Source organism: Priestia sp. SIMBA_032 (genome assembly GCF_046535215.1).
Taxonomy (GTDB): domain Bacteria; phylum Bacillota; class Bacilli; order Bacillales; family Bacillaceae_H; genus Priestia; species Priestia aryabhattai.
In genome coordinates, this window is the sequence record NZ_JAWRXD010000002.1 from 173015 (window position 1) to 403700 (window position 230686).

Sequence of the window (230686 nt, forward strand, 5' to 3'; positions counted from 1 at the left end):
TTAAGTGAAGAGCTTATTGCGTACGGAGCGAATAAAGTTGTTGTGACGGAGCATGAAGATTTAGCTGCTTACACATCGGATGGTTACGCTCAGGCGTTATTAGCTATCATTGAAAGTGAACAGCCTGAAGCTATCGTATTTGGCCATACGGCTCTTGGCAAAGATCTAGCGCCAAAACTGGCAGCCCGCTTAGACAAAGGACTTATCTCCGATGTGACGGATGTAGAAGTAGGAGGGGATCAAGTAGTCTTCACTCGCCCAATTTATTCTGGTAAAGCATTTGAAAAGAAAATCATGACTGATGCTTTTACGTTTGTCACGATTCGTCCAAATAATATTTCACCGCTTGCAAAAGATGAGGGACGTACAGGCGATGTAGAGGATTTAAATGTTGAAATCAAAAACCTGCGTACCGTGGTAAAAGAAGTTGTACGCAAAGCAACGCAAGGGGTTGATTTATCCGAAGCAAAAGTTGTGATTGCAGGTGGTCGAGGTGTAAAAAGCACGGAAGGTTTTGGGCCTCTCCAAGAACTAGCGAACGTGTTAAATGGAGCTGTTGGAGCGTCTCGCGGAGCGTGCGATGCAGATTACTGCGACTATTCTCTTCAAATCGGCCAGACGGGCAAAGTAGTCACACCAGATTTATACATTGCCTGTGGAATTTCAGGTGCTATTCAGCATTTGGCTGGCATGTCAAATTCAAAAATTATTGTTGCAATCAATAAAGATCCTGAAGCGAACATTTTTAAAGTAGCTGACTACGGAATCGTTGGAGATTTATTTGAAGTAGTGCCTCTGCTAACGGAAGAATTTAAAAAGCTGAAAGTACAGTCTGCGTAAATAGTAAAAGAGGCTAGGACAAACGTATTTTTGTTGAAGGAAGATCCGAACGATTAATCGTTCGGATTTTTTCATGGACGTAGTTGCTTTTAGCTGGGATTGGAGGGTAAGGCGAAGACTCCCGCGGAAAGCGAAGTCTTACACGGAAATCAACAGCGTTGGAACAAGTGATTTGTACGAGCTTATTTATCCAATCTGTTCGCTTTTAGATTCGGTTGATTTAGTTAGGGCTCAATCTCTTTTATTACGTGGAAAACGAGATTTTCTACGCATATTTTTAGGCAAATTGTACAAACTAGAGCGGAGAATAAACAGTATAAATGTAAGCAAAAAGTTAGCAAACCTTATTTGAAGGTGATATACTGTGAGTAGAATTTGGATATTGCATATATTTAGGAGGAATTAAAATGGCTATTGCACATGCTACAGATAAAAACTTTACAGATGAAATTAAATCAGGCCTAGTGCTTGTTGACTTTTGGGCACCATGGTGCGGACCTTGTAAAATGATTGCTCCAGTTCTTGAAGAAATTGATGGCGAACTTAACGATAAAGTTAAAATCGTAAAAGTAGACGTTGATGAAAACCAAGAAACAGCTGGAAAATTTGGTGTTATGAGTATCCCAACTTTAGTATTATTCAAAGATGGAGAGAAAGTTGACCAAGTAGTTGGCTTCCAACCAAAAGAAGCATTAACAGAATTAATTAATAAACACGCGTAAGTCAAAACCTAGCTCAGGCTAGGTTTTTTCTTTTTCTCCATTTTTTCTCTGTTGGGAATACTTTTATTTAGCGAATACGCGTTCGTTTGTTTTATACTAGATGTAAGGAACACCGTCATAAATCCGGCTTATGCACATGTATTAAGACAGGAAAGAATGTAGATTACGCTTCATAAGCGATTGTATAGATGGACAGAGTAAGAGAAGAGGAAGGAGAAAAGTATGAACGATTATTTAAAAGAAAAGCTGGCTATTTTACCGGATCAGCCTGGCTGTTACTTGATGAAAGATAAATATGGAACGGTCATTTACGTAGGAAAAGCAAAAGTATTAAAAAATCGAGTACGCTCCTACTTTACCGGATCTCATGACGGAAAGACGCTTCGACTTGTAAATGACATTGTCGATTTTGAATATATCGTCACATCTTCTAATTTAGAAGCGCTTATTTTAGAAATGAATTTAATTAAAAAGCATGACCCAAAATACAATATCATGCTTAAAGATGATAAGGGCTATCCCTTTATTAAGATTACAGCTGAAAAACAGCCCCGACTTGTTATTACAAGAAAAATAAAAAAAGATAAAGGAAAATACTTCGGTCCTTATCCTAACGTTCAAGCTGCAAATGAAACGAAGCGGCTTCTTGATCGCATTTATCCGTTAAGAAAGTGCTCCACCATGCCAGACAGGCCTTGTTTGTATTACCATATCGGGCAATGTCTAGCTCCTTGCGTAAAAGAAGTAAAAGAAGAGCAAAACAAACAAATTATTGAAAATATTACGCGGTTTTTAAATGGTGGATATGAGCATGTCAAAACAGAGTTAACTGAAAAAATGTTAAAAGCTTCAGAAGAACTTGACTTTGAACGGGCTAAAGAATACCGAGATCAAATTGCTCATATCGAAGCGACAATGGAAAAGCAAAAAGTAACGTTTAATGATTTTGTTAATCGGGATGTGTTTGGCTATTCTTATGATAAAGGCTGGATGTGTGTTCAAGTTTTCTTTATTCGCCAAGGGAAATTAATTGAGCGAGAAGTTTCTATGTTTCCTTTTTATAAAGAGCCAGAAGAAGATTTCTTAACTTTTATCGGTCAGTTTTATGCCAAAAATATTAAGCCAAAAGAAGTGATGGTTCCAGCAACGATTGATGCAGAGTTAGCTGAGAAATTAGTAGAAGTAGAGGTTCAGCATCCAAAGCGAGGCAAAAAGAAAGAATTAGTAGAACTTGCGTGTAAAAATGCAAAAATTGCGCTCAGTGAAAAATTCTATTTAATTGAACGAGATGAAGAGCGCACAGTTGGCGCAGTTGAACGGTTAGGAGAAGAGCTTGGAATTGCTGCTCCTTATCGGATTGAAGCATTTGATAACTCAAATATTCAAGGAACAGACCCAGTTTCTGCGATGATTGTTTTTGTTGATGGGAAACCAGAAAAGAAAGAATATCGAAAATATAAAATTAAGACCGTAAAGGGACCAGATGATTACAGTTCCATGAGGGAAGTCGTTCGCAGACGGTATTCCAGAGCGTTAAAAGAAGGTCTTCCGCTTCCGGATTTAATTGTTGTTGATGGAGGCAAAGGGCATTTAGCTGCAGTACAGGACGTTCTCGAAAATGAATTGGGACTTTTAGTGCCTACAGCAGGTCTTGTTAAAGATGATAAGCACAGAACCTCCAATCTGATGATTGGTGAGCCTCCTCAAATCATACCGCTTGAACGCAATAGTCAAGAATTTTATTTGCTTCAGCGAATTCAAGATGAAGTTCACCGCTTTGCGATTACCTTCCACCGTCAAGTGCGCTCTAAGTCCGCTTTTCAGTCAGTTCTGGACGACATTCCGGGAGTGGGAGAAAAGCGTAAAAAAGCTTTGTTAAAGCATTTTGGTTCGGTGAAAAAATTGAAAGAAGCAACGGTTGAAGATATTCGAAATTCAGGTGTTCCTCAAAACATTGCTGAAAAAATTTATGAAACATTGCAAAAATAGTCTTGAAATAATAGAAAATATTTGATAAGCTATTAACTAATTTCATACGACACTTCATCAAATGAAGTGAAGATAGAGGTGCAAATTTAATCAGTACGTGTCAGGAAGGGTATGAGCCCTTATGAATGATGCGGAAAGGGAAATTTGCCGAAGTGAACATTACCTCATAGTAATGATTGCTGGTTCTGCGTTGAATAAGCGTAGGATTGTCAAGATGTAGATTCTTGGAGAGCTATCTCACGGCAGTGGACGGTTATGTTTTATAATTTTCGTTCGTTAAGCAATGAGAGCTCATCTCATTGCTTTTTTTATTGTCTGAGTAAAAAAATTTAGCTTCTCATCATCCTGCATATGCAAATTTATTGAAAAGGAATGAACAAAATAATGGCATTAATCGTTCAAAAATTTGGTGGAACATCTGTTGGTTCTGTTGAACGTATTCAACATGTAGCAAACCGTGTTATTCAAGAAGCAGAGCGCGGTAATCAAGTAGTTGTTGTTGTATCGGCAATGGGCAAGACCACAGATGCACTGGTGAAATTAGCAAGTGATATTACGGACAGTCCAAGTAAACGCGAAATGGATATGCTTCTTACAACTGGAGAACAAGTAACGATTTCCCTGTTAACAATGGCTCTTCAATGCAAAGGTCATGAAGCAACTTCGCTAACAGGTTGGCAAGCTGGTATCCAGACGGAAGCAGTTCACAGCAATGCACGAATCCAGCACATTGACACGACTCGTATTCAAAGCCAATTAGATAGAGGTCGAATCGTAGTAGTAGCTGGATTCCAAGGCTGTTCAGAAGATGGAAGCATTACAACACTAGGTCGAGGCGGCTCTGACACGACGGCAGTAGCTCTTGCTGCGGCACTAAAAGCTGCAAAATGTGATATTTATACAGACGTAACAGGAGTGTTTACGACGGATCCGCGCTACGTAGAAGATGCTCGTAAACTTCACTCTATTTCATATGACGAAATGTTAGAATTAGCCAATTTGGGAGCAGGGGTGCTACATCCGCGTGCTGTTGAGTTTGCAAAAAATTATCAGGTACCGCTAGAAGTGCGTTCAAGCTTAGAAAACGAGAATGGAACGATTGTTGAGGAGGAAGTTTCAATGGAACAAAACTTAGTCGTAAGAGGAATTGCGTTTGAAGATAATATTTCACGGGTGACAATTGAAGGGTTAAACAACGAGTTACAAACTCTTTCTACTATTTTTACAGCATTAGCAAAAGAACAGTTAAATGTGGATATTATTATTCAAAACGTAACGGCTAATAATCGCCTCTCTATTTCATTTTCTATTAAAACCGTAGACGTAGAATCTGCTCTTGCCGTCTTAAAAGAGTATAAATCTACTTTGGGATATACGCGTATTGAACATGAAAGCGGTCTGGCTAAAGTATCGATTGTTGGATCTGGCATGATTTCTAACCCAGGTGTTGCAGCCGAAATGTTTGAAGTGCTGGCAGGAGAGAAAATTGAAGTGAAGATGGTCAGCACGTCTGAAATTAAAGTATCTACAGTTGTACCGCATGCTGATATGGTAAAAGCTGTTGAGACGCTTCACGTAGCATTTGAATTAGAAGAGCAGCAAGCAGTGCAAGTATAAAGAAGAGAAAAAGACGTGGTATTTCCACGTCTTTTATATATATTTCCTATTTTTTATAACGCTCCGCACGCGTTTCGGTAGGTAAGATATCTTTTCGGTCCCACTGCACGGAAATCAGCACTTTTCCGTTCTTTTCTTTATGTGTTAAGTAGGCTTCTGTTAGGCAGTTGTTTTGACGCTGAATCTGTTCAGCCACAAACCCTGACTCAAGATGAAATGAACAAGTTTCCTGCTGAAATCTTTTGCTAACCACGTCACCTGATAATTCAAGCTCTAGTGAATATTTATCTTTTTTTGCAAGCGTCAGTGTTCCCCAGGAAGCTGCTTTAAAAAATGCGACGATTTCATCCATTGTACTTAATGGATATTTACGTGCAAGGTGTTTTCCTGCCCAGTATGAGATGGTATTCGTTTCGTCTCCAAGAAGCTCTGGAATTAACACGTCACGCAAAAGGCTGTATCCGAAATATGAAACGTGATCAAGAGCTCTCTCTGTTTCAGCTGTGACATTAGGTTCTGATGTTTCCATCGTCTCTTCAAGTTCTTGCTGTGATTCTGTTTGTAAATTGCTCATGCTTTCCCCTCTTTCTTTACTACTATTATATACAAATCTAAAAAACCTCTCACGCCTTTTTTTAATAAAATGTAAGAGGATCTTTATTATGGTAAAAAGAGTTAGATGTAAAGATGGAAAATCCATAAAATTACTTTTAAAAGGGTACTTTTACCTGTGTAAATGTTTTGTGAACTTGTTTACAATAAAAGTATAAAGTAAACGCTTACTTAATTGTGGCAAGTGATATTATAATAGAAAGAAAAAATCTTTAACATCAATGCAGTAAGCGTTAACAAATATAAGATTTTATAAATTTATATTTTATAGAAGATTTAAACATCTTGCCTTGACGCTCTTAATCGATGGGAGTAAAATTAACCTGTCACATACTTTATTAGGAAATGCAAAGGTTTTCATTTCCTGTATTCACGATTAATCTATTTGTCTAGTGGGAGTAAGAAAGTTCTTCACAAACTATGTTCATTTAACTAAGGGGGGTCTACGCAGATGGCGGCAAACAGAGAGTTTCAATATCGGAGAATCCATTCACTACTTGGAGTAATACCAATCGGGATTTTCTTAACACAGCATTTAGTTGTGAATCATTTCGCGACAAAGGGAGAAGAATCATTTAATCAAGCAGCTCACTTCATGGAGAGCTTACCTTTCCGCTATGCTCTAGAAATTTTCATTATTTTCTTACCAATCGTTTTTCACGCAATATACGGTCTTTACATCGCATTCACTGCTAAAACAAACGTTAACAACTATGGATTTTTCCGTAACTGGATGTTTATCCTTCAGCGTGTTTCAGGTGTAATCACACTTATCTTCATCACATGGCACGTATGGGAAACCAGAATACAAGCTGCGCTTGGAAAAGAAGTAGATTTTCAAATGATGGAACGAATTTTAAGCAACCCAGCAATGTTTGCATTCTACATAGTTGGTGTTGTATCTACGATCTTCCACTTTGCAAACGGTCTATGGTCATTTGGAGTTAGCTGGGGGTTAACTGTAACACCACGTTCTCAAAGAATTTCAACTTATGTGACATTAGCAATTTTCTTAGCACTTACATTCGTAGGTGTTCGTACATTATTCGCATTTGCATAAAATTAAGGTTTTGAAGGAGTGGGGTTCCGATGAGTAACGGAAAAATCATCGTAGTCGGTGGCGGTTTAGCTGGCTTGATGGCAACAATAAAAATTGCTGAGTCTGGCAAGCAAGTAGATTTATTTTCACTAGTTCCAGTAAAAAGATCTCACTCAGTTTGCGCGCAAGGTGGAATCAACGGAGCCGTAAATACGAAAGGTGAAGGAGATTCACCATGGGAACACTTTGATGACACAGTGTATGGCGGAGACTTTTTAGCCAACCAGCCACCTGTAAAAGCAATGTGTGAAGCAGCTCCTGGTATTATTCACTTACTTGACCGTATGGGTGTTATGTTTAACCGTACTCCTGAGGGTTTGTTAGACTTCAGACGATTTGGCGGTACCCAGCATCACCGTACGGCTTTTGCTGGAGCAACAACGGGTCAACAGTTATTGTACGCATTAGATGAGCAGGTTCGTCGCTATGAAGTTGCCGGACTTGTGACAAAGTACGAAGGATGGGAATTCTTAGGTGCTGTTCTTGATGATGAGCGCAGCTGTCGCGGAATTTCTGCACAGAATTTAAAATCAATGAAAATTAAAACGTTCCCAGCCGATGCGGTTATTATGGCTACAGGTGGACCTGGGATTGTCTTTGGAAAATCGACGAACTCTGTCATTAATACAGGTTCAGCGGCATCTATCGTGTATCAGCAAGGTGCATACTATTCAAACGGAGAGTTTATTCAAATTCATCCAACTGCTATCCCGGGAGATGACAAGCTTCGTCTTATGAGTGAATCTGCTCGTGGAGAAGGCGGACGCGTTTGGACATATAAAGACGGTAAACCTTGGTATTTCTTAGAGGAAAAATATCCGGCATACGGTAACTTAGTACCTCGTGATATTGCTACTCGTGAAATTTTCGACGTCTGCGTAGCGCAGAAGTTAGGAATTAACGGAGAGAACATGGTTTATCTGGACCTTTCACATAAAGATCCAAAAGAGTTAGACATCAAACTTGGAGGTATCATTGAAATCTATGAAAAATTCATGGGCGATGATCCGCGCAAGGTGCCAATGAAAATTTTCCCAGCCGTACACTATTCAATGGGCGGTTTATGGGTGGATTACGATCAAATGACAAATATTCCTGGCTTATTCGCAGCTGGTGAGTGTGATTATTCACAGCACGGAGCGAACCGTTTAGGAGCAAACTCCTTATTATCAGCTATTTATGGTGGTATGGTTGCCGGTCCTAAAGCCGTTGAATACATCAATGGTTTAGAAAAGAGCGCAGATGCTATTTCTTCAAGCGTATATGATCGTCATGTGAAAGAAGAAGAAGAGAAATGGAACAATATCATGAATCTTCAAGGTACAGAAAACGCATACGTTCTTCATAAAGAGCTAGGGGAATGGATGACTGACAACGTGACAGTCGTACGATACAATGACAAACTGTTAAAAACAGATGAAAAGATTCAAGAATTAATTGAACGCTATGATCGTATTAACATTAATGACACGGCTAAATGGAGTAATCAAGCGGCAACATTTACTCGTCAGCTGCAAAACATGCTTCAGCTTTCACGTGTTGTAACGCTAGGAGCTTACAACCGTAACGAAAGTCGCGGTGCTCATTATAAGCCGGATTTCCCAGATCGTAACGATGAAGAATTCTTAAAAACAACAATGGCATCTTTCGTTGATAAGAAAACGGCTCCTTCTTTCCATTATGAAGAGGTAGACGTATCGTTAATCAAACCGCGTAAGCGCGACTACACAAAGAAAAAAGATGAAAAACAAAAAAAACAACAAGAGGGGGTTCGTTAATCAATGAGTGAACAACAAACAGTCCAAAAGACAGTGCGCTTCATTATTACACGTCAAGATTCAGCTGAATCTGCTCCTTACAATCAGGAGTTTGAAATTCCGTATCGTCCGAATATGAACGTTATTTCAGCACTGATGGAAATCAGACGTAACCCTGTAGATGCTTCAGGTAAAGAGGTTGCTCCGATAAACTGGGAAATGAACTGTTTAGAGGAAGTATGCGGAGCCTGTTCAATGGTTATCAACGGTAAACCTCGTCAGTCATGTACAGCTCTTGTTGATAAACTAGAACAGCCAATTCGCTTACAGCCAATGAAAACATTCCCTGTTGTTCGTGACTTGCAGGTAGACCGCAGCCGTATGTTTGATTCACTAAAAAAAGTAAAAGCTTGGGTTCCAATCGATGGCACATACGACTTAGGACCAGGACCGCGTATGCCAGAAAAGAAACGTCAGTGGGCGTATGAGTTATCCAAGTGTATGACATGCGGCGTTTGCTTAGAAGCTTGTCCAAACGTAAACGACAAGTCAAACTTCATCGGTCCAGCACCGCTTTCTCAAGTTCGCTTGTTTAATGCCCATCCAACCGGTGCGTTAAATAAAGGAGAACGTTTAGAGACGATTATGGGTGATGGAGGACTAGCGAACTGCGGAAACTCTCAAAACTGCGTGCAATCATGTCCAAAAGGAATTCCGTTGACTACTTCAATTGCAGCTTTGAACCGCGACACAACGATTCAAGCATTCAGAAGTTTCTTTGGTAGCGATCAAGTATAATCACTCAAAACCTCTCCACGCGGAGAGGTTTTATTTTGTCTAGGAAGAATGGAGGAATTACAGGTGAATAATATTTCGTATATTGAAGACATGAATCACTGGAAAGAGTCATTTTCGTTTAATCAGAAAATCAAGGTAAGATTTTCGGAAACAGATATGTTTGGGCATTTAAATAATACGGTTCCTTTTGTTTATTTTGAACAAGTACGTACGGAATTCTTTCACCATATTGGCTTTATGCAAAAATGGACGAGTGAGCATGAAGGAACAATACCGGTGGTGGCTGATTTGCAGTGCGACTATGTCAAACAAGTGTATTTTGGCGATATTCTAGCTGTTTTTGTAAAGGCCCATAAAATCGGACGTTCGTCGGTTGATTTACACTATATGATTCAAAATGAGCAAAGAGAGGTTGTACTCACGGGGAGAGGAACAATGGTGCAAATTTCTAAAGAAACAGGAAAAAGCGTGCCTTGGAATGAAGAGATGAAAAGGTGTTTATCAAATATATGAAAATGGCTTGAAGACTCTTTCTTCAGGCTTTTTTTCTTTTTCAAAGGTAAAAAAGAGTTTTTTGCATATTTTTTCTAAAACTAGTAACCGCGTAGGTATACCGCACATAAGATATGTTGACTAAATTTACACCCATCCGATAGTTCAACTCAGGATCAGGCAAGGAGGGTTACATTGAAAGAAAAAGAGTTTCAACCTAAACCGCTACTTACAAAGCGTGAACGAGAAGTATTCGAGCTTTTAGTACAGGACAAAACAACAAAAGAAATCGCGAGTGAACTATTCATTAGCGAAAAAACAGTTCGAAATCATATTTCTAATGCGATGCAAAAGCTTGGAGTCAAGGGGCGTTCTCAAGCAGTCGTAGAACTCCTTCGAATGGGAGAACTTGAACTATAACATGAGCTGGCTTTCTTCTTAGAAAGCCAGCTTTTTGTATATTTCTTTAAGTGGTGCATATGTATCTAGAAAGAATGACATTAAGAAAATGTTATAAAAAAGATAAATCTTTATAAAAAAAACTTATTGCTTGAAATTGAATTTCAGAGTACGTATACTTTTAAGTAAGGAGATACTAGTTCAAAAGAAAGAGAGGTGAGATGATGAAAAATGTATGGTTAGGCGTATTATTGTGTATGATATTCTGTTTGCCTTTTGCGAGTTTGCCAGATAAATTTATTGATAACGACTTTGAAAAAGTAAAGGTCACAAAAAGTTCGGTTCAGCATTACACGGATATCGTGCACATGTCTCCAGGAGCTAAGCACAGCGTCAAACAAATAGGATCTCTCATACAAAGTGTGATAGTAACTTTTGCTTTAGTATGGGTGAGTGCCAAACTCATCATTCCGACGCATCAAATTGCGTATTTTATCCTCAAGAAAACACTTTTTTATCCAAAAATTTTTCAATCAAGTTACCTCAATTAAATAAAAAAGGTTGAAATTTTCACAGCCTTTTCTTCAAACCTAAAATTACCAACTATTCTTAGGCTTATTTGCTATGCGGATTTTCTATGTGAATAACGCGAAAAAAATAAAAAATTCTTCTTAAAAACTTTATAGGAGTGATCATTCAATGATGATTAAAGAAACGGAATTGCCAGGAATCGGCCGTAAATTTGAAATTGAGACAAGCGGAGGAAACCGCGTAGTCGTTATTATTCATGATGATGGACGACGTGAAATCTACCACTTCAATCACAAAAATTTAGAAGAAAGCATTTTTGACATTACGTTAACAGATACGGAATCAAGACAGCTAGCTGCAATTTTAGGCGGTATGATTTACAAGCCAAAAGCAATGGAAACCATTGAAGTGGCATTCAATGACTTAGTTATTGAATGGTACAAAGTTGAAAAACAGGCGAAAGCTCACAGTAAAACAATTGGTGAAATTGACGTTCGCAGCAACTATGATGTCACTATTATCGCCGTCATTAAAAACACACAAAAAAAATTATCAACTCCAGGACCAGATACGTTGATTGAAGAAGGAGATACGCTTGTTATCTCTGGAGAACGAGGGAATTTAAAAACGCTCATTAAAGAATTGCTTTCACAAGGAGGTAGTTCATAATTGGATCATTTAGTATTTGAAGTTGGGACAGCTTTGTTACTAGTCGCTTTAGCGGCTATACTAGCACATAAATTTAAATTTACGATTATTCCATTCCTCATTCTGCTGGGCATGGCGGTTGGTCCCCATGCTCCTGAGTTTGGCTCATTCAGTTTAAAGTTTATTGAAAGCCAAGAGATTATTGAATTTATGGGGAGAATTGGAGTTCTCTTTTTACTATTTTATTTAGGATTAGAATTTTCAGTTGGAAAGTTAATTAAATCAGGCAGGTCCATCGCGGTGGGAGGATCTATTTATATTTTAATTAACTTCACTTTAGGATTATTGTATGGATACCTGACAGGAAATCCTCTTCTTGAAGTACTGATTATCGCAGGAATTATTACGATTTCGTCCAGTGCAATTGTCGCAAAAGTATTGGTTGATTTAAAACGAACAGCGAATCCAGAAACGGAACTGATATTAGGGATCATTATGTTTGAAGATATTTTCTTAGCCGTTTATCTTTCTGTTGTTTCAGGATTGGTGCTTGGAGACCACGGATCGCTCGCTGGGTCTTTAACGTCTATTTTAATTGCATTTGGCTATATGATGCTGTTCTTTATCATTGCTCGAAAAGCCACGCCGCTATTAAATAAACTTTTAAATATTTCATCAAATGAAATATTTATAATCGTCGTTTTTGCGGTATTGTTTTTTGTAGCAGGCTTCTCAGAAACGATCCATGTGGCAGAAGCAATTGGTGCATTATTGCTTGGGCTTGTATTTTCTGAAACAGAACATCGCGATCGGATTGAACATCTTGTCGTACCGTTTCGTGATTTCTTTGGAGCCATCTTTTTCTTCAGCTTCGGGTTAAGTATTGATCCTCTTACCCTATGGGATGCAGGCTGGCTTGCACTTGGAGCAGTTGCGCTTACGATTATTGGTAACTTTACAGCCGGTATGATCTCAGGAAGAAAAAGCGGGCTGTCACACAAGGCTTCTACCAACATTGGATTAACAATCATGTCACGAGGCGAGTTTTCAATCATTATGGCTAACATCGGAATTGAAGGAGGATTATCGGCCATCCTTCAGCCGTTCGCTGCGCTTTATGTATTGATTTTAGCTATTATTGGTCCTTTGTTAACGAAGGAATCTAAGCATATATACGGATTTTTAAACTCAATATTTAAATGGAAAAAAGCAAATCCTCAAGAATCTAATTGATAAAATATATAAAACATAGTTGACAAATCGGATTAATATGATAAAATTCAAAATAATCCAATAACAAACCAGTTAAATATAGCAACGGGCTGATCGGTCAACCGAAAGCTCCTACCTTTTTTAGGTAGGAGCTTTTATGTTTTTAGGTGAAATAGCTTTTGATTTAAAAATTCAAGGAGGAGGAATTGCTGTGAGTGTCATGATTCAATCGGTTAACCGCTCATTTCAAAAAGGAGAACAAGTAACTCAAGCATTGCGAAATGTAAATCTTACGATTAATAAAGGTGAATTTATTACCATCATTGGTCCGAGCGGATGCGGAAAAAGTACGCTGCTTAAAATGATTGCTGGACTTGATATAGATTATGAAGGGCGCATTGAAATCAACGGGAAGCACATAGCCGGACCTAGCATTAAACAAGGAATGATCTTTCAAGAACACCGCTTGTTCCCATGGCTTAATGTGGAGCAAAATATAGCGGCTGACTTATCTTTGAAAGATTCGAATGTTCGGCGCCGCGTAGATGAGCTAATTGATGTTGTCAGGCTGAAAGGATTTGAAAAAGCTTATCCTCGAGAACTATCTGGGGGGATGTCTCAACGAGTTGCTATTGCGCGTGCTCTTTTAAGAAATCCAGAGGTTTTATTGTTAGATGAACCGTTTGGCGCGTTAGATGCTTTCACTCGCACTCATTTGCAAGATGTGCTGCTAGACATATGGAAAAAAGAAAAAACAACCATGATTTTTGTTACCCACGATTTAGATGAATCCATTTACTTGGGTACTAAAATTGTGATTATGAGTGCAAGACCAGGAGAAATTAGCCGGGTTGTTCCGGTAGAAATTAGTCATCCACGAAAAAAGACAGAACTACCTTTTCAGCAGCTAAGGCAGCAAGTGCTGAAAGAATTTGAAGAAGCAGGAGAACATTAAAGATTCAATAAGACAGAGAAGGAGACAGAACAGATGAAAAAGCTACTTTTAACTGCAGCTATTGTACTTGTTCTTGCATTGGCTGGGTGCGGGACGAAAGAAAAAGCGAGCGGAGAAGATTCAAAAAACGTTACAGTCAACATTGGTATCCAACAAAGCTTAGGCCCTTTAATGCTGGCACAAAACCAAAAATGGTTTGAAAAAGAATTTAAAAAAATAGGTGTAAATGTCAAATGGACAGAGTTTCAAAGCGGCCCTCCGCAATTTGAAGGTATAGCATCTGGACACTTGGATTTCGGCCAAGTAGGAAATTCACCTGTTATTTCCGGCCAAGGGGCAGACATTCCGTTTTTAGAAATTGCTAATTCGAGCGACGGGTTGAAAGGAAATGCTATTTTAGTAGGGAAAAACAGCAAGATTAAAAGCATAAAAGATTTAAAAGGTAAAAAGATTGCGGTCGCGAAAGGAAGCAGCGGTTTTAATTTATTGTACAGAGCTCTTGACCAAAATGGGTTGAAGCCAAGTGATGTAAAGATCATTCAGCTTCAGCCAGACGAAGCTCAGCCAGCATTTGAAAATGGGTCAGTTGATGCATGGTCAATTTGGGAACCGTTTATCTCACTGCAAAACTTAAAAAATGAAGCTCGTATTTTAGCAGACGGAGATTCGTTAAAGGTTGCTTCACCAGGTTTTACTATTGTAAGAGAAGGCTTTGCAAAAGATCATCCGGAGTTAGTCGTTAAGTTTTTACAAGTTTATCAAAAAGCTCTTGAATGGCAAAATGAACATTTTGAAGAATCTGTGGATATTTTAGCAAAGCAAAAAAATCTAGATAAAGAGGTAGTAAGACAAGTGTTAAAAAATAATCCTGCTTATAATCGCCCAACCTCTAAAGAAATTATTGCAGAACAACAGCGAACAGCTGATTTCCAACAATCTTTAGGTGTTATTAAAAAGAAAATTGAGGCGGGAGATGTTGTTGATAATTCATTTATTAAAAAAGCATTAAAAGAAAAATGAGGTGATGAAAATGAGTAAAATATCTGTGGTTTCAGGACATGTCCAGTCTTCAGCAGCTCACTTGCAAAAAGTGAAAAAAAGAAAGGAAGAAGCGAAAAATAAGCAGGGAATTTTCCTTCGTTCTCTTGTCGTGCCACTTCTCCTTATTGTCGTGTGGCAAATCATTGGTTCTGCGGGCTATGTATCCAAAACTGTTCTTCCTACACCTGTTGATATTGTACTTTCTTTTAAACAGCTCATCGTATCTGGTGAACTTGGAGCTAATCTTCAAATCAGTATTTTGCGTGCTGCCATAGGTTTTGCCGTTGGAGCTGGACTAGGGTTACTATTTGGTGTAATTGTCGGTTTTTCAAAGAAAACGGAGCACTATATGGATCCATCTATTCAAATGCTTAGAACTGTTCCTCACCTTGCCTTGGCGCCTTTATTTATCTTATGGTTTGGCTTTGGGGAAATTTCAAAGATATTGCTAATTGCAAACGGTGCATTTTTTCCAATCTATGTTAATACGTATCTAGGCATTCGCGGCGTTGATTCGAAATTATTTGATGTTGCGCGTGTTCTTCAATTTAGTAAATGGAAACAAATAACAAAACTTATTTTACCAGCTGCTCTTCCTAATATTTTACTTGGTGTCCGATTGTCTTTAGGTATTGCATGGCTCGGACTGGTAGTTGCCGAATTAATGGGAGCAAGTGAAGGTGTAGGATATATGATTATGGATGCTAGGCAGTTTTCTCAAACGGACGTAGTTTTTGTCGGAATTATCATCTTTGCTGTTGTAGGCAAATTAACCGATTCATTTGTCCGAGTATTAGAAAAGCGTCTTCTTAAATGGAGAGACAGCTACGCAGGTGAAAAATAAAATAAAGATTTATATAGATATTAATCCTTGTAAATCTATCATTTTTATAAGTGAAAAGGAGAGATGATAATGAGCCAGTTTACAATTATTACAGGAAGCCCTTCAAAACAATCAAGGTCAGCTGCTTTAAGTGAGTATATTGCAGCATATCTACAAAATGAAAAATATGAAGTGAAAACCGTCCATGTCCGCGATCTACCGGCTGAAGACCTACTGTATGCTAACTTTTCTAGCCCTGCGATTCAAGAAGCTCAAAAGAAAGTGGCAGATGCTGATGCCGTTATTATTGTCAGCCCAATCTATAAAGCCAGCTACACAGGAATTTTAAAAACATTTTTAGATTTAATACCTGAAAAAGGTTTGCACAATAAAACTGTGCTGCCGATAGCTACAGGGGGAACCATTGCTCATCTACTAGCTCTTGATTATGTATTTAAGCCGACATTATCCGTTTTAGGAGCTACTGCTCTTATTCACGGAGTTTATATTGTTGATTCTGAGGTGGCCTATACGAAAGAAAATGAAATTGAGTTTATTGCGGAAGAAGCAGAAGCGAGAATTAACCGCTCATTAAAAGAGCTGGAATATCATTTAGAACAAACGAAAAGGAGTGTTGAATCATGAAAATGTTATGGTTTATTCCTTCCCATGGAGATGGAAGATATCTAGGGACAAATCGAGGAGGTCGTTCAGCAGACTATTCATATTTTCGGCAAGTTGCTCAAGCAGCTGACCGGTTAGGATTTGAAGGAGTTCTGATTCCAACGGGGAAATCATGCGAAGACCCGTGGCTATTGGCTGCTTCACTTATACCTGAAACAGAGCGTTTAAAATTTTTAGTAGCTGTACGTCCGGGCATTATGGCTCCTTCCGTGGCAGCGCGCATGACTTCGACTCTTGATCGAATTTCAAACGGTCGTTTACTAGTTAACGTAGTAGCAGGAGGAGATCCAGCAGAATTAGCCGGAGACGGCCTTTTCTTATCACATGATGAACGTTATGAAGCTGCGGATGAATTTTTAGATGTGTGGAAAGGGTTATTGGCTGGAGATACGGTTAATTATGAAGGAAAACATATTCATGTAGAGAACAGTGAGCTGTTATATCCACCTGTTCAAAAACCTTCTCCGCCTATTTATTTTGGCGGATCTTCACCCGCAGGACAAAAAGTGGCAGCAAAACATTCTGACGTGTATTTAACATGGGGGGAGCCTCCTGAACAAGTAAGAGAAAAAATAACGGCTGTGAGAAAGCAATCAGAAGCAGAAGGCAGAACCGTTAAGTTTGGGATTCGTTTGCATATTATTGTACGGGAAACCGAAGAAGAAGCTTGGGAAGCAGCCGATCGATTAATTCAGCATTTGGACGACGACACGATTCAAGCTGCACAGCGTACTTTTGCAAGGTACGACTCAGTTGGGCAGCAGCGAATGGCGAGCCTTCATAGAGGAACCCGAGAGGAACTTACGATTAGCCCTAACTTATGGGCAGGTGTAGGGCTCGTCCGGGGAGGTGCAGGAACTGCACTAGTAGGCAGTGCTGAAAATATAGCGAAACGAATAAAAGAATATGAAGATTTAGGAATTGAATCTGTTATTTTATCAGGCTATCCGCATTTAGAAGAAGCTTATCACGTAGGGGAGTTATTGTTCCCGCTTTTAAATATTGATGAGGGTGAAGGAAAGAGTGAAAGCATCGGAGAGATTATTGCAAATGATAGGTTTCCAAAAGCTTCAACCTCGTAAAAGAAGAACCGGTGAATTTTTCACCGGTTCTTCTTTTACATTCATCTCAGCCGAGAGACGAGTCTGTTAAATTGTTGGTTTTGGTTTTTCAGGTGCAGCTTGTTTATCTTTTCGACTTTCTTGAATATATACTTTAAAGAGAAAAATATTTAAACAGCCCAGTGTGAGGAATAACGGTGCAAAGTAATATTCTTGAGACATAAGTAGGACGAAAACGCTTCCAAAACAGAACAGAGAACTAAACATAAAGTAAAACTGTAAGAATCTTCTCATTTTAGTCGCCTCCTATTCTTTTTCTTCTTACAATTATTATATCAAATACTTTCCAAAAAAGACACAAAATATTCACAAAATGTTCAATTTTTTTCTTATTTACCTATTGATTTTTTGTAGATATGTAAATTTAGTGGGTTGTAATACCAATTAATTCCTGGTTATAACTTTCTGATGGAAAGTTTATGTAAAATTTTATATGATAGAAATGGTATTGAAAAAAGGGGGAAAATCATCATGAGACGAATTGGGTGGCTATTTTTTACTATGGCAATTCTCTTACTAATAACTGCCGGTTGCTCAAATGATCAACAGAAAGCACAGGATCGATTTGATAAATATGTAGCCATGTGGAATAAAGAAGATTTTGAAGGCATGTATGGATACTTGTCTAAGGATGCTAAAAAGACGATTTCAGAAAAAGACTTTGTAAATCGATATAAAAATATCTATGATGCAATTGAAGCGGACAAGCTGAAAGTGAAGGCAAGTGAAATAGAAGACTTAGAAATAAAAGACCATAAAGCTGTTTTACCTTTTGAAGTAAACATGAACTCTGTAGCCGGTGAAATCTCATTTAAAGAAAATGCTGCTGTGGTTCAAGAAAAACAAGGGGATACAGAGAATTGGTATATTAATTGGAAGCCTAATATGATTTTTAAAGGACTTAAGCAAGGAGAGCAAGTAAGAGTAGCTACTCAGTCAGCTGTACGTGGAGAAATTATGGATCGTTCAGGGAAATATTTAGCTCAAAACGGAGAAGCGATTCAAGTTGGAGTTGTTCCCCAGCAGTTTTCTAAAGGGGGCCAGCAAGCGATACAACAATTAAGCAAGACTCTTGCTCTTTCAGAAAAAAGTATTAATCAAGCACTAAGCGCTTCTTGGGTGAAAGAGAATCAATTTGTTCCTATTAAAACAGTTAGTCAAAAAGATGCCTCTAATTTAGAGAATTCTTTGAAAAAAGTAGAAGGCATTCAACAAAAAAAGGTAAATGCACGCGTATATCCTTGTGAAGAAGCGTGTGCTCATTTAGTTGGATACGTTGCGCCTGTCACAGCGGAATATTTAAAAGAGCATAAAGATGAAGGCTATAATGCTCAGTCTAAAGCTGGAATGATCGGCTTAGAGTCTTTATATGAAGATAAGCTTCGTGCTCGAGACGGCGTCACGATTTATACTGTAGATAAAGACGGTAATAAAAAGAATGAAATTGCAAAAGTGAATCCAAAGGACGGGGAAAGCATTCAAGTTACGGTAGACACGAATGTTCAAAAATCCCTTTATGAACAGTTAAAAGATGAAAAAGGAGTAGCTACTGCTCTTCAACCTAAAACGGGAGAAATATTAGGTCTTGTAAGCACGCCAGCTTTTGATCCGAATTCTTTTTCTTTTGGAATCGATGCTAATACGTATCAATCCCTTTCAACGAATCCGGATAAGCCGTTAATGAATCGCTTTACCAAAACGTATTCTCCGGGATCTACATTTAAGTTAGTCACGGGAGCTTTAGCAGTTGATGAAGGTGTAGTAAATCCGAACGAAAGTATATCAATCAGCGGGAAGAAATGGCAGAAAGATAAAAGCTGGGGAAATTTCTACGTAACACGAGTGGGCAGCAAACCGAATGTTAATTTACGTGATGCTTATGTTACATCTGATAATATTTATTTTGCGCAGACTGCTTTGAAGCTAGGTTTAGACAAATTTAACAGTGGTTTAAAACAGTTTGGGTTCAATCAAAAAATGCCTGTTAATTATCCTTTTGAAACGTCTAAAATTGCAGGTGATCAAGATATTAAAGATGAGGGAGTATTAGCAAACTCTGGCTATGGCCAGGGGAAACTGCAAGTGAATCCTCTCCACTTGGCATTGATGTATACATCGATTGTAAACGATGGAAACATAGTAAAGCCTATTCTTATGAACGGTGATGAGAGTGGGATATGGAAAAAACAAGTAATATCTAAAGAAACGGCGCAATTAATTCAAAATGATTTAGTTGATGTCATTGAAGATAAAAACGGTACGGGGCATGCTGCGAAGATAGATGGGTTAACCCTGGCTGGAAAAACTGGAACGGCAGAGCTAAAGAAAACTCAAGGTGAAAAAGGTCAGGAAAATGGATGGTTTGTAGCTGTGGACACAAAACAGAAAAACTTACTCGTTTCAATGATGGTTGAAGGGGTAGAAGATAAAGGCGGAAGTCATTACGTCGTGCCGAAAGTAAAAAATGTATTTCAGCAATATAATAAGTAAATAATAAAAGCCAGTTCTAAAAGAGCTGGCTTTTATTATTTACACAAGGGCACTAATGTTAAGTTTTTGTAAATCCCAGTTTTATACAAGCTCTGAAAACCCTTATTTTAAAAGGAATCAACGTATTATTGTTAATGTATTGTAAAGAAGCCTAAAAAAATGTGTTTGAAAAGTTATTGACAATTAACAATAATAGGAGTAATTTTTGACTTGGCGTAAAAAAATGAATCGCATAACCTATAGGTGAAAGAACCATCTTTTGGGACTTTTGCTCTGGTAAACGTTTGTTTTTTTAGAATTTTTTGATACACAAGAGAGGTGGTTTCTCTCGTTATAGTAATGAACAGCTAAGTTTTATCCATTACTTTAAATGAAAAAAGAAACTAGAACACATATAAAAAGATAGAGAGAAAAAACGAGTGGTAAAGTTTCGATAAATTGGATGGAGGATTGCAACGTGATCAAAAGAAAAAAAGACAAGTTTTCTGAAATGTTAATGGACATTGCCCAAAATATTAAGGACTCAGCGGAGTTTTTAGGCAGCTTTGAACTTCAAAATGTATCTGACCTAAAGGAATTTGCCAACGTTTTAAAAGCGTATGAATCAAAAGGTGATAAATACGTGCATACAGTGATTACTGAGTTGAACAAAGCATTTATTACTCCAATTGAGCGTGAAGATATTTTACAGCTAGCGATGAGTATGGATGATGTACTTGATGGCATCGACAGCTTTGCTGCTTTAATGGAAATTCATTCAATTACGACATTTGATGAATATGTAGCTGAATTTGTTAAAAATATTCAAGGCTGTGCTGAAGAAATTTTAATTACGATTAATTTGTTGTCTGAGAAAAAGCTTCTTCAAATTAGCGAGCATGCAATTAAAATTAAAGAGTATGAGTCACATTGTGATACATTATATCGTCGTGCACTAAAACAATTATTTGCAACATGTAAAGATCCAATTAAAGTTATTCAATATAAAGAAATTTATGAAACGCTAGAAGAAATCGCGGATTATTGTCAAACGGTTGCGAACAACTTAGAATCAGTTATTATGAAGAATGCGTAACGGGGCTATATTATAATGGATTCGATGCTAATATTAACCATTCTAATTGTAGTTGGTGCACTTGGTTTTGACTTTATCAACGGATTTCACGATACAGCTAATGCCATTGCGACTTCTGTTTCAACCAAAGCTTTAAAACCGCGACATGCAATTCTTTTAGCTGCAACCATGAACTTTGTCGGTGCTATGACGTTCACGGGCGTAGCCAAAACGATTACAAAGGATATCGTTGATCCTTATACGCTTCAAAACGGTTCTGTCGTTATTTTAGCAGCATTAATTTCTGCTATCGCGTGGAACTTAATCACATGGTATTTTGGTATCCCGAGTAGTTCTTCTCATGCAATTATTGGATCGATTGCAGGAGCAGCTATTGCAGCTGCTGGATTTGGTGCTTTAAATTACAAAGGTTTCATCAAAATCATTGAAGCCCTTCTAATTTCACCAGTTCTAGCCTTTGTAGTAGGTTATATTGTCTATACGATTATCAAACTAACGTTTAAAAACCATAACTTGACGAAAACGAATAAGCGTTTTCGACGCGTTCAAATCCTGACTGCAGCCCTACAGTCTTACACACACGGTACGAATGATGCGCAAAAAGCAATGGGTATCATTACGCTAGCGCTTATTGCTAATAATATGCAAAGCGGTACTGATATTCAGTGGTGGGTACAGCTGGCTTGTGCGGTCGCAATGGGGCTTGGAACGTCAATTGGCGGATGGAAAATCATTAAAACCGTCGGCGGTAAAATTATGAAAATTCGTCCTGTTAATGGAGTAGCTGCGGACTTAACAGGTGCTGCCATTATCTTTGGAGCAACGTTTATTCATTTACCTGTCAGTACTACTCATGTTATTTCATCTTCTATCTTAGGTGTAGGTTCTGCTCACCGAGTGAAAGGTGTAAAATGGGGAACTGCACAGCGCATGGTGATTACATGGGTTATCACATTGCCAATTTCAGCTTCATTAGCTGCACTTATCTATATGATTTTAAATTTGTTGTTTTAATAAATGTGGAGCTTCTTGTAAAGAAGCTCCTTTTTTTATTTACATCCCCTCATTTGCACAGTACACTTAAAGCATGAAAATAACACAATCGTTTTTAAAAGGGAGATGGGGAAATGTTTGGAAAAGTAGCTGCTGATGTATTGGGGCTAAGTGATATTGGTTCTGTTATTAAGCCAGTTGATTATGACAAGGTAGATGCAGACGATTACGTTATGCATGAAGAACAAGAAAAAATTTATTTTCTAATCAAATCAAAGTCAGATGAATATTGCTTTACCAATAAAGCGCTCATTCACCTTGATGGAACAAGTGCTACAAGTAAAAAGCGAATGCTTCGCCGCTATAACTACAGCACAAATCACATTTCAAACGTGATGCTAGAAACGGCTGGAACTGTCGATTTAGATGTGGAAATTAAATTTAAAATTGGCTCGGAAACTTTTTCTATCGATGTACACAAAAAGCATATAGAAGAGGTAAAAGATTTATATAAAGCGCTGTTTAAAATGTCTGAAATAACGCGTGAAAATGAAATTGCGCTCGATTTTGCTAAACAAAGCATTCAGCTAGCTTCTTCTACACTAAGCAGTACAAGAAATACAAGTGGAAGTGTTGCTAGTGAATTTAAAGAAATTAACGAAGCTGCGTTTTCTTGGTTATTAGATAAAAAAACAGCCTACACAACAAAAGATTTCAGCTCAGTTTTCGAGCTGTATATCAATAATTAATAGAAACAGCTGCTCCTTTTATAGAGCAGCTGTTTTTTGATGCTGAATGAGAGTATGTAGACTTATGATGAACGTCGTAGAATCCTCATGTTAACCTTGAAAAATCACCGAAAAAAGAGCACAATATAAAATAGAAAAGAGAAACAGTAGAGACGGGTTTAACTGAAAGAAATAATAGAAAATAAGACTTATAGGTGGAAAGGATTACGGTATGACAGCAAAAAATAATGAGGATACAGTGGCAGAATTAGAAAAGTCACTTCGACATATTGCAGCGATTGTGAAGCAAAAAGGAAGAGAAATTTTAGAAGATTATACGATTACGCCACCTCAGTTTATTGCTTTGCAGTGGCTGTTTGAACGTGGAGATATGACGATTGGCGATTTATCAAATCGTATTTTTCTCGCTTGTAGTACAACGACAGATTTAGTAGATCGTATGGAAAAAAATAAGTTGGTGGTTCGGGTGAAAGATCCAAAAGACCGCCGCGTAGTGCGTATTCATTTGCTTCCTGAAGGAGCACGTGTTATCGAAGAAGTAATTGAAAAGCGACAAACGTATTTAAATGGCGTACTGGCAAACTTCTCTCCTAGTGAAACGGAAGTTTTACGATTAACGTTACGAAAATTGCATGATGAAATGAAAGAAAAATGAGGCGATTGTTTTGAGTAGACCAATTGGTGTTATAGATTCAGGTGTGGGCGGATTAACGGTAGCAAAGGAAATTATGAGACAGCTTCCGAAAGAACAAATTATGTACATTGGAGATACAGCCCGCTGCCCATACGGTCCCCGTCCTAGTGAAGAAGTACGAGCTTTCACATGGGAGATGACTAATTATTTACTAGCTAAAGATATTAAAATGCTTGTCATTGCGTGCAATACAGCTACGGCAGTTGTACTCGATGAAATTCAACAACAGCTTGATATTCCGGTTATAGGCGTTATTGAACCAGGATCACGCGCTGCGCTTAAAGTAACTAAAAATCATAAAATAGGCGTAATCGGCACAAACGGAACCGTGAAAAGTCAAGCCTATACACATGCACTCCGCGCTCTTCATACGAGAGTAGAAGTGGAAAATTTAGCATGCCCTTTGTTTGTACCTCTTGTAGAGAGCGGTAATTATGAAGGACCGGAAGCGCAGCGAATTGTAAAAGAAACATTAAAACCTTTTTATCATACAGATATGGATACCCTTATTTTAGGTTGTACGCATTATCCGTTATTAAAGCCAGTTATTCAAGAAGCAATTGGGCCTCGAGTTCAGTTAATCAGTTCTGGTGAAGAAACGGCAATAGAGGTAAGTGCTATTCTTTCTTATAGCAATTTACTAGCTCCTAGAAACATGGAGCCTGAACACTACTTCTATACAACAGGATCAACAGAACTGTTTCAATCCATTGCATCTAAATGGTTTGAGCACCCTGTATATAATGTTGAACATATCAAGCTTTAAAACCGAGCATATCATGCTCGGTTTTTTTGTGATCAAAAACTTTTTTGAGCTGGTCTAAAATGCAAATAAGCTCGTATACATAGTAGTACAAACAGTCTGAGGAGGGAAAGGAATGTCCAAAAAGACCAAATTTGTTCTCATATCCGCCGTGGTGACCACATCTGTGTTGTTATCCGGCTGTGGACTTTTCGGAGGGGATAACGCAGCAAAGGAAATTGATCCGCCCAAGGATGTCACCTATGTGAAAGATGAAAAATCATTAGCGACTGAAGCGAAAGTAACGGAAGCTAATAAAAAACAAAGTAAAGCGGCAGAAACATCTGCGCCTACCAAAAGAGAACTCTACTTAATTGATAAAAACGGGTACGTTGTTCCCCAGACGCTTGAAATTCCTAAATCAAAAGGTGTCGCTAAACAGTCTCTTGAATATTTAGTAGAAGGTGGACCCGTCACAAACTTATTGCCAAATAATTTCCGAGCGGTTCTTCCTGCTGATACAAGAGTTTTAGGGACAAAGCTGGAAAGTGACGGCACGATGGTAGCAGATTTTTCACCTGAATTTGCTGAGTATAAAAAAGAAGATGAACTCCGTATCCTGCAGGCCGTCACTTGGACGCTGACGCAGTTTGAAGGCGTAAATAAAGTTAAAATTCGCATTAACGGCTATGATAAAGACGAGATGCCTGTAAATCATACGCCAATCAGTAAAGGGTTAAGCAGAGCAGATGGTATTAACTTTGATAATACTGGAGTAGTTGACGTAACCCAAACGAAGCCAGTTACGATTTATTACTTAGCTCAAGAGGGCAAACAAACTTACTATGTTCCTGTCACAAAAAGAATTGCTTCTGATGACAAAGATATGTACACGGCAATTGTGAACGAACTTGTAGAAGGACCTGCGCCTGCATCAGGTTTAGTGACAGACTTTAATCCTGATGCAAAGCTCGTAGCAGCTCCAAAGTATGCGGACGGCGAGTTAACGCTGAACTTTAATAAAAACATCTTTGGAAATTTAAAAGGAACGGAAATTTCTCAGCGTGTTCTCGACTCCTTGGTGTTATCCCTGACGGAACAAAAAGCCGTAGACAGCGTTGCCATTAAGGTGAATGGCAAAAAAACGCTAAAAGATGAAAAAGGGAAAAAGTTAACGGAGCCGGTTTCAAGACCTAAAAATGTGAACACAGGTAGTTTTTAAAAACAAATTTTTGTTATACTAGTAAAGGACTAAGTAGAAAGAGGTCTGCTGAAATAGCGACCTCTTTCCGCTGTTTTATAGTTAAAATGGAAGAAGCTATTACATATAAATGAATTAATAGGAGGACATGCTTAATGCGTTTGGACGGTAGGGAACTTAATGAATTGAGATCTGTATCTCTTCATACTTCATACTTAAAGCACCCAGAAGGATCTGTATTAATCTCGGTGGGAGACACAAAGGTTATTTGTACAGCAAGCATAGACGACAGAGTGCCTCCTTTTATGCGTGGACAAGGAAAAGGATGGATTACAGCTGAGTATTCTATGCTGCCTCGAGCTACGGCACAAAGAAATATACGTGAATCATCAAAAGGTAAAGTCACAGGACGAACAATGGAAATTCAGCGTCTAATCGGACGAGCTCTGCGTTCTGTAGTCGACCTGGAAAAGGTCGGAGAAAAGACAATTTGGATTGATTGTGATGTTATTCAAGCAGATGGCGGAACAAGAACAGCATCGATTACAGGTGCTTTTGTGGCTATGGTTTTAGCGTTTGGAAAGCTGGTTAAAGAGAACAAGCTAACAGAAATTCCTATTCGTGACTACTTAGCTGCGACTTCAGTAGGTATTCATGGAGAAAATCCGATTTTAGATTTAAATTATGAAGAAGATTCGACAGCGGAAGTTGACATGAATATTGTGATGACAGGAAGCGGACAGTTTGTAGAATTACAGGGAACGGGAGAGGAATCGACGTTTTCGAGAGAACAGTTAAACCATCTTCTGGATTTAGGGGAAAAGGGTGTTTATCAATTGATTGAACAGCAAAAGGAAGTTCTTGATCACCTGACTGCTTACATTCCGGTTAAAGAAAGGTAAGGGATTAACGTGCGTGAAATCATTATTGCAACTAAAAATGCAGGCAAAGTAAAAGATTTTGAAACACTTTTCTCACCAAAGGGATTTCAAGTGAAATCGCTTCTTGATTTTCCTGAGATGGAAGACGTGGAAGAAACGGGCGTTACATTTGCAGAGAATGCGACGCTAAAAGCAGAGGCCATTTCATTCGCATTAAATAAGCCGGTCATTGCCGATGACTCGGGGCTTGCTATAGATGCCTTAAACGGGGAGCCAGGCGTTTATTCCGCGCGTTATGCTGGTGAAAATAAAGATGATAATGCTAATATAGAGAAGGTACTTCAAAAATTAAATGACGTGCCGTTTGAAAAGCGCACGGCACGCTTTCATTGTGCTCTTGCTATTGCAGTGCCCGGAAAAAGAACAGAAATTGTAGAAGGCACATGTGAAGGGCACATCTTGGAGGAAAAAAGAGGGGAAAACGGTTTTGGGTACGATCCTATTTTCTTTGTAGAAAAATGGAGATGCTCCATGGCAGAATTGTCTAAAGAACAAAAAAATCAGATTAGTCACCGAGCAAATGCGTTAAAAAAACTAGCACCGCTAATTGATGCGCAATTTTAGAAGGAGTGATGACGTGTGAAACTATTAATTGTAAGCGATAGCCACGGGTTACAAGAAGAACTGCTCACTATCAGAGAGAGACATGCTGATGTAGATAAGATGATCCATTGTGGGGACTCTGAGTTGCCGCAAGACAGCAAAGAAATGTCTGCGTTTTTAGGCGTTCGAGGAAATTGTGACTACGATGCATCTTACGTTAATGATCGAGTAGAGTCGCTTGGAGAAGCTACGTGTCTGGTTACACACGGTCACTTATATAATGTTAAAATGTCTATGATGAATCTGCATTACAAAGCGAGAGAAGTCGGGGCGAATGTTGTTTGCTTTGGGCATTCTCACATAGCGGGAGCTGAGCTCATGGACGGAGTTTTATTTATCAATCCAGGAAGTATGTTACTTCCTCGTATGAGAAAAGAGTGTACGTATGCTATACTAGTAATGGATGGTACAGAAGCTACCGTGCAGTTTTACGATATAAGCGGTAAACATATTCCTAGCATGCAGTTAACCTGTACACTTTCAGCATAATATAGCCAAATATAGGGAGAAGAGAAGGTTTTTTACCTCTCTTCTCATAAAATTTCAAAAAAACGTTGACTTTTAAATTATATTTGAATATAATAGGTATTGTCTTTGATACACTTTAACATTATGTCCCAGTAGCTCAGCAGGATAGAGCAACGGCCTTCTAAGCCGTCGGTCGGGAGTTCGAATCTCTCCTGGGACGTCGAGAAAAAAATCCCGGCTTTTACTTTTTAGTAAAAGCCGGGATTTTTTTATTTATTTTAAAAGTGAATGTTTGTTCATTCAGTGTGTACAAATGCGCGTTTCAGAAAAACTTTTTGAACTGCTGTAAACCCTTATTACATCAATAATGAAAACGCATTCAAATATTCTGTTTAGTCTAAATTGTCTAAAAAAAACTTGAAAAGTGGTTGACTATGCATAGAAATGGGCGTAAGATAGTCCTCAAATATAAGTTTTCTAAAAATTTTAATTAATTTAAAATATGATGTGTAAAGCATTGTTCAAAAAGCATATAGCGTTTTAAAACGTTGAAGAGGATAAGTAGTTTTGATGTTTAGGTATCAACAGAGAGTCGGGTTGCTGGAAGCCGGCGTTACCAACTCAAAATGAACTCACCTCAGAGTGTCACCCTGAAATTCAGTAAGGGCGACCGAGTGTACTTCCAAAGCACTCGTTATCAAAAAGAATGTACAGTATACATTCATAAGGTAATCATTACGATTACAAACGAGGGTGGTACCGCGTAAAGTACAAAAGACTTTTCGCCCCTTGACCTATATCATTTGATAGGGTCTATTTAGGGGTGAGAAGTCTTTTTTCTTTTATCTAGAAAACGAAAGGATGAGAAAAGTGGGAGCCAATATGCAAACGAAAGAACCTGTAAGCACTGGGGCACAAATGAATGGAGCTGACATGTTGATTGAATCTCTAAGAAGAGAAAATGTTGACGTCATCTTCGGTTACCCAGGGGGAGCCGTTTTACCGATTTACGATAAGCTATACGGTTCAGGAATGTTCCACGTACTTGCTCGTCACGAACAAGGTGGAATTCACGCAGCAGAAGGGTACGCAAGAATTTCAGGTAAACCCGGTGTAGTTATCGCAACAAGTGGTCCTGGTGCAACAAATATCGTAACAGGTTTGGCAGATGCGATGATTGACTCACTTCCTTTAGTTGTTTTTACTGGTCAAGTAGCTTCAAGTGTAATTGGTTCTGACGCGTTCCAAGAAGCAGATGTATTAGGAATCACAATGCCAATTACGAAACATAGCTATCAAGTACGCAATATCAGCGACATGCCGAGAATCATCAAAGAGGCATTTCATATTGCGACAACAGGAAGACCTGGTCCAGTCTTAATCGATATTCCAAAAGATATGGCACAGGGTGATGGAACATTTAATTACGAAGGAGAAATTGATTTACCTGGCTATCAGCCAACTTATTTTCCAAATCAGCTGCAGGTCAAAAAGTTAACAGACGCAGTAGCAGCTGCAAAGAAACCTGTTATCCTAGCAGGTGCGGGAGTGTTATTGAGTAAAGGTTCAGAAGAATTAAAAAATTATGCTGAGCGTCAAAATATTCCGGTTATCAATACGCTTTTAGGATTAGGCTGTTTCCCTGCAGATCATTCGCTTCATTTAGGAATGGCTGGCATGCACGGAACGTACACAGCAAACATGGCAATTTATGAGAGTGATCTTCTCATTAGTATCGGTGCACGCTTTGATGACCGAGTAACAGGTAACTTAAAGCATTTTGCACCAAATGCAAAAATTGCTCACATTGACATCGACCCAGCGGAAATTGGAAAGAATGTTCCAACCAAGATTCCAATTGTTGGAGATGCAAAAGAAGTATTAAAGCAATTGCTTCTGCAAGAAGGAGAAGTTGGAGATTATACGAAATGGCATGAGAAATTAGCAGCGTGGAAACAAGAATATCCATTGTGGTATCAGAACTCAGCAGACGTGTTAAAACCACAAAAAGTAGTTGAGTTGCTTCACAAGTATACAAATGGAGATGCCGTTGTTACAACGGACGTTGGGCAACATCAAATGTGGGTAGCTCAATACTACACATTTAATAATCCAGATCGATGGGTAACTTCAGGTGGTCTTGGCACCATGGGCTTTGGATTACCTTCTGCAATCGGCGCTCAGCTGGCAAATAAAGATAAAACAGTTGTAGCAGTCGTTGGTGACGGTGGATTTCAAATGACGCTTCAGGAATTAGGGGTTATTAGAGAATTAAATTTACCTGTAAAAGTGGTTGTACTCAACAATCAATCGCTTGGTATGGTTCGTCAGTGGCAGGAAATCTTCTATGAAGAACGCTACTCGCACTCTTTAATTCCGAATCAGCCTAACTTAATGAAGCTTGCAGAAGCTTATGATATCAAAGGTTTACAAGCTTCTACTGAAGAAGAAGCGCATGCGGCTCTGAAAGAAGCAATGGAAACAGATGGACCTGTTTTACTAAACTTCTTTGTCGCACCTAAAGAAAACGTATATCCAATGGTTGCACCTGGAAAAGGATTACATGAAATGGTAGGGGTGAAACCATGAAGCGAATTATTACAGCAACTGTATTAAACCGTGCGGGCGTATTAAATCGCGTGACGGGGTTATTTACAAAAAGAAATTTCAATATTGAGAGTATTTCGGTAGGTCACACTGAATCTGAAGATGTATCACGCATGACGTTTGTTGTGAACGTAGAGCATGATAACGCTGCTGAACAAGTGATTAAGCAGTTAAATAAGCAGATTGACGTTTTGAAGGTTCAAGATATTACGGATCAAGCGGTGGTATCAAGAGAGCTTGCTTTAATGAAAGTAGCCTCTACCCCAGCGAGCCGTAACGAACTTTATGCAGTAATTGAACCTTTCCGTGCAACCATCATTGATGTAAGCCGCGACAGCTTAATTATTCAAGTAACAGGTGAATCCAGCAAGATTGAAGCGATGATTGATCTGCTTCAGCCTTATGGATTAAAAGAAGTAACGCGCACGGGAACAGTAGCTGTTCCACGCGGCACGCAAAAAGCAGCAGCCAAACTTTCATCAATCATTTAATTCTAGCTAGTTACTAACCAAGTAAACTATATAAAACTATATAAACTAAGAGGAGAGATTTATTATGACAAAGGTATATTATAACGGAGATGCAAAGGATCAATTATTACAAGGTAAAACAGTAGCAATCGTAGGTTATGGTTCACAAGGTCACGCTCATGCACAAAACTTACGCGACAGCGGAGTAAACGTGGTAGTAGGATTACGTAAAGGTAAATCATGGGACCAAGCAGAGCAAGACGGTTTCACTGTATTATCTGTAAAAGATGCAGTTCAACAAGCAGAAGTAGTAATGGTATTACTTCCAGATGAGTATCAGCCAAAAGTTTATAACGAAGAAATTCTTCCAGGACTAAAACCAGGAAAATCTTTAGTATTTGCTCACGGTTTCAACATTCACTTTAACCAAATCGTAGCACCTGAATTTGTTGACGTATTCTTAGTAGCTCCAAAAGGCCCTGGTCACCTTGTAAGAAGAACGTATGAAGAAGGAGCTGGTGTACCGGCGTTATTCGCAGTATTCCAAGATGTAACTGGAGAAGCAAAAGACGTAGCGTTAGCTTATGCTAAAGCAATCGGTTCAGCTCGTGCGGGTGTATTAGAAACAACATTTAAAGAAGAAACAGAAACAGATCTTTTCGGTGAGCAAGCAGTACTTTGCGGTGGTTTAACTTCATTAGTTAAAGCTGGTTTTGAAACGCTTGTAGAAGCTGGCTACCAACCGGAAGTTGCATATTTTGAGTGTTTACACGAATTAAAATTAATTGTTGACCTTATGTATGAAGGCGGAATGGAAGGCATGCGTTATTCAATCTCTGATACAGCTCAATGGGGTGACTTCGTTTCAGGACCACGCGTTGTAGATGAGCGTTCAAAAGAACAAATGAAAAAAGTGCTTGAAGATATCCAAACAGGTAAATTTGCAAAAGGCTGGATCCTAGAAAACCAAGCAAATCGTCCGGAATTTACAGCTATCAATAACCGTGAAAACGAACATTTAATTGAAAAAGTTGGCGCTCAATTACGTGAAATGATGCCATTTGTTAAAAAACAAAAGAAAGAAGCGGTGATCGCTAGTGCAAAAAATTAAACTATTTGACACGACGCTACGCGATGGTGAACAGTCACCTGGAGTCAATTTAAACCTACAAGAAAAGCTTGAAATTGCTAAGCAGTTAGAGCGATTAGGTATCGACATCATTGAAGCTGGATTTCCCGCTTCTTCAAAAGGTGATTTTCAATCCGTAAAAGAAATTGCGTCTATTGTCAAAAACTCTTCTGTAACAGGCCTTGCAAGGTCTGTTACAAAAGATATTGACATTGCATGGGAGGCGTTAAAAGAAAGTGCAGAACCAAGACTGCATGTCTTTATCGCTACTTCCGAAATTCATATGCAGCATAAATTGAAAAAAACACCTGATGAAGTACTTGAAACAGCAGTGGAAATGGTGAAGTACGCAAGTAAAAAATTCCCGGTTGTTCAATGGTCTGCTGAAGATGCATGTCGAACAGATTTACCGTTTTTAGCTAGAATTGTAGAAGCAGTTATTGATGCTGGTGCAAAAGTCGTTAATATTCCAGATACAGTAGGATTTATCACTCCTGGTGACTATCAATCAGTATTTAATTACTTAAAAGAACATGTGTCAAATATTCATAAAGTTGATTTGTCAGCTCACTGCCACGATGACTTAGGGCTAGCTGTGGCCAATTCAATGGCTGCTATTGAAGCAGGAGCTACTCAAATTGAAGGAACGATTAACGGAATCGGAGAGCGTGCGGGTAACGCAGCTCTTGAAGAAGTAGCACTTGCGCTTCATGTCCGTCAAGATTTCTATCAAGCGAGCACAGGTCTTATCTTACCTGAAATCAAGCGTACGAGTGACATTATCAGTAAGCTTACAGGGATGAATATTGCACCAAATAAAGCAATTGTCGGAAAAAATGCTTTTGCTCATGAATCAGGTATTCACCAAGATGGCGTCTTAAAAAATCCGTTAACATATGAGATTATTTCCCCAGAACTTGTGGGTGTTAAACAAAATCCAATTGTGCTTGGTAAACATTCAGGCCGTCATGCGTTCCGTACACGCTTAGTAGAGCTTGGATTCACGTTGGAAGATACAGAAGCAAACGTGCTTTTTGAGAAGTTTAAAGACTTAGCAGATAAGAAAAAAGACATTACCGACGATGATTTATTGGCATTAGTCATTCAAAAGCAAGTTAGCAAAGACAGTGAATATAAGCTTGAAAGTCTGCAAGTTCAGTATGGTACGAACAATATTCCTACGGCTACGATTACGCTTCGCAAAGAAAACGGCGAAGAGATTCAAGAAGCAGCTACGGGATCTGGAAGCGTGGAAGCTATCTATAATACGCTGCAGCGCTGTGTTGAACAAGATGTAAAACTATTAGACTATCGTATTCAGTCTATTAACGGTGGACCGGATGCACTGGCTGAAGTATTTGTGAAGGTTGAAAGCGAAGGAACTGAAGCAAGCGGACGCGGAGTAGCATTTGATGTATTAGAATCGTCAGCGAAAGCATATCTGAACGCTATTAATCGTTTAATCGCTATTCAGCAGCATCGTACAAAGCAAGAAGTAATGTGAACTGAAGGGAGAGACTACCATGACAAAAAAAGTCGCTGTATTACCGGGTGACGGCGTAGGAACAGAAGTAACCAAAGGCGCTGTTGCCGTTTTAAAAGCAATTGGAGAGCGCTTTGATCATCAATTTGAGTTTACGTATGGACTAATTGGCGGAGCTGCAATTGATGAGGCGGGCACACCTCTTCCAGAAAGTACAATTGAGACTTGTAAGCAGGCGGATGCTGTATTACTTGGATCAGTTGGAGGGCCAAAATGGGATCGTAACCCTTCACATTTGCGACCGGAAAAAGGTTTGCTAGCTATTCGAAAAGAACTGGATTTATATGCTAATCTTCGTCCGGTGACGTTTTATGATAGCTTAGCGGATGCCTCTCCTCTGAAAAAAGAATACATTGAAGGTGTTGACTTCATTATCGTCCGCGAGCTAACAGGAGGTTTATATTTTGGTAAGCCTAGCGAGCGCCGAACAGAAGGAAATGAAGAAACAGTTGTCGACACATTATTTTATAAGCGTACAGAAATAGAAAGAATTATTCGCCAAGCATTTGACACGGCTGTAAATCGACGTAAAAAAGTAACGTCTGTTGATAAAGCGAATGTGCTTGAGTCTAGTAGAGTGTGGCGTGAAGTAGCTGAAGAAGTAGCAAAAGACTACCCGGATGTAGAGCTTGAGCATATGCTTGTAGATTCAGCTGCTATGCAGTTAATTCGTAATCCGAAGTATTTTGATGTAGTGGTAACTGAAAATATGTTTGGTGATATTTTGAGTGATGAGGCTTCTATGCTGACAGGATCGTTAGGAATGTTGCCATCTGCCAGCTTAACGGCTGATGGTCCGTCTCTATACGAACCGGTTCACGGTTCTGCACCAGATATTGCTGGTCAAAACAAAGCTAATCCGATTGCTGCTATTTTATCTGCAGCAATGTTGCTTAGACATTCATTTGGATTAGAAAAAGAAGCAGCAGTGATTGAACAAGCGGTTGAAAGTGTATTACATGCAGGTCATCGAACAGCTGACTTAGCAGACGGTAATCATTATTTAGGTACCGATAAAATGGTGGAGGCGATAACTGCGGTAATTGCCAATGATTCTGCCATTTCAAGCATTATGACAGCTTACAGTTAATCATGCGTTTCTCACGTTTTGTGAGAAACGTTTTTCATAATCAGAAAGGAGGAGCAGTATGAAACCAAAAACAATTATTGATAAGCTTTGGGAACAACATGTTGTACGTCGAGAAGAGGGGAAGCCGGACTTATTATATATCGATCTTCATCTTATTCATGAAGTAACGTCTCCTCAAGCATTTGAAGGTCTTCGCGTGGCAAATCGCCAAGTAAAGCGTCCAGACTTAACGTTTGCTACAATGGATCACAACATTCCAACGGTTGACCGTTTTAATATTAAAGATCCGATTGCAAAGAAACAAGTAGACAAACTATCTGAAAACTGTCATGAGTTTGGTGTGAAGCTTTTAGATTTAACAAGTGAAGAGCAAGGAATTGTGCATATCATTGGACCGGAATTAGGATTAACTCAGCCTGGAAAAACCATTGTGTGCGGAGATAGTCATACATCTACTCACGGTGCATTTGGAGCGCTTGCTTTTGGGATAGGAACTAGTGAGGTAGAGCATGTTTTAGCAACACAAACGCTATGGCAAGCGAAACCAAAAACGCTACAAGTGAAAGTAAATGGCAAAAAGCAGCCTGGCGTTTATGCTAAGGACATTGTGTTAGCAATAATTCAAAAATTCGGCGTGAATTTTGGAACGGGTTCAATCGTGGAATTTACGGGCGAATGTATTCGCGATCTTTCAATGGAAGAGCGCATGACCATTTGTAATATGTCTATTGAAGCCGGTGCAAAAGCTGGTCTAATCAGTCCAGACGATGTCACGTTCTCTTATATTAAAGGACGTCAGTATGCTCCTAAAGGAGAACAGTTTGAAAAAGCAGTGGAAGCATGGGCGGCTTTAGCAACAGATGAAGGTGCAACGTACGATGAAACGCTGGAAATTGATGCAGATATAATTGAACCTGTTGTAACATGGGGAACAAACCCGGCGATGAGTTCTTATGTTAGCAAGCAAGTTCCTACATTAGAAGAGTGTAAAACAGAAGCTGAGAGAAAGTCTTTGTCACGAGCACTTGAGTATATGGGCTTACAGCCTGGCATGGCAATAGAAGAGATTCCAGTTCAGCATGTGTTTATCGGTTCATGTACGAATGCTCGTTTGTCTGATCTTCGTGACGTGGCAGCCTTTATTAAAGGAAAGAAAGTGTCACCAGATGTGCGAGCGATCATTGTACCAGGTTCTCAAAAAGTAAAGCGAGTGGCTGAAGAAGAAGGGTTATCTGCTATTTTTATTGAAGCAGGTTTTGATTGGAGAGACTCAGGCTGCAGCATGTGTCTAGGCATGAACTCTGACTTAGTTCCACAAGGCGAACACTGTGCGTCCACTTCTAACCGCAATTTTGAAGGACGCCAAGGAAAAGGCGCCAGAACGCATTTAGTAAGCCCGGTAATGGCAGCAGCGGCAGCGGTATATGGACATTTTGTTGATGTGCGCAAACTACAAGAACAAGCGGTGCGATGAGGAGGAGAACACAGATGAATGCTTTTACAATCCACACAGGGAAAGTAGCAGGTCTCGACCGAGCAAACGTAGATACTGATCAAATTATCCCAAAGCAATTTTTGAAAAGAATTGAGCGTACTGGGTTTGGCCAATTTCTATTTTTTGATTGGCGATATAATGAAGATGAAACGTTAAATGAAACGTTTGAATTAAATCAGCCTCAAAATCAAGGAGCAACAATTCTTGTAGCTGACGAGAACTTCGGATGTGGTTCGTCACGTGAACACGCTCCGTGGGCCCTTTTAGACTACGGGTTTCGTGCTATTATCGCACCTTCATTTGCAGATATTTTTAAACAAAACTGTCTAAAAAATGGTATTTTACCTATTGTTTTACCAAAAGAAGATGTTTCCTATTTAATGAAAGAGTCTCAAAGTGCTTCTTACGCCTGTACAATCGATCTTCATCAGCAAAAAATTACCGATGAAGCAGGCTTTGAACGTACGTTTGATATCAATAGACATTGGAAATATATGCTTGTTAACGGATATGATGAAATTGGCTATACGCTTTCTTTTGAAGACGACATTTCTGCTTATGAAGCAAAAACGGTAAGATATTAACCAAAAATCGAGCAAAATGATGATTTTGCTCGATTTTTTTGCGTTCCGTTAATTCAATTGCTAAACTGTAAAGCAAATGGACCGCGAAGTGGGGAGAAAACATGTCGAATGAACAACAAAACAAAATTGTAGCTTTTCCTCTATTAAAAGAACGGTTGGTTGAAAAAGCTACAGATCATATGCAGCACAAGCAGTTTCAAGAAGCACTACCTTTATTTGAGCAGGCCTATGAACTTGATAATAAGCATCATGAAATTTTACTTGGTCTTGTTATTTGTCACGTAGAGCTCGGTGATGCAGGCATAGCTAAGGAATTATGTGAGCAAATGCTGAAAGAAGATATTGGCGATTATTATCATAATTTGCAAATGTACCTCATGGTGTTAATTCAGCTTGGTCACTATCATGAAGGATACGTCACTCTACAAGCAGTTATTCAAGAACACAAACTCCCTTCTGAACATGCTGAACAGCTTTATCAGCTATTGGAGTTCTGCAAGAATAGAATGAATCAAGAACAAGTCATAGAAGAACAAACAGAAGAAGAACAGCTAGAGCAGTTTAAATCATTCACAGCTCTAGACAATATTCAAGATCAGCTTGAATGGGTTCATTCATTAAAAACAAAGAGAATTGAAAAGCAGCGCTTCTTTCTGGAACAGCTATTTTCATCTGAAGCTGTTCACCCTATAGTAAAAACAGTCGCTTTAAAAACAGTCATGGAAGAAGAAGTAGACATTGATTTTATGATTAGTAAGTTTGGAGAGACGAAAAAAGTAAATGCGCTTCAGCTTCAACGAACAACACCGTATTTGTTTGCCGAGCAAGTAGAAGCGCAGCTGACGGAAAAGCTGGAGCATGAAAATCCTACATTGCTGCAGGTTGCCGTTGAAATATGGCAGCGTCATTTATTTATTACATTTCCGTTTTTACCGGGTGATAATGTAAAACTTTGGACAGAAGCGGTGTATGCTGTTAGTCTGATGATGCAAGGAGAAGAGTCAGATGCAGCTGTAGCAGAGGAAGACGGAAGTTTCTCCGCAGCTGAATTAAGAAAGGCAATTAAAGAGCTAAAAGAAATTGAAGAAATTTCTTTTATATAAAATGTGGTGTTTAGTTGAAACGTCATTGTTGTATGTTATAATATAATGGTTGTAAAATGCACTTAAATACGTATAGTAGAATTTCATCTTTACATTACATTCCTACTTACTTTAAAGTAATAGGGAGTTAAATAGATAATGATTGAGGTTGAACTGATAGGCTATCTGCATTATCTAGTTTAGAAATCACTACTTAAAATGATTTTGGAGGGAAACATTCATGTCTGCAAAATGGGAAAAACAAGAAGGAAATCAAGGCGTTTTAACAGTAGAAGTTGAAGCTGCTGAGTTTGATAAAGCCTTAGATAAAGCATTCACAAAAGTTGTAAAACAAGTAAACGTACCAGGGTTCCGTAAAGGTAAAATGCCTCGTCCACTTTTCGAAAAACGTTTTGGCGTAGAATCTTTATACCAAGATGCACTAGACATCTTATTACCTGAAGCTTACAGCAATGCAATTGTTGAAGTTGGTATCGAGCCGGTTGATCGTCCAGAAATCGATGTTGAAACAATCGAAAAAGGACAACCTCTAGTTTTCACTGCTAAAGTAACTGTTAAGCCTGAAGTTAAATTAGGCGAATACAAAAACTTAGAAGTAGAAAAAGTTGATACAACTGTAACAGACGAAGACGTTGAAGCTGAATTAAAAACACTTCAAGAGCGTCACGCTGAACTAGTTGTTAAAGAAGAAGGAACAGTAGCTGAAGGCGATACAGCTGTAATCGACTTTGAAGGTTTCGTTGATGGCGAAGCATTTGAAGGCGGAAAAGGCGAAAACTATTCTTTAGAAATCGGTTCTAACACATTCATCCCTGGCTTTGAAGAGCAACTAGTTGGTCTTGAAGTAGGCGCTGAAAAAGAAGTGGAAGTAACATTCCCTGAAGAGTATCACGCTGAAGAGCTAGCTGGTAAAGCTGCTAAATTCAAAGTGAAATTACACGAAATCAAATCTAAAGAGCTTCCAGCTTTAGATGATGAGTTTGCAAAAGACGTAGATGAAGAAGTAGAAACTTTAGAAGCGTTAAAAGCAAAAACAAAAGAAAAATTACAAAGCGATAAAGAGAATCAAGCGGAATCAGCTCTTCGCGACACTTTAGTAGAAAAAGCTGCTGAAAATGCTGAAGTAGAAATTCCAGAAGCAATGTTCAATACTGAAATGGATCGTATGATGCAAGAGTTTGAACAACGTTTACAAATGCAAGGTCTTAACCTTGAACTTTACTTCCAATTCTCAGGTCAAGATGACAAAGCTCTTCGCGACCAAATGCGTCCGGATGCTGAAAAGCGTGTGAAAATCAACTTAACGCTAGAAGCTATTTCAAAAGCTGAAAATCTTGAAGTAAGCGAAGAAGAAGTAGAAAAAGAATTAGAAAACATGGCAGGAATGTACAACATGCCTGTCGAAGAAATTAAGAAAGTGCTTGGCAGTCTTGATAGCATTAAAGAAGATATGAAAGTACGTAAAGCAGTTGAATTTCTTGTAGAAAACAGCAAAGCTGTTGCATAATAGTAAGTAAGAAACAAGGCGCGACTTGATCGTGCCTTGTTTTATAAACTTCAATAGTTTTTTTATATCATAACCAACACCGTAGAAGCAGCTTTAACCCATTGTTTGAAATCCGTGGTTATGAAATAGGCCCAATAAGAGGACACTATATAATAGCAGATCTCCATTCTGTTATGCTCATCAACAACATATACATAAAACGTTTTAGTATCTATTCAAGAAAATGTATGGTAAAATGCAATACAAATCTTTTCATAGCGCTTTTACTATGTAATAAAGAGGGGCATTTACCTACAAATAGATGAGTTGTTCATGTTGTTGGGCTATAGCGCGGATAGAAATCAGCTTCGAGCACTTTAGTAAATACTACAAGGGGTGAAAATTATGTTTAAATTTAACGATGAAAAAGGGCAGTTAAAATGCTCATTTTGTGGTAAAACACAAGAACAAGTACGCAAGTTAGTTGCGGGTCCAGGTGTTTACATATGCGATGAATGTATTGAACTTTGCACGGAAATCGTAGAAGAAGAGTTAGGTACAGAAGAAGAAGTAGAATTTAAAGATGTACCAAAACCAAAAGAAATTCGTGACATTTTAGATGAGTATGTAATTGGTCAAGAGGATGCGAAAAAATCGTTATCCGTTGCGGTATACAACCATTACAAACGAATCAATTCAAACAGCAAAATTGATGACGTTGAGTTATCAAAAAGTAATATTGCATTAATTGGACCTACAGGAAGCGGTAAAACTTTACTAGCTCAAACATTGGCTCGTATTTTAAACGTACCGTTTGCGATTGCAGATGCAACATCTCTAACAGAAGCGGGTTATGTAGGAGAAGATGTTGAAAACATCTTATTAAAATTAATTCAATCAGCTGATTACGATGTGGAGAAAGCTGAAAAAGGCATCATCTACATCGATGAAATTGATAAAGTAGCGCGTAAGTCTGAAAACCCATCTATTACACGTGATGTATCAGGTGAAGGTGTGCAGCAGGCTCTTCTTAAAATCTTAGAAGGTACTGTAGCAAGCGTTCCTCCTCAAGGTGGACGTAAACACCCTCATCAAGAATTTATTCAAATTGATACAACAAATATCTTATTTATTTGCGGTGGTGCATTTGACGGAATCGAACCTATTATTAAGCGTCGTCTAGGTAAAAAAGTAATTGGTTTCGGTTCAGAAACAAAACAACAAGACTTTACAGAAAAAGAGTTACTAGCAAAAGTATTACCGGAAGATTTATTAAAATTCGGTTTAATTCCAGAGTTTATTGGTCGTTTACCGGTTACTGCTAGCTTAGTGCCTCTTGATGAAGAAGCGCTAGTTGAGATTTTAACAAAACCGAAAAATGCACTAGTGAAACAATATCAAAAAATGCTTGAACTTGATGACGTTGAACTTGAGTTCGAAGACGAGGCTTTAGTAGAAATTTCTAAAAAAGCAATCGAGCGTAAAACAGGTGCTCGTGGTCTACGTTCAATCATTGAAGGTATTATGTTAGATGTAATGTTTGATCTTCCTTCACGTGATGATATTACAAAATGTATTATCACAGGTGAAACTGTTCGTGATCAAGCGGCTCCTAAGTTCGTATTAGAAGACGGATCTACTATTCAAGAAGGCAGCAAAACATCAGCATAAAAAAAGCCGGGTACTCAATTTGAGTACCCGGCTTTTTTCTGGTGATGAAGCACAACTAAATTTTACTTTTTACTAGAATCTTGTTTATTCCTACTGTTGCAGGGAGATAATAACTGATAATTATCTTACTAAACTGCGCAGGAGGTTTATCTATGAACTGGACGAATATTGCCTTAATGGTCCAACTCTTTTTTGGTATCATCATTGGCTTATATTTTTGGAATTTATTACGCAATCAGCGTACGCAAAAAGTCTCAATTGACCGGGATTCAAAGAAAGAAATGGAGCAATTGCAGAAAATGAGAGCCATCTCTTTAACTGAGCCGCTTGCCGAACGTGTGAGGCCGTCTAGCTTCTCCGATATTGTCGGACAAGAGGATGGAATTCGGTCACTAAAGGCTGCCCTTTGCGGTCCTAATCCACAGCACGTGATTGTATACGGGCCGCCTGGAGTAGGAAAAACTGCAGCAGCACGTTTAGTGTTAGAAGAAGCAAAAAAAAATAAAAAATCACCTTTCAAACAATCGGCTGTATTTGTAGAATTAGATGCAACTACGGCGCGTTTTGATGAGCGAGGCATTGCTGATCCTTTGATTGGGTCTGTTCATGATCCTATTTACCAAGGAGCGGGTGCCATGGGCCAAGCTGGAATTCCGCAGCCAAAACAAGGAGCGGTTACAGATGCACACGGGGGAATTTTATTTATTGATGAAATTGGAGAGCTCCATCCTATTCAGATGAATAAGCTGTTAAAGGTTCTAGAAGATCGAAAAGTGTTTATGGAAAGCGCCTATTACAGCGAAGAAAACACACAAATCCCAACACATATTCACGATATTTTTCAAAATGGGTTGCCAGCAGACTTTCGTTTGATTGGTGCGACGACTAGAACGCCTAATGAAATTCCGCCTGCCATTCGTTCCAGATGCGTAGAGGTATTTTTCCGTGAGCTTGATCGCGACGAAATTATTACAGTTGCAAAAAAAGCAGCAAATAAAGTAAGAATGGATATATCAGAAGAAGGTTTATCTCTGTTTTCTACATATGCACGCAATGGACGTGAAACGGTTAATATGATGCAAATTGCGGCTGGATTAGCGATATCAGAGGAACGAACGGACATTAAAAATGAAGATATTGAATGGATTGTTCATTCTAGTCAACTATCTCCAAGACACGATCCGAAAATTGCAGATGAGGAAAAAGTGGGGCTTATTAATGGATTAGCGGTGTACGGGCCCAACTCTGGAGCACTTTTAGAAATTGAAGTCAAAGCGATTCCTGCAAAAGAGAAAGGGAACATTATTATTACGGGTATCGTTGAAGAGGAAAGTATAGGGACTCAAGGGAAGTCTATTCGCCGTAAAAGTATGGCTAAAAGCTCAATTGAAAATGTCATAACTGTTCTTCGCTCAATGGATGTTCCGGCCGATGAGTATGATATTCATGTGAACTTTCCGGGAGGCGTGCCAATTGATGGACCTTCTGCCGGTATTGCGATGGCAACAGGTATCTACTCAGCGATTTATGAAGTGCCAATCAAACATACGGTAGCAATGACAGGAGAAATTGGTCTGCACGGCAACGTAAAGCCAATTGGCGGCGTGATTCCAAAAATCAAAGCAGCAAAACAAGCAGGCGTTCAGACGGTGATTGTGCCAAAAGAAAATATGAATGCAATGGTAGAAAAGGTAAAAGGTATCGATATTATTCCTGTCCATCATTTAACAGAGGTGTTCGAACAAGCACTATTGTCTGTACATGAGCATGTTGCACATTTGTCGGTAGATCCAGCTATTTCAACTAGAGAATCTAGCTAATTCTATCATGATAATTAAAAATTAATGGTCAGATGAATATTCATCGCCTTTTTCGCGTATAAAACCTTTATACACAGCCAACGAAAAAGGCGTTTTTTTATGAAAAGAGCTTAAAAAGATATATTTTGCCTTTTAATTCTTTCTCATGGTACAATTAGTAATTACTATTGTTAGACATGTGTATACAAATGAGATAAAATTGTTAAAAGAATTCACACTTTACATACTTTAATTGACGAGCATTGGAGGTGTTCATTGCATGGCAGAAAAAGAAAAATTGACAATGCCGCTATTGCCTTTACGAGGTTTGATCGTCTATCCGACAATGGTGCTTCATTTAGATGTTGGGCGAGATAAATCTGTGCAAGCATTAGAAAAAGCAATGATGGATGATCACTTAGTTTGTTTAGTATCACAAAAAGATATGGGTATCGATGAACCAACAAAAGAGGATTTATATAGAACCGGTACGTTAGCAAAAATTAAACAAATGCTAAAGTTGCCGAATGGAACGATGCGTGTCTTAGTAGAAGGACTAAATCGCGTAAACGTTACAGAATTTGAAGACAGCGAAGAATATTTTGTTGTGCACGTGGAAAAGCAAAACGAAGAACATCAGGTTGATGTAGAAGATAAAGCGCTGATGCGCACGCTTTTAGACTATTTCGAACAATACATAAAGCTTTCCAAAAAGGTGTCCGTTGAAACTCTTTCAACCGTAAGCGACATTGAAGAACCAGGAAGATTAGCGGATATTGTAGCCTCTCATTTACCAATAAAAATTCAGCTTAAACAAGAAATTTTAGAAATAACTGATGTGAAAGAAAGATTAAATACGATCATTTCTCATATTCAAGACGAGCAAGAAGTTTTGCAGCTGGAGAAAAAAATTGGACAGCGTGTAAAGAAATCAATGGAACGCACTCAGAAAGAGTATTATCTTCGTGAGCAAATGAAGGCGATTCAAAAAGAGCTTGGAGACAAAGAAGGAAAGACGGGAGAAGTAGCAACACTTCGCGAAAAAATTGAAGCAAGTGGGATGACGGACCACGTCAAACAAGTAGCGTTTAAAGAATTGGATCGCTATGAAAAAATTCCTGCTACCTCCGCTGAAAGCTCAGTTATTCGAAATTATATCGAGTGGTTGATTGCGCTACCTTGGACAAATGAAACGGAAGATACGCTCAATATTCATAATGCTGAACAAGTGCTGAACGATGAGCACTATGGCCTTGAAAAAGTGAAGGAACGCGTATTAGAATATCTAGCTGTGCAGCAGTTGACAAAATCTCTTAAAGGTCCTATTTTATGTTTAGCAGGACCTCCTGGCGTAGGGAAAACATCCCTAGCCCGTTCAATTGCTACGTCTCTAGATCGTCATTTTGTACGAGTGTCTCTAGGCGGCGTGAGAGATGAGTCGGAAATCCGCGGTCATCGTCGCACGTACGTGGGAGCTATGCCTGGACGCATTATTCAAGGAATGAAAAAAGCGGGAACGATTAATCCGGTATTTCTGCTTGATGAAATCGATAAAATGTCAAATGATTTCCGTGGAGACCCGTCTTCTGCTTTGTTAGAAGTATTGGATCCTGAACAAAACCATAATTTCAGCGATCACTATATAGAAGAAACGTATGATTTATCAAAAGTGATGTTCGTGGCTACAGCTAATAACTTAGCTACGATTCCAGGGCCGCTGCGCGATCGAATGGAAATTATTCAAATTGCTGGTTACACGGAGCTGGAAAAGCTTGAAATCGCGAAGCGTCACCTATTGCTGCGCCAGCTAGAAAATCATGGACTGCAAAAGGGCAATTTGCAGATTCGCGATGACGCGTTAACAGCAATCATCCGTTTATATACGAGAGAAGCTGGTGTTCGTAACCTTGAACGCGAAATTGCTTCCATTTGTCGAAAAGCAGCTCGTATCGTAGTCTCTGGCGAGAAAAAACGCGTGGTGGTGACGGCTAAAACGCTTGAAGAATTCCTTGGTAAGCCTAGGTTCCGTTACGGACAGGCTGAGACGGAAGATCAAGTCGGCGTTGCTACAGGTCTTGCTTACACAACTGTAGGAGGAGACACGCTAGCCATTGAAGTAAGCTTGTCCCCTGGTAAAGGAAGACTAGTGCTAACCGGAAAGCTTGGAGACGTGATGAAAGAATCAGCTCAGGCAGCATTTAGCTACGTGCGTTCAAATGCAGAGAAACTAGGAATTGATGAAAAGTTTTATGAAAAACATGATATTCATATCCATGTTCCAGAAGGAGCTGTACCAAAGGATGGACCTTCTGCAGGAATTACCATTGCCACTGCTCTAGTATCAGCACTAACGGGTAAACCAGTGCGTAGAGAAGTAGGAATGACAGGAGAAATTACACTAAGAGGTCGCGTATTACCAATCGGTGGTTTAAAAGAAAAGTCACTTAGTGCACATCGTGCCGGATTAACTAAAATATTAATCCCTCATGATAATGAACGTGATATTGAAGATATCCCTGACAGTGTACAAGAGGAATTAGACATCGTTCTTGTGTCACATGTGGACCAAGTATTGGAACATGCGCTAGTAGGAGAGGTAAAATGAAAGTAACTCAAGCCGATATTGTCATCAGTGCCGTACGCCCTGAACAATATCCTAAAGAAAACCTGCCAGAGTTTGCGTTAGCAGGCCGTTCAAATGTAGGAAAATCATCTTTTATTAATAAGATGCTCAATCGCAAAAGCTTAGCGCGTACGTCGTCTAAGCCTGGAAAAACTCAAACGCTTAACTTCTTTTTAATTAATGAAATCCTTCACTTTGTAGACGTACCTGGCTACGGATTTGCAAAAGTGTCTAAAAAAGAGCGTGAAGCATGGGGGAAAATGATTGAAACGTATTTAACAAATCGTGAGCAGCTTAAAGCTGTGTTAATGATTGTTGATCTACGCCATGCTCCTTCAAAGGATGACGTTATGATGTATGAGTTTTTGAAGCACCATGACCTTCCCGTTATGGTTATTGCAACGAAAGCTGATAAAATTCCTAAAGGAAAATGGCAAAAGCATTTAAAAGTAGTGAGAGAAACGCTGGACTTAGATCCAAATGATGAATTAATTCATTTCTCATCTGAAACAGGTGAAGGAAAAGATAAAGCGTGGAAATCTTTGCAGTATCGCATGACTCACTAAACAAAGGAATAGAAGCTAAAAAAATGGAACGTTTATCATCACTCTAACAGGAAGTGAGTCAAACGTTCCATTTTTTTAACTTGTTTACATAGATTACTTTCGTTTGAAAAATAATAAATATAGCCCAACTAGTAACAATAAAATAGGCCAGAAGGTTGTTAAATAATTTACGCCGTCTTCAACTTTTGGCAAAAATAGTTTAAGACGGTCTGAAAACATCATTAAAATGGCAATAATTAAAAGGGTGCCGCCTTGGAAAAAGCCTGATTTGGCTTTTCTAGCACTAAGTAAAAAGCTAATGGCCACCATAAAAACGACCATGCTAATATTCGTAGGCCAAAAGGGAATTTGTTCACTTACATAGAAATGAATACCTAAAGTGATTAATATGTAGCTTGCAAGCAAGTTTGAATGATCTTGAGATAAAGCAGACTCAGTTAACAGGGCTGCTCCTATTAAAATTAACAGTACAGGCCACGTGTATACCTTTGCTGCAATGCTCATATGTAGTTCATTCAGTAAGAAAAAGATTCCAAATCCAACTAGTAAGACACCAAAAAACATTGATTGCTTTTTCATAGTAACCTCCAGGTGTTTCAAAACAGAAAACGTGATAAAACGCTGCTTTTTTGATACAATTTATTACGGAATAACAGTTAATATCTTAACACATGTTTTCAAAGACTGTTCACATTTTTTTTTCGAATGACTTATAGAACATGTTATAATAGTTAGAGATAAGGCGAAGCTTACATCTGTGTAATGTCCGCCGCTTTTTACGAATAGTAGAATGAAGAACGCCGGATTTTACGGGCAGTTATCTCACTGTAGCTCTTTGGGAATTTAGGGGTTACTGCCCGTCAAATTCGGATAAATAAGCACATTTCAATTATAGGGGGTATGTACAAATGCATATTATAGCAGTCGGCTTAAACTTTCGAACAGCCCCTGTTGAAATAAGAGAAAAGCTTAGTTTTAATGAGCAAGAACTAGCATCTGCCATGAAAACGTTAAGCGGCCAAAAAAGTATTTTGGAAAACATCATTGTTTCAACATGCAATCGTACGGAAATTTATGCTGTTGTTGATCAATTGCACACGGGCCGTTATTATGTAAAAGCATTTTTAGCTGAATGGTTCGGAATAGATAAAGAAGAGTTTTCGCCTTATTTAACCATCTATGAAAATGATGGAGCCATCGAACATTTATACCGAGTAGCATGTGGATTAGATTCAATGGTGATTGGTGAAACACAAATTCTTGGACAAGTGCGTTCAAGCTTTTTGCTTGCTCAAGAAGAAGAAACAATTGGAACGGTTTTTAATCAGCTGTTTAAACAAGCTGTGACATTAGCCAAAAAAGCTCATCATGAAACAGAAATTGGTGCGAATGCAGTTTCTGTCAGCTATGCAGCCGTAGAGCTTGCTAAAAAGATTTTTGGAGACTTATCGTCCAAACATGTGTTGATTCTTGGTGCGGGAAAAATGGGTCAGCTTGCCGTACAGAATTTATATGGCAGCGGAGCTAAAAAAGTAACGGTAGTGAATCGAACATTTGAAAAGGCACAAGAGCTAGCAAACCGTTTTTCTGGAGAAGCGAAACCATTTGCTGATCTTCAACATGCTTTAAGCGAAGCAGATATCTTAATTAGTTCAACAGGAGCTAATGACTATGTAGTAACGAAACAAATGATGAGTGAAGCCGAGCGTACGCGTAAAGGCCGCCCATTGTTTATGGTAGACATCGCCGTTCCGCGTGACTTAGATCCAGAACTAGATGAGCTAGAGACGGTCTTTTTATACGATATCGACGATTTAAACGGGATTGTAGAATCCAATTTGCAAGAGCGTCAAAAAGCTGCGGATGAAATTGAAATTATGCTTGAAGCTGAAATTGTTGCTTTCAAGTCTTGGCTTGGTACATTAGGCGTTGTGCCTGTTATTTCTGCACTTCGTCAAAAAGCACTTACCATTCAAGCTGAAACGATGAAAAGCATTGATCGTAAGCTCCCAGATTTATCTGAGCGTGAGCGCAAAGTTTTAAATAAACATACAAAAAGTATAATTAATCAACTTCTTCGCGATCCAATTTTACACGCGAAAGAATTGGCTGGAGAGAAACATGCTGAAGAGTCTTTAGAGCTGTTCATGAAGATTTTTAATATTGAACAGGAAGTTGCTTTGCAAAAAGAAAAAGAAGAGCAGCTTCATACATCGATTACGTCTCATTCAGTAGCTTATCAGTCTTAAGTGAGGATTGAATAATGGTTGATATGGAATTAACCAGAATCTATGAATTGATTGTGATTTTATACGCGGTGAGCGTTTTATTATATTTTATTGATTTTGTACAAAATAACCGGAAGGCAAACTCGATAGCCTTCTGGTTACTTTCTATTGTGTGGGTTTTGCAAACGGCCTTTTTAATTTTACGAATGTTTGAGACGGGAAGGTTTCCTATTCTTACCGTTTCTGAAGGGCTGTATTTTTACGCGTGGGTATTAATTACTCTTTCACTTGTGATTAATCGCCTGTTTCGCGTTGATTTTATGGTGTTTTTTACAAATGTGATTGGTTTCTTAATTATGGCTATTCATACGTTTGCTCCACTTGAAACATACACTGCTGTCCAGTCGGAGCGCCTTGTGTCAGAATTATTAATCATTCATATTACCATGGCTATTTTATCTTACGGCGCTTTTTCAGTCTCTTTTGTTTTTTCCGCTCTGTATCTTGTTCAGTATAATTTATTGAAAAAGAAGAAGTGGGGCAAGCGCTTGCTAAGAATTGAAGATTTAACAAAGCTAGATTACATGTCCTATGTATTAATTTTAATTGGTGTACCGCTGTTATTGCTTTCGTTAATCTTAGGAATCATATGGGCTTATATTAAATACGTAGATTTTCATTGGTACGATACAAAAGTGTTAGGTTCATTTTTAATGTTTGTTGCATACAGTGCTTACTTGTATGCTAGACTGCGCAGAGGTATTCAAGGAAAGGCAATCGCAATGTGGAATATTGGATTGTTCTTAGTCTTACTTATTAATTTCTTTTTATTTGGCAGTTTATCGAATTTTCACTTTTGGGGTTCGTAATTAGGAGGACAACATGCGAAAAATTATTGTCGGCTCTCGTCGAAGCAAACTTGCGTTAACACAGACCAAGTGGGTCATTGAACAGTTAAAAAAACAAGGTCTTCCTTTTGAGTTTGAAATTAAAGAAATGGTTACAAAAGGGGACCAAATTTTAAATGTAACGCTGTCCAAAGTAGGCGGTAAAGGCCTTTTTGTAAAAGAAATTGAACAAGCCATGTTAGATAAAGAAATTGATATGGCCGTTCATAGTATGAAAGATATGCCGGCTGTTTTGCCAGAAGGATTAACGATTGGATGTATTCCTTTACGAGAAGATCATCGTGATGCGCTTATTTCAAAAAATGGTGAACGATTTGAGGAGCTGCCAAGCGGTGCTGTGATTGGGACAAGCAGCTTGCGTCGAGGAGCACAGCTTCTATCTATGCGTTCAGATATCGAAATTAAATGGATTCGAGGAAATATCGACACACGCCTAGAGAAATTAAAAAATGAAGATTACGATGCGATTATCTTGGCAGCTGCAGGGTTATCTCGTATGGGCTGGTCAAAAGATACGGTCACTCAGTACCTAGAGCCGGAAATAAGCGTTCCCGCTGTAGGACAAGGAGCTTTAGCTATTGAATGCCGAGAAAATGACGATGAATTATTATCGCTTCTTCAAGCTCTAAATCATGATGAAACGGCTCGTGCTGTTAGCGCTGAACGCGTATTTTTAAAAGAGATGGAAGGCGGATGCCAAGTGCCGATTGCGGGTTATGGGCGTATATTGGACGGCGGAAACATTGAGCTAACGTCGCTAGTTGCGTCTCCTGATGGCAAAACAATTTATAAAGAGCACATTACGGGAAAAGACCCCGTTGCTATCGGTTCAGAGGCTGCTGAGCGCTTAACATCTCAAGGAGCTAAGCTTTTAATTGATCGTGTAAAAGAGGAGCTGGACAAGTAATGAGTCATGAGGCTCCTCTTTTTTTGAAAAAAGTTTTGATTACAAGAGAAGCGAAGCAGGCTCTTTCATTTGCAGCACAGATTAAAAAGCTTGGAGGCATACCTTTAAGCCTACCAGTCCTCACGTTCGCACGTTCTAACAACGAAAAAGAAGTGGAAGATGTCCTGCTGTCGATTGACTGTTTTGATTGGATTGTTTTTACAAGTCAAAACGGCATTTCTTTTTTCTTTGAATGGCTAAAAGAGTTAAATGTCAGTCGCAGTGCTTTAAAAAGATTAAAAGTGGCTGCGGTTGGAGAAAAAACCGCAAAATTGCTAGAAAAACACGATGTTAACGTGCAACTTGTTCCAAAAGAATACGTTGCGGAGTCACTTCTTGAGTCGTTAAAAGAAAATGTGTCACATCACGAGCGAGTTCTCCTTGTACGAGGACAATTAGCCCGCTCTGTTTTAAAAGATGGGTTAAAAGAGTGTGAGGTAACGGATTTAGTTGTATATCAGACCATTCGAAATCGAGACTCTGAACGCTTGGTTAAGCAACATGTAAAAACAGGAATTGATGCCATTACTTTTACAAGTTCTTCTACAGTGAGATTTTTTGTCGAGTCAGTTAAAGATATCCCGAATTGGCTTGAGCTTATAAACAGAACCAAAGTTGTTTGCATCGGTCCTATTACGAGTCAGACAGCGAGCGAATATGGAATTAAGCATCTTGTTCCTAACACATACACAATAAATGGTATGATAGATATGTTGGTTAGTTGTTTTGAATAATAAAGGAGGATTTTAACATGAAAGATTTACAATTTACACGTCATCGTCGTCTTCGTAATTCTGTAAATATGCGTGCGCTTGTACGTGAAACACATTTACATCCTGAAGACTTTATATATCCTATTTTTATTGTAGAAGGTGAACAAAAAAGAAATGCTGTAAAATCAATGCCAGGTGTCGATCAAATTTCTTTAGACTACTTGAATGATGAAATCCAAGAGCTAGTCGATTTAGGAATTAAGTCAGCTATGGTATTTGGGGTTCCCGCCGAAAAAGATGCCGTCGGCTCACAGGCATACCATGACCACGGAATTGTCCAAAAAGGTATTCGTCAAATTAAAGAAAATTTTCCAGACTTTGTTGTTATCGCAGATACATGCTTGTGTCAATACACAGATCATGGACACTGTGGTGTAATTGAAGACGGAAAAATCTTAAACGATCCTAGCCTTGACTTATTAGCGCGTACAGCGGTTAGTCAAGCTAAAGCAGGAGCGGATATTATTGCGCCTTCAAACATGATGGACGGTTTCGTGGCAGCTATTCGCCACGGTCTAGACGAAGCTGGATTTGAAGATGTACCGGTGATGTCTTATGCTGTTAAATATGCATCTGCTTTTTACGGACCATTCCGTGATGCAGCGCATTCTTCTCCTCAATTTGGAGACCGTAAAACATATCAAATGGACCCAGCCAATCGCTTAGAAGCACTTCGGGAAGCGGAATCTGATGTTGAAGAAGGAGCAGATTTCTTAATTGTAAAACCAGCTCTATCATATTTAGATATTATGCGCGATGTAAAAAATACGTTTAATTTACCCGTAGTGGCTTATAATGTGAGCGGTGAATATTCAATGATTAAAGCGGCAGCTCAAAACGGCTGGGTAAATGAAAAAGAGATTGTTCTTGAAAAATTAATTAGCATGAAGCGTGCAGGAGCGGATTTAATTGTAACGTATCATGCTAAAGACGCAGCACGCTGGTTATCTGACAAGTAATTAAGGAGGCTTACACATGAGAAGTTATGAAAAGTCAAAAGCAGCTTTTTTAGAAGCGCAGCAATTAATGCCGGGTGGAGTAAACAGTCCTGTTCGTGCATTTAAATCAGTAGATATGGATCCTATTTTTATGGAACGAGGAAAAGGCGCTACGATTTACGATATTGACGGCAACAAATATATTGACTACGTCTTATCATGGGGACCTTTAATTCACGGACATTCCAACGATCAAGTAGTTGAAGCAGTAAAAAAAGTAACGGAATCTGGCACAAGCTTTGGTGCACCAACATTAATTGAAAATGAGCTTGCTAAGGTTGTGATTGAGCGCGTTCCTTCAATCGAAATCGTCCGTATGGTAAGTTCAGGTACGGAAGCAACGATGAGCGCACTGCGTTTAGCACGTGGCTATACGGGCCGCAACAAAATTTTAAAATTTGAAGGCTGTTACCATGGACACGGTGACTCTCTTCTCATTAAAGCAGGCTCAGGCGTTGCAACGTTAGGCCTACCAGATAGTCCGGGAGTGCCTGAAGGAATCGCTAAAAATACGATTACAGTGCCGTACAATGATTTAGAAAGCGTACAATATGCTTTTAAAGAATTCGGAGATGACATTGCCGGAGTAATCGTTGAACCGGTAGCAGGAAATATGGGTGTGGTACCACCTCAACCAGGTTTCTTACAAGGGCTTCGTGATATCACATCAGATTATGGCTCACTGCTCATTTTTGATGAAGTAATGACAGGGTTCCGAGTAGCGTACAACTGTGCACAGGGCTACTACAACATTACGCCTGACTTAACTTGCCTAGGGAAAGTAATCGGTGGTGGTTTACCAGTAGGTGCTTACGGTGGTAAAGCTGAAATTATGGAGCGAGTTGCACCAAGCGGCCCTATTTATCAAGCAGGTACATTATCAGGTAATCCGCTTGCGATGACCGCTGGATACGAGACATTAACACAGCTGACACCTCAATCCTACGATGAGTTCATTCGTAAAGCAGATCGATTAGAAGAAGGATTGATGGCAGCAGCTGAAAAATATGATGTACCGTTTACCGTAAACCGAGCTGGTTCAATGATCGGTTTCTTCTTTACAAACGAACAGGTAATAAATTACGAAACAGCAAAAACATCGAATTTAGATTATTTTGCAGCTTACTATCGTGAAATGGCTAATGAAGGCGTGTTTTTACCTCCTTCTCAGTTCGAAGGAATGTTTTTATCAACTTCTCATACGGATGCAGACATTGAACATACAATTGCAGCAGCTGAAAAAGCTTTTTCAAAGTTGCGTGGATAAACAGCCAAATAAGAATAACTTTTATATCAAAGCTTACGGAGGATTCCGTAAGCTTTTTTAGTTTTCAAGACATATTTTAATTTATTTGTTCATACATCTTTAATGACCGCGCTATTACCTGGCGGGTGTTGGAAGGGGGAGAACAATTTGTCGCAGGATAATTTATCATGTCTGCGTTTTTCCGTAGAAGAATCAGTATGGTTTCAAAAAGGACAGGAAGTCTCACAACTTTTGTCTATCTCCTTAGAGCCTCAAGTATCTATTCAAGAATATGACCAATATGTGTCTATTCGAGGAGCATTACAATTAACAGGTGAATACGAAACGTACGAGGGAGAGCACTCGTTACGCGAATATACAAATGAGAATCAAGTGCAATCTATCTCTGTCCGTGAAGACGGAACGGCTGAATTATCACATCAATTTCCTGTTGATATTACCATTCCTAAAAATCGTATTCAAAGTATTGAAGATGTATATGTATCTATTGATTTATTTGATTATGAATTGCCAGGCACAAATCAGCTGCAGCTAATGGCTGACTTGTCCATCACAGGATTGTATGGAGAACAGCATGAAGAACGAGAAGAAGAGGAAGAGTTTGCGGAAGAACATCACATCGTCTCCTATGAAGAAGCAGACGATGCTGAAGAGGTATATACTGAAAACTTTGCTCAAGAAGAAGAGGAGCAAGAGGAACAAGAGGAACAAGAGGAGCAAGAGTTTGACGTAAGCTATCGTGAAGCTCCTGCACTTTTAGAGGCAGAGGCTATTGAAGAAGATCATTCAGAAGAGCCTCCTAGTTATTTTTCATCTGTATTTAAAAAAGAATCTCGTGCTGAGCAGGTCGTGGAATATGAAGAGGAAGCATATGAACCATTTGAAGTCGAAGTGAAAAAAGAGGCACAAATCGAGGAAGAAAGAGAGGACAATGTGATTGAGCTGTTTCAGCTTCGTCAAGAGCAAGAAAGTTTAGAAGAATCGCAAGCTAGTGAATTGACGTATGCTGGCGTTCAACAAGAGGCTGAGCAAGAAGAAGCTGAGCAAGAAGAGGAAAAGATTATTGTTGAATTTCGTAAAGAAGAAAATGAAAGCGGACGAAATGAAAACGCCCTTTATTTAACAAAGCTCTTTTCGCGGGAAGAAGAAGCTTTTTCAACGTGGAAGCTTTGTATTGTTCAAGACGGAGATTCGCTTGATACGATAGCAAACCGCTATAATACGAATGTACAAAACATTTTACGAGTAAATAATTTAGAAGATGAATATGAGCTGGAAGAAGGAAGCATCTTAAATATTCCTGTTCGTTAAAGTCGGAAAGAAAACAGTTGTGACGCATATAATGTCTTAACTGTTTTCTTTATTTTTTACGAGGAAGGAGAATATAGATGCAGCGGACAGTAGCAGACTACAAAGTATTGTTAAAAGAATATGACTTAGATGTTGACTTTATCGAAGACTACGGAAAAGTAAAAAAAGTCTATACGAAAACCGGCGTATTTGCGCTGAAAGAAATGACGAATCATCAAGAACGAAATCAGAGCTTCATTCAAAAGCTGCAGAACGTGTATCAAAAAGGATGGATGGGCTTTGTCCCTATTTATCAAACGAAACGTTCTCAGCCCATTGTTTCAGATGAAAGCGGCTCATATTACTTAATGCCGTGGCTCCCAAATAACCCAACCGAAGAGCGTGATATTCGATATCATAAATTATTTCAAGAGCTTGCTAAGCTTCACGGCGCTTCGGCGCAGGAAGTAGAAGTAAAAAAAGAAGATATAGAAAATCATTATACATCGATGAAAGAAACGTGGGAAAAACGTCAGGAAGAGCTGAAGCAATACGTAGTAGAATGCGAGAAGAAAGTTTATATGTCACCGTTTGAATTGCATTACTGTACATTTTATTACGAAATGACGAGAGCACTTGAATTTGGTTTTGGAAAGCTCGATCAGTGGAACGATGAAATGGAAGAAAAAGAAAAGATCCGGCTGGTTACTTCTCATGGAAAGCTATCGGCTAAACATTTTATCTATGACGAACGGGGAAATGGTTTTTTTATTAATTTTGAACATGCAAAAGATGCTTCACCGATTTATGATCTGGTCTCATTTTATTTCCGTACTCTTCGCACGTACCCAGTAACTACCTATGACAGCTATGAGTGGTTTAGCACTTATGAAAAACATTTTGCTCTCAGAGAAGAGGAAAGACTGCTTTTGCACAGTTATTTAGCGTTTCCAGAACCCCTGTATCAGTGTATCGTTCAATATAGGCATCATAAAGAAAGTAAAACGGAGCTTGAACATATGCAGTCATTTATTCGAGCATACTGGCTGACGAAAAATATTGAACAGCTGAATATTAAAATATTTGAAGTAGATCAGCAAAAAAAAATGGCAGCGGAAGCAGCTGCACAAGCCCAAGCGAACGAATAGCGCTTGGGCTTTTAAATCCAGTCCGAATATAAAGCAACCGCTAGTATGGCAAGCAGTGCCAACAACAGTACATCAAAGGTTGTAGGAAAAAATAGTGTACGTATACCTTGAAAAATTGTTAAAGGAACAATAAACTGTCCACAAGCCGCTCCTGCTGTTTTGAGCCACCGCTGCAGCTGATACGAATTTACATTTATTCGTTTCTTCATTTGTACATGCCCCTTTCAATCCACGTGCCCAGGTTAAAGTCAGTATATGAAAAAAGTAAGAAATGGTGACATTTTTTTGAGTGGACTCTTCATTTTATTTCCAAATTTAGCGAGTGAATGAAAAAATAAAGAGCAGAACAAAAAAATTATGAATATTATCGTAAAAAAGTGGAGAAGATTATTGACGATTCAACATTTTTTCATATAGTATAATTAAGAGAAATTCATACATAAATACAGTGAATAGGAAGAGTACGGGATGTTCGTCTTTCAGAGAGAGGAATCAGCTGCTGTGAGATTTCTTAAGAATGTGCACTCGGAATGTCGCCTATGAGTAGCTTTTTTGAACAGCTGCATAGCTCAGTAGAAAAAGCCGGTTAATCAACCGTTATGAAATGAAGTGTATAGGCTTATCAAACGGGATACGTCTATAAAAAAAGGTGGTACCGCGAAATCAACTCCTTTCGTCCTTTTATTAGGAAAGGAGTTTTTTTATGTTTATAAAAGGTTTACACAGTTTCTAAAGACTGAAACTTTATATTATGGAGGTATACATTATGTCTGAAAAAGAAGTGACTCTTCCAACGAAGTATGATCCAAAAACCGTTGAAGAAAATCGTTATCAGTATTGGTTAGACGGGAAGTTTTTTGAAGCAACAAATGATCCTGAAAAAGAGCCGTATACAATTGTAATTCCACCCCCAAACGTAACGGGCAAGCTGCATTTAGGCCACGCTTGGGATACAACGTTACAAGATATTTTAACGCGTATGAAGCGCATGCAAGGCTATGACGTTCTATGGCTTCCAGGCATGGACCATGCAGGGATTGCAACGCAGGCAAAAGTAGAAGAAAAGCTTCGCAGCGAAGGGAAAAGCCGCTACGATTTAGGCCGCGAAAACTTTGTAGCTGAAACGTGGAAATGGAAAGAAGAATATGCAAGCTTTATTCGCCAGCAGTGGTCGAAGCTAGGACTGGGCTTGGACTATTCACGCGAGCGCTTTACACTTGATGAAGGTCTTTCTAAAGCAGTGCGTGAAGTATTCGTAACGCTTTACAAAAAAGGGTTAATCTATCGCGGAGAATATATTATTAACTGGGATCCAGCTACAAAAACAGCTCTTTCAGACATCGAGGTTATTTACAAAGATGTACAAGGTGCGTTTTATCATATGCGCTATCCGTTAGCAGACGGTTCTGGACATATTGAAATCGCAACAACTCGTCCTGAAACGATGCTAGGAGATACGGCTGTAGCTGTTCACCCTGAAGACGATCGCTATAAGCACTTAATCGGCAAAAAGGTGATCCTTCCGATTGTAGGGCGTGAAATTCCTATCGTAGGCGATGATTATGTTGATATGGAATTCGGTTCTGGTGCGGTAAAAATTACGCCTGCTCATGACCCGAACGATTTTGAAATTGGAAACCGTCATAATTTAGAGCGTATTTTAGTGATGAATCAAGACGGTACGATGAATGACAAAGCAGGTAAATATGAAGGAATGGATCGTTTTGCTTGTCGTAAGCAAATTGTTAAAGACCTTCAAGAAGACGGCGTATTGTTCAACATTGAAGACCACATGCATTCAGTAGGTCACAGTGAACGAAGCGGTGCCGTTGTTGAACCTTATTTATCAACTCAATGGTTTGTAAAAATGCAGCCGTTAGCAGATAAAGCAGTAGATCTTCAAAAACAAGAAGAAAAAGTAAACTTTGTACCTGACCGTTTTGAAAAGACGTACTTACACTGGATGGAAAATATTCGCGACTGGTGTATTTCGCGTCAGCTTTGGTGGGGACACCGCATTCCAGCTTGGTATCACAAAGAAACTGGAGAAGTATACGTAGATCATGAGGCTCCAGCAGATATCGAAAACTGGGAACAGGATTCAGATGTATTAGACACATGGTTCAGTTCAGCGCTATGGCCGTTCTCAACAATGGGCTGGCCGGATGTGGATGCAGCTGATTTCAAACGCTACTACCCAACAAATGTGCTTGTAACAGGCTACGACATTATCTTCTTCTGGGTATCTCGTATGATTTTCCAAGGTCTTGAATTTACGGGTAAACGTCCGTTTGACGATGTACTCATTCACGGTCTTGTACGAGATGCTGAAGGTCGTAAAATGAGTAAATCACTTGGTAACGGCGTAGATCCAATGGAAGTAATCGAGAAATACGGTGCGGACTCTCTTCGCTACTTCTTATCTACAGGAAGCTCACCAGGACAAGATTTACGCTTCAGCTTTGAAAAAGTCGAAGCGACGTGGAACTTTGCAAATAAAATTTGGAATGCTTCTCGTTTTGCATTAATGAACATGGACGGCATCACATTTGAAGAGCTTGATTTATCAGGTGAAAAATCCGTTGCTGATAAATGGATTTTAACGCGCTTAAATGAGACGATTGAGCACGTAACAAAATTAGCTGACAAATATGAATTCGGTGAAGTTGGACGCATTCTCTATAACTTTATTTGGGATGATTTCTGCGATTGGTACATTGAAATGGCTAAACTTCCTCTTTACGGAGAAGACGAAGCAGCTAAAAAGACAACTCGCTCAATTTTAGCTTATGTACTTGATAACACAATGCGACTTTTACATCCATTCATGCCGTTTATTACTGAGGAAATTTGGCAAAGCTTGCCGCATGAAGGCGAATCAATTACAGTAGCTAAATGGCCGGAAGTACGCGCTGAGCTTTCGGATAAAGAAGCTGCTAACGATATGCGTTTACTTGTAGATATTATCCGTGCTGTTCGTAATATTCGTGCTGAAGTGAACACGCCGATGAGCAAACAAGTAAAATTATTTATTAAAGCTAAAGATGAAAATATTCAAAGCCAGCTTGAAAAGAACCGTGCGTATGTAGAACGTTTCTGTAATCCAAGTGAGCTTGTGATTTCAACTGAGGTTTCATTAGATGAAAAAGCGATGAGTGCTGTTGTAACAGGAGCAGAATTAATTTTACCTCTGGAAGGTTTAATTAATATCGAAGAAGAAATCGCACGTTTAGAAAAAGAATACGACAAGTTAAACAAAGAAGTAGAACGTGTACAAAAGAAATTAAACAACCAAGGCTTTATTGCAAAAGCGCCTGCTAAAGTAGTAGAAGAAGAGCGTGCAAAAGAGCAAGATTACGTTGAAAAACGCGAAGCTGTTCAGTCTCGTATTGCTGAATTACGCGGATAATCAATGGGTTAATGAATGAACAGAAAAAGCGTGGCTTGTATAGCGACGTTTTTTCTTTACATAATAATAGCGATGGAAAAGAAAGGTGAATAAAAGATGATAACGACATATGAAGAAGCGCTTGATTGGATTCATAACAGACTTCGCTTTGGAATCAAGCCGGGGTTAGAACGAATGGAATGGATGCTAGAGCAGCTTGATTTCCCACAGCAAAATATAAATGCTATTCATGTTGCTGGGACGAATGGTAAAGGTTCTACAGTTTCTTATTTGCGAAACATGTTAGAAGAAGCAGGGTATAAAGTTGGAACGTTTACTTCTCCTTATATCGAAACATTTAATGAGCGGATTAGCGTGAATGGACAGCCTATTTCAGATCAAGCAATGACCGCTCTTGTTCAGGAAGTAAAGCCTGTAGTGGAGCGACTAGAACATACGGACTTAGGGTCAGCAACGGAATTTGAAGTGATTACAATCATGGCTTTTCTTTATTTCGGCTATCATGATTCAGTTGACTATGCTGTGTTTGAAACAGGTCTTGGGGGACGATATGATTCAACAAACGTTGTGAATCCTATGGTGAGTGTTATTACAAACATTGGATTTGATCACATGGCGATACTAGGTGATACGGTAGAAGAAATTGCAGCAGAAAAAGCGGGGATTATTAAAAAAGAAGTCCCTATTATTACGGGTGCCGAGCAGGTAAAGGCGCTTGACGTCATTACAGAAGAGGCAAATTCGAAGCAGGCTCCGTTATTTGTGTTAGGAAAAGAATTTAAAATTGAAAACTATGAGCCCTTAGCAAATGGAGAAGGCTTTACGTTAAAAACACCGTATGGCACATTTGAACACTTGCAATTAAATATGCTTGGCTATCATCAAGTTAAAAATGCAGCTTTGGCTGTGATGGCCGTGTGTTATTTAAAAGAAAAGAAAAAGCTTTCTATCTCCAATGAGCAAATGATAAAAGGGATTCAGCATACAAAGTGGAACGGCCGCTTTGAGATAGTAAATGAGCATCCTTTAACGATTATTGATGGGGCTCATAATGCAGAAGGCATTGATAGCCTGTTATCTACTTTACGCCTTCATTATGAAGGTCGAAACATTCATTTAGTTTTCAGCTGCTTAAATGATAAAAGCGCTGATCGAATGGTCCAAGAACTTGAAACAATCGCTGCAAGTATTACATTTACGTCGTTTGACTTTCCTCGTGCTCGCACAGCCGCGGAGCTTTATGAGATGAGTACTCATCATAATAAGCATATGGACGAGGATTGGAAAAAAGCAATTGCTTACGTAAAGAAAAAGGCGACAGGTGAACAAGACATGGTCGTGATTACAGGGTCTCTGTATTTTATATCAGAAGTGCGGGCTTTTCTTCTCAAATGAGCAAAAGCAGCAAGTGGAATCTTGCTGCTTTTAACATAATGTAAGGAAGGGATACGGATAATAAGGAAGCACTAAGTTCAAAGTATTGTCACTTTCACCCCCTAGGTAAGTGATATATAATAAACATGTACATCACTAAATAAGGAGATTGTTAACATGAGTAAGAATAATGAAAAAATTGTACCGAAAAGTAATAAAAACTTTACCGGTATTATTCTTACCTTTTCAGTGATAGCGAATGTTATTATTTTACTGCTATTCTTTTCGAATATTGGCTATCAAGGAAAAGTAAGTTTTGATTTGACTATCTTTCCACGGTTAAATGCTATTTTGAATAGTTTTACGTTTATTTTTTTAGTTGCAGCGTTGATTTCAATTTTCAGGAAAAATATCAATGCTCATAAAGGTTTTATTTTAGCAGCATTTACTTCCACACTGCTCTTTTTAGTTTCATATTTAACGTTCCACTACATTTCTACAGAAACAGCTACGTTCGGTGGGGAAGGAATCGTTCGTCCCATTTACTTCTTTATTTTGATCACACACAGTTTCCTAGCAGCGATTATTGTTCCGCTGGCACTGTTTGCACTTGTGTGGGGCTGGACAATGCAAGTTGAAAAACATAAAAAAATTGTGAGATGGACAATGCCAATCTGGCTTTATGTAAGTCTTACAGGTGTAATTGTCTACTTATTTATGGCTCCTTACTATTAAAAAACGTCTGCTTTTGCAGACGTTTTTTTATGCTGTTTTTGTTTTTTAGTGGTATAATCCTTATTACCTATAAAAGGTGTGTTTTAAGGAAGGAGGCATACAGAATATGACTTTTATGGGTATTATGATTCAGTGTATTAATGAAGGAGCTGTTTGATACTAATCAATAAAGGAGAGGTGTGGAAATGGATAAACTGTCCACGAAGAATAAAGGACTTTCTCTAATGCAAGTGATCATACTGGTTATCATAATAGGTCTTCTAGCAGCTTTTCTCATTCCGTTTATTGGCAGCTATTTAAAAGGAAAAGATACATTGCCCTATTCAAAAGAAAATCTACAGTTAGTATTCTGTACCCCTGAAATGGAAGGAGTCGTATGAGTTTAATTTACCTTTATCTATTTGTTTCAGGTCTCACTCTAGGTTCATTATATAACGTAGCAGGCCTTAGAATTCCTCAGAAAAAATCTATTTTATCTCCAAGATCTCATTGTCCACACTGTTTATACGTTCTTTCTCCACAACAGTTAATTCCCATAGTCTCCTATATTAAAAATGCAGGAAAATGTGGTATGTGTCGCAAAAAAATCTCCTTCATCTACCCGTTCGTAGAATTTTCGACAGGAAGTTTATTTGTATATGCTTTTTTTAGATTAAATATGACGTTAGAACTGATTGTCATATTAACCTTTGTTTCTTTTTTAACAATTATAGTTGTCTCAGATATAGCTTATATGATTGTCCCAAATAAGGTGCTGCTTTTCTTTTTGCCTATCTTTCTTCTTGAGCGTCTTTTCATTCCATTAACTTCGTGGAGTGATTCCTTAATGGGAGGAGGAATAGCATTTTTTCTCCTCTTTCTAGTCGCATTTCTCAGCAGAGGAGGCCTTGGAGAAGGAGATATTAAATTGTATGGTTTGATTGGTATTGTGCTTGGAGTAAAGCTTGTTTTGCTATCGCTTTTTTTAGCTATATTAATAGGCGGAACCGTTAGTATAGGAGCGTTATTAATGAAAAAGGCAAAGGTAGGTGTACCAATTCCTTTCGTTCCTTTTATTTTTATAGGGACAATCGCTGCTTATTTTCATGGAAACGAATTGATAGATTGGTATGTTAGCAACTATTTTTATTGAGCTTCAAGTCTTCGACAAATTTGAAATTTCTGTAACTAAATAGCGAAAACCTTTTGTAACAAGACGACAAATGTCTTGTTATTTTTTTTTTCTTCTATGATAGCATGGAAAAAAGTGTATGTTTTATGTCGGTTTACCTCAGCTTGCAACCGGTACTAAGACTACGTTAACTAAAGGCGGTGGGGCAGTGGACAAGCAGGAACGAAAAATTTCAATTAAAATCAATGGTCAATCCAAGGATGAGAAGGAAGAACAAGCGCCAGAAAAAGACGAATTTACGTGGGTGCTTCCGGAGCCGCCATCCAAAGATTCTCATGTGGAAGAAAATAAAGTGGTGTTTATTGAAGATGTAAGAAATGAAAAAAAGAAAAAGCCGCGATTACATCCTAAAAATGTTTCGATTAAAACGGTAAACGGCGGTGTGATCAAACGAACGGCTGTGATTGTACTGCTAGCAGTCGGAATAGGCAGCGGCATCGGTATGGTTGGTGTGAAAATGATGACGGGAAGCGAACAGCCTGTAGGAAAAGCACAAACGAGTGAGCAGACGAAAGAAGAAAAAGCTGCTCAAACAGCGTCTGCCACTGAAAGTGTTGGTAAAGCTGAAAAGAAAAACGAACGGGAATCGAAGGATACGTCAGCTGCTGCTTCTACTTTAGAACCTTTTTCCTTTTACATTGTACAAGCAGGTGCTTTTTCATCAAAAGCTGCTGCAAATAAAGCAATGGATAAATGGAAAGAAGAGAACGAAGCAGGCGAGATCTTTTCACCTAAAACCTATTCTCTTGTCGTTGGTGCTGCCACTGGAGAAGAAACAGCGAAGGCACTTAGTAAAACATATAAACAACAAGGTAAAGATGTATATGTAAAGTCTTATGAAATTAAGCCCACTAGCGAACTAGGGAAAAAAGATCAAACGGTTATAACAACAGCGCAGCCGTTTATGGCTAATCTCTTAGATCAATCTGTTAAAGCGATTGAAGGAGAGCGGGTAGCCGATATCAAATCTCTGAAAAAAGAGCTGACAAAAGTTCAGAAAGAAGCGTCAAATGAAGACATTAAGACCATGGTGAGCACACTTCAAAAGGCTGCTGCTTCTCTTTCTTCATATGAAGACAATCAAAGCAGTAAAGATGCTTGGCTTGCTCAGCGCTACGTGTTAAAAGCTCTTCAGCAGTATGAAAGCCTTGTAACGTCTTAACAGGTGAGGTAGTGTAATGCTGCCTCACTTGTTTATTGTCATTTAGAGATGAAATTGCTAAAATAACGGTGTGTCCTTCTTTTTAAAATCAAAATGCAAAGGTGAGATGTATGAAACAAACATTAATTTTAGCCTCAGGCTCTCCTCGTCGAAAAGAATTACTTCAGCAGCTTCACATTCCTTTTACCGTTCACGTTAGTACAATTGAAGAAATCGTCAATCCATCATACACTCCGTCCGAGGTAGTAATGGATTTAGCTAGGCAAAAAGCAGTGGACGTCGCCTCGCATTATAAAGAGGATATGGTCCTAGGTGCCGATACAGTTGTCGTATATGGCAATCGTATTTTAGGAAAGCCAAAAACGAAACAAGAAGCGATTGAAACACTTACGATGCTGTCAGGTCAAAAACATCAGGTGTTAACTGGAGTGGCGTTCGTATCAAATGCAAAAGTTTATACGTTTTATGAACAAACTGATGTAGAGTTTTGGCCGATTGAACAAGATGAAATCGTACAGTACGTAGAGTCAGGAGAGCCTATGGATAAGGCTGGTTCTTATGGAATTCAAGGTCTCGGTGCTGCGCTAGTTAAAAAAATTGAAGGAGACTATTTCTCCGTGGTGGGCTTGCCGCTCTCCCGAACAATACGTGAGCTAAAACAATACGGTTTCGTCTACTAAAAAGGAGTGACGAGATTGGATCAATCATTGCTAATTAAAGATTTTCCTCAAGATGAAAGACCTCGAGAGCGCCTTGTGGCAATGGGTGCTTCTAGTCTTTCTAACCACGAGCTTATTGCTATTTTGCTGCGCACTGGAACCAAAGATGAATCTGTTCTTCAGCTGTCCAATCGCATATTAACGCATTTTGAAGGTCTTCAACTTTTGCAGCATGCATCGCTTGATGAAATGATGAATATTAAAGGTATTGGACCTGCAAAAGCGATTCAAATTATAGCGGCTATTGAAATAGGCAAGAGGATTGTACAGCGGAAATCTAGTCAGCGATATACCATTCATGGCCCTGAAGACGGTGCTAATTATGTGATGGAAGAAATGCGCGTGCTGTCCCAAGAGCATTTCGTCTGTTTATACCTCAACACGAAAAATCAAGTTCTCCACAAGCAAACCATTTTTATCGGAAGCCTCAATTCATCTATTGTCCATCCAAGAGAAGTATTTAAAGAAGCCTTTCGCCGTTCAGCTGCATCTCTTATTTGTATTCATAATCATCCCTCCGGCGACCCTACTCCCAGCAGAGAAGATATAGAGGTAACGAAGCGCTTAAAAGAGTGCGGATTTATCATAGGAATTGAATTGTTAGATCATTTAATTATCGGGGATCGAAAATATATTAGTTTAAAAGAAAAAGGATACATGTAAGGCTATGCTTTTTAAAATCCTTGGGTTATAATAGTAGTCATGATTTTAAATGACAAGTTCTTTACAATCATTCGTTATTAATAGACAAAGTATGACTTTTTATCATACAATATTTGGCGTTGACATCTATGAAAAAAGTATAGAAAATAAAAAATGTTACTTATGAAATGAAGAAATTGAATTATGGAATTTTTACCTTTGCATTTTGGTAAGAGAAAGGAAGAGACACATGTTTGGAATCGGTACTAGAGACCTTGGAATAGATTTGGGTACTGCAAATACGCTCGTTTATGTAAAAGGAAAAGGAATTGTTGTGCGTGAGCCGTCTGTTGTGGCTTTGCAAACTGATACAAAACAAATCGTTGCGGTAGGTAACGATGCAAAAAATATGATTGGTCGTACACCTGGGAACGTAGTAGCCCTTCGTCCAATGAAAGATGGAGTTATTGCAGATTACGAAACAACTGCGACGATGATGAAATATTACATCAATCAAGCTCAAAAAACAAAAAGTTTGTTTGCGGGTAAGCCGTATGTAATGGTTTGTGTACCTTCTGGCATTACAGCTGTTGAGAAACGTGCCGTTATTGATGCGACTCGTCAGGCTGGCGCGCGTGATGCGTATACAATTGAAGAACCGTTTGCTGCAGCAATCGGCGCCAATCTACCGGTTTGGGAGCCCACGGGAAGTATGGTAGTAGATATTGGCGGAGGAACAACAGAAGTTGCGATTATTTCTTTAGGCGGAATCGTAACATGTCAGTCAATCCGTATCGCTGGTGACGAGATGGATGAAGCGATTATTCAATATATTCGCAAGAATTACAATTTAATGATCGGTGAGCGTACGTCAGAAGCATTAAAAGTAGAAGTCGGTTCTGCCGGAATTCCAGAAGGTATTGAAAACATGGAAATTCGCGGACGTGACTTACTAACAGGTCTACCGAAAACAATCGAAATTTCAGCTGAAGAAATTGCAGAAGCGCTAAAAGATACAGTGGCTTCTATTGTAGATTCAGTAAAAAGTACATTAGAAAAAACACCACCTGAACTTGCTGCAGATATTATGGATCGCGGTATTGTATTAACAGGCGGTGGCGCATTGCTACGTAATTTAGATAAAGTTATTAGTGAAGAAACAAATATGCCGGTTGTCATCGCAGAAGATCCGCTTGACTGTGTTGCAATTGGAACTGGTAAAGCGTTAGAACACATTGATTTATTTAAAAATCGTACAAGCGATTCATATCGCTAAATATTAAGAGGTGTAGATCGTGCCACAATTTTTCTTAAATAAACGTTTAGTTATTTTATTGGTCAGTATTATTGTATTAGTGGCATTGATTGGTTTTTCGTTAAATGGTCGTAAAAATGTAACGTGGCCTGAACAGTTTGTCAAAGATACGGTTGGTCTTGTTCAGGCTACCTTTAATGAACCCGCACAATTTGTAGCGGGTTTCTTTCAGAATGTAGGTGACTTAAAGCGTACATACGAAGAAAACGAGGTATTAAAAGCCCGTTTAGACGAACGCATGCAATTAGAAACGAAAGCCAACGCTTTGCAGCAAGAAAATAAAAAATTAAGAGCACAGCTCGACAAAAAAACGGATTTAAGTCAATACAACCCAATCGAAGCAACAGTTATTGCTCGTAATCCAGACCGTTGGCATGAAGTAATTGCCATTGATAAAGGGACGGTTCATAATGTGCAGGAAAATATGGCTGTTATGACTCCTGAAGGGCTGATTGGTAAAGTGAAGCATGCATCTAAGTTCACATCTACTGTGCAGTTAATTAGTTCATCAGATCGTACAAACCGTGTATCTGCTAAAATTCAGGCTAAAAAAGAAGTGTTTGGTTTAATTGAAGGCTATGATGATAAAGAACAGGCGCTTGTTATGCGTCGTATTCCTTTTGATGCTGATATTAAAGAAAAGCAAAAAGTAGTAACGTCCGGTCTAGGACAAGAAGACGGCATTTTTCCTAGCAATCTTCCAATTGGCGTTATCACAAAAATTGAGCCTGATGAATATGGATTAACGAAAAAAGCTTATATCAAACCTGCTGCTGACTTGTATGACTTAGATAACGTAGTTGTAGCTAAAAGAAGTGCGCCCGCTGCTGAAGACGATTTAGGGGCGGAGGAGGCTAACTGATGAAGCGGTTTGTCCTTCCTATTCTTGTGCTTGTCGTTTTTATGTTTGAAAGTATCTTTGTTAATTTTGTCGCCATGGCATCACCATGGCGAGACTGGATTCTATCGCCTCACTTTGTTGTAGTGGTACTGGCTTTTATGTCAGTGTATTATCACCCAAAGCAAGCGATGCTATATGGGGTAATCCTTGGATTCATGTACGATATTGCCTTTACGGATGTCTTAGGAGTATACGCGCTTGGATTACCGGCCGTATGCTATATCGTATCAAAACTAATGAAGATTTTTCAGCAAAATACGCTTATCGTAATCTGCATGTCGCTATTAGCTGTAGCCATTATTGAGTTTTATGTATATGGAATTAATAGCATTATTAATATATCCGATATGACCATTGGTCGCTTCTTGCAAGAGCGATTTTACGCAACCATCATTTTAAATGCCATATTTGCACTCATTTTTGCATTTCCGCTTCAAAGATGTTTTCAATATTTTGCTAAATTTATCGATGAACGCTGATCGGAACATATATTACGCTTCTCGTTCGTGATGTGATAAAAATGCTGATTGAAGAAACGAAAAAAAGGAATTGAGTAAGTCTCTGTCGAAATTATATATTCGTTGAGGTGAGCGTCTTGAATAAACAAAAGCAACAAAATGTGACAATTAAAGGAACAAAAGATGGATTAACGTTGCATCTCAATGATACATGTTCATTTGCAGAGCTTTTGACGGAACTTAAGACGAAGCTTTTGACAAATAAGCATGGCGATGCCGATCAAATCGTCACAGTGTATGTCAAAATCGGAAATCGTTATTTAACTACAGAGCAGGAAACCGAATTGAAGGCGCTCATAGAAGAAAATCAGTATTTAGTAGTTAAACAAGTTGATAGTAACGTTATTTTAAAGCAAGATGCAGTCCGCGTAAGAGAAGAAAGTGAATTAGTATCTGTTACAAAGGTAGTTCGTTCAGGACAGGTTCTCCATGTAGAAGGCGATTTGCTTCTAGTCGGAGACGTAAATCCCGGAGGAACCGTTGTAGCTGGAGGAAATTTATTTGTATTAGGTGCTTTAAAAGGGATTGCTCATGCAGGATATCGCGGCAATAAAAACGCCGTTATTGCTGCATCGTTAATGAAACCTTCACAGCTGCGCATTGCTGATATCATTACCCGATCAGAAGAAGAGCGCAGTGAGAAGGAAGAGAATATAATGGAATGTGCATACTTAGATGATAATGATCAAATGGTGATAGATCGCGTGCAAACTTTACCGCATCTAAGACCGAATTTGACCAGGGTAGAAAGGAGAATTTGACAGTGGGAGAGGCTATTGTTGTTACGTCTGGTAAAGGTGGAGTTGGAAAAACAACGACATCAGCCAATTTAGGTACTGCTCTAGCATTAGCTGGAAAGCGCGTGTGTCTAGTAGACACTGATATCGGCTTACGCAACTTGGATGTTGTAATGGGGCTTGAAAATCGTATTATTTATGATCTTGTAGACGTGGTAGAAGGTCGATGCCAACCGCAAAAAGCCTTGATTAAGGACAAGCGTTTTGAATGTTTGTACTTACTTCCTGCTGCTCAAACGAGTGACAAAACAGCTGTTCAACCAGAACAAATGCGAGAGTTAGTTCTTCAGTTAAAGCAAGACTATGACTATGTGGTTATTGATTGCCCAGCTGGTATTGAACAAGGCTATAAGAACGCCGTAGCTGGCGCTGATAAGGCACTCGTTGTGACAACACCGGAAGTTTCAGCTGTTCGTGATGCTGACCGTATTATTGGATTATTGGAGCAAGAGGATATCGAGTCTCCAAAACTGGTTATTAACCGAATCCGTAGTCATATGATGAAAAATGGAGACATGCTGGACGTGGAAGAAATTTCTCAGCTTCTGGCTGTCGATTTAATTGGAATCGTTGCTGACGATGAAAATGTTATTCGTGCTTCTAACAACGGTGAACCAATTGTCATGGATCCATCAAGCAAAGCATCAATTGCATATCGTAATATTGCAAGACGTATTCTAGGTGAAACGGTTCCTCTTCAATCGTTAGATGAAGAAGATAAGGGAATGTTTGCACGTATTAAACGATTCTTTGGTGTTCGTTCTTAAAAAGCTTCCGATAGAGGAAGCTTTTTTTATTTGTTTGATTTTGTGGAGTCAAGCTGTCATAAGCTCCACGGACAAGTCATATAGTTGATTATACGATAAGAACAAGGAGAATGATGAATCATGAATCGACGTGCTGATGAAATCCGTAAGCGAATTGCTGAGCGTAAGCGAAAACAATTAAATACAACGAAGCGTCTTCCTCAAGAACCTCTTCATACGTCCTTAATGAGTGAAGAAGAAAAATATGGATCGATGGATTATTCTGCAGTTGAATACACCCCATCAGCAAAGGAATATCACCCGTTATTTCGAAAAGAACGCTTTTTATTTAAAATTTTAGCTTCAGCCTGCTTAGTGTTAATTGTAGGGATTATGTTCAAGAACGCTTCTCCTGCTTTTGAACAGCCCAGAGTAGTGGTTCAACAAACAATGGATAAAGAATTTCAGTTTGCAGCTGTTTCCTCCTGGTACGAAGATAAGTTTGGGAAGCCGTTAACGCTATTGCCGAATAAAGAGTCTAGCAAAACGGAGCAAAGTGTAAGCGGAGAATATGCTACTCCAGCTTCCGGGAAAGTAACGGAAACATTTGCTCAAAGTAAGCAAGGCGTGACGGTTCAAACAGGAGTGGATTCGGTTGTAGAAGCAATGAGTCAAGGTATCGTAAGGTATGTAGGAAAACGTGATGATACTGGGAATACCGTTATTATTCAACATGCCGATGGAACCGAAACTTGGTATGGACAGCTCAAAAAAATCAATGTTAGTATGTATGATTTTGTGAATAAAGGCAAAGAAGTAGGAATTGTGGAAAACAGTAAAAAAGGCGATGCTGGAACATTCTATTTTGCTATTAAAAAAGGCGATAAGTTTGTTGATCCTAGTCAGGTGATTCAATTTGAATAGTGCTTTTTCGTTATTGATGAAAATTCACATTCATCCATTGTTTTGGGGGATTTTCGTAATTGGTATCTTAACGGCTACGGTAAAGCAGCTTTTTTTGCTATTTATTATTGTAATTATTCATGAACTGGGCCACGCCGTAGCGGCTCAGTGTTTTTCTTGGCGGATTCGCAGAATTATGCTCTTACCTTTTGGGGGAGTAGCAGAAGTAGATGAACATGGTAATCGTCCATTTCGAGAAGAGTTTATTGTGACAATAAGTGGACCTCTTCAGCATCTTTGGATGTTTGGAGCTGCTTTCTTATTAATGAAAATAAATGTGTTGTCTTTGGAAACGTATGAGCAATTTATGTTTCAATGCACGGTCATTTTACTGTTTAACCTTTTACCCATTTGGCCATTGGACGGAGGGAAGCTGCTTTTTTTAATGTGCAGTCGTTCTTTACCATTTTTAGAAGCGCATAAGCTTGCGCTCAAGTTATCAACGTTTTTTTTAGCTATCGGTATTATCTACGCCGTCATTATGCATCCTTTTCAGCTGCACTTATGGATTGTTATTTCATTTTTAATTATATCCGGATATTTGGAATGGAAGAGCAGGCAATTTGTCTACATGCGCTTTTTGTTGGAGAGGTATCATGGAAAAGAGCATCCAATTGGAGCTTTAAAAACGCTAAGTGTCTCAACCAGTGAAACGCTCCATCAAGTCCTGCAAAAATTCCAAAGAGGTTGTAAGCATATGATTATTGCTACATCTCAAACAGGCGAGCATGTACAAATTGATGAAAATGAACTTTTACACGCTTACTTTGTAGAAAAAAGAACAAATAGCCCACTAGATGAACTTGTAACAGTTTACTGATTTCTAGTAACATAGAATAGAATGAAAAAAGTTCGGTTGCACTGACCGAACTTTTTCCTATGAATTTAGATTAAAGTGAGGCAATGTATGTGAAGGCATGTATTATTAACGCGGCTACTTCTTCAAAACGTATAGCCGTGATAAACGATAAAGCACTAGAAAAAATATATTTAGAAGAACAAAGCGAGAATCAAATTATTGGTGATATATATTGGGGGAAAGTCGTAAAAGTACTGCCGCATATGCAAGCAGCCTTTATTGATATCGGTTTATCAATGAACGGATTTATTCATCGAAATGAACTTGTATCCTATCAGCAGTCAGAGAATCCTCACAAGGATCAGCAGCCGATGTCTGCTTTTATTCGTGAAGGAGAAAAAGTACTGGTGCAAGTTGTAAAAGAAGGCATTGGGACAAAAGGGCCAAAGCTGACGGGTATTATTGAATTTTCTTCTGATGAGCTTGTATATTTACCGCACGGAAACTATGTCGCTGTATCCAAAAAAATAGATGAGCCAAAGCGCCAACAGTGGAAACAGTTTGGTGAGCGGTTGAAACAGGGAATGGAAGGCTTTTTATTTCGAACAGCGATTGAGGAAAAATCAGAAGCTGCGGTCCAACATAAAATAAAAGAGCTACAGAAGAGATATGAGCGCCTTGAACGACAGACTCAGGGAATGAAAGCTCCTGCCCTAGTCAGCAAAGGACAAGATTTTCTCGAAACAAGAGTGCAAGCTGTACTTCAACAAGGAATTGACGGGATAGTAGTAGATGACTTTGACCTATATCAGCATCTTCAAACTACCTATCCTAACTCGTCAATAGAGTACTATAAAGGAAATGAAAATATTTTTTCTTTTTATGATGTGGAACGGCAAATAGAGAAGCTTTTAAAGCGAATCGTGTGGCTCAAAAGCGGAGGTTATATCGTGATTGACGAAACGGAAGCGATGACGGTCGTGGACGTGAACACGGGGAAGTTTTCCGGAAAAGATAATATTCGAAAGACAATGCTTCAAACAAATATGGAAGCTGCGTATGAACTGTCCAAACAGATGCAATTACGTCACTTAGGTGGCATGATCTTAATTGATTTTATAAATATGTCTCATAAAGAAGATCGTACAGAAGTAGAAAGGTACATGAAAAAGCTATGTGAACAAGATGAAGTGCGGACAAATGTAGTGGGCTTTACAGAGCTCGGCATATTGCAATTAACGCGAAAGAAAGTGCGCAATAGTATTGGGTCAACATTAACTATGCCTTGTGAAGTATGTGAAGGAACCGGTAAAATGATTGATTCCAAAACGGCTGCTTTTCAAATTGAACGTGTAATTTGGGAACATCGCGGCGCGGAAGAGGAGGCTATTTGGATTGAGACGCGAAGTGATGTGATAAATGAAATGAAAGCTCAAGGATTTCTCAAAGCTTTAGAGAAAATGGTTAAAAAAACCGTATATCTTACGCCGAGCGATGATTACACAAACGCATTTATTTTGCGTCAATTGGGGTCGAATGAGCAGATTCAAAAAAGGGTCTCTGCTTCTATATAAATTTTTAGAAGAAAACATGAATTCCAATTGACACTAACCTTTGATTTGTAGTAAGATTTAATATGTTGGTTTGTAGCACCCGTGCTACAACCGCTCAGAACAGGTTTTAAGTTCACTTGAACACCTGTGATGGCGAGTCTTAGTTTTTAGAGGAGGTGCAGAGAATGTACGCAATTATTGAAACTGGTGGTAAGCAAATTAAAGTAGAGGCTGGTCAAGCAATCTACGTTGAAAAACTTGCTGGTGAACAAGGCGAAACAGTTACTTTTGACAAAGTATTATTTGTAGGTGGCGACAGCGTTAAAGTTGGTGTTCCTTTCGTAGAAGGTGCAACAGTTACGGCTAAAGTTGAAAAACAAGGTCGCGCTAAAAAGATCACTGTATTTAAATACAAAGCAAAGAAAAACTATCGTCGTAAGCAAGGTCACCGTCAACCTTACACAAAAGTTGTAATCGACGCTATCAACGCGTAATTATAACAAATGATTAAGGTGACGATTTCTCGTGATGCAAATAAGAAAGTTGACGGGTTCACGATGAGTGGACATGCTGACTTTTCCGAACACGGAAAAGATCTTGTTTGTGCGGGAGCATCTGCAGTTTCATTTGGAACAATTAATGCTATCTTTTCAATAAGTGGGGTTGAACCGCACTTAGAGCAAGGTGGAGATGGTGGCTATCTCCGTTGTGAGATTCCAAAAGATGTGGATTCGTTCACATTGGAACAGATTCAATTGCTATTAGAAGGTATGGTTGTTTCACTGAAAACGATCGAATTAGATTACAGTAATTATATAAAAATTAACGACAACTAAACAGGAGGTGGATGTCATGTTAGTAAGATTAGACCTTCAATTCTTCGCTTCTAAAAAAGGAGTAGGTAGTACTAAAAACGGTCGTGATTCAATCTCGAAACGTCTTGGTGCTAAACGTGCTGATGGCCAATTCGTATCTGGTGGTTCAATTTTATACCGTCAACGCGGTACTAAAATTTACCCAGGTGCAAACGTAGGTCGTGGTGGAGATGATACTTTATTCGCTCAAATCGACGGTATCGTTAAATTTGAACGTTTCGGTCGTGACCGTAAAAAAGTATCTGTATACCCTGTTGCTCAAGAAGCATAAGATACAAAAAGAAAACTCTAACCCAAGTAGGTTAGAGTTTTCTTTTTGTAGAATATTTCACCTATTACCCATTGGAATTTGTTATAATCGAACATATCTAAGAAGATTGATACGAGATGTTTGTCAGCGTTGTGAAATACTTATGCTCGAGTCAAAGTTAGGAGTGCTAAGATGGAAAAAGAATGGGATGTCGTAGAGGTATTAAGATACGCGCGGCATGATTGGTTAAATAAGCTGCAATTAATCAAAGGCAATCTAGCGTTGAATCGGCTTGATCGAGCGAATGAAATCATTGAAGAAATTGTAAATGAATCCAAACATGAATCCAAGTTAACAAACATCAATATGCGACTGTTTGCGAGCTTTGTTATGACCTATCATTGGAATAATCATGCTGTTCGCTTAGATGTGGAAGTGCTCGGAGAATTGAAGGATTTATCACAATACGATGAGTTCGTATACAACTGGTGTTGCTATTTGACAGAAGCACTTGAAAAATATGTTGATTATCATGCAGAAAACTATTTGAGTATTTCAGTATGCATTGAAGAACAGGGAATTCGTTTCTTTTTTGACTTTAGTGGAATACTAACAGATATACAGAAGCTACAAAACAAGCTACAATGTTATGAGTGCGCTCAAGGAGTTGCATTGGTTGAACAGCATATGTCTGAAGATGAATTTAGCCTTATGCTCACAATAAGTTAACAGCGCTTTTGCTATTGCAGGAGCTAAGATATAGAACGGAGTGAAAAAGAAATGTTTGTAGATCAGGTCAAGGTATATGTAAAAGGTGGCGACGGAGGAAATGGAATGGTTGCTTTTCGTCGCGAAAAGTACGTACCAAAAGGAGGTCCTGCAGGTGGTGACGGTGGTCACGGTGCAGATGTCATCTTTGAAGTAGAAGAAGGATTACGTACGCTGATGGATTTCCGCTATAAGCGTCACTTTAAAGCAAGCCGCGGTGAACATGGAATGTCAAAAGGACAGCACGGACGTAACGCTGAGCCGATGGTTGTAAAAGTTCCACCAGGTACGGTTGTGTTAGATGAAGATACGAACGAAACAATTGCTGATTTAGTTGAGCACGGCCAGCGCGCAGTGATTGCTAAAGGTGGACGCGGAGGGCGTGGGAATACGCGTTTTGCTACACCTGCAAATCCAGCACCGGAGCTTTCAGAAAATGGAGAGCCAGGTAAAGAGAGAAATGTAATTCTTGAATTAAAAGTATTAGCTGATGTAGGATTAGTTGGTTTTCCAAGTGTTGGAAAGTCAACGTTATTATCCGTAACGTCTGCTGCAAAGCCAAAAATTGCTGAATATCATTTTACAACAATTAATCCGAATTTAGGAGTAGTTGAAACAGAAGATAATCGCAGTTTTGTGATGGCAGATTTACCAGGGCTAATCGAAGGTGCACATGAAGGTGTAGGATTAGGTCATCAGTTTTTACGTCACATTGAACGTACCCGCGTTATTGTCCATGTAATTGATATGTCAGGTTTAGAAGGCCGTGATCCATATGAAGATTACTTAACTATTAATGAAGAGCTGCGTCAATATAATATGCGTTTAACCGAACGTCCGCAAGTAGTGGTAGCAAATAAAATGGATATCCCGCAAGCTGAAGAGAATCTAGCTGCATTCAAAGAAAAAGTAGGAGACGAAGTGAAAGTTTTTCCAATTTCTGCAGCAACGCGTAATGGAATCCGCGAACTGTTATTTACAGTAGCTGATCTTGTAGAAACTACGCCGGAATTCCCAATGCAAGAAGAGGAAGATCTATCTATGCACCGCGTACTGTATAAGCATGAAAAGAAAGAAGTGGAATTTGTTATTACGCGTGATAGCGATGGCTCATACGTATTAAGCGGTGAAAAAATCGAAAAATTATTCAAGATGACTGACTTCTCACGTGAAGAATCAGTTCGTCGATTTGCGCGTCAGCTTCGAGGCATGGGCGTCGATGAAGCCCTTCGTGAACGAGGAGCAAAAGATGGCGATATTGTAAAGCTGTTTGAATATGAATTTGAATTTATTGACTAATTGTTGTTCATAGGATAAGGGGAGGGGCTTTACTTGCATAAGAGCGATAAGCAGTTTTATTTAGTTCGCGAAGATGTATTACCAGAAGCGATGAAAAAAACATTGGATGCGAAGCTGTTAATTGAACGGGGAAAAGCTGAATCGGTAGCAGATGCTGTACAAGCCGTAGACTTGAGTCGCAGTGCTTTTTATAAGTACCGCGACACGGTCTTTCCGTTTCAGACGGTTGTCAAACAGCGCATTATTTCACTATTTTTTCATATTGAAGATCGATCAGGAACTTTATCACATTTATTGAGCACCGTTGCATCATCGGGATGCAATGTGTTAACGATTCACCAAACCATCCCTTTACAAGGGCGTGCCAACGTAACTCTTTCATTAGATACAGCAAGCATGAATGTTGAATTAAATGAAATGCTGCGAAGACTGAAAAGCTTAGAGTTTGTAGATAAAGTGGACGTGCTTGGTTCAGGGGCATAATGGCAAACAGATATAGATAAGGAGAGTCATGATTGTGGGGAAAGTAGGATATTTAGGACCAAAGGCAACATTTACACATGTAGCCGTCCAAGGCGTATTTAAACAGCACGACCATGTTCCATACAAAACAATTCCAGCATGCATTGATGCAGTGGATAACGGAGAAATTGAGTATGGAATTGTACCGTTAGAAAATGCACTTGAAGGATCTGTAAATTTAACACTTGATTATCTTATTCATGAACGTCGTCTGCCGATTGTTGGAGAAATTGTGCTTCCAATTCGTCAGCATTTAATGGTTCATCCATCTCGTGCAGAACAGTGGAAAAACATTAAAACGATTTATTCTCATCCTCATGCAATTGCGCAGTGTCATAAACTTTTACATGGAGAATGTACGTCAACTGCAGTAGAAGAGATGACATCAACGGCGTTTGCTGCGAAGTATGTAAGCGAACACCCTGAGCTTAATATTGGAGCTATTGCGAATGGGTTAGCAGCCCATGAATATGGATTACATATTGCCTGCCCGAACATTCATGATTATGATCATAATACAACAAGATTTGTTATTTTGCATAAAGATGGAGCGCAAGAGGTGCCATTTTTAGCTGGAAACGGGTGCAAGACAACGTTAATGATTACACTTCCATCTGATCAGGCAGGAGCGCTTCATCAAGTGCTTTCAGCCTTCTCCTGGCGTAAGCTAAATCTGTCTAAAATTGAATCCCGTCCTATGAAAACAGGGCTTGGAAACTATTTCTTTATCGTTGACATTGAACAAAAAATGGATGAAGTATTAATCCCTGGGGCTATGGCTGAACTTGAGGCACTAGGCTGTAGCGTAGAGCTTTTAGGAAGCTATCCTCATACACTGCTTAAAACAGAAATCCCGCTTTAAAGCGGGATTTTTTTTGTTATAACACGTTTTTACTCATTCGAAACTAAATAGCCTTCTGCTTCAAGAGCTAAGCAGGCAGCATTCAGTTTTTCAATTGTATCTGCTTCAATCGTATGAAGGTGAATCCCATCTGTTAGCTGAGATAAATAAGTTGCGTTTGTTTCTTGAATTTTTTCTATGAACGTTTCTACTTCTTTTCGGGTTTGAATCATGACGGAAGCCGTTAATTCACCATACACAGGGTGTTCAACGGTTACATCTTTTACGAGAACGCCGTGGTCAACAAGCAGAAAAAGCTCCTTTTCAGCATCTTCTGGCGTATGCTGACAGGCAATAATTCGCTGATGCACGGTAGTTTGAGATGGATTTTGAATATAAATATATCCTTGGCTTGTTGCGATAATGGGCTCATTTTTAGCTTTAAGCAGCGAAATATCTTGTACAATGACTTGGCGGCTAACGTTCGTTCGTTTCGAAAGCTCACTGCCTGTCATTGGTTTATTCTCCGTTTTTAACCATTGTAGAATAAGTTCTCTTCTTTCTTCTCCAAGAATTTTCTTTTGAGTTCCTGGCACCTTTCATCCCTCCTTTTACACTGTCATAAATTCTTGCTGTAATAAATGAAAAACGGATATGAGTCGATCAATATGCTTAAACGTTGAATGTTGACTAAATGAAATACGTACAAAGTTCTTAGCATTCGCAGTCGATTTGCCAATCGCAAGTAAAGAAGCTAATGGTCCCTGCTGATTTACATGACAGGCACTTCCTGTAGATATAGCAATTCCGTGACGATTACATTGTAACATAACATATTGACCCTGTATGTTTGAAAACGTCAGTCCAATAATTCCAGGAAAATGAGAGTTCCCAAGGCCTTCTGCTTCTATAAAAGGAGCAAGAGAATCTAGGTTTTCTAGTAAATACGATTTTAAGCGCTCATAATGGCTCCGGGCGGTCTTCATTTCTGCATATGCGCATTCAGCTGCTGCAGTAAAGGCAGCAATGCCCGTTGTATTTACAGTCCCAGGGCGAAAGCCTTTTTCATGAGTTGCTTTATGATAAATAGGCTTCCAAGAAGAACTTGAATTCATGTATACCATTCCTACACCTTTTGGTCCGTAAATTTTATGACTAGAAACTGAGATGCTATCAGCTTTCAGCTTTTTAACATCAATAGGAAGCTTACCGAAAGATTGAACACAATCACAGTGAAAGAGAATTTCTTTTTTAGATAAAAAATGGCCAATATCCTCAACTGGCTGAATTGTACCGAGCTCATGATTGATGTGCTGAATGGCTACTAGCACAGTGTCAGGTCGAATAGTCTTCTTTAAGTCGTCTACAGACACAACGCCGTTTTGATCTACAGGTACATAAGATAGAGAAAAGCCTTCTTTTTCAAGCTGCTGCAGCGTATGAAGAACTGAAGAATGCTCAAGCTTCGTTGTAACTAAATGTTTTCGTTCGCTAGTGTTTCCTTTTAAAAGAGAGTGAATAGCTAAGTAATTAGCTTCTGTTCCTCCGCTTGTAAAAAAAAGATCATCCTCTCGGCAATTTACTAACAGGCTTAATTTTTTTCTGCATAGCGTAAGCAGATTCTCTGCTTGTGTTCCAAGTGTGTGAAGGCTGCTGGAGTTTCCATAATAGCTTGTTGCCGCTTCAGTATATACTTCAATTGCTTCTTGTCTCATTGGCGTTGTTGCCGCATAGTCCAGATAAATCATTTTCTCCCTCCGATAAAAAAACTTCTTGTCTTTCATTTAATAATATGTAAATATAGGTGTCAAGACACATGTAAATAAAGAGGTGTAAAATGTTAGAGACGGATGTTTTAATTATTGGGAGCGGATTAGCAGCGTTTTCTGCAGCTTATGAACTGTGTCGTCATAACAGAGTTGTCATGGTAACGAAAGGGAAACTTGACCGCAATAACTCAGTTCTTGCTCAAGGCGGAGTAGCAGCTGCTATTGGAAGTAGCGATCACTGGAGTGAACATCTCTATGATACGTTGGTTGCGGGCAATAAGCATTGCAATGAACAAGCGGTACGCACTTTAGTGGAAGAAGGTGCGGCTGTAGTAAATGAATTGATTCATAAAGGAATGAAGTTTGATAAAAACCCAGATGGTACGCTGCATTTTGGAAAAGAAGGAGCCCATCGTGTCAATCGTATTCTGCATGCAGGTGGGGATGCAACAGGACAAGCGCTGTTCGCTTTTTTGAAAAAAGAAGTACTGTCATATATTACAGTGATTGAAAACGAAATGATTCAGCATTTAGTAACTGTAGATGGCACGTGCAGAGGCGCTATCGGACAAGGCGAAAACAACAAAATTACTATATATCATGCTCGCCAAACCATTATTGCTACCGGAGGAATCGGCGCTTTGTACAAGCATACATCTAACCAGCCGCTCGCGACAGGAGATGGGCTAGCGCTTGCGTACAGGGCTGGAGCAAAATTAGCGGACTTAGAATTTGTTCAGTTTCATCCGACGCTTTTGTATCAAAAGGAAGCGAAAGGTCTAATATCCGAAGCGGTTCGAGGTGAAGGTGGCGTACTGGTAAATGAATGGAATGAACGCATAATGGAAGGCGTTCATCGCTTTAAGGATTTAGCACCGCGAGATGTTGTAGCAAGGACGATTTTTAATGAAATGAAAAAAGGAAGATCCGTATTTTTAGACATTGAAAAAGTGGCTCATTTCCAACAAAAATTTCCTACAATTACGGCACTGTGTCGAAAGTATAAAATTCAACTGGACAAAAAACGAATACCTGTTACTCCCGGTGCACATTTTTTAATGGGTGGAATTGAAGTAGATGCTTACGGACAAACAAGTGTTGAAGGATTGTATGCCGTGGGGGAAGTTTCTTCTACAGGTGTTCATGGAGCAAATCGTCTAGCAAGCAATTCATTGTTAGAGTGTCTTGTATTCGGAAAACGGACAGGGCGTCATATTTTACATAAAGCGAGAACGGCATCTCGTTATACTCCCGTTCGTTACGTTTATAAAGGCATGCCTAAAATGCTGCCTGCCACAAGACAAATTCAGCACAAAATGATGGATTGTGTAGGAATCATTCGTCATGAAAACGAATTGGCTACTATTGTGCATGAATTCACAAATTATTTGGATGGAATACGTCTTGATCAAGAAGTTATATATTCGAGGGAAGCTGCAACCATCTGCAATATGCTAACTGCAGGTCTGCTTATTGCCGAGTCCTCTCTTGCAAGAAAAGAAAGTAGAGGAGGTCATTACCGAAGTGACTTTCCGCATGAAAACCAAGAATGGGAGCATAGGCGAATTATTAAGCAGTCTGCTGCTTCAACAAAACAATCATTGATTTTATAAGCAAGGAAATCTAAAAAGAAAGGTGAGGTAGCACAATGAACACGTTGAAATTACAAACACTATTGCAGTCTTTTTTTATAGAAGACATTGGAGATGGAGATATAACCTGTGAAGCTATTTTTTCTCCGTCTGACCAAGGGAAGGCTGTGTTCACAGCAAAGCAATCAGGCATTATCGCAGGAGTGGAATTGATTAAAGAAGGATTTCATTTAATAGACCCTAATGTGAAAGTGAATTTGGAAAAAAAAGATGGAGATGTTCTTAAGCCTGGAGATAAAATAGCTACCGTTTCAGGATCCGTGCGATCTATCTTGACCGGTGAACGGGTAATTTTAAACTTACTTCAAAGAATGAGTGGCATTGCCACGATGACGCACAAAGCCGTAGCGCTGCTTGGCAGCTCACATACGCGCATATGTGACACGCGAAAAACAACGCCTGGTCTGCGAATGTTAGAGAAGTATGCCGTTCGTGCTGGAGGAGGTTATAATCATCGTTTCGGATTGTACGATGGCGTTATGTTAAAAGATAACCATATTGCACATGCAGGATCTATTCTAGACGCTGTTGTGAGAGTAAGAGAGCAGCTTGGACATATGGTTAAGGTGGAAGTAGAAATTGAAAATAAAAGTCAATTGCTAGAAGCAATAGAGGCAGGAGCAGATGTCATTATGTTCGATAACTGTTCTCCAGAAGTCATTAAAGATTGGATACCGCTGGTTCCGGCTCATGTTGTCACAGAAGCATCCGGTGGAATTACGCTTGGCACGCTCTCTTCTTTTAGAGACAGTGGAGTGGACTATATTTCACTGGGAGCTTTAACGCATTCAGCAGGGTCTATCGATATCAGCTTGGACTTATTAACAGAAAGGGGAACAGAAAATGATGAGTTTATTACAAACGCTTCAGCAGCAAACGCTGCCCGCTAAATATACGGAGCTCACAGAAAATGAAATGAAAAAAAGAGTACTAGAAATCAAGAAAAAGCTCGGAAGCAAATTGTTTCTGCTCGGCCACCATTATCAAAAAGACGAAGTGTACGAGTTTGCAGATGCGGTAGGAGACTCCTTACAGCTGGCTCAAATAGCAGCTGAAAATAGAGAAGCTGAGCATATTGTGTTTTGCGGCGTTCACTTCATGGCAGAAACAGCTGATATTTTAACAGCTGAAAATCAAAAAGTCATTTTACCCGATATGCGCGCTGGCTGTTCAATGGCTGATATGGCTACTATTCAGCAAACAGAAAAGGCATGGCCTGTCTTACAGGATCTTTTCGGAGATACGATTATTCCGCTTACGTATGTGAATTCTACAGCTGCAATTAAATCTTTTGTAGGCGAACATGATGGTGCAACAGTAACATCTTCAAATGCAAAAAATATGGTGGAGTGGGCATTTTCTAAAAAAGAGCGCATTCTCTTTTTACCAGATCAGCATTTGGGCAGAAACACAGCTTATGATTTAGGCGTTGGCCTAGATGAAATGGCTATTTGGAATCCTATTGAAGAAATACTTGAATATGAAGGCGATATAAACAACATCAAGGTGATTCTATGGAAAGGTCACTGTTCTGTGCACGAAAATTTCACGGTTAAAAATATTGATTATTTACGCGAGAAGCAGCCCGAGATGAATATTATTGTTCATCCGGAGTGTTCCCATGAAGTGGTGCAAAAATCAGATTATGCAGGTTCTACAAAATATATTATTGATGCAATTGAAAAAGCTCCTTCAGGCTCTAAATGGGCCATTGGCACGGAAATGAACTTAGTAAAACGGATTATCAACAGTCATCCGGATAAAGAAATTGTTTCGCTTAATCCCTATATGTGTCCTTGTTTGACGATGAACCGAATTGATTTGCCTCACTTGCTGTGGGCTTTAGAAAGCATCGAAGAAGGAAAAGAAGTAAATCAAATCAAGGTGGATAAACATACGGCAGAAGGTGCTATCAAAGCCCTAACAAATATGTTAGAACGAGCATAAAGATTTTTAAGACAATTAAACAAAGAAGGTCTAAAAGAAGACTTATTGACATATTGTTTGTGTTGATAAGTCTTTTTTTCTTTATCATAAAAACTTGAACCAAACTGTGGGCAAAATGAATAAAAAAATGGTTCAAGGCATATCTTGTGATGAACAAACAGAACTTACTTTGATTTTGCACATATAGATGGCAGAGACTCTACTCGGGAGGGGAATGACGTTGAAAATCCATATCGTTCAAAAAGGGGATACCCTTTGGAAAATCGCTGAAAAGTATGGGGTTAATTTTGAAGAGTTAAAAAAAGCGAATTCTCAATTAAGCAATCCAGACATGATCATGCCTGGAATGAAAATTAAAGTGCCGACAAGCGGAGTGCCTGTTCAAAAAGAAGGAGCTCCTTCACCTGGGATAAAAGAAATGCCTAAAGTTCAACATCCTTATAGTGACCAATCCACAAAAGCTTATCCAGTAACGGAAATTGATGAAAGTCCAGAGGAGAAAAAGTCAGCTAATCAGCCTGCTCAGACACCGTTTATGCAACCGATAAAAGAAGCACCAATTGCCCAGCCTAAAAAAGAAGCACCGATTGCTCAACCGAAAAAGGAAGCGCCGATTGCGCAGCCAAAGAAAGAAGCGCCGGTCGCCCAGCCTAAAAAAGAAGCACCAATTGTTCAGCCTAAAAAAGAAATGCCAGTTGCGCCAAAGCTTCCTAAATTAAAGCCAATTGCACCTGAGATTGATATTAACAATTATTACACCGTTAATATGGCGATGCAGGCTCCAAAAAAAGAAGTGCCAAAAGAACTACCTAAGCATGAATCGCCAGAAAGTCCTGAGATGGAGAGTATAGAAATGCCTCCTCAAATGCCATGTTACCCAATCATGCCGATATCGCCTGTAATGCCAGGCTGCGGGTTTAATTACATGCCGTGTCCTCCGCCAATGTATGCACCGCAGCCATATCCAATGCCAATGTATCAACAGGCTCCAATGTATCATCACGGTTATGAAAACGAGTCTTTTGAAGAACATGCAATGGGCGCTCATATGGCACCGATGCCAATGTATCCAATGATGCCACACAGCTGCTATGGACCGGTGCAATGTTCTCCTTGTCCGCCTCCATGGGGATATCAGCAGCCTGTTTATCCGGCCTATCATCAAGCACCGATGTATCCACAAGTGCAAGGAGCTATGACAGGTGGCCATTATGAAAGTTCTTCCGATGGTTTTGGAAACGCACCTTACCATTATGGGCAGCAATATGCGCCACAGCAGCAAGGAGACTGCGGCTGCGGTGAACCAAGACCTGAAGACTATGCACCACAGCAGCCTTATCCACAGTACCAACAGCAGGTACCTTATGGCTTTCAGGACCCAAGGGCACCCTATCCAGCCCCATATGGCATGATTGGTGTACCTTCGTATCCTGCGTTTGATCCAAATGCATTTAGTATTCCAGAATACGATGAGTACGACGAAGATGAAGATTGATTATTATACACGAGACGATTTTAATTTAAATCGTCTCTTTCTCTATTTGAAAAAAAGAGATATTCACGTTGAGACCTATCGTATGAAAAAGCCTCATGTCATCATAGCGGATACGAATAAAGGAAAAAAAGTAATAAAAGCCTACAGGGACAAAGGTAAAATTGAACATGTTTATCATTTTTTATCTCGAATTCAACAAGGGTATGCTGTTAATTTCGAAGCTTACCCAGAAGGTGAACTTTATATAAAGGACCGTCATTTGTACTGGGCGATGATGCCTTTTGTTAAGCAAATGAAAGAGGTAACGTATGAAAGTTTTCAGGATCGGGAAGAAGTATTACAAGCATTGAGCCGCTATCATGGAGAAGTTCATAAAAAGAAACTAGCCGCGTATACAAAGCTTTCTGAATATGATCTTATTTTAAAATGGAAAAAGCGTCTTTCCTCTTTTCGAGAAGCATCACATATATTTAGGGAATTTAATCAATTTCATGTATATAAAGACATTGTGACTTGGGGAGAAAAAGCTTTAGTCTTAATGGAGCGTTTCAAAGATAGTGGGCTGAACTGTTCCATTATTCACGGTGACGTTGCTTCACATAATTTCTTGAAAACAAACCACTTGGGCATTGTTATGATTGATTTTGACTTATCGGCTAAAGCTCCTGCTCTTTATGACTATGTTCAGCTGGCCCAGCGCTTTTTGCCTTACGTCCAGTGGTCGATGAAAGAACTACTTCAACACTCAAAAATAAAAGAATTAAGCAAGCAGCGTTTTTTTCTTGCTTCTTTACTATTTCCATCGATGCTGATGAGAAACTGGAATATCAACGCCTCTGCTTTATCATGGGCAAACCGTCAAAGGTTAATGCAGCAATCAGTCGAAGAATGGTCACAGCGTACACATTTTTATCGAGTGATTTACCAGCACTTACAAAACCTACATGACATGTAAAGAGTTTATAAACACTTCATCGAATAAGAAACGGCTCGTCTTTTAATCCTAATAGTAAGCTCAGAGTAAATAGAGCTTAAATTAGGGGGCGATTATGTTGAATAGGTATGTAGCAACTTCTTTAGCTTTTGCATGTATGATGGGACTTGGCGCTTGCAATAACAAAGACCAAGGTATGGAACAGCGCTATACAGATACGACACAGCCTGTTGGGTATCATACAAATGAAAAAGCGAATGAACATCGCGTAGATAATCCGAAAGGTCCAATGACTGAAGTTTTAGATGGGAATGGAACACCTAATTATCCGTTAAACGTAAGTGATGGACGCTTTGATAATCCGACAAACCCTTATGGAAACATCAATAATACAAATGATCGTACAAATGGCGTTGCTAATATGTATTATGGTGAAGATTATCCAAGAGACTTTACGGAAAAAGTGGCTGATCGGGCTGCAAGCGTTAAAGGTGTAGAAAATAGTCGCGCCGTTGTCCGTGGAGATCAGCTATTAGTTGCTGTGGATCCGGCCAAAGACATAAATAACGGCCGTTTAAAACAAAACGTGCTCGATAAAGTAAAGCCTATTGCAAAGGACTATAATGTTCAAGTAAAAGTAGATCATGATGTATTTATGAACGCTCGCTCTCTTGATGATGATATTCGAAATGGAAAAGACCGAAATACGATTCAAACTAATTTCAATGGTCTATTTGAATCAGTCGATGAGAATGTCAATCATAAACATCGTTAAATGAAGAAGCAGCTGTCTGTGAAGGACGGCTGTTTTTTTTGATGAGAAGACATATAAAAAAGCTGCCATTGAAGCCAGGCAGCTATTCCTCGAACATGCAACTATTAATTTTTCTTGTTAGAAGCAGATTTGTTTGTTGTTTTGGATTCCGCTTCTTCCTTTTGAGCGTTAGTTTCATTTTGTTTGAGGCGACCTTCTCTTTTTTTCGTATCTGCTGGTGCCGTAGCGACACTCTTTGTATTTTTTACATTTTTTGCAGAAGAGCTTGTCTCATTAGCTTGTGTGTTTGGCTTCTCGTTGTTAGTTGACTGACTATTTTCGTATTCAGCTTCCACGTCGCTTGCTAGAGCTGCAGAAACTTGAGCGTAAGTATGGTCTGTATAGTTCATCATATTTTCGTATACTTCGGGGCTCGCGAGTCCATCAGGTTCTACGCTTGCTTCTTCTTTCTTAATCGTTTCAGTCCATTCTTTTGTTTCTTGAATAAGTTTTTTTCCTATAATTACTTCTTCAACAATAACTGGTCGTTTGGTTATTTCCACTCGTTCTTCCATGATTGGAACACGAATAATTTCATCTTCTGTAAGTGGCCCAGCGTTATAGTCTCCGTCAACTACAGGGCGACGTTCAATATAAAACTCTTCTCTCGTAACAGGAACGTGTACAGTTCTTTCTTCCTCTATTACTTTTTTGTGGAGTTTTACTTCACCGACTTGGACGCGTTCTTTTAAGATATCTAATTTTTCTTCACGTAGTTGGACGGCTCTATGCTCGTTGTGTTCCGTATAGGTTCCGTACGCTGGAGTTTGTTCAGAGCTTACGGCATCTATCAAGATTAGAATTTTACCAGCAGCTACATCTGTCTCGCACTGCACGGCTGAGAAGTCTGGTATGCCCATGCGGATTAATTTTGATTTCAAGCTGTTTCCTTGTTTGAGCCCCATGCCGCCTGTCATCATGGTAAAAAAGTTATCCATCATGACGCCAGCTAATGAACTTACGGCAGGTGAACCAGCTTCAATAATTACATTTGTATCGTGACCTATTTGAAATGTATTGCTTTTACTGTTAGAAATAACCATAATGTCTGTTTCTCTATAACCTTGACGCTTTAAATTATGGATAACATCTAAAGCTTCTTTCTCTGAAAAAAAAGTTCCGACTACACGTTTATTCATTCTCATTACTTCAGCTCCCTTTTTTATGAAAATAGATAATAGAAGTCCTTACAATTGCTTCCACTATGTACATACCCTGCAAAAATTTAATTAAAACGTTCAAGAGAAAATTTTACAAATAGTGTGCAAATGTAACAAATACTCCATGTTTTCTTAACATAATATCGTAAAAGGGATTTGCTTCATAAAATAAGAGGATAAAAGAAAATAAGTAGGTCAAACTATTAGTGTAGATTTTCACAAAACCTTTTTAGATAATACTAAAAAGAGTATGATTAACGTGTGAGGTGAAGGTGAGTGAAGAAAGTCATTCATCAAGCAGCTTTTTTAATGCTAGTAAGTATTGTGTTTTGTATAATGCCATACCGTGCAGATGCGAATGAAAAGGAGCCGATGAGATTATTTCTTGAGCGCGTGTATGTGGATGGAGTCGTAAGTCAAGAGATGATCAAAAGCCCTTCTATGACGAAAAAACAATTAATGAAAAAATATAAAAATTGGCGACTGCTTAAAGAAACGGATCAAGAGCTAGTTTTTAGAACAAGCATAGACGATATTTCACCTATTTTAAAAGAGAACGGTTATGTAGGGCTTTCTGTTAACGGTATTCTCTCAGCATTTGAAGGCAAACCAGCTTCGTCGCAGCACATTATACAATCGTTTTTTCAAATTGACATCAAAAGGCTTGAGAGCTATCAGCATGAACAATTAAAGAAAGGTATTCGCGTTCAATCAAAAGATGAATATCTTTCCCTCATTAATTTCTATAAAATCTATCAGCTCCAGCAGCGGCCGCTTTCAATCAAGCAGCCGTTTTTTAGTATGGTAAAATAATTATTGAATTCAACATTCTAAATTGCTTCTATTTGCTTTTGGCGATATGTTAAAATGGTATTCAGCAGTCTAGTATTGTATATATTTTAAAAGGTCATTCATCAATAAAAGTGGGCGGTTCTATTTTTTATAGCTATTGTAAAAATAGGTTGGCAAAGATGAAAAGAGGCAAACGTTCTCTTGAACGTCTTTTTAAAAAGCAGCTTTAAAGGAAAATAGAGAACGATGCGGGCAGGATTCTTCGTAGGCAAAGTTGAAGGTCACTGCCCGCGCGTACATGATTAAGGAGAGAGCTTATTGTTTGATTATATCAAAGGTACTGTTACATATATAAATCCTGAGTATGTAGTAATCGAAAACAACGGGATAGGCTATCAAGTCTTTACGCCGAATCCATATGTATTTTCAATTGATGAACAACCAAAGACGGTTTACACCTATCAATATGTAAGAGAAGACGTAATTGCACTTTACGGGTTTGCTTCCCGAGAACAAAAGGATTTATTTATGAAGTTAATTAGCGTGTCAGGAATCGGCCCAAAAGGCGGTTTAGCTATTTTAGCGTCAGGTAATCCAGCGCAGGTTGTCCAAGCTGTGGAAGAGGAAGACGAGAAGTTTTTAGTTAAGTTTCCAGGAGTAGGTAAAAAAACAGCTCGACAGATGATTCTAGATTTAAAAGGAAAGCTGCATGATATTGTACCAGATGCCGTTCCTTCTTTATTTGCAGATTTGGACGCACAAGAAGTCAAATCTCAAAGTTCAGAAGCACTCGATGAAGCGATTGAAGCACTTAAAGTATTAGGTTATGCAGAAAGAGAAATCAAAAAAATTGTTCCGGCTTTAATGAAAGAAACGATGACAACGGATCAGTATATTAAAGAAGCGCTAAAACGATTATTGAAACAATAAGTAAGGGAGGAGTAAAATGGACGATCGTATTGTAACGGGAGATGTTCTTGGTGAAGAAGAAATCATCGAGCAAAGTTTGCGGCCGCAAACCTTACAGCAGTATATTGGTCAGCATAAAGTAAAATCCCATTTGGATATTTTTATTAAAGCTGCCAAAATGCGAAGCGAAACGTTAGATCACGTGCTTTTATATGGTCCTCCAGGATTGGGGAAAACAACTCTTGCTACTATTATCGCTAATGAAATGGGCGTGCAAATCCGAACGACCTCTGGGCCAGCTATTGAGCGTCCAGGCGATTTAGCCGCAGTTTTAACTAGCTTAGAGCCTGGAGATGTGCTTTTTATTGATGAAATTCACCGATTAAATCGTTCGGTTGAAGAAGTACTGTACCCAGCAATGGAAGATTTCTGTTTGGACATTGTTATTGGAAAAGGAACGAGTGCACGTTCCGTCCGTCTGGATTTGCCTCCGTTTACGCTAGTAGGTGCAACGACAAGAGCAGGGCTTTTATCTTCTCCTTTGCGTGATCGCTTCGGCGTTTTAAGCCGTTTAGAATATTACCAAGAAGAAGATCTTGCTTCGATAGTAGAAAGAACAGCCGCTATTTTAGATGTAGAGATTGATGAAAAAGCTACATTTGAGATGGCTAGGCGTGCTAGGGGAACTCCGCGTATTGCGAATCGCTTGCTTCGAAGAGTGAGAGATTTTGCTCAGGTCAAAGGAGACGGAGCCATAACCGAAAGGCTTGCCAACGAAGCATTAGAAATGTTGCAGGTGGACCGTTTAGGTCTTGATCATATTGACCATAAATTATTAAGAGGGATTATCGAAAAATTTAGGGGCGGCCCTGTAGGGTTAGACACAATATCGGCTACTATTGGTGAAGAGTCTCACACAATTGAAGACGTATACGAGCCTTATCTATTGCAAATCGGCTTTCTGCAGCGAACGCCGCGAGGACGAATTGTGACGCCTTTGGTCTATGATCATTTTCAGCTGGAGGTGCCTGATCAGTGAATGATATGCCTAAGATGCTTATCACATTAGGGGGCATTTTAGTCGTCATTGGACTGTTATGGCAGTTCGTCGGCAAGCTTCCAGGCGATATTTTTATCAAAAAAGGAAATACAACCTTTTATTTCCCGATTGTGACATGTATTCTAGTAAGCGTTGTATTATCACTTATTTTTTATGTAATTGGCAAATTTAAATAATTAAGTAGAAACAGGTGAACATTTTGAAAGTAGATTTATTTGATTTTCATTTACCAGAAGAATTGATTGCCCAAACGCCGCTTGAGCAGCGAGATGCGTCAAGACTCATGGTATTAAACAAAGAAACAGGAAGTGTGAAGCATCATATGTTTCATGATCTTCTTGATTATGTGCAAGAAGGAGATTGTTTAGTGTTAAATGACACACGTGTTCTTCCTGCACGATTGTTTGGGACAAAAGAAGATACAGGTGCTAATATTGAAGTATTGCTTTTAAAACAAACACAGGGCGATACGTGGGAGACGCTTGTAAAACCGGCTAAACGAGTAAAAGAAGGCACGGTTATTTCGTTTGGTGACGGACGTCTGACAGCTGTATGTAAAGAAACGAGCGACCAAGGCGGACGTTTGTTAGAATTCAACTATGAAGGCATCTTTTATGAGGTTCTAGAACAACTGGGAGAAATGCCGCTGCCCCCTTATATTAAAGAGCGCTTGGATGACCAAGAGCGCTACCAAACGGTTTTTGCTCGCGAACAAGGCTCTGCAGCAGCGCCAACAGCAGGTCTTCACTTTACAGAAGAGATGCTTGAACAGTTAAAAGAAAAAGGTGTGCATATTGCATTTTTAACGCTTCATGTTGGATTGGGTACATTCCGTCCAGTCAGTGTTGACGACTTAGAAGAGCACGATATGCACTCAGAGTTTTATCAAGTGAGTGAAGGAACCGCTGCTTTACTAAACAGCGTACGCGAAAAAGGCGGTCGTATTATTTCAGTAGGCACAACTTCTACCCGTACCCTTGAAACGATTGCAACTGAGCATAACGGCAAATTTGTTGCTTCTTCAGGCTGGACCAATATTTTTATCTTCCCAGGGTATGAATTTAAAGCAATTGATGGAATGATTACAAATTTCCATCTTCCAAAATCTACGCTCATTATGCTTGTAAGTGCCTTAGCAGGAAGAGAAAACGTTATTTCTGCCTATGAACAAGCTGTAGCAGAGAAGTATCGTTTTTTCAGCTTCGGCGACGCGATGCTAATTTTGTAATTTAACATGAAAGGAATACATCAATGACAGCAATTCGTTACGAACATATAAAAACTTGTAAACAAACAGGAGCGCGTTTAGGGATTGTCCATACGCCTCACGGCTCATTTGAAACGCCTATTTTCATGCCAGTAGGCACATTAGCTACAGTAAAAACAATGTCTCCGGAAGATTTAAAAGCAATGGGGGCAGGCATTATTTTAAGTAATACTTATCATTTATGGCTTCGTCCAGGTCATGAAATTGTTAAAAAAGCGGGAGGCCTTCATAAATTTATGAACTGGGATCGTCCCATCTTAACGGATTCAGGCGGCTTCCAAGTTTTTAGCTTAAGTGATTTGCGCCGTATTGAAGAAGAAGGCGTTCATTTCCGCAACCATTTGAATGGAGACAAGCTTTTCTTATCTCCAGAAAAAGCGATGGACATCCAAAATGCGCTTGGGTCTGATATTATGATGGCATTTGATGAATGCCCACCTTATCCAGCAGAATATGACTACTTAAAACGTTCAGTTGAACGCACAAGCCGCTGGGCAGAGCGATGCCTTGAGGCTCACAGCCGCCCTCAAGACCAAGGTCTTTTTGGTATTGTTCAAGGCGGAGAGTTTGAAGATTTACGCCGTCAAAGTGCAGCTGATTTAGTTTCAATGGACTTCCCAGGTTATGCTGTGGGAGGGCTGTCAGTTGGAGAACCAAAAGATGTAATGAATCGTGTGCTTGAGTTTACGACGCCATATTTACCAACCGACAAACCACGTTATTTAATGGGAGTGGGATCACCTGACTCGTTAATTGATGGAGCGATTCGCGGGATCGATATGTTTGATTGCGTATTACCAACGCGTATTGCACGTAACGGAACGCTTATGACAAGCGAAGGTCGTCTTGTTGTTAAAAATGCAAAATATGCAGAAGACTTCGGTCCGATTGATCCAAACTGTGACTGCTACACATGTCAAAATTATTCAAGAGCGTATATTCGCCACTTAATTCGCTGTAATGAAACGTTTGGAATTCGTTTAACATCTTACCATAACTTATATTTTCTGCTAAACTTAATGGAGCAAGTCCGTGAAGCCATTCGCGAAGACCGACTTGGCGATTTCCGCGATGAGTTCTTTGAAAAATACGGGTTTAACGGCCCGGACGCAAAGAATTTCTAGGTCACTACAGGAATTTTCATCAAATTTATGAATGAGTACCTGTTGATAATATAAATAAAAGGAGGAGTTTTCATGGGTGTTTTACAAAATATTTGGCCATTACTTTTAATGTTTGTCATTTTCTATTTCTTGTTAATCCGTCCACAGCAAAAACGTCAAAAAAACGTACAGCAAATGCAATCAGCACTTAAAAAAGGTGATAAGATTGTTACAATTGGCGGTATGCACGGTCTGGTAGAAGCAATCGATGAGTCACAAGTTGTGGTTCGCAGCACTGACGGTTCAAAATTAACGTTTGACCGCAATGCTATTCGTGAAGTAAGAAGCGTAGATTAATAAAAAAACGTCACGTACATGTACGTGACGTTTTTTTATGCTTCTCGTGAACCGGCAATGTTTACGCCAACAATTCCCCCGAGAATAGCGACTCCAATAAATCCAGCGTGAAATAAAAGCTGCTGTGCAGAAAACAGGTGACTATAGCCGAGGAATTGCAGCAAAAACATTAAAAAAGAATAAGAAATACCAGTGGCGCCTCCAACAAGAAGTCCCTTTGAACCGTTTCGTCCTCCTGCGATAAAGCCTCCGATAAACAGTGTAATAAATGAGAGAATAAGTAAAAATAAACGTACGGACTGTTCTTCAAGCGATGTGAATTTTAAAATAAGCGAAAAGATAATGCTAATCGCTAAAGCCATCCCTAAGATTGTTGCTACCCCTGCAAATACAGCGTTGCTCATTCGTTTTGCACCCAACTTGTTTCCCCCTCATGAAATAAAAAGATAGGTGAACCCTTAGTACGAGCATATTCGGGATGACTTCAAAATAGACGCATAAAAGTAAGGCTATTTTAAAATAAATGGTACAAACTACAAGGGAATACATAAAGGAGGTCTTTGCGGTGGAGTTGTTGATCATGGTTGCGCGAACCGTTCTTTTATATGTAGTAGTTTTAATTATTTTTCGCGTTATGGGTAAAAGGGAAATAGGGGAGCTGAGCATATTGGATTTAGTGGTCTTTATTATGATTGCTGAAATGGCAGTAATGGCTATTGAAAATCCAAAAGATCCTTTGCTGTATTCAATTCTTCCGATGTTAACGCTTCTTATTATTCAAATCGGCTTAGCTATATGGTCTCTTAAAAGCAATCGAATGCGAAATTTTATTGATGGCAAACCTAGCATTATTATTGAGAATGGAAAAATAAACGAACATGAAATGAAAAGGCAGCGATATAACTTCAATGATTTGCTCGTGCAGCTGCGAGATAAAAATATAAAAAATGTAGCTGATGTTGAATTTGCTATTTTAGAATCTTCAGGAAGGCTATCGGTGTTTGAAAAAGATCAGCAATCAGGTGAAAAAGGCAATTTGAATTTGCCTTTTATCATTGACGGCATTATTCAAGAAGAGCATCTGTTGCATGAACATAAAACGACGGAATGGTTAAAGACAGAGCTGCAAAAGCTAGGGTATTCAAACTTAGATAAGATTTCATATTGCAGCTACGACAACGGAAAATTTTTTGTAGATTTGAAACAATAAAACGCGGATTGCTCCGCGTTTTATTTTCGTTTAAAATAGCGTAAAACAGAAAAACGGTTTAATTCTTCTTTTGTTATCAGTCTAAAAAGCAGCAAAAACAGTACGTATACAACGCTTGTAAGTACAATTGATAAAACGGTTCGTAAGCTCAAAGGGATGGAATTGAAAAGATTCATATAAGCGAAGTGTCCGGTAAAACCTGATATTCCCATGACAGAAAAACTGCGAAGATACTCAAACACATGAAGCTTATACGTGATTTTTTTCATGACGGTAGACAGATGTAAAAGAGTGACAAGCATCATTCCCACAACAATTGCAAGGCCAGCTCCCATAATGCCTAGATTGGGCTGAGTTGCGAGTAAGAAGATAAGAGATGTTTTGACCGCTGCTCCGATAAAACTGTTAATCATGGCGGCTTTTGCAAGGTCTAGCGCCTGCAGAACAGCTTGAAGCGGCCCTTGAAAGTAATAAAAGATAAAGAAAGGAGCCATGACTTTGACAAAAATAGCAGCTTTGTCAGAACCATACATCAATTCCATTACCGGATTAGCAAATACATAAAGAACAACAACGGCCAGTCCACCTGTTACAAACGACAAGCGGAGAGCTTGATGAAGCCGATATTCGATTTGTTTCATTTGATTCTGTGCAAGAGATTCACTGATTGCGGGAACCAAAGAAGTGGATAGAGACACCGTTACAAAAGAAGGCAACATCAGGAGAGGGAGTGCAAAGCCCGTTAATTCTCCGTACTGCTTCGTTGCTACCGCTGTCGCTACTCCTGCGATTGCTAAACTTTGAGCTACTACAATCGGTTCTAAAAACCAAGATATTGACCCAATCATGCGGCTTCCTGTCGTGGGAAGAGCGATTCGCATTAAGTCAAGGAACGTATCTTTGCCTGCATGTAAAGAAGCAAAAAATTTTCGTCTTACCGTTATTTTCTTCTTTCGCTTGAACATAAACACCATATAAAACAGTGAAGCTAGTTCTCCAAATACGGAAGAGAGCATAGCGCCAGCCGCAGCGTACTCAATTCCATAAGGCAAAAATGCTTTTGTACACACGGCAATTAACGTAATGCGCACCACTTGTTCGATAATTTGAGAATAAGCGGCAGGCTTCATTTGCTGCTTTCCTTGAAAATATCCGCGGATGACAGACGAGACGGCGATGATTGGAATAACTGGAATAATCGCAAGCAGCGGATAGATCGTACGTGAATCTGTAAAGAAGGTTTTTGCTACAACGGGAGCGAATAATATTAGTCCGAGCGTAAATAAAAAGCTCAGCGTACACGTAATACTTAAAGAGACGACAAGTATTTTTTTTATTTTATGCCTGTCACCTAAAGCTTCTGCTTCTGCCACTAACTTGGATATGGCAACCGGTAGCCCAAGCTGTGTTAAGGTGATTACTAATACCAGCGTGGGGACCGCCATCATATAAAGTCCCACACCTTCGTCTCCAATCATTCGAGCCACCACAATTCGATTGACAAACCCGAGTACACGTGTAATTAAGCCAGCAATTATTAAAATAATAGTTCCCTGTAAAAATTTAGACATATACTCACTGCTTTCTTGAGGTTTATACAGTGAATATATGCGCCCCCGGTGTCCAAGCATGACAAGTATTCCTCATACGAGAAAGAAATTTTACGCAAAATGTCAAACGGAAAGGAGGATCGATATGACACATCCATTTATTTCAGCTTCGAAAGAACTTATACAGCCTGTCGTATCCAGCAAAATGGAAGAATTTCATATGCTCGGATATGAAGAAGTAACGGAGAACGATTTATTGAGTTATTTGGAAATGAAAAAATGGAAAAAAGAAAAGGAGCTATCTCTCCATCAAGTTGTAAATGATATTTTATCTGTTAAGATCACGCAGGTGATGAGCTATGTAACAATTGAATCTTATAAATCTGATATGTTCTCAAGTGTTAATAATGGAGAAGACTGGAAAGAATTATTAAAGTAGAGTTTGTAAAATACATGTATTAAAATTTGATAAGGTCTTTATTTGACAGACATTAGGTTATGAATGATAATTAGATTGGTCATTTATCTATTGTTATCATTTCATGTTTTTTACATAAGAAGGAGGATTTTCTGTCGATGGTTAAAAGAGGACGTATCGTTGCCTTTTTCCTCTTAGTACTGCTTGTGTTTAGTACAATCGGAACAACGATGACTGGAATTACAAAAGATATTAAACTTGGCCTCGACCTTCAAGGTGGATTTGAAATTTTATATAAAGTCAGTCCAGCTAAAAAAGGCGATGTCATTGACAAAAAGGCACTTAACAGCACGGTTGAAGCGCTGCGTCAACGTGTCGATGTACTGGGAGTTAGTGAGCCCAGCATTCAAATTGAAGGAAACGACCGCATACGCGTTCAGCTAGCTGGTGTCACGAATCAAAAGCAAGCCAGGGATTTGTTATCAACTCAAGCAAACTTAACGTTCCGTGACGTGAACGATAAGGTGCTGATGGATGGTACAGACTTAGCGCAAGGCGGAGCAAAGCAATCGTTTGACCAAAGCAATCAGCCTAGCGTCTCACTAAAGTTAAAAAATGCGAAAAAATTTGAAAAGATCACGCGAGAGCTTTCTCAAAAACCAGCACCTAACAATTTAATTGTCATTTGGCTGGATTATGAAGAAGGAAAAGACTCGTACCAAAAAGAAGCGACAAAACAAAATCCGAAGTATCTATCTGCAGCCTCTGTTAGCAGCGTGTTAACACAGCCAGATGTTGAGATTTCAGGTGGAAACTTCACAGTGAAAAGTGCAACGCAGCTGGCGGAATTGCTAAATGCCGGGTCGCTGCCGGTTAAATTGGATGAGCTATACTCTACATCCGTTGGAGCACAGTTCGGAGAAGAAGCTCTTCACACAACTATATTAGCGGGTATTATCGGGATCGGAATTATCTTCCTTTACATGCTGTTTTTCTATCGTTTACCGGGGCTTATTGCCATTATTACACTCAGTTTTTATATCTACTTGAACTTAGTTGTATTTGACTTGATGCATGTGGTTATGACGCTTCCAGGTATCGCGGCTCTTATTCTCGGCGTAGGTATGGCAGTAGATGCAAATATTATTACCTACGAGCGGATTAAAGATGAACTCAAAACAGGAAGGTCTGTTATATCGGCATACCGGGCAGGAAATCGTCGCTCTCTTGCCACCATTTTTGATGCCAATATTACAACGATGCTAGCGGCTCTTGTATTGTTCTTTTATGGTCAAAGTTCAGTAAAAGGATTTGCTACAACGTTAATGATCGGGATTGTGCTAAGCTTTATTACGGCCGTATACGGTACGCGATTATTAATGAGCCTTTTAGTAAATAGCCGCTGGTTTGATAAAAAACCAGGCTACTTTGGCGTGAAGAAAGAGCAAATTCACGATTTAAGCAAAGACGACGGCACAACCGTTTTACCTACAGCGTGGGATAAAATTGACTTTGTAAAATACCGTAAAGCGTTCTTCACGTTTTCAAGCGTGCTCGTCATTATCGGTATTATCTCGGTTGCCGTGTTCAGGCTGAACCTCGGTATTGACTTTACAAGCGGAACTCGCATAGAGATTCCAGCAAATCATACCGTTACGCAGGCTGAGATACAGCGCGAAATGAAGTCTCTCGATATCAAAACCGATGACGTAGTTATTACAGGGAAAAGTAATGATACGGGTGTCGTACGTGTAGTTGGGGTCTTAAATAAAAAAGAAATTGCCAATTTAAAAGATCACTTTAAAGATAAATACGGTTCAGAACCAAATGTGAGCACCGTCTCACCGACAGTTGGAAAAGAACTAGCGAAAAATGCAATGATGGCGATTGTAATTGCTTCAATCGGAATTATCATTTATGTAACGATTCGATTTGAATTTTACATGGCGCTTGCAGCCGTGCTTGCCCTGTTGCATGATGCGTTCTTTATCGTTACAGTCTTCAGCTTAACGAAGTTAGAGGTTGATTTAACGTTTATCGCCGCTGTCTTGACGATTGTTGGTTACTCAATTAACGATACGATCGTTACGTTTGACCGCATTCGTGAAAATATGCAGAAATTTAAATCCAAAACGTTTGACGATTTGGCGTTTATCGTAAATCTAAGTTTGCGTGAAACATTTACTCGTTCAATGAACACCGTTTTAACAGTTGTAATTGCAGTTGTAGCACTTCTTGTATTCGGAAGTGAATCAATTCAAAACTTCTCCATTGCCCTGTTAGTAGGTTTAATTCTTGGTGCATATTCATCTGTGTTTATTGCTGCTCAGCTATGGCTTGTGTGGAAAGGGAAACAGTTGAAGCGCGAGGAACAAAAAGAAGTAGAAAGCAAGTAATTCAAAAACGTGCGAAGTGTTCGCACGTTTTTTTTGTGCGTGAAAATTCAAGGCGCACTGTCAGAAAAATATGCTTATTTTCTTTCGTTGCTCCATTTCATCCACTCTAGTATAATAATGTGGGTTAAGGGGTGAAGAGACATGTTACAGTCAAAAAAACGTTGGAATGTTCAAGAATGTGATGAACAACTTGTTAATGAATTTGTAGAAAACCTCAATATTACACCTCTAGTAGCTTCGTTATTACTTAATAGAGGCATGACAACAGTAGAAGCGGCACGTGAGTTTTTACACGTTGATGCACAAACGTTCCACGATCCGTTTTTATTGCACGATATGGACAAAGCGGTAGCTCGTATTCAGCAAGCAATTGATCATAATGAAAAAATTATGATCTATGGAGATTACGATGCGGACGGCGTCAGCAGTACTTCTGTTATGTTATCTGCTTTACAGCAGCTCGGCGCTGATACTGATTTTTATATTCCTAATCGCTTTACAGAAGGTTATGGGCCGAATAAGGCAGCATTTGATAAAATAAACGCAGGCGGCTATCAGCTGGTGATTACGGTAGACACAGGTATTTCGGCAGTCGAAGAAACGGCGTATGCACGTGAATTAGATTTTGATTTAATTATTACGGATCACCACGAGCCGGGTCCGGTTTTACCGGATGCGTATGCAATTATTCATCCAAAGCTGCCGGGAAGTACATATCCATTTAAAGAACTGGCAGGTGTAGGAGTGGCTTTTAAACTCGCTCATGCGCTGTTAGGGGAGCTTCCGGAACATTTGTTAGAACTAGCAGTGATTGGGACGATTGCTGACTTAGTTCCTTTAGTCGACGAAAACCGCTTAATTGCTCGCAAAGGTCTTGACTATTTGAAGTTCACGAAGCGCACTGGAATTGAAGCGCTGCTGAGTGTATGTGGAGTAAAGCGCGAAGAAATTACTGAAGATACAATTGGATTTGCTATGGCTCCTCGCATTAATGCAGTAGGGCGTCTTCAAGATGCTGATCCAGCTGTTCACTTGCTTATGACAACAAATGCTGAAGAGGCAAAAGGTTTAGCTAAAGAAATTGATGCGTTAAACAAGGAAAGGCAGCAAATCGTAAACGATATTACGGAAGAAGCCGTTGAATTTGTTGAAAATATGTATCCTCCGGACGAAAACAGCGTTCTTATTGTAGAGGGGGAAGGATGGAATGCAGGCGTTGTTGGAATTGTCGCTTCTAGGCTCGTAGAAAAGTTCTACAGACCAACAATTGTACTAAGTATTGACTCCGAAAATCGTATTGCCAAAGGTTCAGCAAGAAGTATCGAAGGCTTTGACTTATTCGCGAACTTATCTAAATGCCGTGACATTTTGCCGCATTTTGGAGGGCATCCAATGGCAGCCGGCATGACGTTAAACAGCGATGATGTAGAAGAGCTGCGCAGACGTCTTAATGAACAAGCAAGCAACGTGTTAACCGAACAGGATTTTATTCCAATTACATCAGTTGATACAGTATGCACAACAGAGGAAATTACGCTGGAGAACATTGAACAAATGAGTGCGCTTGCTCCATTTGGTATGCATAACCCGAAGCCAAAAGTTCTCATTAAAGATGTTCATACAACATCTATGCGGAAAATTGGTGCTAATAAAAATCATTTAAAACTCGTATTTGAAGACAGCGGTGTATCGGTTGATGCAGTAGGATTTGGGTTAGGCTATATATTAGATGAAGTATCTCCTATAGCTAAGGTATCATTAGTAGGTGAACTATCTATTAATGAGTGGAACAATATGCGCAAACCGCAGCTGATGGTAGAAGATATCTCTGTAGACGAGTGGCAGATGTTTGATTATCGCAGTGCGGTTGATGTCAAACGTTTCTTTGAACAGGTATTCACGGATCAAATGAAAGTCGTTGCTTTTCATGATTCAACAATTGATAAATACAAGTCGCTGCTGCCGATAGAGCATGTTGTTCTTATTCAAAATGAAGAACAGGCAAACGCATGTATGTTTGCAGGGGAACAGATCGTTTTATTAGATTTACCTCCTTCACAGAAGTGGCTTGAAGCTTTGTTTGTCCAAGGTATTCCTTCTAGAATATACGCTATTTTCTTAACGGAAGAAGACCATTATTTTGATACAATCCCAACTCGCGATCACTTTAAATGGTTTTACGGCTTTTTAGCGAAAAAGGGTCCTTTTGATTTAAAACGCTACAAAGAAGATTTAGCGATTCATAAGGGCTGGTCAAAAGAAACGATTGATTTTATGGCAAAGGTGTTTTTTGAGTTAGAATTTGTTACAATAAACAATGGCTTAATTTCGTTAGTGAAAAATTCTGCGAAACGTGATTTAATAGAATCTGCGACTTATCGCCAAAAGCAGCAGCAGATTGAAATAGAAAAAAACTTTATTTATACGTCATATGTACAGCTTAAAAATCAATTTCAAGATATTTTTAAGCGTTCGATTGAATGAGGAGGCAACATTAGAATGAATTTTAAAGATTATATTACAATTGTACCTGACTGGCCAAAACCAGGTATTACATTTAAAGATATCTCAACATTAATGGATAACGGTGACGCATACCGTGCCGCAACGGATGAGATTGTAAAATATGCCAATGATAAACAAGTTGATATTATCGTAGGACCGGAAGCTCGCGGATTTATCGTTGGTTGTCCAGTAGCATACGCGCTAGGTATCGGCTTTGCACCTGTTCGTAAAGAAGGAAAATTACCGCGTGAAGTAATCAAAGTAGATTACGGTTTAGAATACGGTAAAGACGTATTAACGATTCACAAAGATGCAATTAAGCCAGGTCAGCGCGTGTTGATTACAGATGATTTATTAGCAACAGGCGGTACAATTGAAGCGACAATTAAGCTTGTCGAAGAATTAGGCGGAATTGTTGTTGGAGCTGCGTTCTTAATTGAACTTTCTTACCTTGACGGCCGTGATAAACTAGACGGTTACGATGTATTCACATTAATGACGTATTAAGAAGAACGATCACATAAAAAAGAGTACCTGATACAGGTGCTCTTTTTTCGTTAAAAAACGTTAATACGTAAAATGGAAATGATGTAAATTTCATAAATTAGACGCAAAGGCTTTACATCCTTGGATTTTTTCAAGATAATAGTTACAATATGAATTAAAAATGCTAGTTGATAAAAGGTGATTTCATGGCAAATGAGCAAGTCCTAACAGCGGAACAGGTCATTGACAATACGAAGCGATATTTAAATGAAGAAGACGTGGCTTTTGTACAAAAAGCATATGATTTTGCAAAAGAAGCTCACAAAGAACAATATCGCAAGTCGGGTGAACCATATATTATCCACCCGATTCAAGTCGCAGGAATTTTAGTTGATCTAGATATGGATCCAGCAACAATTGCAGCTGGATTTCTACATGATGTGGTTGAAGATACAGAGATAACACTAAAGGATTTAGAAAAAGCTTTTAACGAAGAAGTAGCAATGCTCGTAGACGGTGTAACGAAACTTGGGAAAATTAAATATAAGTCTAAAGAAGAGCAGCAGGCTGAAAATCACCGCAAGATGTTTGTAGCAATGGCTCAAGATATTCGAGTTATATTGATCAAACTTGCGGATCGTCTTCATAACATGCGTACGCTAAAGCATTTACCGCAGGAAAAGCAGCGACGCATTTCAAATGAAACGCTTGAAATTTTTGCTCCTCTTGCTCATCGTCTTGGTATTTCAAAAATTAAGTGGGAGCTTGAAGATACAGCTTTACGTTACTTAAATCCTCAGCAATATTATCGCATTGTCAATTTGATGAAGAAAAAACGTGCGGAACGCGAGCAATATTTGGCTGAAGTTATTGATGAAGTTCGTGAGCAGGTAGATGAAGTGTCAATTAAAGTTGAAATTTCAGGACGTCCAAAACATATTTATTCCATTTATCGTAAAATGGCACTGCAAAACAAGCAGTTTAATGAAATTTACGATTTACTAGCTGTGCGCATTATTGTAAATAGCATTAAAGACTGCTATGCGGTGTTAGGAATTATTCATACGTGCTGGAAGCCAATGCCAGGACGTTTCAAAGATTATATTGCGATGCCAAAACAAAATATGTACCAGTCTCTTCATACAACGGTTATCGGACCAAAAGGTGATCCGTTAGAAGTTCAAATTCGAACATTTGACATGCACCAAATTGCTGAGTATGGAATTGCTGCTCACTGGGCTTACAAAGAGGGAAAAACTGCTGAGCATGCTTCATTTGAAGAAAAGTTAACGTGGTTTAGAGAAATTTTAGAATTTCAAAATGATGCAAACGATGCAGAAGAGTTTATGGAATCTCTAAAAGTTGATTTGTTTTCTGACATGGTTTACATTTTTACGCCAAAAGGCGACGTCATTGAGCTTCCTTCGGGTTCTGTTCCAATTGATTTTTCCTATCGTATTCACTCTGAAATCGGAAATAAAACCATTGGAGCAAAAGTTAACGGCAAGATGGTTACGCTTGATTACCGTTTGAAAACGGGAGACATTATCGAAATTTTGACGTCTAAGCATTCGTATGGTCCAAGCAAAGACTGGTTAAAGCTTGCTCAAACGTCTCAAGCTAAAAATAAAATTCGCCAATTCTTTAAAAAGCAAAGCCGCGATGAAAATATTGAAAAAGGTAAAGAGCTGGTTGAAAAAGAAATTCGTCAAATGGAGTTTGACTTAAAAGAAGTATTAACAGCTGATAATATCAAACGAGTAGCGGAGAAGTTTAATTTCTCAAATGAAGATGATATGTATGCAGCTATTGGATATAACGGATTAACTGCGGCTCAAGTAGCTAATCGTTTAACCGAGAAGTGGAGAAAGCAGCGCGATCAAGAACAAGAGATCCAAATTGATGATATTGCACGCGACACTGCAGCTAAGCGTGTTCGCCAGCATAAACGAAAAGATTCTGGTGTTATCGTACCAGGTGTAGATAATATGCTGATTCGCTTGTCTAAGTGCTGTAATCCAGTTCCTGGAGATGAGATTGTTGGATTTATTACAAAAGGGCGAGGAGTATCTGTTCATAGAGCAGATTGTTTAAACGTTCACACAGATGATGCTGAAAGCCGTCTTATTCCTGTAGAGTGGGAAACACATATTAAAGAAGGCAAAGAGTTTAACGTGGAAATTGAAATTTCAGGATACGACCGCAGAGGCTTACTAAATGAAGTTCTGCAGGTTGTAAATGAGACTAAAACGAATATTTCAGCCGTTTCAGGAAAATCGGACCGAAACAAAATGGCTACGATTCATATGTCAATTTCTATTCATAACATCAGTCATCTTCATAAAGTGGTCGAGCGAATTAAGCAGCTTCGAGACATTTATTCTGTGCGCCGAATTATGCATTAAGAAAGGTCGTTATACATGAGAGTAGTCGTACAAAGAGCAAAGAATGCAAAAGTGACTGTTGCAGACGAGACGGTCGGTGAGATTAAGCACGGATATATGCTTTTAGTCGGTATTACCCACGAGGATACTGAAGCCGATGCAGAGTATGTAGCGGACAAAATTGTAAATTTGCGAGTGTTTGAAGATGAGTCTGGCAAAATGAATTTGTCGCTTCTAGATGTAGAAGGAGAAATTTTATCGGTATCTCAATTTACGCTGTACGGAGATTGCCGAAAAGGCAGAAGGCCAAACTTTATGGAAGCTGCTAGGCCAGATCATGCTGTAACGATTTACAACTATTTTAATAAAGTATTATCAGAAAAAAATATTCGAGTAGAAACCGGCGCATTTGGTGAAATGATGGACGTATCATTTACAAATGACGGACCGGTCACACTTATTGTAGAAAGCAAAGAAAAAACGCAGGCTCACAGATGAGCCTGCGTTTTTTCTTTGTTTTGAAAGTAGTGATCTAATCCTTCAGCAATAGCAGACGTAATCATTTGCTGATAACTGATGGAATTAATATACGTTTCTTCCCGTTCGTTGCTTAAAAAGCCCAGCTCAATTAATGTACTCGGACGCTTATTTTCGCGAAGAACATAATAGTTTCCAAATCGTTCTCCTTTGTCTTTCAATTTTGCATGTTCAATGAGTGACTGATGAATAGAATGTGTGAGTGGACTGTCCTGATGCTGATGGTAATAATAGGTCATAAGGCCAGTTAGCTGTGAGCTGTTTGTACTGTTGTAGTGAATGCTTATAAAAGCATCTGCTTTAGTCGGTTGCAGCGTGCGCTGTGAAAGCAGAACGTACTCATCATGGCTGCGAGTTAAAATGACGTGTACGCCTTCTTTTTGAAGTTTGTTTTGTAAAATAAGCGCTGTTCGGAGAGTGAGGTCTTTTTCATATGTGCCTTGTGTGCCGATGGCTCCTTTGTCTTTTCCTCCATGGCCTGCATCAATAATAATTGTTTTGCCCTTTAGGTGCTGTAAACTTTTACTCAGCGTATAAACAGGCTGGCGCTGCGCTACTTGCATGCTAGGCTGAACGCTGCGGAGCGCTACTGTTTTCGTGAATTTTTTAAACACCCAGCCTTGAATGTTCGAGCTTTCTACATAATACCAATCTCCTTGACGGTCTGAAACGGATAGTCTTGTATCTTTCGTCAATTTATTTGTAATTGAAAATGAACGTCCTGGACCGCTGCGTACATGAAGAGAGTCAGCTGTTACAACAATGGGTTGATGCACCGGTCGGTTTGGGCGCTCAAATGAGGAAGAACACAGTAACAAAAGGATACTTGCAGCTAAAACAGATACAGACTTCATGTTTAGATGGCGAATAGATAGACCTCCTTTTTATAACCAAATAGAGTATTCGATGAAAATAAAAAAAATCCTTTCTCTTATGTAAAAACATCTTTTTTGGGCAATGCTAATAAAAGGATAAGTAAGTGTAGGCAGGGAGGAAGAAACAATGAAGTTTAGTGAAAAAGGTGAACAATCGTTTCAGCAGGTAAACCCGGTATTCGGCATTCATTTTCATGATTTTATTGATAGAGAAAGTGAAGCTTCATCCCTTGAATTGGCTTCTGAATTTGGTTTAACGCTTCGAGATATTCAGAAACTAAGAAAACAATTAGACCGCTCTTAACATGAAAGGTGCTTGACAACTGCTCATTTCATTCGTAATATAGAAAGCAATTGCTAAATTAAAATGAATGTATAACATTTTTATATTGATAAGCCAAAGATCGAGAAAAGTAGTAAAGATGACACATGGCTAGAGAGGAAATGTCTTAGGCTGAAAGCATTTCTACATGATGACTTTATGAAAGAACACTCAGGAGGCTTCACTCTGAAAAGGGAACTTAGTAGGAGATGAACGCGTTCGTGCGTTAACGAAATGAGTGGAAACATGTCATATGTTTCAATTAGGGTGGTACCACGTGAGATTAACTCTCGTCCCTACTATGGAAAAATAGTAGAGGCGAGAGTTTTTTTGTATTGTAAATTTTAAATATAGGAGGCATATCACGTTATGTCAGTTCAAATACCTAGAGGCACACAAGATATTTTACCGGGCAAAGTAGAATATTGGCAGTTTGTTGAACAGCGAGCAAGAGAAATCTGCCGTGCGTTCAACTACCAAGAAATTCGTACACCAATGTTTGAACACACTGAATTATTTTTGCGCGGAGTGGGAGAAACAACGGATATTGTGCAAAAAGAAATGTACACATTTAAAGATCGAGGTGACCGCAGCTTAACGCTTCGTCCAGAAGGAACAGCTGCAGTTGGAAGATCATTTGTTTCAAATAAAATGTTTGGAAATCCAACGCAGCCAACAAAGCTGTTTTATATCGGTCCTATGTTTCGCTATGAACGACCTCAAGCGGGACGTTTCCGTCAATTCGTTCAGTTTGGCATAGAAGCACTAGGGGTAAATGATCCAGCTATCGATGCTGAAGTTCTTGCCCTGTTAATGAGTTTTTACCAATCGCTTGGATTGAAAAAATTAAAGCTGGTTGTTAACAGTTTAGGAGATACAGAAAGTCGTCAAGCTCACCGTCAAGCGCTTATCGATCACTTTGCACCTCGCATCGGAGAGTTTTGTAGCGACTGTCAAAGCCGCTTGGAAAAAAATCCTCTTCGTATTCTAGACTGTAAAAAAGATCGTGACCATGAACTGATGGCTACAGCGCCGTCTATTCTTGATTATTTAAACGACTATTCAAAAGAATATTTTGAAAAAGTACAGCAGTACTTAAGCGATTTAGACATTGACTATGTTGTAGATCCGACGTTAGTCCGCGGGTTAGATTATTATAATCACACAGCATTTGAACTAATGAGTGAAGCAGAAGGGTTTGGCGCCATTACAACTCTTTGCGGCGGAGGCCGTTATAATGGGCTGATTCAAGAGATCGGCGGACCTGAAACACCGGGTATCGGATTCGCTTTAAGTATTGAACGCTTATTATCTGCATTGGAAGCAGAAGGAATTGAGCTTCCGGTAGAAACAGGCGTAGATTGCTATGTAGTGACAATGGGCGATGAAGCGAAAGAAAAATCCGTTTCAATTGTAAATACGCTTCGACGTGCAGGCTTTGTAGCCGATAAAGATTATCAAGATAAAAAAATGAAAGCTCAGTTCAAAGCAGCGGATCGTGTACAAGCAAAATTTGTTGTTGTTCTAGGTGAAGATGAGCTAGCAAAACAAGTTGTAAACGTAAAGAATATGGAATCTGGCGAACAGCAAGAAGTATCAATTGATCAATTGGTCAGCTATTTGCAAGAACAAGTATAAGGGGGAACCATGATGACAAAACGTTCATACTACTGTGGAGACGTAACAGAACAAGCAACTGGCGAAACAGTTCTATTAAAAGGATGGGTTCAAAAACGCCGTGATTTAGGGGGATTAATCTTTATTGATTTACGCGACCGCGGCGGAGTTGTACAGGTTGTATTTAATCCTGAAAAATCTGCTGAAGCGCTAAAAATTGCTGAAGATGTACGTAATGAATTCGTACTGGAAGTGCAAGGAACTGTTGTAGCTCGTGAAGAGGGAACCGTTAACCCGAACTTAAAAACAGGTAAAATTGAAGTTCACGCTGAGCAGATTACCGTATTAAACAAAGCCAAAACACCTCCTTTTGCCATTGCGGATCAAACGGAAGTATCAGAAGATGTTCGATTAAAATATCGTTATTTAGACCTTCGACGTTCTGAGATGTTTAACACGCTTAAAATGCGCAATGACATTACAAAAACAATTCGTGACTTCTTAGATCAAAATGACTTTTTAGATGTTGAAACACCTATTTTAACGAAAAGTACGCCAGAAGGTGCACGTGATTATCTTGTGCCAAGCCGCGTGCACGAAGGGGAGTTTTATGCTCTTCCTCAATCACCGCAAATCTTTAAGCAGCTGCTAATGGTAAGCGGAGTTGAGCGTTATTATCAAATTGCTCGCTGTTTCCGCGATGAGGACTTGCGTGCAGATCGTCAGCCTGAATTTACTCAAATCGATATTGAAACATCATTTTTATCTCAAGAGGACATCATGACAATGACGGAAGAAATGATGTCTAAAGTAATGAAGCGCGTAAAAGATTTAGATATAACGACGCCTTTCCCGCGCATGTCATATGATGAAGCGATGAGCCGCTACGGTTCAGATAAGCCCGATACACGTTTTGAAATGGAGCTAGTCAACTTATCAGAGCTTGTTAAAGACTGCGGGTTCAAAGTATTTAGCGCAGCGGTTGAAAACGGCGGAGAAGTAAAAGCAATTAACGTAAAAGGTGCCGCTTCTAGCTATTCACGTAAAGATATCGATGCTCTAACAGAGTTCGTGAAAATTTATGGTGCTAAAGGGTTAGCATGGCTGAAAGTTGAAACTGACGGCTTAAAAGGACCGATTGCAAAATTCTTCAATGAAGATGAGCAAAAGCAATTTGCTGAAGCTCTTCAAACGGAAGAAGGAGATTTACTTTTATTTGTAGCTGATAAAAAGTCAGTTGTAGCAGATGCGCTTGGCGCTCTTCGTCTAAAGCTTGCAAAAGAACAAGGGATTATTGATGAAACGAAATTTAACTTCCTATGGGTAACAGATTGGCCTCTTCTTGAGCATGACGAAGAAGACAACCGTTACTACGCGGCTCATCATCCATTCACAATGCCAGTTCGTGAAGATTTACCAATGTTAGAAAGCGATCCTGGACAAGTCCGTGCACAAGCATATGACTTAGTATTGAATGGTTACGAACTTGGCGGAGGATCTTTACGTATTTATGAGCGTGATATTCAAGAAAAAATGTTTAAAACGCTTGGATTTACATTAGAAGAAGCATATGAGCAGTTCGGTTTCTTACTTGAAGCATTTGAATACGGTACTCCTCCTCACGGCGGAATTGCGTTAGGTCTTGACCGTTTGGTTATGCTTTTAGCAGGACGCACAAACTTGCGCGATACAATTGCCTTCCCTAAAACAGCAAGTGCAAGCTGCCTATTAACAAACGCACCTGGTGAAGTAAGTGAAGCGCAATTAGACGAGCTGCATTTGCAGGTAAAAAAGCAAAAAACAGAAGCGTAATCGATTGAACGTCTATAAAATCGAGCCTGTTACTTGAACATGACAGGCTCGATTTTTTTGTTTTGCTTATTAATTGCAAAGTGATTTTTTCTGTGATAAGATACTTTCAAGAACTAAATAGTCCTGATGTGTTCGTCCTTAATCCAGTTTTGACCGAACAATTTTTTGCTTGGGAGCTCGGAGTTTTTAACGAGCGTACATGCCTCATCTTGAGGACTTACAATGGTTAAAGCAGAGCACCCACCTGCCGAGAGCGGGTTCAAAACGAAGGCACTCGAGACGGCACGATCGGGACTAGCATACATACAAGAAATCCTCTATGTAATCATTTGCATAGAGTTTTTTTATGGATAAATAACGAATGCTCATGTTCGTTTTGCTAAAAATATGGTATAGTCAATTTCGTTGTTTATTTGAATTAATCATACACGTTGGTGTATTTAATAGAGGAGTGTTTTAACATGTTGCATCAGTTTTCACGTAATGAACTGGCGATAGGAAAAGAAGGATTAGCCACTTTAAAAGGCAGCACCGTTGCTATCTTAGGAATAGGCGGAGTAGGGTCATTTTCTGCTGAGGCTTTGGCCCGGTCAGGAGTAGGGCGTTTAATTCTTGTAGATAAAGATGATGTTGATATTACGAACGTAAATCGTCAAATTCACGCGCTGATTTCTACGGTAGGTCAGCCAAAGACAGAATTAATGAAAAAGCGTATTTTGGATATTAACCCAGACTGTGACGTCGTTTCTCTTCAAATGTTTTATACGGAAGAAACGTATGAAGAGTTCTTTAGTTACAAACCGGACTTCGTAGTGGATGCATCCGATACGATTTCGTACAAAATTCATTTAATGAAAGAATGTTTAAAACGTGATATTCCGATTATTTCAAGTATGGGTGCTGCGAATAAAATGGATCCAACACGTTTTAAAATTGCAGACATTTCAAAGACACATACAGATCCGATTGCAAAAGTGGTTCGTACTCGTCTGCGTAAAGAAGGAATTCGCAAAGGAATTAACGTCGTTTTTTCTGATGAACGTCCAATCGTTATTCGCGAAGAAGTTCGCAAAGAAGTAGGGAACGATCAAGCGCAAATTCGCAAAGCGAAAATGCCTCCATCTTCTAATGCTTTTGTTCCATCTGTAGCAGGCTTAATTATGGGCGGTCATGTTATTAATGAATTATTAAGTGATATTAAAATTCGCCGCGTAGGTGATGAATAAAAAGAAGGCTATCGCAGCCTTCTTTTTTTATGGAAATATCTGTTCTGTTTATACTTTTAATGGAATCTTCTGTACGATATGTATAAAAAGTACTAATGTTTTGAAAAATATGGATTGATAATGAATTTACATTGTATTAAAAAAAGAGATTTATGTAAATTTATTTAACGCTCTATTTACATAAAATTTACGTTTTCGCTTTCTTTCTTTTGTATATTCTACAGTAATATTCAGAAAACCTTATATACCAAGGGATTTGATAGAAACAAGAAAAAATAAACCCCAAATAAGTAAGTTTACAGTAACTTAAAATTCACTTCATATAAAGACAACAATCTACTCGTATAATGTGTCTTGTACCTGTTGTTCGAGTACAAAGGACTAGTACTAATTACACATATATTTATTGGAGGGTAATGCAATGAAAACAAAGGGTTTTAAAGTAACATTAGCAGCTTTTTTAATGGTAGGAGCACTTGCAGCATGTGGTAAAGAGGGAGCAAGCAACGACAGTGGTTCGGGCAGCAAAGAAGAAGTGTCAGGCACGTTAACAGCGGCGGGATCTACAGCTTTACAACCACTTGCAGAAGAAGCAGCGAATGGAATTGCTGAAAAATATCCAAACCTTTCAGTAACGGTACAAGGTGGAGGTAGTGGAACTGGTGTCAACCAAGTAGCATCAGGAGCAGTTGACATTGGAAACTCTGACGTTCCAGCAGCCGATAAAATTGAAGATAAATCAAAAGCAGATAAACTTGTCGATACGAAAGTAGCGGGCATTGGGTTCGCACTTGTTGTAAATAAAGATGTAAAAGTAGAATCATTAACAAAAGAGCAAATTCAAAAGATTTTCTCTGGTGAAATTAAAAACTGGAAAGAAGTTGGCGGAAACGACGAAAAAATTAACGTAATCAACCGTCCAGCATCTTCTGGTACACGTGCTACATTTGAGAAAACATTAATGGGTGACGCAAAAGTAAATGACAGCGTTGGTACAGCTCAAGATTCAAACGGAGCGGTTGAGCAATCAGTAAACTCAACGCCAGGAGCAGTAAGTTACCTTGCTATGTCGTATTTAATTGGCGATAAAAAAGAAAGTTTAAAAATGCTTAATATTGATGGTGTGGAGCCAACAACAGAAAATATTGTTTCTAAAAAATATCCGTTCTGGTCTTATGAGTACATGATTACAAACGGTGAGCCAAAAGATGGTGCAAAAGAGTACATTGATTATGTATCTGGTAAAGACTTTGCTAAGCAAGTAGAAGATATGGGTTATATCCCAATGACTGAATTCAAAAAATAAGAGTGTTTTTAAAAAAATAAGGCTGACTAACACAGTCAGCCTTATTCTATTTGAATGTTAATAAAGTATATAGAGAATAAAAAGAAAAGCAAATATATACTGAATATGTAAGGAGACAGAGCGATGAAGGGGAAAAAATCCATTAATTATGTAAAAAGCGAATACATTGGCCGTACGCTTTCTACATTTTGCGGTATTTTAATTGTACTTGTTACGTTAGCTATTATCGTGTTTATTTGTGAAAAAGGCATCCAGTCATTTTTACAAAGTAATATATCAATCGGTGAAATGTTGACTTCAACAAAATGGAGCCCAAACAATAAAGAATACGGGGCACTTGTATTTATACTAGGTTCCATGCTTGTATCAATCGGAGCCGTTATTATAAGTGCTCCAATTGGAATTGCTATTGCCATTTTTAACAACTATATTTCGCCCAAATTTGGGTCAACGGTTTTGCGACCGGTTTTAGAACTTTTAGTCGGAGTTCCTTCAGTAGTATACGGTCTTTTAGGGGTTACCATTTTAGTGCCGCTTCTTCGCGATAACTTCGGCGGAGTGGGCTTTAGTTTGATTGCCGGAATTATTGTCTTAAGCGTCATGATTCTTCCGACAATTGCAAGTATTGCTGACGATGCAATTCGAAGCGTAGCACCTGAATATTTAGAAGCTTCTTATGGATTAGGTTCAACGAGATGGCAGGCAATTAGCCGAGTGATTATTCCATCTGCTAAAACAGGTATTTTAACAGGTATCGTGTTAGGGCTTGCCCGCGCATTCGGAGAAGCGCTAGCTGTTCAAATGGTTATCGGAAACACGGTTAAGCTTCCTGAAAGCTTATATAGCCCAACGGCAACATTAACAGGTATTTTAACAATGGATATGTCTAATACGTTAAACGGAACGGCATGGAATAACGCATTGTGGACGTTAGCCATGATTTTACTGCTTATTTCTTTCGTGTTCATTTTAATTATCCGAGCAATTGGGAAACGAGGTGCTCATCAATGAGAAACAAAAATGCACGCACAGTAAATAATATATGGACAGGTATTTTTTATGGCATTGCCGCTCTAGTTGTGTTGCTATTAGTGTATTTAGTTGTTGAAATTATCGCCAAGGGCTGGGGATTTTGGGATCCGAACTTTTTATTTGGAAAGCCAAGCAATACGATGGCAGGAGGCGGTATCGGACCGCAGCTGTTTAACTCTTTCTACATGCTTGTTTTAACGCTGATCATTTCTATTCCTCTTGGTTTAGGAGCCGGAATTTACTTAGCGGAGTACGCGAAGCAAGGTCGTTTCTTAAATTTCGTTCGCTTATGTATTGAAACAATGGCGTCATTACCGTCCATTGTAGTTGGTTTATTTGGATTATTAATTTTCGTCACATTTTCCGGCTGGGGCTATACGCTTATCGGCGGAGCACTTGTGATTACAATTTTGAATTTACCGGGTTTAACGCGCGTATGTGAAAGTGCGATTGCATCTGTTCCTGCGAGTGTAAAAGAAGCAAGTTTAGGTTTAGGTGCAACTAAATGGCAGACAATTGTCAAAGTCGTCATTCCATCAGCGGTTCAACAAATTATCACAGGCGTTATTTTAACTGCGGGACGAATCTTTGGAGAGGCAGCTGCATTGATTTATACGGCTGGCCTAACGACGCCGATGTTAAATTCAAATGCTGACTTAACGAGTCCTGTAAACCCATTTAATATTTTTCGACCAGCAGAGACGCTTGCTGTCCACATTTGGAAATTAAACTCTGAAGGAATCGTACCTGATGCAAGATTGATTGCAACAAAGTCAGCTGCTATTCTAATCATTATGGTTCTGTTGTTTAACATAGTCGCTCGTTTAGTAGCAAAACTTTTAGACAGCTACTTTAAAGGTTCAACAAAAACGAAAAAACGAAAAGACGTTAAAAGTGCAGCTTAATAGATAAAGACAAAAAAGAAAATGGCTTTGAAACTGAACAACAGTTTCAGCCATTTTCTTTTTTTAATGTCTCTAAACGATTGAAAACTTTTGAAAAATATTTTTCTTGTCCATTTTGTTTAGGATGAAAATATTGTTTGTTTTTGATGCGATCCGGTAAATACTGTTGAGGGACCCATCCGTTATCAAAATCATGCGGGTATTGATATTCAACGCCTCGGCCAAGGTTTTCTGCTCCTTTGTAATGAGCATCCTTCAAATGAGAGGGAACGTCGCCGGACAACCCTTTTTTAATATCACTTATCGCTTCATCTAAAGCTTTGTAAGCAGCGTTGGACTTCGGTGATAGGCAAAGTTCAATAACGGCGTTTGCAAGCGGGATGCGTGCTTCTGGGAGTCCTAATCGCTCAGTTGCTTGAATAGCTGCTAGCGTTCTCATGCCAGCATCCGGATCAGCTAGTCCAACGTCTTCATAGGCAATGACTAAAAGACGACGATTGATGCTGATCAAGTCTCCTGCTTCAATTAGCCGTCCCAAATAATGAAGAGCGGCATTTACGTCGCTGCCGCGAATCGATTTTTGAAAAGCGGATAATACATCATAATGAGCGTCACCATTTTTATCATGTGAAAAATATTTTTGCTGCAGACATTCTTCTGCCGTTTGTAAGGTGATAACGATTTTACCATCGCTTTCACTTGTTGATAAAACAGCCAGTTCCAAAGCATTCAAAGCCGAGCGCACGTCACCGTTACAGCTGTTAGCAAAGTGGTTCATGGCGTCATCTTCTACGACAATTTTTCTATCCCCAAATCCATTGGATGAGTCGTTGAGTGCTCTTGTTAACGCCATTTCGATATCATCTGGGGTAAGAGATTTTAATTCGAAAATTTGGCATCTGCTTCGAATAGCAGGATTAATCGCGTGATAAGGATTGCTTGTTGTCGCTCCGATTAGAATGATCATGCCGTTTTCTAAATAAGGAAGTAAAAAGTCTTGCTTGGCTTTGTCAAGGCGATGAACTTCATCTAAGAGCAGAATTACTTTGCCTGACATTTTGGCTTCTTGGGCGACAATTTCCATATCTTTTTTATTGTTTACAACGGCATTTAACTGACGAAACGCCGTGTTGGTTGTTTTTGCAATAGCTGTGGCAATTGTTGTTTTTCCAACGCCTGGAGGCCCATATAAAATCATCGAGCTTAAGTGATTTGCTTTTACCATTCGATAAATCATTTTATCTTTGCCGACTAAATGCTGCTGCCCGATAACGTCATCTAAATGAGTCGGACGCATTCGAAATGCGAGAGGTTTTGTAGCCATGTTTTTCTCCTTTCTTTTCTTTCACTGTATCACAAGAGGTGAATAGGTGGTGGAAATTTATCTTATAGGCATAGTATGTTATAATATCAACAGCTACATTTGCAAGAAACGCGTATAGAGAAGTTGATATAGCTTAGTAAAAAACGACTCATCACAGCATTCAGTGACAACGTGAGAGTCTTATTTTTTTCATAAATAAAAAAGTGTATTGAAGGAGTGTATCGTATGAAAATTTCAACAAAAGGACGCTACGGTTTAACGATTATGATTGAGCTTGCGAAGCGCTTTGGCGAAGGTCCTATCTCGCTTAAAACTATTGCTCAAACGCATGACTTATCTGAACATTATTTAGAGCAGCTTATTTCACCGCTGCGTAACGCTGGGCTTGTAAAAAGCGTGCGCGGAGCTTATGGAGGTTACATCTTAGCACATGAACCTGCTAATATTACTTCTGGCGATATTATTTCCGTTTTAGAAGGTCCTATTAGTCCTGTAGAAGGAATTGAAGATGAAGAGCCTGCAAAACGCGAGCTGTGGATTCGTATTCGTGATGCAGTTAAAGAAGTGCTAGATAGTACAACGCTTGAAGATTTAGCAAATCATTCTGATGATGATCAAGCGTCTTATATGTTTTATATTTAATAATGAGCTAGGAGGCGTTTATTTTGGAACGTATTTATGTTGATCATGCAGCAACGTCTCCAATACATCCAGCAGTCGTTGAGAAAATGACGACTTTTATGCATGAGTACTTTGGAAATCCGTCTAGTATTCATCACTACGGGCGGGAAAGTCGACGCTATTTAGACGAAGCTCGCCAAACGATTGCAGCAAGTATTGGAGCACACGAAAATGAACTGATTTTTACAAGTGGTGGGACAGAAGCAGATAATATGGCACTGATCGGAGTAGCTCTTGCAAACCGCCATAAAGGAAATCATATTATTACCACGCAAATTGAACACCACGCTGTGCTTCATACGTGTGAATATTTAGAAACACAAGGCTTTGAAGTGACTTACTTACCAGTTAATGAGTACGGACAAGTATCTGTGGATGAAATAAAATCAGCCCTAACGGATCAAACAATTCTTGTGTCGGTGATGTTTGGAAATAATGAAGTAGGTGCTATTCAGCCAATTGGAGAAATTGGAGTTCTATTAAAAGAGCATGGAGCATATTTCCACACGGATGCAGTGCAAGCTTATGGATTAATTCCGTTAAATGTGCAACAATTAGGTGTCGATCTTTTATCCGTTTCGGCTCATAAAATTAACGGACCAAAAGGGATGGGCTTTTTATATGCAGCTGCTCACGTTTCACTGTCTTCTTTGCTATTTGGAGGAGAACAAGAGCGCAAACGACGAGCTGGAACTGAGAACATGACAAGTATCGTCGGGTTTGAAGAAGCTGTGAAAATTTCGCAACAAACGCTGCAAACACGTGCAGATGAATATAGAAGATATAAAGAAATAATGGTAGCTGTGTTGAAAGAAGAAGGTATTTCATTTGAAATTAACGGACATCTTGAAAATGCTCTGCCACATGTGTTAAATTTATCATTTCCAAAAACAAATGTTGAATCGATGCTCGTAAATTTAGACTTAGCAGGAATTGCGGCATCGAGCGGTTCAGCTTGCACAGCGGGAGCAATCGATCCTTCTCATGTGCTTGTAGCTATGTTTGGAAAAGGGTCTGAACGTTTAACAACTTCTATTCGATTTAGCTTTGGCTTAGGAAACTCAGCTGAACAAATTGAAAAAACCGCACGTCAAACAGCAAACATCGTTAAGCGACTAACGATGTAAATAGCAGCCATCAGTAGGGTCTTCATCCCTCACTGATGGTTTGTGTCGTTTCGTTCGCTTTTTTGCGAACAATTTAATTAAAATGAAGAAAACGGAGGTGGCGAAGTTGACAAAATCACCTAAAGATACACGTGTAGTAGTCGGAATGAGCGGAGGCGTTGATTCATCTGTAGCAGCTCTTTTATTAAAACAACAAGGATACGATGTGATCGGAATCTTTATGAAAAACTGGGACGATACGGATGAAAACGGCGTTTGTACTGCGACTGAAGATTATAATGATGTTATTCGCGTATGTAATCAAATTGGTATTCCCTACTATGCAGTCAACTTTGAAAAACAATATTGGGATAAAGTATTTACCTACTTTTTAGATGAATATAAAGCAGGTCGTACACCGAATCCTGATGTAATGTGTAATAAAGAAATTAAATTCAAAGCCTTTTTAGAGCATGCAATGACGCTAGGAGCAGATTATCTAGCGACAGGACATTATGCACGCGTTGCGTACCGCGACGGGGAGTATAAAATGCTTCGAGGCGTAGATGGAAATAAAGATCAAACGTATTTCTTAAATCAATTAGGACAAGATCAGCTTTCCAAAGTAATGTTCCCGATTGGTGAAATTGAGAAATCAAAAGTGCGTGAAATTGCAAAGGAAGCAGGCCTTGCTACAGCAGCGAAAAAAGACAGCACAGGTATTTGCTTTATTGGTGAACGCAACTTCAAAGAATTTTTAAGTCAGTATCTTCCTGCTCAGCCAGGTGTAATGCAAACGCTTGACGGCGAAGTGAAGGGCAAGCATGACGGTCTCATGTACTATACGATTGGCCAACGCCATGGTTTAGGTATTGGAGGCAGCGGTGAACCTTGGTTTGTAGTCGGAAAAGATTTAGAAAAAAATGTTTTGTACGTCGATCAAGGCTTTCACAATGAGCTGCTCTATTCTACATCTCTTACAGCAACCAATGTCAGCTGGGTAAGCGACCTTGACTGGTCGTCACCAATGACATGTACAGCAAAATTCCGCTATCGTCAAACCGATTCAGCAGTAACTGTTGAAAAAGTCGATGATGATACAATTAAAGTTATTTTTGCTGAACCTGTTCGCGCAATTACGCCGGGTCAAGCAGTTGTGTTTTACAAAGACGATGAATGTCTTGGCGGAGCAACAATTGACAAAGTATTTCAAGAAGAAGAGCAAATCTGGTACGTATAATTCATATAAGCAAGAACGAAAAACCTCGGCTGTATATAGCTGAGGTTTTTCTATGATATACTTTACTTATTGGGTAAACTAATAACTTACATATTCTAGATTTTCATGAGGTGAAAATCTTTTAAATCATAACTAAAACAGTGGAGTGAACGAAAAAATGACAGATAAAAATCAGCTAGGAATTCAGTATATGCAGGAAGGGAAATTTGAAGAGGCTGCTAAAACATTTTCAGAAGCAATTGAAGATAATCCAAAAGATCCAATTGTGTATGTGAATTTTGGCAATTTGTTAGCGGCTGTTAGTGAGATGGATCGTGCTTTGAAATTTTATGAACGTGCGATTGAATTAGATGAAGAAACGGCAACAGCGTATTACGGAGCAGGAAATATTTATTTTAATGCAGAGCAGCTTGAGCAGGCAAAGCATTACTTTGATTTAGCAATCAAAAAAGGCTTAGATTCATCCGATGCGTACTTTATGCTTGGTTTAACGCTGTTTCATATGGAAGAAATTCGTTTTGCGATGCCTTATCTTCAGCGAGCGGTAGAACTAAACGAACATGACGTAGAAGCAAAATTTCAGTACGGTCTTTGTTTAGCACAGCTCGAAATGGTAGATGAAGCGATTGCTGAATTTCTTAAGGTAGTCAATCAAGAGCCAGAACATGCCGATGCTTTTTATAATTTGGGCGTAGCGTATGCCATGAAAGATGATAAGGACAAAGCGATTGAGATGTTAGATGAAGCTTTAAACGTGCAGCCAGATCACGTAATGGCAGCAAATGCTAAACAAGTTCTGTCTACATTAGAACATTAAGAAAGCGGGTAAAGGAAGGATAACATGAACGAAGAACTAGTGAACCCTTCACAGCCAGAACGTCACTATATAAGCGGCACGTCAATTGTAACGGTCTTTCATAACGAAGAAAACTTATATAACGTTACGCGGATACGGATCAAAAAAACAAATTTAGAGATTGAAGATAAAGAAACGGTCGTTACAGGCTATTTTCCTAAGCTGAATGAAGATGAAGTATACACGTTTTACGGGGACTTCAAAGAGCATCCAAAGTTTGGTCTGCAGTTTCATGTTGAACAGTTTAAAAAAGAACTTCCGCAATCAAGGCAAGGGGTTGTTCAGTACCTATCAAGCGATTTATTTCACGGAATCGGTAAAAAAACCGCTGAAAACATTGTAGACGCCCTAGGAGAACGCGCTATTTTTCGTATTTTGCAAAATGAGTCTGTGCTAAAAGAGGTTCCGAGGCTTTCAGCCGACAAGGCAGAAGCTTTAGTCACGCAGCTTCGTGAACATCAAGGGTTAGAAGAAGTAATGGTAAAGCTGACAGACCTCGGATTTGGACCGCAGCTTTCGATGAAGATTTTCCAAGCGTACAAACAAGAAGCGCTTGAAATTGTTCAAAATAACCCTTATCAGCTCGTAGAAGATATTCAAGGTATTGGCTTTAGCAGGGCTGATGAACTTGGAAAGAGGCTTGGTATGGCAACCAATCATCCTGATCGTTTGCGTGCAGGTATTTTATACGTCATTGAGCAAGAATGCAATCAAATGGGACATGTATACGTCACGGCAGATCAGCTGTATAGAAAAACAGCAGAGCTTCTTCGAAAAAGCAGACATGAAAATTTGTCTGAAATGGATCTTACAAGAGAAGTGGACGCATTAAAAGCAGACAAAAAGCTTATCATTCAAGACGAAAAAATTTATTTTCCTCCCCTTTTCTATGCTGAAAAAGGGGTAGTTAAAGCTATTCAAAAAATTATGGCTCAAACGCAGTATGAAGAGCAGTTTCCAGAATCAGAATTTTTACTAGCTCTGGGTGAACTAGAAGAGCGATTAGACGTGCAATATGCACCGTCTCAGCGCAAGGGTATACAAACCGCTTTAATGTCTCCAATGCTTCTTTTAACAGGTGGACCAGGTACTGGGAAAACAACGGTTATTAAGGGAATAGTCGAACTTTATGCAGAACTTCACGGATGTTCGTTAAATCCAGGGGACTATAAAAAAGATGAAGCTTTTCCTGTTTTACTTGTGGCACCTACGGGACGAGCTGCTAAACGAATGAGCGAAGCGACGGGACTTCCGGCAGTTACGATTCACAGATTATTAAAATGGAACGGACAAGAAGGATTTGACCATAATGAGGAGAATCCAATTGACGGAAAATTACTGATTGTGGATGAAGTATCAATGGTAGATTTGTGGCTTGCTCATCAGCTGTTTAAGTCTCTTCCTGCTAATTTACAGGTTATTTTAGTTGGAGACGAAGACCAGCTTCCTTCAGTAGGTCCGGGACAGGTGTTAAAAGATTTACTGAGTTCAGAAGTAGTTCCTACCGTCCGTCTGACAGATGTATACAGGCAAGCGGAAGGATCGTCGATTATTGATTTAGCTCATGAAATAAAAAAAGGAAAGCTTCCGGAAGACTTATCGAGGCAACAAGGAGATCGTTCCTTTATTCGCTGTCAAGGACAGCACATCACGAACGTCGTGCAACAAGTTTGCGGGAATGCGTTAAAAAAAGGCTATACGGCTAAAGATATTCAAGTTCTAGCTCCTATGTATAAAGGTCCTGCAGGGATTGATAAACTGAATGAAGTTCTTCAGGAATTATTTAACCCGGCTTCTGAGCAAAGAAGAGAGCTTAAGCACGGAGATATTACGTACCGAGTCGGAGATAAAGTACTGCAGCTTGTAAATCAGCCGGATAGCAACGTATTTAACGGAGATATGGGAGAAATCGTCTCAGTTTTCTTTGCCAAAGAAAATACGGAAAAACAGGATATGCTGGTTATTTCATATGAAGGAAACGAAGTAACTTATACAAAACAAGACTTTAATCAAATAACTCATGCATACTGCTGTTCCATTCATAAATCACAGGGAAGTGAGTTTCCCATCGTTGTGCTTCCAATTGTCAAAAGCTATTACCGGATGCTGCGACGCAATTTACTTTATACCGCCGTTACGCGAAGCAAACAGTTTTTAATTTTATGCGGCGAAGACGAAGCGTTTCAGCTTGGAGTCAGCCGGAATGAAGACAGCGTTCGCCAGACGAATTTACAGCCTTTACTTCGAGAAAGCTTGGATAACGACATAGAAGATCCCGAAATTCCATTTATGAAAGATGCAAATATTGGGATGGAAAACGTTACGCCGTATGATTTCCTGTAACCTTTCGCATGCTAACAAAGAGTTAAATAAACTCCTTTGTTGCCATCCTTCTTTGCTAATTGTCAGAAAATAAAGTATGGACATGGAAAGAAGTGGACATAATGCGTTTATATAAGTAGAACGTATAAAGAGGTGTCGACTTTGTTTAAATGTCCAAACTGTAAAAGTATTGACGTTGGCAAAATTGGTGTAAATCAGTATTACTGCTGGAATTGTTTTATTGAAATGACTATTTCAAAAGGACAAATTAATACTCACCAAGTAGAAGAAGATGGAACATTGAGCTCGCTTGATGATTTGTTCTCAGACGACGAGCGCACAATCAATTTCTAATTCTTTTTTACCGGGAGGAAGAGCAATGGGCAGAATCATTCCGTCAGTAGTCGCTTTCAGTCTTGGAGCTTATGCATTTAAAATGGCAGATGATCGAGAGATGTTTACAAAAAGAAATATGAAAAAAATGCGTAAACGTATGATGAAAGCTATTCACTAATAAAAAAAGCACTATTGCACTGAGCTGCAATAGTGCTTTTTTGCAGGCAGAAGATACAACTGCATGTATAAACTCTTTTCTTTATCAAAAAATAGAAGAGAGGAGGAGTTTACGTTGAAAGATAGTTCATTCAAATGGTTCTATAGATTCGGACTGCTGCTATTAGCACTGCTGTGCATATTAGTCTTTTTTAAAGTCCAGTTTTTATGGCTTCCTGTTATTTACATGTTTTTAAAAGCACTGCTGCCTTTTTTTATTGCAGCATTCATTACATATTTACTTCATCCGCTTATTGAAAAAACGCATGATAAAGGCGTGCCTCGTCCTCTAGCTATTTTACTGATCTACATCATCTTTTTTGGAGGAATCGGGTTTGGAGCCTATAAGTCGTATCCTATTTTTGTGGAACAAGTAAAAGATTTAAACGAACAGCTGCCTCATTTTACGAATACATATAGACATTGGGTAGAATCAATTCATGATCGTACAACTTCACTTCCAAACGGTGTACATGAGAAAATTGAAGGCAGCATTGATGATGTAGAGGCTACGCTCAACGTGTGGCTTACAAAAGTGGCGGAAGGATTAAAATCATTGATTACCTCTTTTTTGATTTTAATCATTATTCCATTTATTGTTTTTTATATGCTGAAGGATTTTTCCGCTATTAAGAAAGCAACAGCTTATGTCACACCCAAAAAGTGGCACAAACCAGGCGAACGTTTTTTATCGGATGTGAATGAATCGCTCGGCAATTATATCAGAGGGCAATTTTTTGTTTGTCTCATTATTGGTGTAATTGCCACAGCAGCACTGTGGTTCTTTCATGTACCTTATGCACTTCTTTTAGGCTTTATTATTGGCGTAACGAATATTATTCCGTATTTTGGACCGATTATTGGTGCGGTTCCAGCAGCTATTATTGCAGCCACCATCTCGATAAAGTTGGTTATTACCATTGTCATTATTATCTTTGTGCTGCAGTTTCTAGAAGGAAATGTGCTGTCTCCGCTTATCGTAGGAAAGAGCCTTCATATTCATCCTTTGTTTATCATGCTTGCGCTCCTTTTAGGAGGAGAGTTTGGGGGAGTATTGGGTCTTATTTTGGCCGTGCCAATTTTAGCAGTCGTTAAAATATCTATTTTGCATATCCGTTCTTATACGCTCAAACATTGACAAAGAGCGGTTAATTTGTCATAATATCGCCATAAGAAAACGCTACATATTTTGAACACAATGATGGATCGAGTACGTTGCACACTGGTTTTTAGAGAAGGGCTTCCTTGGCTGAAAGAAGCGCTAAACAAAGAGCAGCTGAACGCTAGTCCAGAGTGCAGGCTAAAACCTGCCGTGTCAGCAACGTTAACGCTATGAAGGTGATAAATGCTTTTGGCATTTATAATCAGGGTGGTACCGCGAGTTCAACTCTCGTCCCTGCTACAGGGATGAGAGTTTTTTTGTGTGCAAATAACTTGCAATTGCTTTTGGACACAGAGAAAATAGATGCTTTTATGTCATCATTTTTTTGTCTATAAATAAGAAGAGTATTAAAGGAGGACCAATCATGAAAAAACTGACGTCAGCACAAGTTCGTCAAATGTATTTAGATTTCTTTAAAGAAAAAGGCCATGATGTAGAACCAAGCGCATCTTTAGTTCCGCATGAAGATCCATCTTTATTATGGATTAACAGTGGAGTAGCTACATTAAAAAAATATTTTGATGGTCGTGTTATTCCTCAAAATCCGCGTATTTGTAACGCGCAAAAATCTATTCGTACAAACGATATCGAAAATGTAGGTAAAACGGCTCGCCATCATACGTTTTTTGAAATGCTTGGTAACTTCTCTATCGGTGATTATTTCAAAGAAGAAGCAATCCAATGGGCATGGGAATTCTTAACGAGCGATAAATGGATTGGATTCGACGCAGATAAGCTATCTGTAACAGTTCACCCTGAAGATGAAGAAGCATTTAAGATCTGGAATGAAAAAATGGGCGTTCCTAAAGAGCGAATCATCCGTTTAGAAGGTAACTTCTGGGATATTGGAGAAGGTCCGAGTGGTCCAAATACGGAGATCTTTTATGATCGCGGAGAAGCATATGGAAATGACCTAACTGATCCGGAATTATATCCAGGTGGAGAAAATGAGCGTTATTTAGAAATTTGGAACCTTGTATTTTCTCAGTTTAATCATAATCCTGATGGTACGTATACGCCGCTTCCAAAGAAAAACATCGATACAGGAATGGGCTTAGAGCGCATGGTTTCTGTTATTCAAGATGTGCAAACAAACTTTGATACAGATTTGTTTATGCCAATTATTGAAGCAACAGAAAACATTTCAGGCGCTAAATATCGTACAAATGATGAGCAAGATACGGCATTTAAAGTCATTGCTGACCATATTCGTACGGTAACATTTGCTGTAGGTGATGGTGCGCTTCCTTCAAATGAAGGCCGCGGGTATGTGCTGCGTCGTTTGTTACGCCGAGCAGTTCGCTATGCTAAAAAGTTAAACATTAATCGTCCGTTCATGTACGAGCTAGTGCCGGTAGTAGGTGAAATCATGGTTGATTTCTATCCGGAAGTAAAGGAAAAAACGGATTTTATCCAGCGCGTAGTAAAAAATGAAGAAGAGCGTTTTCACGAAACGTTAAATGACGGACTAGCTATTTTGGCAACTGTTATTAAAAAAGAAAAAGCGCAAAACAGTGATACGGTACAAGGCGAAGATGTTTTCCGTTTATATGATACGTATGGCTTCCCTGTTGAATTAACGGAAGAATATGCAGAAGATGAGAACATGAAAATTGATCATGCAGGTTTTGAACGTGAAATGGAAGCACAGCGTGAGCGTGCGCGTGCGGCTCGTCAAGATTCTAGTTCTATGCAAGTTCAAGGCGGCGTACTTGGTGAAGTAACCGTTGCAAGTGAGTTTGTTGGCTATGATAGAAATGAAGTAGAAACAGTTGTTGAAGCAATTATTGTAGAAGGTGAGCTTGTTGACCGTGCTGAAGCCGGAACAGAAGCGCAAGTCATCTTAAGCCAAACGCCATTCTACGCAGAAAGCGGCGGTCAAATTGCGGATCAAGGTACGATCCAAAGCGCTGCAGGAACAGCGGAAGTAAAAGACGTTCAAAAAGCGCCAAACGGCCAAAATGTCCAAACGGTATCTGTAACAAGCGGTGAGCTTGTAAAAGGTGAAACATACAAGGCGACGCTTGATGAAGAAAACCGCAGTGCGATCGTGAAAAACCATACGGCAACGCATTTATTGCATCAAGCCCTAAAAGATACGTTAGGAACGCATGTTAATCAAGCGGGTTCTTTAGTAACAGCGGATCGCTTGCGCTTTGACTTCTCTCACTTTGGTCAAGTGACACAAGAGGAGCTTGAGAAAATTGAACAAATCGTTAATGAAAAGATTTGGGACAGCATCTCTGTACAAATTGAAAACAAAGCAATTGACGAAGCAAAAGCGATGGGTGCAATGGCGCTATTTGGTGAGAAATACGGAGATATCGTGCGCGTAGTACAAGTAGGCGACTACAGCTTAGAATTATGTGGTGGATGTCACGTACCAAATACATCTGTTATCGGTTTATTTAAAATTGTATCAGAATCTGGAATCGGTGCAGGTACTCGACGTATTGAAGCTGTAACTGGAAAAGCTGCCTATCAGTTAATGAATGATCAAGTAGGCTTACTAAAAGAAGCTGCGGCAAAAGTAAAATCCAACCCGCGCGATTTAGTAGGGCGCGTTGAAGGATTACTAGAAGAAATTCGTAATCTTCAGCGTGAAAATGATTCACTATCTACAAAGCTTGGCAATATTGAAGCTGGCAATCTCGTTGACCGCGTGCAAAACATTAATGGTGTGAATGTACTAGCGGCGAAAGTGAATGCAACGGATATGAATAACCTTCGTGCGATGGTTGACGATTTAAAACAAAAATTAGAATCTGCTGTGATCGTATTAGCTTCTCCACAAGGTGAAAAGGTAAATATTATTGCAGGTGTAACAAAAGATTTAATTGCTAAAGGCCATCATGCTGGCAAACTTGTCAAAGAAGTAGCGACGATTTGCGGCGGAGGCGGAGGCGGACGCCCTGACATGGCGCAAGCTGGAGGAAAAGACGCTAGCCAAATTGAAAAAGCACTTGGCACTGTAGAAGAATGGGTTAAATCCGTTTAATTCTCCTCTTTCTTGGTGTACAATATAAATAAGACTTAGCATAGTGCACAATGTGTTCACAAATTAAGAGAGTGAGGTGGGACCGTGAGTTCATTTGATAAAACGATGCAATTTAATTTTCAAGATGAGCCAGCTGAAACAAACGTACATGAAGTATTGTTTACGGTTTATGACGCACTGCAAGAAAAAGGCTACAACCCGATCAACCAAATCGTTGGGTATTTGTTATCAGGAGACCCTGCTTACATTCCTCGTCATAACGATGCGAGAAACACAATTCGCCAGTTAGAGCGAGACGAGCTCATTGAAGAACTTGTTAAATCTTATTTACAACAGCATCGAAAGGATTCATAAATGCGCGTATTAGGATTAGATGTAGGAACCAAAACAATTGGTGTGGCAGTTAGTGATGAAATGGGATGGACAGCGCAAGGAATTGAAACAATTAAAATTGCAGATGAGCAGATGGAGCAATCATATCCTCGTTTACAACAGTTAATTGACGAATATTCCGTAGAGAAAATCGTAGTGGGTCTTCCTAAAAATATGAATGGTACGATTGGCCCTCGAGGCGAAGCGTGCATCGAGTTTGCTGGCAACGTCAAAGAAAAACTTAACATTGAAACGATGATGTGGGACGAGCGCTTGTCAACGATGGCAGCAGAGCGAGTACTGCTGTCTGCCGATGTAAGCCGCAAGAAACGCAAAAAAGTAATCGATAAAATGGCAGCTGTTATGATTCTTCAAGGATACTTAGACAGCAAGCAATAAGAAAAGCAGCAGGCTTTGCTTAAGCTAACAAGTTATGACTTTCCCTTTTGCATATTCTTTTGTACGTAAAAGGGAAGTGAAATAACTGAACAGCTTGCTTTTCGCTGAAGAAAAAGTTAAGCTAAGAGCTTACAATATAAAATGAGGTGCAAACATGAGCGTAGAAGAAAATAAAATTACAATCGTCGATGAGAATGGAAATGAGCAGCTATGCGAAATTTTATTCACATTTGATTCTGATCAATATAACAAATCATATGTAATTTACTACCCAATCGGAGCAGACCAAGATGATGAAGAAGAAATTGAAATTCATGCATCTGCTTTCACACCAAGTGAAGACGGTCAAGACGGCGAGCTTCAACCGATTGAAACAGAAGAAGAGTGGGACATGGTTGAGGAAATGGTTAACACATTCCTTGACGAAGAAGGCGAATAATTATAGTGAAAAAGCTGATGACAATCGTTATCAGCTTTTTTTTACATAGCGGCTGTTCTTTTTAGATATAAAAAGGTTTTTCCTTGCATTCTTAGGGGAGATTGTATGATAATGACGAAAAATGAGATAAATTGTAGTATAATAATTCCTGCGTGTGAGAGTGCATTTTAATCAAAGAATTCATTGTTTGAACGGATGAAACTAGACTTTGGGCAGACAATAACATAAATCATGGAAAAAAATTAGGAGAGGCGATAGTTTAAGGAAGCGATACCATCTCACACCTATAGGAGATACGAATGAATCGCAATCTCATGTATCCTCTCTGTTCATACTTACAAAAAATCAAGAAGAAAAGAGGTGAAACTGGTTGTATCTTCTTTTACAGAAGTAGATTTAACCAGGAAGCTGCTTGTCGCAACAAACATTTTTACCACCTAATCGTTCAAGGAAAAAACGAGTTATTTTTATTACAATTATCGTACTTCTTTTACTTGCTGGCGGTGCATTTTTCTATGCTCAATCCCGCTTAACACCCGTGGATCGAAACAGCAATAAAAAAGTAAATGTGACCATTCCACAAGGTTCTTCCGTTCAATCAATTGGTACGGTATTGAAAAAAGAAGATTTAATTAAAAGTAAAAGTGCATTTCGCTATTACGTAAAATTAACCCATGTATCTGGATTTCAAGCTGGAACGTATTTATTTTCTCCTTCCATGAGCTTAGGGGAAATGGTTGAAAAAATGGAAAAAGGCGAGGTTTCAAAACAACCTGATATTCGTGTCACTATTCCAGAAGGACGCCAGCTTGTCGAAATTGCTGATATCATTGCTAAAAATACAAAGTTTACAAAAGACGAAGTCATGAAAAAGCTAGACGATAAGGCATTCATCAATAAAATGAAAGAAAAGTATCCAGATTTAGTAACGGATGAAGTGATGCAAAAAGATATTAAACATCCGCTAGAAGGTTATTTATATCCCGTTACGTATGATTTTTATGATAAAAATGTGTCGTTAGATGAAATATTGGATAAAATGGTAGGGAAAACAAATAATGTATTAGGTCAGTACAGTGGGCAAATGGAAAAGAAAAAATTCAGTGCACATAAACTGTTAACAATGTCTTCTCTCATTGAAGAGGAAGCGACTGCGAAAGTCGACCGAGAAAAAATTGCCAGCGTCTTTTATAATCGCCTTGAAAAAAACATGCCTCTTCAAACGGATCCAACCGTCTTATATGCCCTAGGAGAGCATAAAGACCGGGTGTTCTATAAGCATTTAGAAGTGGACTCTCCTTACAATACGTATAAAGTAAAAGGGTTGCCTCCAGGACCAATTGCCAGCTCTGGGCTGATGTCAATCAAAGCTGCGTTGCATCCAGCCAATACAGATTATTTATACTTCTTGGCTACACCTGAAGGAAAAGTTATTTTTACCAAAACGTTAGAAGAACATAACAAAGAAAAAGCCAAGCATATTACAGGTAAAGAAAAGCAAAATACCGAAAAATAATTAGAAATTTAAAATTGGGGAATCGCGATACTTCGCATTCCCCATCTTTTATGTTAAAATATATCGGGTTTACGTAAAAACGAAAAAAACTTATAATAGACTAGTTGTCTTACTATTTTGCAGTAATGAAACGTTATGAAAACATAATGTAAAATGTACTTCTGAGAACGGAGGAAGTGTTTTGCTTTTACAAAACGTAGAGCAGTATGTGGAAAAGCTTATTCCTAAGCGCCAGGAGCTTATTGAAGAAATGGAAGCTTATGCAAAAGAACATCACGTTCCGATTATGGAATTGATTGGTGTTGAAACGCTATTGCAAATTCTTCGTCTTCATCAGCCAAAACATATATTAGAAATTGGAACAGCGATTGCATATTCGTCTATTCGAATGACCCATGCGCTTCCAGAAGCACGAGTGGTTACGGTAGAACGGAATGAAGAGCGTTACCAAAAAGCGCAAGAATTTATTGAACGGGCGGGAAAACAAGATAAAATTGTGTCGTTGTTTGGAGATGCACTTGAGCTTAGAGATGAAATTGAACGTCATGGTCCTTATGATGCAGTCTTTATCGATGCAGCTAAAGGTCAGTATCAGCGTTTTTTCGAACATTATGAGCCGATGCTATCTTCTAAAGGAATGATTATTTCGGATAACGTACTATTTAAAGGTCACGTAGCGACCGATTTGGCGGAAGTAGAAACACGTCGACGCCGCAGCTTAATTAAAAAAATTCAGGCATACAATACGTGGCTGATGAATCATCCCGATTATTATACAACTATTCTTCCTATTGGAGACGGAATCGCGATTAGTATTAAAAGAGGTGACCAAGAATGAAAAAACCAGAACTATTAGTGACACCAACTGCAGTTTCGGAAATCGAATCATTACTAAAAGCTGGAGCAACAGCTATTATGGTTGGTGAACAGCGCTACGGTTTGCGTTTAGCAGGTGAATTCAAACGTGAAGATATCGTAGAAGCTGTAAATATTGCTCATCAGCATGATGCAAAAGTCTACGTAGCGATGAACGGATTATTTCACAATGATAAAATCGCCGAATTAAATGAATATATTTTATTCTTAAAAGAAGCAAGCGTAGATGCGATTGTATTTGGAGATCCTGCTGTATTAATGGCAGTGCGTGAAACAGCTCCAGAAATGAAGATGCACTGGAGTACTGAAACAACGGGAACAAACTGGTATGCATGTAACTACTGGGGCCGCAAAGGAGCTAAGCGTGCAGTTCTTGCTCGTGAGCTAAGCATGGATAGCATCATTGATATCAAAGAAAAAGCCGAAGTAGAAATTGAAGTTCAGGTGCATGGCATGACGTGTATGTTCCAATCGAAACGTTCACTTCTCGGCAACTACTTTGAGTATCAAGGAAAAGTCATGGAAATTGAAAATCGTAAAGTAGAAAAAGATATGTTTTTACTTGATAATGAGCGAAACAATAAGTATCCAATTTTCGAAGATGAAAATGGAACGCACATTATGAGTCCCAATGATATGTGCATTATCGATGAGCTTTCCGAAATGATTGACGCTGAAGTAGATGTATTCAAAATTGACGGCGTATTAAAGTCACCGCAATATATTTTAGAAGTAACAAAAAAATATCGTCAAGCGATTGATTTGTGTGTAGATGACCGTGAAGAATATGAAAACGTTAAAGACGATTTGTTAGAAGAAATTGAAAGCTTGCAGCCAATTAACCGTCCGTTAGACACAGGGTTTTTCTTTAAAGAAACGGTATATTAAAAAGCTTGCAAAGAAAGATAAACAAAGGAGGTACAAACGATGGCTGTTCAAATCGATACTGTAGTAGAAGGTAAACGAGTTATTACTAAGAAGCCTGAGTTGTTAGCTCCAGCCGGTAACCTTGAAAAATTAAAAGTTGCCGTACACTATGGAGCAGATGCTGTATTTATCGGAGGAAAAGAGTTTGGCCTTCGTTCAAATGCAGATAACTTTACATTTGAAGAAATGGCAGAAGGTGTTCAGTTTGCAAACAAATACGGCGCACGTATTTATGTTACAACAAACATTTTTGCTCACAATGAAAATATGGACGGACTTGAAGATTATTTAATGGGATTAGAGCGCGCTGGTGTTTCTGGAATCATTGTAGCTGATCCGTTAATTATCGAAACCTGTCGACGCGTTGCACCTAAGCTTGAAGTACATTTAAGTACGCAGCAATCACTTTCAAACTGGAAAGCCGTTCAGTTCTGGAAAGAAGAAGGATTAGAACGTGTCGTACTTGCTCGTGAAACGGGTGCCGAAGAAATGCGCGAAATGAAAGAAAAAGTGGATATTGAAATTGAAGCTTTTATTCACGGAGCGATGTGTATTGCTTATTCAGGCCGCTGCGTGCTAAGTAACCATATGACAGCGCGTGATTCAAACCGCGGAGGCTGCTGTCAATCATGCCGCTGGGACTATGATTTATTTAAAGTAGAAGCCGGTAAAACGGAAACGGCTTTATTTGATGAGCAAGACGATCCGTTTGCAATGAGTCCAAAAGATTTAAATTTAATTCAATCTATCCCTCAAATGATTGAGCTGGGGATTGATAGCTTAAAAATTGAAGGACGTATGAAGTCGATTCACTATATCGCAACAGTGGTTAGCGTATATCGCAAAGTGATTGACGCATACTGTGCAGATCCTGAGAATTTTGTGATTCAAAAAGAATGGCTTGATGAGCTAGACAAATGTGCAAACCGCGATACGGCTCCTGCCTTTTTTGAAGGAGTTCCTGGAGTGGACGAGCAAATGTTTGGCGTACACGGCAAGAAAACAAAATTTGATTTTGCTGGTTTAGTATTGAATTATGATGAAGAAACAAGCATCGTGACATTGCAACAGCGTAACTATTTTAAACCGGGAGAAGAAGTGGAATTTTTCGGTCCGGAAATTAAAAACTTTACGCAAAAAATAGATAAAATTTGGGACGAAGATGGCAATGAACTAGATGCTGCGCGTCATCCGCTGCAAATTGTGAAATTTAAAGTGGACCAACCTCTATTTTCATATAACATGATGCGAAAGGGGATTTAAATATAAAATGGGGAAAAAGCCCGTTGTAATCGGTATCGCTGGTGGATCCGGTTCTGGTAAAACAACTGTAACCAAAGCTATTTATGAGTATTTTAAAGGGCATTCTATTATGCTTCTTGAGCAAGACTATTATTATAAAGATCAAAGCGATGTACCGTTTGAACAGCGTTTGCAAACAAATTACGATCATCCTCTAGCATTTGATAATGATTTGCTGATTGAACACTTGCAAAACTTATTAAATTATGAGAGCATTGACAAACCGGTATATGATTACGCAATTCATACGCGCTCTGAGAAGGTTATTAAAGAAGAACCAAAAGATGTTATTATCTTAGAAGGTATTCTTGTACTAGAAGATCAGCGCTTGCGTAATTTAATGGATATCAAGCTATACGTAGATACAGATGCGGATCTTCGTATCATTCGTCGTATGCTTCGTGATATTAAAGAACGAGAGCGTACGCTTGAGTCAGTTGTTGATCAATACGTATCTGTCGTTCGCCCGATGCATAATCAGTTTGTGGAACCAACAAAACGTTATGCAGATATTATCATTCCTGAAGGCGGTCAAAACCACGTAGCGATTGACTTGATGGTCACTAAAATTCAAACAATTCTTGAACAAAATGCCATTTTATAATAACATAGCATAGATGCAGGAATTTTTTTGAAGACAATGCAGACATATTCTGCTAACTAAACACAAACATTATAAAGAATAGAGAAACGAGCAGCTTCTATTTTGAAGCTGTCATTTCTCTATTAACTGATTTTTCCACAGAGTGGAAAATTTTTTGTACATACAGAAATCGACTGTATACACTAGAGATTTTGAGTTCAAGAAGGAGTGAAGGGATTATGGCGCAAGAAAAAGTATTTCCAATGACAGAAGAAGGAAAGCTAAAGCTAGAGCAAGAGCTAGAATATTTAAAAACAGTAAAACGTAAAGAAGTTGTAGAGCGTATCAAGATCGCCCGCAGTTTTGGAGATTTATCGGAGAACTCTGAGTACGATTCTGCAAAAGACGAGCAGGCTTTCGTGGAAGGCCGTATTACAACGCTTGAGAATATGATTCGCAATGCGAAAATTATTGAAGAAGATGTAGAAAATTCTTCTATTGTATCATTAGGTAAATCTGTAACATTTGTAGAGTTGCCAGATGGTGACGAAGAAACGTATACAATTGTAGGTAGTGCAGAAGCAGATCCATTTGAAGGGAAAATTTCAAATGATTCGCCAATTGCTAAAAGTCTAATGGGCAAACAAATTGGAGATCAAGTAACTGTTCAAACTCCTGGTGGAGATATGTCAGTGAAAATTGTATCTGTTAAGTAAAACATATGGTTGGAAGCGTTCTACTGAACGCTCGTAAGTAAAAAAGCTGACACGCGTCAGCTTTTTTTATATGATTTTAAAAAACGGAGAGAATATAAAAGATATGTAAGAAAGGAAAGATGAAGATGAAAGATATCGATTTTACTAAAACAGCGCTTGTTTTAATTGATTTACAAAAAGGGATTGTTCCAATTGGAGGAGACGAAATTGTAGAGAAATCTGTTCAGCTTGTGAATCGTTTCCGCGAACAAAATGGATTTATTAGCTTTGTACGAGTAGATTTTCAAGATGGAAAAGATGCGTTGACGCCAGAAACGGATCAAAAGCCATCTGCTCCTCAAGAAAGACCTGCAGACTGGGCGGAATTCGACCCAAGACTTAATGTTCAAGAGACTGATTACATTGTGACAAAACGTCAGTGGGGAGCCTTTTTTGGGACAGATTTAGACCTTCAGCTTCGCCGAAGAGGAATTGATACAATTGTCCTTTGCGGAATTGCAACAAATATTGGTGTGGAAAGCACAGCTCGTGAAGCATTTCAGTATGGATATAACCAAATTTTTGTCACGGATGCCATGGCGACATTTACAAAAGAAGAGCATGAAGCAACTCTTTCTTACATCTTTCCGAAAATAGGAAAGCTACGAACAACTCAACAATTTTTAATGGAAAATGAATAATAAAAACTTGCTGAATCAGCAAGTTTTTTTGTGAAATGAAAAAAAGAATGAATATTTCTTAAGATAATGGTTTTAAAAGTAATGGCAACGTCGACACTTGTAAAGAGTGAGGTGTAGTCATGAAAATAATTCACAAGCGAATTTATATTACTCTTATTTTTATTTTATTATTAATTAGTGGACTGGGAGCACGGCTTGTTCAACTCCAGCTTGTCAGCACAGAATCTTTTACTGATAAAAATATTAACTTAATTGAAGGAAGCGTAAAACAGCGTACGCAGGAAATGTTGGTAGACGACGGGCGAGGGAAATTTGAAGATAAAAATGGCCAGTCTTTAACATCTATCACGCATAATCGCTTAGTCCTGTTTCCATTTTTAGAAAAAATGAAGTGGCCCGTTCAGCAAGTAAGCGAAATTGTGGGGATACAACCACGGGAACTAACGAACAGACTAGCGAATGCTAAAACACCGGTTGTTATTACAAAAGAATTATCCCATGCACAAGTCGAAAAAATAAATGCATTAAAGGTACCTGGCGTGTTTGGAATTCCTTTAAAAGATGAGCGTCCAGTTCCTCTTGCTGAACATTTAATCGGACTAGAGGCACAAAGCAAACAAATAATTGAAGAGAAGTACAGTGATAAATTGAAAAATGGAGCCATTAAATCAACTACGCGTGTAGGTATCTCAGGGATGCAGAGGGCTTTTGACGAGTTTTTGCTGCCTGAACAAGAGTCTAAGCTTCTTTATCATGTTGATCGCCTAGGTGGGCCCATGTTTGGCATCGATGTAAAATATACGGGCACAGCTAATCCTTATTATCCAGTCAGCGTGCGTACGACGCTTGATTTGTCTGCTCAGGAGCTAGTGGAGAATACATTAAATCATTATAAGTTAAAAGACGGAGGAGCCGTCTTAATTGATATAAAAAACAATAAAGTAATTGCTATGGCCAGCAGGCCTTCAATTAATAAGAAAGATCCATTTAAAAAACAAAACGGTTCAGACAGCGTAGAAAATCGTTTGCTGACGCCGCAAACTCCTGGATCTATATTTAAAACCGTAACAGCAGCTGCAGCGCTTGAACAAAATAAAATTCAGCCTTCTTTTACCTATAACTGCGATAAAAGTATTTATGGCAATAATGTAGAAGAAGATCATCAAAAAGGGCAGCTGACGTTTGAAGAAAGCTTCGCGCAAAGTTGTAATGCAACGTTTGCCCAGCTAGCAAAAGAAATGATTATATCTAATCCGAATATCCTTGAACAATATGCTGATAAGTTAGGGCTTATTCAGCCTGTAGGATGGACGGGTGATGTGTTTCACTTTGAACATTTTAAGCAGTTTTTAGGAGAAAAATCGGGAAGAGTTTGGACAAATGATAGAGAAAAAAAGGTACCAAATGCTGTAGCGCAAACGGCAATTGGACAGCTTGACGTAAAAGTGACTCCGCTTGCAGTAGCAAATATGATGGCGACAATTGCACGCGGAGGAGAAAAGAAGCAGGTAAAAGCGGTAGATGCGCTGGACTATAAAAACAACACGTCACTGTATACGTTTAAAGAGCATGAGCTAAAGGGAGATACCATTAATAAAGCCACAGCTGCTTCTATGCAGCAGCTTTTAAAAGGTGTCGTACAGAGCGAAAAAGGAACAGGAAGAAGATTTCAAACGCTTCCTTATGAAGTGGCAGGAAAGTCAGGAACTGCTGAAATCAATGTGAAAGACGATACCGTCAATAAATGGTTTGCGGGTTACTTTCCTGCAGATGATCCAAAATATGCAATGGTAGTAGTGGATTTAAATACAAAAAGTGCGATATCTCCCACAAACAGCGTATTTTATGATATTGTTAAAGGGATGTATGACTTAAATACACGTTAAAACAAGAAGAATTTGTAAAAAATATTACAAATATACTTCAAATAAATTTTGATGCTTCATGTATAAGAAAACACATGTTAGAATAAAGCATTATAAAAGTTGGAGGAAATTGTAGCAATGAATAACAATCGTTCTTCAAGACACGAAAACAAAGAAAAAAAAGTAAACCGATTATATAATCTGTTAATTGCTGTCGTAGCAGTTTTAATTGTATTTGTCGGTGGTACGATGATTCTTGGAAACAAGGATAAATCGGATAACCAAGCGGAAACAAATCAAAACAATCCGCAAACAAATGACCAAAAAACGGACAAGACGGCTAAAAAAGAAGATGATTCTTCGAAAGATGATCAAGCGACAGATGATCAAGCAACGGACGATCAAAGTTCTGAAGATGACCAAAGCTCTGAAGATGATCAAGCAACAGATGAAGAATCCAACGACTCAGATTCACAGGCTGAAGTAGAGAAAAATCCAGAGCCTGGCGTGGCAGAACGCAAGGTAGATCCTTCATGGGATTCAGTAGGTACGTCACAAGATGCACCTGCAGCAACATATAAAAAAGGATCAACGGATTGGAACGAAATGCTAAAAGCTGTAGGCGAAGGGTCAGGCATTAGCCCAAGCAACATGACCGTATGGCGTTTAGGGAATAACGGTGGCGTAGGTAAAGCCGTAGCTACGGTTAGTCCTAAAGGCAACTCATCAACAAAATACCGCGTTCAAATTGAATGGGTAGATGGAGAAGGCTGGAAGCCCGCAGTAGTGGATAAGCTTCAATAAAAAAGCAGCGCACTAGCGCTGCTTTTTTATTTTGAAATGAACAACTGCAGAGTACAGTTTTTTACCTTGTTCATAGTCCACAGACATTTGATGAGATACGCTATGCACCTCAAGTAAAATCGCTTTATTTTGATCAATTTTTTCAGCAATTTGTTTTTCAAGCATTTTAACATCAGGCGCTTCAAAAAATTCTATTTTATCTTCAATCATTTCAAATTCAAAATTCATCTTACGGCCTCCTTACCTCATTACTATAGTATAGCAAATAGAAAGTTAAAAGCTTAAAATATTTATAAATGAAGAACAAACGATAACTAAAAACATACTATATCCATAAGAAATATTAGTTATAAGGAGGCGTTTTTTTATGGGTCTAGAGTTTTTAGATATCTTTGAAAAGTGGGCGGATGAGTATGATGCATCGGTAAGCGGGAAAGATGAACAGTATAGAGAAGTGTTTCGCAATTATAATGAAATTTTAGAATATGTAGCAGACCGTTCAATAGGGCATGTGATAGAATTTGGAACAGGCACTGGAAACTTAACAAAAAAACTTTTAGAAAAAGAACTTACGGTAGTAGGAATTGAGCCGTCAGTGCCAATGAGACAATTGGCACACCAGAAATTAGGGGCAGATGTTTTAGTCACACCAGGAGACTTTTTACAGTTTGATACATCTTTGTTTCCAGCAGAGAGCTTAGTTAGTACGTATGCATTTCATCATTTAACAGATAAAGAAAAAGAAGAAGCTGTGATAAACTATGGAAAGTTACTTCAAACCGGTGGTAAAATAGTGTTTGCTGATACAATGTTTGAAACAGCGGATTCATTTGCTGATACCATTGTTCAGGCAAAACAAAAAGGGTATACGCAACTAGCAGAAGATCTAGAGAGGGAATACTATACAACGATTCCCGTCTTAAAGCAAATTTTTGAAAGCAATGGTTTTCACATAACCTTTACACAATTTAATCACTTTGTGTGGGTATTGGAGGCAACGAAACAATAGTAGAAAGAGGTTTTAAAATGAAAGTAGCAATCATTGGAGCAATGGAAGAAGAAGTGACGATTTTACGCGATAAAATTGAGAATCGTCAAGAAACAGTAATCGCAGGATGTGAATACTCAACAGGAACAATCAGCGGTGTCGAGGTTGTATTATTAAAATCAGGTATTGGAAAAGTAAATGCGGCGTTATCTACAGCCCTTTTACTAGAGAAGTTCAAACCTGATTACGTTATTAACACAGGGTCAGCAGGCGGTTTCCATCCAGAGTTAAACGTAGGGGATGCGGTTATTTCAACAGAAGTTCGCCATCATGATGTAGATGTAACGGTATTCAACTATGAATATGGTCAAGTGCCAAACTTGCCTGCAGCTTTTAAAGCAGATGAAAAACTAGTTCGTCTTGCTGAAGAAAGCGCTCTTGAAGTAACGGATATGAAAATTGTAAAAGGACTAATTGCTACAGGAGATTCGTTCATGAACGATCCTGTGCGCGTAGAGTTTGTTCGCTCTAAGTTTCCAGACCTTTATGCAGCTGAAATGGAAGCAGCGGCTGTTGCTCAAGTATGCTATCAATTTGGCGTACCGTTTGTTATTCTTCGTGCTCTTTCTGACATCGCCGGCAAAGAATCAAATATTTCTTTTGAGCAATTTTTAGAAAAAGCAGCTGTTAATTCAACGAAATTAGTATTGAATTTTATTACAAAATTAAAATAAGCTGTTCATAAAATATAGAGTTTGTTTTCGTCTACACTCTGCATCGTTTTTCATAACATGGGGTGTAGACTATATTTTTATCTCAATTCCTACTTTGTTTATGGGTTAAGTTATATTATTTCGATAGCGAGGTGTTTGAGATTATGAAGGTAGCCAAAAACGTTCATGAATTGATTGGAAACACACCTATGATTGAGATTACACAATTTGATTTACCTAGGGAAATCAGGATATTTGCCAAACTGGAATACGTTAATCCAGGAGGAAGTGTAAAAGATCGTTTAGGAAAAGAACTGCTGCAAGAAGCTCTTGGCTCTGGAAGACTGAAGCGAGGCGGAACGGTGGTTGAGCCTACTGCTGGGAATACGGGGATCGGGCTGGCTTTAGCTGCTCTGCAGCACGAAATAAACGTCATACTATGTGTTCCAGAAAAATTCAGTATTGAAAAACAGCAGCTCATGAAGGCTTTGGGGGCAACGGTGGTTCAAACACCTACTGAAGCTGGCATGAAAGGTGCTATAAACAAAGCTCAAGAGCTGCTGCGTGAAATACCTGGTTCTTATTGTCCTCAGCAGTTTGCTAATCCGGCTAATCCTATGACTTATTACAAAACCTTAGGGCCAGAAATATATGAACAGCTTGATGGGAAAATTGACGTGTTTGTAGCTGGAGCAGGTACAGGGGGAACATTTATGGGTACAGCGAAATTTTTGAAAGAAAAAAATCCTTCTCTAAAAACAGTCATTGTTGAGCCAGAAGGTTCAATTTTAAACGGAGGGAAATCGGGCCCTCACTTAACTGAAGGAATTGGAATGGAGTTCATCCCTGATTATATGGAGCGGTCTTATTTTAATACTATTCATACTGTTGAAGATGTTTATGCTTTTCAAAGAGTGAAAGAGCTGGCTTTAAAAGAAGGGTTACTAGTAGGGAGCTCTTCAGGAGCAGCCTTCGAAGCAGCTCTAATCGAAGCGAAAAATGCAGAAAAAGGGGCTCATATCGTCACGATTTTTCCTGATAGCAGTGAACGGTACTTAAGTAAAAATATTTACAGTGGAGGAAGATAAGATGAAACGTAAAACACAGTTGATTCATGGTGGAATTGTTGGCGATGAACAGACGGGTGCTGTCTCTGTTCCTATTTATCAAGTGAGTACTTATAAACAAGAGGGAGCAGGAAAACATACGGGATATGAGTATTCGAGAACCGGTAACCCTACACGGCACGCCCTGGAAGAACTTATTAAAGAAATTGAAGGAGGGTATGCTGGATTTGCGTTTGGCTCTGGTATGGCCGCTACTACTGCCGTTTTCATGCTGTTTAACAGCGGAGATCATGTGTTAATTACAGATGACGTATACGGAGGAACGTATCGAGTGATCACAAAAGTGCTAAGCCGTATCGGCATTGAGGCTACTTTTATTGATACAAGTGACATCCAAAACATCGAGAAAGAAATTCGCCCTAACACAAAAGCCATTTTTATTGAAACTCCAACGAATCCTCTTCTAAAAATTACTGATTTGCAGCATGCTTCTTTAGTAGCTAAACAACACCATTTACTTACCATCGTTGACAACACATTCATTACGCCGTATTGGCAAAATCCTATCGAAAAAGGCGCAGATATTGTTCTGCACAGTGCGACTAAGTATTTAGGTGGCCACAGTGACGTTGTAGCAGGGCTAGCAGTTGTGAATTCGCCTAAATTAGCTAAAGACCTTCATTTTATTCAAAATGCGACTGGAGGCATTTTAGGACCTCAGGATTCTTGGCTTTTAATGAGGGGGATTAAAACATTAGGAATACGAATGGAAGAACATGAATTCAACACTGGGAAAATCGTAGAATTTTTACTTGCTCATCCTGCTGTGACAAAAGTATATTATCCAGGATTAAAAACCCACCCAAACCACGTCATTGCTAAAAAGCAAGCAAGAGGTTTTGGGGGAATGGTTTCGTTTGATGTGGGAAGCGAAGAGAAAGTGGAACGCGTACTGAGCAAAGTGAAGTATTTTACATTAGCAGAAAGTTTAGGAGCCATCGAAAGCCTCATTTCCATTCCTTCTAAAATGACTCATGCTTCTATACCGAGCGACCGACGTAAAGAACTAGGAATTACAGATGGATTAATTCGTATTTCTGTAGGTCTTGAAGATGTAGAAGATTTACTTGAAGACTTAGAAAGAGCATTGAAATGAAGGTGGTAAAAATAGGATTTTTATAGACCTATAGATCTATGATAAAGTAGAGTTATAACATTCTACTGAGAAGGTGATTGTATGAAAGCTCAACACATCAAAGCAAAAATTGAAGATTACAGCCGCTTTATTTACGTCCTTCTAGCCGTAAGTACATTCTTGTATATTGGTGTTATGATTGGCCAAGGTGAAAAAAGCGATATACAGCTTGGAATAATGGAAGCGATTGTTATTCTTTTTACCGCCCTTGCTTTTTATTTTAGTTATCAAACTAAAAAACTAAAAAAAGAATTAATGAAAGAAAAAGAATAATAGATATAAAAAGGCGATTATTCATCGTCTTTTTTTTATGAGGGTTGAAAAAAATAAAAAAATTTCCTATTTTTCAAAAAAACAGTTTACTTTTTATGAGTACGTGGATATAATTACCAATGTAAGGAAAATACTTTATTAAAAGGAGGTCGAGTCATATGTTAAGACGTTTATCAGGTATGGATCATTCAGTTTGGGCTATGTTCAAAAATCGTCTATATACGTATACTATTCGGCCGTGTTCCTGTATCAAGTAACTTTCTTACCTTGATCGTTAAAACACGTTAATTCACCACAGGTGCGAATAGTAGCCCTGTGGTTTTTATTGTTTTTCAGCCACAGGATGCTTATGCATAACTGTGGTTTTTTTTGTATAAGGAGGTGATTGTAATGACACTGAATATTTTCTTTTTAACTATTACCATAAAGTCCCGTCAATACTCAGAGGAAGAAATTAAGCATGAACAGTATGTAAGACAATTAGAAGAAGAAATAAAAGACCGCAAGTATGAATTTTATCGTCATTTCTAATTTGAACAGTGGAAAGGAGTGGATGAATGATGATTAATCAAAAAGGATATATCGTTGTATGGCTGCTTGTGGAGAAAGATTCCACCTAAATGACTAGTAGGGGGAGTAATGATGTGTTTGCTGCGGATTATCATTTGGAAATTATTTTAAAAAAAGAGCGGAAAGAAGGATTAATTCTCCTTCTTTCCGCTCTTTTTTTTCTCTTTTTCGGCTCTGTAAAATTCGTGAAACATTTTCATCAGCGCTCGCTTTTCAATTCGCGAAACATAACTTCTTGAAATATTTAATTCTTTTGCAATTTCTCGCTGGGTTTTTTCATCCTGCAGATCCAAACCGAAGCGGCCAACAATTACTTCCTTTTCTCGATCATCGAGGATATCGATGTATTCTTTTATTTTTTCTAATTCCATATTTAGTTGAATCATATCAATTACATCGTCTGATTCTGATTTTAATACATCAATCAAACTGATTTCATTTCCTTCTTTATCTTGGCCAATTGGATCATGCAGCGACACATCTTTTTTTGTTTTTTTGAGCGCTCGCAAGTGCATCAATATTTCATTTTCAATACAGCGCGCGGCATAAGTAGCTAATTTTGTGCCTTTTCCTTGAGAATAACTTTCGATTGCTTTAATTAAACCGATTGTCCCAATTGAAATTAAATCTTCCGCATCCTCTCCTGTGTTTTCAAACTTTTTAACAATATGCGCAACGAGTCGGAGATTGTGTTCAATGAGAAGGTTTCGCGCTTCTTGATCTCCTTGTTCCATTAAAGATAAATATCTCTTTTCTTCAGCAGCAGACAAGGGTTGAGGAAACGCATTGTTTTTTACGTAGGAAACAAGGAAAACCAATTCTTTAAAGAAATAGCCTAGTGCGGTAAATAATGCAGACATCTCTTCACCTCCATAAGGGGATATCAACCTGTGAGAGACTAACATTACACTATATGTAAAAAGAAGGATGTCTTTGCCTGTACGTTTAAAATTCCCCCCGGGACAAGAGAGTTTGAAAAAGTCCGCAGATTTTTCTTTAGAGATAGTTACCAGCCTATACAGGGAAAAAGTATGTACATACGCTAGTAGTAGTTCATAGTGTAAGGAGGGAGAGAGTATGTACGGTTATGGAGGCTGCTGTTATCCTAATTATCCAGCATACCCATGTGGGGGAGGCTTCGGCTGGGGACTTGGATTGTTGATTGTTCTATTTGTCCTGTTATTAATTTTCGGAAGCTTCTATTGGTTTTTTAGCTGCTGGTGTTAAAAAAACTCATGCGTGTGCATGAGTTTTTTTAGGTGACATATCCTACCGAATAGAACCATTCATTTTTAAGAATTCTTAAGGAATTTTCGCTTTGTTTCTTAAAGAAGATGATTTATTCTATAATTAAGAAAAGTAGCAAGACGATAATATGCCTCCGCAAAAGTAAATGGAGCTCTATACTTTTTTTAGCTTGAAAGTACTAATCATCAAGCAAGCGAGTACGATAATCAAAAACATATAAAAGTGTGAAGGCAAATAAGGGACGCCTAGGTAGCTAAGAGTTAATAAACAACCTGCTGCGGTAATAGGAAGCCCTGTAAAATACCCAGTATTTTCTGTGATGTTAAAGCGGGCAAGACGAAGCGCTCCGCAAGCAATGTAACAGATGGTTACAATTGAACCTGCAGCACCAAAGTGAGACAAAATACTTTGATAAAGTAGTAGAGCTGGAGCGATGCCAAATGATATAATATCGCACATGGAGTCCAGTTGTTTTCCAAGTTCAGATTCAATTTGCAGCTTTCTGGCTACCATGCCGTCGAATCGATCTGCTAACGCTGCTAAAAAAATTAGTAATAAACTTAAGTTCAATTCATTTTTCATGACAAATAAAATAGCAAAGCTTCCTAAACTTAAATTAACAATCGTTAAGGAGTTTGCCGCTTGGGATCTCAACTTTTTAATTGTATGATCTAGATAGTCTAATAAAAACAATTTCCTCACTCCTTTAAAGGATGGAATGAACTAAAGGTAAAAATAATGGTAATTTCATTGTAGACGCAAACCTTATTCTAGTAAAGAACTATTAAGTATGTGGAGGTAAAATTATTGTTGCAGCACCTGTATCGAACGTTTATTGAGCTTACGAATCACAAAGGATCATCGAAGCTCATTCGAAAATTCACTTTCTCTAAATGGAGTCGGTTTGTTATACCCTCCTATACAAAAGTTTTTAAAGTAAATAAAGAAGAAATGGACAAGCCTCTGCATCATTATCAAAACTTACACGAGCTATTTATTCGCCGTTTAAATCCTTCTGCCCGTCCGGTCGATCAGCAGAAAGATAGCGTTGTCAGTCCTGTAGATGCAAAGATAGAAGCATATGGAGTCATTACGCCTCAAAAAGAAATGATTGTAAAAAACAAACCTTATTCTATACAGGAAATGGTTTCAAATGATCTCATTCTTGAAAAATATATAGAAGGACAGTTTATTATCCTCTATCTTAGTCCGAAAGACTATCATCGCATTCACAGTCCGCTTAAAGCCCAAATAGGGAATACGTGGACCGTTGGACAAAAGTCTTATCCAGTAAATTCATTAGGAATCAAGTACGGGAAAGAACCGCTGGTGAAAAATTTCCGGAAGCTCACGGAGTTAACATTTGAAAATGGTCACATGCTGATGGTAAAAGTAGGAGCCATGTTTATCAACAGCATTGAAGCGGTTTCTAAAAAAGAAGTAGTCGAAAAAGGGGAAGAAATGGCTTACTTCACGTTTGGTTCGACTGTCATTTTATTATTTGAGAAGAACTCAATCACTTTTGATTCTAACGTTCACTCAGGTTCTTATGTAAAGTATGGAGAACCAATTGCTCATTTGAAAAAATAGAGCCTGTATAATAAAAGAGTAGATAGATGATAAATGAAGATGCAGCTTTCTTTTATTAAGAAGGCTCTTTTATTCGTTAAGAAGGAATTTGTATGCTAATCTTTAATGATCTTCTTTCAATTTCCTCTTCAATTAATTTTATAAAATCAGGGCTTAATTGCAGTTCGGTTGCTTTGCTGTATGATTCAATAAGCAGCTCATCTGATAATTTTCTCATAAGATTGCCGCCACCTCCTACTAAAATAAATATCCTAAAAAGTTATATTTAAATGCTAATAAATTCCTTATTTATAATCTAACACGAATCAAATAAAGGAACAATCGTTCTGTTATCCACAGCTTTCGGTGGATAAAATGTGGGTATGTTGTTTATAATTACCATTAATTGCTGAACTATAACAGAGGATAATGTGTATAAACTTATCCACATAGTTGGGCTTATCATTTTTTGTCGAAAACTTTTAACAGAATTTGTTTACCACTTACCCTATTTGATAAGTAATAAACGTTTTCTGCACTATTTTTTATTTTAAGTTTGCAAAGAGTGAATGTATTGTAAGCCCACGAACAAATAGAGGTTTACTACCTTTTGTCAATAACTTTCTGTATAAAGTTAAAGCATTCACAAGGCATATCCTTTATACTAAGAAAAGACCTGTTTTTGAAGAGAATAAAATTTTAGGTTGGAAAATAACAAGAAGTCGTTATAATGATAGACGGCGTTAATTTTAGTATGTAACTATATATTCGAGGTGCATGATACGTGTTGAAACTTTTTTTACCAAATGAACATGTGAAAAACGTGTTTCAAATTAAGCCAGACGATTTGAAAGAGCGCGGCATAAAAGGAATTATTACCGACTTAGATAACACGTTGGTGGAATGGGATCGCCCTGATGCCACTCCGGAATTAATTGAGTGGTTTCAGTTAATGAAAGATAGTGGAATTAAAATCACGATTGTATCGAATAATGTGGAGAAACGAGTCAAGCTGTTTTCAGATCCAGTTGGACTTCCATTTGTATATAAAGCACGCAAACCGATGCGTAAAGCATTTAGAAGAGCTCTTCGTGATATGGAGCTGCAAAAAGATGAGGTTGTGGTCATTGGCGACCAGCTTTTAACGGATGTATTAGGAGGAAATCGCCTAGGCGTATATACGGTTTTGGTTGTACCAGTTGCGCAAACAGATGGATTTGTAACGAAATTTAACCGTAAAATGGAACGAAGAATTCTAGGTTGGATGAAACGAAAAGGTATGATTAACTGGGAGGATTAAAACGTGAGTGAAGAAAAAATACAGTGCGTAGGATGCGGAGTGGAGATTCAAACAGAACGACCGAATGAACTTGGCTACACTCCAAAATCAGCATTAGAAAAAGAAGCTATTATTTGCCAGCGATGCTTTCGCTTGAAGCATTATAATGAAGTACAAGATGTTTCCTTAACCGACGATGATTTTTTAAAAATCTTAAATGGGATTGGTCAAACGGACGGTTTGGTTGTAAAAGTTGTAGATATATTTGACTTTAACGGCAGCTGGTTACCTGGTTTGCATCGATTTGTTGGAAATAACAAGGTTCTTTTAGTGGGAAATAAAGCAGATTTACTGCCAAAGTCTATAAAGAAAAATAAACTCATTCATTGGATGAAGCGAGAAGCGAAAGAGCTTGGGCTAAAATCAGTGGATGTGTTCCTCATGAGCGCGCAAAAAGGACAAGGAATTCGAGAAATTGCCGAAACTATTGAACATTATCGCGAAGGTAAAGATGTATATGTTGTTGGATGTACAAACGTTGGTAAATCGACATTTATTAATGCCATTATTAAAGAAGTAACGGGAGAAAAAGATATTATTACTACATCTCAATATCCGGGAACAACGCTGGATATGATTGATATTCCGCTTGATAACGGCGCGTCTTTATATGATACGCCTGGCATTATTAATCACCATCAAATGGCTCACTATGTAGATAAACGAGACTTAAAGTTAATTTCTCCTAAAAAAGAAATAAAGCCGAAGGTTTATCAGCTAAACGAAGGGCAAACGTTATACTTTGGAGGACTGGCGCGCTTAGATTATGTACAGGGAGGCCGCAAGTCATTAACATGTTACGTATCGAATGATTTGCATATCCATCGTACAAAGCTTGAAAAAGCAGATGAGTTGTATGAAAAGCAAGCAGGTGAACTGCTTCAGCCGCCGCGCCCAGAGCAAATGAGTGAGTTTCCTGAACTTGTTGCACATGAATTTACAATAAAAAATGAAAAAACGGATATTGTTTTTTCAGGGCTTGGCTGGGTGACGGTTAATGAGCCAGGTTCAAAAGTTGTGGCGCATGCACCAAAAGGAGTCGGCGTATTTGTGCGCGATTCTTTAATTTAAACAAAAAGGGGAAAAAATCTTGAGTACATTATATGGGCTAGTTGGTTATCCGCTTGGGCATTCACTATCGCCATTGATGCAAAATGATGCCTTTAAACGTCTGAACATGGATGCGCACTATGAGGCTTTTCCGATTGAACCTGTTCATTTTGATTCAGCTATTGGAGAGCTAAAAGATAAAAACATTCAAGGATTTAATGTCACGATTCCGTATAAAGTTGATATTATAAATCATTTGGATGAAGTCGATCCATTAGCAAAGGCAATTGGCGCTGTAAATACAGTTGTTAATCAAGATGGCCGTTATATTGGATACAATACCGACGGAGAGGGATATGTGACTTCTTTACTCAAAGCAGTAAAAGGCGGCTTATCCAAAAAAAGAATTTTAATTATTGGAGCTGGAGGAGCTGCAAAAGCTATTTTTTATACAATTGCAGCTCAGCACGCTCCCGATGTAATTGCGATATGCAATCGTACCGTCGAAAAAGCAGCTGTACTAGCTAACGAGCTGCCTTTTTCGACGAAAACGGCGGCGATGTCTATTTCTGATGCGGAAAAACAACTAGATACATTCGATATTATTATTAATACCACTTCGGTGGGGATGTATCCTAACGTTGATGAGCTGCCTTTAGCACTTACTTTATTGCAAAAAGCAGCGGTAGTCAGCGATATTATTTACAACCCTTTAAAAACAAAGCTTTTGAAAGAGGCTGAAGCAAAAGGGGCAGGCACTCATAACGGTGTCGGTATGTTTGTACTGCAAGGTGCACTTGCATTTGAAAAGTGGACGAACGTCCGTCCTGACGAAGAGGCAATGGAACACATTGTTCTTTCAACACTAACTAAGAGATAAGATACAACGGAGGTTTTTATGTTAACAGGTAAACAAAAACGTTTTTTACGTTCAAAAGCACATCATTTAAATCCAATTTTCCAAGTAGGAAAAGGTGGAGTCAATGAAAATATGATTGGTCAAATTGCTGATGCATTAGAAGCAAGAGAATTATTAAAAGTAAGCATTCTGCAAAACTGTGACGAAGATCGTGACACGGTTGCTGCTCGATTAACAAAAGGAACAAAAGCAGAGCTTGTACAAGTGATTGGAAATACAATTGTATTATATAAAGAATCACGCGAAAATAAGCAGTTAATGCTTCCAAAAGTGAAATGAAATAGAGCGGGGAAACCCGCTCTATTTAAAAATGAAGTAAATTAAAGGAGTCGGGGATTGTTGAAGAGTATTGGAATTTTAGGTGGAACATTCAATCCGCCTCATTTGGGGCATTTAATGATGGCAAATGAGGTTTTGCATGCCTTGAAATTAGATGAGATATGGTTCATGCCGTCGTATATTCCACCTCATAAAACAATCAAAGAGCCTATTGAGCCATATCATCGTTTACAAATGCTAAAGCTAGCTATTGAAGAACATGATCAATTTACCCTGCAGCCGATTGAATTTGAACGCAAAGAGCCTTCATATACATATGATACGATGAGAATACTAACAGAGAAATATCCAACGTATCAGTTTCATTTCATCGTTGGTGCTGATATGGTAGAATATTTGCCGAAGTGGTATGAAATTGATGAATTAGTCAATTTGGTTACATTTGTAGGTGTAAAGCGCCCGGGGTATACCATTACGTCCCCTTACCCGATAAAAGAAGTAGAAGTTCCGCAGTTTGATGTCTCCTCTTCCTTTATTCGCGAACGAGTAGTAAAGAAAGAAACCATTCGTTATTTTATACCTGCTGGTGTTAAACAATATATCGAGGAGAATCAATTATATGAATCGAACTGAGGCATTAGAAATCGTAAAGAAACAGTTAACAGAACGCCGTTATATTCATACTGTCGGGGTAATGGAAACAGCAATTGAATTAGCTAAGCGTTTTGGAGCAGACGAAAAAAAAGCAGAATTGGCTGCTATTTTTCATGACTACGCCAAGTTTCGTCCAAAGGAAGAGATGAAGCAAATTATTATTGATCAAAACATGAGCCCTTCTTTATTGGAATACAATACCGAATTATGGCATGCTCCAGTAGGCGCGTTTTTAGTGAGAAATGAAGTAGGGATTACGGATAAGGAAGTATTGGATGCAATTGCTTACCATACATCCGGAAGACCTGGCATGACGTTACTTGAAAAAATTGTGTACGTTGCTGATTACATTGAACCTGGAAGGAGATTTCCAGGTGTTGATGAAGTGCGGGAGTTAGCTAAAATGGACTTAAATGCAGCACTTATTCAATCACTGAAAAACACCATTTCTTTTTTAATGACTAAACATCAGGCCGTTTACCCCGATACGATGATGACATATAATGATTTAATCTTAGGAGGTCAAACACATGACTGAACGTGAATTGCTATCTCTTGTTGTAGAAGCAGCAGACGATAAAAAAGCAATCGATATCGTAGCGTTAAATATGGAAGGAATCTCACTTGTGGCAGATTATTTTGTTATTTGTCACGGTAACTCAGATAAACAAGTGCAGGCAATCGCTCGTGAAATTAAAGAAAAAGCACACGAACAAGGCATTTCTGTGAAGCGTTTAGAAGGATTTGAGCAGGCTAAGTGGGTTCTTGTTGATCTTGGAGATGTTGTGGTTCACATTTTCCATAAAGATGAGCGCGGATATTATAACTTAGAACGCTTATGGGGAGATGCACCATTTGTAAGTTCAGAAGAGCTACAGCTATGAGCAGGTACGGAGAATTTGCCTACGTATATGATCAGCTAATGGCAGATGTTCCGTATGACGATTGGGCTGAATTTTTTAATCAGCAGGTGGCAAAAGCGAAAACAAAGCCTGACAGTATATTAGACCTTGCCTGCGGCACGGGAGAACTCTCCGTTCGATTTGCACAAGAAGGTTTCTCCGTAGTAGGCGTTGATTTGTCTGATGATATGCTTATGGTAGCCCAGGAAAAGGCGGTAGAAGCAGGGGTAACGCTATCTCTTTTTCAGCAAAACATGGCGGAACTTGAGTTATTGAAAGAGTTCGACTGTGTAGTAATCTTTTGTGATTCTTTGAACTATTTGCAAAGTGATAAAGAAGTTCAAGAAACCATTCAACGTGTATATAAGCACTTAAAACCAGGTGGGCTCTTTATATTTGATGTTCATTCAGTGCACAAGATGAAAGACGTATTTGGAAATCAATCTTTTTCTTACGTAGATGAAGACGTGTCATATATTTGGAACTGCACCTATGACGATACAGACATGCGCGTAGAGCATGATATTACGTTTTTTGCTTATGATGAAGAAATCGATGCATATCATCGCTTTGATGAAGTGCATGCTCAGCGCACTTGGTCGATTGACCATTATCACTCATGGCTGAGCGAAGCTGGTTTTATAAATATAGAAATAAGTGCAGATTTCAAAATGAGTAAGCCTACTTCAAACAGTGAGCGCATCTTTTTCTCTGCGCAAAAAAAAGAAGCCGAGTAGAGGCTTCTTTTTTTGTTTCAAAGCAGGATTTCTACAGAAATTATGGAATAAGACTATCAAACTGATTGTGAACAAGCTCAATGTCTTCGTCAAATTTTTCATGTGTTTTTTGAAATACGTGCACAAACATCTCTCCGAGTTCAGCTTCTAAAACTTTAATACCTTCTCCAGTTACACCGCCTTTTACGCATACTTTATCCTGCAAGGTAGGAAGCGTAAATATTTCTTTTTCCAACAGTTTTCCCATTCCAATAATCATATCGCTGGCCATGACGGTAGCTTCTTCTGCAGAAATATTTGTTTCTTGAACTGCTGCATCAATAAAGCGCTGAAGCAAAAAGCTGAAGAATGCAGGACCGCAGCTTACGATATCGGATGATACGCGCGTAATCGTTTGATCAATGGCCACAGGCTTTGACATAGATGAAAATAGTTCATGTAAATAATTTTGGTAAAAAGGCGTACATCTTTCTCCAAACGTGAAAAGAGAAACACCTGCTAATGCCCGATTCGTAATGCTAGGGATAATTCTAGCTGCTTGACTCGGAATGAGGCGTTCGATTTGTTCTACGCTAATTGGACTGGTAATGGATACAATGCAGTGATCTTTCGTCAGCAGTGGTTCTAATTTTATTAAAAGGGGGTGAATATCCAATGGCTTAACACAAATAAAGATGACTTTGGATGCGTGAACAACTTCTTCAGCTGTATCAGCAACATGAATTTTTTTATGCTGCTGTTGAATCTCTTTGGCTCTTTTTTTTGTACGATTCATAATAGTAATTTTAGAAGGACGTACGGCTTTTGATTCAATAAACGCATCAATTAATATTTTCCCCATGTTTCCTGTTCCGATAAACCCTATGTTCACTGATTCATTCCCTCCTTCAAAAGCCTTTTCTTCTAAACACTATGAAGACGTAATGGAATTTATGACGTTACCTCAAAATTCAAAGGAGTGTACAATTTGACTTTTTCAAAAAAACAATGGCTAATTGGATGTATTTGCTTAGCAGTTGGGTTGGCTTTTTATATCTATCGCACAGGCGGAGAGAAACCGGAAAGTTCTCTTCAAACCTCAGATATAATAAAGGCAGAATCTTCTGCTACAAAAAAAGAAGGAGAGTCGTCTGATCAAGTAATTTCAAGCCAAGATTCCCCGTTTGTGATGGTGGATATTAAAGGAGCTGTTCAGAAGCCTGGTGTATACCAGCTTCCGAAAGATGCGAGGGTAAAAGATGCTCTAGCACAAGCCGGAGGTGCTACGAAAGAAGCGGACTTAAGACAGCTCAATTTAGCTAGCAAGCTACAAGATGAAATGGCTGTTTATATTCCAGCTGCTGGAGAAGAAATCCCCCCTTCATCTCCAGTTTCTTCAATCTTTTCCTCAGGAACTTCAAATGATCAGCCCCTTGTTAATATCAATACAGCGAACACTGATGAACTGCAAACGTTAAATGGCATTGGACCTTCAAAAGCGAGTGCCATCGTTTCATATCGAGAGGAAAATGGCTTGTTTCAAACAGTAGAGGATTTGGGGCAAGTGTCAGGTATTGGCGACAAGTCGCTAGAAAAAATCAAAGCTCAAATTACGGTACAGTAGAGACTTATTGACGAAAAAGGAAAAAAAACGCTACACTATGAAAGAGAAAAGTATAATTATAATTATTCAGTTTTAAATAAAAAGGTAGGGAATGAGATGAACCGGATTTCATGGGATCAATATTTTATGGCACAAAGCCATTTGCTAGCTTTAAGAAGCACTTGTGAACGTCTGGCTGTTGGAGCTACAGTGGTGCGTGATAAACGTATTATAGCTGGAGGATACAACGGCTCGATCAGCGGAGGCGTGCATTGTGCTGACGAAGGCTGTTATGTGATTGATGGACACTGTGTAAGAACTGTCCATGCAGAAGTGAATGCACTCTTGCAGTGTGCTAAGTTTGGTGTGAAAACAGAAGATGCGGAAGTATACGTCACGCATTTTCCTTGTTTAAACTGCTGTAAAGCCCTTATTCAAGCGGGAATTAAAACAGTATATTACGCTAATGATTACAAAAATCATCCGTATGCTGTTGAGTTATTTCAACAGGCGGGAGTGAAAACAGCAAAAGTTGAACTTGATGAAGCAATCATTGACTTAAAAAGTAAAGAGAAGCTTCAATTTGTGACGGATGTTCTCGCTCGTTTAGAAAAAAGCGGAGCTGACGAAGCAGAAGTGATGAATTTACAACGTGAAGCTCTCGCTTTGTTTACGGCAAATTAAAGGTAAAAGAGGTTTTTTACTTGGTAACAGTAAGAAGCCTCTTTCTTTTAAGAAGAAAGGAGCTAAAAGTGAAAGGATATTATATTTACTGTGCTTTTAGCATGATGCTAGCTTTATATGTATATGATAATCATTCCGCTGTAAGCCTGTTTTTGCTAATTGTGCTTTTCGTTTTTCAATGGCTACAATGTCCGAGGAAAGTGATTATTACTTCTGCACTGTTGAGCGTTTTGTGCGTCTACCTATTAGCTGAGACAAATAAGCATAACAAAACGGTTCTTTTAGCTGAAACTTCTACTTTTACAGGCGAAATTTCATCTGTTCCGCATAGTGACGGCGATAAGCTTACTTTTAAGTTTACGGTTCAAAATGAAGAGGTCATGGCTTTTTATAAACTAAAAACGCTGGAAGAGAAACAGAAGCTCGAAAAGCTAACGATTCATCAAGTTTGTCAACTAGCGGGGCAATTAACTTCTCCTTCACCTGCTCGCAATCTTCATGCATTTAATTATCAGCAATATTTGTACCATCAGTCTATTCATTGGCAGCTTAACGTCAAGAGACTTGATTTGGTAAAATGCCAGCTCCCCACTTTAACTCCACTTACGTACCTTACCTTTATTCGTCAAAAAGGAATTAATTATATTCAACAAAATATGTCGGATCCAGGCGCTGGGTTTATGCAGGCACTAATTTACGGCGAGCGCACTGGCATCGAAGAAGAAAGTATCAAGCGCTATCAGCAATTTGGTTTAATACACTTGCTTGCCATATCAGGTCTTCATGTTGGACTGCTGACAGCGATGTGTTTTTATTTGCTCATTCGGATTGGGATAACGCGCGAGCGAGCCATTACGCTTTTACTTTTGCTTCTTCCTGTATACATGATTTTGGCCGGTGGCAGCGCTTCAGTTGTCCGAGCTGTTTTTATGAGTATGCTGATGCTTATATCAATAAAAATACAAAGAAAAATTCTTTTGGTTGATAGCATCAGCCTTGCTTTTATGAGCATGCTGCTTTTTAAGCAGTACTATTTATTCGATGTAGGATTTCAGCTTTCTTTTGCCGTTAGTTTCGCATTGATTTTATCGAGTCAGACAATTTTACCTCGTTTTCATTCTTCTTTCAGTCAGCTTATGGCTGTTTCAGCGATTGCACAAGTCAGTTCACTTCCTTTATTGTTGTACTATTTTTATGGAGTATCTCTCCTCAGTTTGCCATTAAATATGGTTTTTGTACCGTTGTTTTCTCTTGTTGTATTACCTCTTTGCTTGCTCATTCTTTTTGTTCGTATCATCTTGCCGGGAGTGAGTGAATTGCTGGAGCAAATTCTTCATGTTCTTTTACTTGTTTGTGAAAAATTGCTTGGCTTTTTTGAGTGGATTCCCGCTGATTTTGTAACGGGAAAACCCCATATTTTGCTGTTTTTGGGCATGTACTTATGCATTTATGCTTTATTTGTGGCGGTCGAAGAAGGAGAGTTTTTCGTTCGCTATATGTTTCTTCTCGCGGTATTATTAGCCGCACAATGCATGTATCCTTATTTGAATCCAAAAGGAACGGTCACAATGGTCGATGTAGGACAAGGAGATTGCTTTATCATTGAGCTTCCTTATCGAAAAGGTGTGTATATGATCGATACCGGAGGAACCGTTTCATTTCCAAAAGAACCATGGCAAAAACGTCGTTCTTCTTTTGACGTGGGAGAAGACGTACTTGTTCCCTTTTTGCATTCAAAAGGAATGACCAAGGTAGATAAAATGATTATCACACACGGCGATTATGATCACGCAGGAGCGGCACAGCATTTATTTTCACAAGTGGCTGTCGGAGAGCTGGTGCTTGGGGAAAAAGCTGAATTAAATGACGTAGAGACTGGCTTGGTGATCGCTGCTCAAAAACAAAGTGTGCCTGTTCAAATTGTTCAACAAGGAGATAGCTGGCAAGAAGGAGGTGTATTATTTCAGGTTATTTCTCCAACAGGTTTCGAAGAAACGAGCAACAACGGCTCAATTGTAATAGACGCTAAGTTAGGAAATTTAAGATGGCTATTCACCGGAGATTTAGAAAAAGAAGGAGAACAAAGAATATTAAAAGACTTTCCCAACCTTAAAGCAGATGTATTAAAAGTTGGGCATCATGGCAGTAAAACCTCAACTTCAGAAGAGTTTGTTCAACATTTAAATCCTAAAGTAGCCCTTGTTTCAGCGGGGCAAAAAAATCGTTATGGTCATCCTCATCAAGAAATATTAGAGCTTCTGAAAAGCTACGGAGTGTATATTTATCGAACGGATGAAGATGGTGGGGTAATGTATGAATTTACAAAAAAGTCAGGAACGTTTTCGCAGCAACTTCCATAGTCTATAGTAAGAAAAACGAACTGAAAAAGACTGCTAAGAAGCAGCCTTGAAGCAATTTTACGAACCCAAGTAGTGAATCACAGTTGCAATAACAAATAAGGCAGTGAAAAAGCCAAATGAAACACCAAATCCTACGGCAGAATCGACAGCGTCGTTGCGTTTACTTTGGACACTTTCTTCAAATTGGTTCATTAACACCCCTCCTGTTTACAGTATAATCTAACTTTTTTTAAAAATCTAGACAATTTAAAAGCGTTTTCACAAACTGACAACAGTTAACAACTATACTTTATGAGCATGAGGAGAAAATAGAGATAAGGGTTTAATCATTAACAAATAAGTAACCTAGGGCTTATATTGTTGATGTTTATCATAAACTGAGGAATTGTCGTTTTAAGACAATTCCTTTTGTATTGTTGCCAAAAACTCATAACACCTTTACGATAGAAATTGTATTTTGTTTATCAATAACTATACATAATCAATATAGATGAATAAAAAAAGAGGAGCGTATATACGTTGGCAGTTGATAGCTTAAAAAGTATTACCAAAAATAATATAGCCCCCGTTTATTTAATACACGGGGTTAATGCATTTATGAGTAAAAAGATTAGAGATAAAATCGTCGACTATACGTTGAATGAAGAAGATAAAGAATTTAACTTGTCACTATACGATTTAGAAGAGACATCGATTGATCAAGTTCTAGAAGATGCTGAAACGCTTCCTTTTTTAGGAGACAAGCGTGTAGTGGTCGCGAAAAATGCAGCATTTTTAACGGCTGAAAAATCAAAAGATAAAGTCGAGCATGACCTGGCAAAACTTCAGCAATATGTCGAACAGCCCCCGTCTTTTTCAACGTTAATTCTTCTAGCCCCTTATGAAAAGCTGGATGAAAGAAAAAAAATAACAAAATTATTAAAAAAACAAGCAGCCTACATCGAAGCGAACGAATTTGGTGAAAAAGAAATGAAGCAGTGGATTCATAATTTACTTTCAAAAGATGGAGTGAATATGGATGAAGAAGCTGTAACGCTGCTTATTCAGCTTGTGGGTCTTAATGTAACGCTTGTGACAAATGAAATTGAAAAAATGGTGTTATACGTTGGACAAGGCGGAGTCATTACAAAAGAAGTTGTGCTTAAGCTTGTGGCGAAAACACTTGAACAAAATGTATTTACGCTTATTGACGCTGTTATTCAGCGAAAGGTTTCTACTGCTTTAAATATGTATCAGGATTTACTGCGTAATAACGAAGAGCCTATCAAAATTTTATCCTTGTTAGCGACGCAGTTTCGGTTGATTTATCATACGAAGCAGCTGTCTAGCCAAGGATACGGTCAGCAGCAAATTGCTCAAACGATTAAGGTTCATCCGTTCCGTGTGAAAATTGCTTTGCAGCAGAGCAGAAGTTTTGAGGAACAGCAGCTTAAAGGAATTTTAAAGGATTTAGCAGAGGCAGATTATGAAATGAAGACGGGAAAAATGGATAAAGCGCTTATTTTACAGCTGTTTTTATTAAAAAGAGCGCAATAAAAAAACGATCCTAATGGGATCGTTTTTGTCTCAATTATGCAGATAAACCGTTAAGTTTTACTGCTAAGCGAGATTTTTGACGAGCTGCAGCATTTTTGTGGATAAGACCAGATTGTGCGGCTTTGTCTAATTTTTTAGAAGCAACAGCAAATGCTGCTTTTGCGTTATCTACATCGTTGTTTTCAACTAAAGCTTCAAAGTTTTTGATTGCAGTACGCATAGCTGATTTAGCTTGAATGTTATGAGCACGGCGAGCTTCAGTAGTTTTTACACGTTTGATAGCTGATTTAATGTTTGGCATCCGTTTCACCTCCCGAAATGATAACAATCGAGATTATATAGAACTCGACATTCTTCACAATAAGAACAAAAGATATTTTATCAAACACAAGGACAGAATGCAATAGCCTTGACAAGGAATTTTATATGACAGACCTCTCTTTAAAAGCTTGTAGCTGATATTGCGCCCTTCCTTCTACTTTTCATTTCTTAAATGCATGAATCTGCCAGTCCTCGGTGACAATAATTTCAACAAAGATTGTCTAGGAGGTTAAGAAATGGAAAAAGAACTTGATTTAAGTCAATATAGCGTGCGCACGGATTTAGCTGTGGAAGCAAAAGACATAGCGTTAGAAAATCAGCCTAAACCGAATAACCAGTCAGAAATCAAAGGCGTAATTGTAAAAGAAAAAGAAGAACAAGGTGTCAAAATTTCAATGGTAGAAATTACGGAAGAGGGCGCAGAAGCAATCGGTAAGAAAAAAGGCCGGTATGTAACCCTTGAATCGGTAGGCATTCGCGAGCAGGATACTGAAAAGCAAGAGGCCATGGAAGAAGTATTTGCTAAAGAGCTGAATTTTTTTATTAAAAGCCTCAACATTCCAGATGATGCTAGCTGTCTTGTAGTGGGTCTTGGAAACTTAAGTGTTACACCAGACGCGCTTGGACCAAAGGCAGTAGATAATTTGTTGATTACAAGACATTTGTTTGAGTTACAGCCTGAAAGCGTGCAAGATGGCTTTAGACCCGTTAGCGCCATTGTTCCGGGAGTAATGGGAATGACGGGTATTGAGACAAGTGATATTATCTTTGGCGTTGTAAAGAAAGTGAATCCAGACTTTATTATTGCAATCGATGCGCTGGCCGCTCGTTCGATTGAACGGGTAAATGCTACCATTCAAATCTCAGATTCAGGTATTCATCCGGGGTCTGGGGTTGGAAACAAGCGCAAAGAAATCAGTTATGAAACACTTGGCATTCCAGTTATTGCAATAGGTATTCCAACGGTGGTGGATGCTGTGTCCATTACAAGCGATACAATTGACTTTATCTTAAAACATTTCGGCCGAGAAATGAAAGAGCAGGGAAAGCCGTCTAAGTCGCTGCTTCCGTCTGGTATGACGTTTGGAGAAAAAAAGAAGCTCACGGAGGCTGATTTACCTAATGAAGAGCAGCGTCAAACGTATCTCGGTATGATTGGCACCCTTCCCGATGAAGAAAAAAGACGTCTTATTCATGAAGTGCTTGCACCTTTAGGCCATAATTTGATGGTTACGCCAAAAGAAGTGGATATGTTTATTGAAGATATGGCGAATGTAGTTGCAGGAGGACTTAACGCTGCTTTGCATCATGAAGTAGATCAAGAGAACTTTGGGGCATATACTCATTAATACGCTTTTAGTTGAATGAGTTCTTCAGAATATAGTCATAATGGTTAGTACTACAGAAGAGAAAGAAGTAAGGGGCCTAATAATATGATTAAATTTACTTTAAAATCAGTAGTGCTAACCATTTTTTTACTGTGCGTCGTATTTTTAGGAATGCAGACGGCTCAGCAAGGGTTAATTAAAATGAAGGGATATAATGATCCTTCGATTGAACATGTTATTAATGTGTCTAAAACGTCAGATGGTCAGGTGGAAGCTGCTGTTTTAGGTTCAAAAAAAGTTGTGAACATTGATGAAAAACAGCAGTTTTTAGAAAAACGAAAGGCTTTTAACTTTTTCTCCTCGCTAGGTCAAAGTCTAGCGGAAGGCGTGAAAAGTACAATAGGAAAAGCTTTTAAGGCTATCCACCATCTTTTTAATTAAAAGCAGAATCTCTTTCTGCTTTTTTGTATGGAAAAATCCCCAATGGAATGCTTATTGAATGTTGACGAATGTGTTGTTATAATTTAATTTAGTGTATTTTGCCGATTTTCAGTAGGAGTGAAAAAAATATGGATAGAGAAGCAAGATTGAAACGACAATCGAAAATTAGAAACTTTTCGATTATTGCTCATATAGACCACGGTAAGTCAACATTAGCAGACCGTATTTTAGAAAAAACAAATGCGTTAACACAGCGAGAAATGAAAGCTCAGCTTTTAGATTCAATGGATTTAGAACGTGAACGTGGAATTACCATTAAATTAAATGCTGTGCAGCTTCAATACAAAGCAAAAGATGGAGAAGAGTATACTTTTCATCTAATTGACACACCGGGACACGTCGATTTTACATATGAAGTGTCGCGAAGTTTAGCCGCGTGTGAAGGTGCTATTCTAGTAGTAGATGCAGCTCAAGGTATTGAAGCTCAAACACTAGCAAACGTATATTTAGCGCTTGATAACAACCTTGAAATTTTACCTGTCATTAATAAGATTGACCTGCCGAGCGCAGAGCCAGAGCGAGTGCGCCAAGAGGTTGAAGACGTAATTGGATTAGATGCGTCGGAAGCTGTATTAGCTTCAGCTAAAGCAGGAATTGGAATCGAAGAAATTTTAGAACAAATTGTTGAAAAAGTTCCTGCTCCTGAAGGGGATCCAGATGCACCGCTTCAAGCACTAATCTTTGATTCATTTTATGATGCATACCGAGGTGTAGTCGCATCTATTCGTATCGTACAGGGACGAGTAAAAGTAGGCGACAAAATTAAAATGATGGCAACAGGAAAAGAGTTTGAGGTAACGGAGCTAGGTGTGTTAACGCCAAAAGCCGTTGCTAAAGATGAACTTTCTGTTGGCGACGTAGGGTTTTTAACAGCAGCTATTAAAAACGTTGGAGATACGCGAGTAGGGGACACGATTACTGTTGCTAAAAACGGAGCAAGTGAACCTCTTCCTGGTTATCGTCGTCTGAATCCAATGGTATACTGCGGACTGTACCCGATTGATACAGCGAAGTATAACGATCTCCGTGAAGCACTAGAAAAGTTAGAGCTAAATGACTCTGCACTTCAGTTTGAACCAGAGACGTCTCAGGCCTTAGGATTTGGTTTCCGATGTGGATTCTTAGGACTGCTTCACATGGAAATTATCCAAGAGCGTATTGAACGCGAATTTAAAATTGATTTAATTACAACAGCTCCAAGCGTTATTTATGACGTGTATTTAACAGACGAGACTCATCTGTCTGTAGATAACCCGTCTAATATGCCGGACCCACAAAAGATTGAACGCGTGGAAGAACCGTATGTGAAGGCAACGATGATGGTACCAAACGATTATGTAGGTGCTGTGATGGAGCTTTGCCAGAAGAAGCGAGGCAACTTTATTGATATGCAGTACTTGGATGCTAATCGCGTTAGTATTGTATACGAAATTCCGCTGGCTGAAATTGTATATGATTTCTTTGATCAATTAAAATCAAATACAAAAGGCTATGCGTCGTTTGACTACGAGCTTATCGGATATCAGCCTTCGAAGCTTGTGAAGATGGATATTCTCTTAAACGGTGAAACGGTCGATGCGCTGTCCTTTATCGTTCACAGAGATTCAGCTTACGATCGTGGTAAAGTCATTGTAGAAAAGCTTAAAGAGCTTATTCCACGTCAACAGTTCGAAGTGCCGATTCAAGCGGCAATCGGTCAAAAAATTGTGGCGCGTTCAACAATTAAAGCCATTCGCAAAAACGTTTTAGCGAAATGTTACGGAGGAGATATCTCTCGTAAACGTAAACTTCTTGAAAAACAAAAAGAAGGTAAAAAACGTATGAAGCAGGTCGGTTCTGTTGAAGTACCGCAGGAAGCATTCATGGCTGTGCTTCGCATGGACGAAGATTAATAGCTGAAATTCTATTATTTAACATGTCAAATTAGTTTTGAAAATGAAGCTAATCTGATACGATAGTAAAGAGTTTTGAGCGCTGTAAATAAGTGTGAACGAACATAGATAAAAATACCGCAGAGAGACTCTGCGGTATTTTTATCATTTATAAATGTGATTGAGGTGAAAGTCCATGGTGAAGGCAGCATATCTGCATATCCCGTTTTGTCATCATATTTGTCACTATTGTGACTTTAATAAAGTGTTTTTCAAAAATCAGCCCGTTATGCCGTATTTGGAAAGCATGCGAGAAGAAATGAAGCAAACAGTCGAACGTTATCCAACGACCAATTTAAACACGATATTCGTTGGGGGTGGAACGCCCACAGCCTTAGATGAACAGCAGCTGGAGTATTTTTTAGAATCCATTCGTATGTATCTTCCTTATGATGAGAAAGGTGAGTTTACATTTGAAGCGAATCCGAATGAATTGACAAAAGAAAAGCTTCAGCTTCTCCATGACTATGGCGTGAATCGTTTAAGTATTGGTGTGCAAACGTTTAATGAAAGGTTATTGGAGAAAATTGGACGTGTACATTCAAATAGACAGGTATTTGATTGTGTTGAGCAAGCAAGAAAGATTGGAATGTCGAATATAAGCTTAGACTTAATTTATAGCTTGCCAGAACAAACGGTAGCTGATTTTTCTTCTACGCTTCAAACCGCTTTTTCATTAGAGGTAGAGCATATGTCTGCCTATTCGTTAATTATTGAACCTAAAACGGTATTTTATAATTTAATGAATAAAGGAAAGCTGCCGCTGCCTGCTCAAGAAGAAGAAGCAGCTATGTATGAGCTGCTTATGAAAGAAATGGACAAACAAGGTTTTCATCAATATGAAATCAGTAATTTCGCAAAGTCAGGCTACGAGAGTATTCATAATCTAACATATTGGAACAACGACGATTATTACGGAATTGGCGCAGGCGCACATAGCTATATTGACGGAATAAGACGAGCAAATATTGGACCATTAAAAAAGTACATTGATTCAGTCGAGCAAAAAGGAAATGCATATCTTAATGAAGTGAGCGTGACCGAGGCTGAAAAAATGGAAGAAGAAATGTTTTTGGGCCTTCGTAAAACGAAAGGAGTCTCAAAAGAGGAGTTTAAGAAAAAATTCAATCGAGAATTAAAAGATGTATTTGGAGAACCTATTCAAGAATACAAAGAGAAAGGACTTTTGGGTGAAGACAATAGCTCCGTCTTTTTAACACACAATGGTCGATTTTTGGGGAATGAAGTTTTTCAAGCCTTTATTGGGATAATCTAATACCAAATCGTTGACATCGCTATAGTGATTTGGTAATTTATTATTAGATTTAGCACTCAGAGTTTTAGAGTGCTAACAGAGGTGATGAAGCGTGCTTACTGATCGACAGTTATTAATTTTACAAGTCATTATTGATGATTTCATTCGATCTGCGCAGCCGGTAGGCTCTCGAACATTATCTAAGAAAGAAGAGTTTAATTTTAGTTCGGCTACGATTCGTAATGAGATGTCAGACCTAGAAGAACTTGGATTTATTGAAAAAACTCATACTTCTTCAGGGCGCGTTCCGTCTGAGAAAGGTTATCGTTATTATGTTGATCACCTGGTGTCCCCGCAGCACTTGAAGGCAAGCGATGTTTCTACGGTACGTTCGGTATTTGCTGAACGCATTGTAGAACTGGAGCAGCTCGTTCAAAAGTCAGCTCAAATTTTATCTGATTTAACGAGCTTAACGTCCATTGTGCTAGGGCCAAAAGCGGTCAGTCATAAGTTAAAACAACTGCAGATTTTACCTTTAACGGCTCAGTCAGCTGTTGCCATTATTGTGACCGATACAGGACACGTTGAAAGTCGGACGATTACGCTGCCGAGCAGCATTCAACCTTCCGATATTGAAAAGATGGTTAACATTTTAAACGAAAAGCTCATCGGCGTTCGTATTACGGATTTACATGATAAAATGTACAAAGAAGTAGCGACGCTCTTAAAAAGCCACATTCAAGGGTATGAGCAGACGATGGATATACTCAATGATGCATTAAAGCTCAACATGAATGGCAAATTAGTAGTTGGCGGCAAAACGAATATGTTTGCTCAGCCGGAATTTCATGATCTTAATAAAATTCGCGGTCTGTTCAACATTATTGAACATGAACAGCAGTTTTATAAGCTGCTAAGCCCAAATGAGGCTGGCATACATGTGAAAATTGGTCATGAAAATAAGTTGAATGAAATGGTAGGGTGCAGCTTAATTACAGCTAGTTATTCTTTTGGTCACGAACAGCTTGGCACAATTGCTATACTGGGACCGACCCGCATGGAATATGCGCGTGTGATTAGTTTGCTTACACTGCTATCATCAGATATGTCTCAAGTGTTAACAAACTTGTATAAAGAATAAAGGAATCGGGTGGAATATATTACTTCCATCCTTTCCCTGTGATAAAATAAAAATCGTTGTTTAAAATGTGAAAATGTGTGTAAACATTTAAGGGAGGTGAATGAATTGTCAAACGAAAAGCAAGTAGAAGAACAAAACGAAGAAGTGGTTGAAGAAGTTCAAACAGAAGCTGCTGAAGCAACTGAAGCTGAAGCGTCTGAGGAAGTAAACCCTCTTCAACAAGAAAATGATCAATTAAAGCAACAGCTTGAAGAAGAAGAGAATCGCTACTTACGTCTACAAGCTGATTTCGATAATTTCCGTCGTCGTTCACGTCTCGATGCAGAAGCTGCTCAAAAATACCGTGCTCAATCATTGGTTGCGGATATTTTACCAGCACTTGATAACTTTGAACGTGCATTACAAGTTAACACAGCGGACGAACAAACCAAATCTGTGCTACAAGGTGTAGAAATGGTATACCGTCAATTGGTAGAGGCACTTCAAAAAGAAGGTGTTGAAGCAATTGAGTCAGTTGGGAAAACATTTGATCCATACGAGCATCAGGCAGTGATGCAAGTAGAAGACGATGAATACGAACCGAACACGGTAGTAGAAGAGCTTCAAAAAGGTTACAAATTAAAAGATAAAATCATCCGCCCTGCGATGGTTAAAGTTAATCAATAACACTACATATTATGAAGGAGGTCATTGTCAATGAGTAAGATCATTGGTATCGATTTAGGTACAACTAACTCTTGTGTCGCTGTATTAGAAGGCGGCGAACCAAAAGTAATTCCAAATCCAGAAGGAAACCGTACAACGCCATCAGTTGTGGCATTCAAAAACGGTGAGCGTCAAGTTGGGGAAGTAGCGAAACGTCAAGCTATTACAAACCCTAACACAATTATTTCAGTTAAACGTCATATGGGTACAGACCATAAGGTGGAAGCTGAAGGCAAGCAATACACGCCTCAAGAAATGTCAGCTATCATTCTTCAACATTTAAAAGGTTATGCTGAAGAGTATTTAGGTGAGCCTGTAACAAAAGCTGTTATCACAGTTCCTGCTTACTTTAATGATGCTGAGCGTCAAGCAACAAAAGATGCTGGTAAAATTGCTGGTTTAGAAGTAGAGCGTATTATTAACGAGCCTACTGCAGCAGCACTTGCATACGGATTAGAAAAAACAGATGAAGATCAAACAGTTTTAGTTTATGACCTTGGTGGCGGTACGTTTGACGTATCTATTCTAGAACTTGGCGACGGCGTATTTGAAGTTCGCGCAACTGCAGGTGACAACCGCCTTGGTGGTGACGACTTTGACCAAGTAATCATCGACTATTTAGTAGCTGAATTCAAAAAAGAAAACGGCGTTGATTTAAGTAAAGATAAAATGGCGCTTCAACGTTTAAAAGATGCGGCTGAAAAAGCGAAAAAAGATTTATCAGGCGTAACATCTACACAAATTTCTTTACCATTTATCACTGCTGGAGAAGCTGGTCCTCTTCACTTAGAGGTATCTTTATCACGTGCTAAATTTGACGAGTTATCAGCAGGTCTTGTAGAGCGTACAATGGCTCCTGTGCGTCAAGCTTTAAAAGATGCAGGTCTTTCTGCAAGCGAACTTGATAAAGTAATCTTAGTTGGTGGGTCAACTCGTATCCCAGCGGTACAAGATGCAATCAAAAAAGAAACTGGTCAAGATCCTCATAAAGGTGTAAACCCTGATGAAGTAGTTGCACTTGGTGCAGCAATTCAAGGTGGCGTGTTAACTGGTGATGTAAAAGACGTTGTATTACTAGACGTAACGCCTTTATCACTAGGTATCGAAACAATGGGTGGCGTATTTACAAAGCTAATTGAGCGTAATACGACAATTCCAACAAGTAAATCACAAGTATTCTCAACGGCTGCAGATAGCCAAACGGCTGTAGATATTCACGTTCTTCAAGGTGAGCGCCCAATGTCTGCAGATAACAAAACGCTAGGACGTTTCCAATTAACAGACATTCCTCCTGCACCACGCGGAGTACCTCAAATCGAAGTATCATTCGATATTGATAAGAACGGTATCGTAAACGTTCGTGCAAAAGATTTAGGTACAAACAAAGAGCAGGCTATTACAATTAAATCTTCAACTGGTTTATCAGATGACGAAATCGACCGCATGGTAAAAGAAGCGGAAGAAAACGCAGATGCTGATAAGCAACGTAAAGAAGAAGTGGAACTACGCAACGAAGCAGATCAATTAGTGTTTACAACTGAAAAAACATTAAAAGATCTTGAAGGAAAAGTAGAAGAAGCTGAAGTAACAAAAGCTAACGAAGCAAAAGATGCTTTAAAAGCTGCGATTGAAAAGAATGACCTTGAAGAAATCAAAGCGAAAAAAGATGAACTTCAAGAAATCGTTCAAGCGTTAACTGTAAAATTGTATGAGCAAGCTCAACAAGCTCAGCAAGCAGGTGAACAAGGCGCTCAAAATGATGATGTTGTAGATGCAGAGTTTGAAGAAGTAAACGACGACAAAAAATAATGCATCTTGACGACTAACGTGAATGACGCCATGGTGCGATTCACATCTTTTTAAAAAGTCAAAGTCAAGCTTATTTCTTGGCTTTGACTTTTTTAACGTGGAAAAGCGAAAGGGAAAGTTTTTCTCTTGGCTCTTTGCGTGCATGGGAGCAATAGAAAGTAACTTTTATGTTGCTATGGAATTATTAATAATGATACAATTACGTTTATGTGAAACGATTCGGGAGTGAGTATTGATGAGTAAGCGAGATTACTATGAAGTACTCGGTATCAGTAAGAGCGCTACAAAAGATGAAATAAAAAAAGCATACCGCAAGCTTTCTAAACAATATCATCCAGATATTAACAAAGCGGAAGATGCTGCTGACAAATTTAAAGAAGTAAAAGAAGCATATGAAGTATTGAGTGATGACCAAAAAAAAGCACAATACGATCAATTTGGTCATACTGATCCAAACCAAGGCTTTGGCGGCTTTGGTGGAGGCGGCTCAGACTTTGGCGGCTTCGGCTTTGAAGATATTTTCAGCTCGATCTTTGGTGGTGGTGGTCGCAGACGTGACCCTAATGCTCCGAGACAAGGTGCCGATTTACAATATACGATGACACTTTCTTTTGAAGAAGCTGTTTTCGGAAAAGAAACAACAATTGAAATTCCACGTGAAGAAACGTGTGAAACATGTCACGGTTCAGGTGCAAAACCTGGAACAAAAGTTGATACATGTTCGCACTGTAATGGTTCAGGTCAGTTAAACGTTGAACAAAACACGCCGTTTGGCCGCGTAGTAAATCGACGTGCGTGTCATCATTGTAATGGTACGGGAAAAATCATTAAAGACAAATGTGCAACGTGCCACGGTGACGGTAAAGTAACAAAACGACGTAAAATTAATGTTAAAATTCCAGCTGGTGTAGATGATGGTCAACAGCTGCGCGTTAGTGCTCAAGGAGAACCAGGGGTAAACGGTGGTCCTCCGGGAGATTTATACGTAGTGTTCCACGTGCGCACTCATGAATTCTTTGAACGTGATGGAGACGATATCTACTGCGAAATGCCTTTAACGTTTGCTCAGGCAGCGCTAGGTGATGAAGTAGAAGTACCAACTCTACACGGCAAGGTGAAGCTGAAGATTCCTGCTGGTACACAAACGGGGACGAAATTCCGTTTAAAAGGAAAAGGTGTGGCAAACGTACGAGGGTATGGTCAAGGAGATCAGCATATTCACGTTCGCGTTGTAACGCCAACAAAAATATCAGAAAAACAAAAACAATTATTGCGTGAGTTCGCTGAACTGAGCGGTCAAGAAGCCGTTGATGAGCAGCATGATTCCTTTTTTGCAAAAGTAAAACGAGCAATTAAAGGAGAATAATTGTCTTTCATAGTAAACAGAGACAGGTTGGTAAAGGTACTTTGCCAACCTGTCATCTGTCATGTTCATATTTAAAATCCTATATTACTGAAGGCAGAAAGGATGAAGTTGGTAGCAATGAAATGGTCTGAAATTTGTATTCATACAGCGCAAGAAGCAATTGAACCCATCTCTCATATTTTACATGAATCAGGAGCTAGCGGGGTAGTTATTGAAGATCCTGCTGATTTAGTAAAGGACAGAGATACAACTTTTGGTGAAATCTATGATTTAAACGTAGAAGACTACCCAGAGGAAGGTGTAGTGATTAAAGCATACCTTCCAGTTAACAGCTTTTTAGCAGAAACTGTGGATGGTATCAAAAAAGAAATTAATGGACTGCTTGTTTACGACTTTGATTTAGGAGCTAACAAAGTTACGATCAGTGAAGTGAACGAGGAAGAGTGGGCCACTGCTTGGAAAAAATATTACCACCCCGTGAAAATTTCAGAGCGTTTTACGATTGTACCAACTTGGGAAAACTATGAAAAAGTAAGCACAGATGAATTGATTATCGAGCTTGATCCCGGAATGGCTTTTGGTACAGGTACGCATCCAACGACGGTTATGTCTCTTCAAGCATTGGAAAGAACAGTGAAAGCAGGAGATACCGTTATCGACGTGGGTACAGGTTCAGGAGTGCTAAGTATTGGCGCAGCTCTGTTAGGAGCAAGTAATGTACAAGCTCTAGATCTTGATGAAGTAGCCGTACGTTCTGCCCGCGAAAATATTGAACTGAATCAGGTTGGAAATATCGTGACAGTAGGTCAAAACAACTTATTGCAAGGTATAGAAGGACCGGTTGACATTGTTGTGGCGAATATTCTAGCTGAGGTAATCGTTCGTTTTGTAGACGATGCTGCAAAGGTATTGAAGCCAGGAGGCATGTTCATTACATCAGGTATTATTAGTGCGAAAAAAGAAGATGTCAAAAAAGCGTTAACGGCAGCGGGCTTTGTTATTCAAGAAGTAACGCTTATGGAAGACTGGGTAGCAATTATTGCGCAAAAACAAGCTTAACAAGTGAGAAGGTGTCAAGATGCAACGTTATTTTCTGCCAAATGATCAATTTCAAGAGCGAAGTGTCACAGTGACACAAGATGATGCCCATCATATCTCACGCGTCATGAGAATGAATGAAGGATCACAGTTTATTGCCTGTAATGAACAGGGGCAAGCTGCTTTGTGTGAAATTGAAAATATTTCCGCTAACGAAGTGAAAGCATCTATTATAGAATGGATAAGCGAAGAAAAAGAGCTTCCAGTCCATGTTACGATTGTGAACGGTCTGCCTAAAGGGGATAAGCTCGAGCTTATTATCCAAAAAGGGACAGAACTTGGGGCGTATAGGTTTATCCCTTTTATTGCGGCTCGTTCAGTTGTTAAATGGGATGATAAAAAGAGTCAAAAAAAATTAGATCGCTGGAACAAGATTGCTAAAGAGGCTGCAGAACAATCTCATCGTACGATTGTACCCGCAGTAGAAGCCCCAATTTCTTTTAAGAAACTAGTAGAAATTAGCGGTGACTATACTCATAAAGTTGTAGCCTATGAAGAAAGAGCAAAGCAAGGAGAAACCTCTCATCTGCATGCTGTTCTTTCAGCTTTAAAGCCCGGCAATTCCGTGCTTGTGGTTGTAGGACCTGAAGGTGGTTTGACCGAGCAGGAAGTAGAAGTATTAGAAGAAAATGAATTTACAATAAGCGGATTTGGTCCGCGAATTTTACGAGCAGAAACAGCTCCTTTATATGCGCTGTCTGCTATATCTTATCAAACTGAGTTAATGAGGTGACGATTATGTCAACAGTTGCTTTTCACACGCTAGGGTGTAAAGTAAATCACTATGAAACAGAAGCAATTTGGCAATTGTTCAAAAGCCAAGGTTATGAGCGTGTTGAATATGAACAAACTGCCGATGTATATGTAATTAATACATGTACGGTAACAAATACAGGAGATAAAAAGAGCCGTCAAGTTATTCGCAGAGCTGTGCGAAAAAATCCAGATGCGGTTATTTGTGTAACTGGGTGTTATGCTCAAACTTCGCCAGCTGAAATTATGGCCATTCCTGGTGTTGATATCGTAGTAGGTACACAAGATCGTGTTAAGATGCTTGATTATATTGAACAATTTAAAAAAGAGCGTCAGCCGATTAACGGTGTAGGAAACATTATGAAAACACGCGTGTATGAAGAGCTAGATGTACCGGCATTTACAGACCGTACGCGTGCTTCGTTAAAAATTCAAGAAGGCTGTAACAACTTCTGTACATTCTGTATTATTCCATGGGCACGCGGTTTAATGCGATCTCGTGATCCTAAAGAAGTAGTAGCACAAGCACAGCAGCTAGTGGATGCAGGCTATAAAGAAATCGTGTTAACAGGTATTCACACTGGCGGATACGGAGAAGACATGAAAGATTACAATCTTGCCCAGCTTCTTCGTGATTTAGAGTCTCAAGTAAAAGGATTAAAACGCATTCGTATTTCGTCAATTGAAGCAAGCCAAATTACGGATGAAGTAATAGAGGTACTAGATCAGTCAGAAATGGTTGTACGTCATTTGCATATCCCTCTTCAATCAGGTTCAAATACGGTATTGAAGCGTATGCGTCGTAAATATACAATGGAGTTCTTTGGTGAGCGCTTAAACCGTCTGAAAGAAGCTCTTCCTGGATTAGCGATTACATCAGATGTGATTGTCGGGTTCCCAGGTGAGACAGAAGAAGAGTTTATGGAGACGTATAACTTTATTAAAGAGCACGGTTTTTCAGAGCTTCACGTATTCCCGTATTCTAAACGTACAGGTACGCCAGCAGCTCGTATGACCGACCAAATTGATGAGGAAGTAAAAAATCAACGTGTGCATCGTTTAATCGAACTTTCAAACCAATTGGCAAAAGAATATGCTTCAACATTTGAAGGAGAAGTACTGGAAGTAATTCCGGAAGAAAAATATAAAGAAGATCCTGAAAGTGGTTTATATGTAGGATATACTGATAACTACTTAAAGGTTGTGTTTAAAGCGTCTGAAGAAATGGTTGGAAAGCTTGTAAAAGTGAAAATTTCAAAAGCTGGATATCCTTATAATGAAGGTGAGTTTGTTCGCGTGCTAGATGAGGTTCATCTTCAAGATCAGGTGAAAATGAGCTCATAACACTTATGGGAAAGCTGCGTGTTTACGCAGCTTTTTTCATACGCGTAAAAAAGCTGAACGAGTAATGTTTTATCAAGAAAGTTCATAAAATAAAGGGGGAATAACTGCATTACTTTATGTAAAGCGGTTGACCTTAAGGAATCATTATATTATAATTGCAAAAGACATGTCTAACATGTCATTTCATTATGATGTTAGTGGTTTTGTTCGGAGGGAGGGAATTAGAATGTCAAGAACAGTTGTTCGTAAAAACGAATCGCTTGAAGATGCTCTTCGTCGCTTCAAACGTTCAGTTTCAAAAACTGGTACGTTACAAGAAGCAAGAAAGCGCGAATTCTATGAAAAGCCTAGCGTAAAGCGTAAGAAGAAATCTGAAGCTGCTAGAAAACGCAAGTTCTAATAAGAGGGTGGATTTATGAGTCTTCTCGAGCGTTTAAATAGTGATATGAAACAAGCGATGAAAAACAAAGAGAAAGAGAAGCTTGGGGTCATTCGTATGGTCAAAGCATCTCTTCAAAACGAAGCCATTAAGTTAGGCACTGACCTAACTGAAGCAGACGAGTTGACGGTTATTTCTCGCGAATTCAAACAACGTAAAGACTCCCTCCATGAATTTGAGAAAGCAGGTCGTCAAGATCTTGTTGATAAAATTCATTCTGAATTAGCGGTTTTAGAAGTTTACGCTCCTAAACAGCTAACCGAAGAAGAGTTATCTGAAATTATTAAAACGACGATTGAAGAAACGCAGTCTTCCTCTAAAGCTGATATGGGGAAAGTTATGGGAGCGCTTATGCCGAAAGTAAAAGGCAAAGCGGATGGCTCTCTTGTTAATAAGCTTGTCCTTCAACACTTATCATAAAAAACACCTTACCTTGTGTAAGGTGTTTTTTATATGGATAATAATCGAACGTATGTTTTGTTTTTCTGGTGCAAAGAATAAAATAGATAAATTTCAAAAAAATTGAAACTATTGTTAAAGTTATTCGTATATACAGGTACATACTCATACTATCTATGGAAGGAGGGAAGAGTATTCGGTGAAAACCTTATTTTCTTTCGTGTGCTTTCTTATTTTAGCCACTGGGTTATTCCCCACTATTAGCACCGCTGACGTGAAGCGTGTACACGTTATTCCTGTCAATAAAACGGTAGAAAATGGACTGCTTTCTTTTCTAAACAGATCCATTAAAGATGCGGAAAATGACGGTGCAGATTTGATTATATTGGACATAGATACTCCTGGAGGAGCTGTAGATGCAGCTTCTGAAATAGCTAAAAGCTTAACCTCAACACCTATTCCTACCGCTGCTTTTGTCGATAAAAAAGCATTATCAGCCGGAGCGTATATTGCACTTAACGCCGATCAAATTTATATGACACCCGGTTCTACAATGGGATCGGCAGCAGTGATTGACCAACAGGGAAATGCCGCAGGAAAAAAAGCTCAGTCCTACTGGTTATCAGCTATGAAGAGCGCAGCAGAACAAAATAACCGAAACCCTAAATATGCAGAAGCGATGGCAAATACAAAGATGGTAATACCTGAGCTCAACTTAAAAGGAAACGAATTGCTGACGCTCACTCCGAAGCAAGCCGAGCAAGTTGGTTATTCAGAAGGGACTGTAAAAAATTTAGACGATCTCCTAAGCGTACTTGGCTATGAAGATGCTAAACTGACGTATGCGAAAATGAGTGTAAGTGAACAAATTGCTCGTTTTCTTACCCATCCGCTTGTTGTTCCCATTTTATTATCCATTGGTGCTTTAGGAATTGTGATTGAATTGTTTACGCCTTCATTTGGTATTGCGGGCTCTATTGGAATAGCTTCACTTCTTTTATTTTTCTATGGTCATATGGTAGCAGGATTAGCAGGAATGGAAGCGCTTGTTTTATTTATAGCAGGAATTATATTGCTTCTGTTAGAGATTGTAGTACCAGGAGGAGTTTTAGGGCTGCTAGGGCTTGGAGCTATCGTTTTAAGTTTCTTTATGTCAACAGATGATAATGTCGAAATGGGAATTTCTCTTGTAATTGCAATAGTGGTGGCACTGGGAGGTGCGTTTGTGATGATGAAATTTTTTAAAAGAAAGCTTACACCTTTCAAAAAAATGGTGCTTAATGATTCACTTAATACCGAATCTGGTTATGTATCAAATCAAAATCGGTATGAATTAATAGGAAAACAAGGTAAAACAACAACACCGCTGCGTCCTTCAGGCACCGTGCTCATCGATGAAGAGTATGTGGATGTAGTCACTGAAGGCGGATATTTAGACAAAGATGTGTTAGTGAATATTATAAAAGTAGAGGGATCAAGGGTTGTGGTGCGGAAGCTCACAGAACCTTTGAAAAAGGAGGACCTTAATTAATGGAAGCAGGTAGCGTATTGTTTTTTGTAGTTATTGGCCTAGCAATTATTGCTTTAGCTGTTTTTTTCACTTTTGTACCGATTATGCTATGGATCTCGGCATTAGCAGCAGGCGTTCGTATTAGTATTTTTACACTGGTCGGAATGAGACTTCGTCGAGTGATACCATCTCGCGTTGTGAACCCGTTAATTAAAGCAAGTAAAGCCGGTTTAGGTATTACCATTAACCAGTTAGAAAGCCACTATTTAGCAGGCGGTAACGTTGACCGCGTGGTAAATGCGTTGATTGCAGCGCACCGAGCAAATATTGAGTTAACATTTGAGCGCGGAGCAGCTATCGACTTAGCGGGTCGTGATGTGCTAGAAGCTGTACAAATGAGCGTTAACCCAAAAGTTATTGAAACACCTTTTATTGCAGGGGTGGCTATGGATGGGATCGAAGTCAAAGCAAAAGCCCGAATTACAGTTCGTGCAAACATTGATCGACTAGTAGGGGGAGCTGGAGAAGAAACGATTATTGCCCGTGTTGGCGAGGGGATTGTTTCTACAATCGGTTCACAAAAAGATCACAAAAAAGTATTGGAAAATCCTGATATGATCTCTCAAACGGTTTTAGGAAAAGGGTTAGATTCCGGAACAGCGTTTGAAATCTTATCCATTGATATTGCTGATATCGACATTGGTAAAAATATTGGGGCAGTTCTTCAAACAGATCAAGCAGAAGCAGATAAGAATATTGCCCAAGCAAAAGCCGAAGAACGTCGTGCTATGGCCGTTGCTCAAGAACAAGAAATGCGTGCAAAAGTAGAAGAAATGCGTGCAAAAGTAGTAGAAGCAGAAGCAGAAGTACCATTAGCGATGGCAGAAGCACTGCGCTCTGGCAATATTGGTGTCATGGATTATATGAATATTCAAAACTTGACTGCTGATACGGATATGCGTGATTCAATTGGAAAAATGTCTAAAGAAGACGATGAGAAATAATGAATCAGTTTAACAAGGAGGTTTTCTCCTAATGAATATCGTTGAAACGCTTATTAAACTAATTATTAATAATGCTTTCATTTTTGTCATCATTGGAGGGATTATTTTTAACGTTGTGCAGCGTTTTATGGCTCAGTCAAAAGAGGAAGAAGAGCAGCGTTCTAAAAGAGCTCCTATGCCTCCTGTAAACAATCCTTCAAGGCGGGAAAGACCTAGATATCGCCCTGTCAAAGAAGAGCCAAAAACAGCTCGTATGGAGCCAGAAATCGCTCCTTCAGCAGAAACAAATCCTTTGCAAGAAAAACTGGAAGAGTTAAAAAACCGTTCGTATCATGAACCGTCTATTCAAAAGAAAATCGCAGTTGAAAAACCAAAAATAACGGATGAGAAAAACGTTTTTAAGTCCATTTCTCGTAAAGAAGCTGTTCAAGGAGTGATATGGTCCGAAATTCTAGGGCCGCCAAAATCGAAACAACGTAAATATAAACGATAAATAGATGTGATACATTAACCCCCTTTCTCATAAACATGAGATGAAAGGGGGTTCTTTTTATGAGCAAAAAGTGGAGACACCAAATGAAAAGATGGATGACAAAAACAATGGAACTACCCGCTGATGTATTAATGGATCTTCCCCGTATTACGTTAGTTGGACAAATACACATTTATATTGAAAATCATAAAGGTTTATTAGCCTTTTCTGATACTGAAATACGCGTGTTACTAAAACAGGGACAAATGTTAATTCGAGGTGAAGGACTGGTCATTAAAGTAATACTGCCAGAAGAACTGGTTTTAGAAGGTAAAATCAATCAAGTTCTTTATTTAGAACAATAACACAAGGAGGAAAAAAATGAAGAATGGATGGACAAACTTTGTTATTGGTACCGTACGTATTCGAATTGTTGGAAAAGGAATTGAACGTTTCTTAAATAATTGTGTGAGACAACAGATTATGATTTCGAATGTCCATAAAGTTGACGGTCAGCTAGCGACAGCAACGATATTATTGAAAGATGTAAAGAAAATTCGTATACTAATTCGCAACGCAGACTGTAAAATTTATTTTATAAGAGGCAGAGGTTTTCCTTTTTTAACAAAGAGAGTGATCAAAAATAGTGGGTTTGCTTTAGGTTTTCTTTCTTTTTTTATTATTCTTGGTTTGCTTTCCAACATGGTGTGGAAAGTGGAAATTAGCGGTGCAGAACCACAAACAGAACATCAAATGACTAAGCAGCTAGCCAAAATAGGTGTAAAAAGAGGAGAGTTTCAATTTTTGTTAGAGAGTCCTGAAAAAATTCAGCGCTATTTAACGGATAATATGAACAATATTACCTGGGTGGGAGTAGAAGTGCGCGGCACTTCTTATCACTTCCAAGTGGTGGAAAAAAATGAGCCCAAGCCTCAGCAAAAAACACCTTACCAACATTTAATTGCTAAAAAGAAAGCCATTATTACGAATTTGTTTGTCGAAAAAGGACAACCTTTAGTCAAGGTTAATGATTTTGTCAATGAAGGCGAGGTCTTAGTTTCCGGTATTATTGGAAACGAGAAAAATAAAAAAGTAGTAGCTGCTAAAGGGAAAGTCTACGGTGAAACATGGTATAAGTCTGAGGTGGAAGTGCCTTTAAAAACTGATTTTCAGGTATTAACAGGTAATGGATATACGAAGCACTATTTAGATTTTCAAGCTTTTAAAATGCCTCTTTGGGCTTTTAACAAAGAAAAATACGGCTCAAAGGTGACAGAAAAAGTGGAGCATCCACTCTATTTTTTTAAATGGAAATTACCTCTGTCGTATGAGAAAGTTGCTGTACGAGAAGAACAGAACTCGCAGCGCGTCTATTCTAAACAAGAGGCGGTGGAAAAAGCTTTGGAAATCGGTCGAAAAAAATTACTATCAACTTTAGGTGAGGATGCTAAAATAAAAGGTGAAAAAGTTTTGCACCAAGAACAGGACAATGGTAAAGTTAGATTATCAATACATTACCAAGTTATAGAAAATATTGCGAACACTCAACCAATTATTCAAGGAGATTGATGAATGTCAGAACAGCTAGTAACAATTAACGTACAACTTGATGATTCAAACGAAGCCATTTCATTATTTGGCGTACAAGATGCGAATTTAAAGCGAATTGAAGAAGAAATGCAGGTCTCGATCATTTCAAGAGGTGAGACTGTTGTAGTCTCGGGAAGTACAGAAAATGTTCAGCTAGTGGAAGAAATGCTTAAAAAGTTACTGAACATTATCCGAAAAAATATTTCCATATCTGAACGAGATGTTGTGTATGCGATTCAATTAGCTAAGAAAAATTCTCTCGAGTTTTTTGAAGATGTATATGAAGAAGAGATTGGTAAAAATGTAAAAGGTAAGACTATTCGTGTTAAGACATTAGGACAAAGTCAATACATTTCTTCTATTAAGAAAAATGATTTGGTATTTGGAATTGGGCCTGCTGGTACCGGTAAAACGTATTTAGCCGTTGTCATGGCGGTTAATGCTCTTAAAAATGGTCACGTACAGCGTATTATTTTAACACGTCCTGCTGTTGAAGCAGGTGAAAGTCTAGGCTTCTTGCCAGGAGATTTGAAAGAAAAAGTAGATCCGTACTTGCGGCCTCTGTACGATGCATTACATGATGTATTAGGAACAGAACATACGCAACGCCTAATCGAACGCGGAGTTATTGAAATAGCACCCCTTGCTTATATGCGAGGTCGTACACTAGATGATGCGTTTGTTATCTTAGACGAAGCGCAAAACACCACGATGGCGCAAATGAAGATGTTTTTAACACGACTAGGATTTGGGTCTAAAATGGTGATTACAGGAGATATTTCACAAATTGATTTGCCAAAAGGAGCTCAGTCTGGTCTAGCGGCTGTCTCGAAAATCCTGACCAATGTTAAAGGTATTTCGTTTGTTCATCTAGAACAGTCAGATGTTGTGCGCCATCCACTTGTGGGACGTATCATTCAAGCGTACGAACAAGCTGACCAAAAGACCCTTTCTTAATAGGGTCTATTTTTTGTAAAAGGGGGTACGTTTGTGTCAACGTTTCGGATAATCAAGCAAACAATGGCACAGATCGAGCGATTACGGTTAATTCAAATTGGGTTATATGCCTTGTTAGGTATAATGATGTTTGCGTCTATGTATAGCAATGTAAAGCCGCAGGAATTAGATCTTAGACTACTGTCTATTTCCCCGCAAACCATTTACTCACCCGTTACCATTGAAGATAAAGAGAGTACAGAGAAAAAACGGGCAGAGGCAGAACAAGCCGTTGAAGATGTGTATACACAAAAAACAGAATACGCACAGAACCAAGTCGATCTTGTTGCATCTATTTTTGATGCGATGATGGAAGTTAATACAGAATATGAAAAAGAAGATCATGAAGATGACAGTATAGATGCCGTATTAAAAACCAAACAAAAAATGCTAGAAGACAAGCTTCCTGAAGATATTCAAAAAAACTTGCCAAAAGATACCATTAAGCAGCTTCTTCAGTCTTCTAACAGTGATTTATCGATTGCGAAAGACGCTGTAGTAACAGCCGTCCATCATGTGATGAAAGATCAAGTGAAAATTAGCGATGTAGAAGAGAAAAAAGATCAGGTAGAAGGTCAGCTTGTTTACACGAATGTCAACAACTCCCTAAAGGATTCAATGAATGCCATTGCGAAATTTGCTATTATTCCAAATGTGATTTATGATCCCAAAAAAACAGCTGAAAACCGTCAAGCAGCTGTGGAAAAAGTGGAGCCTGTTCGAATCAAACAAGGCCAGATTATTGTAGAAGAAAATCAGCTTATTAATCCTGATATATATCGTCAGCTCCAGCTCGCGGGATTGTTGAATAACAAAGGATCTATTCAGCCTTTTGCGGGATTAGCTTTGCTGATTGTGATGATGATAGCAGGTCTCATTTACTATTTGCGTGAGTTTCACACCAAGACATATCAGCCTTTGCTATTGTATGTATTGGTAGCAACCATTACGATTGGCCTCATGAAAATCTTAAGCTTGTTTCAGCAAATTGATTTATCGGAAATTGGTTTCTTAGCTCCGGTTGCGGTGGGAGGTTTGCTGATTCGGATTTTAATGGATGAACGCATTGCTATTTTGTCAAGCGTTGTATTTGCTATTTGTGGAAGCATTATTTTTAATGGTGAATTGACAACCTCGTTTAATATGAACATTGGGATCTACTTTTTAATTAGTAATATTGCTGCTATTTTATTTTTAAGCAGGCAGCACAGGCGTTCACGGATTTTGCAGGCAGGTCTATTTGTGGCGATGGTAAACGTAATTATCAGCTTTGCTATTATTTTTATTAAAAATGGCCAAATTGGTACTGTAGAGCTTGGCTATTACAGCATGATGTCAATTGCATCTGGTGTTATTGCTTCCGTTTTAGCTATAGGTTTGCTTCCGTTTTTTGAAAGTGGATTTGGCATTTTATCTACGATGAAGCTCATTGAATTATCGAGTCCTAATCATCCGCTATTACGTAAAATCTTAACCGAAACACCTGGAACGTATCATCACAGTGTAATGGTGGCAAACTTATCTGAAGCGGCGTGCGAAACGATAGGAGCTAACGGTTTATTAGCGAGAGTGGGGGCTTATTACCACGATATTGGTAAAACGAAGCGACCGCAGTATTTTATTGAAAATCAAATGAATATTACCAACCCGCATGATAAACTAAGTCCGAAGACTAGTAAAAATATTATAATCGCACATGCTACAGATGGAGCTACCATTTTGCGAAATCACAAGTTTCCAAAAGAGATTGTAGATATTGCAGAGCAGCATCACGGAACGACCCTGCTTAAGTTTTTCTATCATAAGGCACTTGAACAAACAGAAGAAAAAATTGATGAAAAAGAATATCGCTATCCTGGACCAAAGCCTCAGTCGAAAGAAGCAGCGGTTATTTGCATAGCTGATAGTGTAGAAGCAGCCGTAAGGTCAATGGCCAATCCGACTCCGGAAAAAATTGAGAACTTGGTGCGAAATATTATTAAAGATCGCTTGCAGGATGAGCAGCTTAGCGAGTGTAACGTAACGCTCAAAGAGCTAGAGTTAATTCGTCAAGCACTATGTGAAACTTTAAATGGGATTTTTCATTCCCGAATCGAATATCCAGAGATAAAAAAAGAGAAGGTGAAGGTATGAGTTTAGTTATTGATTTTATTGATGAAACAAATGAAGTGAGTAAAGAGCAGCAAAAAGAGCTTGAGCAGCTGCTTGAAGCCGCTGCTATATATGAAAATCTGCAAGAGGATGCAGAAGTATCCGTTACATTTGTGGATAATGATCGAATTCAAGAAATCAATCATCAATACCGCCATAAAAATCAGCCAACGGATGTAATATCGTTCGCGCTAGAAGAAATGGGCGAAGATGAAATGCAAATTATCGGCGATGAGATGCCAAGAGTCCTAGGGGACATTGTCATTTCGATTCCAAAAGCGCATGAGCAAGCAGAAGAATACAACCACTCGTTTATGAGAGAGCTAGGATTCTTAACAGTTCACGGTTTCTTGCACTTGCTTGGATATGACCATGAAACATCAGAAGATGAAAAAGAGATGTTTACACGTCAAAAAGATATTTTAGAACAATATGGACTCTCGCGATAAAAAAGGGATAGCTAAAGTTGTCAGTAGCTTTGGTTATGCAATAGAAGGGTTTCTCTATGTTTGTAAAACACAGAGAAATATGCAAATTCACGTAGCAGCTTCTTTCATCGTCCTTCTCTTAGGCGCTGTGCTGTCAATTACAGCTGGTGAATGGACGGTTGTGCTGCTTCTGATTGCAGGCATGTTCAGCTTAGAGTTAATGAATACAGCGGTTGAAAAAGTTGTTGATTTAGTTTCTCCTGAATATCACATACTAGCAAAACACGCAAAAGATGCAGCCGCAGCCGCGGTGTTGGTCTATGCGTGTTTTGCTGTCCTTATAGGAGGAATTATTTTCTTAAAGTATTTGTTTTAAAAAGGATTCTTTTTGGTTCTTTACACCCCCGTGGTATAATAAAAAAGGACAAGTTAAAAGACATGTAGAAGCGCAAAAGGAGAGCGGATAAATGGATAAGACCGGACTGATTGATGAGGCGAAAAAGGCCCGTGAAATGGCTTATGTACCGTATTCAAAATTTAAAGTTGGTGCAGCTTTATTGACGAAAGATGGAAAGGTTTATCGCGGCTGCAATATTGAAAATGCAGCTTATAGCATGTGCAATTGTGCTGAGCGTACGGCTTTATTTAAAGCCTATTCAGAAGGTGATAAAGAGTATGCAGCACTTGCTGTAGTAGCTGATACTGATCGTCCTGTTTCTCCGTGTGGAGCATGCAGACAAGTAATCTCTGAGCTTTGTCCAAAAGAAATGAAAGTTATATTAACCAATTTAAAAAATGACATACAAGAACTAACTGTGGAAGAATTACTTCCAGGAGCATTTTCATCGGAGGATTTACATGAGTAATAATGAATTTAAGTCAGGTTTTGTTTCAATTATTGGAAGACCAAACGTAGGGAAATCAACTTTTTTGAACCGAGTAATTGGTCAAAAGATTGCGATTATGAGTGACAAACCGCAAACAACTAGAAATAAAATTCAGGGTGTGTACACGGAAGATCAGGCGCAAATTGTGTTTATTGATACACCAGGAATTCATAAACCAAAGCATAAATTAGGCGACTTTATGATGAAGGTAGCGCAAAATACGCTTAAAGAAGTAGATTTAATTTTATTTATGATTAACGCAACAGAAGGCTTAGGTCGAGGAGATGAATTTATTATCGAGCGTTTAAAGGATACAAAAACGCCTGTTTTCCTTGTGATTAATAAAATTGATGAAATTCATCCAGACGAATTGTTTTCAATTATCACGAATTATAAAGACTTATATCCTTTTGCTGAAATTGTGCCAATTTCAGCTTTACAAGGAAATAACGTGGAGCGTTTGCTTGATCAAATCAAGCAGCGATTGCCGGAAGGTCCGCAATATTACCCGGCAGATCAGGTAACAGATCACCCAGAGCGCTTTATTATTACGGAATTAATTCGTGAAAAAGTGCTGCATTCAACGAGGGAAGAAATACCTCATTCTATTGCCGTTGTGATGGATTCTATGCAAAGACGAGATAATGGCGCTGTTTACGTCGGGGCTACAATTATCGTCGAAAGAGATTCACAAAAAGGCATCGTAATTGGAAAGCAAGGAAAGATGTTAAAAGAGGTAGGAAGAAAAGCAAGAGCAGACATTGAAGCCCTTTTAGGTTCAAAAGTATTTTTAGAACTATGGGTAAAAGTACAAAAAGATTGGCGAAACCGAGCGTCGCATCTCCGTGACTTTGGATTTAGAGAAGACGAATATTAATTATTTGAGTTCTTGTTTGCGTCGATTTATATCCCTTCATAAAAGAAGGTAATTTGTAAAAAATTGTGTTACATGATTTTACGTCGGAAGGCTATTCTAAACATAAGGAATTGAAATATGTATCTGATCTTTATGGTTAGAAAGGTGGGAGTTCTATGTTGAATTTTACTTGGAACATTTTTTCACAAACAGGTAGCATTGATACTTATCTCATTTTTAAGGAACTTGAAAATGAAGTGAAAGAAAGACCCGAAACATATGAGGACAACAGCGAAAGTCTCAATTCTCCCTTGTCTTAGCCTTCTGTAAGATGGCGGTGATGATGATTGTTTAAAAAGTGTGAAGGAATTGTCATTCGAACGAATGATTACGGTGAATCAAATAAAATTGTCACCATTTATTCACGTGAACTCGGAAAAGTGGGTCTCATGGCAAGAGGGGCAAAAAAGCCCAGTAGTCGCTTAGCTTCCGTCACACAATTATTTACGTATGGATACTTTTTTATACAAGCAGGTTCAGGAATGGGTACTCTCCATCAAGGAGAAGTTATCTCATCTATGAGAAGCATACGCGAAGATATCTTCACAACAGCGTATGCTTCTTATATTCTTGAATTAACAGATAAAGCTACTGAGAACAATAAACCAAATCCATTTCTATTTGAACTGCTGCACCAAACCATTCATTATATGAACGAAGAGTATGATGCAGAGATCTTAACATTTATTTATGAAATGAAAATGTTAAACGTTCTAGGTCTTCATCCTACATTAAATGAATGTGCAGTCTGCCATCAAGGTGAAGGAACCTTTCATTTTTCCATTCGAGAAGGCGGGTTTATTTGTCATCGATGCTTAGAAAAAGATCCTTATCATTTGAAACTTAGTCCGATGACGGTTAAACTATTAAGGCTATTTTATTACATTGATTTAAAGCGGTTAGGTTCTATTTCTGTTAAGCCCGAAACAAAAAAACAACTAAAATTTGTAATTGATCAATATTACGAAGAATATTCGGGATTGTTTTTAAAAACAAAGCGGTTTTTGAATCAGATGGAGTCTTTAAAACACTCGCTCTCTGATGAGAAATAGAAAAGATAATCAGTGATATGCAAGGAATTGCTGTCGCTAGGGTGCCTCGTAGTATGTAGGGGACACCCTTTTTACTGTGGAGCAAAGGGGTAGTTTCACTTATTGTAAGCGTAATGTCTGCTTTTTTTGAGAAGCCGTGGTAAAATAAACGGCATTCTAAAAAGATAAAATGCTAAAATTAATAAGTTATAGCTTTTACTTTTGCTTAAAAAGTATATAATGTTTTATAAATAGTATGTCACATTTAATGATTAGGTGGTGAGTACAATCGAACTGAACAAACGACAAGAACAAATTTTACAAATTGTGAAAGATGAAGGCCCTATTACAGGCGAACATATTGCAGATCAGCTTAGCCTTACGCGTGCAACGCTAAGACCCGACCTTGCTATTTTAACAATGGCCGGCTATTTAGAAGCGCGACCCCGCGTAGGTTACTTTTACACAGGTAAAACAGGAGCACAGCTTCTTACAGATAAAATAAAAAAAATACAGGTGCAAGAATATCAGTCTATCCCGGTAGTCGTGAACGAAAATGTGTCAGTATATGATGCTATTTGTACAATGTTTCTAGAAGACGTGGGGACCCTTTTTGTAGTGGATGAGAAATCTCAGCTAGTGGGAGTACTGTCGCGTAAAGATTTATTGCGCGCGAGTATCGGAAAGCAAGAGCTAACATCTATTCCTGTTCATATTATCATGACAAGAATGCCCAACATTACATATTGCTATCGCGAAGATTTGTTGATTGATATTGCTAAGATCTTAATTGAAAAACAGATTGATGCTATGCCCGTTATTAAAGAGGGAGACGGCAATTTTGAAGTGGTGGGACGCATTACCAAAACAAATATTACAAAATTACTAGTAGCATTAGCAAATGATGAAGTATTATAAGTGAAAAAGGATTAAAAAGGGGATGCACAAAATATGAACAACCCATGTCTTTATGTCATTTCGGATTCTGTAGGTGAGACAGCTGAACTAGTTGTAAAGGCTGCCTCAAGTCAGTTCAATATGACAGACTTTGTAATTAAAAGAGTACCTTATGTAGAGGACATCGCAACACTTTCAGAAGTGGTTTCAGTAGCAAAGTTGAACAACGCTATTATTGGCTTTACGTTAGTAAAGCCCGAAATGAGAGAGTTTTTAATTCAAGAAGCGTCCAAGAACGGGGTAGAGGTATTTGATATTATTGGCCCTTTAATTGATAAAATTCAATCTTCTTATCAACTTTCTCCTCGCTATGAGCCTGGTATGGCTAGAAAATTAGACGAAGATTATTTTAAGAAAGTAGAAGCGATTGAATTTGCAGTGAAATATGATGATGGGCGTGATCCGAGAGGAATTCTTAGAGCGGATATCGTATTAATCGGTGTATCAAGAACGTCTAAAACGCCTCTTTCTCAATTTTTAGCACACAAGCGTTTGAAAGTAGCCAATGTTCCGATTGTACCTGAAGTAGATCCACCAGAAGAGCTGTTTCACGTATCACCTGAGAAGTGTATAGGGCTTACTATTAGTCCCGAAAAATTAAACGATATTCGTAAAGAGCGTTTAAAGTCTCTTGGTCTAAACGATAAAGCAATTTATGCTAATATTGGTCGTATTAAAGAAGAACTTGAATTTTTCCAAGGGATTGTAGATAAGATTGGCTGTGAAGTGGTTGACGTATCCAACAGGGCCGTAGAAGAAACAGCTGGTATCATTCTCAATACCATCAAAAAGAAATAAACGATGGATCTCCTCCGTACGTGACATAAAGGAGATTGCTTTCTTATGTTTGTATGTTGTAAGTCTAAGAAAATATACCAAAGATGAATATGACAGAACTTTTAAAAACAAGTGACTTTTGTATAGAAAATATAGGTTGTTTATATTATAATAAAAAATTGTGATAAAAAAGAATAGTTTTAGGTTTAGACTTTGTTAAGAACGAATAAACTATTTATATAAAAGTCAAGTCAAAATCGAAAAAAGTATTCGACAAATGCCATCTACAGGAAATAACAATTTGTTAGAAGGAATCTCTGGAGGGATGTAGAATACAGAGTTATAGCAAAAGAAAAAGTAAAGTTTTTGTCGATGCTGATGCATGCCCTGTCAAAGCAGAAATCGTTGAACTTACACATACATATGACATCGAGCTTGTGTTTGTTGCTTCCTATGCTCACATGCAAACAAATCCTACACCAGGAAAATGGGTCTATGTGGATGCAGAAAAGGAAGCCGCAGATTTATATATTTTAAATCACGCAGCCAAGCAGGATATTGTCGTAACTCAAGATACTGGCTTAGCAAGCATGTTAGTAAGTCGAGGGGTTTATGCACTGTCTCCTCGTGGAAAGTACTATAATGACGACGAAATGAATACGGTGCTTTTCTTTCGCTATGTTTCTGCAAAAGAGCGACGATCAGGGCGTCATACTAAAGGTCCGAAGGCATTTAGTGAAGAAGATCGCCAGCATTTCATTCAAGCTTTTGAAAAAATGTTGTCGAAACTTGCAGGAATTTAGCACTTAGTGAAGAATATTATATGAAATACGGAGCTGTTACTATGGCAAATCGAATTCCTGATGAAGTAATCGACCGTATTCGGCATTCAGTAGATATTGTCGACGTCATAAGCGATTATGTACAACTAAAAAAACAAGGGCGCAATTATTTTGGACTCTGTCCGTTTCATGGGGAAAGCACACCATCTTTTTCAGTATCGCCTGATAAACAAATTTATCATTGCTTTGGATGCGGTGCAGGAGGGAATTCATTTTCATTCATAATGGAATTAGAAGGACTGTCCTTCACGGAAGCAGCTCAGCAGCTTGCTGAAAAAGGAGATATTCCTTTCGAACATGAGATACATCCTCATGAAGAAGATAATCAAAAGCCTAGCAATAAAATGATTGAAGCACACGAGCTTTTAAAGAAATTTTACCATCATTTATTGGTAAATACAAAAGAAGGCCAAGATGCTTATGATTATTTAATAAATCGAGGGTTTTCACGAGAAATTATCGATGAATTTGAGATAGGTTTTGCTTTAGATTCGTGGGAATTTGTAAGTAAGTTCTTAACAAAACGTGGGTTTAATCCGCAAGAGATGGAACATGCAGGTTTAATTATTAAACGCAACCAAGATGAAACGTACTTTGATCGGTTTCGTGATCGAATTATGTTTCCTATTGCTGACTTGCAAGGCAAAACAATTGCATTTTCAGGGCGCCTGCTAAAAGAGATAAAAGGGCAGCCTAAATATTTAAACAGTCCCGAAACTTCTATTTTTAACAAAAGTCGCACACTCTACAACTTTCACCGCGCTAAAAAACATATACGCAAAAATCAGCAGGTTATTTTATTTGAAGGATTTGCAGATGTTATTTCAGCTGTTAAAGCGGGGTGCCCAAACGCAATTGCAACAATGGGAACTGCCTTAACAGAAGAACAAGCCAAGATTATTCGCCGAAATGTAGAGTCCGTTATCATTTGCTATGATGCTGATTCTGCCGGAATTGAAGCAGCGCACAAAGCAACTGCTATCTTAACAAATGTAGGTTGTACCGTTAAGATTGCTGTGATGCCGGATGGTTATGACCCGGATGATTATATTAAAGAATACGGGGCAGAGAAGTTTCAAAATGATGTTATTAATAGCAGCTTGACCTTTATGGCATTTCAAATGAGGTATCTCCGCCGAAAACGAAATCTACAAAATGAATCTGAACGTATGCAATATATTGAAGACGTTTTGAAAGAAATAAGCCTCCTTACGAAAGCTGTAGAGCGAGATCATTATTTACGCCAATTGGCACAAGAGTTCTCTATTTCATTAGATGCGCTTAAAGAACAGCAGTATCAAGTGTATCGAACTGAAAAAAAGAAAAAGGATAATGATTCTCCAAATCGAAATAATATAAATAGACAACCAGTCGTAAAGAGAAGCTTATTACCGGCTTATCAAAATGCAGAACGTTTTTTGATCGCTCATATGTTGAAAGATAAGGATGTAGCATTTAGAATTCAAGACCGACTTCAAGGTCAGTTCAATGTTGAGGAACATCGTGCGCTTGTTCTATATTTGTATGCTTATTACGAGGAAGGACACGAGCCTAATCCGAGCGGATTTATCGAGCGGTTGCCCGAGTCTTCGTTGTCTAGTCTAGCTTCAGAATTGGCGATGATGTCAATCAATGATGAATTGTCGGAGCAAGCTTTGAATGATTATATCCAAACGATATTGATTTACCCACAAAGGGTAGCAATAGAAAAAAAAGAAGCAGAAAAGCAAGAAGCAGAGCGTCAAAAAGATTATTTAAAAGCTGCGACAATAGCAATGGAAATTTTACAGTTAAAAAAAACGTTAAAATAAACGATGTTGCGTATTAGTCCCACTTTTAGAAGGTTTTCCTTAAAATTTTGGAAGGAGGGGATCTGATGGCTGAAAAATCAGCTCAATCAAAACAACTTGATTCAGATTTAACAATTGAACAAGTAAAAGATCAATTGACCGAAATCGGAAAAAAACGTGGTGTACTCACATACGAAGAAATTGCAGAGCGTATGTCGAACTTCGAAATTGAATCCGATCAAATGGATGAATATTATGAATACCTTGGAGAACAAGGTGTTGAAGTAATGAGTGAATCTGAAGCAAATGATGACGATGCCGATCCCGATATTCAAGAACTGTCAAAAGAAGAAGAGTTTGATTTAAATGATTTAAGTGTACCTCCTGGTGTGAAAATTAATGATCCAGTTCGTATGTACTTAAAAGAAATCGGACGCGTTGACTTATTGTCAGCAGAGGAAGAAATCAATTTAGCAAAACGTATTGAAGAAGGCGATGAAGAAGCGAAACGTCGTCTTGCTGAAGCAAACTTGCGTCTTGTTGTAAGTATCGCTAAACGCTATGTCGGGCGCGGTATGCTGTTTCTTGATTTAATTCAAGAAGGAAACATGGGCCTTATTAAAGCGGTAGAAAAATTTGATTATCGCAAAGGTTATAAATTCAGTACGTATGCGACATGGTGGATTCGTCAAGCCATTACTCGTGCAATTGCTGACCAAGCAAGAACGATTCGTATTCCCGTTCATATGGTTGAAACGATTAACAAGCTAATTCGTGTTCAACGTCAGCTTTTACAAGATTTAGGTCGCGAACCATCTCCTGAAGAAATTGCAGAAGATATGGACTTAACACCAGAAAAAGTTCGTGAAATCTTAAAAATTGCCCAAGAGCCAGTTTCTCTTGAAACACCAATTGGTGAGGAAGATGACTCTCATTTAGGTGACTTCATTGAAGACCAAGATGCAACATCACCTTCTGAACATGCTGCGTATGAATTATTAAAAGAGCAGTTAGAAGACGTCCTGGATACATTAACAGATCGCGAAGAAAATGTTCTTAGACTCCGCTTTGGTCTGGACGATGGACGTACGCGTACGCTTGAAGAAGTAGGAAAAGTATTTGGCGTAACGCGTGAGCGTATTCGTCAAATTGAAGCTAAAGCGCTTCGTAAGCTTCGTCACCCTAGCCGAAGCAAACGTTTAAAAGATTTCTTAGAATAGATAAAAGCGTAAATAGCGCTTATGAGATAGCTTCTTTCCTAGAAGAAAGGGGCTATCTATTTTTATGGAATAAATTTCATAAAAACGCATTTTGAAGAAGTATATTGATTTTTTTACCAACTTTTCTTCTTTCATATATTTTACTGAATTGTCCTTCGTTTTGCAAATGCTCCTTTATATTCTTTTGTTATAGAACATAAGCTGTTCAACTTCCTTTTAAACATCCGAAAAATGGAATCGCTATCATTTTATTCATGCTTTGATTAGTATTCTTCTATTATAACATGAAAAAATTAAAACGTTTTAAAAGTTGAGAAAATTTACAAAAATGAATTATAATTAAATAATGTAAGCGTATACATTTTTTTAGGGGGAATAAAAATGAATTTTGAATTAACCAATGAACAAAAGATGATTCAACGGACGCTCAGAGAGTTTTCAGAGGCGGAAGTAGCACCGAATGCATTAGAGCGCGATCGAAGTAAGCAATTTCCGCTTGAGGTTTTTAAAAAGCTAAGTGAGCTTGGTGTAATGGGTCTTCCTTTTCCTGAAGAGTATGGAGGCGGAGGAGCAGATACGGTTAGTTTTGCTATTGTCGTAGAGGAGTTAAGTAAAGCTTGTGGCTCTACAGGAATTACATACTCAGCACATGTTTCGCTCGGGGGGGCACCTATTTATTTATTCGGGACAAAGGAGCAAAAAGAACAGTACCTACCTGCTTTATGCTCTGGGGAATCTTTTGGAGCGTTTGGTTTAACCGAACCGAACGCAGGAAGTGATGCGGGGGGAACGGAGACCGAAGCAGTGTTGAAGGATGGAACATTTAGGATTAATGGAAGTAAATGCTATATTACGAATGCCAGCTATGCAAAGTTTTTAGCTTTAACAGCTGTTACAAATCGTACAGAAGGTAAAAAAGAAATTTCAGCTATTATCGTGCCTACAGAAGCTCGAGGTTTTACTGTAATAGACAATTACGAGAAAATGGGTCTACATGCTTCAAATACAACTGAACTTGTTTTAGAGGATGTTGAAGTGCCTGAAGAGAATTTACTCGGTGTAAGAGGAGAAGGTTTCAAACAATTTCTAATGACGCTTGACGGGGGAAGGATTGGAATTGGAGCAATGGCCGTTGGAATCGCTCAAGCTGCGTATGAAAAAGCACTGTCATATGCGCAGGAAAGAAAGCAATTTGGGAAAGCTATTTCATCGTTTCAAGCGATTCAGTTTAAATTAGCTGATATGGCGATGAAAATTGAGTTAGCAAGAAATATGGTGTATAAAGCAGCGTGGTTAAAAGACCAAGGAAAGTCATTTACGAAAGAAGCTGCTATGTGTAAACTGTATGCTTCTGAAATTTGTATGGAAGTAGCTAGTCAAGCTGTTCAGATTCATGGAGGATACGGCTACATGAAGGAGTATCACGTGGAGCGGTATTTACGAGATGCCAAGCTTTTAGAAATTGGAGAAGGAACTTCAGAAATTCAGCGCTCGGTTATTGCAAGGCAAATTGGCTGTTAAGATACGCAATAAGAAATTAGTTAATTATGTAAACAAAACCCTTTCACTTATGAGCATTTTCAAGTAAAATAAAAGTGCTTATACTATTTTGTTATTTCTAGGGATGGGAATACATAAAGGGGGTATAGTGAGTGAAGCGAAATCCGCTAATACCATTTTTATTAATTGCGGTAATTGGGATTGCTTTAATGTTAACGCTTTCGTTCAACGGATTGAACAACGCAAAAGAAATCGCGGCTGAAAAAGAAGGCGGTAGCGCGGAACAGCAGGCTTCAGCTAAACCAGAAGAAATTTATCAAAAAACTTGTATTGGTTGTCACGGTGATCAGTATCAAGGTGGAGTAGGCCCTTCGTTAAAAGGAATTGGGAAAAAAGTTTCTCAAGACGAAATTGCAGATATTGTTGTAAACGGTAAAGGAAACATGCCGCCTGGGCTGGTTCCTCCGGAAAAAGCGAAGGAAATGGCTAAATGGGTATCAGAAATTAAATAGAGTTCAGAAACATGATTTTCTGGAAAGCCGCTCATTTATAAAGCAGGCTTTTTTTTTATGATTTTTTTATACGCATTCGGCTAGAATGAAAACATGAAGAGAAATAGGAATCATGCAGCTATCTATGTTAAAATAATGAACAGTAATCACATAGAGAATAGGTGACAAAATGAATGAATTAAACTTATCAACAAGACTTGAAGAAGTAGTAAAGTCGATTCCTTTGGGAGCAAAGATAGCAGACATTGGCTCAGATCATGCGTACTTGCCGTGTTTTGCTTATTTAAATGGATATATTAGCGGTGCCGTAGCAGGAGAAATTACAGAAGGTCCTCTTCAATCGGCTATTCAGCAGGTGAAAAAAACAAACTTAACGGATGTTATTGATGTTCGAAAAGGAAACGGCCTAGAAGTAATATCACCGAATGAAGTAGACTGTATTACAATCTGCGGAATGGGCGGAACACTTATTACGATGATTTTAGAAGAAGGAAAAGAAAAGTTAGAAGGAGTAAAAAGACTTGTGCTTCAGCCGAATATTGGTTCACATCATATTCGCAGCTGGCTGATTCAATACAACTGGGAAATCATTGATGAAAAAATCATCGAAGAAGACGGTCGAATGTATGAAGTCATCGTGGCTGAACATGGAAATGCCTTAGCTCCTTATAACGGGGAAGTGGAAGCCGGTGTATTAATGGGCCCTATTTTAAAAGAAAAACGTTCTTCTGCTTTTATGACAAAGTGGACGCATGAGTTAAATCATCTTAAACAAATTGTCAGCCAAATGGAGCAGGCTCAGTCAGAGGAAAGCAAAGCAAAACTTCAAAAACTTACCCAAGACATCTCATTAATTGAGGAGGCGTTAAAATGAGTAAAATCCCTAACGGATTTCAAGTAATTGAAGCATTTGAATCATTTTCTCCCAAGCATTTAGCGGTTGAAGGAGATAAAATTGGTTTACAGATTGGAACCTTAAACAAGCCTGTAAAAAAAGTAATGGTAACGTTAGATGTTCTCGAAACGGTCGTAGACGAAGCGATTGAAAAACAAGTGGATTTAATTATTGCTCATCATCCTCCTATTTTTAGACCTCTAAAACAAGTGGTTACAGATCGTCCTGAAGGGCGTATTCTAGAGAAATGCATCAAGCATGATATTGCCGTATATGCTGCTCATACAAACTTAGATATAGCTAAAGGCGGAGTAAATGACTTGTTAGCTGAAGCGTTGGGGCTAGAAGAGACAAAAGTCCTGGTTCCGACAACGTCTATTCAATTGAAAAAGCTAGCTGTATTTGTTCCTTCAAATGACGCTGAAGCAGTGCGCACAGCTATTTGTGATGCGGGAGCTGGACATGTTGGCCTTTACAGCGACTGTACGTTTTCAACAGAAGGCGAAGGCACATTTAAACCTTCTTCAGAAGCCGACCCATACATTGGCTCAAAAGGAGAGCTAGAACGTGTCAATGAAATAAAAGTTGAGACTATTTTTGAAGCGGATCAACAAAACAAAATTATTCGTGCCATGCTCAGTGCTCATCCTTACGAAGAAGTAGCCTATGATATTTATCCAGTGGAACAAACGGGCGAGACGCTTGGACTTGGCCGAATTGGTAAGTTAAAAGAAGAGATGACGTTAAAACAGTTTGCCGCTCACGTTAAGCAAGCATTGGACGTAGATGGTGTCAGAGTCGTAGGATCTATGGATGCAACAGTGAAAAAAGTAGCTGTTCTTGGCGGAGATGGAAACAAATATATTACAAACGCAAAATTTAGCGGGGCAGATGCCTATGTAACAGGCGATTTGTATTTCCACGTTGCGCATGATGCAATGGCAATGGGCTTAAATGTTGTAGATCCTGGTCATCATGTTGAAAAAGTTATGAGACAAGGCGTAACGCGTGTATTAAACAGTCTTTTTGATGTGAAAAACTTTGAGTGTGAAGTATTTGATTCAAAAGTAGACACAAACCCGTTTACGTTTATGTAACAAAGAAGGTGTTGACGAATGTCAACACCTTCTTTTGCGTCTATTAAGACGATTTTTTTGTTCGAACTTTTGGTAAAATCTTTGAAAGAGGCACGCTTTTTTCACGTGTCCAAGTTGTTTCATCTTCTGGATCGAACTGATCTAGAAAATTGATGACCTCTTTTGTAATTGGAGTAGGGGTAGAGGCGCCTGCCGTAACGGCCACGGTTTTCGCGTTCATCAACCATTCGATCTGAAGCTCTGAGATGTCACCGATACGATATGCCTCAGTGCCGGCAATCTCCATTGATACTTGAGCTAAACGGTTTGAATTGTTACTTTTAGGATCTCCTACTACGATTGTAACATCTGCTTCACCTGCTTGCTCGGCTACAGCTTCTTGGCGAACTTGTGTAGCTAAACAAATTTCCTTGTGAACTTCAGCATGCGGATATTTTTCTTTTACCTTTTCCATTACTTCTGCAACGTCCCACTGACTCATTGTTGTCTGGTTTGTTACAATGATTTTCTCGCGTTGAATATTTAAATGGGCTACGTCTTCTGCTTTTTCAATTAAATGAACGATATCTGGTGCGATGCCAAGTGCACCTTCTGGCTCAGGGTGATTTCTTTTTCCGATATAAATAACGTCATAACCTTCTTTTTCTTTTTGGCGAATAAGGTCATGAGTTTTTGTAACATCCGGACATGTAGCATCGATTGTTGTTAAACCTTTTTCTTTTGCTCGTTCTTTTACTTCGGGAGATACTCCGTGCGCCGTAAAAATAACGGTTCCTTCATTTATTTGGTCTAAGATTTCTAGGCGATTAGCACCGTCCAGTGTGATAATGCCGTCTTCTTCAAACGCATCTGTAACGTGTTTATTATGAACAATCATTCCTAAGATATAGATTGGTCGAGGCAATGATTTATCTAAAGCGGCGTTTCGTGCAATGACCATTGCGTCTACTACACCATAACAATAGCCGCGCGGTGCGATTTTAATAACTTTCATTTCAATTTCCTCCTCATCATAATCCTGACGAGCAATTCAACTCGCTTCTATTATATAAAAGAGGAAGGAAGAATACAAAGATATTCTTTTTTTACTCACTGTATTTCCTTAAGGAGTCAGCTGATTTATTAAATATAAAGTTTTGGTTTAGACACTCGATCTCTAGAGGGAAGTTCAATTTCTTCTTCGAAGAAATCCAGCTCATCATCAGATGAATCCGTGCTTTCTGTGCCTGCTGACAAAACCTTACTGTCTTTACTTTCATCAGTTTCAGAAACCTCTGTTCCTTCTGCTTCGAGTACTTCATCTGTATCATCACTTGAGCGCAGGGCCTGATAGATTTTCCATAGAGAAGGAGCATTTTTGACAAGAGGTCCGTATTGTTGAATCATAGGTCCCATCGTTTCCGCAGCTTTTAACACTCGCTGAACATTTCCCATCATGGAGCTTAAGTTAGCAGGGTTCGTTAAACCTTGCAAACCTCCAAGCAGGGAAGAAGAGTTGGTCGCTCCTGCAGCACCTTGGGCTCCTGAAAGGCCTGAAAACAAAGAACCTCGAGGAGCAGCAGCAGCTGCTTGTTGAAAGGGGATGTTTCTATTGCCGCCTCTTCGGAACAGGCGAGTTAAGAAGTTACCTCCTCCACGGTTCAGGCCTTGCTGATTCGGGTAAAATGATTGTTGAGCATTTGTTTGCTGGGCAAAGTTACGAAACTGCTGTAATGGATTAAATTGGCCAAAGTTACCAGGTTGTTGCCCAAAACCGTTTTGCGGTGGCATTCCTGGCATCATTCTTCTTTGCATACCGGGTGGAAATGGTGGTCTTCGCTGTAGCAAAGGACGCACCTCCTTTAGTAAAGTAGATTTTCTTTTACTATCGTATGCAACTCGCGATAAAATGTTTTTGAAACAGGTAATAAGTTTTAGTAATATGAATGAGAAGTAGTCACAGAAGGAAAAATCGATTATAATCATATATTGTGCCTTAAAAGATGAACGTGAATGTAAAAAAGGAGACTATTATGGAAAAAACAAACTTTGAACGTTTTGAGTTTCAACCATTTTTAATAGAAGCAATTAAACAATTAGGTTTTTATCAGCCTACAGAGATTCAGGAGCGCTTAATTCCTTCCGTTTTAAAAGGGGAAAGTGTAATTGGTCAGTCACAAACAGGGACGGGCAAAACACACGCTTATTTATTGCCTTTACTTGAAAAGGTAGATCCTAAAAAAGAAGAAGTGCAAGTTGTGATTACCGCTCCAACTCGTGAGCTTGCTTCTCAAATTTATCAAGAAGTATTAAAGCTAACAAAGCACAGTGCTGAAGGAGAAGAAATTTCAGCCAAATGTTTTATCGGCGGTACAGATAAGCAGCGTACAATCGACAAATTAAAGAAGCAGCCTCAAGTTGTTGTAGGAACACCGGCTCGTTTATTTGATTTAGTAAATGAAAAAGCGTTAGTTGTATATACAACAAAGGCGTTAGTAGTAGACGAAGCTGATTTAATGCTTGATATGGGATTTTTAGAAGATGTGGACCGTTTGGCAAGCAATATGCCTGAAAAATTACAGATGCTTGTTTTTTCAGCAACTATTCCTGAAAAATTAAAGCCATTCTTAAAAAAATACATGGAAAATCCAAAATTTACGCATGTTTCGCCAAAGCAAGCGGCAGCGGCTAAATTAGAGCATGTATTAGTTCCACTACGTCATCGTAACAAGTTTAAGCTGCTGCATGATATGCTTATTTCGTATAATCCTTATTTAGCGATCGTCTTTACAAATACAAAAAAAATGGCGGACGAAGTAGCAGATGACCTGCTATCTAAAGGATTAAAAGTAGGAAGAATTCACGGAGACTTATCTCCTCGTGACCGTAAGAAAATGATGAAGCAAATTAATAATTTAGAATTTCAATACGTAGTAGCGACAGATTTAGCAGCTCGCGGTATTGATATTGAAGGAATTTCACACGTCATTAACTTTGAGCTTCCTTCAGATCTAGATTTCTACATTCACCGCGTAGGACGTACAGCTCGTGCCGGTCATTCTGGAATTGCTGCTACAATCTTCGATGTGGAAGATGAAGATGCAGTAAATAAGCTAGAGAAAATGGGGATCGAGTTTGTAAACAAAGATCTTCAAAAGCAAGAATGGGTTTCCATTGATGACCGTAACCGTCGTAAAAAGCGTGTGAAGAAAGCGGATGAAGTGGGAGAAGAGGCACATCGCTTTATTCAAAAGCCGAAGAAAGTAAAGCCTGGCTACAAGAAAAAACGTGCTCGTGAAATTACAAAGTATGTGCAAAAGAAAAAACGTAGTGAAAGACGCAACAATCGTTAATCGCAATAGGTTAGAGGTGTAAAAAGGAATGTTGAAAATTGGTTCTCACGTATCGATGAGCGGCAAAAAGATGCTTTTAGGAGCAAGTGAAGAGGCAGCTTCTTACGGAGCAAATACGTTTATGATCTATACAGGCGCTCCACAAAATACTCGTCGCAAAAAGATTGAAGAGCTTAATATTGAAGCTGGTCTTTTGCATATGAAAGAGCATGGAATGAAAGATATTGTTGTACATGCTCCCTATATCATTAATTTAGGAAATACAACAAAGCCCGAAACATTTGAGCTTGGAGTAGATTTTTTAACGTCTGAAATTCAGCGTACCCATGCTCTTGGCGCAAAGCAAATTGTTCTTCATCCAGGGGCTCATGTGGGCGCTGGAGCAGATGCCGGTATTCAGCAAATTATCAAAGGTCTAAACGAAGTGTTGACAGCTGATCAAGAAGTTCAAATTGCGCTTGAGACAATGGCTGGAAAAGGAACAGAGTGTGGAAGAAGCTTTGAAGAAATTGCCCAAATTATTGATGGCGTGACTCACAATGAAAAGCTCTCTGTTTGTTTTGACACATGTCACGTACATGATGCTGGTTATGATATCGTTCAAGACTTTGACGGTGTATTAAATGAATTTGACAAAACCGTAGGAATACAGCGAATTAAAGTGCTTCACATCAATGATAGTAAAAATGTATGCGGTGCTCGAAAAGACCGCCATGAAAATATTGGATTTGGTGAAATCGGATTTGGTGCACTGAATTATATTGTTCATCACCCAGCGTTTACAGAAGTTCCTAAAATTCTAGAAACTCCTTATGTAGGAGAAGATAAGAAAAATAAAAAAGCGCCATATCAGTTGGAAATTGATATGATTCGTGCACAAAGCTTTGATTCAGAGCTAAAACAAAAGCTTATGTAATTTCATATGTGCTTGAAAGAGGTCATGTCTATAGACATGACCTCTTCTTTTACATCAACTGCTGAAATAATTCGTTCACTCGTCTGGCAGTTTCACGATCCGTTACTTGAGCAATTTGTTTGATTAAATTTCGGCGCTCTTCAAGGTTATAAATATTTACGGGCTGCTGTCTAATGACGGATACAAGGGTATGTGCCTGCTGATCTGTAATGGGGATGTTGTATTGTTTGCTATACTTTAAAAGCTCTTTCGGGGTAATGTTGTTTACTTTTTTATTGACAATCTGCTGTACAATTTTCATATGATTACCTCCTCGTCATATACAGTTTATGAATAAAAAAGAAAGATGTGACTATATTGTGTAATAAAACAACATTTTGAGCCGGATGAACTTACGGAGGCAAGAAAGCGAAGGGGTGAAACGGCTCAGTTTACAAATAAAAGACTATCCTGTATACTACATTAATGACTAAATCGTAATGATTCTGAGAAAGTAAATGGGTAACGGAGTATACGATAGAAACCGTGCCCTCTTTTGTATGGAGAAATATAAAAAAAGAATGGTGAGGCGCATATGAATACACCTGATATCATTGAAATTGATCATTTATCATTTCAATATGATGGAGTGAATGTATTAGAAGATATAAGTTTTTCAATTCCAAAAGGAGCTTTTTTGGGTCTCGTTGGTCCAAATGGTTCTGGGAAATCAACGCTAATCAAATGTTTGCTTGGTTTACAAAAACCATCTCAAGGTTCAATTCGTTTATTTGGAAAAGATCAGAGAAGGTTTAAAGAACGAAGTAAAATTGGATATGTATCGCAAAAAGCGAATAGTTTTAACAGCGGCTTTCCCGCTACCGTTTTTGAAGTGGTTTCCACGGGTCTTACTTCAAAATTAGGTTTGTTTCGCTTTATGAATGCTTCTCATAAACAAAAAGTAAAAGAAGCGGTAGAAGCGGTGGGAATGAGCGAATTTTTAAATCGAAACATAGGAGAACTATCCGGTGGTCAGCAGCAGCGAATCTTTATTGCACGCGCGCTTGTAAGTGAACCCGAGCTGTTAATTTTAGATGAGCCCACGGTCGGAGTGGATGCACAAAATGTGTACACTTTTTATGAGCTTCTTGAAAAATTAAATAAAGAAAAAGGAATTACGCTTGTGCTTGTTACTCACGATATTGGAACTGTCTCGGAAAAAGTAACCCACGTTGCTTGTTTAAATAAATTTCTACACTTTCATGGGAATGCCAAAGAATTCGAACAGCTTTGTGAACATGACGTATCTATGTTTTATGGCCATAATGTTCATGTGTTAACCCATGATCATCATCATGGAGGGCAGCACGTATGATAAGCAGTTTATTTCAATTTGAGTTTTTACGAAATGCATTTTTAACCGGTATGATTATTGGCGTCTTAGCTCCTTTATTGGGCACGTTCATCGTAGTAAGACGTCTTTCTTTAATTGCAGACGCGTTAAGTCACGTGACGCTAGCGGGAATTTCTGCGAGCTTGCTTCTTAGTCAGAAAATAGGGTTTATGCAAGGAGTGAACCCCGTCTATTTAGGAATGGTGTCTTCCGTTGCAGGCGCTCTTTTTATCGAGAAGCTTCGAGGGGTCTACAAGCACTATCAAGAGCTGGCCATTCCGATTATTTTATCGGGTGGAATTGGTATTAGTGCCATTTGTATCTCGCTAGCGGACGGTTTTAATAATGATTTAATGAATTATTTGTTTGGAAGCGTGAGTGCAGTTAGTCGTTCGGATCTTTGGACAGTTGTTGTCATAGCGGTATTTGTAATAGCTATTGTCTTTTTCTTATATAAAGAATTGTTTATTTTATCGTTTGACGAGGAGCATGCTTCTGCTTCTGGAATTAAATCCAAGTGGATGCACTTTTTATTTATTGTGATGGTGGCTCTTGTCATTGCTGTATCGATGCGTATCGTCGGTATCTTATTAGTGTCATCGCTTATGACTCTTCCTGTAGCAGCAAGCATTCGCTTAGCTAGAGGCTTTAAGCAAACGATTCTGCTTTCGGTAATTTTTGGTGAAATATCTGTTTTAGGCGGATTATTTTCAGCGTACTACTTGGATTTAGCACCAGGCGGTACAATTGTTGTCATTGCTGTTGTTATTTTAATTATATCTATTATGATTAATAAAGGACGGAAGGGGAAACAAAAATGAATTTAACTGAAGCCATTCATTTATTAAAAGATCAAGGATATAAACATACAGGAAAACGTGAAGAAATGCTTGCCCTGTTTTCAAAATCAAATAAGTACTTAACGGCAAAAGATGTATTAGAATATATGAAACCTGATTATCCAGGTCTAAGTTTTGATACAATCTACCGTAATTTATCATTGTTTGTGGAGTTAGGCGTACTTGAAACGACGGAGCTTTCGAGCGAAAAACACTTTCGATTTAAATGTGCAACCGCCCATCATCATCACCACTTCATTTGTTTAGATTGTGGAAAAACAAAAGAAATTGAAGCTTGTCCGATGGAGTATGTAGACGAGGATTTGCGAGGGTACAATATTACAGGCCATAAATTTGAAATTTACGGTCAATGTATAGAATGTAATCAATAAAAAAGAGAGGGCGTTATGCACCTCTCTTTTTTATTTTTGCTGTTCTTTTAACCAGCTGGCTACCCACTGATCTGCTTCTAGCCAATTATATACGCGAACCACTCCTTTTGGAACAGGTAAGCGATTATAAGGAGTATCAAATAAGATAACGGGGATATTGCATTCTTCACTGATTTCACAAGCATTATCATGTTTGTCTTCAAAAAAGATATCAACATCATATCGTTTTGCTGTCTCAACTTTAAAATGAGAGCCGACTAACTCAATGTGATGAAACGATAGTTCATTTTTTTGAAACCATTCTTCCGTGACGTCCAATAGCTTATCGTGCCTTGCACTAATAAAGAATAATTCGTGCTTTTGATGCCACTTTTGCAAAATCGCTTTTGCATCGTCTGCAAGTGGAGAGGTTTCGTAAATAGAGCGTTCATTTGCTTTAAACCATTTCCCGAGTTCTGCAGGTGATACATTTACAAAAGGGCTAAAATCATATTCTGTAATGTCTTCAAGTGTTAAATTTAAGTTAAAGGCTTTATTTAAATGAGGAACAAAAGTTTCAGGAGAGGTAACAGTTCCATCAATGTCAATTCCAAACTTTTTCGTCAACTACGTGCACTCCTTTAATACGTTTATTCTACTTAGATGCTTAATTATTCTTGTCTAGTGTAACATAAAGCCTAAAGAGAAACAGTAATCCTTTTTATACTCCTTAAGAAAAAGATAAGGATGATTATACGGTGTGGGAATCGTGTAGGTATCTATTTTTGTAAGAAAATGAGCAGCTGTATAAGATTAACACTTATAATTTTTTCTCGCATTCAGATACTATAAATGCTCCTTATTTACGAAAGCGAGGGATTAAGCATGGAGAATGAAGAACAAAGGCGTAGAAAAGATGTATATGAAGCTGATTTCATGGAAGAAACTGCAGCTGAAGTGGGCGTTCCTTACCGAGTAGGAGAGCCTCATGCAGAGCGTGAAGTTATAGATATTGATCGCAATCGCAATCATGAAGTCGCTGGACGAGGAGAAGGAACGGGATACGGTCGTTTCGCACTCGTGCTTTCGATTCTTTCACTATTCTTTTTACCAATTATTCTTGGTGCCGCTGGGATTATTCTAGGGTTTATCGCACGCAGAAAAGGAGCACTTACGCTAGGAGCATGGGCAATAGGAATCGGAGTTGTATCGATTATTGTCGGTACGTTTATATTACCGTTCTTTTCATAAAAAAAGCGAGGCGCATATGCGCCTCGCTTTTTTTGATTATGATTTAGCTGCAGCTTTTTCAGCTTCTTGCTTTGCGTGATATTCAGCGGCGATTTTATCAATTTCTTTTTTTAGTTCTTCAACCATTGTTTCTTCAGGAACTTTGCGTACGATTTCACCTTTGCGGAATAGAAGACCTTCACCGCGTGCTCCTGCAATTCCGATATCAGCTTCACGAGCTTCACCAGGGCCGTTTACAGCGCAGCCAAGTACCGCTACTTTAATCGGTGCTTTTACAGTTGAGATATACTCTTCAACTTCATTAGCAATGCTAATTAAATCAATTTCAATACGTCCACAAGTTGGGCAAGAAATAAGAGTTGCAGCATTGGAAGCTAAACCGAATGATTTTAGCAACTCGCGCGCAACTTTTACTTCTTCTACAGGATCCGCACTTAAAGAAATACGTAATGTATTTCCGATTCCTTTAGATAAAATAGCGCCAAGACCTGCTGCGCTTTTTACAGTTCCTGCAAATAATGTACCCGATTCTGTAATTCCTAAGTGAAGAGGGTAGTCAAATGCTTGAGCAGCTTTTTCATAAGCTTCAATTGCCAAGTTAACATCGGATGCTTTCATTGAAACGATGATGTCATGGAAATCAAGGTCTTCTAAAATTTTAATGTGATGAAGTGCACTTTCTACCATGCCATCTGCTGTAGGGTAGCCGTATTTATCTAAAATACGTTTTTCAAGTGAACCGGCGTTAACTCCAATACGAATTGGAATGTTTTTAGCTTTTGCAGCATTTACAACAGCTTCCACTTTTTCACGGCGTCCAATATTACCTGGGTTGATACGGATTTTATCCGCTCCGCCTTCAATTGCTTTTAACGCTAAGCGATAGTCAAAATGAATATCTACAACTAATGGAATGTTAATGCGTTTTTTTATTTCAGGGATTGCATCTGCTGCGCGCTCGTCTGGACAAGCAACACGAACAACTTGGCATCCTGCTTCTTCTAAACGTTTAATTTCTGCAACCGTTGCTTCAACATCATGTGTTTTAGTGGTTGTCATACTTTGAATAACTAATTCGTTACTGCCCCCAATTGTTAAATCTCCAACTTTAACGGGGCGTGTTTTTGTACGATGTATAATTTCACTCACGTGATAATCTCTCCTTCAAAATGAAATCAAGAATTTGAATTCATTAATAGAATAACTCTTTATGAACAAAATAACTAGTAGAAAGTACTACCTTAGCTATTTTAACAATGACTATCCCATCTTGACAAGAAGAATGCTGTCATTACTTGTAAATAGGGAACTTATACGTTTTTCCAATTTGAATATCTTCAGGCGCTGTACCCTTATTTAACTTCTTAAAGTCTTTAATCATTTGGTTCATAGAAACCGGTATCGATTTTTTTGTAAGCTCCTCAATTACGGACAAAACTGTATCGCCTGGCTTAATTTTTATTTTTGTATAGGAGGAAGAAGAGCTGGCGGCTTTTGTTTCTGCAGGCTGCGCTTTGCTGACTTGAACTGCTTCAGTAGCAGTGGGAATGGTCCCGTATTTAATGTCGTAGTGACAAATATATCCGATAAAAGCGAAAGCAGCTAATGCACATAGCTTTTTCATTATGCTCCTCCTTCATTCTTTTGCTTATGTGTAAAGCCTATGCTTGTCTTACTTAAATATGATTGGAGAACGAAAATTGAAAGAAAAATTAATGATTGTTTCATTAGGCTTATTGCCTTTAATCATGGTGCTGGGAAATTCCATGCTCATTCCTCTGCTACCGAGCATTCAAAAGTCACTTCACTTAAGCGGAGTTCAAACCAGTTTAATACTGAGTGCATTTTCGATTCCAGCCGCATTGTGTATCCCTGCTGTAGGGATTTTATCAGACCGGTATGGGCGTAAAAAGTTAATCATATATTCACTTGTCATGATGATAATAGGTAGTGTCATCGCTGCTAGTAGCGCTTCGGTTTCTTCTGGAAGCTTTGCTGCGTTGATGGCTGGAAGAGTGATTCAAGGGATTGGAGCTGCAGGTACTACAACGTTGGCAATGGCATTAACTGGAGATGTATTTGCAGGGGAAAAAAGAGCAAAAGTCCTCGGAATCTTAGAAGTGTATAACGGAGCTGGAAAAGTGGTTGCGCCGATAATTGGAGCATCAGCAGCACTTGTCGTATGGTATGCCGCATTTTTTGTCTATCCTTTAGCTGCAGGTGCTGCTTTAGTAGGTATAGTGATGTATGTGAGAGAAGGGAAAACAGGTTCGGATTCAGTATCTGTTAGAGAGTATTTAAAGAGAGCCATTGGGATTGTCTATGATAAAAGAAAATCGCTTTTTCCTTTATTTTTTGTCGGGGGATTGGGGTTGTTTTTATTATTTGGCATTTTATATTACCTTTCTTTCTTAATAGAGGAAACGTATCATATAGACGGTTTTTTTAAAGGAACGGCTTTTTTATTTCCCCTTGGCGCGATGACCATCGTTTCTTATTGGACTGGTCAGCGCATCAAAACGGATGTAGCGCTCATGAAAAAATTAATGATAGTGGGAATAAGTCTTTTATTTGTGATGTTTGGAATATTAACGCTCATTTATACGCTTCCTATTCTGATGTTTTGTTTGACAGTTGCCTTTGGAGGCTTAGGGTTTGTTCTTCCGTGTATTAACATGATGATTACTTCAGCGGCTTCAGACGAAGAAAGAGGGTTCATTGTATCCATTTATGGAACGGTGAGGTTTTTAGGAGTAGCATTGGGGCCTGTTATTTTTGAAGTTTGGATGCATCATGAAAGGCTGATGTTTATTTATAGCTTTCTACTGCTCGCAGCAGGAGGGTTATGGGTTTTGTATCAGTTGAAAATTCTTTCTTCTGCAATGGGAAGAAGAAAAGTTGTACAGAAATAAAGAGGCTGAGACTTAACTAAATCACTCCAATCACCAGCTAGAAGCATCTACATACATGAAAATCGCGTTCACCATATCAATAAAAAAATCCGAACGAGTTGAATTCTCTATCAAGAATCTAGAGTCCTCGTTTGGATTTTCCTTCAACTAAAATACGTTTGTCCCAGCCTCTTTATTAGGTTTTACCTTTTTTCTTACAGGAACCCTTGTGACGAGCAATAAGTAAATGAAGAACGTTCCTATCCAGTAAAGAGAGCTGTGCGTTGCTAGAGACAAAGAAAAAGCTTCAAAAAGCGTATAAATCATTGTGAAGGTTACCGTACTATAAGCGCTCAGTGCCCATAGCTGCTTGAAAGGAATCTGCTTTTTGGTAATGAGTCCGATCAGCTTTCCAAGATAAGCAAGGCAGGTAATAGAAAGGAAGTTTAGTCCAGCTGTTAATACGTAAAGTAAAAGCATAGCGATAGGGACAAGTATGTATAAAGAAAATTTTTGTTCGTGCAGCAAGTTTAACAGTTCATTTTTATCTTTATGATGCCAGTTTAGCAACTCATATGAATACGTTTGTGTTTGTGAATTAGTCGTGATATATATTCCATCTTTTAAAAAACCAATTGCATGAGCAGGGGAATGAAACCGTTCAATAGACTGTGAGGGGTTTAAGATAAAAGCGGTACCGTTTACTTTTTTTGTGAAAGGTTGACTTGACGTAAGCTGTGAATTTGAAATAGCAAAAGAAGAAACAGATTTCGGGAGATCTGTAGTAGCTATATGATAGCCGTTTACAATCGTCAAAGCCATAAAGAAAAATGTAGGCAGCAAAGAAATGAATGTTAAAAACAGTACAAAGCCAATTGTTTTATTCGTATGCTCAAAGCGAAGCGACCTTATTTTTTGGAAGGAAGTAAAACTCCATGCCATCTTTTTCAGCATGCTCATTGTAAAGCCTCCTATTATCGAAAATTCTGATTATAACCTATTTTATAGCGAAAATTTAAGGTTTACAATAGATTTTAGAAACCGTTACCAATTACAAGAATGCGATGGAGCGCTTTGTCAAAAGCATATCTTTATATGTACAGATTTTGCTGGCATTGTTTTTGGAGATATTACCGGCAGCTTGAGGACCGTTCTGTTAATATTGCAGTGGTACACTCGAAAATCGTTATCTGAAGACGTATTTTAAAGTAAAATAAAGGAAGGTCTCGTGGTGCAAGCTCTTTCTTTATAGGAGTGGTTATTGTATGATAAATAGTAATAATAAAAAGGATAGGTGCGGGCATGGCTATTTTATGTTGGGCATTAATTATCATTAGCTTTGTTGTATCGTTTGTTGGGTTGGTTTATCCCATCATCCCAAGCGTGCTATTTGTAGCTCTAGGATTTGTTATATACGGTTTATTTTATGATTTTAGCTCCTATAGCTGGTTATTTTGGTTGATACAAGGATTGTTAGTTGTCGCACTTTTTTTAGCAGACTATATAGCTAATATTATTGGTGTGAAAAAATTCGGAGGCACTAAAGCAGGCGTTTGGGGAAGTACAGTTGGGCTGCTTGTGGGTCCGTTTGTTATTCCGGGATTTGGAATTATTTTAGGGCCGTTTATTGGAGCGATTGTAGGAGAACTGATTGTTCATCGGACCACAATTAGCAACGCAGTAAAAATTGGAGTAGGTTCGGTTATTGGCTTTTTTAGTGGCGCTATCTCTAAAGGATTTATTCAACTGCTGATGATTGCCTATTTTTTATATGCTGTTTTAAAATAATGTATTGACTTTAGACTAGAAACATGTTAAATTTTTAATGTCGCTAGTAAATGTTATATTGTTCCACAGTAGCTCAGTGGTAGAGCTATCGGCTGTTAACCGATCGGTCGTAGGTTCGAGTCCTACCTGTGGAGCCATGGCGGTGTAGCTCAGCTGGCTAGAGCGTACGGTTCATACCCGTGAGGTCGGGGGTTCGATCCCCTCCGCCGCTATTTTCCACTTTACATTTGTGACATACATAATTCATATTGTTCCACAGTAGCTCAGTGGTAGAGCTATCGGCTGTTAACCGATCGGTCGTAGGTTCGAGTCCTACCTGTGGAGCCATGTGGACCCTTAGCTCAGCTGGTTAGAGCAGACGGCTCATAACCGTCCGGTCGCAGGTTCGAGTCCTGCAGGGTCCACCATTTATAGGGTTGGAGGAATACCCAAGTCCGGCTGAAGGGATCGGTCTTGAAAACCGACAGGGGTGTTAAAGCCCGCGGGGGTTCGAATCCCTCTTCCTCCGCCATACTATTGTCTATTCAAAGCTTCTTTTGAGAAAAAGAAGCTTTTTTTATGTTTAAAAGAATAGCGAATGGGAATTAGGTAAATATAAATCATGGATTAGGTACTTTTTATTTGAAACAGTAGGGTAAATTTGCTAATCTAGACGTATATGGTGCTTTTGCGCCAAAATGCTTACATATTTTGAAGGAGGAATTATTCATGGCTTACAAATTACCAGAACTACCTTATGCATACGATGCACTGGAACCACATATCGACAAAGAAACAATGAATATTCACCACACAAAACATCACAACACATATGTTACAAACCTAAACGCTGCTGTTGAAGGCAAAGCGGATTTAGAAAGCAAAAGTATTGAAGAGTTAATTTCAAACTTAGATGCTGTTCCTGAAGATATCCGTACAGCAGTACGTAATAACGGTGGCGGTCATGCCAACCACTCATTATTTTGGACAATCCTTTGCCCTAACGGCGGCGGTGCTCCAACTGGTGAATTAGCAGACGCTATCGCTAACAAATTCGGTAGCTTTGATCAATTCAAAGAAGAATTTGCAAATGCAGCTAAAACTCGCTTCGGTTCTGGCTGGGCTTGGTTAGTTGTAAACAACGGCGAATTAGAAGTAACAAGCACACCAAACCAAGATAGCCCATTAATGGAAGGCAAAACGCCAATTCTTGGTCTAGACGTTTGGGAGCACGCTTACTACTTAAATTATCAAAACCGCCGTCCAGATTACATTTCAGCATTCTTTAATGTTGTAAAATGGGACGAAGTTGCTAAGCGTTACGACGCTGCAAAATAAGTTGAAGACGTATTTAAGAGCCAGTAAAGTAATTATTACCTTTACTGGCTTTTTTGTTTTCCAATTCTTTTACATATCTCCTTTTCTTTTTCACACACTAGGTGTAGAAGAGAAAAGGAGTTTTTTGATATGCCTTTATTAAAAAAAGTAGTTGGAGATGTAGAAGTTAGTAAAGATTTACTTTTGCTTTTAATTATAGGCGGTCTTTATGCCTTGGCTATTTCAATTTCCAATTCGTTTGTTAACATTTATCTGTGGAAACAATCAGGCGAATTTTCGGATCTCGCTATTTATAATTTAGCGGTAGTGGTGCTTCAGCCGCTTACGTTTATTTTAGCAGGTAAATGGGCCAAACGAATTGACCGAGTTGTGGTTTTAAGGTTAGGAGTATCTTTTTTAGCTGTTTTTTATATCGCTGTATTAGTCAGTGGAGCTAACGCAGCCGAGTATTTAGTATTGCTTGGTGGACTGCTGGGTATAGGATATGGATTTTATTGGCTAGCTTTTAATGTGCTAACTTTTGAAATTACAGAACCTGATACAAGAGACTTTTTTAACGGATTTTTAGGGATCTTAAACTCTTTTGCAGGAATGATTGGTCCTTTAGGAGCGGGCTTCGTTATTTCCGCTTTGTATGAATCACTAGGGTATAAAATTGTGTTTGGTGTATCCCTGCTATTGTTTGTCGGTGCCGTTGTGCTTAGTTTTTTTATTACAAGACGCGCAGCTGAGGGAGTATATAAATTTAAAGAAGTATGGGCTGAACGAAAAGTCAACAAAGACTGGAATCGAATATTGCAGGCTCATTTCTTTCAAGGATTGCGTGAAGGTACGTTCATTTTTGTCGTATCCGTCATGGTATTTATTACGACAGGAAGTGAATTAGCTTTAGGAACTTATGGACTGGTGAATTCAGCGGTTGCGTTTGTAGGATACTATGTAGCCTCAAGATTTATTAAGCAAAAAAATCGCCTTCGATTTATCTTCACAGGGGGCCTCCTTCTCTATGGAGCAGTCTTTTTGCTTATCTTTAACTTATCGTATCCAAAGTTAATTATATATGCTGTTTGTATTGCCATTGCCTATCCTATATTGTTGGTTCCATTTATTTCTCTAACGTACGATGTGATTGGACGAGCAAAAGACGTTGTTTCAAAAAGAATCGAATATATTGTTGTCAGAGAAGTATTTCTGAATATTGGGCGCGTCGTTTCCATATCATTATTTTTAATTGCCGTACTATTTTTTGATGAAGCAAAAAGTATTCCCATTTTATTAGCCATTGTTGGAGCTGGGCATACGATCATTTATTTTTGTGTGAGACATATCTCACAGCCTCTGCACAAAAAAGAAACGACTGTTACTCCTCCAGTATTAAATGAAGGAGACGGAGAGTCCCCAGCTTAGAGTATGGTCAGCTCCTTCATTTGTACTATGGAAAATGTCTCGCTTTTCTTTTAGAATAAATACGTCGTGTAAATAGGCACCTGCCAGGTGTCTATTTATTTGCTAAATGTCTGATTTTATGGTGTTATGGTATATATGTTTTATAAAGTGTAGGTGTTGGTATGAAAAAGAAAAAAAGAAGAAAAAGTCACGTGCCTTTTCGTGTGAACTTACTTTTCTTGACCGTATTTGCCCTATTTTCCGTATTAATTTTGCGGTTGGGACTTGTTCAAATTGTGTACGGTGAGAATTACGAACGAGAAGTCGAAAAAACACAGGACGTTACAGTCAGTACGCCTGTTCCTCGAGGGAAAATGTACGATCGGTATAACCGCGTAATTGTAGATAATACCTCTTTAAATACGATTACATATACTCGTTTTCAAGGAAATACAGCTGAAGAAAGGCTGCGCATCGCTAAAAAGTTAGCCACTATGATCGATGTTCCTTACACCACAAATGTGATTGATATTCCAGAAAATAGAAAGAATAAAGATGCTAAAAACGTGGTAAAAATTACAGAACGCGACATGAAGGATTATTGGATTATGCTTCACCCTAAAGAAGCGGAGCAGAAAATTACGAAAGCTGATCGCAAAAAAGTTCAAGATGGTGAAATGACTGATGACGAACTGTATCAACGTCAGTTAGACCGCATTTCTAAAAAAGATTTAGAAAGTTTAAAGAGTGATTTAGAAGTTCTAGCTATTAAACGCCAAATGGAGGCAGGTTATGCTAACACCCCGCAGATTGTTAAAAGCGGTGTGACAAATGAAGAGTATGCCGTTGTAAGTGAGCATTTGGATGAACTTCCAGGTGTTGATACAACAACTTATTGGGATCGCTCATACCCAGAAAACAGCACTCTCCGTACTTTGCTTGGAAATGTATCCTCTGCCAACGAGGGTCTGCCTAAAGATAAAGTACAGTATTACTTATCAAGAGGCTATAGTCGAAATGACCAAGTTGGGACGAGCTATTTAGAGAAGCAATACGAAGCTCAGCTCAGCGGTCAAAAAGAAAAAGTCCAGTATGTAACAGGTGACAAAGGAAATCTCCTTGATACAATTCAAGTGTCTAAAGGCGAACGCGGCAGTGATTTAGTTTTAACTATTGATATGGAGCTTCAAAAAGCAGTAGAAAAACAAATTACAGACCAGCTTTTAGCCAAAAAGAAAATGAAAGGAACTCAGTTTTTAGACCGTGCTTTTGTAATTATGATGGATCCTCACACAGGAGAAATCTTAACAATGGCTGGTAAAAAATACACTATCGATAAGAAGACTGGAGTACCTAAAATAGAAGATTTCGCATTAGGGAATATTTCAACATCTTATACAATGGGCTCTGTTGTAAAAGGAGCAACGGTTCTAGCTGGCTTAGATTCAGGAGCTATTAAGCCAAACACAGTGTTCGTTGATGAACCGTTGAAAATTAAAGGAACACCAATTAAGAAATCAGCTGAGGCTGAGGGGTTAGGACCCTTAACGTATTCCTCTGCGTTAAAATATTCATCCAACGTATTTATGTTTAAAACGGTAATGGCGATGGCTGGATTACAGTATCACAAGAACATGACTTTACCGATTAAACCTGACACGTTCAGCGAACTGCGTTCGTACTACAGTCAGTTCGGCTTAGGTGTATCAACAGGCATAAACCTTGATAACGAATCGACAGGTGTACAAGGCGGAAGCAATGTTCCAGGTACAGCGCTTGATTTAGGGATTGGCCAGTATGATACGTACACGCCGCTGCAGCTTGTTCAATATACTTCTGCAATAGCTAATGGAGGGTATCGCATCAAGCCGCAGTTAGTAAAAGAAATCCGAAAACCAACGATAAAGACCGATGAAATTGGCGGTACGCAGCATTCATTTGAACCTGATGTGTTAAATCGTATCACGATGAAAGAAGAATACATTAAAGATGTTCAAAATGGCTTTAAGCGCGTTACGCAGGAACAAGGCGGTACAGGGTACGCAGCTTTCCATACAGCGAACTATAATCCTGCTGGTAAATCAGGAACGGCACAAGCTTATGAGAAAAATCCAAGCGGAGGGGATCCGATTAAAGTTAATAATTCAAACTTTGTGGCCTTTGCTCCGGCAAATGATCCTGAAATTGCAGTAGCTGTCGTGGTACCATCGGCATTTGTGCCAAGTGCACCAAATACCATTACAAAAGAGCTTGCTCGTTCTGCGCTTGATACGTATTTTGATTTAAAGAAAAAAGGTGAACAAGAAGTAAAAGATCAAGAAGAGAATCAACAGGCTGTCATTGCAAACGACGCCAATTAAAGAAGCTGGGAAAAAGCATATTAGTGGAAATAAGATCCGAACGACGTTGATTAAGAATCAGCTTCGTTCGGATTTTTTTATTGATAGGGAGAACGTAGATTTCATGTATGTAGGTGCTTAAAGCGGTTGATTGGAGGGGAATGCGAAGACTCCTGCAGGGAAAACGGAAGAAGTGAGACCCTGCAGGAGTGGAAGCATGAGGAGGTTCATCGGCAACTCGCGGAAAGCGAAGCCTTGAACGGAAATCAACAGCGGTGTCGGAAGTGATTCATACTAGCTTATTTATCCAATTTACCTATCTTTAGATTGAATTAATTTAGTTATGTCTCAACCTCTTATTTTTTGGTAAAAATCTTTACATATATGGTTTTTTATTGAATTTGAGGGTCGTAAGAACTAGTTTTTTGCCTAAAAAACACGCAGATAGACCTTCGTTTACAAAAGCTTTACATTGAGTTAAAACATAATTAATAGTCGGCTATTATTCTGTAAGTGTAAGGATTAATAGAAATGATCAAAATAAGGGGAAGCATTTCGGCTTCTCATATTTATTTACACTGATAGTAAACAATAGATATTAAATAGACATAGAGAGACTTTTATTGTGCTCAAAACGGTTAAAGACGATGAAGGAGGATTATCCAATGGCAATAACAATGGAATTAACTAACAAAGAAAAAGTAAATACTCCGCAGACAAAAGAAATTGTATATAAAACAAAAGGTTTGAATTTATGGTACGGCAACACACATGCCTTAAAAAATATTGATTTAGACATTCATGCTAACGAAGTTACCGCGATCATCGGCCCATCAGGGTGCGGAAAATCAACATATATCAAAACGTTAAATCGTATGGTAGAAATGACCCCAATTGTCCGTACATCAGGTGAAATTGAGTATAGAGGGAAAAATATTTTTGATAAATCGTACCATGTGGAAGAGCTGCGCACGCAAGTAGGAATGGTTTTCCAAAAGCCAAATCCGTTCCCGAAATCTATTTATGATAATATTGCGTACGGTCCAAGAATTCATGGCGTTCGCAACAAGAAAAAACTAGATGAAATTGTTGAAAAAAGTTTACGAGGAGCAGCTATTTGGGACGAAGTTAAAGATCGTTTGAATCAAAATGCGAATGGGTTGTCAGGTGGACAACAGCAGCGTATCTGTATTGCGCGCTGCTTGGCTATTGAACCAGACGTTATTTTAATGGATGAGCCTACTTCTGCACTCGATCCAATTTCAACATTAAAAGTAGAAGAGTTAGTACAAGAATTAAAGAAAGACTTCAGTATTATTATTGTTACCCACAATATGCAGCAAGCGGCACGTATTTCAGATAAAACAGCATTTTTCTTAAATGGAGAAGTGGTAGAGTACGCAGAAACAGATAAAATCTTCTCAATGCCATCTGATAAACGCACAGAAGATTATATTACAGGTCGTTTCGGTTAAGACATACAAGGAGATGGGATGAATGGTTGTACGCGAGAAGTTTCATGGTGATTTAAAGATATTACGTGAAAAATTATTAGAAATAGGGCGCTTAACGCATGAGGCGCTATCAAAATCAATTGAAGCGTTGCAAACAAGCAACGTTGAGCTGGCGCTAGAAATTATCGACGGCGATTCATACGTGGATGACTTAGAAGAAGAAATAAATGACCTAGCTATCTTGCTTATTGCAAAGCAGCAGCCGGTGGCTATTGATTTAAGACGTATCATTGTGGCAATTAAAATTGCTTCGGACGTTGAGCGTATGGCAGATTTTGCGGTTAACGTAGCAAAATCAGCTATACGAATTGGAAACGAAGAATTAATTAAGCCGTTAGAACATGTAAAGAAAATGCACGATATTTCGATTGAAATGCTGAGTCTCTCGTTAAAAGCTTATCACGAGGAAGATCTTGTGTTGGCTAAAAAAGTAGCGGAAATGGACGATCAAGTGGATGAGCTTTATGGAATAACGATCAAAGAACTTTTAAGTCTTGCTAAAGAAAAGCAGGAGGCCATGAACCAAATTACGCAGCTTTTATTTGTAGCCCGCTATTTAGAGCGTATGGCTGATCATACCACTAACGTAGCAGAAAGCGTATTTTACCTTGTGAAAGGCAAACGCTATGATTTAAACGAATAGTAGAAAAACCTCTTCTAATAAGCGAAGAGGTTTTTTTGTTAGTAAATTACAATCACTATGTTCATCTGAATTTTTAACACAAATCGACAAATTGCGTTTATTGTGGCAACTTTTTCTGAATGGTAAGATGTTAATAAGTTTATACGGCACTCATATGTAGAAAAAACAATCTAAGAAACGAAGTGATAAAACAGTGGCTCCTAATCTTATTCAAAACTTAAATGTGTGTATAGCTACTCAGCTTGACTCATCTCGTATTTATGTTCACTGGTCGTTCTCAGAGCATATTCGAGAGATGGTAGAAAGTATGTTTTCGACACGGTGGAAAGAATTGAATCTAGCTATGTGTACGTACGATATAACAGGTCTTCATTTTAACGGTCATGAATCAAACCGCTATTATATGAAGAGTCTTACGGCTCATCAAGACTTCATGTTTATGAATAGCTTGGAAAGTGAGCGCACGTATGTAATGGATATTGGTATTCAAGATAAAGAAGGAAGTTTTTTCTCCCTTCTTCGTTCGAATCCGGTTTATTTGATGAAAGAACAACATGAACAAGTGAATGTAACTTCGTTAGGCTGGATGTACGAACCTGTAAAAGTTCACCAGGGTGTTCAAAATGAATTTAGTACATATTCCTTATATTCAAATGACTTGGAGCAGGTGAAGAAGCAATATGAATAGTGATGACTGTATTCTTTTAACTTATATGCATTATCCGTTGCTGCATGTACTTCAAGCAGAGAATGAGTATCCGCTGTTTGAACAAGTAACGAACGAATTCATCCCTTTTTTAGATCAAATTGAGTCTAAGAAATTGATAGGTGCAACAGCTGTGATGTCTTGTGTATTTTTGAACGTATTAAACGACAAGGAGTTTAATGCTCGTTACACTCAGTATTTACACCAGTTTTCAAGCCGGCAGCATCAGAAAGCACTCACCTTTTTAAAAAAGTGGGACGGGAGCTTGTTCTCAGCCTGCAAATATTTCTTTCAACATGACATGATGGAATGTATTCCTACTACCGTAACGAACGCGTTCGTTTCCATCCTTAAAACGGAACAAACATTAAATCTCCAAATTACAGAAGCAATACGTGTTTTTCAACAGTTTTTTGAAAAAAAGCCCGTCGGTTTTTTTATACAGCAAGGAGAGTATACTCACCAAGTAGATATGCTCCTGAAATCTCATGAAATGCGCTATACCTTTGTGAAGTCATCAACAGATGAACTAAAAAAGTCGCCTGCTGGCATTATCTTGTTTCCATATCCTAAGCAAGGAAAACAAGTTGAGGAAGGAACAATGAATAAAGCGAGCGCTGTTTTGGATTTGAAAGCGAAGGACACGCTTGGCTTTCAGCGAATGCAAGCAGCAAGCGGGACATTTCAATATCCTTTAGATTACGCGAGGAATATACAGTTTCATCAAAACGAAACTCTTGCACTCTACGGTGCAACAAAAAGCGCCGAATTTGTCAGTGAGAACAATCAATTGTTTATTTCAACCGTACAGAAGACAGAGGCGATGCTAGATGTTATCGATTTTAAACATCCTAGCGTGGTGAATGCTATCTACCGACAGTGGCTCCTTTTGAGTAGCAGCGACTGGCTTTATAATTTTAAAAAGGTCAGAGATGAATACGAAAGGCAAGTAAAACTGTTTGATTTTCTTTGTCACGAAGAGAATCCAAGGATGGATAGTGAAGACAGTTTTCTTTCAGGAAGTTCTTTTTTATACCCTGCAAAAGAGATAGAACCGGCGGCTTTATCAGTAAATCAATATAAAGGCGGTCTCTCCATTTTAATGCTTGCATGGGAATTCCCTCCGCTAGTTATCGGAGGACTTGCACGACATGTATTTGATTTATCCAGAGCGTTAGCAAAGGCGGGCCATCACGTTAGCGTATTAACGACGTATGTAGAGGGGCTGCCGGAATATGAGCGTTTATACGGTGTTCACGTTTACCGAGTTAAAAGTCTGCAGCCTCATCATCCGGATTTTTTGACATGGGTAAACAGTTTGAACGTGGCTATGGCTCTTAGAGGACTGCAATTAGGCTACAAGCTGTCTTTTGACGTTATTCATGCTCACGACTGGCTTGTTGCATCCGCAGCAAAATGTTTAGCAGATAAAACGGATAGACCGCTAATTACGACCATTCATGCCACAGAACATGGGCGCAATAATGGTATTCATAATGACATGCAGCAGAAAATTCACCTGCAAGAAGAAGAGCTGATTCGACAATCAAGCTCAATCATTGTCTGCAGCGACTATATGAAGAAAGAATTAATCACTTTATTTCACGTAGAACAAGATAAAATTGCTATATTTCCAAATGGAATTGACAAGCAGCTGGTAGTCGACGCAGTAAATGAGCGGTTAAAAGAAAGTTTACAAAAGAAATATAATTTTAGAAAGGCCCCTATTATTTTTTCAATTGGACGAATTGTATATGAAAAAGGATTTCAGCTATTTATTGAAGCAGCGGAACTATTTAAGAAAAAACAAATAGATGTTCAATTCGTTGTGGCGGGAAAAGGGCCTTTACTTCATGAGTTTCGAACGCAGGTAAGTGAAAAGGAATTAGACAAATACGTGTATTTTATTGGATACATTACCGATAACGAACGAAATCAGCTTCTTCAAGCTTGCAAAATGGTTGTTTTTCCAAGTCTATATGAACCTTTTGGAATTGTGGCTTTAGAGGGGATGGTAGCCAAGAAGCCAACCATCGTTGCCGATACAGGAGGTCTAAGCGATATTGTTTCACACTTCGACACGGGCCTGACGTTTGCTCGAGGAGATACGTTCGAATTAATCAACTGTATTGAATTTTTGTTAAAAAATGAAAAAACAGCTGCGAAAATCAGCGAAAATGGGTATAGAAAAGCAACAACTATGTTTAGCTGGGAAAAAATAGCTATCGACACAAGTAAGCTGTTTCAACATCACATTTGCCAGGATAAAAAAAGGAGGGAGGCAAAAAATTGAAAGCCATTATACTTGCTGGCGGTAAAGGAACAAGACTGCAGCCCTTGACCTATACGATTCCAAAGCCTATGCTGCCGCTTTACGATAAACCTGTGATGGAATATAGCATTGAATTGCTTAAGAAACATGGAATTACAGAGATTGGGATTACGCTGCAGTATAGGCATGAACAAATTATTGAATACTTTGGAGATGGCTCTCAGTGGGGAGTGACGCTTACTTATTTTATCGAAAAAGAGCCTCTTGGAACAGCGGGCGGAATTAAGCGAGCAGAGGCCTTTATTGAGGAAGACTGTATTATTATTAGTGGAGATGCCTTAACAGAAATTAATCTTCAAGACGTTATTCATTTTCATTATGAACAAAAAAGCGAAATGACCATTGTTACAAAAGAAGTAAACGACGTGCGGGGTTATGGAGTGGTGACGATAGATGAAGGGAGTCGAGTCACGGGATTTGTAGAGAAACCGACCTACGAACAGGCAAATAGCCGATTGATTAATACGGGAGTGTATGTGATCAAAAAATCCGTTCTTGATTACGTGAATTCTTATGGTCCTACGGATTTTAGCTTTGACATTATCCCGCTTCTTTTGGAATATAATCATACTGTGTGCAGTTTTGTAACGGAGGATTATTGGATTGATATTGGGCAAATCCACCATTATCGTCAAGCACACTATGATTTGTGGAGCAAGTGGTTTGGCAATAGACAGGAAAGTATTGTCTCAGATGACGCGCTTATAGAAGAAGGGGTGACTGTTTACGATCCGGTTTATGTAGGAGAAAATGTGGTGATTAGAAAAGGTGCTTCAATTGGTCCTTACACGATTATCGGCACCAATAGTATCATAGAAGCACATGCTGCAATCGATAAAACGATTTTGCTTCAAAACGTAACGGTGGGGGCAGAATCGTTTTTATACAACGCTACGATAGGTCCCTATGTAAATGTTCAAGCAATGACTACGTATGTCCAAGATACAGTAGCTGAAAATCAAGTGCTACCTCAACTTTCTGTAAAACCAGATGTTTCTATCTTCAAAAACGGTCGCCTGTATGTCCATTCATCTGTTGATCGAGAAAGGCTATATAATGCGTTATTACTTGTATGCAAACATCAAGGGTCGTTCTGTCTAGCAAGCGATGATGAAGGAGAAGCCATTCAACTTCGCAAAGAATGCTTTTCTTTTTTACGGAGTAATCATTCATCTGTGTATGATATTAAAAAAGAAGCTCTTCCGGTATTTCGATATTACATGATGACTTCACAAGCGAGCATTGGTATTTATATTGGTGTGGATATCAAAAACAGCGGCCTGTTTTTAGAAATATATGACAAGAAAGGGCAGTTAGTTAATCAGCTTATTGAAAAAAAGATTGAGCGGATGTACCTTCAAGCTAAAAAAGCAAACATAACGACTTCTGTTCCACTTAAAAAAACAAGCATAGGAAATATCAGGGAAGAATATTGTGATGCTTTAGTAAAATCAATTAATCAGCATGTTTTATTAGAAGACAGTATGCGGATTGGCGTGATTTGTTCGCCGTTTATACAGGAAGTTGTCGAATTATTATGTAAGCGTCTTCGTGTCCGTGTGTTGTTTTTAAACAAATGGGAGAAAACAGAAGAAATCAAACGAACGATTAAAAAAAATAAGCTGTCTTTTTGTATTCAGATTAAAGAAGATGGAGAAACATTTGCGCTATATGATGAAAAAGGCTGCAGCGTAAATGATTCAGAAATTATGTCGCTTTATATTTATAGCGTATACATGACAAAAAAAGTAGCATTCGTTCCTATTCCTATTCACTATTCATCCACACTAGAAACATTTGCTCAATCTCTCAATCAATCATTTATGAGGACAAAAGCAAAAAAACGTGATTTGCTTAGTCTTTTGGGGCCCGTTCAATTTCAGTTAGATGCCATGTACGCTTTATGTCAGCTGAGTGAATTAATTATGGTGCAGCAGCGGAAAATTACTGAAATCATTCAATATGTTCCGCACGCTTATATGAACTGGCGCTATATTTCATGTCCGCTAGAAATTCAAGAACAAGTGATGAAGAAGCTGTTAGAAGAAGCAATCGGTAAACAAGTGTATGTCATTGATGGCTTAAAAATTTACCACGATCCCCATGAATGGACGCTGATTTTGCCCGATGGTCACTTGCCTGTATTAAATATTTATTCAGAGGCGCTAAACACTCAGACTGCGAAGAAGCTGTCGGCATATTTTGTGGAAAAAATACAAGAGTATCAAAGAGTGTAAATAATGGATTTTATTTAAAAGAAAGGAAGTACGCCTCTCATAAAAAGAGTTCCGTTTATTTTAGGAAACTTCACCTATATATAAGGCGTAGCAGAGAAGGAGCTCAGGACTCTAAGAGGAAAGAAAAAGTGAAGAAATGAAATTAAATGAATTTCTTCAAAAAAACAGACTGGCATTTCCTTTCGAAAAATGATATTATATTAAAGTCTGATTTATGTTTATAATGTTTGGAGGGAAAATAGATGCGCGTAAACGTTACATTAGCTTGCACCGAAACTGGTGACCGTAATTACATTACAACTAAAAACAAGCGTAATAACCCAGATCGTCTTGAGTTAAAAAAATACAGCCCAAGACTTAAAAAAGTTACACTTCATCGTGAAACAAAGTAAGCAGTAGGAGTACAATCCTGCTGTTTTTTTTATAGGGGGAATTAAAATGAAATCTCATCTGCGCAAAGAGATGAAGCGCGTTCTTAATTTAATTTCTGAAGAGCAGCACGAGGCACATTCAACAAGCATAGCAAATGCACTGTATGAAACTTGTTTATGGAAAGAAGCTAGAGTCATTGCAGCTACGGTTTCAAGAAATAAAGAAGTTAATACGAAAGCCATCATTGAACGTGCTTGGAAAGATGGAAAAAAAGTAGCTGTTCCAAAATGCAACCCCACAACATCTCAAATGGTTTTCTACGAGATTACGAATTTTTCACAGCTTGAAACAGTGTACTACGGGTTAGCCGAACCAATTGTTGAAGAAACTGTTCCCGTTTCAAAATCTTCAATCGATTTACTTCTTGTGCCTGGCGTGGTATATAGCAAGAATGGATATCGTATCGGCTATGGAGGCGGTTATTACGATCGTTATTTAACAGATTATACCGGACAGAAGCTAAGCCTTGCGTTTGATTGTCAAGTCGTTTCAGAGGTTCCATATGAATCTCATGATATTCCCGTTGAATATATTTTGACAGAGAAGGAGCTTATTTGCTGTGAATCCGTTTGATGCTGTCATGATAATTGTAATATTACTCATGGCAGGAGCAGGCTACATAGCAAAAGCACTGACAGTATCGGGAGCCTGCATGTCTTTCATCGTAGGAGCGAGCGTTTATATCGGTTTTTCGCTTCAAGGTTTTTTACTCTTACTCTTATTTTTTAGCACTTCTACGTTGTTTAGTAAGTATAAAAAAGAAAAAAAACGCGCATTAGAAGAAAAGCTAGAGAAGCACGACAGACGAGATTATATTCAAGTCCTTGCTAATGGAGGTGTAGCTGCTGCTTGCGGTTTGTTATATGCTGCAACAGCTTTGCCTGTTTACATGTGGATGTTTATGATTAGTATCTCAGCTGCTAATGCTGACACATGGGCATCTGAAATAGGGTCTCTTAGTAAGAAGCCGCCGTTTTACATTTGGACGTTAAAGAGAGTAGAAGCGGGCACTTCAGGAGCCGTTTCACTTTTAGGTACAGCAGCCGGAGCAGCGGGAGCTTTTCTTATTGCTGTCGCTTGTTATTTTGCTTTTCCATCCGTATCGCTGAGTAGTATATTGCTAGTCGGGTGCTTTGGTTTTATTGGAAATGCTATAGACACTCTTCTTGGAGCAAGTGTGCAAGTTCGCTTTCGCTGTCAAAGCTGCGGTATTGAAACAGAACGGAAAAATCATTGCCGCAAGCCGACGGTAAAAGAAAAAGGAATAACTTTCTTTAACAATGATATTGTGAATCTTGCCGCTATTTTGCTTGCTGCTTTTACAGGCGGAATCCTTATCCTGCTTTTACCTATATAAGAGCATAAAATGTTCATCATAGGAGCAAAGTAAACGTAAGGAGGCTTGAAAATGAGACATATTGTATTAGTACTTACGCTTTTAGTTGTTGGAACGCTGGGCTATCAAATGAGATACCGTGTTTTAAATTCGCTGTTTGGAAATTCATTTATCCGCAGTCTAGCTGTTCGTTCATTTTTTAATTTGCCGTTTGTTCGGGATCGTTTAATGAAGCAGGTCTTCCGCTAAGAGCGAAAGATACATAAAAAACATCTTACAGACCTGTAAGGTGTTTTTTTGTAGAAAAAGAAAAAGGGAAAATCGTTGCTTTTTTCCTGGCTTTCTGCCATCTTTACATATAGAGAGTGTGAGGAGGTGACTATTTGTCTAGGCAAGATTTTTATTATTTGCAGGTGGCACAGCAGTTGCTTGGCCATTCTTCATATGAGCTGATTTCGATGAAAGCTGATGCTTCAGAGCTATGGTTTCAATCTTCGCATCGGAAAGATAAGTCAATTGTCCGCATAGTCCGCCGGAATTTTAAATCAGCCGTTGAGCAGCAAAAAGATGTATTATATGCATTACAAAGAGCTGAGAATGTGCGAAAGCAGAGAGGTAAATCAACGCTTACTCTTAACACAATTTACTTTGCTGATTTTGATCCTTTTTATACAGAGCAGTCCTTAGAAAGTGCCCCAAGTCCCTCTAAAGTGAATAGTTACGTTGAACAACTAACGTCAGAGAAAGCAAGAGCTTATGAACATCTATTCGACCGGCTGGGTCTTACATTAGAAAGCGCAGACAATTTCTCTTCCGAAGAAGAAGCTCAGCGAGTAGAACAGTGGAAACATAAAATTGTGCTTTTTGTGCAGAAAAAACAAAGCGAGGAACAGCAAATAGCTGGATACGGAAAGCCTATTTTTACATATATATTTTTAGCGATGCAAATCTTAATGTTTCTATTTCTGGAGTGGAAGAGCAGTACGCAAAATACGCTCACTCTGATTCAATACGGAGCTAAATACAACCCCTTAATTATGGAAGGCGAATGGTGGCGTTTTTTTACACCTATAATTTTGCATATAGGACTTCTGCATTTGCTTATGAATAGTGTAGCCCTGTATTATTTAGGAACGCTTGTAGAGAGGATATATGGCAGCGGGCGTTTTGTCTTTATTTATATCTTTGCCGGGTTTGCAGGATCTCTAGGAAGTTTTATATGGAATACGTCCATTTCCGCAGGAGCCTCAGGGGCCATTTTCGGTTGCTTTGGAGCTTTACTGTTTTTAGCAAGAACAAATCCACGCTTCTTTTTTCGAACAATGGGATCGAGTTTCATTGTCATCATTGTGATTAACTTGATTTTTGGATTTGTTGCGCCGAACGTCGATAATGCAGGGCATATTGGAGGTTTGGTTGGCGGATTTTTAGCTGCGAGCATCGTCAGTTTACCGAAACAAAAAAAGCTGTATATTCAGATTCCGGCTTTCATTTGCACGCTTTTATTAGTAGGAAGTCTGCTTTTTTATGGATATCATGAGCGTTCTGTTTATCAAGATGAGCCCTATGCACTCAGCATAGCAGCTACGTATCTTCAGCAGAAGCAGTATGAAGAAGCAAAAGATGCCATTAAGCTTTTTGTTGAAAAAGGAACAGGAAATAGTAACGTGTATTTCGTCAGTGCTAGCGCAGAATTTTATCTTGAAAATTATAAAGAAGCTAAACAGCAATTGAATCAGGCTGTAAAGTATGATTCAACTTTTCATGAGGCGTATTACGAGTTAGCTCTGGTGAATATGAAACTGAATGATATTCCAGCGGCCACACAAAATATCGATAAAGCAATTGTGCTTGAACCGCAAAATGAAAAATATGAAAAGCTGAAGCAAGAGATAGGAAATTAAAACTGTTGAATGACGAATTTAATATTTTATACTTTACTATTGTGAGAACGTTTACTAGAATATTAATATGTAGACCTAGCAGTGGGCGTTAAATACGGCCGCTGTTTATGACTGAATGACTGTTGAGTTATCTCAAAATAAATGAATCATATCACCTAGAAAATAGGATAAAGGTGACAGAATGAATACGTTATATGATGTACAACAATTATTAAAGTCCTTCGGCATTTTTATATACGTGGGCGATCGTACTGCTGATTTAGAGCTGATGGAAGCGGAAGTAAAAGAGTTATATCAGTCTAATTTGATTGATGTACGTGACTATCAAATGGCAATTCTTTTGCTTCGTCGAGAGTTAAAACAACAAAAAGAGAAAAAGGATGAATGAACATGGATGACAAATGGTTAGTTGGAGTTGATTTAGGCGGTACAACAATAAAAATGGCCTTTATTAATCATTATGGAGAAATCATTCACAAGTGGGAAATCAATACGGATGTGAGCGAGCAAGGCCGTAAAATTCCAACAGATATTGCAAAAGCAATTGATAAAAAGTTAAACGATCTTGGAGAAATAAAGTCAAGGTTAGTAGGAATTGGTATTGGTGCACCGGGCCCTGTCAACTTTGCAAACGGTTCGATTGAAGTAGCTGTCAATTTAGGGTGGGAAAAGTTTCCTATCAAAGATATCTTGGAAGTAGAAACTTCTCTTCCTGTTGTAGTAGACAACGATGCAAACATTGCAGCGATTGGAGAAATGTGGAAAGGTGCTGGGGACGGAGCAAAAGATTTGCTGTGCGTTACGCTTGGCACAGGTGTTGGCGGCGGTGTCATTGCCAACGGTGAAATTGTACAAGGTGTAAATGGAGCCGCTGGTGAGATTGGCCACATCACATCTATTCCTGAAGGCGGGGCACCGTGTAACTGCGGCAAAACCGGCTGTTTAGAAACAATTGCTTCAGCAACTGGGATTGTACGTTTAACGATGGAAGAATTAACGGAAACGGACAAACCAAGTGAGCTTCGCACAGTGTTAGAGCAAAATGGACAAGTTACATCTAAAGATGTATTTGATGCTGCTCGTTCAAAAGACGAGTTAGCTATGCACGTTGTAGATAAAGTTGCCTTTCATTTAGGTCTAGCACTAGCAAACTCTGCTAATGCATTAAACCCTGAAAAAATCGTTCTAGGCGGCGGCGTGTCTCGTGCAGGCGAGGTATTACTTGCACCGGTAAGAGATTATTTCAATCGTTTTGCATTTCCTCGCGTAGCGCAAGGTGCTGAACTAGCAATTGCTACTTTAGGAAACGATGCGGGAATTATTGGAGGAGCTTGGTTAGTTAAATCTTATTTTGAATAATAAGCAAGAATCTAACTGAGATAAAAAAGCGCTTTGACTAAATGTCAAAGCGCTTTTTTATCATGCATCTTTTCAATCTTTACATATACATAGTGTAAAGGAGTGAAGATTATGCGAATTATAGATATCCAAAAACCTTACGATTACAAGCGAACAATACAAGATATCCAAACACTTTTGACGTATTATCCCTATGGTTCTCTTGAATGGATAGGGTGCAGTGTGCTTGGAAAGCCGATTCCTCATATTTTAATTGGAAACGGAAAGAGAAAGGTTCATATTAATGCATCTTTTCATGCCAATGAATGGATTACGACAAATGTTCTTCTACAGTTTATGGAAGATTATTTAGCTGCTCTTCATTATGATCAGGCGTTGAATGGGCAGGAAGCAAGAACTCTCTTTAATCAAATTACGCTTTCTGCGGTTCCAATTGTTAATCCAGACGGAGTAGATCTGGTCTTAAAAGGTCCTGCTGTAAGTGAACCTTATGCGTCTTTTCTTTCTAAAATAGGGAGAGATTTTCCTGATTTTCAAAGCTGGAAAGCAAATATCCGAGGGGTAGACTTAAACAATCAGTTTCCGGCTTATTGGGAAATTGAAAAAAAGCGCAAAGAACCTAAAGCGCCGCATTATCGAGATTTTCCAGGCTATGAAGCTCTCTCTGAACCTGAAGCTCAGGCAATGGTAAAACTCGTTGAGCGTCATGATTTTGATTGTGTGATTGCTTTACATACCCAAGGAGAGGAATTTTACTGGGGGTATATGAACGAAGAGCCGAAGGAAGCGGAGGAAATAGCCAGTCATTTTGAAAGGGTAAGCGGTTATAAAGCAGTCAAAACGATTGATAGTCACGCGGGATTTAAGGATTGGTTTATTTTAGAAAAGAAAAAGCTGGGCTTCACCTTAGAACTGGGGAAAGGGGTTAATCCGCTGCCTTTATCTCAAATATCGCGCGTATATAATCCGACCAAAGCTATTTTAGTTGCGGCAATGGATTATCTGTCTATTTAAAAAGCCACGCAAAGCATATGCTTTGCATGGCTTTTTTAATGATGTACCGCCGGATAGCCGTGATGTATGATGGTCATCACGGTAAACCATCCGAATACACCGAATGTTAGTACCGAAAAACCAATGCCTAATATGTTTTTATTTCTCAAAGATGAAATAGCTGCAAATACGCCTAGCAATGTTGTTAGTGCAAAAATAATCATAAGACCCACTCGAAGAAACCTCCTTTAGGTAACTTAAAATTAAAGCGCTATCATTAGCTTATCCCTTTAATTGTAAAACTTTTCTAACCGTTTGTCGAGATGAAAACCAATCTTTCTTTCGCCTGATTAGCTTAGAAAGGTCCTTACTTTCATTTATAAGATGATGTGTGTATGATAATGCATATAACAGAAATAAATTTACACAAGGAGGACATATTATGAACTACCATCGTATACCGCTAGGACCTATTCAAACGAATTGTTATGTCGTTGCGAACGAAAAAAAAGAATGTTTAATTTTTGATCCGGGAGCTCAGGGAAAACAGCTCGTTGAATTTCTCGAAAAACAAACGTATAAACCATTAGCTATTTTGCTGACACACGCTCATTTCGATCACATTGGAGGAGTAGATGAGGTGATGAATCACTACTCTATCCCGCTTTATGTACATAAAGACGAAAAAGAATGGCTTCATAATAGTGACTTAAACGGTTCGAAATTTTTTGATTTAGGGGAAATTACAGCTCCAGATGCAACCGATATTATTTCATCCGAAGGCAATTTAACAATCGGTTCATTCCAATTTGAGGTGTATGAAACGCCTGGCCATTCTCCAGGCAGCGTTTCATATTATTTCAAACCGGGTAACTTTGTAGTATCTGGTGACGCGCTTTTTGCAGGCGGCATTGGGCGCACAGATTTACCTGGAGGTAATCAAGCTCAGCTGTTAGAAAGCATCGAAGCGAAATTGCTGTCCCTTCCGGAAGATACGCTTGTACTAAGCGGTCACGGACCTGAAACAACTGTGGGACACGAAATGGATCAAAATCCTTTTCTAAATGGTTTTTAAGAATACAAAAAGCGATGGAAGCCCATCGCTTTTCTCTTTACTGTCCTGGTGTCATCATAAAAGTTGACCAGTACGTGAACCCCACAAAAAAGACGGTCAAATATGCTCCAAAAACGTAAATGTACATTCTTTCAGACAGCTTTAAATAACTAAGAATTACAAAAAAGCCTGTTTGAGCTAAAAAGAGTAAAGAAGTCTTATGCATGTGACCGAGGTAAAACATTACAGTGAAAATTGCTGTCCAGAACCCCATTACACGGTACATTCGTTCCACGTCCATTTCCTCCTTTATCAAACTTAGTTAGTGTCATGATGAATGTCATCGCTGTGTAAGCACTAGAAAGCACTTATGAAACTATATCGATACTTTTCCATTATAATACATCCTTTCTTTCCTGAAAACGCTATCTTTTCCTTGAAATACGACAGAAGAAAAAAAGTTATACAATACGTATGCAAAATACTATACAAAGGTTATACAAAATGTGTACAATGTATATAAACAATCCACAATTAAAAAAACGGGAGGGTTTCATATGGAAGAAATTAAATTTTATACGTACCCGAGCTGTACATCTTGTCGTAAAACAAAAAAGTGGCTAGTGAAGGAAGGTGTAAATTTTAAAGAGCGTCATTTATTTAGAGAAACACCTACTCATAAAGAAATGCTTGAACTTCTTTCTATGACAACAGAAGGGATGGATGAACTTCTTGCTAAAAGAAGTCAAGAATATAAAAAGTTAAATGTTGATGTGGACAGCATGACGTTATCAGAAGTAGTCAATCTATTAATTGAACATCCTCGTTTACTTCGCCGCCCCATTTTAACGGATGGCAAAAAGCTTGTAGTAGGCTATAACGAATCTGCTCTTAAAAATTTAGTCAAGAAAAAAACAAGTCTTGCCTCTCTAGTTGTGTAAGCATACATGATGAAGAAGCTCAATTCAGTAAATAACGAATAAAACGACAGCGTAGAGTTTTACATCACGTTGTCTTTTTTTTATGTAGTCATTTAGAGGTGTACAGAAGTTGTACATCATGTAAACGGATTGGAGTGAAGAAAAGAAACGTGTACTAAACAAATTATAAAAAATAAAAAAAGAAGGAGGAAAATCTCGAAAAAGGTCGAAATTACTGTTTCTAGATGTTTTAACAATCATCTTTATTACAAATAAAGGAGCGATGATCGTTTGACCGAAATTGAACAGTTTGCTACTTACGTTATACGAGATGCATGTGAGTGCCGAAGTTCTGATGTGCATATTGTGCCCCGAAAGAAAGATGCTGTGATTCAGCTGCGAATTGACCAGGAACTTATTTTAAAGAGGGTCATTTCAAAAGAAATGTCTGAACGGCTCATTTCGCATTTTAAATTTTTAGGCGGAATGGATATTGGCGAGCGCAGAAAGCCTCAAAATGGTGCATTGACCACTTCTGTTGATCCCTATCAAGTAAATTTGCGTTTATCAACTCTTCCTACTTCTTATGATGAAAGTCTTGTTATTCGACTTTTACCTCATCAACAATCTACATCTCTCAAACATTTATCTCTTTTTCCTGAACATACTAAAAAGCTTATTTCTCTCTTGAAATTTTCTCATGGATTAATTATTTTTACTGGACCTACAGGATCAGGTAAAACCACTACTCTATATACTCTTTTACATGAAGTAAAGCATCTTTTTAATCGAAATGTTATTACACTAGAAGATCCTATTGAAAAACCGAGTGAAACCGTGCTTCAAGTGCAGGTAAATGAACGCGCAGGGATTACGTACACGACTGGTTTAAAAGCTATATTGCGCCATGACCCAGACATTATCATGGTGGGAGAAATAAGAGATAGTGAGACTGCCAAAATTGCTGTGAGAGCAGCGCTTACCGGACACTTGGTTTTGACAACGATGCATACTAAAGATACAAAAGGATCTTTGTACAGGCTGCTTGAGTTTGGCGTTAGCTTTCAAGAAATGGAGCAGACTCTTGTAGCAGTAGCTGCACAGCGTCTTGTAGAAATTCGCTGTCCGCTGTGTTCGGGAAAATGCCACCCTGCTTGTAAAAAAATGAGGAAGCATCGTCAGTCCAGCATATACGAATTGCTTTATGGCAAGGAGCTTAGCGAAGTGATGAGAGAAGTGAAAGGAGAAAATGCGGATTATGATTATAAGACGCTCCGAGATGTTATTCTAAAAGGAATCGCGCTAGGCTATTTATATCCGCATTCGCTAGACGGATGGGGGTAAAGACAAATAGACAAAAAAGGTGGTCTCTGGCTCAGCAAGCGAAAATTCTTAAGCAGGTCTCTAAGCTCCTAGAAAAAGGCTACACTCTTTCTCAAGCTCTTTCATTTTTGACGTTTCAAGTATCTAACAAAGAAAAAACGGATATTGAAAAATGTCTTGAGCAGTTAAAACGAGGAGAATCTTTACACGATGCTTTTGTTAAACTTCAGTTTCACCGTGATATTTTAAGCTATTTATATTTTGCGGAACAGCATGGAAACCTTCAATTTGCACTAAAAGAAAGTAGCTCAATGATTGAAGAAAAAGTAAGGCATCGTAAAAAATTTCAAAAGCTTGTTCAATATCCCGTATTGCTGCTTCTGTTTATTCTCTCCATTTTATTTGTTTTAAGTACGGTTCTACTTCCACAGTTTGAAGCTCTGTACTTATCCTTTGGAAACAAGCAGTCTTCGTTTATCCTCTTATTTATGCAGGCGATGTCGTTCTTTCCTTTTGTGTTACCTGCAGTCATCAGTATGCCAATTATCCTTTATTTGTTTTATGTGATTTACATTAAAAAATTGCCTCCCGTAGTTCAAATGCAGCTTTTTATGAGAGTTCCCGTTATCCGAACGTTCACACGGCTATTTAACTCGTACTTTTTTTCTGTTCATATGAGCAATTTACTAAACGGTGGTTTATCTATTTATGAATGCTTTGCTCTTTTTCAAAAGCAGGAGCATCATCCGTTTTTTCAAGTGGAAGCTTTTGCTTTTACAGATCAACTTTCCTCAGGAATGCGATTAGATCATATCGTTTCAGCTAAATCTCATTATGAAAAAGACTTGGCTCATGTTATTGTGCATGGCCAGCAGAACGGTGAGCTTTCTCAAGAGCTGTATGATTACAGTCTATTTATGATGGAAAGAATGGAACAATTTATTTTTCGGATTTTAAAATATGTACAGCCGCTTACATTTTTATTCATCGGAATTGTCATTCTGCTTATGTATATGTCCGTTATGCTTCCGATGTTAGAAGTGATGTCGAGCTTGTAGAAAGGTGAAAGAATATGATTATTAAAGGTAATAAAGGATTTACCCTTATTGAAATGCTGATTGTTATGCTTGTTATTACCGTGCTTTTGCTTATCATGATTCCAAATGTATTAAAGCATAATACGGTTATTAACAACAAAGGCTGCTCAGCTCTTGTCAAAACCGTAGAGGCTGAGGTACAAGTATACGAACTTGAAAATGGCAAAAAACCAAGTCTAGAAGAGCTTGAAGCAGGAGGCTACTTAAAAGAAGGCACCGTGTGTCCAAATGGCCAAGCTATTCAAATTGACGGTACCGGAAAGGTTACAGCTAGTGGTTCTTCTTAAGCAAAAAGGATTTACCCTCATTGAGATGCTGATGGTTTTATTTATTGTGCAAGTGATGATGTTTTCCATTATCGTAACCATTAGGCCGCTTGTGGAATATTACAAAATTACATTATTCTTGCGACAGCTGCAAAGCGATACATTTTACGTACAGCAGACAGCCATGAACCGAGAATCTCCAATTAAAATTAACTTCGCACCGAAGGGAACAGAATATATTGTTTCTGATTCTCGTGCCGTTCTTTATAAGCGCGCCTATGACTCCACTATTCATATTACGTTTGGAAGCGGCAATTCCACGATACAATACAACAAAAACGGCAATATTTCTCAAGCGAAGACCATTTTTATCAGCAATCAAAAATTTAAATATAAAGTTACTTTTCAAATAGGCAGAGGGCGTTTTTATGTGGACAAGATGTAAGGGTCAGCAGGGCTACACCTTGTTAGAAATGCTTGTTTCATTTAGTATGCTTTTACTCCTAACCGGTACAATTATTCCTTTGTATGTTCAGATGAAAGAAGCAGAAAAGAAGCAATATGTTTCGTATCAAGCTGATGCTATCTTGCACGAAGAGCTATTGAAATATAAATATGAAGCAGGATATAAACGGCGAGAAAAAATCGTAAAGGAAAACGTTGCGTTTTATCTGAAGTGGGACGGAGAAAGTGCTCAAAATCTTTGTGTAGAATGGACAGATTCCGGTGAGAAAATGAAAAAGAAGTGTGATGTGATGTTGAAGTGAAAAGGGAAAAAGGCTTTACGCTTGTAGAGATGTTAGTCAGTTTTACTCTTTTTTTGATCATTGTTTCATTTTTCCCCATTATCATTCCGCTAGCGAAGCAAACATATAATCCGGACTTTAGTATGAATGAAATGGAGTGGGAAATTTTTGTGAATCAACTTGCTATGGAATATCGAGAAGCAAAAGAAGTGAGAATTCATGCGACTACTCTTACGTTGAAAATGGAAAATAATCAGATCATCACTTATGAACGATACGAAGACAAGATAAGAAGACGAGTGGATGAAAGCGGTCATGAAGTTGTGCTGCAGCATATTAAGAATATTATGTATGAACAGCAAAAAGAAAGGCTGTTGATTCGTTCAACAGACGGTGTTAACAAAGTTAGAGAAGAAACCATTACGACGTTTTTGATGCTTGCTTATGAAACATAATGAGCAAGGGTTTATTCTCCCGGTTGTTTTGGCATTTTGTGCGCTTTTTCTTCTGTTAGTAGCTCAGCAAACCACTTATTTTGTGACGAAAAGCTCATTTTATCAAGAAGTAGAGCAGAAAAATCGTCTGCAGCATCTTTTAGAAAACGCGGTTGTACATGTAAAAAAAGAAATACAAGAATATAATAAATCTCCATCTACACCCTTAGTATTAGAAACGGGTACGGTTTCATACGAAGTAGTAAGTGAAGATGAACAGATGATTATCCTAAAAATAAAGTGTCAAACACTGCAAGGAAGAGCATTGACAGAAACCGCATATATTCAAAAAAAGGATCAGCACATTGTGAAGTGGACGGATTAAGTCTCTTTCTCTCCGGATATAATAGTGCTGAGGAGATGATTATATGAAAACGAATGATTATGTAAAATATATGACTGAGCAATTTGTACAATATATGGATCAGCCAAAAGAAGAGAGGAAAACGAAAAAGATTCAAAAAAAAGAAGAGCGAGCATCTTTTGCAAACAGATGGTTTGGAATGATTCCGCTGTCGTTTATGCTGTGGTACAGAAAGAAAAAAGAAAGATGAGCATATCATATGCTCATCTTTTTTTAACCGGCTTGTGTTTTATTAAATTGACGAGACATCGTTTCGGGTGATATGTAAAATAAGCCACCGTTTATAAACTTGAATAAAATAGTCGGTTCGTACAACTCTTGAAGCGCTGTTTTTTCGGTCATATATATGTCTGGCAGTTCCTCCGCCGTTTCGTAAAAATGATCAAGAAGCGCTAAGTCTTCATACCATCTTTCCTGCGCTTTTTCAGCCCATTCAGTTGGCTGAGCTTTAACATAGTCAGTCACATATGATGTGAGTCGTGCGATGGCACTTTTCGGTTTAATAAAAGGTGAGAGAGTAAAGCAATAGTCTGAGATTTTAGATGACAAATTTTGATTAATGATTAATTCATGAAATGATTCAATAATTTGTCCATTGATTAAATTAATGCCAAGTGACAAGAGCTCATCTTTTTTACGATCGCATTTGTACGAGACTTTAATATTTAATGCAAGCCAAGGATGTAAAGGCTGATTTGTTGGCTGAGCTGATGCAACTTGTTCATACAAGTGAATAAACCCGCCTAGTTTTTGAGTAGAAGCGAAAATTTGGTGTAGCCTAGGTGAACCAAAATGAATTCGTTCTCCTTGAACGGAATCGTCTTCAAATGCTGGGTCTGTAATGAAAGTGAGCGAAGCAGGAGTTGCTTCTCCCCCCGTCTTTTCAATGTAGTGCCAATAAAATGGACGATTCATCAATTCTTTATCGAGCTCAATCGTTAATTGAACCGTTAGATAAGATGGTGTTTCTGTGACAATAGAACAATTATTAGCTAGAAAGTAACGCTTTAAAAATTGATGAATATCAGTTTGCTGCATGCTGATCCTCCTCGCTGTCTTCGTATTGAATAATAGACGTCAAGTTCTCCATTTTGATTTTTATTTCTCCTTCACTCCGTGAATGAAATAAAATATCTTGAATATGCTCTTCAATATTTTTTAAATCAAGCTTTGTTAAAATATCATCTAACTCTCCAACAACTCGTTCAAACAGGTTTATTTTTTCGTATAACAATTTTAAAATATGTTCTTCGACCGTATGTTGAATGGCTAAATTGTAAATGTGAACATCATGTTTTTGACCTAAACGATGGACCCTTCCAATTCGCTGTTCTAGACGCATTGGATTCCACGGCAAATCATAGTTAATAATATGATGACAAAACTGAAGGTTGATTCCTTCTCCGCCCGCTTCAGTGGCAATAAATACTTGCGCGTGGTTTTCAAAAAGCTGCTTCATCCAGTCTTTTTTACCTCGCTTAAATCCTCCTCTAAACGGTACAGAGGTAATTCCATGCTGTTTTAAATACCACTGTAAATACAGCTGAGTTGCTCTGTACTCAGTGAAAATAATGACTTTGTCATCAATTTTTTGAACGAGCTCCAGAACTTTTTCTGCTTTTGCATTTTGCGGCACTTGCTGAAGTAGTTCCATTAACGGCGTAATCATATGTTCCGTTAATGCGCTGTTTTGATCTTCCTGACGTTCCAGCATGTTTTTTAATGTCATATACACCGCTTCACGGCTGCTGCAGGCCTCTCGCTGCAGAGTTAAAATTGAAAAAGCGCTTGAAGGGTGGAGTCCGTTTCCTTTAAAAGACGTAATCGCATCGTACAGCTCGCGTTCTTTTGGCGAAAATTCAACAGGAATGGTTTGCACAATTCGCTTCGTCCATTCGATACCCGTATCGTGGCGGCGATTTCGAATCATAACTTTGTTAACAAGCTCTTTTAAGTGCTCATCGTTTTGCAAAGAACGTTTTTTAGCAGAAAATAATTCTTCGAAATAGTCTTTATTGCCGAGGTGGCCAGGCTTTAAAAGAGAGACTAAGTTAAAAATTTCTTCAATTCGATTTTGAATCGGTGTTGCGGTTAGCAATAGACAAAATTTCTTTTTCAGACTTTGAACAAATTCATAGTTTTTTGTTTTGTTGTTTTTAAGTTTATGAGCTTCATCAATGATGATGAGATCGTAGTCTTGTTCTAGCACAATTTCTCGATGAGGAGAACGTTTTGCTGTATCAATTGAAGACACAACGATGTCACACTGATCCCACACATATGATTTTCTTTGAGGGACTGCAGGAATATAAAATTTTTGATTTAATTCCATAGCCCACTGTGAAACAAGCGAAGCTGGAACTAAAATGAGAACTTTTTTAACAAGTCCGCGGATCATATATTCCTTCAAAATTAACCCTGCTTCAATCGTTTTCCCCAGTCCTACTTCATCTGCTAAAATAGCTTTCCCATTCATTGTTTCCACTACTTGTTTGGCTACTTCGAGCTGATGAGGAAGCGGCGTTAAATCGGCTAGATGTTTTGGGCTTTGTAGTCCTTCAAATTCTGAGATAAGCGTTTGGTCTTCTATTTCATAGGCAAGTTTATACAAATCCCATGCAGACCAAGGACCGTCTTGCTCCAATTTAGTTGAGAAGGATGCTTCCCATGTTTCATCGATGTTTAATTTCACTTTCATGATAAAAATGCTCCTTTGTAAAAAATTTTTATTGAACAAATGATAAGAATCAGGTAGGATAAAAATATATTTAGAAAATTTGAAAAAGAAAATAGATTAGCACTTTACAAATGATTGTGTGAATAAAGATAGATACATCTTTCAGTAGTATGCCCAACTTTACCAACTTTATAGAAGCGAATGACGACACGGGGAGAGACTACTTGAATGTAGCGCCGAAGGAGCAAGCAATAAAATTGTGAATCTCTCAGGCAAAAAGACTCTTGTTTGACGCAGCTCTGGAGAGTGTCTATGCGTTTATAGACCACCCACGAGGCAAACCTATTCATTTATAGGTAAACTTTCAGGTGAAAAGGACAGAGACTTCCTACTAAATACAGTAGGGGGTTTTCTGTCCTTTTTTGTTTGGATACATAGTGATCCCTACACTCTTTGAAAACTCCCCGTTATGAAAAGTTTCACGTGAAAAAGAGGAGGACATAAATATGACAACAGAATTACACAAAACGCCGCTTTATGATACCTATCAGAAATATGGTGCCAAAACGATTGATTTTGGAGGATGGGCTCTTCCCGTTCAATTTTCTTCTATTAAAGAAGAGCATGAAGCTGTACGTACAAAGGCAGGCCTTTTTGATGTCTCTCATATGGGAGAAATTCTTGTAGCAGGAGCTGATAGCTTAGCTTTTCTTCAGCATACGATGACAAATGACGTTTCTACCCTTGTAGACGGAAAAGCGCAGTATACGGCTATGTGTTATGAAGACGGAGGCACGGTAGATGATTTGCTGATTTATAAAAAAGCAGATCAAGAGTATTTGCTAGTCGTAAACGCTGCTAATATTCAAAAAGACTATGAGTGGCTAGTGTCTCATAAGCAAGGAGATGTAACACTCG

The 230686-nt window shown here is 38.7% G+C and carries 238 protein-coding genes, 6 tRNA genes, 1 other RNA gene, 2 riboswitches and 4 other annotated features (2 of these 251 cut by a window edge); of the genes, 216 read left to right on the forward strand and 29 right to left on the reverse strand.

All coding sequences use genetic code 11. The features are described from left to right. The 4 genes from SB717_RS06800 to SB717_RS06815 form a co-directional block, all read left to right on the forward strand. Positions 1 to 840 carry the 3' portion of an electron transfer flavoprotein subunit alpha/FixB family protein gene (locus SB717_RS06800; RefSeq protein ID WP_410903498.1) on the forward strand. The gene continues 141 nt to the left of window position 1, outside the view, so only the last 840 of its 981 coding nucleotides appear in the window; the start codon falls outside the window, past its left edge; its stop codon occupies positions 838 to 840. Between the two features lie 407 nt (positions 841 to 1247). Continuing rightward, on the forward strand, positions 1248 to 1562 hold the full coding sequence (gene trxA, locus SB717_RS06805) for a thioredoxin (RefSeq protein WP_013059404.1): 315 nt from the start codon (positions 1248 to 1250) through the stop codon (positions 1560 to 1562). Positions 1563 to 1784: 222 nt separating this feature from the next. Then, complete coding sequence (uvrC, locus tag SB717_RS06810; RefSeq protein ID WP_182003602.1) at positions 1785 to 3551, forward strand: excinuclease ABC subunit UvrC; 1767 nt, start codon at positions 1785 to 1787, stop codon at positions 3549 to 3551. A gap of 65 nt (positions 3552 to 3616) precedes the next feature. Continuing rightward, positions 3617 to 3794: riboswitch (Lysine riboswitch) on the forward strand. A gap of 141 nt (positions 3795 to 3935) precedes the next feature. Then, positions 3936 to 5168, forward strand: coding sequence for an aspartate kinase (locus SB717_RS06815; protein WP_074677721.1), 1233 nt, complete (start codon positions 3936 to 3938; stop codon positions 5166 to 5168). Positions 5169 to 5214: 46 nt separating this feature from the next. Here the strand turns inward: SB717_RS06815 and SB717_RS06820 are convergent, their stop codons facing one another. Next, positions 5215 to 5742 (reverse strand): YslB family protein, encoded by a 528-nt coding sequence (locus SB717_RS06820; RefSeq protein ID WP_410903499.1) that lies wholly within the window; start codon positions 5740 to 5742, stop codon positions 5215 to 5217. A gap of 489 nt (positions 5743 to 6231) precedes the next feature. On the opposite strand from SB717_RS06820, the gene SB717_RS06825 reads away from it, so the two are divergent. The 13 genes from SB717_RS06825 to ssuD all read left to right on the forward strand — a co-directional run bounded on the left by SB717_RS06825 (position 6232) and on the right by ssuD (position 17301). Beyond that, entirely contained in the window at positions 6232 to 6840 is a 609-nt protein-coding gene (locus SB717_RS06825) for a succinate dehydrogenase cytochrome b558 subunit (protein WP_028411754.1), read from the forward strand. A gap of 29 nt (positions 6841 to 6869) precedes the next feature. After that, on the forward strand, positions 6870 to 8657 hold the full coding sequence (gene sdhA / locus SB717_RS06830; RefSeq protein ID WP_410903500.1) for a succinate dehydrogenase flavoprotein subunit: 1788 nt from the start codon (positions 6870 to 6872) through the stop codon (positions 8655 to 8657). 3 nt (positions 8658 to 8660) lie between these two features. Continuing rightward, entirely contained in the window at positions 8661 to 9434 is a 774-nt protein-coding gene (sdhB, locus tag SB717_RS06835; protein WP_013059398.1) for a succinate dehydrogenase iron-sulfur subunit, read from the forward strand. A 63-nt stretch (positions 9435 to 9497) separates the two neighbouring features. Further along, the gene (locus tag SB717_RS06840; protein WP_081350903.1) at positions 9498 to 9947 is read left to right on the forward strand and encodes an acyl-CoA thioesterase; all 450 of its coding nucleotides are present in this window, start codon (positions 9498 to 9500) and stop codon (positions 9945 to 9947) included. 174 nt (positions 9948 to 10121) lie between these two features. Then, positions 10122 to 10346: a spore germination transcription factor GerE gene (gene gerE, locus SB717_RS06845; protein ID WP_013059396.1), complete on the forward strand. Its 225-nt coding sequence runs from the start codon at positions 10122 to 10124 to the stop codon at positions 10344 to 10346. 200 nt (positions 10347 to 10546) lie between these two features. Further along, entirely contained in the window at positions 10547 to 10876 is a 330-nt protein-coding gene (locus tag SB717_RS06850) for a hypothetical protein (RefSeq protein ID WP_237758410.1), read from the forward strand. Positions 10877 to 11024: 148 nt separating this feature from the next. Then, the gene (locus SB717_RS06855; protein WP_410903501.1) at positions 11025 to 11525 is read left to right on the forward strand and encodes a cation:proton antiporter regulatory subunit; all 501 of its coding nucleotides are present in this window, start codon (positions 11025 to 11027) and stop codon (positions 11523 to 11525) included. After that, positions 11526 to 12737, forward strand: coding sequence for a cation:proton antiporter (locus tag SB717_RS06860; protein ID WP_410903502.1), 1212 nt, complete (start codon positions 11526 to 11528; stop codon positions 12735 to 12737). A gap of 136 nt (positions 12738 to 12873) precedes the next feature. Beyond that, on the forward strand, positions 12874 to 13671 hold the full coding sequence (locus SB717_RS06865; RefSeq protein ID WP_410903503.1) for an ABC transporter ATP-binding protein: 798 nt from the start codon (positions 12874 to 12876) through the stop codon (positions 13669 to 13671). A gap of 33 nt (positions 13672 to 13704) precedes the next feature. Then, the gene (locus tag SB717_RS06870; protein ID WP_098622772.1) at positions 13705 to 14691 is read left to right on the forward strand and encodes an aliphatic sulfonate ABC transporter substrate-binding protein; all 987 of its coding nucleotides are present in this window, start codon (positions 13705 to 13707) and stop codon (positions 14689 to 14691) included. 10 nt (positions 14692 to 14701) lie between these two features. Beyond that, positions 14702 to 15556, forward strand: a complete 855-nt coding sequence (locus SB717_RS06875; protein WP_144645929.1) for an ABC transporter permease — start codon at positions 14702 to 14704, stop codon at positions 15554 to 15556. 69 nt (positions 15557 to 15625) lie between these two features. Further along, entirely contained in the window at positions 15626 to 16180 is a 555-nt protein-coding gene (gene ssuE, locus SB717_RS06880; protein ID WP_074677704.1) for an NADPH-dependent FMN reductase, read from the forward strand. After that, complete coding sequence (gene ssuD, locus SB717_RS06885; protein ID WP_410903504.1) at positions 16177 to 17301, forward strand: FMNH2-dependent alkanesulfonate monooxygenase; 1125 nt, start codon at positions 16177 to 16179, stop codon at positions 17299 to 17301. Before ssuE ends, ssuD begins: the two co-directional genes overlap by 4 nt. 66 nt (positions 17302 to 17367) lie before the next feature. Here ssuD and SB717_RS06890 read toward each other — a convergent pair whose 3' ends face one another. Continuing rightward, entirely contained in the window at positions 17368 to 17574 is a 207-nt protein-coding gene (locus SB717_RS06890) for a hypothetical protein (protein WP_013059387.1), read from the reverse strand. A gap of 237 nt (positions 17575 to 17811) precedes the next feature. Here SB717_RS06890 and SB717_RS06895 point away from each other — a divergent pair, with 237 nt between their 5' ends. The 24 genes from SB717_RS06895 (at position 17812) to yihA (ending at position 45462) form a co-directional block, all read left to right on the forward strand. Further along, a complete protein-coding gene (locus SB717_RS06895; protein WP_410903505.1) occupies positions 17812 to 19830 on the forward strand; it encodes a penicillin-binding transpeptidase domain-containing protein in 2019 nt (672 codons plus the stop codon). A 442-nt stretch (positions 19831 to 20272) separates the two neighbouring features. Then, positions 20273 to 20905 carry a DUF47 domain-containing protein gene (locus SB717_RS06900; protein ID WP_029711160.1) on the forward strand — a complete coding sequence of 211 codons (633 nt, stop codon included), beginning with the start codon at positions 20273 to 20275 and terminating at the stop codon, positions 20903 to 20905. A gap of 15 nt (positions 20906 to 20920) precedes the next feature. Then, complete coding sequence (locus SB717_RS06905) at positions 20921 to 21919, forward strand: inorganic phosphate transporter (protein ID WP_071270392.1); 999 nt, start codon at positions 20921 to 20923, stop codon at positions 21917 to 21919. Between the two features lie 113 nt (positions 21920 to 22032). Continuing rightward, the gene (locus SB717_RS06910) at positions 22033 to 22647 is read left to right on the forward strand and encodes a PH domain-containing protein (protein ID WP_013085147.1); all 615 of its coding nucleotides are present in this window, start codon (positions 22033 to 22035) and stop codon (positions 22645 to 22647) included. A gap of 211 nt (positions 22648 to 22858) precedes the next feature. Continuing rightward, positions 22859 to 23302, forward strand: a complete 444-nt coding sequence (locus tag SB717_RS06915; protein WP_074677698.1) for a MarR family winged helix-turn-helix transcriptional regulator — start codon at positions 22859 to 22861, stop codon at positions 23300 to 23302. A gap of 10 nt (positions 23303 to 23312) precedes the next feature. Continuing rightward, complete coding sequence (gene racE / locus SB717_RS06920; protein ID WP_074677696.1) at positions 23313 to 24107, forward strand: glutamate racemase; 795 nt, start codon at positions 23313 to 23315, stop codon at positions 24105 to 24107. A gap of 112 nt (positions 24108 to 24219) precedes the next feature. Further along, positions 24220 to 25305 (forward strand): GerMN domain-containing protein, encoded by a 1086-nt coding sequence (locus tag SB717_RS06925; RefSeq protein ID WP_074677694.1) that lies wholly within the window; start codon positions 24220 to 24222, stop codon positions 25303 to 25305. A gap of 134 nt (positions 25306 to 25439) precedes the next feature. Further along, entirely contained in the window at positions 25440 to 26186 is a 747-nt protein-coding gene (gene rph, locus SB717_RS06930) for a ribonuclease PH (protein WP_410903506.1), read from the forward strand. A gap of 9 nt (positions 26187 to 26195) precedes the next feature. Further along, on the forward strand, positions 26196 to 26789 hold the full coding sequence (locus tag SB717_RS06935) for an XTP/dITP diphosphatase (RefSeq protein WP_045291114.1): 594 nt from the start codon (positions 26196 to 26198) through the stop codon (positions 26787 to 26789). A 15-nt stretch (positions 26790 to 26804) separates the two neighbouring features. Further along, a complete protein-coding gene (locus tag SB717_RS06940; RefSeq protein ID WP_098622778.1) occupies positions 26805 to 27317 on the forward strand; it encodes a metallophosphoesterase in 513 nt (170 codons plus the stop codon). 125 nt (positions 27318 to 27442) lie between these two features. Further along, a tRNA-Arg gene (locus SB717_RS06945) sits at positions 27443 to 27516 on the forward strand. A 319-nt stretch (positions 27517 to 27835) separates the two neighbouring features. After that, positions 27836 to 28089 (forward strand) — a binding site (T-box leader). A 68-nt stretch (positions 28090 to 28157) separates the two neighbouring features. Further along, the gene (ilvB, locus tag SB717_RS06950; RefSeq protein ID WP_234483702.1) at positions 28158 to 29885 is read left to right on the forward strand and encodes an acetolactate synthase large subunit; all 1728 of its coding nucleotides are present in this window, start codon (positions 28158 to 28160) and stop codon (positions 29883 to 29885) included. Next, positions 29882 to 30394 (forward strand): acetolactate synthase small subunit, encoded by a 513-nt coding sequence (ilvN, locus tag SB717_RS06955; protein WP_013059375.1) that lies wholly within the window; start codon positions 29882 to 29884, stop codon positions 30392 to 30394. The genes ilvB and ilvN overlap by 4 nt, the downstream gene beginning before the upstream one ends. A gap of 64 nt (positions 30395 to 30458) precedes the next feature. Continuing rightward, on the forward strand, positions 30459 to 31484 hold the full coding sequence (gene ilvC / locus SB717_RS06960; RefSeq protein ID WP_013085141.1) for a ketol-acid reductoisomerase: 1026 nt from the start codon (positions 30459 to 30461) through the stop codon (positions 31482 to 31484). Continuing rightward, positions 31471 to 33006: a 2-isopropylmalate synthase gene (locus tag SB717_RS06965; protein ID WP_025750618.1), complete on the forward strand. Its 1536-nt coding sequence runs from the start codon at positions 31471 to 31473 to the stop codon at positions 33004 to 33006. Before ilvC ends, SB717_RS06965 begins: the two co-directional genes overlap by 14 nt. 19 nt (positions 33007 to 33025) lie before the next feature. Then, the gene (gene leuB, locus SB717_RS06970; protein ID WP_013059372.1) at positions 33026 to 34135 is read left to right on the forward strand and encodes a 3-isopropylmalate dehydrogenase; all 1110 of its coding nucleotides are present in this window, start codon (positions 33026 to 33028) and stop codon (positions 34133 to 34135) included. A gap of 58 nt (positions 34136 to 34193) precedes the next feature. After that, positions 34194 to 35609, forward strand: a complete 1416-nt coding sequence (gene leuC / locus SB717_RS06975) for a 3-isopropylmalate dehydratase large subunit (protein WP_074677684.1) — start codon at positions 34194 to 34196, stop codon at positions 35607 to 35609. 14 nt (positions 35610 to 35623) lie between these two features. Continuing rightward, complete coding sequence (gene leuD / locus SB717_RS06980) at positions 35624 to 36214, forward strand: 3-isopropylmalate dehydratase small subunit (protein ID WP_410903507.1); 591 nt, start codon at positions 35624 to 35626, stop codon at positions 36212 to 36214. A 101-nt stretch (positions 36215 to 36315) separates the two neighbouring features. Further along, a complete protein-coding gene (locus SB717_RS06985; RefSeq protein ID WP_097824646.1) occupies positions 36316 to 37317 on the forward strand; it encodes a tetratricopeptide repeat protein in 1002 nt (333 codons plus the stop codon). Between the two features lie 220 nt (positions 37318 to 37537). Beyond that, positions 37538 to 38824, forward strand: coding sequence for a trigger factor (tig, locus tag SB717_RS06990; RefSeq protein ID WP_410903508.1), 1287 nt, complete (start codon positions 37538 to 37540; stop codon positions 38822 to 38824). A 384-nt stretch (positions 38825 to 39208) separates the two neighbouring features. Beyond that, positions 39209 to 40474 carry an ATP-dependent protease ATP-binding subunit ClpX gene (clpX, locus tag SB717_RS06995; RefSeq protein WP_013059367.1) on the forward strand — a complete coding sequence of 422 codons (1266 nt, stop codon included), beginning with the start codon at positions 39209 to 39211 and terminating at the stop codon, positions 40472 to 40474. A gap of 152 nt (positions 40475 to 40626) precedes the next feature. Then, entirely contained in the window at positions 40627 to 42294 is a 1668-nt protein-coding gene (lonB, locus tag SB717_RS07000; protein WP_013085136.1) for an ATP-dependent protease LonB, read from the forward strand. 259 nt (positions 42295 to 42553) lie between these two features. Continuing rightward, entirely contained in the window at positions 42554 to 44878 is a 2325-nt protein-coding gene (lon, locus tag SB717_RS07005) for an endopeptidase La (protein WP_028410554.1), read from the forward strand. After that, positions 44875 to 45462, forward strand: coding sequence for a ribosome biogenesis GTP-binding protein YihA/YsxC (gene yihA, locus SB717_RS07010; protein WP_013059364.1), 588 nt, complete (start codon positions 44875 to 44877; stop codon positions 45460 to 45462). The genes lon and yihA overlap by 4 nt, the downstream gene beginning before the upstream one ends. A 93-nt stretch (positions 45463 to 45555) precedes the next feature. Here yihA and SB717_RS07015 read toward each other — a convergent pair whose 3' ends face one another. Next, a complete protein-coding gene (locus tag SB717_RS07015) occupies positions 45556 to 46041 on the reverse strand; it encodes a LiaF transmembrane domain-containing protein (RefSeq protein WP_013059363.1) in 486 nt (161 codons plus the stop codon). Positions 46042 to 46370: 329 nt separating this feature from the next. Between SB717_RS07015 and hemA the strand changes: the two genes are divergently transcribed. From hemA to ysxE, 8 genes are all read left to right on the forward strand, one after another. After that, the gene (hemA, locus tag SB717_RS07020; RefSeq protein ID WP_013085134.1) at positions 46371 to 47711 is read left to right on the forward strand and encodes a glutamyl-tRNA reductase; all 1341 of its coding nucleotides are present in this window, start codon (positions 46371 to 46373) and stop codon (positions 47709 to 47711) included. Positions 47712 to 47725: 14 nt separating this feature from the next. Beyond that, positions 47726 to 48559: a cytochrome C assembly family protein gene (locus tag SB717_RS07025; RefSeq protein ID WP_013059361.1), complete on the forward strand. Its 834-nt coding sequence runs from the start codon at positions 47726 to 47728 to the stop codon at positions 48557 to 48559. 13 nt (positions 48560 to 48572) lie between these two features. Then, a complete protein-coding gene (gene hemC, locus SB717_RS07030) occupies positions 48573 to 49505 on the forward strand; it encodes a hydroxymethylbilane synthase (RefSeq protein WP_098622782.1) in 933 nt (310 codons plus the stop codon). Continuing rightward, positions 49505 to 50278, forward strand: a complete 774-nt coding sequence (locus SB717_RS07035; RefSeq protein ID WP_410903509.1) for a uroporphyrinogen-III synthase — start codon at positions 49505 to 49507, stop codon at positions 50276 to 50278. Before hemC ends, SB717_RS07035 begins: the two co-directional genes overlap by 1 nt. A 17-nt stretch (positions 50279 to 50295) precedes the next feature. Further along, positions 50296 to 51276 (forward strand): porphobilinogen synthase, encoded by a 981-nt coding sequence (gene hemB, locus SB717_RS07040; RefSeq protein WP_014458109.1) that lies wholly within the window; start codon positions 50296 to 50298, stop codon positions 51274 to 51276. A gap of 16 nt (positions 51277 to 51292) precedes the next feature. Then, a complete protein-coding gene (gene hemL, locus SB717_RS07045) occupies positions 51293 to 52582 on the forward strand; it encodes a glutamate-1-semialdehyde 2,1-aminomutase (RefSeq protein ID WP_074677671.1) in 1290 nt (429 codons plus the stop codon). A gap of 147 nt (positions 52583 to 52729) precedes the next feature. Next, entirely contained in the window at positions 52730 to 53893 is a 1164-nt protein-coding gene (gene spoVID / locus SB717_RS07050) for a stage VI sporulation protein D (protein ID WP_074677669.1), read from the forward strand. 77 nt (positions 53894 to 53970) lie between these two features. Continuing rightward, positions 53971 to 55020 (forward strand): spore coat protein YsxE, encoded by a 1050-nt coding sequence (gene ysxE / locus SB717_RS07055; protein ID WP_410903510.1) that lies wholly within the window; start codon positions 53971 to 53973, stop codon positions 55018 to 55020. 11 nt (positions 55021 to 55031) lie between these two features. Here ysxE and SB717_RS07060 read toward each other — a convergent pair whose 3' ends face one another. Beyond that, positions 55032 to 55229, reverse strand: coding sequence for a hypothetical protein (locus SB717_RS07060; RefSeq protein WP_013059354.1), 198 nt, complete (start codon positions 55227 to 55229; stop codon positions 55032 to 55034). Between the two features lie 230 nt (positions 55230 to 55459). Next, positions 55460 to 55704, forward strand: a binding site (T-box leader). An 82-nt stretch (positions 55705 to 55786) separates the two neighbouring features. Here SB717_RS07060 and SB717_RS07065 point away from each other — a divergent pair. The 23 genes from SB717_RS07065 to pheA all read left to right on the forward strand — a co-directional run bounded on the left by SB717_RS07065 (position 55787) and on the right by pheA (position 76400). Further along, positions 55787 to 58429 carry a valine--tRNA ligase gene (locus SB717_RS07065; RefSeq protein ID WP_410903511.1) on the forward strand — a complete coding sequence of 881 codons (2643 nt, stop codon included), beginning with the start codon at positions 55787 to 55789 and terminating at the stop codon, positions 58427 to 58429. Between the two features lie 96 nt (positions 58430 to 58525). Then, on the forward strand, positions 58526 to 59824 hold the full coding sequence (locus SB717_RS07070; protein ID WP_410903512.1) for a bifunctional folylpolyglutamate synthase/dihydrofolate synthase: 1299 nt from the start codon (positions 58526 to 58528) through the stop codon (positions 59822 to 59824). A 156-nt stretch (positions 59825 to 59980) separates the two neighbouring features. Beyond that, positions 59981 to 60538: a DUF420 domain-containing protein gene (locus SB717_RS07075; RefSeq protein ID WP_013059351.1), complete on the forward strand. Its 558-nt coding sequence runs from the start codon at positions 59981 to 59983 to the stop codon at positions 60536 to 60538. A gap of 185 nt (positions 60539 to 60723) precedes the next feature. Further along, positions 60724 to 60918 (forward strand): hypothetical protein, encoded by a 195-nt coding sequence (locus SB717_RS07080; RefSeq protein ID WP_098622788.1) that lies wholly within the window; start codon positions 60724 to 60726, stop codon positions 60916 to 60918. Further along, positions 60915 to 61670 carry a prepilin peptidase gene (locus SB717_RS07085; RefSeq protein ID WP_410903513.1) on the forward strand — a complete coding sequence of 252 codons (756 nt, stop codon included), beginning with the start codon at positions 60915 to 60917 and terminating at the stop codon, positions 61668 to 61670. The genes SB717_RS07080 and SB717_RS07085 overlap by 4 nt, the downstream gene beginning before the upstream one ends. A 118-nt stretch (positions 61671 to 61788) precedes the next feature. Next, on the forward strand, positions 61789 to 62871 hold the full coding sequence (locus SB717_RS07090) for an SPOR domain-containing protein (RefSeq protein WP_074677657.1): 1083 nt from the start codon (positions 61789 to 61791) through the stop codon (positions 62869 to 62871). Positions 62872 to 62981: 110 nt separating this feature from the next. After that, positions 62982 to 63551, forward strand: a complete 570-nt coding sequence (locus SB717_RS07095) for a Maf family protein (protein ID WP_074677655.1) — start codon at positions 62982 to 62984, stop codon at positions 63549 to 63551. 15 nt (positions 63552 to 63566) lie between these two features. Continuing rightward, on the forward strand, positions 63567 to 64253 hold the full coding sequence (gene radC / locus SB717_RS07100; RefSeq protein WP_045291089.1) for a RadC family protein: 687 nt from the start codon (positions 63567 to 63569) through the stop codon (positions 64251 to 64253). A 229-nt stretch (positions 64254 to 64482) separates the two neighbouring features. After that, a complete protein-coding gene (locus tag SB717_RS07105; RefSeq protein ID WP_013059345.1) occupies positions 64483 to 65508 on the forward strand; it encodes a rod shape-determining protein in 1026 nt (341 codons plus the stop codon). Positions 65509 to 65527: 19 nt separating this feature from the next. Next, entirely contained in the window at positions 65528 to 66409 is an 882-nt protein-coding gene (gene mreC / locus SB717_RS07110; RefSeq protein ID WP_013059344.1) for a rod shape-determining protein MreC, read from the forward strand. Beyond that, the gene (gene mreD / locus SB717_RS07115) at positions 66409 to 66927 is read left to right on the forward strand and encodes a rod shape-determining protein MreD (protein WP_013059343.1); all 519 of its coding nucleotides are present in this window, start codon (positions 66409 to 66411) and stop codon (positions 66925 to 66927) included. Before mreC ends, mreD begins: the two co-directional genes overlap by 1 nt. A 116-nt stretch (positions 66928 to 67043) precedes the next feature. Then, positions 67044 to 67727, forward strand: coding sequence for a septum site-determining protein MinC (gene minC, locus SB717_RS07120; protein ID WP_074677653.1), 684 nt, complete (start codon positions 67044 to 67046; stop codon positions 67725 to 67727). 2 nt (positions 67728 to 67729) lie between these two features. Next, complete coding sequence (gene minD / locus SB717_RS07125) at positions 67730 to 68530, forward strand: septum site-determining protein MinD (RefSeq protein WP_013059341.1); 801 nt, start codon at positions 67730 to 67732, stop codon at positions 68528 to 68530. 120 nt (positions 68531 to 68650) lie between these two features. Then, on the forward strand, positions 68651 to 69433 hold the full coding sequence (locus tag SB717_RS07130; protein ID WP_410903514.1) for a peptidoglycan DD-metalloendopeptidase family protein: 783 nt from the start codon (positions 68651 to 68653) through the stop codon (positions 69431 to 69433). After that, positions 69426 to 70292 (forward strand): M50 family metallopeptidase, encoded by an 867-nt coding sequence (locus SB717_RS07135; RefSeq protein ID WP_098622793.1) that lies wholly within the window; start codon positions 69426 to 69428, stop codon positions 70290 to 70292. Before SB717_RS07130 ends, SB717_RS07135 begins: the two co-directional genes overlap by 8 nt. Positions 70293 to 70375: 83 nt before the next feature. Beyond that, complete coding sequence (locus SB717_RS07140; RefSeq protein WP_410903515.1) at positions 70376 to 71845, forward strand: Rne/Rng family ribonuclease; 1470 nt, start codon at positions 70376 to 70378, stop codon at positions 71843 to 71845. A 78-nt stretch (positions 71846 to 71923) separates the two neighbouring features. Further along, positions 71924 to 71995 (forward strand) — a sequence feature (ribosomal protein L21 leader region). A 14-nt stretch (positions 71996 to 72009) separates the two neighbouring features. Next, on the forward strand, positions 72010 to 72318 hold the full coding sequence (rplU, locus tag SB717_RS07145; protein WP_013059337.1) for a 50S ribosomal protein L21: 309 nt from the start codon (positions 72010 to 72012) through the stop codon (positions 72316 to 72318). Between the two features lie 9 nt (positions 72319 to 72327). Beyond that, a complete protein-coding gene (locus SB717_RS07150) occupies positions 72328 to 72660 on the forward strand; it encodes a ribosomal-processing cysteine protease Prp (protein WP_013059336.1) in 333 nt (110 codons plus the stop codon). A 16-nt stretch (positions 72661 to 72676) separates the two neighbouring features. Further along, on the forward strand, positions 72677 to 72970 hold the full coding sequence (rpmA, locus tag SB717_RS07155; protein WP_013059335.1) for a 50S ribosomal protein L27: 294 nt from the start codon (positions 72677 to 72679) through the stop codon (positions 72968 to 72970). A 171-nt stretch (positions 72971 to 73141) separates the two neighbouring features. Beyond that, positions 73142 to 73678 carry a Spo0B C-terminal domain-containing protein gene (locus tag SB717_RS07160; RefSeq protein ID WP_144645917.1) on the forward strand — a complete coding sequence of 179 codons (537 nt, stop codon included), beginning with the start codon at positions 73142 to 73144 and terminating at the stop codon, positions 73676 to 73678. A 51-nt stretch (positions 73679 to 73729) separates the two neighbouring features. Next, complete coding sequence (obgE, locus tag SB717_RS07165; protein WP_013085117.1) at positions 73730 to 75016, forward strand: GTPase ObgE; 1287 nt, start codon at positions 73730 to 73732, stop codon at positions 75014 to 75016. A gap of 33 nt (positions 75017 to 75049) precedes the next feature. Then, positions 75050 to 75499: an ACT domain-containing protein gene (locus tag SB717_RS07170; protein ID WP_013059332.1), complete on the forward strand. Its 450-nt coding sequence runs from the start codon at positions 75050 to 75052 to the stop codon at positions 75497 to 75499. Positions 75500 to 75527: 28 nt separating this feature from the next. After that, on the forward strand, positions 75528 to 76400 hold the full coding sequence (gene pheA / locus SB717_RS07175) for a prephenate dehydratase (RefSeq protein WP_410903516.1): 873 nt from the start codon (positions 75528 to 75530) through the stop codon (positions 76398 to 76400). Positions 76401 to 76429: 29 nt separating this feature from the next. Here the strand turns inward: pheA and SB717_RS07180 are convergent, their stop codons facing one another. Then, entirely contained in the window at positions 76430 to 76975 is a 546-nt protein-coding gene (locus SB717_RS07180) for a transcription repressor NadR (protein ID WP_074677641.1), read from the reverse strand. A 15-nt stretch (positions 76976 to 76990) separates the two neighbouring features. Next, positions 76991 to 78127: an IscS subfamily cysteine desulfurase gene (locus SB717_RS07185; protein WP_074677638.1), complete on the reverse strand. Its 1137-nt coding sequence runs from the start codon at positions 78125 to 78127 to the stop codon at positions 76991 to 76993. Between the two features lie 89 nt (positions 78128 to 78216). Between SB717_RS07185 and nadB the strand changes: the two genes are divergently transcribed. The 6 genes from nadB (at position 78217) to SB717_RS07215 (ending at position 84951) form a co-directional block, all read left to right on the forward strand. Continuing rightward, positions 78217 to 79761, forward strand: a complete 1545-nt coding sequence (nadB, locus tag SB717_RS07190) for an L-aspartate oxidase (RefSeq protein WP_410903517.1) — start codon at positions 78217 to 78219, stop codon at positions 79759 to 79761. Positions 79762 to 79796: 35 nt separating this feature from the next. Next, positions 79797 to 80690: a carboxylating nicotinate-nucleotide diphosphorylase gene (nadC, locus tag SB717_RS07195; protein WP_074677634.1), complete on the forward strand. Its 894-nt coding sequence runs from the start codon at positions 79797 to 79799 to the stop codon at positions 80688 to 80690. Next, positions 80647 to 81747, forward strand: coding sequence for a quinolinate synthase NadA (nadA, locus tag SB717_RS07200; protein ID WP_074677995.1), 1101 nt, complete (start codon positions 80647 to 80649; stop codon positions 81745 to 81747). Before nadC ends, nadA begins: the two co-directional genes overlap by 44 nt. Positions 81748 to 81961: 214 nt before the next feature. Then, the gene (gene safA / locus SB717_RS07205; protein ID WP_074677632.1) at positions 81962 to 83242 is read left to right on the forward strand and encodes a SafA/ExsA family spore coat assembly protein; all 1281 of its coding nucleotides are present in this window, start codon (positions 81962 to 81964) and stop codon (positions 83240 to 83242) included. Further along, entirely contained in the window at positions 83232 to 84197 is a 966-nt protein-coding gene (locus SB717_RS07210) for a phosphotransferase (protein ID WP_234483703.1), read from the forward strand. The genes safA and SB717_RS07210 overlap by 11 nt, the downstream gene beginning before the upstream one ends. A gap of 94 nt (positions 84198 to 84291) precedes the next feature. Then, positions 84292 to 84951, forward strand: coding sequence for a YhcN/YlaJ family sporulation lipoprotein (locus tag SB717_RS07215; protein ID WP_013059324.1), 660 nt, complete (start codon positions 84292 to 84294; stop codon positions 84949 to 84951). Positions 84952 to 85055: 104 nt separating this feature from the next. On the opposite strand, the gene SB717_RS07220 is transcribed toward SB717_RS07215, so the two are convergent. Then, a complete protein-coding gene (locus SB717_RS07220; protein ID WP_074677630.1) occupies positions 85056 to 86135 on the reverse strand; it encodes a YsnF/AvaK domain-containing protein in 1080 nt (359 codons plus the stop codon). A gap of 291 nt (positions 86136 to 86426) precedes the next feature. Here SB717_RS07220 and SB717_RS07225 point away from each other — a divergent pair, with 291 nt between their 5' ends. The 7 genes from SB717_RS07225 to yajC all read left to right on the forward strand — a co-directional run bounded on the left by SB717_RS07225 (position 86427) and on the right by yajC (position 91638). Next, positions 86427 to 86963, forward strand: coding sequence for a BofC C-terminal domain-containing protein (locus SB717_RS07225; protein WP_410903518.1), 537 nt, complete (start codon positions 86427 to 86429; stop codon positions 86961 to 86963). Between the two features lie 297 nt (positions 86964 to 87260). After that, positions 87261 to 87872: a Holliday junction branch migration protein RuvA gene (gene ruvA, locus SB717_RS07230; protein ID WP_013059321.1), complete on the forward strand. Its 612-nt coding sequence runs from the start codon at positions 87261 to 87263 to the stop codon at positions 87870 to 87872. Between the two features lie 16 nt (positions 87873 to 87888). Then, on the forward strand, positions 87889 to 88890 hold the full coding sequence (gene ruvB, locus SB717_RS07235) for a Holliday junction branch migration DNA helicase RuvB (protein ID WP_074677628.1): 1002 nt from the start codon (positions 87889 to 87891) through the stop codon (positions 88888 to 88890). Continuing rightward, entirely contained in the window at positions 88887 to 89087 is a 201-nt protein-coding gene (locus SB717_RS07240) for a DUF2905 domain-containing protein (RefSeq protein WP_013059319.1), read from the forward strand. The genes ruvB and SB717_RS07240 overlap by 4 nt, the downstream gene beginning before the upstream one ends. 23 nt (positions 89088 to 89110) lie before the next feature. Then, positions 89111 to 90139 carry a tRNA preQ1(34) S-adenosylmethionine ribosyltransferase-isomerase QueA gene (queA, locus tag SB717_RS07245; RefSeq protein ID WP_013059318.1) on the forward strand — a complete coding sequence of 343 codons (1029 nt, stop codon included), beginning with the start codon at positions 89111 to 89113 and terminating at the stop codon, positions 90137 to 90139. Positions 90140 to 90162: 23 nt separating this feature from the next. Then, positions 90163 to 91302 carry a tRNA guanosine(34) transglycosylase Tgt gene (tgt, locus tag SB717_RS07250; RefSeq protein ID WP_013059317.1) on the forward strand — a complete coding sequence of 380 codons (1140 nt, stop codon included), beginning with the start codon at positions 90163 to 90165 and terminating at the stop codon, positions 91300 to 91302. A gap of 72 nt (positions 91303 to 91374) precedes the next feature. Next, positions 91375 to 91638, forward strand: a complete 264-nt coding sequence (yajC, locus tag SB717_RS07255) for a preprotein translocase subunit YajC (protein WP_028411695.1) — start codon at positions 91375 to 91377, stop codon at positions 91636 to 91638. Positions 91639 to 91673: 35 nt separating this feature from the next. On the opposite strand, the gene SB717_RS07260 is transcribed toward yajC, so the two are convergent. Further along, positions 91674 to 92057: a TIGR04086 family membrane protein gene (locus SB717_RS07260; protein ID WP_074677626.1), complete on the reverse strand. Its 384-nt coding sequence runs from the start codon at positions 92055 to 92057 to the stop codon at positions 91674 to 91676. Between the two features lie 146 nt (positions 92058 to 92203). On the opposite strand from SB717_RS07260, the gene SB717_RS07265 reads away from it, so the two are divergent. Continuing rightward, on the forward strand, positions 92204 to 92848 hold the full coding sequence (locus tag SB717_RS07265; protein ID WP_410903519.1) for a DUF421 domain-containing protein: 645 nt from the start codon (positions 92204 to 92206) through the stop codon (positions 92846 to 92848). Positions 92849 to 92868: 20 nt separating this feature from the next. Here the strand turns inward: SB717_RS07265 and spoVB are convergent, their stop codons facing one another. Beyond that, positions 92869 to 94419 carry a stage V sporulation protein B gene (gene spoVB, locus SB717_RS07270; RefSeq protein WP_074677987.1) on the reverse strand — a complete coding sequence of 517 codons (1551 nt, stop codon included), beginning with the start codon at positions 94417 to 94419 and terminating at the stop codon, positions 92869 to 92871. Positions 94420 to 94543: 124 nt separating this feature from the next. On the opposite strand from spoVB, the gene SB717_RS07275 reads away from it, so the two are divergent. The 6 genes from SB717_RS07275 (at position 94544) to dtd (ending at position 103085) form a co-directional block, all read left to right on the forward strand. After that, complete coding sequence (locus SB717_RS07275; protein WP_028411692.1) at positions 94544 to 94837, forward strand: post-transcriptional regulator; 294 nt, start codon at positions 94544 to 94546, stop codon at positions 94835 to 94837. A 137-nt stretch (positions 94838 to 94974) separates the two neighbouring features. After that, positions 94975 to 97212, forward strand: coding sequence for a protein translocase subunit SecDF (gene secDF / locus SB717_RS07280; RefSeq protein WP_182003540.1), 2238 nt, complete (start codon positions 94975 to 94977; stop codon positions 97210 to 97212). 141 nt (positions 97213 to 97353) lie between these two features. Then, entirely contained in the window at positions 97354 to 99696 is a 2343-nt protein-coding gene (gene recJ / locus SB717_RS07285) for a single-stranded-DNA-specific exonuclease RecJ (protein ID WP_074677621.1), read from the forward strand. 15 nt (positions 99697 to 99711) lie between these two features. Further along, positions 99712 to 100224 carry an adenine phosphoribosyltransferase gene (locus SB717_RS07290; protein ID WP_013059309.1) on the forward strand — a complete coding sequence of 171 codons (513 nt, stop codon included), beginning with the start codon at positions 99712 to 99714 and terminating at the stop codon, positions 100222 to 100224. Between the two features lie 185 nt (positions 100225 to 100409). Continuing rightward, entirely contained in the window at positions 100410 to 102608 is a 2199-nt protein-coding gene (locus SB717_RS07295; protein ID WP_071270497.1) for a RelA/SpoT family protein, read from the forward strand. A 15-nt stretch (positions 102609 to 102623) separates the two neighbouring features. Next, the gene (dtd, locus tag SB717_RS07300) at positions 102624 to 103085 is read left to right on the forward strand and encodes a D-aminoacyl-tRNA deacylase (protein WP_074677619.1); all 462 of its coding nucleotides are present in this window, start codon (positions 102624 to 102626) and stop codon (positions 103083 to 103085) included. Here the strand turns inward: dtd and SB717_RS07305 are convergent. After that, complete coding sequence (locus tag SB717_RS07305; RefSeq protein ID WP_410903520.1) at positions 103076 to 103900, reverse strand: N-acetylmuramoyl-L-alanine amidase family protein; 825 nt, start codon at positions 103898 to 103900, stop codon at positions 103076 to 103078. The genes dtd and SB717_RS07305 overlap by 10 nt on opposite strands. A 226-nt stretch (positions 103901 to 104126) precedes the next feature. Here SB717_RS07305 and SB717_RS07310 point away from each other — a divergent pair, with 226 nt between their 5' ends. The 8 genes from SB717_RS07310 (at position 104127) to pstA (ending at position 112219) form a co-directional block, all read left to right on the forward strand. Next, positions 104127 to 104303: a hypothetical protein gene (locus tag SB717_RS07310; RefSeq protein ID WP_013059305.1), complete on the forward strand. Its 177-nt coding sequence runs from the start codon at positions 104127 to 104129 to the stop codon at positions 104301 to 104303. Between the two features lie 87 nt (positions 104304 to 104390). Then, positions 104391 to 104622, forward strand: a binding site (T-box leader). Positions 104623 to 104690: 68 nt separating this feature from the next. After that, positions 104691 to 105959, forward strand: a complete 1269-nt coding sequence (hisS, locus tag SB717_RS07315; protein ID WP_410903521.1) for a histidine--tRNA ligase — start codon at positions 104691 to 104693, stop codon at positions 105957 to 105959. A 12-nt stretch (positions 105960 to 105971) separates the two neighbouring features. Further along, on the forward strand, positions 105972 to 107750 hold the full coding sequence (gene aspS / locus SB717_RS07320) for an aspartate--tRNA ligase (RefSeq protein ID WP_098622809.1): 1779 nt from the start codon (positions 105972 to 105974) through the stop codon (positions 107748 to 107750). Positions 107751 to 107867: 117 nt separating this feature from the next. Next, positions 107868 to 108049: non-coding RNA, 6S RNA (gene ssrS, locus SB717_RS07325), on the forward strand. Positions 108050 to 108211: 162 nt separating this feature from the next. Further along, complete coding sequence (locus SB717_RS07330) at positions 108212 to 108976, forward strand: tRNA threonylcarbamoyladenosine dehydratase (RefSeq protein ID WP_071270511.1); 765 nt, start codon at positions 108212 to 108214, stop codon at positions 108974 to 108976. Positions 108977 to 109397: 421 nt separating this feature from the next. Further along, positions 109398 to 110282 (forward strand): phosphate ABC transporter substrate-binding protein PstS family protein, encoded by an 885-nt coding sequence (locus SB717_RS07335; RefSeq protein WP_410903522.1) that lies wholly within the window; start codon positions 109398 to 109400, stop codon positions 110280 to 110282. Between the two features lie 123 nt (positions 110283 to 110405). Further along, complete coding sequence (pstC, locus tag SB717_RS07340; RefSeq protein WP_013059300.1) at positions 110406 to 111293, forward strand: phosphate ABC transporter permease subunit PstC; 888 nt, start codon at positions 110406 to 110408, stop codon at positions 111291 to 111293. Continuing rightward, positions 111290 to 112219, forward strand: a complete 930-nt coding sequence (gene pstA, locus SB717_RS07345; RefSeq protein ID WP_074677609.1) for a phosphate ABC transporter permease PstA — start codon at positions 111290 to 111292, stop codon at positions 112217 to 112219. The genes pstC and pstA overlap by 4 nt, the downstream gene beginning before the upstream one ends. Positions 112220 to 112265: 46 nt before the next feature. On the opposite strand, the gene SB717_RS07350 is transcribed toward pstA, so the two are convergent. Continuing rightward, entirely contained in the window at positions 112266 to 113543 is a 1278-nt protein-coding gene (locus tag SB717_RS07350) for a replication-associated recombination protein A (RefSeq protein WP_074677607.1), read from the reverse strand. 225 nt (positions 113544 to 113768) lie between these two features. Here SB717_RS07350 and cymR point away from each other — a divergent pair, with 225 nt between their 5' ends. From cymR to SB717_RS07455, 21 genes are all read left to right on the forward strand, one after another. Then, positions 113769 to 114185, forward strand: coding sequence for a cysteine metabolism transcriptional regulator CymR (cymR, locus tag SB717_RS07355; protein ID WP_013059297.1), 417 nt, complete (start codon positions 113769 to 113771; stop codon positions 114183 to 114185). 23 nt (positions 114186 to 114208) lie between these two features. Further along, on the forward strand, positions 114209 to 115351 hold the full coding sequence (locus SB717_RS07360) for a cysteine desulfurase family protein (RefSeq protein WP_074677605.1): 1143 nt from the start codon (positions 114209 to 114211) through the stop codon (positions 115349 to 115351). A gap of 106 nt (positions 115352 to 115457) precedes the next feature. Then, complete coding sequence (gene mnmA, locus SB717_RS07365; RefSeq protein ID WP_074677603.1) at positions 115458 to 116570, forward strand: tRNA 2-thiouridine(34) synthase MnmA; 1113 nt, start codon at positions 115458 to 115460, stop codon at positions 116568 to 116570. 157 nt (positions 116571 to 116727) lie between these two features. Further along, positions 116728 to 117387 (forward strand): tetratricopeptide repeat protein, encoded by a 660-nt coding sequence (locus tag SB717_RS07370; RefSeq protein ID WP_013085089.1) that lies wholly within the window; start codon positions 116728 to 116730, stop codon positions 117385 to 117387. A 24-nt stretch (positions 117388 to 117411) separates the two neighbouring features. Beyond that, positions 117412 to 119769 (forward strand): SF1B family DNA helicase RecD2, encoded by a 2358-nt coding sequence (recD2, locus tag SB717_RS07375; RefSeq protein WP_074677599.1) that lies wholly within the window; start codon positions 117412 to 117414, stop codon positions 119767 to 119769. Between the two features lie 141 nt (positions 119770 to 119910). Beyond that, complete coding sequence (locus SB717_RS07380; protein WP_013059292.1) at positions 119911 to 120102, forward strand: hypothetical protein; 192 nt, start codon at positions 119911 to 119913, stop codon at positions 120100 to 120102. A gap of 25 nt (positions 120103 to 120127) precedes the next feature. Further along, positions 120128 to 120262 (forward strand): YrzQ family protein, encoded by a 135-nt coding sequence (locus tag SB717_RS07385; RefSeq protein WP_074677597.1) that lies wholly within the window; start codon positions 120128 to 120130, stop codon positions 120260 to 120262. A 114-nt stretch (positions 120263 to 120376) separates the two neighbouring features. Then, positions 120377 to 121438, forward strand: coding sequence for an AI-2E family transporter (locus SB717_RS07390; protein ID WP_074677595.1), 1062 nt, complete (start codon positions 120377 to 120379; stop codon positions 121436 to 121438). A gap of 388 nt (positions 121439 to 121826) precedes the next feature. Next, positions 121827 to 124460, forward strand: coding sequence for an alanine--tRNA ligase (gene alaS, locus SB717_RS07395; protein WP_074677593.1), 2634 nt, complete (start codon positions 121827 to 121829; stop codon positions 124458 to 124460). Between the two features lie 84 nt (positions 124461 to 124544). Beyond that, positions 124545 to 124814 (forward strand): IreB family regulatory phosphoprotein, encoded by a 270-nt coding sequence (locus SB717_RS07400; RefSeq protein ID WP_013059287.1) that lies wholly within the window; start codon positions 124545 to 124547, stop codon positions 124812 to 124814. Beyond that, positions 124815 to 125231 carry a Holliday junction resolvase RuvX gene (gene ruvX, locus SB717_RS07405; RefSeq protein ID WP_410903523.1) on the forward strand — a complete coding sequence of 139 codons (417 nt, stop codon included), beginning with the start codon at positions 124815 to 124817 and terminating at the stop codon, positions 125229 to 125231. A gap of 154 nt (positions 125232 to 125385) precedes the next feature. Continuing rightward, positions 125386 to 125670 carry a DUF1292 domain-containing protein gene (locus SB717_RS07410; RefSeq protein ID WP_013059285.1) on the forward strand — a complete coding sequence of 95 codons (285 nt, stop codon included), beginning with the start codon at positions 125386 to 125388 and terminating at the stop codon, positions 125668 to 125670. A gap of 412 nt (positions 125671 to 126082) precedes the next feature. Beyond that, positions 126083 to 127186 carry an endolytic transglycosylase MltG gene (gene mltG, locus SB717_RS07415; RefSeq protein ID WP_074677591.1) on the forward strand — a complete coding sequence of 368 codons (1104 nt, stop codon included), beginning with the start codon at positions 126083 to 126085 and terminating at the stop codon, positions 127184 to 127186. Between the two features lie 181 nt (positions 127187 to 127367). Continuing rightward, positions 127368 to 128024 (forward strand): O-methyltransferase, encoded by a 657-nt coding sequence (locus SB717_RS07420; protein WP_013059283.1) that lies wholly within the window; start codon positions 127368 to 127370, stop codon positions 128022 to 128024. Continuing rightward, a complete protein-coding gene (locus SB717_RS07425; RefSeq protein WP_410903524.1) occupies positions 128021 to 128950 on the forward strand; it encodes a peptidase U32 family protein in 930 nt (309 codons plus the stop codon). Before SB717_RS07420 ends, SB717_RS07425 begins: the two co-directional genes overlap by 4 nt. A 39-nt stretch (positions 128951 to 128989) precedes the next feature. After that, positions 128990 to 130252, forward strand: coding sequence for a peptidase U32 family protein (locus SB717_RS07430; protein WP_410903525.1), 1263 nt, complete (start codon positions 128990 to 128992; stop codon positions 130250 to 130252). Between the two features lie 7 nt (positions 130253 to 130259). Beyond that, a complete protein-coding gene (gene udk, locus SB717_RS07435; RefSeq protein WP_028411675.1) occupies positions 130260 to 130895 on the forward strand; it encodes a uridine kinase in 636 nt (211 codons plus the stop codon). A 218-nt stretch (positions 130896 to 131113) separates the two neighbouring features. Further along, complete coding sequence (gene greA / locus SB717_RS07440) at positions 131114 to 131590, forward strand: transcription elongation factor GreA (protein WP_013059279.1); 477 nt, start codon at positions 131114 to 131116, stop codon at positions 131588 to 131590. A 119-nt stretch (positions 131591 to 131709) separates the two neighbouring features. After that, positions 131710 to 132270 carry an isochorismatase family protein gene (locus tag SB717_RS07445; protein WP_410903526.1) on the forward strand — a complete coding sequence of 187 codons (561 nt, stop codon included), beginning with the start codon at positions 131710 to 131712 and terminating at the stop codon, positions 132268 to 132270. A gap of 119 nt (positions 132271 to 132389) precedes the next feature. After that, entirely contained in the window at positions 132390 to 134156 is a 1767-nt protein-coding gene (locus tag SB717_RS07450; RefSeq protein WP_074677585.1) for a peptidoglycan D,D-transpeptidase FtsI family protein, read from the forward strand. 117 nt (positions 134157 to 134273) lie between these two features. Beyond that, the gene (locus SB717_RS07455; protein WP_098622818.1) at positions 134274 to 134939 is read left to right on the forward strand and encodes a YrrS family protein; all 666 of its coding nucleotides are present in this window, start codon (positions 134274 to 134276) and stop codon (positions 134937 to 134939) included. Between the two features lie 12 nt (positions 134940 to 134951). Here the strand turns inward: SB717_RS07455 and SB717_RS07460 are convergent, their stop codons facing one another. Then, the gene (locus SB717_RS07460) at positions 134952 to 135167 is read right to left on the reverse strand and encodes a YrzA family protein (protein WP_033579671.1); all 216 of its coding nucleotides are present in this window, start codon (positions 135165 to 135167) and stop codon (positions 134952 to 134954) included. Between the two features lie 139 nt (positions 135168 to 135306). Here SB717_RS07460 and SB717_RS07465 point away from each other — a divergent pair, with 139 nt between their 5' ends. The 6 genes from SB717_RS07465 (at position 135307) to SB717_RS07490 (ending at position 139706) form a co-directional block, all read left to right on the forward strand. Then, complete coding sequence (locus SB717_RS07465) at positions 135307 to 135948, forward strand: class I SAM-dependent methyltransferase (protein ID WP_098622819.1); 642 nt, start codon at positions 135307 to 135309, stop codon at positions 135946 to 135948. Positions 135949 to 135965: 17 nt separating this feature from the next. Further along, on the forward strand, positions 135966 to 136661 hold the full coding sequence (gene mtnN / locus SB717_RS07470; protein ID WP_074677579.1) for a 5'-methylthioadenosine/S-adenosylhomocysteine nucleosidase: 696 nt from the start codon (positions 135966 to 135968) through the stop codon (positions 136659 to 136661). Between the two features lie 143 nt (positions 136662 to 136804). After that, positions 136805 to 137728, forward strand: coding sequence for a PLP-dependent cysteine synthase family protein (locus tag SB717_RS07475; protein ID WP_074677577.1), 924 nt, complete (start codon positions 136805 to 136807; stop codon positions 137726 to 137728). A 1-nt stretch (position 137729) separates the two neighbouring features. Then, on the forward strand, positions 137730 to 138863 hold the full coding sequence (locus tag SB717_RS07480; RefSeq protein ID WP_410903527.1) for a bifunctional cystathionine gamma-lyase/homocysteine desulfhydrase: 1134 nt from the start codon (positions 137730 to 137732) through the stop codon (positions 138861 to 138863). 81 nt (positions 138864 to 138944) lie between these two features. Then, positions 138945 to 139175, forward strand: a complete 231-nt coding sequence (locus tag SB717_RS07485) for a YrhC family protein (protein ID WP_074677573.1) — start codon at positions 138945 to 138947, stop codon at positions 139173 to 139175. Positions 139176 to 139565: 390 nt separating this feature from the next. Then, a complete protein-coding gene (locus SB717_RS07490; protein ID WP_014458165.1) occupies positions 139566 to 139706 on the forward strand; it encodes a YrzI family small protein in 141 nt (46 codons plus the stop codon). Positions 139707 to 139876: 170 nt separating this feature from the next. Here the strand turns inward: SB717_RS07490 and sigK are convergent, their stop codons facing one another. Further along, positions 139877 to 140605, reverse strand: coding sequence for an RNA polymerase sporulation sigma factor SigK (sigK, locus tag SB717_RS07495; RefSeq protein WP_013059268.1), 729 nt, complete (start codon positions 140603 to 140605; stop codon positions 139877 to 139879). Positions 140606 to 140822: 217 nt separating this feature from the next. On the opposite strand from sigK, the gene SB717_RS07500 reads away from it, so the two are divergent. Beyond that, complete coding sequence (locus tag SB717_RS07500) at positions 140823 to 140972, forward strand: hypothetical protein (RefSeq protein WP_014458166.1); 150 nt, start codon at positions 140823 to 140825, stop codon at positions 140970 to 140972. A gap of 174 nt (positions 140973 to 141146) precedes the next feature. Here SB717_RS07500 and pssA read toward each other — a convergent pair whose 3' ends face one another. Continuing rightward, complete coding sequence (gene pssA / locus SB717_RS07505; RefSeq protein ID WP_013059266.1) at positions 141147 to 141686, reverse strand: CDP-diacylglycerol--serine O-phosphatidyltransferase; 540 nt, start codon at positions 141684 to 141686, stop codon at positions 141147 to 141149. A gap of 114 nt (positions 141687 to 141800) precedes the next feature. Between pssA and SB717_RS07510 the strand changes: the two genes are divergently transcribed. Continuing rightward, positions 141801 to 142583, forward strand: a complete 783-nt coding sequence (locus tag SB717_RS07510; RefSeq protein ID WP_074677571.1) for a phosphatidylserine decarboxylase — start codon at positions 141801 to 141803, stop codon at positions 142581 to 142583. A gap of 76 nt (positions 142584 to 142659) precedes the next feature. Here the strand turns inward: SB717_RS07510 and SB717_RS07515 are convergent, their stop codons facing one another. Next, positions 142660 to 142800 carry a sporulation histidine kinase inhibitor Sda gene (locus tag SB717_RS07515; RefSeq protein ID WP_013059264.1) on the reverse strand — a complete coding sequence of 47 codons (141 nt, stop codon included), beginning with the start codon at positions 142798 to 142800 and terminating at the stop codon, positions 142660 to 142662. A 549-nt stretch (positions 142801 to 143349) separates the two neighbouring features. Here SB717_RS07515 and SB717_RS07520 point away from each other — a divergent pair. From SB717_RS07520 to SB717_RS07555, 8 genes are read left to right on the forward strand one after another with little or no spacing between them, the layout of a single operon-like run. Next, positions 143350 to 143862, forward strand: coding sequence for a YqeG family HAD IIIA-type phosphatase (locus SB717_RS07520; protein ID WP_013059263.1), 513 nt, complete (start codon positions 143350 to 143352; stop codon positions 143860 to 143862). A 3-nt stretch (positions 143863 to 143865) separates the two neighbouring features. Next, complete coding sequence (yqeH, locus tag SB717_RS07525; protein ID WP_410903528.1) at positions 143866 to 144972, forward strand: ribosome biogenesis GTPase YqeH; 1107 nt, start codon at positions 143866 to 143868, stop codon at positions 144970 to 144972. Between the two features lie 19 nt (positions 144973 to 144991). After that, positions 144992 to 145831 (forward strand): shikimate dehydrogenase, encoded by an 840-nt coding sequence (gene aroE, locus SB717_RS07530; protein ID WP_410903529.1) that lies wholly within the window; start codon positions 144992 to 144994, stop codon positions 145829 to 145831. A gap of 18 nt (positions 145832 to 145849) precedes the next feature. After that, complete coding sequence (yhbY, locus tag SB717_RS07535) at positions 145850 to 146149, forward strand: ribosome assembly RNA-binding protein YhbY (RefSeq protein WP_013059260.1); 300 nt, start codon at positions 145850 to 145852, stop codon at positions 146147 to 146149. 60 nt (positions 146150 to 146209) lie between these two features. Beyond that, on the forward strand, positions 146210 to 146782 hold the full coding sequence (locus tag SB717_RS07540; protein WP_013059259.1) for a nicotinate-nucleotide adenylyltransferase: 573 nt from the start codon (positions 146210 to 146212) through the stop codon (positions 146780 to 146782). Then, positions 146769 to 147341 (forward strand): bis(5'-nucleosyl)-tetraphosphatase (symmetrical) YqeK, encoded by a 573-nt coding sequence (gene yqeK / locus SB717_RS07545; protein ID WP_144645890.1) that lies wholly within the window; start codon positions 146769 to 146771, stop codon positions 147339 to 147341. Before SB717_RS07540 ends, yqeK begins: the two co-directional genes overlap by 14 nt. Then, entirely contained in the window at positions 147334 to 147687 is a 354-nt protein-coding gene (rsfS, locus tag SB717_RS07550; RefSeq protein ID WP_013085071.1) for a ribosome silencing factor, read from the forward strand. The genes yqeK and rsfS overlap by 8 nt, the downstream gene beginning before the upstream one ends. Next, positions 147684 to 148442: a class I SAM-dependent DNA methyltransferase gene (locus SB717_RS07555; RefSeq protein ID WP_098622825.1), complete on the forward strand. Its 759-nt coding sequence runs from the start codon at positions 147684 to 147686 to the stop codon at positions 148440 to 148442. The genes rsfS and SB717_RS07555 overlap by 4 nt, the downstream gene beginning before the upstream one ends. Before the next feature lie 40 nt (positions 148443 to 148482). On the opposite strand, the gene comER is transcribed toward SB717_RS07555, so the two are convergent. Next, positions 148483 to 149313: a late competence protein ComER gene (comER, locus tag SB717_RS07560; protein ID WP_074677561.1), complete on the reverse strand. Its 831-nt coding sequence runs from the start codon at positions 149311 to 149313 to the stop codon at positions 148483 to 148485. Between the two features lie 87 nt (positions 149314 to 149400). Between comER and SB717_RS07565 the strand changes: the two genes are divergently transcribed. The 3 genes from SB717_RS07565 (at position 149401) to SB717_RS07575 (ending at position 153068) form a co-directional block, all read left to right on the forward strand. After that, a complete protein-coding gene (locus SB717_RS07565) occupies positions 149401 to 150045 on the forward strand; it encodes a helix-hairpin-helix domain-containing protein (RefSeq protein ID WP_410903530.1) in 645 nt (214 codons plus the stop codon). A 96-nt stretch (positions 150046 to 150141) separates the two neighbouring features. Next, positions 150142 to 150708, forward strand: a complete 567-nt coding sequence (locus tag SB717_RS07570) for a ComE operon protein 2 (protein ID WP_025750557.1) — start codon at positions 150142 to 150144, stop codon at positions 150706 to 150708. 68 nt (positions 150709 to 150776) lie between these two features. Continuing rightward, positions 150777 to 153068 (forward strand): DNA internalization-related competence protein ComEC/Rec2, encoded by a 2292-nt coding sequence (locus SB717_RS07575; protein WP_410903531.1) that lies wholly within the window; start codon positions 150777 to 150779, stop codon positions 153066 to 153068. A gap of 57 nt (positions 153069 to 153125) precedes the next feature. Here the strand turns inward: SB717_RS07575 and SB717_RS07580 are convergent, their stop codons facing one another. Then, positions 153126 to 153260 (reverse strand): YqzM family protein, encoded by a 135-nt coding sequence (locus tag SB717_RS07580; protein ID WP_013059251.1) that lies wholly within the window; start codon positions 153258 to 153260, stop codon positions 153126 to 153128. A gap of 327 nt (positions 153261 to 153587) precedes the next feature. On the opposite strand from SB717_RS07580, the gene holA reads away from it, so the two are divergent. After that, complete coding sequence (gene holA, locus SB717_RS07585) at positions 153588 to 154604, forward strand: DNA polymerase III subunit delta (RefSeq protein ID WP_045292088.1); 1017 nt, start codon at positions 153588 to 153590, stop codon at positions 154602 to 154604. A 34-nt stretch (positions 154605 to 154638) separates the two neighbouring features. On the opposite strand, the gene rpsT is transcribed toward holA, so the two are convergent. Then, entirely contained in the window at positions 154639 to 154905 is a 267-nt protein-coding gene (rpsT, locus tag SB717_RS07590; protein WP_013085065.1) for a 30S ribosomal protein S20, read from the reverse strand. Positions 154906 to 155161: 256 nt separating this feature from the next. Between rpsT and gpr the strand changes: the two genes are divergently transcribed. The 35 genes from gpr to SB717_RS07765 all read left to right on the forward strand — a co-directional run bounded on the left by gpr (position 155162) and on the right by SB717_RS07765 (position 189569). After that, positions 155162 to 156274 (forward strand): GPR endopeptidase, encoded by a 1113-nt coding sequence (gene gpr, locus SB717_RS07595; protein ID WP_410903532.1) that lies wholly within the window; start codon positions 155162 to 155164, stop codon positions 156272 to 156274. Between the two features lie 84 nt (positions 156275 to 156358). Next, the gene (locus SB717_RS07600; protein ID WP_074677557.1) at positions 156359 to 156694 is read left to right on the forward strand and encodes a DUF3679 domain-containing protein; all 336 of its coding nucleotides are present in this window, start codon (positions 156359 to 156361) and stop codon (positions 156692 to 156694) included. 128 nt (positions 156695 to 156822) lie between these two features. Beyond that, the gene (gene lepA / locus SB717_RS07605) at positions 156823 to 158646 is read left to right on the forward strand and encodes a translation elongation factor 4 (protein ID WP_074677555.1); all 1824 of its coding nucleotides are present in this window, start codon (positions 156823 to 156825) and stop codon (positions 158644 to 158646) included. A 175-nt stretch (positions 158647 to 158821) separates the two neighbouring features. Next, positions 158822 to 159961, forward strand: coding sequence for a radical SAM family heme chaperone HemW (gene hemW, locus SB717_RS07610; protein ID WP_074677553.1), 1140 nt, complete (start codon positions 158822 to 158824; stop codon positions 159959 to 159961). Positions 159962 to 160052: 91 nt separating this feature from the next. Further along, positions 160053 to 161081 carry a heat-inducible transcriptional repressor HrcA gene (hrcA, locus tag SB717_RS07615; RefSeq protein WP_013059244.1) on the forward strand — a complete coding sequence of 343 codons (1029 nt, stop codon included), beginning with the start codon at positions 160053 to 160055 and terminating at the stop codon, positions 161079 to 161081. Positions 161082 to 161186: 105 nt separating this feature from the next. After that, positions 161187 to 161747 (forward strand): nucleotide exchange factor GrpE, encoded by a 561-nt coding sequence (gene grpE / locus SB717_RS07620; RefSeq protein ID WP_028411655.1) that lies wholly within the window; start codon positions 161187 to 161189, stop codon positions 161745 to 161747. Between the two features lie 30 nt (positions 161748 to 161777). Next, positions 161778 to 163595: a molecular chaperone DnaK gene (gene dnaK / locus SB717_RS07625; protein ID WP_013059242.1), complete on the forward strand. Its 1818-nt coding sequence runs from the start codon at positions 161778 to 161780 to the stop codon at positions 163593 to 163595. 235 nt (positions 163596 to 163830) lie between these two features. Next, a complete protein-coding gene (gene dnaJ, locus SB717_RS07630; protein ID WP_013059241.1) occupies positions 163831 to 164961 on the forward strand; it encodes a molecular chaperone DnaJ in 1131 nt (376 codons plus the stop codon). 117 nt (positions 164962 to 165078) lie between these two features. Further along, positions 165079 to 166020: a 50S ribosomal protein L11 methyltransferase gene (gene prmA, locus SB717_RS07635; RefSeq protein ID WP_074677983.1), complete on the forward strand. Its 942-nt coding sequence runs from the start codon at positions 165079 to 165081 to the stop codon at positions 166018 to 166020. Positions 166021 to 166039: 19 nt separating this feature from the next. Further along, on the forward strand, positions 166040 to 166792 hold the full coding sequence (locus SB717_RS07640) for a 16S rRNA (uracil(1498)-N(3))-methyltransferase (RefSeq protein ID WP_410903533.1): 753 nt from the start codon (positions 166040 to 166042) through the stop codon (positions 166790 to 166792). 5 nt (positions 166793 to 166797) lie between these two features. Then, positions 166798 to 168156: a tRNA (N(6)-L-threonylcarbamoyladenosine(37)-C(2))-methylthiotransferase MtaB gene (gene mtaB, locus SB717_RS07645; protein WP_410903534.1), complete on the forward strand. Its 1359-nt coding sequence runs from the start codon at positions 166798 to 166800 to the stop codon at positions 168154 to 168156. A 226-nt stretch (positions 168157 to 168382) separates the two neighbouring features. Further along, entirely contained in the window at positions 168383 to 168556 is a 174-nt protein-coding gene (gene rpsU / locus SB717_RS07650) for a 30S ribosomal protein S21 (protein WP_013059237.1), read from the forward strand. A gap of 15 nt (positions 168557 to 168571) precedes the next feature. Further along, complete coding sequence (locus tag SB717_RS07655; RefSeq protein WP_013059236.1) at positions 168572 to 169015, forward strand: GatB/YqeY domain-containing protein; 444 nt, start codon at positions 168572 to 168574, stop codon at positions 169013 to 169015. Positions 169016 to 169193: 178 nt separating this feature from the next. After that, on the forward strand, positions 169194 to 170525 hold the full coding sequence (locus SB717_RS07660) for an NfeD family protein (RefSeq protein WP_410903535.1): 1332 nt from the start codon (positions 169194 to 169196) through the stop codon (positions 170523 to 170525). After that, positions 170525 to 171508, forward strand: coding sequence for a flotillin-like protein FloA (gene floA, locus SB717_RS07665; protein WP_028411651.1), 984 nt, complete (start codon positions 170525 to 170527; stop codon positions 171506 to 171508). The genes SB717_RS07660 and floA overlap by 1 nt, the downstream gene beginning before the upstream one ends. A gap of 31 nt (positions 171509 to 171539) precedes the next feature. Continuing rightward, positions 171540 to 172001, forward strand: coding sequence for a hypothetical protein (locus SB717_RS07670; RefSeq protein WP_410903536.1), 462 nt, complete (start codon positions 171540 to 171542; stop codon positions 171999 to 172001). Between the two features lie 59 nt (positions 172002 to 172060). Beyond that, positions 172061 to 172345 (forward strand): sporulation protein YqfC, encoded by a 285-nt coding sequence (gene yqfC / locus SB717_RS07675; protein ID WP_013059232.1) that lies wholly within the window; start codon positions 172061 to 172063, stop codon positions 172343 to 172345. A gap of 16 nt (positions 172346 to 172361) precedes the next feature. Next, positions 172362 to 173549, forward strand: coding sequence for a sporulation protein YqfD (gene yqfD / locus SB717_RS07680; protein WP_028411649.1), 1188 nt, complete (start codon positions 172362 to 172364; stop codon positions 173547 to 173549). A gap of 3 nt (positions 173550 to 173552) precedes the next feature. Next, positions 173553 to 174527, forward strand: a complete 975-nt coding sequence (locus SB717_RS07685; protein WP_014458188.1) for a PhoH family protein — start codon at positions 173553 to 173555, stop codon at positions 174525 to 174527. A 63-nt stretch (positions 174528 to 174590) separates the two neighbouring features. Further along, positions 174591 to 176699 carry an HD family phosphohydrolase gene (locus tag SB717_RS07690; RefSeq protein WP_372491347.1) on the forward strand — a complete coding sequence of 703 codons (2109 nt, stop codon included), beginning with the start codon at positions 174591 to 174593 and terminating at the stop codon, positions 176697 to 176699. Next, positions 176696 to 177166: an rRNA maturation RNase YbeY gene (gene ybeY, locus SB717_RS07695; RefSeq protein ID WP_013085050.1), complete on the forward strand. Its 471-nt coding sequence runs from the start codon at positions 176696 to 176698 to the stop codon at positions 177164 to 177166. Before SB717_RS07690 ends, ybeY begins: the two co-directional genes overlap by 4 nt. Further along, a complete protein-coding gene (locus SB717_RS07700; protein WP_016765589.1) occupies positions 177150 to 177521 on the forward strand; it encodes a diacylglycerol kinase family protein in 372 nt (123 codons plus the stop codon). Before ybeY ends, SB717_RS07700 begins: the two co-directional genes overlap by 17 nt. 91 nt (positions 177522 to 177612) lie before the next feature. Continuing rightward, positions 177613 to 178011 carry a cytidine deaminase gene (locus SB717_RS07705; protein WP_013059226.1) on the forward strand — a complete coding sequence of 133 codons (399 nt, stop codon included), beginning with the start codon at positions 177613 to 177615 and terminating at the stop codon, positions 178009 to 178011. Beyond that, positions 178004 to 178909, forward strand: a complete 906-nt coding sequence (gene era / locus SB717_RS07710) for a GTPase Era (protein ID WP_071270588.1) — start codon at positions 178004 to 178006, stop codon at positions 178907 to 178909. The genes SB717_RS07705 and era overlap by 8 nt, the downstream gene beginning before the upstream one ends. A gap of 155 nt (positions 178910 to 179064) precedes the next feature. Next, positions 179065 to 179208 (forward strand): YqzL family protein, encoded by a 144-nt coding sequence (locus tag SB717_RS07715; protein ID WP_014458193.1) that lies wholly within the window; start codon positions 179065 to 179067, stop codon positions 179206 to 179208. Between the two features lie 27 nt (positions 179209 to 179235). Then, the gene (gene recO / locus SB717_RS07720; RefSeq protein WP_410903537.1) at positions 179236 to 180000 is read left to right on the forward strand and encodes a DNA repair protein RecO; all 765 of its coding nucleotides are present in this window, start codon (positions 179236 to 179238) and stop codon (positions 179998 to 180000) included. 258 nt (positions 180001 to 180258) lie between these two features. Next, positions 180259 to 180897 carry a transcriptional regulator CcpN gene (ccpN, locus tag SB717_RS07725; protein ID WP_025750542.1) on the forward strand — a complete coding sequence of 213 codons (639 nt, stop codon included), beginning with the start codon at positions 180259 to 180261 and terminating at the stop codon, positions 180895 to 180897. Positions 180898 to 180930: 33 nt separating this feature from the next. Further along, positions 180931 to 181734, forward strand: a complete 804-nt coding sequence (locus tag SB717_RS07730; protein WP_014458195.1) for a pyruvate, water dikinase regulatory protein — start codon at positions 180931 to 180933, stop codon at positions 181732 to 181734. 311 nt (positions 181735 to 182045) lie between these two features. Then, entirely contained in the window at positions 182046 to 182516 is a 471-nt protein-coding gene (locus SB717_RS07735; RefSeq protein ID WP_028411643.1) for a YaiI/YqxD family protein, read from the forward strand. Positions 182517 to 182557: 41 nt separating this feature from the next. After that, positions 182558 to 184366: a DNA primase gene (gene dnaG / locus SB717_RS07740; protein ID WP_016765586.1), complete on the forward strand. Its 1809-nt coding sequence runs from the start codon at positions 182558 to 182560 to the stop codon at positions 184364 to 184366. Positions 184367 to 184431: 65 nt separating this feature from the next. After that, a complete protein-coding gene (gene rpoD / locus SB717_RS07745; RefSeq protein ID WP_014458197.1) occupies positions 184432 to 185565 on the forward strand; it encodes an RNA polymerase sigma factor RpoD in 1134 nt (377 codons plus the stop codon). Positions 185566 to 185946: 381 nt separating this feature from the next. Continuing rightward, a complete protein-coding gene (locus SB717_RS07750; protein ID WP_074677548.1) occupies positions 185947 to 187086 on the forward strand; it encodes an acyl-CoA dehydrogenase family protein in 1140 nt (379 codons plus the stop codon). Between the two features lie 131 nt (positions 187087 to 187217). After that, a complete protein-coding gene (gene cccA, locus SB717_RS07755; RefSeq protein ID WP_074677547.1) occupies positions 187218 to 187577 on the forward strand; it encodes a cytochrome c550 in 360 nt (119 codons plus the stop codon). A gap of 169 nt (positions 187578 to 187746) precedes the next feature. Then, on the forward strand, positions 187747 to 188451 hold the full coding sequence (locus SB717_RS07760) for a tRNA (adenine(22)-N(1))-methyltransferase (protein ID WP_074677546.1): 705 nt from the start codon (positions 187747 to 187749) through the stop codon (positions 188449 to 188451). Continuing rightward, on the forward strand, positions 188448 to 189569 hold the full coding sequence (locus SB717_RS07765; protein WP_410903538.1) for a Nif3-like dinuclear metal center hexameric protein: 1122 nt from the start codon (positions 188448 to 188450) through the stop codon (positions 189567 to 189569). Before SB717_RS07760 ends, SB717_RS07765 begins: the two co-directional genes overlap by 4 nt. Positions 189570 to 189612: 43 nt before the next feature. On the opposite strand, the gene SB717_RS07770 is transcribed toward SB717_RS07765, so the two are convergent. Together SB717_RS07770 and SB717_RS07775 are read right to left on the reverse strand one after the other, a co-directional pair. Then, positions 189613 to 190563: a 4-hydroxy-3-methylbut-2-enyl diphosphate reductase gene (locus tag SB717_RS07770; RefSeq protein WP_013059214.1), complete on the reverse strand. Its 951-nt coding sequence runs from the start codon at positions 190561 to 190563 to the stop codon at positions 189613 to 189615. Positions 190564 to 190691: 128 nt separating this feature from the next. Further along, entirely contained in the window at positions 190692 to 191396 is a 705-nt protein-coding gene (locus tag SB717_RS07775) for a YqfQ family protein (RefSeq protein WP_074677530.1), read from the reverse strand. Positions 191397 to 191581: 185 nt separating this feature from the next. On the opposite strand from SB717_RS07775, the gene SB717_RS07780 reads away from it, so the two are divergent. Together SB717_RS07780 and SB717_RS07785 are read left to right on the forward strand one after the other, a co-directional pair. Next, positions 191582 to 192901, forward strand: a complete 1320-nt coding sequence (locus SB717_RS07780) for a DEAD/DEAH box helicase (protein WP_013059212.1) — start codon at positions 191582 to 191584, stop codon at positions 192899 to 192901. Positions 192902 to 192929: 28 nt separating this feature from the next. Then, entirely contained in the window at positions 192930 to 193817 is an 888-nt protein-coding gene (locus SB717_RS07785) for a deoxyribonuclease IV (protein WP_098622837.1), read from the forward strand. 49 nt (positions 193818 to 193866) lie between these two features. On the opposite strand, the gene SB717_RS07790 is transcribed toward SB717_RS07785, so the two are convergent. Beyond that, on the reverse strand, positions 193867 to 194118 hold the full coding sequence (locus SB717_RS07790) for a DUF2624 domain-containing protein (protein WP_013059210.1): 252 nt from the start codon (positions 194116 to 194118) through the stop codon (positions 193867 to 193869). 273 nt (positions 194119 to 194391) lie between these two features. Here SB717_RS07790 and SB717_RS07795 point away from each other — a divergent pair, with 273 nt between their 5' ends. The 3 genes from SB717_RS07795 to SB717_RS07805 are packed head-to-tail and all read left to right on the forward strand — an operon-like array spanning position 194392 to position 196420. After that, entirely contained in the window at positions 194392 to 195171 is a 780-nt protein-coding gene (locus SB717_RS07795; RefSeq protein ID WP_028411634.1) for a metal ABC transporter ATP-binding protein, read from the forward strand. Further along, positions 195168 to 196010 carry a metal ABC transporter permease gene (locus SB717_RS07800; RefSeq protein ID WP_074677526.1) on the forward strand — a complete coding sequence of 281 codons (843 nt, stop codon included), beginning with the start codon at positions 195168 to 195170 and terminating at the stop codon, positions 196008 to 196010. The genes SB717_RS07795 and SB717_RS07800 overlap by 4 nt, the downstream gene beginning before the upstream one ends. After that, the gene (locus tag SB717_RS07805; protein WP_074677524.1) at positions 196007 to 196420 is read left to right on the forward strand and encodes a Fur family transcriptional regulator; all 414 of its coding nucleotides are present in this window, start codon (positions 196007 to 196009) and stop codon (positions 196418 to 196420) included. Before SB717_RS07800 ends, SB717_RS07805 begins: the two co-directional genes overlap by 4 nt. 30 nt (positions 196421 to 196450) lie before the next feature. Here SB717_RS07805 and SB717_RS07810 read toward each other — a convergent pair whose 3' ends face one another. Then, the gene (locus SB717_RS07810; protein ID WP_074677522.1) at positions 196451 to 197026 is read right to left on the reverse strand and encodes a 5' nucleotidase, NT5C type; all 576 of its coding nucleotides are present in this window, start codon (positions 197024 to 197026) and stop codon (positions 196451 to 196453) included. 258 nt (positions 197027 to 197284) lie between these two features. Between SB717_RS07810 and SB717_RS07815 the strand changes: the two genes are divergently transcribed. After that, the gene (locus SB717_RS07815) at positions 197285 to 197650 is read left to right on the forward strand and encodes a G protein-coupled receptor family protein (protein ID WP_013059205.1); all 366 of its coding nucleotides are present in this window, start codon (positions 197285 to 197287) and stop codon (positions 197648 to 197650) included. A 36-nt stretch (positions 197651 to 197686) separates the two neighbouring features. On the opposite strand, the gene ispG is transcribed toward SB717_RS07815, so the two are convergent. Then, on the reverse strand, positions 197687 to 198790 hold the full coding sequence (gene ispG, locus SB717_RS07820; protein ID WP_201763664.1) for a flavodoxin-dependent (E)-4-hydroxy-3-methylbut-2-enyl-diphosphate synthase: 1104 nt from the start codon (positions 198788 to 198790) through the stop codon (positions 197687 to 197689). A 151-nt stretch (positions 198791 to 198941) separates the two neighbouring features. Further along, positions 198942 to 199274 (reverse strand): hypothetical protein, encoded by a 333-nt coding sequence (locus tag SB717_RS07825; RefSeq protein ID WP_410903539.1) that lies wholly within the window; start codon positions 199272 to 199274, stop codon positions 198942 to 198944. A 76-nt stretch (positions 199275 to 199350) separates the two neighbouring features. On the opposite strand from SB717_RS07825, the gene SB717_RS07830 reads away from it, so the two are divergent. Continuing rightward, the gene (locus SB717_RS07830) at positions 199351 to 200562 is read left to right on the forward strand and encodes an MFS transporter (RefSeq protein WP_410903540.1); all 1212 of its coding nucleotides are present in this window, start codon (positions 199351 to 199353) and stop codon (positions 200560 to 200562) included. 147 nt (positions 200563 to 200709) lie between these two features. On the opposite strand, the gene SB717_RS07835 is transcribed toward SB717_RS07830, so the two are convergent. Next, positions 200710 to 201501, reverse strand: coding sequence for a DUF1189 domain-containing protein (locus tag SB717_RS07835; RefSeq protein WP_074677516.1), 792 nt, complete (start codon positions 201499 to 201501; stop codon positions 200710 to 200712). Between the two features lie 342 nt (positions 201502 to 201843). Here SB717_RS07835 and SB717_RS07840 point away from each other — a divergent pair, with 342 nt between their 5' ends. From SB717_RS07840 to SB717_RS07945, 22 genes are all read left to right on the forward strand, one after another. Beyond that, the gene (locus SB717_RS07840; protein WP_410903541.1) at positions 201844 to 202329 is read left to right on the forward strand and encodes a DUF456 domain-containing protein; all 486 of its coding nucleotides are present in this window, start codon (positions 201844 to 201846) and stop codon (positions 202327 to 202329) included. Positions 202330 to 202391: 62 nt separating this feature from the next. Continuing rightward, a tRNA-Asn gene (locus SB717_RS07845) sits at positions 202392 to 202466 on the forward strand. 1 nt (position 202467) lies between these two features. Then, positions 202468 to 202541 (forward strand) — tRNA-Met (locus SB717_RS07850). Positions 202542 to 202581: 40 nt separating this feature from the next. Further along, a tRNA-Asn gene (locus SB717_RS07855) sits at positions 202582 to 202656 on the forward strand. Positions 202657 to 202659: 3 nt separating this feature from the next. Next, positions 202660 to 202736, forward strand: a tRNA-Ile gene (locus tag SB717_RS07860). Between the two features lie 11 nt (positions 202737 to 202747). After that, a tRNA-Ser gene (locus tag SB717_RS07865) sits at positions 202748 to 202840 on the forward strand. A 197-nt stretch (positions 202841 to 203037) separates the two neighbouring features. Further along, a complete protein-coding gene (gene sodA, locus SB717_RS07870) occupies positions 203038 to 203646 on the forward strand; it encodes a superoxide dismutase SodA (RefSeq protein ID WP_410903542.1) in 609 nt (202 codons plus the stop codon). A gap of 129 nt (positions 203647 to 203775) precedes the next feature. After that, positions 203776 to 205053 (forward strand): MFS transporter, encoded by a 1278-nt coding sequence (locus SB717_RS07875; RefSeq protein ID WP_047749833.1) that lies wholly within the window; start codon positions 203776 to 203778, stop codon positions 205051 to 205053. Between the two features lie 161 nt (positions 205054 to 205214). Next, positions 205215 to 207392, forward strand: coding sequence for a peptidoglycan D,D-transpeptidase FtsI family protein (locus SB717_RS07880; protein ID WP_074677514.1), 2178 nt, complete (start codon positions 205215 to 205217; stop codon positions 207390 to 207392). 656 nt (positions 207393 to 208048) lie between these two features. Then, positions 208049 to 208846: a phosphate ABC transporter ATP-binding protein PstB gene (gene pstB, locus SB717_RS07885; protein WP_370506071.1), complete on the forward strand. Its 798-nt coding sequence runs from the start codon at positions 208049 to 208051 to the stop codon at positions 208844 to 208846. A 22-nt stretch (positions 208847 to 208868) separates the two neighbouring features. Further along, positions 208869 to 209528, forward strand: a complete 660-nt coding sequence (phoU, locus tag SB717_RS07890; RefSeq protein WP_013059193.1) for a phosphate signaling complex protein PhoU — start codon at positions 208869 to 208871, stop codon at positions 209526 to 209528. A 193-nt stretch (positions 209529 to 209721) separates the two neighbouring features. After that, positions 209722 to 210216 carry a DUF4912 domain-containing protein gene (locus tag SB717_RS07895; RefSeq protein ID WP_074677512.1) on the forward strand — a complete coding sequence of 165 codons (495 nt, stop codon included), beginning with the start codon at positions 209722 to 209724 and terminating at the stop codon, positions 210214 to 210216. Further along, entirely contained in the window at positions 210209 to 212527 is a 2319-nt protein-coding gene (locus tag SB717_RS07900; protein WP_410903543.1) for a glycosyltransferase, read from the forward strand. The genes SB717_RS07895 and SB717_RS07900 overlap by 8 nt, the downstream gene beginning before the upstream one ends. Beyond that, the gene (locus SB717_RS07905) at positions 212524 to 214803 is read left to right on the forward strand and encodes a sugar phosphate nucleotidyltransferase (RefSeq protein ID WP_410903544.1); all 2280 of its coding nucleotides are present in this window, start codon (positions 212524 to 212526) and stop codon (positions 214801 to 214803) included. Before SB717_RS07900 ends, SB717_RS07905 begins: the two co-directional genes overlap by 4 nt. A 242-nt stretch (positions 214804 to 215045) precedes the next feature. After that, positions 215046 to 215195 carry a 50S ribosomal protein L33 gene (rpmG, locus tag SB717_RS07910; protein ID WP_013059189.1) on the forward strand — a complete coding sequence of 50 codons (150 nt, stop codon included), beginning with the start codon at positions 215046 to 215048 and terminating at the stop codon, positions 215193 to 215195. A 46-nt stretch (positions 215196 to 215241) separates the two neighbouring features. Further along, entirely contained in the window at positions 215242 to 215808 is a 567-nt protein-coding gene (locus SB717_RS07915; protein WP_028411620.1) for a 5-formyltetrahydrofolate cyclo-ligase, read from the forward strand. Further along, positions 215795 to 216592, forward strand: coding sequence for a DUF92 domain-containing protein (locus SB717_RS07920; protein WP_098622844.1), 798 nt, complete (start codon positions 215795 to 215797; stop codon positions 216590 to 216592). The genes SB717_RS07915 and SB717_RS07920 overlap by 14 nt, the downstream gene beginning before the upstream one ends. A 51-nt stretch (positions 216593 to 216643) precedes the next feature. Next, positions 216644 to 216820, forward strand: a complete 177-nt coding sequence (locus SB717_RS07925; RefSeq protein WP_013059186.1) for a hypothetical protein — start codon at positions 216644 to 216646, stop codon at positions 216818 to 216820. Positions 216821 to 216954: 134 nt separating this feature from the next. Beyond that, positions 216955 to 218475, forward strand: coding sequence for a rhomboid family intramembrane serine protease (locus SB717_RS07930; protein ID WP_410903545.1), 1521 nt, complete (start codon positions 216955 to 216957; stop codon positions 218473 to 218475). Between the two features lie 181 nt (positions 218476 to 218656). Beyond that, a complete protein-coding gene (locus SB717_RS07935) occupies positions 218657 to 218863 on the forward strand; it encodes a YqgQ family protein (protein WP_028411617.1) in 207 nt (68 codons plus the stop codon). A 2-nt stretch (positions 218864 to 218865) separates the two neighbouring features. Beyond that, entirely contained in the window at positions 218866 to 219834 is a 969-nt protein-coding gene (locus SB717_RS07940; protein WP_074677502.1) for an ROK family glucokinase, read from the forward strand. Between the two features lie 111 nt (positions 219835 to 219945). Then, positions 219946 to 220848, forward strand: coding sequence for a M14 family metallopeptidase (locus SB717_RS07945; RefSeq protein WP_074677500.1), 903 nt, complete (start codon positions 219946 to 219948; stop codon positions 220846 to 220848). A 35-nt stretch (positions 220849 to 220883) separates the two neighbouring features. Here the strand turns inward: SB717_RS07945 and SB717_RS07950 are convergent, their stop codons facing one another. Next, positions 220884 to 221060, reverse strand: coding sequence for a DUF2759 domain-containing protein (locus SB717_RS07950; RefSeq protein WP_028411614.1), 177 nt, complete (start codon positions 221058 to 221060; stop codon positions 220884 to 220886). A gap of 209 nt (positions 221061 to 221269) precedes the next feature. Between SB717_RS07950 and SB717_RS07955 the strand changes: the two genes are divergently transcribed. Beyond that, a complete protein-coding gene (locus tag SB717_RS07955) occupies positions 221270 to 221902 on the forward strand; it encodes an MBL fold metallo-hydrolase (protein ID WP_074677498.1) in 633 nt (210 codons plus the stop codon). Between the two features lie 37 nt (positions 221903 to 221939). On the opposite strand, the gene SB717_RS07960 is transcribed toward SB717_RS07955, so the two are convergent. Next, positions 221940 to 222176: a DUF2626 domain-containing protein gene (locus SB717_RS07960; protein ID WP_013059179.1), complete on the reverse strand. Its 237-nt coding sequence runs from the start codon at positions 222174 to 222176 to the stop codon at positions 221940 to 221942. Between the two features lie 262 nt (positions 222177 to 222438). Between SB717_RS07960 and SB717_RS07965 the strand changes: the two genes are divergently transcribed. The 9 genes from SB717_RS07965 (at position 222439) to SB717_RS08005 (ending at position 227281) form a co-directional block, all read left to right on the forward strand. After that, positions 222439 to 222822, forward strand: coding sequence for a Spx/MgsR family RNA polymerase-binding regulatory protein (locus tag SB717_RS07965; RefSeq protein WP_410903546.1), 384 nt, complete (start codon positions 222439 to 222441; stop codon positions 222820 to 222822). A 270-nt stretch (positions 222823 to 223092) separates the two neighbouring features. Beyond that, a complete protein-coding gene (gene comGA / locus SB717_RS07970; protein ID WP_410903547.1) occupies positions 223093 to 224145 on the forward strand; it encodes a competence type IV pilus ATPase ComGA in 1053 nt (350 codons plus the stop codon). Next, a complete protein-coding gene (gene comGB, locus SB717_RS07975; RefSeq protein ID WP_047749841.1) occupies positions 224136 to 225182 on the forward strand; it encodes a competence type IV pilus assembly protein ComGB in 1047 nt (348 codons plus the stop codon). Before comGA ends, comGB begins: the two co-directional genes overlap by 10 nt. A gap of 14 nt (positions 225183 to 225196) precedes the next feature. Next, positions 225197 to 225508 (forward strand): competence type IV pilus major pilin ComGC, encoded by a 312-nt coding sequence (gene comGC, locus SB717_RS07980; RefSeq protein WP_074677496.1) that lies wholly within the window; start codon positions 225197 to 225199, stop codon positions 225506 to 225508. Further along, positions 225450 to 225932, forward strand: coding sequence for a competence type IV pilus minor pilin ComGD (gene comGD / locus SB717_RS07985; protein ID WP_234483707.1), 483 nt, complete (start codon positions 225450 to 225452; stop codon positions 225930 to 225932). Before comGC ends, comGD begins: the two co-directional genes overlap by 59 nt. Further along, on the forward strand, positions 225916 to 226254 hold the full coding sequence (locus SB717_RS07990) for a prepilin-type N-terminal cleavage/methylation domain-containing protein (RefSeq protein WP_410903548.1): 339 nt from the start codon (positions 225916 to 225918) through the stop codon (positions 226252 to 226254). The genes comGD and SB717_RS07990 overlap by 17 nt, the downstream gene beginning before the upstream one ends. Then, on the forward strand, positions 226251 to 226688 hold the full coding sequence (comGF, locus tag SB717_RS07995; protein WP_410903549.1) for a competence type IV pilus minor pilin ComGF: 438 nt from the start codon (positions 226251 to 226253) through the stop codon (positions 226686 to 226688). Before SB717_RS07990 ends, comGF begins: the two co-directional genes overlap by 4 nt. Beyond that, on the forward strand, positions 226678 to 227052 hold the full coding sequence (comGG, locus tag SB717_RS08000) for a competence type IV pilus minor pilin ComGG (RefSeq protein ID WP_098622850.1): 375 nt from the start codon (positions 226678 to 226680) through the stop codon (positions 227050 to 227052). Before comGF ends, comGG begins: the two co-directional genes overlap by 11 nt. Before the next feature lie 43 nt (positions 227053 to 227095). Next, entirely contained in the window at positions 227096 to 227281 is a 186-nt protein-coding gene (locus SB717_RS08005; protein ID WP_074677486.1) for a YqzE family protein, read from the forward strand. 23 nt (positions 227282 to 227304) lie between these two features. Here the strand turns inward: SB717_RS08005 and SB717_RS08010 are convergent, their stop codons facing one another. Beyond that, on the reverse strand, positions 227305 to 228129 hold the full coding sequence (locus SB717_RS08010; protein ID WP_074677484.1) for a YqhG family protein: 825 nt from the start codon (positions 228127 to 228129) through the stop codon (positions 227305 to 227307). Next, positions 228116 to 229789, reverse strand: coding sequence for a DEAD/DEAH box helicase (locus SB717_RS08015; RefSeq protein ID WP_098622851.1), 1674 nt, complete (start codon positions 229787 to 229789; stop codon positions 228116 to 228118). The genes SB717_RS08010 and SB717_RS08015 overlap by 14 nt, the downstream gene beginning before the upstream one ends. Before the next feature lie 180 nt (positions 229790 to 229969). Continuing rightward, positions 229970 to 230062, forward strand: a riboswitch (glycine riboswitch). A gap of 212 nt (positions 230063 to 230274) precedes the next feature. Between SB717_RS08015 and gcvT the strand changes: the two genes are divergently transcribed. Then, positions 230275 to 230686: the start of a glycine cleavage system aminomethyltransferase GcvT gene (gene gcvT / locus SB717_RS08020; protein ID WP_074677480.1), read on the forward strand. It continues 689 nt past the right edge of the window; the window shows 412 of its 1101 coding nt (coding positions 1-412); its start codon is at positions 230275 to 230277; the stop codon falls past the right edge of the window.

Excerpts from the sequence above, each read along its gene's own strand:
- SB717_RS07455 (WP_098622818.1), top strand. The coding sequence starts at position 134,274 with ATGAATAACAATCGTTCTTCAAGACACGAAAACAAAGAAAAAAAAGTA.
- SB717_RS07150 (WP_013059336.1), top strand. The coding sequence starts at position 72,328 with ATGATTAAGGTGACGATTTCTCGTGATGCAAATAAGAAAGTTGACGGG.
- SB717_RS07925 (WP_013059186.1), top strand. The coding sequence starts at position 216,644 with ATGAGACATATTGTATTAGTACTTACGCTTTTAGTTGTTGGAACGCTG.
- pstA (WP_074677609.1), top strand. The coding sequence starts at position 111,290 with ATGAGAAACAAAAATGCACGCACAGTAAATAATATATGGACAGGTATT.
- ysxE (WP_410903510.1), top strand. The coding sequence starts at position 53,971 with ATGCAGCGGACAGTAGCAGACTACAAAGTATTGTTAAAAGAATATGAC.
- SB717_RS07825 (WP_410903539.1), bottom strand. The coding sequence starts at position 199,274 with ATGAAAAAGCTATGTGCATTAGCTGCTTTCGCTTTTATCGGATATATT.
- SB717_RS07070 (WP_410903512.1), top strand. The coding sequence starts at position 58,526 with ATGATAACGACATATGAAGAAGCGCTTGATTGGATTCATAACAGACTT.
- obgE (WP_013085117.1), top strand. The coding sequence starts at position 73,730 with ATGTTTGTAGATCAGGTCAAGGTATATGTAAAAGGTGGCGACGGAGGA.
- SB717_RS07295 (WP_071270497.1), top strand. The coding sequence starts at position 100,410 with ATGGCAAATGAGCAAGTCCTAACAGCGGAACAGGTCATTGACAATACG.
- SB717_RS06895 (WP_410903505.1), top strand. The coding sequence starts at position 17,812 with ATGAGACGAATTGGGTGGCTATTTTTTACTATGGCAATTCTCTTACTA.
- mreD (WP_013059343.1), top strand. The coding sequence starts at position 66,409 with ATGAAGCGGTTTGTCCTTCCTATTCTTGTGCTTGTCGTTTTTATGTTT.
- sigK (WP_013059268.1), bottom strand. The coding sequence starts at position 140,605 with ATGTCTGCATTATTTACCGCACTAGGCTATTTCTTTAAAGAATTGGTT.
- SB717_RS07915 (WP_028411620.1), top strand. The coding sequence starts at position 215,242 with ATGAAATCTCATCTGCGCAAAGAGATGAAGCGCGTTCTTAATTTAATT.
- SB717_RS07555 (WP_098622825.1), top strand. The coding sequence starts at position 147,684 with ATGAGCAGGTACGGAGAATTTGCCTACGTATATGATCAGCTAATGGCA.
- hemC (WP_098622782.1), top strand. The coding sequence starts at position 48,573 with ATGCGAAAAATTATTGTCGGCTCTCGTCGAAGCAAACTTGCGTTAACA.
- ybeY (WP_013085050.1), top strand. The coding sequence starts at position 176,696 with ATGAGTTTAGTTATTGATTTTATTGATGAAACAAATGAAGTGAGTAAA.
- ruvX (WP_410903523.1), top strand. The coding sequence starts at position 124,815 with ATGCGCGTATTAGGATTAGATGTAGGAACCAAAACAATTGGTGTGGCA.
- ruvB (WP_074677628.1), top strand. The coding sequence starts at position 87,889 with ATGGACGATCGTATTGTAACGGGAGATGTTCTTGGTGAAGAAGAAATC.
- pstB (WP_370506071.1), top strand. The coding sequence starts at position 208,049 with ATGGAATTAACTAACAAAGAAAAAGTAAATACTCCGCAGACAAAAGAA.
- SB717_RS07090 (WP_074677657.1), top strand. The coding sequence starts at position 61,789 with ATGTTTTATGTCGGTTTACCTCAGCTTGCAACCGGTACTAAGACTACG.
- SB717_RS07490 (WP_014458165.1), top strand. The coding sequence starts at position 139,566 with ATGACACTGAATATTTTCTTTTTAACTATTACCATAAAGTCCCGTCAA.
- SB717_RS07275 (WP_028411692.1), top strand. The coding sequence starts at position 94,544 with ATGACACATCCATTTATTTCAGCTTCGAAAGAACTTATACAGCCTGTC.
- phoU (WP_013059193.1), top strand. The coding sequence starts at position 208,869 with ATGGTTGTACGCGAGAAGTTTCATGGTGATTTAAAGATATTACGTGAA.
- SB717_RS07385 (WP_074677597.1), top strand. The coding sequence starts at position 120,128 with ATGGGCAGAATCATTCCGTCAGTAGTCGCTTTCAGTCTTGGAGCTTAT.
- SB717_RS07350 (WP_074677607.1), bottom strand. The coding sequence starts at position 113,543 with ATGGCTACAAAACCTCTCGCATTTCGAATGCGTCCGACTCATTTAGAT.
- SB717_RS06825 (WP_028411754.1), top strand. The coding sequence starts at position 6,232 with ATGGCGGCAAACAGAGAGTTTCAATATCGGAGAATCCATTCACTACTT.
- spoVB (WP_074677987.1), bottom strand. The coding sequence starts at position 94,419 with ATGTCTAAATTTTTACAGGGAACTATTATTTTAATAATTGCTGGCTTA.
- SB717_RS07480 (WP_410903527.1), top strand. The coding sequence starts at position 137,730 with ATGAAACGTAAAACACAGTTGATTCATGGTGGAATTGTTGGCGATGAA.
- SB717_RS06865 (WP_410903503.1), top strand. The coding sequence starts at position 12,874 with ATGTTTTTAGGTGAAATAGCTTTTGATTTAAAAATTCAAGGAGGAGGA.
- hisS (WP_410903521.1), top strand. The coding sequence starts at position 104,691 with ATGTCAGTTCAAATACCTAGAGGCACACAAGATATTTTACCGGGCAAA.
- SB717_RS06910 (WP_013085147.1), top strand. The coding sequence starts at position 22,033 with ATGTTTGGAAAAGTAGCTGCTGATGTATTGGGGCTAAGTGATATTGGT.
- lepA (WP_074677555.1), top strand. The coding sequence starts at position 156,823 with ATGGATAGAGAAGCAAGATTGAAACGACAATCGAAAATTAGAAACTTT.
- SB717_RS07310 (WP_013059305.1), top strand. The coding sequence starts at position 104,127 with ATGAAGTTTAGTGAAAAAGGTGAACAATCGTTTCAGCAGGTAAACCCG.
- SB717_RS08010 (WP_074677484.1), bottom strand. The coding sequence starts at position 228,129 with ATGCAGCAAACTGATATTCATCAATTTTTAAAGCGTTACTTTCTAGCT.
- rpsU (WP_013059237.1), top strand. The coding sequence starts at position 168,383 with ATGTCAAGAACAGTTGTTCGTAAAAACGAATCGCTTGAAGATGCTCTT.
- udk (WP_028411675.1), top strand. The coding sequence starts at position 130,260 with ATGGGGAAAAAGCCCGTTGTAATCGGTATCGCTGGTGGATCCGGTTCT.
- nadC (WP_074677634.1), top strand. The coding sequence starts at position 79,797 with ATGAACACGTTGAAATTACAAACACTATTGCAGTCTTTTTTTATAGAA.
- SB717_RS07835 (WP_074677516.1), bottom strand. The coding sequence starts at position 201,501 with ATGAGCATGCTGAAAAAGATGGCATGGAGTTTTACTTCCTTCCAAAAA.
- SB717_RS07035 (WP_410903509.1), top strand. The coding sequence starts at position 49,505 with ATGAGTCATGAGGCTCCTCTTTTTTTGAAAAAAGTTTTGATTACAAGA.
- SB717_RS06900 (WP_029711160.1), top strand. The coding sequence starts at position 20,273 with ATGGAGGATTGCAACGTGATCAAAAGAAAAAAAGACAAGTTTTCTGAA.
- dtd (WP_074677619.1), top strand. The coding sequence starts at position 102,624 with ATGAGAGTAGTCGTACAAAGAGCAAAGAATGCAAAAGTGACTGTTGCA.
- pheA (WP_410903516.1), top strand. The coding sequence starts at position 75,528 with ATGATTGTGGGGAAAGTAGGATATTTAGGACCAAAGGCAACATTTACA.
- SB717_RS06905 (WP_071270392.1), top strand. The coding sequence starts at position 20,921 with ATGGATTCGATGCTAATATTAACCATTCTAATTGTAGTTGGTGCACTT.
- comGG (WP_098622850.1), top strand. The coding sequence starts at position 226,678 with ATGAAACATAATGAGCAAGGGTTTATTCTCCCGGTTGTTTTGGCATTT.
- comGC (WP_074677496.1), top strand. The coding sequence starts at position 225,197 with ATGATTATTAAAGGTAATAAAGGATTTACCCTTATTGAAATGCTGATT.
- hemA (WP_013085134.1), top strand. The coding sequence starts at position 46,371 with ATGCATATTATAGCAGTCGGCTTAAACTTTCGAACAGCCCCTGTTGAA.
- SB717_RS07450 (WP_074677585.1), top strand. The coding sequence starts at position 132,390 with ATGAAAATAATTCACAAGCGAATTTATATTACTCTTATTTTTATTTTA.
- SB717_RS07785 (WP_098622837.1), top strand. The coding sequence starts at position 192,930 with ATGTTGAAAATTGGTTCTCACGTATCGATGAGCGGCAAAAAGATGCTT.
- SB717_RS06985 (WP_097824646.1), top strand. The coding sequence starts at position 36,316 with ATGTCGAATGAACAACAAAACAAAATTGTAGCTTTTCCTCTATTAAAA.
- SB717_RS07485 (WP_074677573.1), top strand. The coding sequence starts at position 138,945 with ATGAAAGCTCAACACATCAAAGCAAAAATTGAAGATTACAGCCGCTTT.
- SB717_RS07700 (WP_016765589.1), top strand. The coding sequence starts at position 177,150 with ATGGACTCTCGCGATAAAAAAGGGATAGCTAAAGTTGTCAGTAGCTTT.
- SB717_RS07765 (WP_410903538.1), top strand. The coding sequence starts at position 188,448 with ATGAGTAAAATCCCTAACGGATTTCAAGTAATTGAAGCATTTGAATCA.
- SB717_RS07730 (WP_014458195.1), top strand. The coding sequence starts at position 180,931 with ATGAACAACCCATGTCTTTATGTCATTTCGGATTCTGTAGGTGAGACA.
- SB717_RS07655 (WP_013059236.1), top strand. The coding sequence starts at position 168,572 with ATGAGTCTTCTCGAGCGTTTAAATAGTGATATGAAACAAGCGATGAAA.
- yihA (WP_013059364.1), top strand. The coding sequence starts at position 44,875 with ATGAAAGTAACTCAAGCCGATATTGTCATCAGTGCCGTACGCCCTGAA.
- SB717_RS07875 (WP_047749833.1), top strand. The coding sequence starts at position 203,776 with ATGCCTTTATTAAAAAAAGTAGTTGGAGATGTAGAAGTTAGTAAAGAT.
- SB717_RS07330 (WP_071270511.1), top strand. The coding sequence starts at position 108,212 with ATGTTGCATCAGTTTTCACGTAATGAACTGGCGATAGGAAAAGAAGGA.
- SB717_RS07410 (WP_013059285.1), top strand. The coding sequence starts at position 125,386 with ATGAGCGTAGAAGAAAATAAAATTACAATCGTCGATGAGAATGGAAAT.
- SB717_RS07690 (WP_372491347.1), top strand. The coding sequence starts at position 174,591 with ATGGCACAGATCGAGCGATTACGGTTAATTCAAATTGGGTTATATGCC.
- tig (WP_410903508.1), top strand. The coding sequence starts at position 37,538 with ATGTCTGCAAAATGGGAAAAACAAGAAGGAAATCAAGGCGTTTTAACA.
- yajC (WP_028411695.1), top strand. The coding sequence starts at position 91,375 with ATGGGTGTTTTACAAAATATTTGGCCATTACTTTTAATGTTTGTCATT.
- rpsT (WP_013085065.1), bottom strand. The coding sequence starts at position 154,905 with ATGCCAAACATTAAATCAGCTATCAAACGTGTAAAAACTACTGAAGCT.
- rpoD (WP_014458197.1), top strand. The coding sequence starts at position 184,432 with ATGGCTGAAAAATCAGCTCAATCAAAACAACTTGATTCAGATTTAACA.
- rpmG (WP_013059189.1), top strand. The coding sequence starts at position 215,046 with ATGCGCGTAAACGTTACATTAGCTTGCACCGAAACTGGTGACCGTAAT.
- dnaK (WP_013059242.1), top strand. The coding sequence starts at position 161,778 with ATGAGTAAGATCATTGGTATCGATTTAGGTACAACTAACTCTTGTGTC.
- SB717_RS07770 (WP_013059214.1), bottom strand. The coding sequence starts at position 190,563 with ATGAAAGTTATTAAAATCGCACCGCGCGGCTATTGTTATGGTGTAGTA.
- SB717_RS06815 (WP_074677721.1), top strand. The coding sequence starts at position 3,936 with ATGGCATTAATCGTTCAAAAATTTGGTGGAACATCTGTTGGTTCTGTT.
- ilvC (WP_013085141.1), top strand. The coding sequence starts at position 30,459 with ATGACAAAGGTATATTATAACGGAGATGCAAAGGATCAATTATTACAA.
- SB717_RS07780 (WP_013059212.1), top strand. The coding sequence starts at position 191,582 with ATGGAAAAAACAAACTTTGAACGTTTTGAGTTTCAACCATTTTTAATA.
- SB717_RS07640 (WP_410903533.1), top strand. The coding sequence starts at position 166,040 with ATGCAACGTTATTTTCTGCCAAATGATCAATTTCAAGAGCGAAGTGTC.
- SB717_RS07210 (WP_234483703.1), top strand. The coding sequence starts at position 83,232 with ATGAAGATTGATTATTATACACGAGACGATTTTAATTTAAATCGTCTC.
- hemW (WP_074677553.1), top strand. The coding sequence starts at position 158,822 with ATGGTGAAGGCAGCATATCTGCATATCCCGTTTTGTCATCATATTTGT.
- SB717_RS07445 (WP_410903526.1), top strand. The coding sequence starts at position 131,710 with ATGAAGATGAAAGATATCGATTTTACTAAAACAGCGCTTGTTTTAATT.
- SB717_RS07065 (WP_410903511.1), top strand. The coding sequence starts at position 55,787 with ATGTCTGAAAAAGAAGTGACTCTTCCAACGAAGTATGATCCAAAAACC.
- SB717_RS07900 (WP_410903543.1), top strand. The coding sequence starts at position 210,209 with ATGAATAGTGATGACTGTATTCTTTTAACTTATATGCATTATCCGTTG.
- SB717_RS07185 (WP_074677638.1), bottom strand. The coding sequence starts at position 78,127 with ATGATTTATCTGGACTATGCGGCAACAACGCCAATGAGACAAGAAGCA.
- lon (WP_028410554.1), top strand. The coding sequence starts at position 42,554 with ATGGCAGAAAAAGAAAAATTGACAATGCCGCTATTGCCTTTACGAGGT.
- SB717_RS07805 (WP_074677524.1), top strand. The coding sequence starts at position 196,007 with ATGAATTTAACTGAAGCCATTCATTTATTAAAAGATCAAGGATATAAA.
- SB717_RS07515 (WP_013059264.1), bottom strand. The coding sequence starts at position 142,800 with ATGAGAAAATTATCAGATGAGCTGCTTATTGAATCATACAGCAAAGCA.
- SB717_RS08015 (WP_098622851.1), bottom strand. The coding sequence starts at position 229,789 with ATGAAAGTGAAATTAAACATCGATGAAACATGGGAAGCATCCTTCTCA.
- ilvB (WP_234483702.1), top strand. The coding sequence starts at position 28,158 with ATGAGAAAAGTGGGAGCCAATATGCAAACGAAAGAACCTGTAAGCACT.
- SB717_RS07290 (WP_013059309.1), top strand. The coding sequence starts at position 99,712 with ATGAATTTTAAAGATTATATTACAATTGTACCTGACTGGCCAAAACCA.
- SB717_RS07670 (WP_410903536.1), top strand. The coding sequence starts at position 171,540 with ATGAATATCGTTGAAACGCTTATTAAACTAATTATTAATAATGCTTTC.
- aspS (WP_098622809.1), top strand. The coding sequence starts at position 105,972 with ATGACAAAACGTTCATACTACTGTGGAGACGTAACAGAACAAGCAACT.
- SB717_RS07715 (WP_014458193.1), top strand. The coding sequence starts at position 179,065 with ATGTTGAATTTTACTTGGAACATTTTTTCACAAACAGGTAGCATTGAT.
- greA (WP_013059279.1), top strand. The coding sequence starts at position 131,114 with ATGGCGCAAGAAAAAGTATTTCCAATGACAGAAGAAGGAAAGCTAAAG.
- SB717_RS07580 (WP_013059251.1), bottom strand. The coding sequence starts at position 153,260 with ATGAACCAATTTGAAGAAAGTGTCCAAAGTAAACGCAACGACGCTGTC.
- dnaJ (WP_013059241.1), top strand. The coding sequence starts at position 163,831 with ATGAGTAAGCGAGATTACTATGAAGTACTCGGTATCAGTAAGAGCGCT.
- mtaB (WP_410903534.1), top strand. The coding sequence starts at position 166,798 with ATGTCAACAGTTGCTTTTCACACGCTAGGGTGTAAAGTAAATCACTAT.
- SB717_RS07140 (WP_410903515.1), top strand. The coding sequence starts at position 70,376 with ATGTATGTGAAGGCATGTATTATTAACGCGGCTACTTCTTCAAAACGT.
- SB717_RS07475 (WP_074677577.1), top strand. The coding sequence starts at position 136,805 with ATGAAGGTAGCCAAAAACGTTCATGAATTGATTGGAAACACACCTATG.
- SB717_RS07160 (WP_144645917.1), top strand. The coding sequence starts at position 73,142 with ATGGAAAAAGAATGGGATGTCGTAGAGGTATTAAGATACGCGCGGCAT.
- pstC (WP_013059300.1), top strand. The coding sequence starts at position 110,406 with ATGAAGGGGAAAAAATCCATTAATTATGTAAAAAGCGAATACATTGGC.
- mtnN (WP_074677579.1), top strand. The coding sequence starts at position 135,966 with ATGAAAGTAGCAATCATTGGAGCAATGGAAGAAGAAGTGACGATTTTA.
- SB717_RS07500 (WP_014458166.1), top strand. The coding sequence starts at position 140,823 with ATGTACGGTTATGGAGGCTGCTGTTATCCTAATTATCCAGCATACCCA.
- SB717_RS06875 (WP_144645929.1), top strand. The coding sequence starts at position 14,702 with ATGAGTAAAATATCTGTGGTTTCAGGACATGTCCAGTCTTCAGCAGCT.
- cymR (WP_013059297.1), top strand. The coding sequence starts at position 113,769 with ATGAAAATTTCAACAAAAGGACGCTACGGTTTAACGATTATGATTGAG.
- floA (WP_028411651.1), top strand. The coding sequence starts at position 170,525 with ATGGAAGCAGGTAGCGTATTGTTTTTTGTAGTTATTGGCCTAGCAATT.
- SB717_RS06855 (WP_410903501.1), top strand. The coding sequence starts at position 11,025 with ATGATGATTAAAGAAACGGAATTGCCAGGAATCGGCCGTAAATTTGAA.
- SB717_RS07460 (WP_033579671.1), bottom strand. The coding sequence starts at position 135,167 with ATGAATTTTGAATTTGAAATGATTGAAGATAAAATAGAATTTTTTGAA.
- nadB (WP_410903517.1), top strand. The coding sequence starts at position 78,217 with ATGTTAGAGACGGATGTTTTAATTATTGGGAGCGGATTAGCAGCGTTT.
- comGB (WP_047749841.1), top strand. The coding sequence starts at position 224,136 with ATGGGGGTAAAGACAAATAGACAAAAAAGGTGGTCTCTGGCTCAGCAA.
- SB717_RS07335 (WP_410903522.1), top strand. The coding sequence starts at position 109,398 with ATGAAAACAAAGGGTTTTAAAGTAACATTAGCAGCTTTTTTAATGGTA.
- SB717_RS07015 (WP_013059363.1), bottom strand. The coding sequence starts at position 46,041 with ATGAAAAAGCAATCAATGTTTTTTGGTGTCTTACTAGTTGGATTTGGA.
- recD2 (WP_074677599.1), top strand. The coding sequence starts at position 117,412 with ATGAACGAAGAACTAGTGAACCCTTCACAGCCAGAACGTCACTATATA.
- SB717_RS06890 (WP_013059387.1), bottom strand. The coding sequence starts at position 17,574 with ATGAGAAGATTCTTACAGTTTTACTTTATGTTTAGTTCTCTGTTCTGT.
- ssuE (WP_074677704.1), top strand. The coding sequence starts at position 15,626 with ATGAGCCAGTTTACAATTATTACAGGAAGCCCTTCAAAACAATCAAGG.
- rph (WP_410903506.1), top strand. The coding sequence starts at position 25,440 with ATGCGTTTGGACGGTAGGGAACTTAATGAATTGAGATCTGTATCTCTT.
- SB717_RS07075 (WP_013059351.1), top strand. The coding sequence starts at position 59,981 with ATGAGTAAGAATAATGAAAAAATTGTACCGAAAAGTAATAAAAACTTT.
- SB717_RS07570 (WP_025750557.1), top strand. The coding sequence starts at position 150,142 with ATGAACCGGATTTCATGGGATCAATATTTTATGGCACAAAGCCATTTG.
- SB717_RS07430 (WP_410903525.1), top strand. The coding sequence starts at position 128,990 with ATGGCTGTTCAAATCGATACTGTAGTAGAAGGTAAACGAGTTATTACT.
- SB717_RS07705 (WP_013059226.1), top strand. The coding sequence starts at position 177,613 with ATGGATAAGACCGGACTGATTGATGAGGCGAAAAAGGCCCGTGAAATG.
- SB717_RS07750 (WP_074677548.1), top strand. The coding sequence starts at position 185,947 with ATGAATTTTGAATTAACCAATGAACAAAAGATGATTCAACGGACGCTC.
- alaS (WP_074677593.1), top strand. The coding sequence starts at position 121,827 with ATGAAAAAACTGACGTCAGCACAAGTTCGTCAAATGTATTTAGATTTC.
- SB717_RS07080 (WP_098622788.1), top strand. The coding sequence starts at position 60,724 with ATGGATAAACTGTCCACGAAGAATAAAGGACTTTCTCTAATGCAAGTG.
- SB717_RS06850 (WP_237758410.1), top strand. The coding sequence starts at position 10,547 with ATGATGAAAAATGTATGGTTAGGCGTATTATTGTGTATGATATTCTGT.
- yqfC (WP_013059232.1), top strand. The coding sequence starts at position 172,061 with ATGAGCAAAAAGTGGAGACACCAAATGAAAAGATGGATGACAAAAACA.
- comGD (WP_234483707.1), top strand. The coding sequence starts at position 225,450 with ATGGCCAAGCTATTCAAATTGACGGTACCGGAAAGGTTACAGCTAGTG.
- SB717_RS07760 (WP_074677546.1), top strand. The coding sequence starts at position 187,747 with ATGAATGAATTAAACTTATCAACAAGACTTGAAGAAGTAGTAAAGTCG.
- SB717_RS07425 (WP_410903524.1), top strand. The coding sequence starts at position 128,021 with ATGAAAAAACCAGAACTATTAGTGACACCAACTGCAGTTTCGGAAATC.
- SB717_RS07880 (WP_074677514.1), top strand. The coding sequence starts at position 205,215 with ATGAAAAAGAAAAAAAGAAGAAAAAGTCACGTGCCTTTTCGTGTGAAC.
- SB717_RS06915 (WP_074677698.1), top strand. The coding sequence starts at position 22,859 with ATGACAGCAAAAAATAATGAGGATACAGTGGCAGAATTAGAAAAGTCA.
- SB717_RS07815 (WP_013059205.1), top strand. The coding sequence starts at position 197,285 with ATGGAGAATGAAGAACAAAGGCGTAGAAAAGATGTATATGAAGCTGAT.
- era (WP_071270588.1), top strand. The coding sequence starts at position 178,004 with ATGAGTAATAATGAATTTAAGTCAGGTTTTGTTTCAATTATTGGAAGA.
- recJ (WP_074677621.1), top strand. The coding sequence starts at position 97,354 with ATGTTACAGTCAAAAAAACGTTGGAATGTTCAAGAATGTGATGAACAA.
- hemL (WP_074677671.1), top strand. The coding sequence starts at position 51,293 with ATGAGAAGTTATGAAAAGTCAAAAGCAGCTTTTTTAGAAGCGCAGCAA.
- SB717_RS06870 (WP_098622772.1), top strand. The coding sequence starts at position 13,705 with ATGAAAAAGCTACTTTTAACTGCAGCTATTGTACTTGTTCTTGCATTG.
- SB717_RS07600 (WP_074677557.1), top strand. The coding sequence starts at position 156,359 with ATGATTAAATTTACTTTAAAATCAGTAGTGCTAACCATTTTTTTACTG.
- rplU (WP_013059337.1), top strand. The coding sequence starts at position 72,010 with ATGTACGCAATTATTGAAACTGGTGGTAAGCAAATTAAAGTAGAGGCT.
- hemB (WP_014458109.1), top strand. The coding sequence starts at position 50,296 with ATGAAAGATTTACAATTTACACGTCATCGTCGTCTTCGTAATTCTGTA.
- SB717_RS07945 (WP_074677500.1), top strand. The coding sequence starts at position 219,946 with ATGCGAATTATAGATATCCAAAAACCTTACGATTACAAGCGAACAATA.
- SB717_RS07060 (WP_013059354.1), bottom strand. The coding sequence starts at position 55,229 with ATGAAGAAACGAATAAATGTAAATTCGTATCAGCTGCAGCGGTGGCTC.
- SB717_RS07840 (WP_410903541.1), top strand. The coding sequence starts at position 201,844 with ATGGCTATTTTATGTTGGGCATTAATTATCATTAGCTTTGTTGTATCG.
- SB717_RS07795 (WP_028411634.1), top strand. The coding sequence starts at position 194,392 with ATGAATACACCTGATATCATTGAAATTGATCATTTATCATTTCAATAT.
- secDF (WP_182003540.1), top strand. The coding sequence starts at position 94,975 with ATGGTTAAAAGAGGACGTATCGTTGCCTTTTTCCTCTTAGTACTGCTT.
- safA (WP_074677632.1), top strand. The coding sequence starts at position 81,962 with ATGACGTTGAAAATCCATATCGTTCAAAAAGGGGATACCCTTTGGAAA.
- lonB (WP_013085136.1), top strand. The coding sequence starts at position 40,627 with ATGAACTGGACGAATATTGCCTTAATGGTCCAACTCTTTTTTGGTATC.
- leuB (WP_013059372.1), top strand. The coding sequence starts at position 33,026 with ATGACAAAAAAAGTCGCTGTATTACCGGGTGACGGCGTAGGAACAGAA.
- trxA (WP_013059404.1), top strand. The coding sequence starts at position 1,248 with ATGGCTATTGCACATGCTACAGATAAAAACTTTACAGATGAAATTAAA.
- leuC (WP_074677684.1), top strand. The coding sequence starts at position 34,194 with ATGAAACCAAAAACAATTATTGATAAGCTTTGGGAACAACATGTTGTA.
- SB717_RS07800 (WP_074677526.1), top strand. The coding sequence starts at position 195,168 with ATGATAAGCAGTTTATTTCAATTTGAGTTTTTACGAAATGCATTTTTA.
- rsfS (WP_013085071.1), top strand. The coding sequence starts at position 147,334 with ATGACTGAACGTGAATTGCTATCTCTTGTTGTAGAAGCAGCAGACGAT.
- clpX (WP_013059367.1), top strand. The coding sequence starts at position 39,209 with ATGTTTAAATTTAACGATGAAAAAGGGCAGTTAAAATGCTCATTTTGT.
- SB717_RS07130 (WP_410903514.1), top strand. The coding sequence starts at position 68,651 with ATGAATCGACGTGCTGATGAAATCCGTAAGCGAATTGCTGAGCGTAAG.
- leuD (WP_410903507.1), top strand. The coding sequence starts at position 35,624 with ATGAATGCTTTTACAATCCACACAGGGAAAGTAGCAGGTCTCGACCGA.
- gpr (WP_410903532.1), top strand. The coding sequence starts at position 155,162 with ATGGAAAAAGAACTTGATTTAAGTCAATATAGCGTGCGCACGGATTTA.
- SB717_RS07370 (WP_013085089.1), top strand. The coding sequence starts at position 116,728 with ATGACAGATAAAAATCAGCTAGGAATTCAGTATATGCAGGAAGGGAAA.
- SB717_RS07955 (WP_074677498.1), top strand. The coding sequence starts at position 221,270 with ATGAACTACCATCGTATACCGCTAGGACCTATTCAAACGAATTGTTAT.
- prmA (WP_074677983.1), top strand. The coding sequence starts at position 165,079 with ATGAAATGGTCTGAAATTTGTATTCATACAGCGCAAGAAGCAATTGAA.
- SB717_RS07790 (WP_013059210.1), bottom strand. The coding sequence starts at position 194,118 with ATGAAAATTGTACAGCAGATTGTCAATAAAAAAGTAAACAACATTACC.
- sdhA (WP_410903500.1), top strand. The coding sequence starts at position 6,870 with ATGAGTAACGGAAAAATCATCGTAGTCGGTGGCGGTTTAGCTGGCTTG.
- sodA (WP_410903542.1), top strand. The coding sequence starts at position 203,038 with ATGGCTTACAAATTACCAGAACTACCTTATGCATACGATGCACTGGAA.
- tgt (WP_013059317.1), top strand. The coding sequence starts at position 90,163 with ATGACAGCAATTCGTTACGAACATATAAAAACTTGTAAACAAACAGGA.
- SB717_RS08005 (WP_074677486.1), top strand. The coding sequence starts at position 227,096 with ATGAAAACGAATGATTATGTAAAATATATGACTGAGCAATTTGTACAA.
- SB717_RS07935 (WP_028411617.1), top strand. The coding sequence starts at position 218,657 with ATGAATACGTTATATGATGTACAACAATTATTAAAGTCCTTCGGCATT.
- yqeK (WP_144645890.1), top strand. The coding sequence starts at position 146,769 with ATGAATCGAACTGAGGCATTAGAAATCGTAAAGAAACAGTTAACAGAA.
- uvrC (WP_182003602.1), top strand. The coding sequence starts at position 1,785 with ATGAACGATTATTTAAAAGAAAAGCTGGCTATTTTACCGGATCAGCCT.
- sdhB (WP_013059398.1), top strand. The coding sequence starts at position 8,661 with ATGAGTGAACAACAAACAGTCCAAAAGACAGTGCGCTTCATTATTACA.
- ilvN (WP_013059375.1), top strand. The coding sequence starts at position 29,882 with ATGAAGCGAATTATTACAGCAACTGTATTAAACCGTGCGGGCGTATTA.
- ssuD (WP_410903504.1), top strand. The coding sequence starts at position 16,177 with ATGAAAATGTTATGGTTTATTCCTTCCCATGGAGATGGAAGATATCTA.
- SB717_RS07215 (WP_013059324.1), top strand. The coding sequence starts at position 84,292 with ATGTTGAATAGGTATGTAGCAACTTCTTTAGCTTTTGCATGTATGATG.
- SB717_RS07990 (WP_410903548.1), top strand. The coding sequence starts at position 225,916 with ATGTGGACAAGATGTAAGGGTCAGCAGGGCTACACCTTGTTAGAAATG.
- SB717_RS07965 (WP_410903546.1), top strand. The coding sequence starts at position 222,439 with ATGGAAGAAATTAAATTTTATACGTACCCGAGCTGTACATCTTGTCGT.
- SB717_RS06925 (WP_074677694.1), top strand. The coding sequence starts at position 24,220 with ATGTCCAAAAAGACCAAATTTGTTCTCATATCCGCCGTGGTGACCACA.
- SB717_RS07465 (WP_098622819.1), top strand. The coding sequence starts at position 135,307 with ATGGGTCTAGAGTTTTTAGATATCTTTGAAAAGTGGGCGGATGAGTAT.
- yqfD (WP_028411649.1), top strand. The coding sequence starts at position 172,362 with ATGAAGAATGGATGGACAAACTTTGTTATTGGTACCGTACGTATTCGA.
- SB717_RS07085 (WP_410903513.1), top strand. The coding sequence starts at position 60,915 with ATGAGTTTAATTTACCTTTATCTATTTGTTTCAGGTCTCACTCTAGGT.
- SB717_RS07025 (WP_013059361.1), top strand. The coding sequence starts at position 47,726 with ATGGTTGATATGGAATTAACCAGAATCTATGAATTGATTGTGATTTTA.
- SB717_RS07220 (WP_074677630.1), bottom strand. The coding sequence starts at position 86,135 with ATGAGAATGAATAAACGTGTAGTCGGAACTTTTTTTTCAGAGAAAGAA.
- SB717_RS07105 (WP_013059345.1), top strand. The coding sequence starts at position 64,483 with ATGTTTGGAATCGGTACTAGAGACCTTGGAATAGATTTGGGTACTGCA.
- nadA (WP_074677995.1), top strand. The coding sequence starts at position 80,647 with ATGAGTTTATTACAAACGCTTCAGCAGCAAACGCTGCCCGCTAAATAT.
- SB717_RS07685 (WP_014458188.1), top strand. The coding sequence starts at position 173,553 with ATGTCAGAACAGCTAGTAACAATTAACGTACAACTTGATGATTCAAAC.
- SB717_RS07095 (WP_074677655.1), top strand. The coding sequence starts at position 62,982 with ATGAAACAAACATTAATTTTAGCCTCAGGCTCTCCTCGTCGAAAAGAA.
- SB717_RS07940 (WP_074677502.1), top strand. The coding sequence starts at position 218,866 with ATGGATGACAAATGGTTAGTTGGAGTTGATTTAGGCGGTACAACAATA.
- SB717_RS06820 (WP_410903499.1), bottom strand. The coding sequence starts at position 5,742 with ATGAGCAATTTACAAACAGAATCACAGCAAGAACTTGAAGAGACGATG.
- yhbY (WP_013059260.1), top strand. The coding sequence starts at position 145,850 with ATGTTAACAGGTAAACAAAAACGTTTTTTACGTTCAAAAGCACATCAT.
- rpmA (WP_013059335.1), top strand. The coding sequence starts at position 72,677 with ATGTTAGTAAGATTAGACCTTCAATTCTTCGCTTCTAAAAAAGGAGTA.
- dnaG (WP_016765586.1), top strand. The coding sequence starts at position 182,558 with ATGGCAAATCGAATTCCTGATGAAGTAATCGACCGTATTCGGCATTCA.